We start from the raw sequence: 183,771 nt of genomic DNA on the forward strand, positions 1-183,771 counted from the left end.
GCCACCCACCGGCGGCACCTCGCGCAGCTGGAGCACGGCGCCCAGCGCGGGCCGCTCGCGGAACGTGACATCGGTGTGCCAGACGTTCTCGAAGGTGGGCACCGCGGTGCGGTCGAAGCGGACCACGTCCGGGGAGTCACCGGAGGCGAGCAGCGGATTGGTCTCCAGCTCGCCCCAGTTGCGGGCGAAGACACGCTGCGCGTCGGAGGACAGGTGCTGCCCCCGGAAGAACAGCACCTTCCACTCCAGCAGGGCTCGGTTGATCTCCTCGCGCACCGCGGAGGATTGCGGCTCCGACAGGTCCAGGCCCCGGATCTCCGCGCCGATGGTGCGCCCCTGCGGAACCACCTCGAAGAGCTCGTAGGGACGGTCCGCCCACCCCTCCGGGACGCGGCGCAGCTCACGGGGACCTTCGTACAAGCCGTCGGCGGGAATGCGGTGGTCCCGCAGGGTGACGGGGGCGGAAATGGAAGTGGAAGTGGCGCATGTTGCGGATGTGATGGTCATGGGTCTCCTCAGAGGAGCGGGCCGACGGCAAATACGCGGGGCCGCGCGAAGAAGGCGAAGAGGTACGACGCTGAAGAGGCAGCGGGGCCCGGCGTTGTACGGGGGCGGTGCTCAGCGACAGGAACGGACCGGCGGGGAACCCACCCGGCCGCGGCGGCACAGGAAGCTGTGACCGCGGGGGGCGCACTCACCGCGGGGACCGCTGTGGCGGAGCTCCCCTGCGCGGTGGTTCTCGTACGTCGTTCCCATGTCAGGCACCGTACATCAGTCGAGCCGCGGCTTCGCCCGGCGCGGGGCGGCGGCGTCACCGCCGCAGGCGACCACGAAGCCGTACGGTGAGGACCGTAATTCTACGATTTGGCACGATTCCAGAACCCGGGTGACGTGATGTGCTGGAGCGCGACGGCCGACCTCGTGGCGGGCGTGGGCATCGCCGGGGTCGGGGTGGCCTGCGTGGCGCGGCTGCGTCGGGTACGCGACCTGCCGCTCGCCGCGCTGCCGCTGCTCCTCGGCGCCCACCAGCTGGTCGAGGCCGTCGTCTGGCGCTCCGGCGGCGGCGCGGGTCCCGCGACCGCGGCCTGGGCCGTTATCGCCCTGCCGCTGCTGGCGTGGTGGGTGCCGCTGGGTGTCCTGCTGGCCGCGCCCGCGCGCCACCAGCGCCGTCTACTGGCCCCGGCAGCGGTCGGGCTGGTCACCGCCGCGGTCCTCACGTGCTCCCTCACCACCCGGCCGGTCTCGGCGGAAGTGCGCGGCCACACGATGGGCTACGCCCTCGACCTGCCGAGCGCTCCCCTGCTCGTCGCGGGCTACCTCCTCGCCACCGTGGGTTCCCTGTTGCTCGCCGCCGATCCGCTGCTGCGGCTGCTCGGCGTACTGACCGCGGCCGGGGCGGTGGTGTGTGCGCTGCTGTGGCGGCTGGAGTTCGTCTCCACCTGGTGCGCGGTGGCCGCGGTGGCCTCCGTCGTCCTGTCGGCATGGGTGCGGCGCCGCCCGGAAGGCCTCGAAGCCCGTCCCGCGTGAGCAACCTCCCCACAGACAGGGCAACTCCCCGGCAGCAGGGGGCCACTGCCGGGGAGAGGGGGTCGGACACACCCCCTAGCTGAACGGGTCGAGCGAGATGAGCGCCTGCTGCGGATTGCCGTCGTGCACCAGTGACTCGTGCGCGCCGACGTCGTCGAAGGCGAAGCCGTACGCCTTGCCGTCGACCATCTGCTGGTGAATCTTCCGGGAGTAGTGGTTGGTCACTACGTCCTTGTAGAAGTTGGCGTTGTTCGCGTCGGGCTGGTTGGGGTTGGTCAGGAGCGTGGAGCGGTTGAATCCCGCGCACAGGGTGCGCGAAATGGGGCCGCGCACCAGGTCGTTGGGCGCGTCCAGCCGCTTGTAGCAGCCGAAGATACTGTCGGCGTCGGGCCTCTGGAACGAGGTGACGACCGCTCCGGAGCTGTTGGTGAAATTCATGACGTTCCCCGAGACCCTGCCGAAGTACTTGGTGTTCGGCTGGTTCGCGAAGGGCGTCACGGTCAGGGTCGAGGAGCTGTACCTGCTCCACACCCGGATGATGTAGTCGCCCATGACCGAGGTCGGCAGAGTACCGCCCTCAATGCCGTGATCTGGGGCGAGCGCGCGCAGGACAGTGCCGTCGGGGCGCGTGTGAATCAGATTGCCCCAGCCGCCCGGCTGGCCCCTGAGGGCGCTGAAGAACGCGTTGTAGCCACCCGGCTTGAGGCGGCCGGTGGTCTTCACGGCTCCACCGACCGGCCTGACACCGACCGAGTACGGCGCGGAGAACATGTCGACCTGTGTGCTGTTCAGCCACAGCCCGGAGTCATTGAGGGTGTACTCCGACCAGTTGAACAGGATGTTCCTGTTCGGGTCGGACGGGTTCTGCACCGCCGGCTGCACGAGGCCACCGGTGGTCACCTTGAACACCAGTTTCTGACCGTACGAGAAGTAGACCCGGCCGGAGAACTTCGGCATCTGAATCGTCCTGGTCTGGCCGTTGGCCGGTCCGGCGATCGACGCGTCGGGCGCCGGCGTGGGCGGGTTGCCGCCGACGGGCCAGGGGTGGAACGTTCCGTTCGCGTCGGCCCAGCCCTGCCGACCCGTGGAGAGCTGCGTCCCCAGGTTGTAGATGTAGATCGGCTCACTGCGGCCGGAGTTGTTGGTGATCTGGAGCGGGATGGTCGCGGGGACCGCTTGGGCGGGGGCCGCGGCGGCGACAGCCGTGAACCCTGCGGCAAAGAGCACAACCGCAACGAACGGCCTCAGTGTTTTCCATCTGGCAAGCACGTTCTTCCTCCTCGAGGCAATTCCCGTTGGAGCAGAGTGCGAAGTACCGGCGTCGCACGCGGGACGGTCGCGTTCGATGTTCGCGTGGGGCGGGGGCGGTACTCCAGAGTTCCTTGAGAGCGCTCTCAGCGTTGCGCGGTGAGCATGGCATATCAATCGTCTAGACCAACTTGGCCGAGTGTGCCCTCGGTGTGGTGGGGCGCGGCCGGTCGTACCGTGGAGGGACGGGACAGTCTCCGTACCGATGGCGGGAGCCAGTGATGGCCGGCGAGATCTCCTTCTTCGAACTGGGCGTCGGCGACGCCGAACAGGCCCGCACGTTCTACGAGGGCCTGTTCGGCTGGACCTTCGATCCGGGCCCGTCCGACGGCGAGGGGTTCGCGATCCGGACCCCCACTGTTCCCGGCGGCCTGCACGGCGGGGACGCGGGTGCGAACCCGTATCTGTTCTTCAAGGTCGACGACATGAAGACCGCGATCGAACGGGTCCACGAGCTCGGCGGGACGGTCGACGACATCGACCTGGGCGGCGACGAGGCCTCGGTCGCCCGGTTCGGCCGCTTCCAGCTCTGCCACGACGACCAGGGCACCCCCTTCGGTCTGCACCAGCCCCCGGCGGAGGCCTCCTAGGACTCCTGCGCGGCGGGGCCGGGGCCGGGGTTCACGGCGTGGCCTTTGGCGAACGTGTAGTGGAACGTGCCGCCGTCGTCCGCGGTCCGGTGCAGGTCGGCGATGCCCCGGTCCCAGCTCGCCACGTCGGTGCACCCTGCGGCCAGTGCGTCGTCCCGGACGGATTCGATCATCGCTATGAAGGTGCTGCGGGTGAAGCCATCCACCAGGGCCGGCCGGGTCGAGTCGGCGTAGACGGTACGGGCTCGGACAGCGACGTCGTCGTACCCGGCCGCGGTCAGCAGCGGTTGCAGCTGCCGCCCAACCAGCGCGTCGCCACCGGCTGCCGCCTGGAGCCGGATCTGGTGACCGATCACCACCCGCGCGTCGGCGCTGTCGGGGTGGAGGAACGCCGATCCGTGATCTCCCTCGATCACGGTGATGGTGCCCCCGGTCTCAGCACGCGCCGCAAGGAGGCCAACGCGCGCCGGGGGTCGGACAGGTGCTCCAGTACGAAGCAGATGCACAGGTGGCCGAAGGACCCTTCGGCGTAGGGCAGTTGGAACAAGTCGGCCTGCCGCCAGGTAACTTGTCCGCTTCGCGGATGATCGCGGAAGCGTGCGCGGGCCTGGGAGAGGGACACCTGGGAGGCGTCGATCGCGGTGATGTGGGCCCCCGGACTGTACTCGACAAGGTGCAGGGTCTGGGCCCCCACCCCGCAGCCCACCTCCAGCACCCGGCTTCCCGCGGGGTACGCGGTGCCGACGTGCAGCAGCGCCGCCAGCGTGTCCGCCTGGTCGCCCAACCGCCGGGCCTCGTGGGCGTACCAGCGCCTGACCGAGGACGGCCACATCGCCGGACACGTCAGGGCCGGGACGATCGTCGTCGCCGCGCCCGTGACGGCGCCGACACCACGCCCGTCACGCGCACCGAACTCGCCACAAGCACCCACCGGATCGCCGCCGGCCACGCCGTTCACCCGCGAGCCGGGGTCGGACGTCTTCGACGCGGTGCGGGCGGCGCCGGCCAGGATCGACCTGAGCCCCGGCGTCCCCGACCTGGCCTCGTTTCCGCGCGCCGCATGGCTGCGCGCGAAACGCTCCGTCCTCGGCAGCGCCGCGGCGACCGAGTTGGGATACGGAGATCCCCGCGGGGCGCCCGCCCTGCGGCTGGCCGTCGCGAACTGGCTGGCCCGCAACCGCGGCGTCACTGTGCATCCGGATCAGGTACTCGTCGTCGCCGGCACCGCGCAGACGCTGGGCCTGCTCGCCCAGGTGCTGCGGCAGGACGAGATTCCGAGGTGGCGGTGGAGGACCCCGGATCGCTGGGCGCCCGCCAGCATCTGCGGCACTGGCAGATGCGGACCCCTCCCGTCGCGGTCGACTCCCGGGGAATCAGCGTCGATGAGCTGTATGCCTGCGGCGCCCCGGCCGTCCTGGTAACGCCCGCCCACCAGTTCCCCACCGGCGTGGTGCTCGACGGCGAGAGGCGCCGGGAGCTGATGCGGTGGGCCGACGGGGGCGGGCTGATCATCGAGGACGACTACAACGCCGAGCACCGCTACGACCGGCCGCCGGTCGCCGCGCCGCGCTCGATGCTCGCCGAGCGTGTCTGCTACGCGGGGAGCATCTCCAAGCTCCTCGCCCCCGCCCTCAGGGTGGGCTGGGTCGTCGCGCCCCCGAGGTATCACGAGGCTCTCGTCGACGCCAAGAGGCTCACCGACCTCGGCAACGCCGTGCTGCCACAACTGGCCCTGGCGCGGCTGATGGAATCGGGCGAGATGGAACGCAGGCTGCGCCACTTGCGCAGACGCCATCGCATGCGCCGCGACGCGATGATGAAGGCGATCGAGGAGCACCTGCCCCGTGCGCCAGTGCGGGGGCGCCGCGGCGGGTCTGCATCTGACGATCACCTTTGACGCCGCGTTCGCCGACACCGACCTCGCGACAGCCGTGCTCGGGCACGGCGTCAAGGTGCAACCGCTGTCCTGGCACTGCCGACGTCCGTACGCACCCGGCCTCGTCCTCGGTTACGTCGCGAGCACGCCGACCGACATCGCTGAAGGCATCGCCGTCATCGGCGCCGCGCTGCGGGACCTTTGAGGGCGGTACGCCGCTTCCACGACTGAACGTTCTTCGGATTGTCCGCACAGCGTTAAGGCATTCGTGGCGGCCGAGCAGGTCCGGAGCCGGTCGGATACGCCCGGAACGGCGACTTTGACGGTGATCCGTTACCACTCGCCCGTTTCCGCGTTGAAGGACTGTGAGGCCGCAAGTCCTGCGGCCGACCTTTCATCGTATAAGGAGAACTAATGTCGCGTATCGCGAAGGCAGCCGTAGTCATCGCCGGCACTGGTGCCATCATGGCCGGTGGAGTCGGCATGGCCACCGCTGACGCCGGAGCACAGGGCGTCGCCGCACACTCTCCCGGTGTCCTTTCGGGCAACCTCGTCCAGGTGCCCATCCACATCCCGATCAACATCTGTGGCAACACCGTGAACGTGATCGGCCTGCTCAACCCTGCGTTCGGCAACACCTGCGTGAACAGCTCGAGCCACGACAAGCACTACGACAAGCACCACGACGGCTACGGCGGCTGATCCTCGCCCCGGCACTGAACTGCGGCCTCCCCCACATCCCCGGGGGAGGCCGCAGTTCTGTGCGGTGCGAAAAATTCGGCACAGAAGATCCGGTACGGAAAATCAGGTGCGGCAGCACTGCCGCCGCTAGACGTAGCGGTAGTACCTGCGGTGGTCGAGGAGTTGCGCGGGGGTCACGTTCCACGGCGGCATCGGGTCCTGGAGGCTGAAGACCCGCCCCTGTTGCTCGTCGAATTCCGGCAGCTTCTTGCGCGGCAGATAACCGGCGCGCGGGTGCGCCTTCTGCCAGCGGGTCCAGAGCAGATCCATGAAGGAGTGGTGGAACCAGAAGACCGGGTCGTTGGGCGATGTGGCGCCCAACATCTGGCCTCCGACCCAGCGGTGGACCCGGTTGTGGTTGAGCCATTTGTCGGTCCCGCCGGGTCCCCAGCCCTCGATCTTGTTGCGGAACCCCCTGGCGACGGTGCTGTCCCACGGGGCCACGTCGTAGACGGGGTCGCTCAGCGCCTTGGCCACGTCCCTCTTGGTGGGCAGCTTCACCGGGTCGCCGGGCCGGCCGAAGTCCCGGGTGAGGAATTTTCCGTCGGTGACCCGTGAATTGATTTTCCACTTCCCGCCGGCGTAGGCGAACGGGCCCGTCATCACCTGCCGATCGCCGCCCCTGCCGTTGCCGCCGAGGAGGTCCTTCGCCCACAGCGACGCGCCGGGGGTGTTGTCCGTCGTCCAGTCCCAGTAGGGAACCGACACCGACGAGTCGACGGCCCGCAGGGCCCGCTCGAACTCCAGGAGGAACCTGCGGTGCCACGGGAAGAAGGAGGGAGTCATGTGCCCGACCCGCGGCCCGTCCTCGCCGTCCGAGACGTAGTACTGCCCGTGCATCGCGACGAAGTCGTCGTACTTGCCCGAGCGCTTCACTTCCAGGAACGCGTTGACCAGGCGTCTCTTCTCCGTACTGGTCAGGTTGCGCTGATTCTTGCGGGTATACACCGGTGCTGGCCCTCCTGGCTCAGATTCTGTGCGGAGGAGACTTCGACAGCTGGGCGGACCCCAGCTCGTCGACTGCGGCGCGGGCCAGGTCCAGCAGCGTCGGGAACGACTCGTAGTGGTTCACCAGGCTCAGATAGCTGCCGTCGGCGCGCCTCATGACGTGCAACGGCCGGCCGTCGATGAGGACCTCGACGGCCGGGTCGGCCACGGCGGTCATGGCCTCACCGGGCGGTCCGGAGCCCCCGGCCCTGCCGGAGCTCCTTGTGGCCACCGCGTTTTCCCCGGCGAAAGCCCTCTTGTCGGTCCACTGGATGTGCCTGCCGCGGTACATCTCGGCGGAGCGCTCCGACCGCCCCTCCGGGCCACTGTTCGCCGGTACGCCCGCCCGGGGGCGCCTGGTGAGGATCGGCGCGAGCACCCCGGCGGTACCCGCGATGACGCCCACGGCGAAGGCCGCGCGCAACACGATGCGGCGAGCCACCCGGCCCCCTCGCGCGAGCGTGGCGCTGCTTCTGGTGGTCCGGCCCATGACGTACGTCCCTCCCGTTGGTCCGCTCTCCCGACACATTCGTGCCTCGGCATTGACAACGAGACGACGAGGAAACGGTTCTCGTCCGGGGTGGCGGGCAGGTGTCTCCACAATGTCGCCGAGTTCCGCAAAACGACGTAGCCCGACACCTGGCTGGCATCGGGCTGCACCGGCGGGAAGGCTGATTCCCATGCGACACCGGGGTCAACGATCATGACGGGACTTCGTCACGCTCTCATCACCGGGTATTCGAATTCCATCTTTCACCCGGGTGGCCCTGATTGAGCCGCGCCGCGTCGCCAATGGCCTACTGACGAGCGCTCAGGCAGCCCCTTAGTAGGACTTTCCGCCTACTGTCGGAATCGTCGGTACGAACAACAGACAAGGAGGGTCCCATGCCCCTACGGCGCCTTTTCACCGGCACCTGCATCGGGACAGTCGTCGCCGGTCTCCTCGTCGCCGGTGGCAGCAGTGCTTCCGGAGACGAGACGCCAGGTCCCGCGCCCGTGGGGACGGACGCTCCAACTCCAGCCGTGCCAAGCCCCGCAGCCCCGAGTCCCGCCCCTCCGACTCCGCCGCCGGCAGCTCCACCGGCGGAATCCTCCGTCGCCGTCGGCGCCTATCTGCATTACGGGCCCGCCGGCGTGCAGCGGATGACCGAGCTGTCGCGCTGGTTGGGCGGTACGGAACTGAAGGTGGGGCATACCTACCTGCCGGGCGACCTCTGGGTGAACATCGAGGGCCGCCCGGAATTCCTCCGTTCCTGGGCCGAGTGGCGACGTGGCGCGGACGACCGGATGTTCGTGCTCAATGTGCCCATGCTGGAGCGGAACGAGGAGCATGTCTCCGACGCCGAAGTCCGCCGCATGCTGCGGTCCGGTGCGCAGGGGGCGTTCGACCAGCACTTCCGGAAGCTGGCCACCAACCTGGTGGATCTCGGCGTGCCGGACACGGTGATCGTGCTCGGCTGGGAAATGAACGGCACCACATACACGCATCGCTGCGGCCCCGATCCGGAATCCTGGAAAACGTACTGGCAGCGCATCATCACCACGATGCGTTCCGTTCCCGGCCAGAAATTCCGCTTCGACTTCGCGCCGAACCGAGGGCGGGACGCGGTCCCGTGGACCGAGTGCTATCCCGGTGACGATGTCGTCGACATCGTCGGAATGGACTCGTACGACCAGCCGCCCGGCGAGACGTTCGACGACCAGGTGAATGCCGAGTACGGCTTGCAGAAGCAGGTCGATTTCGCGGCCGCCCACAACAAGGCGATCTCGTATCCGGAGTGGGGTCTCTTCAGGAACGGCGACAATCCCGAGTACATGCGCCGCATGCTCGACTGGATCGCCAAGCACAAGCCGCTCTACCAGACCATCACGGACTACTGTCCGCACGGTGTCTGGCAGTGCGACGAGAACCCGGAATCGTCCAAGGTGTTCCGCTCGAAGCTGTTCGCCCTGCCGGCGCCCGTCGTGCCCGCACCGGTTCCGACTCCGGCGGTTCCCACGCCGACGGTCCCGACGCCGAAACCGACCAAGCCCACACCGGTCAAGCCGACTCCCGTACCCAACTCCGACGAGTGGTGCGTGCCCATGGACCTGGGTGACTGGGTCAACCAGTGGGTGGCGGACACCAAGGTCTGCACGAAGTACCGCTGGCCGAAGGGCTGGCAGTTCTAGAGCCGTGGCGGGCGGTCGGTCCGGGGTGTGTCAGCGCCTCGTACCTTCCGCCCGCAGGCTGTTCAGCCGTTCACGCCACTCACGCACGACGGGCAAACGGCTGTTCACGGTCGCGGCGGCCCAGTCCCGGGCCGTCACCTGTGACTCACGCAGACGCAGCAGTGGCTCCAGCTCGGGCCGGGACAACAGCAGCCGTTGATTGGTGACCGTCTCCGGGCGCCAGTGGCTCTTGTACGACTCCGAGCCGCGCAGCAGACTCAGAACGCTGCGGCCCGTGCTGGTGGCCAGGTGAGCGTCGTGGCGCAGCAACATCGTCGCCACGTCCACCTTCTTGTCCCTGAGCCCCGGATGGGCGCCGTACAGGTAGCCGCCGGTCAGATGCCCCGACTGAAGTGTCATCTTCGCGGCGACCACCTCGCCGTCCAGCCGGAATTCCGTGACCGCGGCCTCACCGTCGCGCACCATGCGCCGGGTGGCACGGACCAGGTGCTGCGCGAAGCGCGGCTTGAGGTGCTCGACGTTGACGCCGCGCCCCTGCCACTGGAGTTCGTGCAGGCGCAGCAGATGCCCGACGGCGTCCGGCAATTCGTGCTCCGCGACCACGCGGTCCTCGATCTTCAGCGCGTCGATCTTGCGCAGCTTGGCCCGCACGCGCTGGGCCCGGCTCGACGACATGCGCTTGACGAGCTCTTCGATGGGCTCGGCGGGAAGCTCCATGCAGGTCGAGTCCGCGAGCCGGCACCGGGCACCGGACCACATGTCGTACAGCTCCTCGACCGCCGCCCCGGGGCGTACTTCCCGCAGGTCGATCACCGCGTGCCGGGCGACGCGGTCCAGTCCGCGTTCCAGTGCGACGAGGGCGTTCTTCGCGTCCTCGTCGTCGACGAGGATGTCGAAGAAGTCGGAGATCCCGCCTCCCACGGGCACGAGCAGTGGCATCGGCCGATGCACGAGCATCAGGGGCGCGGCGCCGATCAGACGTCCGTCGCGGCGGGCCAGCACGACCCGGAGCCGCCCGTTCGACCCGTACGAGAGCCACCACGAGTGGAGCCACGCGTGACTCTGGAAGGGGGTGGATGCGGCGCAGCCGCGGTGGAGTCCCTCCCACTCCTCGCGCAGCTCGGCGAACCGGCGCGGGTCGCGGCACAGCGTGACGGCGAGACCCCGCTGCTCCCCTGCCATCACACCCGCTCCCGCTCCGCGTTGGCGGACCCGACGGCGTGGGCGGGGGCCGGTACCGACGTCGACGAGGTCCACTGGTGTCGCCGGGGGCGCACGAGAAGCACAAGACCGCCGATGAGACCGCCCGCGCAGGCACCCACGGCCATGCTGATCGGAACGGACGGCGAGACCTGCTGGGTCGGTGTGACGGCCTGGGAGAAGTGCAGGAGCTTGACGCCGGTGTTCTTCGACACCCCGTTACTGCTCACGAAGACGGCGTCGGCGACGGCGTTGGCGATGTCCGCCGCCTGGCTCGGCCTGGTGGAGGTGCCGGTGATCGCGATCATCGGCGAGTCGGGGGAGGTCTCCGTCTGGACGTGCGTGCGCAGGGTCTGCGCCGAGATTCCGGCGGCCACGCGCGCGTACGCGAGGGTGGAGTCGCTGGTGGCGATCCGGCCGTAGGCCTGGGCGTAGCCGAGGGCCGCGCCCGGGTCGGCGTCCTTGACGGGGGCGGCGACAACATAGCTGGTGGCGGTGTACTCGGGCGCCTTGAGCAGGCCGTACGAGCCCGCGCACAGGGTGCTGAGGAGCGCGCAGGCCGGGAGGGGCCACCAGACGGGCAGGGGGGTGATCTTCGCGACGAGCCGACTGATGTGTCCGGGGTCGGCGGGCCGCTGCTCGGGCTTCTCGGTCATGAGCGTCATCTCCTGGGGGAAGGGGTGGTGGCGAGGGCGTGCGTGTAGACGTCCATGAGGCGTTCGCCGCAGCGCGCGATGTCGTAGTGGCTGACGGCGGGGGGCGCGGGCAGACGGGGTGTGCCGTCCTCCATCCGGCGGCGCAGAGCGTCCGTCAGTTCGCCGAGACCGCTGCCGATGCGCCGGGCGCCGGGGGCGCGGTCGGTGGGCAGGTCGTCGATGGCTGGGCACGTGGTGTGCAATACGGGGAGCCCCGCGGCCAACGCCTCGACGACCGCGAGCCCGAAGGCCTCCTCACGGGACGTCGAGACGAAGGTGTCCATGGCGCACAGCAGCGCGGGGATGCCGGGCGGGCCGCTGCCGGCGGGGGCGTTCACGGCGTCGCACTCGCCGAGGAACCGGATGCGGTCCGCGGCTCCCAGCCGGACGGCGAGCGCCCGCAGCGGGCCTGCCTCGGGCCCGTCGCCCGCCAGCAGGAGCCGGGCGCCCGGCAGCGCCGCGACGGCGCGGACCAGCACGTCGAAGCGTTTGCCGGGGACGAGCCGCCCCACGCCGCCGACCACGAAGGCGTCCTCGGGGAGCCCCAGGCGTGCGCGGGTCGTGACTCGGTCCGCGTGGTCGAAGCGGAACCGTCCGGCGTCGATGCCATTGGGGACGACGTGGATGCGGGCGGCCGGGACGCCCCAGTCGCGCAGCCGCCCGGCGACGGTGGTGGAGACGGCGACGGTCGCCGCCCCGAGCCGTTCGGTCCGCAGGTAAAGCACGCGGGTCCCCCGGGTCAGCGGGCGTCCTTCGATCTCCGCCTGCCCCAGTGAGTGTTCGGTGGCGACGGTGGCCCGGACCCCGGCCAGCCGTGCGGCGATCCGCCCGTAGACGCAGGCGCGGTACAGGTGGGTGTGGACCAGGTCGTACTTGCCCTGGCGGATGAGCCGGGTCAGCCTGGGCAGCGCCTTGAGGTCCCTGTTGCCGCGCATGTCCAGATGGGTGACGCGCACCCCGTCCGTGCGCAGCCCGTCGGCGACGGCGCCCGGGTTGGTCAGGGTCACGACGTCGCAGGGCATCGGCAGATGACGCAGCAGCAGGCGCAGTTGCTGCTCCGCTCCGCCGATGCCGAGCCCGGTGATGATGTGCAGCGCCTTCACCGGCTGTCGCCGACCGGGGCGGCAGCGACCGGCATGTCGACGGGGGCGAAGGCCGTCCGGCGCTCGAAGGCGGGGCGAAGGCGCTTCGCCCAGAGCCGGGCGCCCCGGTCGGCGTTGCTGATGTGCGTACGGGACAGTGTGTACGGCCCGGCCAGTGGGCCGGGCGCGATGGCGCAGCCGTAGCCGTATCCCGCGTCGCGTACCGCGTCGACCGCGCGCCGGTCGACGGTGCCGTACGGATAGCAGAACCCCTCGGGGGCCGTGCCGGTGATGTCGTGGAGCAACTCCCGGCTCCGGCGCGTCTCCTGCCGCAGTACGTCGTCGGAGACCTCGGTCAGGTCCTGGTGGACGAGCCCGTGCGAGCCGACCTGCATTCCGGCGTCGGCGACGGCCCGGATGCCGTCCTCCGTCAGCAGCGGCCTGCGCGGGCCGAGCGGGTCCCATGCGTTGGAGCCGTCGAGCCTCCCTGGCAGCACGAAAACGGTCGCCGTGCACTCGTGCCGGCGCAGGGTCGGCAGCGCCTCGTGGAGGAAGTCGGTGTACCCGTCGTCGAAGGTCAGCCCCACCAGGCCCTTGGAGCGGCCGGCCGCGTGGGCGCGCAGGAGCGTGCCGATGTCGACGCCGGTGAGCCTGCGGTCGCGCAGCCAGCGCAGCTGCTCGTCGAGCCGGTCGGGGGCGACGGTGATGCCGTACGGGTCGTCCGTCGGGTCGGCCACCGAGTGGTACATGAGGATCCACGGTTGGGCGGGGTGCGGGGAGCGCCGTCGGAGGGCGGGCAGTCGGGTGGTGCGAGTCGCCGTGTCAGCGGCCATGGGTGAACCTCTGTCGGGTGAGGGCCAGCAGATGAACGATCTCCGGTGCTCTGACTGCGAGTCCGGTGAGGACGAAAGCGGTGAGGACGAGAACGCAGCCGACGGCCACGCTCAGCAGGGGGTCTGCCACCAGCGGTCCGGCGGCCCAGCCCACCGTGCCCGCCACCGCGGCGGCGGTCGTCAACCGGCCGAGCGAGAGCGCGACGGCCCGCACGTCGATGGAGATGACCCGTGAGCCCAGGCCGCCGAGGAGGAGCACCGCTGTGGTGCTGATGCCGACGGCGTTGGCCGCGGCGATGCCGTAGACGCCCCAGTGGCCGACGGTGGCGGCGACGGCCGCGGTGGTGACCACGAGTCCGGCGGCCATGGCGGCGGCCGGGTACCAGGGGGGCCGGGCCGTGGAGAAGAACGGCCTGCCCAGCGCTCCGACGAGACAGTGGCCGAGGAGCCCGGTCGCGTAGACCCGCATGACGGTGGCGGTGGTCTCGGTGTCCCACGCGTCGAACGCGCCCCGCTGGAAGAGGACTTCGATGATCTGGGGGGCGTACCCGAACACCATGGCGGTGCCGAACAGGACGACCATTCCGGCCAGTGCCAGGTCGCGTTCGACCCGGTGGCGGGCCCGGTCCCGGTCTCCGTCCGCCATGGCCTGGGCGATCACCGGGAAGGTCACGGTGCAGATCATCAGCGACAGCACCATTGGCATCTGCGCGACTTTCTGCGCGTAGTTCAGATGCGAGATGGCTCCGGCGGGCAGGTCGGACGCGAAGAAGCGCTCGACCAGGACCTGGGACTGCCTGGTGACCGCGAAGAGGATGACGGGCGCGAGGACGGCGAGGCCCAGTTGCGCGGTGCCCGCCGTCCGGCGCCGGCCGGGCAACCGGAGCCGGCGAGACCTGGGCTTCAGACGCACCGAGGTCACCAGCCTCGCGAAGGTGGGCAGTTGGACGAGGATCATGAGCAGGCTGCCGACCGCCACCCCGGCGGCGGCGGCCCTTACCCCCCACAGCGAGTGCAGGGTGAGCATGGTGGTGATGATGCCGAGGTTGTACGCGACATAGACGCCGGCGGGCGGCAGGAAACTGCGGTGCGCGCGCAGCGCCGCGCTGAGGTAGCCGGTGATGCCGAAGGTGAGGACGGTCACCGCGGTCAGGCGGGTGCAGTCGACGGCCAGTTGGGGATCGCTGAAGCCGGGTGCGAGGATCCGTACGACCCAGGGCGCGCCCAGCACCAGCAGCCCGGCGACGCAGGCCAGCAGGACGAAGAGCCGGGGGAAGGTCGCGGTGACCAGGGCCCGGACCGGGTCCGGGCCGAGGGCGCGGTCGTGCGGCAGGGCGGTGGCACGCCGGGTGAGGGCGAGGCTGAAGGCCGGGACCAGCAGCAGCGCCATGGCGTCCTCGATGAGCAGTGTGGACGCCATCTCCGGCACGGTCCAGGCGATCAGGAAGGCGTCGCTCTCGACGCTCGCGCCGAAGAGGTGGGCGATGGCCTGGTCGCGTACGAGCCCGAGCAGCGCCCCGACCGCGGTGAGTCCGGCGGTGACCGCGGCGGCGCGGGCCAGGAACCGGCCGAGCCTCGCCGGTTCGCCACCGGCAGTCGTGGTCGGCGGCCCTGTGGTGGGGCGCAGGGTCGCGGCAGGGTCAACGGTGGTGGGGTACAGGGGCCCGGCCTCGTCCGCAGCGGTGGGGTGCAGAGTTTCGGCCGGGTCCACGCTGGTGCCGGTACTGGTGTTGTTCACGCGGCGATCGCCTCGTCCTGCCGCGCGAACGCCCACCACGCGGCCAGGCCGAGCACGACCCCGGCGAGCACCGTCGATGGGCCGCCGATGTCGGCGTACAGGAAGTCGACGGTCTGCCAGGTGATCAGCCCGACTGCGGCCAGGCCGCAGTCGGCGGCCGCCTGGCGCCTCTTGCGGGCGAGGGCCAGCCTGCGTACCGTGCCCACCAGGACCGCCGCCCAGCTGCCGACGAACGCGGTGACGCCGATCAGTCCCTGTTCGCTGAGTACCAGCAGGTACATGTTGTGCGGCGACAGGAGGGGCTGCTTCTGGAAGGCCTGGCCGGCGCCCGCGGTGTCGCTGCCCGAGGAGAGTCCGATGGAGGCGTGGCCGTCCCGGTGGGCGGGGAAGCCCTTGAGGCCGACGCCGGTGGCGGGTTGCTCGCGCCACATGCTCGCCGCCGCTGCCCACATCGTGTACCGGTCGTTGACGGACTGGTCCGGGGCCTCGGTCACGTCGGTGATGCTGGTGAGCCGTTGCGAGATCATCTCGGAGCCGACGCCGAAGCCGCCGACCAGCACGACGGCCGCCGCGGTCACCACGGTCAGGGCGCGCACGGCCTGCCGCCATCCGGTCAGCAGGACCATGGCGACGGCCGCGACCACGGTGGCGATCCACGCGCCCCTGCTGAAGGACAGCGCGAGCGGTACGACGAGCGCCGCGGCCGCCGCGAGCGCGCACGGCCGCAGCCATCGGGGCGCGCCTTGGGGGGTGCACAGCGCGAGGGCGACGGCGGCGAGCAGCCCGTACGCGACGACGGTGGCCATGCCCATGACGTCGGTGGGCCCGAAGGTGCCCACCGCCCGGATGTCCTCACCCATGTACGACGCACCGGTGCCGGTGGCGTACTGGTAGACCCCCGTGGCGCCCTGGACGAGGGCCAGGGCCACCAGGCAGCCCGTGACGATTCTGAAGGCACTGGCGTCGCGGATCAGGAGCACCACGGCGACCGGGACCAGCACGAAGACCTGGAGGTAGCGGACGAAGCCCGGGAGGCTCGCCACCGGGTCGGCCGCGGTGATCGTCGCCACGGCGAAGCCCACCGCGGGGATGCCCAGGACCACGACGGCGGCGGGTGTCAGCGGCCGAAGCCGGCAGCGCAGTGCGCGCCCCACGCAGAACGCCACCAGGACGCCGGACGCGATGTCGGCGGGGCTGACGCTGCTTGACGATCCGGCGAGCTCGGCCTGGATGGGCGCGGCCAGCAGGAGCACGGTCACGATCAGCGGCAGCAGGGGGCCCCAGCGGGCCGCCTGTCGCCTGAAGCCGGGGTGCGACGCGGCCCGCGGGGCGGGCGCGTCGGTCCACGTGGCTGTCATCCTCAGCTGCCTCCGAGCCTGAACAGGGAAGCGGCGGTGCGCGCCAGGATGCACACGTCCTGCCAGAGCGACCAGGTCTCGATGTAGTGGTTGTCGAAGCGCGCGCGGTCCTCGATCGAGGTGTCGCCGCGCAGCCCGTTCACCTGGGCCAGCCCGGTGATGCCGACGGGCATCCGGTGGCGGGCCTGGTAGCCGGGGTGAAGGGCGCGGAACTTCGCCACGAAGTAGGGGCGTTCGGGCCGGGGACCGACCAGGCTCATGTCGCCGCGCAGCACGTTCCACAGCTGCGGCAGCTCGTCGAGGGAGGTTCGGCGCAGCAGCCTGCCGATACCGCTCATCCGCTGGTCGAGGGCGACACTCCAGCGCACGTCGGACTCGTGCTCGGTGGCCGGACGGACCGTGCGGAACTTCAGCAGGACGAAGGGCCGGCCGTGCAGGCCGATGCGTTCCTGCCGGAAGATGACTCCGGGTCCGTCGAGGACGCGTACGGCGAGTGCGCAGACACCCATGACGGGCGCTGCGGCGAGAACGGCGACGGCGGCCAGCGAGGCGTCCATCACCCGCTTGCCCGCGCGCGCCACCGGCCGATGCGGTCCGCTGCGCAGCGGGCGTGCGGCGAATCCCCACAGGTGGTCGGGGTCGGCGGTCCGGGGGGATGCGACGGTGCCTGCCACGGCGCCGTCCACCAGCCACAGGCGGCAGCCGTGTTCGGCGAGCAGACCGACGAGGGCGGCCGTCTCGGGGGACGATTCGGGCGGGTGGGTGAAGACGGCATGGCGCACCGCGTTCTGCCTGACCGCGCGGGTGACGTCCTGCGGGGTGGTGAGGACGGGCAGGGGTGCGGTGTCCGCCGGTGCGCTCTCTGCGGGCTGGATGTGCGTGGGGTCGACCCGGCCGACCGGCCGCAGTCCGTACTCGGCGCGCTCGTACAGGGCGGATGCGATGTGCCGGGCGAGGGGCTCCCGGCCCACGACGAGGGCCGACTGCGGGTGCCTGACGGCCGACCAGCGCCACATCTGGTAGATCACGGCCCGCCCGGCGCAGCCGAGCAGTGTCTGCGCTGCGACCAGGACGGCCAGGGTCTGCCAGCCGATGTCGTAGCGGGAGTCGTACGCCGTGAGGGCTTCCGCGGTGGCGAACCACTGGATGAGGAAGAGGCCGAGCAGCGCGGGAAGTTCGGCGAGCGCGGACGGGGACAGCCGCGGCCGGTAGAGGCCGCGGTAGGTGTGCAGCGACAACTGCACACCTACGAGCAGGATGAACGCTGCCGCCGGCCAGGGCAGTTCCGGCACCAGCAGCAGGGCCGAGGCCAGGGCGAACCCGTCGGCGGTGAGCAGCCCCGCCACGGAACCGTGCTGGTGGATACTCCGCCGGGCGAGTGGGGCGGTACGACGGCCGGCGGATCTCCGCGGCGGATGGATCAAGAGCGCCGTGCCCTGCGCGGCGGTTGCCTGAGCGGCGGGCTGGGGCGCGTGCGCACTCTCCATGGTCATCGCTGAGCGCACTTCCTCGTCATGGGTCGGGGCAAGCTGAGGAGTTCCTGGTAAACGCCGGAGACTGCTGCGGCGGTGTTGCGCACGTCGAAGGCCGACCGGGTGTGGGTCTGGGCCTGTCGGCCCAGGTCTTCCCGCAGCTTCGGGTCGGTCAGCAGCGTGCCGAGTGCCGCCGCGAGCGCCGACGGGTCTTCGGGCGGTACGAGGCAGTGGTTTTCGTGGCCGGGGGGCAGGCTCTCCCTCGCCCCGCTGACGTCGGACATCACAACGGGCCTGCCGCAGGCCATGGCTTCGAGTGGAGCCAGGGCCATGCCTTCCCAGCGGGAGGGGAGTACGACGACGTCCGCCGCGTGGAACCACGGCCGGGTGTCCCCGCTCGCGCCGGCGAACAGCACGCCCGGCGGGGCGAGGCCCCTCAGCCGCTCCCGGTCCGGCCCGTCGCCGACCAGGACCAGACGGGCGGCGGGGACGGCTGCGGCCACCTGCCGCCAGGCCCGCAGCAGGACATCCTGCCCCTTCTGGCGGCACAGCCGGCCGACGCAGAGCACCAGCGGGGCGCCCGGCGACACCTCGGACAGCAGGGGCAGGGAGGCTCGGGCCGGTGCGCGACTCGTGCCGTCGTCCGGGTGGAAGTGCCCGAGGTCGATGCCGTTGCGGATCACCGACCAGTGGGCGGCGATGCCCGCCTTCTCCCCCGCCCGGCGCTCCGCCTCACTGACGCACAGGGTCCGGTCGCTCCAACGAGCCCCGTACCGCTCCCACTTCCGCGCCATGGCCGCGGCGCGCCCCCCGACGGCGTCGAAGGACCAGGCGTGCGGCTGGAAGACCGTGGGCACACGGCCGCGCACCGCGAGCCGGCCGGCGAGCCCTGCCTTGGCGCTGTGGGCGTGCACGACATGCGCTCCGCTCTCGCGAATCAGTCGGGCGGCGGTCAGGACCTCACGGGCCAGCCGTGGTCCGGGCCCCCGGTCGGCGGGCCAGGTGTGCACACGCGCTCCGGCTTCGGTGACCTGTGATGCCAACTCGCCGTCGGGCGGGCAGGCCACGAAGGTCCGTAGACCTTCAGCGACCTGCGCCCGGACGAGGTCGGTGACCACGCGTGCGACTCCGCCCTCCACCGGCTGAACCAGGTGGAAAACCGTCAGTTGGCTCTTCCCGGTCCAACTTCTCTGCAGCACATGCGGCTCTCTTCGTACGTGGAAGTTCGAACTGACCCGGCCGAGTAACGCCGAAAGGGAAATCAGCGGCATTCTGCCTGCACCGTGAGTGCGCCGGAAAACGGCTGCGCCTTTCGGCACAGAACCGGGGTGTGCGGGTCGACTTCGGGAAGTCCGATCGGCACTACGGCCGATTCCCGCAGGTCCGAGGATGCTGCGCCGTGAAACGAAGTGACCGTAGGCACAAGCCGGAACGGCACTCTCGGGACACCTCGCGCAGGGAAGCCCGCCGACTTCGACATGTCTGGCTCTCCATGTTTGATCAAGCAATAAAACAGGAGTGAACCTTCTCAGAAAGAAGGCCAGAAAACACGTCGGACTCGCCCGTACGGTGATCTGAATTCCGATACCAATCGAATGCATTATCGAATACAGATATCTTATTTCCGCGGCCGATTCGAGTGCGGCTCGCCGGATTGTCAGGGGACTCGTCGACGTCATGGCCGACGTCCCGGGCAGACACGCGGACGGCCCGCCGGACTGTTGTCCGGCGGGCCGCCTCGCTCACTGCCGCGGTCGGGTCAGGCGCACTTGCCGGCGGGGCGGGTGCGCGTCACCACCTCGCTGGAGCCGGTGGTCGCGTCGATCCACACCACCTGGCTGCGTGCCGCCGCGGCGGCCGAGAGCTGTTCGCCCCGGTTGCAGGAGACCCGGCCCTTGCGCGTGCCCTCGTCCTTGGGTGAGCCGGTCGCCGAGAACTGCCAGAGCTTGGCCAGCGATTCATTGCCGTACTCAGGGTCGAACGTCCGCGCCCCGATGGTCACCGCCTCCTCCGAGACCGTCAGGTCAATGACGTTGAGCGCGTACGGGCCGCTCTCCGGGCTGAGGTCCACCACGCCCGATCCGTCGAAGTTCGCGCGGCGCAGGGCTGTCTTGCCATTGCCGTCCTCCTCGTCGAGCAGCCAGAAGACGTTCTTGCCGTTGACGGCCGTCGGGCCCAGGCTCACGCCTTCGGCGGCGAACTGGACCACCGTGTCCTCGCCGGTCGCGACGTCGATGACGCGGGTGCTGTACTCGTAGACGGGGGCGCGCACCCGCCGCGCGTCCTGGTAGATGAACTTGCCGTTGCTCAGCGACGGGAAGGACGACCGGTGGTAGGTGCCCCCGCCGAGCTGGACCACGTTCGCCGGGTCCTTCAGGCTGAGATAGGCGACGCCCCGTCTCCCGCCGTGGTTGTAGTAGTCGAAGGCCACGGTGTCACCGTCGACCGCCATGGAGTTGCCCGCGCTCCGACTGGTGGACCACAGCTTCTTGACCGGCCCGCCCGCGAGCGGCCTGGCCAGTATCTCCACGCCGCTCGCCCCGTACGCCTGCCACACCACGGTCTTGCCGTCGGTGGCCGGATTCACGTGGTAGCGGCCGTCGTTGGGGCTCATCAGCTTCAGTTGGCCCTTGCCGTCGGTGCGTCCTGCCCACACCGAGTACGGCTCGGATCCCGCCTCGTTGGACTTGGCCGCCGCCCACCAGCCGCCGCCGGCGCCCAGCCGCGAGTCACGGGTGTTGACCCGTTCGAACAGCAGGTCGGAGTCCACGCCCAGCGCCAGCTCCCAACCGGGCACGATGCCATGTGCGTTGAAGGACCGCCGGAGGGCCTTCAGGTCCCTCGCCGCGACCTTGAGGTCCTTGGCCGCGGCGATCATCGCGGCCCGGCCCTCGGTGAAGCCGTCGAGCGGGGTCAGGTACTCGGTGAGCGCCTTGTAGACGATCCTGTCGCCGAGCGCGGCGCCGATGTCCTGACGGGCGTCCCACAACGCACCGCCGAATATGGTCGAGTTGAGGTGCACACCGCCGTTGTCGGTGCCGAAGCCCACGCCGAGGAAGGACTTGGCGGTGGTCCGCCCGTCGTTGAGGTCACGCAGCGCGCACTCGCGCGGGGTCTTCGTCCGGCACAGCGTCTCCCCCAGCAGCCCCGAATCGGGGCCGTCCGTCGGGATCCCGTACACATCTGTCTCAATGGCGTTGCCGAAGTAATCGGCGATGGCCTCGTTCATCGCACCGGACTGGCCGGCGTAGACGAGGTCGGCGGAGTTGTCGATGACGCCGTGGGTCATCTCGTGGCCGACGACGTCGAGGGCCGCGGAGAGCGGTCGGTACTCGGCGTCACCCGAGCCGTACACCATCTTCTGGCCGTCCCAGAAGGCGTTGACGTACGGCTGCCCGTAGTTGACCACGCCCACCAGGGAGTTGACGGTCATGCCATGGCCGTCCAGGCTGTCGCGGCCGTGCTTCTGCTTGAAGTAGTCGTAGACCTGCCCGGAGGCCCAGTGCGCGTCCACGGCGCCCGACTCGGTCGCCTCGGCGCCGAAGGCCGGGGTGGGCGAGCCGAACTCCAGGATGCCCGGCGGCCAGTTGCCGACGATGTCGCTGGCCCACTTGCCACGTGCGTCCCAGACGGCCAGGACGTTGTCGCTGCCGTTCTGGATCCGGGTGTGGTCGCGCAGCACATAGGCGTTGCGCGCCTCGTCGCGGGCCACCTGGAGCTCGATGCTCTTCCCGTCGAGCTTGACGCCGTAGCCCGGCATCCCGGGGTCCGGCGCCACGGCGCGGCCCGCCACGGTTCCCGCAGTTGGCGCGGGTTGCGCGCCGAACGTCTTGATCCCGCTGTACTGGAGGACCGGGTAACCGGCGTGTGCGTCGATGTACACCTCGCGCAACACCGACTCGCCGTGCCCCGGGTCCGTGCCCCGCACGGTGACATGCCGGGTGAGCACCCCGGCACCGGTGGGCAGCACGACCAGTCCGCGGGCCGTGCCCACGAGCGGCGACCGGCCCTCCTCGCCCTTCTCGGGCGCGGCGAACTTCTCCGCTCCGAGCTCCGTCAGTACGGCATCGACCGCCCGCTCGACCGCCAGGGCGTCGCCGACCTCGGCCGTCGTGGTCGTCTTCAGCCCGGTGAAGTACTTGCCCGAGGTTCCGGTGACGGTGCGGCTGCCGCCCTTCTTCTCCATGCGTACGACGTACTGGCCGCCCAGGACCGGCACGCCCCGGTGATCCTGCTGGAGGCGCACGGTCTCCTGCCCACCCGCCGAGGTGGTGGTCCGCAGCGGTCGCAGGTCACGGTCCGGGGCTGCGATCCGGTAGCGGCTCTGCTTGCCCGCGAGATAGGTGCGCGCGGCGCCCGCCGCGTCCCCCGTGGCCGGGGCCTGCTCCCGAACGCCAGTCACCAGTGCGGGTGTTGCCGTGTTCTGGCCCGGGATCACTTCGCCCGGACTCGGCGGTGGTGCTTCCGCCGTCACCGCCTCGGCGGGCTGCCCCGAAACGACGAGTGCGGCGGCGCCGATCAGCGCCACCGCACCTGTTATTCCGCTCCGTTGTGCTCTGGATGCCCCCGGTCTTGCCGTGCGCGTTCTGAACTGCCGCACCGTCTCCCCATCCCCTCACAGTCCTTGCCGACGGCGGAACGCCGTCGGCAAGGGCCATGGAAGCCATGATGTGACGACTCATCAATGGGGCGGTGGTTTCGACCGTTGACTTTCGGCCCCTGCGGGCCGGGGGTGGCCTCTTGAGGCCGGTGTGCCGGTCATGGGGCCGGTTACCCGTGGGGCTCGTCGGCGCCCGTCGTCAGTGGGCGGAGCCTCCGTACTCGGCATGCTGGGCATGCTGCGCGTACTGGTCGTCGTCCGCGGACGAGGACGCCGGGAACGACACCCGGCGTCTGCACTCGACGGCCTCGGCCATGATCTCGTCGAACTCCTGGTCGGTCATCACGAATCAGTCCCTTGCGCGACGGGCTCACTGGGTCACGATGGCCCCGGTGGCAGCGCCGGTGCCGAAACGGTCCGGCAGGTGCTGATTGAGCCCTTCACGGGTGATTCGTCGCGGAACGGAACCTGGATTGGTCGCCGGCGCCCTCTAGGGACGGGAGAGCTCCGCAAGGACGCTCTCGGCACTGAGCACCGCACCGTCGGCGCTCCGCTGCGCCGCGACGACGGCGGGCGGCAGCGGACGCGTCCCCAGCACGCCGGCGGTCAGGGAGGCCGCGAGGCGGTGCCAGGCGCCCGCGTCACGCAGCATCGCGTGTCCGCCCCGCGGCATGGCGATGCCGCAGGCGTGCGCGCCCGCGCGCCGGGCCCTGCGGAGGAAGTCCCAGGACTCGCGGGCGTCGGTGACGCGGTCCTGGTTGTCGTGCAGGACAATCACATGCTTGTCGCGGAGCTGGGCCACGGGCGACCCCGGCGGGCACCACGGGGCAAGCGCCACGACCCCGTTGACCTGGGGGTGCTCTGCCGCCCGCAGTGCCGCGCGGGCGCCCATGGAGTGGCCCACCAGGACGACCGGATTGAGCGGCGCGAGCCGTGTCAACTCGTCGAGCGCCTCACGCACGTCTCGCACCGGGTCCTCGCGCGAGCCGTTCCAGCCGCGGTGGCGGTAACTCACCGACGCGAGCAGCGCCTGGTCGTCCCGTGTCGCCCGCCGGATCGCGCCGCGAAACGCCCGCATGCGGGCGGCCGGCAGGTTGAGCAGCGGTGGTGGCGTCAGGGCGTCCGCGCGGCCTCCGTGGAGCAGCAGCACGGCCCCCCGGGGCGAGGGAGGGGCCGAGTGGAGCCGCAGGGCGCTGTGGCCGTCCTCGCGTGTCCCGACGCGAGGCTCTCCGGGCAGGGTCATCGGGGTTCCCGCTGTCCGTGCTCGGCAGTGCGGCGGGGCGGGCGTGGGAAGAATCCGCTCGTGCGTGCCGCGTACGCGGTGAAACCGTGGCGGTCGGCCATATGGTCCTCCAGCAGTCGCTTGCCGCTGCCGCGGGTCAGCAGGAACGTCATCACCAGCGGTGAGACCAGGGACAGGGCCGCGGCCTGCCAGCTGCCGCAGGCCATGAGGAACAGGCCCCACCAGACCAGGAAGTCGCCGAAATAGTTCGGGTGGCGCGTCCAGCTCCAGAGTCCTCGGTCCATGATGCCCCCACGGTGGGCCGGGTCGGCCTTGAAGCGGGCGAGCTGATGGTCGCCGACCGCCTCGAAGGTGAGGCCCGTCGCCCACAGCACGATGCCGGCGACGGCGAGGGGGCCGACAGGTGCGGGAACGTACTGCGCGGCCTGGACGGGGAGCGAGATCAGCCACACCAGCGCACCCTGGAGGAGGTACACCGTACGCAGTGCGTACAGGGTCCGGTTGCCGGACGCCTTGGCCAGCATGCGTTCGTAGCGGGGGTCCTCGCCGTGGCCGCGTCCGCGCCAGGCGATGTGGGCGGCGAGCCGCAGGCCCCACAGGGCCGTCGCCACGGTGACCAGCAGGCGCCCGACATCGTCCCCGTGGCCTGCGGACATGACATAGGTAACGACGGCTACCGCGGTGAAGGCCAGGCCCCACGCGACGTCCACGAGCCGGTGCATGCCTTTGCGGGTGGCGACAGCGAACACGACGAGCATGACGGCGAGCGCGGCGCCCGCGGCCGGGGCCAGGTTGGCGGCGAACGCCGCCCACGGGAAGCCGCTCATCGCGCCGCGCCCTGTCCGTACCAGGACTCCGGGGTGGCGGGCAGGTCCGCGACCCCGTCCCGGGTGGGACGTACCGCCAGGATCTGGTCGACGCCCATCCGGCGTTCGGTGAAGGCCAGTGCGCTGCCTGCGAGGTACAGACGCCAGACCCGCGCGGTGGGCTCGCCGACCAGGGTCACGAAGTCGTCCCAGCGGGCTTCGAGCGTCCGGTGCCAGGCGGTGATGGTGCGGGCGTAGTGCTCGCGCAGCGACTCCACCGAGCGGACCTCCAGTCCGGCCGTTTCCAGGAGGTCGACCGTGCGGCCGACGGGCCGCATGTGCATGTCGGGCGCGATGTACGTCTCGATGAAGGCCCCGCCTCCCGGCGCGTTGGCCCCGCGGGACATCTGCTGGACCAACAGGCGGCCACGCGGGCGCAGCAGCCCGTGCAGGCGCGCGGCGAACGCCGGGTACTCCGCGTCACCGACGTGTTCGCCCATCTCGATGGCGCTCACCGCGTCGTAGCCGCCGCCCTCGATGTCGCGGTAGTGCCGCAGCTCCACCTCCACCAGCCCGCCAAGTCCCTGCTCGTGGATCCGCGCTGCCATGAAGTCGCGCTGCTCGGCGGACAGGGTCACCGCGGTGACCCGCGCCTTGTACTCGCGCGCCGCGTGCAGGCTCAGCGCGCCCCACCCGCAGCCCACATCGAGGAACTGGGAGCCGGCCCTGAGGCCGAGCTTGCGGCAGATCAGATCGAGCTTGTCGCGCTGGGCGTCGGCGAGGCCGTACGCGGGTTCCTCGGGCCGGGTCCAGTAGCCGCAGGAGTACGCCATCGTCTCGTCGAGCAGCATCGCGTAGAACTCGTTGGACATGTCGTAGTGGTGGCTGATGGCGGCCCGGTCGCGTGACGAGCTGTGCAGGGTGCCTTGGAGCCGGGCCCGCGCCGCTCCCGGTGCTGGCGGGCGCGGGCCGACGGCCTTGAGCCGGAACGCGGTGGCGGCGAATTCGGCCAGGTCGGCCGGGCGCGGGCGTGGAGCGCCGGGCCCGCGGTCGCGCAGCTGCCCCCACACCGCGCTCAGACCGGCCGCCAGGTCCCCCTCCACGTCGATGTCACCGGCGATATAGGCGTCGGCGAGGCCGAGTTCGCCCGGCTGCCACACCAGTCGGCGCAGGGCCATCGGTGAGCGCAGGAAAACGAGCGGCGCTCCGGCCGGGCCCGCCTCGCTGCCGTCCCAGGCCCGCAGCCGCATCGGCAGGGGGATGCGGAAGTACCGCTCGAAAGCGGCGGACAGGCGGGTGGCGACGGGCGTCATCGGACGGCTCCTCGGGTTGTCGTGCTCGCGGTCAGCAGCAGCTGCCGTACGTCCAGGTACTGCGCGCGGAACCCTGCCTCGGAGTACGCCAGATACAGCTCCCACATGCGGCGGAAGGTGTTGTCGAAGCCCAGCGCGTCGACGCTCGGCGCCTGCTGGGAGAACCGCTCGCGCCACAGCCGCAGTGTCTCGGCGTAGTGCTCGCCGTAGCCGTGGTCCGATCCGATGGTCAGGCCCGCCGCGGCCGACTCCCGTTCGACGGCCGTCATCGAGGGGATGAGGCCGCCGGGGAAGATGTACTTGCTGATCCAGGTGTGGCTGCGGCCGGTGGCCAGCATCCGCTCGTGCGGCATCGTGATCGTCTGGAGGGCTATCCGGCCGCCGGGGGCCAGGCGCTCCCGGAGGGTGGAGAAATAGACCGGCCAGTAGTCGGCGCCCACGGCCTCGATCATCTCGACGCTCACCACCGCGTCGTACGTACCGCTGACATGCCGGTAGTCGCACAGTTCGACGGTGGCCCGGTCGGCGACACCGGCGTCCCGCAGGCGGCTCATGGCGAGGTGGCGCTGCTCGGCGGACAGGGTCACCGTCACCACAGTGGCGCCGCGCCGCGCGGCCCGCAGCGCCAGCTCGCCCCATCCCGTGCCGATCTCCAGCACGCGCGTTCCCGGCCCCACCCCGGCCAGGTCGAGCAGCCGGTCGATCTTGTGGTGCTGGGCGGCCGGGAAGTCCACCCCGGTCGCCGGGAGCGTGGGGAACACCGCGGCGGAGTATGACATCGTCGGATCGAGGAACAGCGCGAACAGGTCGTTCGAAAGGTCGTAGTGGCGGCGGATGTTGTCCCGCGCGCCGGTGACGGTGTTGCGTTGTTCGGCCGGCCGGCGGCGCACCCACAGGGCGCGCAACCGTCGCAGCGGTGCCGGGACCAGGTCGTCGACGTGGGTGGCCAGTACGGTCAGTACGCCGACGAGGTCGTCCGCGTCCCATTCCCCCGCCATGTACGACTCGCCGAATCCGACGAGCCCACCGGCGCCGATGCGCCGGAAGAACGCCTCGGGGTCCCGCACGCGCAGCAGCGGGCCGCTGCCCGCCGCCGGCGCTTTCCCCCACTGCACGCGCAGCGGCAGCCGGGCGAAGGCGCGCCGCAGAATGAGAGCGGCTGTGGCGGTCCGCGCTCGGGAGCCGCGCGGCAGCCGGGCGACGTCCGGCCACCTGTCCTTGTCGGTCTCCGTGTGCGGTGGCGTGAACAGATCCCGGTCGGTGGCGCGCTCTGCTGAGACTGTCACTTCATGCCTTCTTGTGTGCGGTGCGGGGGGCGGGGTCGCACGGGGAGCCCGCGGAGGAACAGACGGATGCCGTGGTGGCGAATGCCGGCGGCGACCGACGCCGTGGACCAGGGGCGTCGCAGCGCCGCGCCCAGCAGGCGGCGGACCGTGGCCGGCCGGTGGGTTCCGCGGACGGTCGCGGTGAACGGGCTCTCTTCCGCGCGCCGGAGCTGGACGGTGAGGTCCAGGCTCCGGCCCGGCTCGGGCAGCCGCATGCGGTAGCTGCCGTCGACGGGGAAGAAGGGGGACACGTAGAAGTCCTTCAGGACCTCGGCCCTGCCGTCCGCGTCGGTCCGCAGCAGGTAGCAGTGGCGCTCGCCGTAGGTGTTGTGGACCTCGGCGACGACCCGGACGAGGGCGCCGGCGCGGTCGTGGCACCAGTACACGGTGATCGGGTTGAAGACATAGCCGAGCACCCGGGCGTGCGCCAGCATCAGCACGCGTCCCCCGTCCAGCCGCACGCCGTTGGCGGCCAGGTAGGCGTCGAGTCCGGCGCGGATGGACGGGGCCGCGCCACCGAAGTGATCGGCCGGGTCGAAGCGTGCCAGCGGACGCAGGGCGCGGGGCAGCACGGGTATGTGGTCGAGGTCGACCAGCCACAGATAGGTGCGGGACCGGAAGCTGTGGCGCAGGGGGGCGGTGCGGGCGTGGGAGATGACGCAGTCGTAGAGGGCGGGCACCGACTGCCGGACCCTCGTGCCCTTCACGGCCGTCACCACCGGACACCGAGCGCGGCGGCGGCCTCGACGCCCGACCGGCAGCCGTCCTCGTGGAACCCCCAGCCGTGGTACGCCCCGGCGAACGCGGTCACGGCGGTGTTCAGTTCCGGCAGGCGCTGCTGCGCGGTGACGGATTCCGGTGTGTAGACGGGGTGTTCGTACACCATGCGGGCCAGCACCTTGCCCGGGTCCACGCGCCCGTCCGCGTTGAGGGTGACGACGTGGTCGTTGCCCGCTCCCAGGCGTTGCAGGCGGTTCATGTCGTAGCTGACGTGCACGGCGTCGGCCGGTGCCTCGCAGGAGGGCATGAAGTAGTTCCACGACGCGCGCGCCCGCGGGGAGCGGGGCAGCAGCGTGGTGTCGGTGTGCAGGATCGTCGGGTTGCGGGAGTAGGTGAACGCGCCGAGCAGGCCTCGCTCGTCGTCCGTGGGATCGGCCAGAATGCGCAGCGCCTGATCAGGGTGGACCGCCATGACGACCGCCGCGTGGTCCTGGGCGTCCCCGTCGTCGGTCACCACGCTGACACCTTCGTCGAACCGGTGCACCGCGCGTACGGGGGTGCCGGTGCGCACGGTGCTGATCTCTTTGGCGATCCGCTCGACGTACTCCACCGAGCCGCCGGTCACCGTCCGCCACTGGGGCGATCCGCTGATGGAAAGAAGCCCGTGGTGGTCCAGGAAGCGGAACAGGTAACGGGCGGGATAGCGCATGGCGGTGTCGGCCGCGCAGGACCAGACCGACGAGACAAGCGGGATCGCGAAGTGTGCGACGAAGTAACGGGAGTAGCCGCCGGCCGCCAGGAACTGTCCGAGGGTGTACGTCGCGTCCCCCTCGGAGGTTACGGAGTTGAGGACGCGGCGGGCGGCACGGTGGAACGCGGGGACTTCCGCGAGCATCCGCAGGTAGGCGGCACGCCCCGTGTTGCGCCCGGCGAACAGGCCCCCGGGGCCGCGTGCGCCCGCGTACTCCAGGCCGCAGCCGTCACACCGCACGGACATGCTCATGTCGGAGTCCTGGGTGGCGACGCCGAGCTCGGCGAACAACCGGAGCAGCAGGGGATAGGTCCGTTCGTTGTGCACGATGAAACCGCTGTCGACCCGTAGCGGCCGACCGTCGGCGGTGGACACCTCGTGCGTGTGCGCGTGCCCCCCGAGTCTGGTGTCCGCCTCGTACAGGGTGACGTCGCAGGCCCGCTGCAACACGTAGGCAGCGGTAAGACCGGCCACACCCCCGCCCACCACTGCTACGCTCCGCCGCTCCATGGGTCTCCCGCCCTTTGAGTCCTGCCGGTCACCGCACCCTGGCGCGCGAGCCGATCTATGACTATTCGAAGCGTGGAGTCGATCGGATTGGTCGGGCCGCCGGGCATTGTGCGGGCGAGGGAGCGGCTGTCGGCCGGGGCGGGGTCTCCGGGGGCGGCGGGCCGCTGCCCCGCGCGGCGCCGGGGTCGCTCACTGCTCCCTACGGGGGGCCGGAACGACGCGGCTTCGAATGCGGTACCGCGTGACCTCGGACGCGGGAGCCCTCCGGAAGCTCACGCTCACCGGCCCGGCGAAGCTGTAGCACTGCTCGGCGGCATGCCTGCGCACCGTGACCGACAGCTTCCGGCCCAGCTGCGCCGTGTGCGCGTCGAGTTGCCGGTAACTGTCCTCGGGCAGCTCAATGGTGAACGCGTTGGGCACGAGGGTGCGCCCCAGCCCCATGATCATGGCGTTTACGTCGCACTCCCGGCGCAGTATCACCATGACCTCGACCGGCTCCCGCTCCGACCGGGCCAGCGAGGCCCACAGGGCAGTGGCCCGACGCTCCATCATCCGTTCGAAGTTGCCCAGGATTCCCATCGCCTTCGGGTGCCCGCGCGGGGACGAGCCATGTTCACCCATGGGGATGACGTGACGAGCGCAGAGTTGACGGCCACACCCTGCCCTGGAGGCAGGGCCAGGAGTTTCTATAGGCTGAGCGTGTGGCCAGCACAGACGATCCCGAGCCCCAGGGCGCAGCCCCGGTCCGCCCGACGGCGGATCTTCAGCGATTCGCGGTGGAACTGCGCCGGATGAACGGGGAGATCAACCGGCTGGTCCACGGTTTCGCGCTCGGTCAGGGCCTGCACCCCACCGACATCCAGGCACTCGCGGCGATCCTCGATGCCGACGAGCCGCTGACGCCGGGCCGGCTCCGGGAGCACCTGGGGCTGACCTCGGGCGCCGTGACCGCTTGCCTCGACCGTCTTGAGCGGGCCGGGCACATCCGCCGGTCACGGGAGAGCACGGACCGGCGCGTGATCCATCTGCACTACGTGGAGGGCGCACGGTCCGCTGCGCGCGCCTACTTCCTGCCGCTGGCCGAGGCGACCGAGGGGGCCCGCAGCCGGTTCAGCGCGGACGAACAGTCGGTTATTCTGCGCTTCCTCGCGGCCATGAACGACGAGATGGCCGGACTGCGCGTGCTCCGCCGCTGAATTCTCCGGGTGCCCGTGCATCCCTACCGGCGGCTTCCGCGGTAGGGGTGTTGGGGAGCCGATCGGCCTCGCCCCTGGCCCCCTGGTCCGCCCTCTTCTCCCTGTTCGCGTCCGATAAGGGTAATCTCTCTCACTCATTGAGATTACTATTCATTGAGTTACTTCTCACGCTTCTGGGAGTCCGATGTTCTCCGCCCCCCGATCGGCACGCTGGCTGATCCCGGTCGTTCTGCTCATTGCCTGGCTCGGTATCGGCGGGGTGCTCGGCCCCTACGCCGGGAAACTTGGCGACGTCGCGACCAACGATCAGGCGGCCTTCCTGCCGCGCAACGCGGAGTCGACCAAGGTCATCGACGCCCAGCAGGACTTCCGTCAGAAGGAGACGCTCCCGGCGATCGTGGTCTGGACAGCCGACGGCGGCAGTGGGGACAGCGGTCAGAACGACAGCCGGGGGTGTCAGCTCGGGGCTGAGCAACAGGCCGCCGCGACCCGTGCGCTGGCTTCACTGACCGGCACTCCGGGCGTGGTGAGCGAGGTCTCCCCCGCGCTGCCCTCCAAGGACCGACGGGCCCTCCAGGGCGTCGTACAACTACGGCCGGACCTGGGCGAGAGCCTGCCCACCACCCTCCAGGAGATCAAGAAGGCCGCGGAAACCGTGCCCGGCACCGCCGTGGTGACGGCGGGTCCCGCGGCCAGCCGGGCCGACCTGTCGGAGGCGTTCGCCGGCATCGACGGCCTGCTGCTCGGTGTCGCCCTCGCGGCCGTCCTGCTCATCCTGCTGCTGGTCTACCGCAGCGTCCTGCTCCCCCTGGTCATCATCCTGGGCGCGGTCTTCGCCCTCGGGCTGGCCTGCGCGGTCGTGTACGCGCTCGCGGACCACGGCATCGTCCGCGTCGACGGCCAGGTCCAGGGAATCCTGTCCATCCTCGTCATCGGCGCCGCCACGGACTACGCGCTGCTGCTGACCGCCCGCTTCCGCGAGGAACTGGCGCTCCACAGCGACCGGACGACGGCGATGCGCGCCGCCCTGCGGCAGTCCTTCGGGCCCATCACCGCGAGCGGCGCCACGGTCGCCCTCGGCCTGCTCGCGCTACTGCTGAGCGACCTGACCAACAACCGGGCGCTGGGGCCGGTCGGCGCCATCGGTATCGTCTGCGCCGTACTCAGCGCCCTGACCTTCCTGCCTGCGGCCCTGGTCCTGCTCGGCCGTGCGGCGTACTGGCCCGCCCGCCCCGGCCCAAGTCCGCCGCCCAGAAGGCATCCGGTCACACCATCTGGACCTGGGTCGCGCACCTGGTCGACCGCCTGTACGGTTTCGTCTTCCTCGTCGCCCTGGGCGTGGACTACAACATCTTCCTGATGTCCAGAGTCCGTGAGGAGTCATTGCTCCACGGCCCCCGCCAGGGAGTGCTGCGCGGGCTCACCGCGACGGGCGGGGTCATCACCTCCGCGGGCGTGGTGCTCGCCGCGACGTTCGCCGCGCTCGGGGTGATCCCCCTGGCGTTCCTGCTCCAGATCGCGTTCATCGTCGCCTTCGGCGTACTGCTGGACACCCTCGTCGTACGGTCCTTGCTGGTTCCGGCGCTGGCGCGTGACATCGGGCGCCTCGCCTGGTGGCCCGGATCGCTCAGCAAGGACAGTCGAGTCGGCTCGCCCGGTGAGGGGCAGAGCACACAGAGCTGATCGGCGCCGCTCGGACCGGTGCGCAGTTCGGGCGGCGCCGATGCCTGGGCTCTGACACACCATCAACCTGGCGTACGCATAGCGGTTTTGACGCCTGGGCGCCGTCGGGAGACGTGTGGCGCGCGCCCCGGCGTTCCGGAACCAGAAAGCCGTGTTCTTCCTCTTGACCCTCGCGCCGCGGGCAGACCAGCATCACTTTGCTGGAGAGCGCTCTCCCTCACTCTCTCCCCCGAACGAGGAGAACACCTCATGCCCGCACTCGGCATACCCGTGGCGCCACCATCTCCCAGACCCCCTCTCATCGCACGACAGAGCACCGCCGGTGCGATCGTCGTCGCGCTCGTGGCCACCCTTCTGCTGTTCAGCCCCGCCAAGGCCGCGCAGGCCGCGCCCGCCCTGCTCTCCCAGGGCAAACCGGTGACGGCCTCGAGCCAGGAGAACGGAGGCACTCCGGCCACCGCGGCCGTCGACGGAGACAACGGCTCGCGCTGGTCGAGCGCCGCGTCCGACCCGCAATGGATCAAGGTCGACCTGGGATCCTCCGCGGCCGTGACCCAGATCGTGCTCCGCTGGGAGACAGCGCACGCGAAGTCGTACCGCATCGAGTTCTCCGCCGACGGCACCAACTGGTCGAGCGCGTACTCGACCACCACCAGCGCGGGTGGCACGGAGACGCTGAACGTCTCCGGCACCGCTCGTCACGTCCGCGTGTACGGCCTCACCCGCGCCACCGGCTACGGCTACTCGCTCTGGGAGTTCCAGGTGTACGGAACCGCGGGCGACAGCGGCGGTCCGACCATCCCCGGAGGCGGGGATCTCGGCCCCAACGTGCATGTCTTCGACCCGTCCACCCCCAATATCCAGGGGAAGCTGGACGAGGTATTCAAGAAGCAGGAGTCCGCGCAGTTCGGCACCGACCGGCACGCGTTCCTGTTCAAGCCCGGCACCTACGGCAACATCAACGCCAACCTCGGCTTCTACACCTCCATCGCGGGCCTGGGGCTCTCCCCCGACGACACGACGTTCAACGGTGATGTGACCGTGGACGCCGGCTGGTTCAACGGCAACGCCACCCAGAACTTCTGGCGTTCGGCGGAGAACCTGGCACTGAATCCGGTCAACGGCACGAACCGGTGGGCGGTCTCCCAGGCGGCGTCCTTCCGCCGCATGCACGTCAAGGGCGGACTGAACCTGGCGCCCACCGGCTACGGCTGGGCCAGCGGCGGCTACATCGCGGACAGCAAGATCGACGGCACGGTCGGCCCGTACTCGCAGCAGCAGTGGTACACCCGCGACAGCTCCGTGGGCGGCTGGACCAACGGCGTGTGGAACATGACCTTCTCCGGGGTGGAGGGCGCGCCTGCCCAGGGCTTCCCCAACCCGCCGTACACGACGCTGGCGACTACCCCGGTCTCCCGCGAGAAGCCGTTCCTGCATCTCGAAGGCAATGAGTACAAGGTGTTCGTCCCCGCCAAGCGCACCAACGCGCGCGGCACCACCTGGGCGAACGGCACACCTCAGGGCAGCTCAATTCCGCTGAGCAGGTTCTACGTCGTCAAGCCCGGCGCGACCGCCGCCACCATCAACGCCGCCCTCGCGCAGGGCCTGCACCTGCTCTTCACTCCGGGCGTCTACCACATCGACCAGAGCATCAACGTCAACCGCGCCGACACGGTCGTGCTGGGCCTCGGGCTCGCCACGATCATCCCGGACAACGGCGTCACCGCGATGCGGGTCGCCGACGTCGACGGCGTGAAGCTGGCCGGGTTCCTCATCGACGCGGGTGCGGTCAACTCCCAGACCCTGCTGGAAGTCGGCCCGCAGGGCGCTTCCGCCGACCACTCCGCCAACCCGACGACCGTTCAGGACGTCTACATCCGGATCGGCGGCGCGGGCCCCGGCAAGGCCACCACCAGCATGGTCGTCAACAGCGACGACACGATCGTCGACCACACCTGGGTGTGGCGTGCCGACCATGGCGACGGCGTGGGCTGGGAGACCAACCGAGCCGACTTCGGCGTCCGGGTCAACGGCGACGACGTGCTGGCCACCGGACTGTTCGTCGAGCACTTCAACAAGTACGACGTCGAGTGGTACGGCGAGCGGGGAAAGACCATCTTCTTCCAGAACGAGAAGGCGTACGACGCGCCGAACCAGGCGGCGATCCAGAACGGCAACACCAAGGGGTACGCCGCCTACAAGGTCGCGGACTCGGTGAACACCCATGAAGGCTGGGGCATGGGCAGCTACTGCTACTACAACGTGGATCCGACAATCCGTCAGGACCACGGCTTCCAGGCTCCGGTAAAACCTGGAGTGAAGTTCCACAGCCTGCTGACCGTGTCACTCAGCGGCATGGGGCAGTACAACCACGTCATCAACAACACCGGCGCACCCACCTCGGGAACCACGACCGTCCCGTCCACCCTGGTCTCCTTCCCCTGACCCCTGACCCCTGACTCCTGCCCCCGTCCCCGTCCCCGTCCCCGTCCCCCGACCGCCACCCTCTGAGCCCATCCCGGGTTCCTCCGAGCCCATTCGGGGCCCGGCATCCTCCGCGTCAGCGGGGATGCCGGGCCCCGCGCGCGTGCCGGGGTGCCTCCAATTGCGCCAAACCGGCGTAACCACAAAGAAGTTGGCACCCAACACGTTGACAGGCACACGACTCCGCGCCACTCTCGGAGAGCGCTCTCCCAACCCGGCTTCGGGAAGCCGGCACCCCCTCCCCCTCCCGCCAGGAGCCATAGTGTTCAGATCCCGGGCAGCCTTGTCCGGCCGTCCCAGAGTCGGAGTACTGCTCGTCACTCTCGCCGCCGTGCTGGCGACCTCACTCACGCTCGCGACAGCACCGGACGCCGGAGCCGCCGACACCTTGCTGTCCCAGAACAAGCCCGCGACCGCCTCCTCGTCCGAAGGCGACGGTCTCGCCCCTTCCGCGGCCTTCGACGGGAACCTGACCGGCACCCGCTGGGCCAGCGAATGGCGCGACCCGCAGTCGATCCAGGTCGACCTCGCCGCGCCGACCGTGCTGCGCAGGCTCCAACTGGTGTGGGACCCGGCCTACGCCAAGTCCTACCAGGTACAGGTTTCGGAAGACGGCGCCAACTGGCGTGCGGTGCACTCCACTTCCGACGGTAACGGTGACGTGGACAGCATCGAGATCGCCGCGACCACCGCCCGGCATGTGCGGCTGAACCTGACGGCCCGTGGCACGGGCTGGGGCTATTCGCTCTTCGAGTTCGGCGTCTACAGCTGACGACAGCACCGGCCTACCAGGCCGGTGCTCAACACACACAGCTCACACGGCAGTCCGCCGGGCGCGCAGCCGCGCGCCCGGTCGCCTCCCCACCCACCGCACATCCCCCCATCCCCCACCACCTCTGACAGGAGGTCTCCCATGAGACGGAGTTCAAAAACTCTGTCCGCGCTGCTCGTCTGTACGGCACTGGCGGCGACCACATTCGGTATCGGCTCGATCACCTCGGCCGCCGACCCCGGCTCGGATTCCAAGAGCGTGTCGAGCGCGTCCACGCACACCGGGCACACGAACAAGGTGTCCCTGCTGCCTTCCGGCGACGACGCGGACGGCGACGGCTACATTCCGGCGAACCCGCCGGTGACCGCTCTGCCCCCGGCCGCCCAGGCCCCGCCGTCCCGGTACTTCCACGAGTTCCAGGCCAACTGCTCGGTCACACACACCGCGCCGGACGACCCGATCATCTACCCCGGCCAACCGGGCAGGTCCCACGACCACACGTTCATGGGCAACACGACGACGAACGCCAACAGCACCACGGCGTCCCTGTACGGCGGCAACACCACATGCAAGGCGCCGGGCGACTCCTCGGCGTACTGGATGCCGTCCCTGTTCAAGGGCGACAAGAAGGTACTGCCGATCGGACCGCAGACCATCTACTACAAGGCGGGTGTCACCGACTACACCACGGTGCGCCCCTTCCCCAAGGGCCTGCGGTACGTCGTCGGCAGTCCCACCCAGAGCCCCCAGGAATTTCGCGACCACCCCGGGTGGGTCGAGGGCTGGGAGTGCGGTGAGAGCTTCGGCAATGTCGGGTTCCCGCAGAACTGCCCGGCGGGCTCGCAGCTCAATCTCCGTATGCAGGCACCGAGTTGTTGGAACGGCCAGCATCTCGACACACCGGACCACCAGAGCCACATGGCGTATCCGGACGTGAAGCCGGGCACCAACGACAATGTCTGCCCGGCCAGTCACCCCGTGGCACTGCCCATGGTCGAGTTCAAGATGGCTTTCCCTGCGGACGGCGACATGTCGCAGGTCCGGCTGGCCAGCGGCGGGGGCCATACCTTCCACTACGACTTCTTCAACGCGTGGGACGAGCGCACGCTCAAGGCGCTGGTCGACCACTGCGTGGTGGGCGGACTGCAGTGTGACGCGCGTGGCTACGACCAGACGCACCCCGGTGCGGGCGCCGCGCTGAACGCGGACTACCGGCTGCCCTGACCGGCCGGTAACGCCCGTTCCGTCGCCCGGTCCGCCCCACCCAGGGGCGGGCCGGGCCTCGGCCTGAGCCGGTGCCTCCGCGGGCTACGCCGAGTCGCGGAGAACCAGTTCCGCATCGAAGATCGCCGAAGTGGGCGCGGTCAGCGTCCCCTCGATCTGCTCCTGGAGGAGCCGCGCCATGGTGGCCGCCATCTCCTCCATCGGCTGGCGGATCGTGGTCAACGGCGGTCGGCAGCCGACCGCCGCGCTGGAGTCGTCGAAGCCGATCACCGCCACGTCTTCGGGTACCCGCTTGCCCGCCTCGCGCAGCGCCTGGCAGACCCCTTGCGCCATCAGGTCGTTGGCCGCGAACACCCCGTCGATGTCGGGGTGTTCGGCAAGCAGGCGGACCATGGCCGTCGCTCCGCTCTCGACGGTGAAGTCCCCCTCCGCTATGGGGATGTACGGGTGCCCATGCCGCGCCGTGGCATCGCGGAAGCCGACGAGGCGGTCCTGGGCCGCCGGCACGTTCAACGGTCCGGTGATCGTGGCGACGCGGCGGCAGCCGCGCGCCAGCAGATGCTCCGCAGCCATGCGCGCGCCGTCCTGGTGCGCGAAGTCGACGTAACTGACCTGGGCCGGCAACGCGGGGCGTGCGAACAGCACGCAGGGCAGGCCTTCGGCGGCGAGAAGTGCGGGCAGCGGGTCCTCTGCGTGCGTGGAGAAGATCAGCGCACCGTCGGCGCTGCCCTGGCGGAGATAGGCCCGCACCTGGTGCCTGGCGGCGTCGGACTCGGCGAACATCAGCACCGGATGCATGGACCTCGGGCGCAGGAAGCCGACGACACCGCCGACCACCCGCCCGAAGAAGGGGTCGGTGAGGACCCGGGAGGCGAAGGCGTTCTGTTCGCTCTCGGTGTCGTCGCCCGCTCCGGAGACCACCAGCGCGATGGTCTCGGCGCGCCGGGTCACCAGCGAACGCGCGGCCCGGTTGGGCGTGTAGCCGGTCCGCTCGATCGCTTCCCGGACCGCTTCCTGGATCTCCAGGTCCACGTTGCGGATGCCGTTGACGACCCGCGAGACGGTCGCGCGGGAGACGCCGGCCGCACGCGCGACATCCTCTAGGGTCGGCGCCTGTCTGGTCATGTCCGTACCCTACCGGCGGCGACAGGAACTGCGGGAAGCGCCTCGGGGAGCGCTCTCCACAGATGCCGCTCGGCAGGAGCGCACAGGGCTGTATCGGACCCGATGAAGGGCTGGTTGAGGTCGTCGACGCGAGTCTATGGACGAGTGGGGCGGACTTCCCCCACGCACACCGTGGCGGCCAGGGGCAGCTCGCCGGCCGACGGTCCGGCGAGCACACTGTACGAACCCGGTTCCACGCACCAGCCTCGGTCGCTCTCCGACCAGTGACGCAGCAACCGCGCCGGGACTCGTACCGTCGCCGTGACCCGCTCGCCGGGCTCCGCATCGACCGACGCGTACCCGGCGAGCCATCGCTGCGGGCGCTCCACCGTGGACCCCGGTCTCGCCAAGTACACCTGGACCACCTCCCGGCCGCGCCGACCACCGGTGTTGCGCACGCGAACGGCCACGGTGAAGGCGCCGCTTCCCAACACCGTGGCTGGGGTGGTCAGTTCCTCGTACTCCCAGGTCGTATACCCGAGGCCGCGCCCGAACCAGTACGCGGGCTCGCGGCCCTCACGCAGCCAGGCCCGGTAGCCGATATGAAGTCCCTCGGTGTAGGCCAGTACGCCGCTCTCCGGCCTGGTCACGGTCACGGGCACGTCATCGAGGGCGGCGCCCCAGGTGGTCGGCAGCCGTCCGCCCGGTTCGGCCCGTCCGAACAGCACGTCGGCGAGCCCGGTGCCGCCCTCCTGGCCGGGGAACCAGGCCAGCAATATCGCTCCGGGCTGCTCACGCCACGGCATCTCCACCGGAGCGCCGACGTTGACGACGACGACGGTGCGCGGGTTGGCGGCCGTGACGACCCGTACCAACTCGTCCTGGCTGAAGGGGAGCCGGAGATCGGTGCGGTCTCGCCCTTCGGACTCGCCGTCCTCCGTGGTGCCGACGAACACGACGGCCGCGTCCGCGCTGCGTGCCGCTTCGGCCGCCGCGGCGAGCGCGGGCAGCGGGATCCGGGGCGGGCGGCCCCGCGGTCACCAGGGTGGCGCGGCCCGTGTCGTCCGCGAGTTCCCGGCGTGCCACGACCGCCACCGCCTGTCCGGCCGTGAGCCGAATGCGCCCGTAGTGGCACGGCGGGTTCACATGAACGACGGCCGGGTCGTCCGTGTCGCGCCGGAACACCCCCTCGACCAGGGTATGTTCGCCCACCGTGAGGCTCATACGCCCGAAACCGCCGACGCCGAAGACCCATTCGCCCCCGTGTGCGGGCAGTAGTCGGGCGCTGATCTCGACCGTGCGCGCTCCCGGCACCAGGGGTGGCTCCAACTGGCGTCCGGACAGGCGGTGTCCGGCATACAGCTCGCGCCCCTCGGCGTCGAGTACGCGCAGCAGAACCCCAGGGAGTCCATTGCGGGGATCCCGGCACTCCGCGACCGTCAGTGGCGGCGGATCCGCGACGGCCGGACCGGGTACGTGGACGATGCGCGACCGGCCCGCGAGCGCCGCGCGGATACCGTCGAGCGGCGTGATCACACGCTGCGGGAAGACCCCGGCGCTGCCGCCGCCCTGGGTCCTAGGCTCCCCGGCATGTACGCCGATCAGCGCGACCGTACGCAGGGCGGCGGGGTCCAGCGGCAGCAAGCCGCGGTTGTGCAGCAGAACCGAACTCGCGGCGACCGCGCGCCGCAGCAGCGGCTGCGCGTCGGGAGCGGGCCGCGGTGGGGCCGGGGTGGCCGGTGCGCCGAGAGCCCCGAGCCGGTCGGCGAGCCGGAGCAGGCGGCGCACCTTGTCGTCCACGGTGTCGGCGGGGACCATGCCGTCCTGGACGGCCCGCACCAGGGCATCTCCCCAGGGGCCCGCAGGTCCCGGCATGGCGAGGTCCTGCCCCGACAGGGCGGACGCCACGGTGGACCGCACCGCGCCCCAGTCCGAGATGACGACCCCGTCGAAACCCCACTCGCCCTTCAGTGGCTCCGCCAGCAGCGGATGCTCCGTCATCGTGGCGCCGCTGACGCCGTTGTACCCGGTCATGACGAGCCGAACGCCGGCCTTGACGGCGGCCTCGAAGGGGGCGAGGTAGACCTCGCGGAGCACGCGCTCGTCGACGGAGACGTCCACGGTGAGGCGTTCGGTCTCGGAGTCGTTGGCGACGTAGTGCTTCGCGGTGGCCGCGACGCCATGGGCCTGGATGCCCCGGATCAGGGCGGCGCCGGTGCGGCCGGTGAGCTCGGGATCCTCGGAGAAGCACTCGAAGTGGCGTCCGCCCAGCGGCGATCGGTGCAGGTTGAGGTTGGGCGCGAGCACGATGTCCACGCCTTTGCGCAGGGCCTCGGCCGCGAGCAGGCCCCCGAGCCGCTCCACGAGAGCCTCGTCCCACATCGCACCGAGCGCCGATGCGGCGGGCAGCAGCACTGAGGTGTCCAGCTCGTCCCACGCCTCCCCCCGCACCCCCGCAGGCCCGTCGGAAGCCGTCAACTCCCTGAGCCCTACGGCTGGTTCAGCATGTGTGCGCCAGGTGGTCGCACCTGTGAGCATGCGCACCTTCTGCCGTAGGTCCAGCTTGTCCAGCAGTCGAGTCAGCTCTTCCTCGGTCATCCCCCACACCTCTCCCCAACGCTCTGGGAGAGCGCTCTCCCAGAGCATGACCAGGGGGCGGGAAACTGTCAATGCGGCAACACCGGGCCGGTCCGGGTGTGGTTGGCGTGGATGCCGGATGGGCTGCGCCGACGCCCGCGAGTGCCTCGTCGGCGTACCCCCGTGTCTGCGCCACGGCCGAAGTTGGCAACGATGTCGGAGAGTTCAGGTTCGGCCGGGGCAGCCATGTCGGCCTCGGACTCGTTGCCGGGGGTCTGGTCGGCGGGCGTCCCGGACGGTACTTCCGCCGGTCGGCGTCGCCAGCGGTATGGCGTCGGTGGATTCGACACGGGCGGGGTCATGACTGTCCTGCCCGCGACGCCTGTTCCTGGCGGGCCTGGTACGCGCGGGGCGTGTCCCGGATGCGGGCAGGACGGGAAGCACGCCGGGCCGGGCGCGCGCGAAATCTTCGACCGGGCGTGCGCTGCGCCAGGCCGGGACCCCGCCACCGGTGTACAGACCGTGCGGCCGAGGCTCTCGGGAATAGTCGAGGCCAGGTCCGCCTTGACGCCGTCGGGGAGGCCTGGGATGTCCAGCACCAGGGGCCTGCTCAGGGCGGAGGGCACCGGCTCCGGATCGACGAGCAGCAATTTCACGCGCTCCCCGAGACGCGCGCGTGCGGGGCCCTCTCCGAAGCCCAGGAACAGGTGTTCCGGGTCAGGTCGACCGGCCCCGCCTCCGACCTGCGGAGGCCGGTGGCTAGGTGCGGGCGGTCCACGGGCGGGCGTGCAGGGTCCGTGCGATCCGCGGGCCCAGCCAGCGCTTGAGCCTGCGCAGCGCTTCCAGACGCTCGGTCGCCCGGTCGATCCGGTAGTACAGCCGCGGCGGGATGTACGGGAGCAGCGGGGAGTGCCGCTGGCCTAGCAGCGCGAACACCTTCGGCGGCGCGAGGTGGAGGTAGCGCGGAAGGTTCTCGTACCACCGGGCGCTGTAGCGGGCCGCGCTCTGGACGGACAGCAGCGCCGATCTGCGCTCCCGTTCGTAGCGGGCGAGGGCGGGCCCCAGTTCCGGCTGTCCGCGCAGTGCGCCGGCCAGGGCGATGGCGTCCTCCAGGGCGAGTGTGGTGCCCGCGCCGATGGAGTAGTGCGTGGTGTGTGCGGCGTCGCCGAGCAGGACGAGGTTGCCGCGGTGCCACGTCCGGTTGGTGAGGGTGCGGAAGTTCAGCCACTGTGCGCTGCCGTCATCGTGTGCCCGGCCGATCAGGCGGTGTCCGTCCAGCGGTTCGGCGAAGAGCCGCTCCAGCAGGGCCAGACTGTCGGCCTCGCTCGCCCGGTCGAGCCCGAGGCCTGTGCGGGTCGCCGGGGAGCACTCGACGATGAAGGTGCTGTGGTCCGCGCTGAACCCGTAGGCATAGCACCAGATCCAGCCGTGCGCGGTCTCCACGAAGGCGAACGTGAAGGAGTCGAAGAGCTTGGTGGTGCCGAGCCAGATGTAGGTGTTGTGCCCGACCGCGACATCGGTGCCGAAGTGGTCGGCGTGCCGCTCGCGCAGCTCGCTGTTGACGCCGTCACCGGCGACGACCAGGTCGGCGTCGGGCAGCTCGGCCCCGGCGACCACCGGATGGTCGAACTCGACGCGCACCCCGAGGGATTCGGCCCGCTCGGTGAGGACCGTGAGCAGGGTGCGACGGCTGATGCCGAAGCCCTGGTCGCCCTGGTGCGTGGTGGTGCGCTCGCGGATGTGCGCGGTGCCCCCGCTCCAGCGGACCGAGTTCCCGCTGATGGCCGCCGCGGACTCGGGGTCGTTGCCTGCGAGCTTGTCGAGCATGCCGCCCCAGTACGTCACTCCCCAGCCGTACGTCGAACCGGCCGGGTTGCGCTCGTAGACGGTGATGTCGTGGGACGGGTCCTGCCGCTTCATGAGGATCGAGAAGTACAGGCCGGCGGGCCCGCCGCCGACACAGGCGACCTTCACACACACACTCCCTCTCCATAACGAAAAGTAGTCAATTCGCGACACAAAGTAGCAGATGCGGTGTGTGTTCTCAGTGCGCGGCCCAGCCGCCGTCGAGGGGGAGCGAGATGCCGGTGAGGAACGATGCCTGCGGGCCACACAGATAGGCGACCGCCTCCGCGACCTCGTCCGGCTCGACGAGGCGCTTGACGGCGGAGTCCTTGATGGGGCGCACCAGTTGCAGCCCGGCGTTGTTGACCAGGATGTCCGTGCCCGCCGCCGCCGACTCCGCCGTCCAGGTCGGTCAGGTCCGGGGCGAGCGGCTCGACGGTGCCTCTGAGCCCCCGGGCCCGCTGCACATCGGCCACGAGAGAGACCAGGGTGTCGAACCCGCAGGTCGCGGTCCACGGCGGTGACCTTGGTGCCGACCGCCGCGAGCCGCAGCACACAGGCCGGCCGATGCCGCCCGCGGCGCCGGTGACAAGCGCTCTGCCGCCGCCCAGGTCGAGTGCGGCGGCGTGTGGAGGGGGTGCGGTGGGCGCGGTCATGGTCACGACCCTAACGACCTCGGAGGCGGAGTCGCAGGACGCCGGGAGCCCGCGCACTATTGCCCCCGAGGTCGTAAGCAGCGGCCGTCGTGCGACCGATGTGGCCGCCGCCCATACTTCAGAGCTGGGTGGTGGGCTCGAACCATGCGGGTGCGTCGGTGAGTGACTGCTTGATCCTCAGCAGGGCGAAGTCATTGAGCTCCGGGAGCGCGTCCACCGGGAACCAGCCCACTTCCAGCGACTCGTCGTCGTTGACCCGCGCCTCACCACCGACGGCGCGGCACCGGAAGGTGATGTCCATGTACTGGCACAGGTCGCCGTTCGCATACTGCACCGGCTTGAGGGCCTGGACGAGGACGACCCGTTCCGGCTCGCACACCACGGCCGTCTCCTCGAACACCTCGCGCACGGCTGTCGCCGCCGGCTCCTCCCCGGGCTCCGGGATCCCTCCGACGATCGACCACTTGCCGTCGTCGGAGCGCCGACCGAGGAGCACGCGCCCCGCGTCGTCGAAGACGATCGCACTGACACCCGGCAGGAAAAGGAGCTGGTGGCCCGCGGTGGCCCGGATTTCGCGGATGAAGTCGGGTGTTCCCATGACTCGACCCTAACGGCCCGGTGAGATCACTTCGGCGCACTGCCGGGGGTACGGCGGCGGGCCCGCACACCGCGGGCCGCGACCCATCCGAGGCCGGCGGCAGCGAGCAGTGCGAGCGCTCCCTCGGGGATCGTTCCGAGCCGGGTCGCGGGCGTCAGCGAGGAGCGCAGTGGCACCTCCTCGACCAGTGCGGCCGGGGTGAACATCCCGCTCTTGCGCACGATCTGGCCGTCCGGCCGGATGACGGCGCTGACCCCGCTGGTGACGGGGACAACGACGGAGCGGCTGTGCTCGACGGCCCGCACCCGCGACATCGCCAGCTGCTGGTACGTCATCTCGCTGCGCCCGAAGGTCGCGTTGTTACTGGGTACGGTGATCAGCTGGGCCCCGCCGGTGACGGTGTCGCGCACCGCCCAGTCGAAGGCCGCCTCGTAACAGGTGGCCAGTCCCACCTTGGTGCCCGCCAGGTCGAAGACACCGACCTTGTTGCCCGGCCCGAAGTCCCGGCGCACCCGGTCGACGTCCGAGCTGAAGATCCGCACGAAGGACCGCATCGGGATGTACTCGCCGAACGGCTGGACGTGCCGCTTGTCGTAGGTGGCGACGGGGCCGCGCTGCGGGTCCCACTCGATCAGGGTGTTGCGGAGCTTGCCCTTGTCAGGTGTGAGCACCGCTCCGATCACGGTGGGGGCGTCGATCGCCTTCACGGCCTCGTCGATGACCCGGCGGGCGTCGTCGTTGCGGTACGGGTCAAGGTCGGAGGAGTTCTCCGGCCAGAGCACGAAGTCGGGCTGTGGCTCCTTGCCCGCCTTGACGTCGTCTGCGAGTTCTTCGGTGCGCCGTGCGTGGTTGTCGAGGACGGCGCGGCGCTGGGCGTTGAAGTCGAGCCCGAGCCTCGGCACGTTGCCCTGGATCGCGGCGACGGTCGCGGTGCCGTCCTCGGCCGTGTTGTCCAGGAGCGGCAGCGAGGCGAGCGCCGCGGCGACCGGTACGACGACGGCCAGGGCCGCGACGACGGCGCCCCGGCGCGGCACCTCGCCGCTCTCACGGTACGTACGGAACTGGCGGACCGCTTCGTACAGGCCGAAGCCGCACAGCGCGACCGCGAAGCCGAGCACCGGGGTGCCGCCGAGTGCGGCGAGCGGCAGGAAGACGCCGTCCGCCTGACCGAAGGCGATCTTCCCCCAGGGGAATCCGCCGAACGGCACGCGCGCGCGGACCGCCTCGCCAAGGACCCACATGGCCGCGCCCCACAGGGGCCACAGCGGCAGCCTGGTCACCAGGGCGATCCCGACGCAGCACAGGGCGACGAAGAGGGACTCGAAGACGACGAGGGCCAGCCACGGCACCGGGCCGACCTCCTCGCCGGTCCAGCTGAGCAGCGGCAACAGGAAGCCGAGACCCGCCAGGAAACCGAGGCCGAACGCGGCGCGCGGCCGTCGCCCGTACAGACATCCGCCGAGGAGGGCGAAGCCGGGCAGTACCAGCCACCACAGGGGGCGGGGCGGGAAGCTCGCGTACAGGAGGAGGCCGGAGACCACGGCGGCCATCGGCGCCACGACCCGCCGCAGTGCTCTTTTCCCGCGCGAGGTGGCATCGGACTGCGAATTCAGCCGTTCCGGCTCGCCTACGGCGGTGGTGGTGCTCACCCAGCGGAGTCTACGGTGACCGGCCCGGCGCCCCACAGGCCGGTCCAACGGCCGATGCAACGTTTCTGCGCATTCTGTACACAAACCCCCGTCCCTGCCGTTACCGTATGCGCCAGTCCCTGCCGCCGGGCCTCGTCGGCCGTCGCGGGCGGGGCCCGTCACATGTCGGGGGGTGTGCTGCTCTGCTCGCTCGCCGCGGCACGGGCGCGCCGCGGGACGGCCGCGCCCGCGGGGCTGGTCCTCGCCACGGCGCTGGTGGCCGCGGGCTCCTGGGCCGTCGCCGCGGACGCGCTGCCCGGCGGGCTGACCGCATCCCTGGAGGGCCAGCTGAGTGTGAACCGGGTGCTGCTGTGGCAGGACGCGATCGGCCTCGCCAAGGAGCACCCGGGGCGTGGCGCGGGCCCCGACCGGTTCGGCGAGCTGAGCCCGACCGCGCAACAGACACGGGACGCCGACGGCAAGCCCCACTCGGCGCTGCTGCAACAGGCCTCTGAACAGGGCATCCCCGGGGTCGTCCTGCTCGGGGGCGTCTACGGCTGGGTGCTGTAGCGCTCGCCCCGCGCCACCTCGATAGCCCTGACGGCCGCGGCGGCGCAGACCGCGCCGGCCGCCCTGGCCTGCATCGGCAACGCGCTGAGCTTCACGCCGGTGACGGCGGGAGCGGGGCTGCTCGCCGGGCTGGCCACCACGCGGCGGCTGGGGCAGGACGAAGCGGATGCCGCGGTCCCGGAGCCCACGTACGACGCCCCGGTGGTCGGCCCCGCCCAGTGTCCCGGTTTCGAGATTCGGCATCGCCGATTTCAAGATCGGCGCCCCGCTGACCAGGCGGTTGATGCGGCACACGCCTCACGTGGTGCGGCCGAAACTCGAATCCACCTCACTGGACTTCCCACGCGGGGCTGTACGTGGGACAGGCACGCCGGCCGGGTCAGGCCCCGGCGGGCCTGCCGGGGATGGCGCGGCTCAGCAGGTCGTGGATAACGCGCACCGCCGCCTCCGCGTCGTCCACCGTCACGGTGAAGGTCTTGCCGTCGCCGAGTTTGAGGACAATGCCCTCGCCCCTGCGGACGATCACGGCCGTCCCCTTCTCGGGGCGCCAGCGGTATCCCCAGCCGCCCCACTGTTGCGGTGTGAGCCTCGGCGCGAACTCGGCGCCCACCACATGGTCGAGCGGGATGCGGCAGCGGGGCAGACCCATGTGACCGCAGCGCACTTCGAGCGCGTGACGGTCGACCTTGACCGCCACGTGCACGAAGGCGAGCGTGCCGTAGAGCATCAGCAGGCCCGCCGCCATGCAGCCGACGACCGACATCACGAGGGGGGCGAGGCCGGAGGTCCACGCGGAGTCGACCGCGAGTTCGATGCCGAGCGCCAGACATCCCGCGCCGGCGGCCGCGAGCAGCCACTGTCCGCGGTTGGTCGCGCGGCCTGTCCAGGTCTGGGGAGTGGGCTCCGAGCTGCGCCCCTCGCCGTGGGGGTGGTCCCTCATGCGTAGCAGACTACTCACGTTCCGCGTTCGGGGCAGCGCCGCGTCGGGTGCCTCTGGGGCGGGCGCCGGTCAGCGGGCGGTGCTGACGGCGTCCAGCAGCCGGCCTTCCGCGTACCCGAGTGCCTGCCGGGGCAGCGGGCTGTCACGGCCGCTGAGCAGCACGGTGAGCCCGTGGTCCGGTGTGGCCGCGGGGGCGGGCTGAGCGCCGATACGACGCAGCGCCTGGGCGGCCACGGCCTCGGCGGATCCGTGGAGCACCACGGGCGGCCGGTCCTGCTGCTGGACGGCGGCCCGGATGCGCTCGGTGACCAGTTCGTAATGGGTGCAGCCCAGGACGACGGCCGTTACATCGTTCGGGGTGAGAGCGGCGGCGGCGGCAATGGCCGCGTCGATGCCTTCCTCGTCGCCGTGCTGCACCGCGTCGGCGAGCCCGGGGCAGGGCACTTCGGTGACGGTGACGCCGCCGGCGAAGTCGCTGATGAGTCCGCGCTGGTACGGACTGCCAGTGGTGGCGGGCGTGGCCCAGATGGCGATGGGTCCGCCGCTCGCCGCGGCCGGTTTGATGGCCGGAACCGTGCCGATGACGGGGATGCCGGGCTCCAGTTCCGCGCGGAGCGCGGGCAGCGCGTGCACGGACGCCGTATTGCAGGCGACGATCAGCGCGTCGGGGTGGTGCGCCGCCGCTGCCTTCGCGACGGCGAGCGCGTGCGCGGTGACGTCCTCAGGGGTGCGCGGTCCCCACGGCATCGAGTCCGGGTCGGAGGACAGCACGAGTGCGGCGTCCGGCCGAAGTCGGCGTACCGCGGCGGCCGTAGGCAGCAGGCCGATTCCCGAGTCCATCAGCGCGATCTTCACCCGGTCACCATAGTCGACCGCCCTTGCGTGCCCGTCGGGGTGGGGCAGACTTCGGTGGATGAGTGCCCTTGCCTGGATTGCCGTGGGATCACTGGTCGTGTGGGTATGGCTGGTGCTGGGTCAGGGCTTCTTCTGGCGTACGGACATAAGGCTGCCCCCTCGCGAGGCCCCGGCCCACTGGCCGGATGTCGCCGTCGTCGTCCCGGCGCGCGACGAGGCCGAGGTGCTGCCTTCGAGCCTGCCGTCGCTGCTGGCGCAGGACTACCCGGGGAGGGCCGAGGTCTTCCTGATCGACGACGGGAGCACGGACGGTACGGGCGAGCTGGCCCGGACGCTGGCGGTGCGGCACGGCGGGCTGCCGTTGACGGTGGCCTCTCCCGGCGAACCGGAACCCGGCTGGACCGGCAAGCTCTGGGCGCTGCGGCACGGCATCGCGCTGGCGCGCGTCCGGGAGCCGGAGTTCCTGCTGCTGACGGACGCGGACATCGCGCACGCTCCGGACAGCCTGCGCGAGCTGGTCGCCGCCGCCTGCTCGAACGATCTCGACCTGGTGTCCCAGATGGCGCGGCTGCGGGTCGTCAGTGGGTGGGAGCGACTGGTCGTGCCGGCCTTCGTGTACTTCTTCGCGCAGCTCTATCCGTTCCGCTGGGTGAACCGGGCCGGCGCGAGGACGTCGGCCGCCGCGGGCGGTTGTGTGCTGTTGCGGACGGGGATCGCGGTGCACGCGCGGGTGCCGGACTCGATCCGCCACGCGGTGATCGACGATGTGTCGCTGGCCAGGGCAGTGCGGCGGGTCGGCGGCCGGATCTGGCTGGGGCTCGCGGAGCGGGTCGACAGTGTGCGCCCGTACCCGCGGCTCGGTGATCTGTGGCGGATGGTGTCGCGCAGCGCGTACGCCCAGCTGCGGCACAGTCCGCTGCTGCTCGCGGGGACGGTGGCGGGGCTCGCGCTGGTTTATCTCGCGCCGCCGGTCGCGCTGTGCGCCGGTCTCTTGTCGGGCGACGCGGCTGCCGCGTGGGCGGGCGGAGCGGCGTGGGCGGTGATGACCGGGACGTATCTGCCGATGCTCCGCCACTACCGGCAGCCGCTGTGGCTCGCGCTGTCGCTGCCGTTCACCGCGGTGCTCTATCTGCTGATGACGGTCGATTCGGCCGTGCAGCACTACCGGGGGCGCGGCGCGGCCTGGAAAGGGCGCACGTACGCCCGTCCCGAGACCGCGCCGGACCACTGAGCCGGTGAATGGCTCGCGCGGCCGAACCGCAAAGCGGCCGCCGCGCCGGACAAGCACGTGACCGGCCGCATCACCGACCGTGGGATCACTGGCTGGTTGGCCAGTGATCACCGGGCGGTCATTTCCTGCCGGGGGTCCAGTTCATGCCCCAGCCATAGGCGTAGTCGATGGTGCGCTGCGGGCTGACTCCGCGTTCCGGTACGAGATAGCGGGCCTCTCGGCGCACGGTCAAGTCGCCGCCCTCATTGGTGATGAGGGCCAGTGCGGCGACGGTCGAAGGCACGGTGCACTCGTCGAGCGAGAAGTCGATGGGGGCGCCGTGCTGTGGTGTGAGCGTGACCGTGGCGTGCAGATCCGCGAATGAGCGGGCGCCTTCATAAACGGCGACGAAGATCAGGACGCGGCGGATCTGGTCCTTGTGGTCCAGACTGACCGTCAGATTCTCGCCGGTGCTCACGGCGCCCGTGCGGTCGTCTCCGTCGAGATGAATGAACGGCGGCTGGTTGAGCGCGCCGAAGGCATTGCCGAGCGCCTGGACGACCCCCTTGCGGCCGTCGGTCAGTTCGTACAGGGCGCACAGGTCGAGGTCGAGGTCGCCATGCATGGCGACGGCCCGGCCGAGCTTGGCGCCCCACCCCTTGAACTGCTTGCGCACCTCCCAGTTGAGGTTCACGCGCATCGTGCCCGTGGTGCCGCCCTGCTTGGACAGGGAGACGGTCGGGGCCTCCTTGGTGAGCGTGATCTTCGTCAGCCGGACCGGGGCGGCGGGGGGCGCGGCCGACGGGGCAGGGGGCGGCGGCGGTGCCTGCACCGGCGCGGGAGCCCGCACAACGGCGGGGGGCGGAGCCGGGGCCGGCTGCTGGGGCTCGTCGACACTGATGCCGAAGTCCCTGGCGAGCCCCTCCAGGCCACTGCTGTAGCCCTGCCCGACCGCACGGAACTTCCAGGCTCCCTGGCGCCGGTAGAGCTCGCCGAGGACGAAGGCCGTCTCGACGCTCGCGTCCTGGCTCTCGAAGCGCGCGATCTCGGCGCCGTTCGCCGCGTCGAGCACCCGGACGTAGAGGCCCGGCACCTGCCCGAAGTTGCCGCCGTCGGCTGAAGCGGCCACCACCACGGTCTCGACGGCGGGCTCCACGCGCGCGAGGTCGACGGTCAGTACGTCCGTCACGGTGTCCCCGCCGGGGGTCTTCCCGTCGTACCTGACCGCACCCGATCCGTGCGTGGGCTGGTTGTAAAAGACGAAGTCCGCGTCCGAGCGAACCTTTCCCGCCACCAGCAGGAGGGCCGAGGCGTCGACGTCTGGCACGCCGGGCGCCGAACGCCAGCCCAATTCGACGCGCACGGCCGCCGCCGGCACCGGAACATTGGTTCCCTTAAGCATGGACATGCTCGCCCCCATCACGGGTCCGGGTGTCTGAAAAATACCGCGCGGCCAAACCTATTCCCCAGCGGCCGTCGGGGTTCACGACGACCTGCTGAAGATCACGCGCCGACCGCGGGTAACCCGTGGCCAGGAGCGGTCTTTACACGATCCCAACACTTCACGGCGACCGATTTTCCCAAGTTCGCTCGGATTAGGGGATCCGTCATCACTCCCCACACGCAAAACAACCCTCTTATCGGGCTCCCCAACCAGAACATCTTCGGCTTAACTTATGTGCCATGACCTCCCCCCGCTCCACCTACGGCGGCGGCTACTACTCCGCCCCGTCCTTCCCGGACACTCCGATCTACGACTCCCTCGTCGCAGAGCGGGGTACACCCCAGATCGCGCCCATCCGGGTCCCTTCCGCGTACGACACCGGAAACAGCTATCTGCCGGCCCTTCCGGCGGCGCTGCCCGCGCTCGGTCCCGCCCAGTCCCAGTACCAGCAGCCCGCGTACGGCTACCCGCAGGCCGCTCAGCAACCCGTGCCGCTGCAGCACGCCGCCCCCGCGCAGTACATCCCCGCGCCCTACATCCCGCAGCAGGCGGCGAGCCCCCGCGGCTACCCCGGCGCCCAGCAGCCCCAGCAGCGCCCGGGGTCGGCCACCGGGTACGAGGCGATGCGCCCCGCCGCGCCGCGCCCCGCGCCCGCTCCCTCGCCGTACGACGATCCGTACAACCGTCAGTACCAGGGCGGGGGCTACTGACCGGCTCGGTGCGGTGTCCGACCCGGCTGGCAGGATGGCCCCATGCCGAACCCAGTTCTCCACGCGGTCCACGTCTACCCGGTCAAGTCACTGGCAGGATGCACGCCGGGCGAGGCGGAGGTCGAGCCGTGGGGACTCAGCGGAGACCGCAGGTGGATGCTGGTCGACCCGGTCGGCAAGGTGGTCACCCAGCGTCCGCATCCGCGGCTGGCGCTGGCGCGCGCCGAGCCACTGCCGGACGGCGGGATCCGGCTGTCCGCACCCGGCCTGGAGACGCTGACGGTCGCGATACCGGAGCCCGCTTGCACCACCGGGGTGGAGATCTGGAAGGACAAGGTCGAAGCGGTCGAGGCGGGCGCGGGGGCACACGCCTGGCTGAGCGAGCACCTGGGCACCGAGGTGCGGTTGGTCCACCTCGACGAACCGGCGCACCGCCGCCCCGTCGACCCGAAGTTCGCGCTGCCCGGCGAAACGGTGAGCTTCGCCGACGGCTACCCGCTGCTGGTGGCCACGTCGGCCTCCCTCGGCGCGCTCAACTCGCTCATCGCCCAGGGTGACCATCCCGACGAGGGCCCCCTGCCCATGAACCGTTTCCGGCCGAACGTCGTCGTGGACGGAACCGCCCCCTGGGCGGAGGACGGCTGGAAGCGGATCGCGATCGGCGGGGTCACCTTCCGGGTCGCGAAACCTTGCGGCCGTTGTGTCGTCACCACCACCGACCAGGGGACGGCGGAGCGCGGCAAGGAGCCGTTGCGTACGCTTGCCCGTCACCGGCGCGCCGGTGGCCAGCTGATCTTCGGGCAGAACCTGGTGCCGGAGCGCACCGGGACGCTCCGTGTCGGTGATCCGGTGGCGATCCTCGAATAGGACCCCGCCCCCGTGGGAACTCGTACGGTCGTGGAAAGGGGGTGAGGGACGGTGCACACAGCAGCGGGAGTCTGGCGTTGGCGGCACAATCCGCTGCGCCGTACGACCGATCTCGTCGAGGCATGGGCGATGCTCGCCGCCGCCCTGCTGATCGCCCTCGCCGCACCCGCCGCGGGCTGGATGTGCGGCGCGCTGGCCAACGCGGCGCTTCAGGAATCGGTGCGCGTGCAGCACCAGCAGCGCCACCTCACGACAGCCGTCGTCGTGCGCACGGCGCCGGGACCGGGACCGGTCGTGGACCCCGAGGTGCCTTCGGAGCACGCGGCGCGCGTGCGGGTCGTCGCCGACTGGACGGCGGCCGACGGCAGTCGGCACACGGGCGCGGTGACCACCACCCAGCGGGGGGTGCGGCCGGGCGACCGGTTCCGGATGTGGACGGACGAGCGGGGCCTGGTCGTCGACCGCCCGATGGACACCAGCACGGCAGGCACCCACGCCGCCGTCGCGGGCGTCGGCGCGGGAGCGGCGAGTGTGGCGATCATCGAAGGGGGCAGGCGCCTGGTCGTACGGCGTCTCATGCAGCGGCGGTACGCCCGTCTCGACCGGGACTGGGCCAGGGCCGGACCCGACTGGGGCCGGACGGACGCGGGTAACTGAGCGGAGCCACCGGGCACGACTGACCGGTCAACTCCCCGCCCCCGCGCGCGCTACGGTGGAGCGGCCAGATCGTCGGCACAAGGTGGGGGCACAGCAACGTCATGGCACAGGGCACGGTCCAGGTGACGCACACCGGCACATCGCGGTGGCGGCGCCGCACAGGCGAATACGCCTCTCTCGCCGCAGCCCTGGAGGCCGCGGGAGACGGTGACATCCTCACCGTCGCTCCCGGCACGTACCGGGAGAACCTCGTCGTCCAGCGCGCCGTGACACTGCGCGGCCCCGAGGGCACCGTCGGCTCGGTCCGTATCGCCCCTGTCGACGGCGTGGCGCTGACCGTCCGCGCCTCGGCCGTGGTCCAGGACCTGCACATCGAAGGGCAGGACTCGGCGGCGCCCGCCCTGCTCGTCGAGGACGGCACCCCCGAGCTCAGCGACCTGCGAATCGTGACCCGCTCCGCGGTCGGCATCGAGGTACGCGGCGCCGCGCGGCCCACCGTGCGCCGCTGCACCATCGACAACCCGGCGGGCATCGGCATCGGCGTCCTGGAGGGCGCGGGCGGGGTCTTCGAGGAGTGCGAGGTGGTCGCGGCCGGCCAGTCGGGCGTCTCGGTCCGCGGCGGCGCGCACCCCCGCCTGGAGCGCTGCCGGATCCACCACACCTCGGGCGCCGGACTGACCGTCACCGGCGAGGGCAGCGGCCTGGAGGCCATCGGCTGCGAGGTGTACGAGGTCAACGGCACCGGTGTGCAGATCACCGCGCGCGGCGCCGCCCATCTCACCGACTGCACCGTGCACCGCACTTCGGCCGACGGCATCACCCTGGACACCGACGCCGTGCTGACGCTCTGCGACTGCGACATCCACGACATCCCCGAGAACGCGATCGATCTGCGCTCGCGCTCGGTCCTCACCCTGACTCGCTCCACCGTGCGCCGCTTCGGCCGCAACGGCCTGTCGGTCTGGGACCCGGGCACCCGGGTGGACGCGAACCAGTGCGAGATCCACGACAGTACGGGCGACTATCCGGCCGTATGGATCAGCGACGGCGCGACCGCCGTCCTCGACTCCTGCCGGGTGCACGACGTTCCCGACGCGCTCTTCGTCCTCGACCGCGGCTCGCGCGCCGATGTCGTCGACAGCGACCTGTCCCAGGTGCGCAATACGGCCGTCTCGGTGAGCGACGGCGCGACCGCACAGCTCGACGACTGCCGGATCCGCGAGGTGTCCACGGGCGCCTGGTTCCGTGACCACGGCAGCGGCGGCACCCTCTCCGGCTGCACCATCGACGGCGCGCAGACCGGCGTCATCGTCACCAAGGGCGCCGACCCACGCATCGAGCGGTGCACCGTCACCGCGCCCGCGGAGGCGGGGTTCTACGTCTCCGCGGAAGGCCGCGGCACGTTCGACGGCTGCCGGGTCACGGGCAGCAGCGGCTACGGCTTCCACGTGATCGACGGCTGCCGTTCGATCCTGACACGCTGCCGCACCGAGCGCTGCGCGCGCGGTGGTTACGAGTTCGCCGAGGACGGCCAGCTGGTGGAGGACTGCACCAGCGACGAGAGCGGCGTACGGGCGCCGGCCCAGGAGGCCTCTGTCGTACTGACCGCGGCCCAGACCCCCGGGGTGCTCAGCGCGATCCCGGTCCAGCGTCCCGTGGAGGGCGTGACCGGTCCCGACCCGGCCGCGGAGCCTGCCCGGTCGTCCAAGGCGGTCCTCGGTGAACTCGACACCCTGGTGGGCCTGGAGAGCGTCAAGCGCGAGGTGCGCGCGCTCACCGACATGATCGAGGTGGGCCGCCGCCGCCAGGAGGCGGGCCTCAAGGCCGCCTCGGTCCGCCGCCATCTGGTCTTCACCGGCTCCCCCGGCACCGGAAAGACGACGGTGGCGCGGCTGTACGGCGAGATCCTGGCCTCGCTCGGGGTGCTGGAGCGCGGCCATCTCGTCGAGGTGTCCCGGGTCGACCTGGTCGGCGAGCACATCGGCTCGACGGCCATCCGTACCCAGGAGGCCTTCGACCGGGCGCGCGGCGGGGTGCTGTTCATCGACGAGGCGTACGCGCTGTCCCCCGAGGACTCGGGGCGCGACTTCGGCCGCGAGGCCATCGACACCCTGGTGAAGCTGATGGAGGACCACCGGGAGGCGGTGGTGGTGATCGTCGCCGGTTACACGGCGGAGATGGCCCGCTTCCTGACCACCAACCCCGGTGTGGCGTCCCGTTTCTCACGGACCATCACCTTCTCCGACTACGTACCCGACGAGCTGCTGCGGATCGTGGAGCAGCAGGCGGAGGACCACGAGTACCGGATCGCCGACGGCACCGCCGAAGCGCTGCTGAAGTACTTCACGGCGCTGCCCAAGGGGCCCGCCTTCGGCAACGGCCGTACCGCGCGCCAGACCTTCGAGTCGATGGTGGAGCGGCACGCGGGCCGGGTCGCCCAGCTCGCAGAGATGGACAAGGACGACTTGACTCTCCTTTACCCGGACGACCTGCCCGAACTGCCCTGAGGTCGGACGGCTTCGGGCCGTTGGCGGGGCAGTACGGACGGCGGCAGCCGGTCGAGCAAAGCGGTCCGCTCCTGGTCGAAGGCCGGGTCGGCCTGGTACTCGGAGTGCCCCAGGACGGGGGCGGGCAGCGGCTGTTCACGGGTGCGGCCGTAGGCGAGCGGGTCCTTGAGCGCGGCCCGGTCCACTGCGGGCTGCGTGGCGCCCGTGACGCGCACCGGGCCGCCGATCGGGTCGGTCGGACGCCACAGATTGCGCCAGCAGTGCACATCCTGGCGCAGCCCGTCCAGGCAGGCGGGGCCGAAGTACTGCGGGAACCAGCGCCCGTACAGCCGCTCCATCGGTGACCCGTAGGTGAGCAGCGCGACGCGGCGCCGGGTGCGCGGGGGCAACTGCCAGACGGCGGCGGCCGCCAGCACGCTGCCCTGCGAGTGTCCCGAGATGACGAGGCGCCCGCCGGTGCGGTCGGTCCAGGTGGCCATGCGCCAGGTCAGGTCGGGGACGGCGCGCTCGGCGTAGCAGGGGGGCGCGAAGGGGTGGGCCGCGCGCGGCCAGAACGTGCCGACATCCCAGAGGATGCCTATGGTGCGGCGGGCCGCGGGGTCGCGGTAGGCGCGGCGGCCCCAGGTGACGAACAGTATGAAGCCGAAGCCGATCATCCATGAGCCGAGTGCCTGTGCGGTCTGGGCCATCGAGGCGATGTAGGCGGGGGCCTCCGCCGCGGCCCTGCCGGGCACCTGCCCGGTCGCCCGGGCGCCCACCAGTGCGGCGGCGCCGAGCAACAGGGTCGCGGCGGAGGTGACGCCGAGGATCGACGGGGCGGAGTCGGTGAGGGCGGCCCTGGCACGGGTGCGCGCGATCCGCCGGGTGCGTACCCAGTCGGGGTCCTCGCCCGGGTAGTCCGCCTCGACCTGCGCGGCCAGCGCCCGCCCGGCGCGCCAGGTGCGTACGGCGAGGACGGCGCCGAGCGCGAGCAGGACGAGCAGCAGGGGCGGGATGGCCGACGCCTGCCAGGTGAGCAGTACCGGCGGCCCCTCGATACTGCCTCCCTGCTCGCCCGGGGTGCCAGGCCCGTCGAGCCAGTCGCCGACGCGCTGGGCCACGCCCCCGGTCATGACGCCGCCAAGCGAGCAGGCGAGCATCGCGACGGCCGGTCCGCCGAACCCGCGCATCGCCGTACGCGCGTCGGGTGCCCGCCGGTACATGACGGGCGCGACCGCGGCGAGGCCGACGACCAGCGCGCCCTGGGCGAGTGCGATCACCCCGAACGTGAAGTCGCCGGGAAGCCTGCCCCCTGACTCCCAGCCGGGGCGGGACCAGGCGGCGTACAACATCGACAGGACCAGCTGGGCGAGCGCCGATCCGGGCAGCAGGGTGACGACGGCCCGGTCGAGCTTCAGGTCGAGGCGCGTCTCGCTGCGGCCCCGGCGGCACACCACCCAGACCACCACGACGGCGCCCGCCGCCAGGGATGCCTCGATGACCCAGCCGAAGGTTTCCAGGAGCGAGCCGGAGGCATGCCGGTCGTAGCGGGCCCCCGTGCCGGCGAGCGCCGCGGCGACGGTGAGGAAACCGGCGGCGGTGTGGGCGGCGCGGAGCCGGGAGACGAGCCTGCGGCCGTACCAGAAGCCGGGCAGGCCGAGGGCGGGCCGTTCGGTCGGCTCGTCCGGGTCGGGCTCCGCGCCGGGCGGCAGCGGGCGCTGCGACTCGTACGCGCTCCAGGTGCGGTTGGACAGGTACCAGAGCAGGCCGGTCAGCGCGGCGGGCACGAGGGCGGCGAGGGCGAGCCTGCGTCCGGGCTGCGCCCACCAGCCGTCCTGGGTGGCCGAGACGAAGCCGAGCCAGGACTTGTCGCGGGAGCAGTCGGCCGAGCCCGCGCACTGCCAGGCGGTCAGGTCGAGGGCGACCTCGCAGGCGGCGGCGACGAGCAGCACGGTGAGGCTGAGGGCGACGAGCCGCACGAGCACCCCGTAAATGCGCACGGTCTTTCTCAGGCCTCGGGTGTTGGGCCGCATCCAGTGGGCGAGGTTGGCGACCATGAAGGGCAGCAGGAGCAGCCACAGGGCGCGGGCGCCGTTGCCGGAGGTGAGGTTGCACCAGACATACGCCTCGGGGACCGGCCGGTCGCGGGGCTCCTCGGCGCCCTCGGAGCCCGCGTAGCCCTCGGGGTCGTCCGGGTCCGCGGGAGGGACATCCGCCTCGACGTCGTCGGCGCGGCGGTACATGGCGGCGGTCTCGTCGCCGGTGACCCGGACCGTTCGTGGATCACCGAGCATCTCCTGGGGGGTGGTACCGCCGACTCCGTGCACCAGCAGTTCGAGCGCGGGCCCGCCGTCGCCGGGGGACGGTGTGACTCGGGGCACTCTGGGTCTCGCTCTCGTGTTGGCGTGTTGGCGTGTTGGCGTGTTGGCGTGTTGGCGATGGCAAGATCGTGGTCCGCGCGGGCGGTGCCGGCGCGGTCTCCCAGGATCCCGGGCGGGGTGCGGCTGTCCAACGGTTCTCACCGAATCTCCCCGAGGTCCGGCGGACCTGAGCGCGTGCGAGGATGAGCAATCGCCCACGGACCGTCCGTACTCCGATTCGCACGGCACGGCGATTCGACCCATATCGACCTGCCGTATCGACCGCCCGTTCCCGACCGTACGAAAGGACCGGCACACCCGTGACCGAGAATCAGAACCTGCTCGCCGAGCAGCGTCGCGCCCTGATCCTCGACGAGGTCAGGCGGCGTGGCGGTGTCCGGGTCAACGAGCTCACCAGGAAGCTCAATGTCTCGGACATGACGGTCCGGCGCGACCTGGACGCGCTCGCCCGCCAAGGCGTGGTGGAGAAGGTGCACGGCGGTGCGGTGCCGGTGGTCGAGGCCAGCACCCACGAGCCCGGCTTCGAGGCCAAGTCGAATCTGGAGCTGAGCGCCAAGGAGGACATCGCGCGGGCGGCGGCGGCGATGGCCGTGCCCGGCAGCGCGATCGCGCTGTCCGGCGGAACGACGACGTACGCGCTGGCCCAGCATCTCCTGGAGGTGCCCGACCTGACGGTGGTGACCAATTCGGTGCGGGTCGCCGATGTGTTCCACACCGCTCAGCGCGCGGGCGGCGGGAACGGGCAGCGGCCGGGGACGGCCACGGTGGTGCTCACCGGCGGCGTACGGACTCCGTCGGACTCGCTGGTGGGCCCGGTCGCCGACCGGGCGATCCGCTCGCTCCACTTCGATGTGCTCTTCCTCGGCGTGCACGGCATCTCGGTCGAGGCGGGGCTCTCCACTCCGAACCTGGCGGAGGCGGAGACCAACCGACGGCTGGTGCACGCGGCGCGGCGGGTCGTCGTGGTCGCGGACCACACGAAGTGGGGCACGGTGGGGCTGAGTTCGTTCGCGGCGCTCGACGAGGTCGACACACTCGTGACGGACGGCGGAATGCCCGCGCACGACCGGGCGGAGATCGATGAGCTGCTGCCGGGACTGGTGGTGGCGGGCGAGTCCCGCATCTCCCGTAACGACGACGAGTCCCGGGAATCCCACAACGATCAGAATCCCGAAGACATCTGACGAGCCGCCAGTTATGGTGTGCGGGCCCGGTTCACCACCGAACCCGTTGGGGGTGCAGGTCCATGGCACGCCGACTCCGCCCTGTGGAGCTCGATTTCGTCGACTCCGCGCCCGTGCGCCTCATCTTCACTGCCCAGGTGTCCGCCCCGCCCGAGGCCGTCTACCGGGCGCTCGCCGAGGATGTCGAGGCCTGGCCCAGCTGGTTCGGCGCGATGACCTACGCCCGGCCCACGGACGGCGGCGCGGGCCGCGAGGTCGGACTCAAGGGCGGCACACGCTTCCGGGAGACGGTCCTCGCGGCGGAGCCCGGCGAACGGTACGCGTACCGCATCGACGAGACCAACGCCCCGGCGCTGCGGGCCCTGTTGGAGGAGTGGCGCCTCACCCCGTCCGGCGCGGGCACCCGCGTCCGGTGGACCTTCGCGGTGGCCGGCCCGGCGCCGCTGCGGGTGTTCCTTCGGCTGGCCCGGCCGGGCCTGGGCCGCGCCTTCCACGACGCGATGCGCAGCCTGGACCGGCGGCTCGCCAGGCCCGCCGGGCAGCCGTCGGACACCCCTTAAGGCCTCCCGGGTGCACCCCGCGGCAGCTCCGGCCAGATGCCGGTGGCCAGCAGCGAGTTGATGACCTCGGTGTACGGCGCGATGTCCAGGCCCTGCTCCGCCAGCCAGGTGTCCGAGTAGTACTTGTCGAGGTAGCGGTCACCGGGATCACAGATCAGCGTGACCACGCTGCCCGTGCGTCCCTCGGCGACCATCTCCGCGACGATTTTCAGCGCGCTCCACAGGCCGGTGCCGGTGGAGCCGCCCGCCTTGCGGCCGATGGCCAGCTCCAGCGCGCGCACGGCCGCGACGCTCGCCGCGTCCGGGACCTTCATCATCCGGTCGATGGCGCCGGGCACGAAGCTCGGCTCCATGCGGGGCCTGCCGATGCCTTCGATGCGCGAGCTGCAGTCGCTGGTGGCGAGCATGTCGTGACGGGTCCAGCCGTCGAAGAAACAGGAGTTCTCCGGGTCGGGGACACAGATGCGGGTGTCGTGCTGCATGTAGTGGACGTAGCGCGCGATGGTCGCCGATGTGCCGCCGGTCCCGGCGGTCGCGACGATCCAGGCCGGTTCCGGGTAGCGCTCCAACTTCAGCTGCTGGTAGATCGATTCGGCGATGTTGTTGTTGCCTCGCCAGTCGGTGGCCCGCTCCGCGTAGGTGAACTGGTCCATGTAGTGACCACCGGACTCGGCGGCGAGGGCGGCCGACTGCTCGTACATCTTCCGCGAGTCGTCCACGAAGTGGCACTGACCGCCGTGGGATTCGATCAGGCGGCACTTCTCGGGGCTGGTCGTGCGGGGCATCACCGCGATGAACGGCACCCCGATCAGCTTCGCGAAGTACGCCTCGGAGACCGCGGTCGAGCCGCTGGACGCCTCGATGACCGGCTTCCCCGGCCTGATCCAGCCGTTGCACAGGCCGTAGAGGAAGAGCGATCGGGCCAGCCGGTGCTTGAGGCTGCCGGTCGGGTGGGTGGACTCGTCCTTGAGGTACAGGTCGATCCCCCACTCCTCGGGCAGCGGGAAACGCAGCAGGTGGGTGTCCGCGGAGCGATTGGCGTCGGCGTGGACCTTACGGACCGCTTCTTTGAGCCAGGCCCGGTACGCCGGATCACTCCGGTCCACATCGATGGTCGCCGTGGCGACGCCGCTGCGGGCCTGGTCAGTGGTGCTGCTCATGCGGGGCACTCCTCGTCGTGGCGTCCCTGCGGCAGGTGCTTCCACCAGCGGGACTCCTGTCTCCCGCCTGCCACTTTAAGCCTCTCACCTGCACAAACGTTCACTTTGGGCTTCCATAGCAATCACTTGTGGGACGTGCGGGACGGGAGTGGGGCACGGGCCCGTCCTCTTGCATTCGACCACCCAGGGCCCCTGGTGCGCACGCCCAGGCTTGGGCAGACTGCCCAACAGGACACATGCGTGCGTGAAGGGGGCGAAGTGGAATGGCGGAGCCCGAATTCAGTGCTACGGGCGTACGGATAGAGCGTTGGCCCCGCTCACTCACCAAGGCCGGCCAGGTGCTGGTCAAGGACGGCAGGCTGGTCCTGCTCACGAGTAATGGGCGGGAGATCGACAGTGCGCCGCTGGGCTCCGTACAGGCGAGCAAGGCCTGGTTCGCCGGGGACGACAGCACGGTGGCGACGGTCAACGGCACCCGCTACCGGCTCACCATGGGCCATCGCGGACGCAAGCCCGACGGGGCGGAACTGGCCCACCGGTTTCTGGAGGCGATCCGCAGCGCACGGACCCCCCCGGAACATCCAGGGGGCGCGTGATTGACGAGACGCGAGTTGCGGACGGGCAGCCCCTGGGGGACTCTGGTTGGACGTTACTCAGGGTGCACCGGCGGTAACGCTCGGATTACACCGCCGGACCAATCAGCAGGCAGCCACTGCTGGATCCGTTCTTCGTCTTCTTCCGGACCTCATTCGGGGAGTCGCAGCCGTGATCAGTCAGTCAAGCAAGCACTGCACGGTGGAACTTCAAGCTCTGCCGTCGCGGATCGGCCAGGTCCGCAGAATCATCTCGGCGCAATTGCGCTACTGGCATCTGGATTCTCTGATCGACCCGGCAGCGCTCGGCGTCACCGAGCTGCTGACCAACGTGCACCGGCACGCGGAGCCGGACAAGATGTGCGTCGTGGAGATCGAGCAGTTGCTCGAACACCTCACGGTGTCGGTCCACGACCACGATCCGCGCATTCCCACGGTCGGCGCCGCCGAAGAGTTCGACACCTGCGGTCGCGGCCTCGCCCTGATAGAGGCGGTCAGCGAGAGCTGGGGCGTACGTCCGCAGGGCGACGCGGGCAAGATCGTGTGGTTCACGCTGCCCACGGCGCCACTCGCCGCGACGCTGCCCACGAACCCGGTGTACGGCGCGACCGCGCCGCACGGGCGCACCGTCGCGGGGTCGGCCGTGGTGGGCTGACCGGGCACAGGTGCCGGGTTCCGTCACGGCGTCAGTCCGTCACGGCGTCAGTCCGTGGCGATGGCGAGCAGGACGCCCAAGGGCGCCGCCCTGCTCGCCGGCCGCAGGGCCGCCGGCGCGCCGGCTGCGAGCCCGACCAGCGCGACCGCGGTGAGCTGCACCGGGGGCACCGCGAACGCGGTGTCGCCCGCGCCCTCGGAGGCCTTGACGAGCACCCAGCCGCGAGGAGACCGCCGAGGACCACCCCGCCCACCGTGCCGAAGGCCGCGACCAGCACCGATCCCCAGCGGACCACGGCACGCAGCTGCGCCCTGGTCTGGCCGACCGCGCGCAGTAGGCCCAAGTTTGCTGGTCCGTTCTCCGCACCGTACGGAGCTCGCCGGGGGTGCCCAGCGAGCTCCCTACCGTGCCGAGCCGCACCGCGAACGCACCCCCGGGGCGCGGGTGGCCGACCGACTCTGATCCAGCGTCAGCGAGCTTACGACCTCGGGGGCAATAGTGCGCGGGCTCCCGACGCCCCGCGACTCCGCCTCCGGCGTTGTCATCGGTCGACGCCGCTCGCTGATCCACGCTCCATGGCCCCCGAGGTCGTTATGTACTCACTGCCTTGCGAACCGGTCGAGCACCCCGAGCTCCAGGTCCCGCATGGACGGGCTGCCCTTGTGGCCCGAGTCGTCGACCACCACGAGCTCCGCGGCGGGCCAGGCGCGTGCGAGTTCCCAGGCACTGCCGTGCGGGCTGCTCAGGTCGTGGCGGCCGTGCAGCAGGACGCCGGGGATCTTGGCCAACCGGTCCGCGTCGCGCAGGATTTCGCCCTCGTCCAGCCAGGCGCCGTGGGAGAAGTAGTGGGAGGCGATACGGACCAGGGAGACACGGTCCGCCGACGGGCGGTCGCCGTACGGGTTGGCGCTGCCGTGCGGTTCGAGGGAGAGCACCGCGTCCTCCCACGCGCACCAGTCGGCGGTGGCCTTCGCCCGCACTCCCGGGTCGGGGTCCGACACCAGTCGCGCGTACGCCGCGAGGAGGTCACCGTCCAGGTCGGTCTCGGGGACGCCCGCCCTGAACCGGTCCCACGCCTCGGGGAAGAACCGCGCGACACCCCGGTAGAGCCAGTCGATCTCCGAGCGCCTGCTCATCGTGACACCACAGATGACGATCTCCGACACCTGCTGCGGATGCCGCTCGGCGTACGTGAGGATCAGCGTGGAGCCCCACGAGCCGCCGAAGAGCAACCAGCGGTCGATCCCCAGATGCTCCCTCAACTGCTCCATGTCACGGATCAGATGGTGGGTCGTGTTGTGACTCATGTCGGTGGCGGGGTCACTGGCGTGCGGCGTGCTGCGGCCGCAGCCCCGCTGGTCGAAGAGCACGATCCGGTAGCGCTCGGGGTCGAAGTACTGGCGCAGGCGGGGCTTGCAGCCCGAACCGGGGCCGCCGTGGACGAAGGCCGCGGGCTTGCCCTCCGGATTGCCGCTGACCTCCCAGTGGATCAGGTTGCCGTCACCGACATCGAGCATGCCCTCGTCGTACGGCTCGATGGGCGGATAGAGCTCGGCCATGTCATGGTCCCCTTCGGTTTCGGGCGCGCCCGGTGCGGCAGGGAAACGTACGTGGCCTATCCGGCACCCGCAAGCGCGGCCAGCGGGTCGTCTAGCACCGGCTGCCAGGCCAACTCGGCCGCCCCGACCAGGCTGTTGTGGTCGAGGGTGCACGGCAGGATGGGTACGCCGCCGCTGCGCCCCCACAGGCTGCGGTCGGCCACGACGGCGCGCAGCCGCTCCGGGTCGGCGTCGAGCAGCTCGCGGTGCAGGCCTCCGAGGATGATGCGGTCCGGGTTGAGGATGTTGACGAGGCCTGCCAGGCCCTGACCGAGACGGTCGACGATCTCCTCGGCCGCCGCCCGTACCGTGGGGTCGCCGTACTCGTCGCGCAGCAGATCGCGGGACTGCTGGAGCAGCGAGACCTCGGGGCCCGGGGCGCGGCCCGCGGCGGTGAGGAAGGCGAGCGGGTCGGCCTCGACGTCGAGGCAGCCTCGACTGCCGCAGTAGCAGGGGCGGCCCTCGGGGTTGACCGTGAGGTGGCCGACCTCCAGGGCGAGGCCCGAACTGCCGGTATGCAGGCGGCCGTCGAGCACCAGGGCCCCGCCCACGCCGCGGTGTCCGGTGGCGACGCAGAGCAGGTGCTCGGCGCCGCGGCCCGCGCCGTGGCGATGCTCGGCCAGGGCGGCGAGGTTGACGTCGTTGCCGGTGAAGGCGGGGCCTTCGATGCCCGCCGCGCGTACCTGCTCGGCGAAGATGTCGCAGACCGGCGCGCCGGCGGGCCACGCGAGGTGCAGCGGGTTGAGTGCGGTGCCCTCCGGTTCGGCCACGGCGGACGGCACGGCGAGGCCCGCGCCGACGCAGCGCAGCCCGGTGTCGCGCAGCAGCCCGGCGCCGGCGTCGACCACCGATCCGAGGACCTGCGCGGGGTCGGCCGAGACCGCCTCGCAGCCGGGTGCGGTGGCCACGATCCGGCCGCCGAGGGCGACGAGCGCCGCCCGGAAACCGTCGGCGTGGACCTGGGCCGCGAGGACGACGGGGCCCGAGTCGTTGACGGTCAGCCGGTGCGAGGGGCGGCCCTGCGAACCGGCCGCGGCCCCCGGCCTGGAGTCGACCTGGATCAGCCCGAGCGCTTCCAGCTCGGCGGCGACCGCGCCCGCGGTGGCCCGGGTGACGCCGAGCTCGGCGGTGAGGACGGCACGGGTGGGCGCCCGGCCCGTGTGCACCAGTTCCAGGGCAGGCCCGAGCGCGCTCCGGCCTCTCTCCAGCCGTGTCCTGATGGTGCTCGCCTTGCCGTTCATGGGGGCGAGTCTCCCATGTTCTCGAAGATCGTCCGGGTCCGGCTCCCCTTACCCCGGGGCGCTGTCGGCCCTTTGCCCCCACTCTCACCACACGTCTTGTCCGGATCGGGGTCCGGCCCCTATGCTCACTTAGTGCCGCTACTAAACAAACTACGGTCGGCCGCCCCGGGGAACGAGGGCGCGCACACCGCCGCAGCCTCCCTGTCCCGCCTCCGTACCGCGCTGACCGTGTTCTTCGCCCTCGACGGCTTTCTCTTCGCCGGCTGGGTGGTCCGCATCCCCGCCATCAAGGAGCAGACCGGCTCCTCCGCGAGCGATCTCGGCCTCGCCCTCCTCGGGGTGTCCGGAGGCGCGGTGATCACGATGATGCTCACTGGGAGGCTCTGCCGTCGCTTCGGTAGCCATGCGGTGACCGTGGTCTGCGGTGTGCTCCTGTCGCTGAGCATCGCGCTGCCGGCCCAGACGCACTCGACGCTCGCGCTCGGGCTCGTACTGCTGTTGTTCGGCGCCGCGTACGGCGGCGCGAATGTCGCCATGAACAGCGCGGCGGTCGATCTGGTCGCGGCCATGCGACGCCCGGTGATGTCGAGTTTCCACGCCGCGTTCAGCTTCGGCGGCATGGCCGGCGCCGGTCTCGGCGGCCTGGTGGCGGGCAGCCTCTCCCCCACCACCCATCTGCTGGCGCTGACCGGCATCGGGCTCCTGGTCACGGCCGTCACCGGCCCCACGCTTCTGCGCCACCCGGCACCCGCCCCCGAGCGCACGGAAGCGACAGCGACAGCGACAGCGACAGCGACAGCGACAGCGACAACAGGCTCCCGGCCGATGAACGTCAGGACCCGCAAGGTCGTCGCGCTCTTCGGCGTCATCGCGCTGTGCACGGCGTACGGCGAAGGGGCGCTGGCCGAGTGGGGGACGCTCCACCTCCAGCAGGACCTCCAGGCCCGCACGGGCGTCGCGGCGGCCGGGTACTCGCTGTTCGCGCTGGCCATGGCGGCTGGCAGGCTCAGCGGAAGCACGCTGCTGGAGCGGCTCGGCCAGACCCGCACGCTCGTCGGCGGCGGCCTGCTGGCGGCCGGCGGCATGCTGCTCGGCGCGCTCGCCCCCACCACCTGGCTCACCCTGCTCGGCTTCGCCGTGACCGGACTCGGCCTGGCGAACATCTTTCCCGTGGCGGTCGGCAGGGCCGGGGCGCTGGCCGGGCCCAGCGGTGTCGCGGCGGCGTCCACGCTCGGGTACGGCGGCATGCTGCTGGGCCCGCCCGCCATCGGCTTCCTCGCCGACTGGTTCTCCCTGCCCGTCGCGCTGACCACGGTGGCGCTGCTCGCCGCCGCTGCCGCCCTGCTGGGGTACTCCGCACGCAACGCGTCGTCCGCCCGACCCGGACGAGGACGAGGATGAGTAGGCGTACTCAGGCGAAGGAGGCGCGCCCGGAGCACCATGAGGGCATCCGCTCAGCCGCCCGCAGGAGGAGAAGACCATGAGCTCCCGGCAACGCCTGCACGACCTCGTGCAACTGACATTCCGCAACCGCGCCTCGCTCGTCTACCTGAGCGTGGTCGCCGCGACCGCGGTGTTCGTCGCGATCGACACGCTCTTCGTCACCCATGAGGACGCCTCGCTCGCCGGTGTGTGGCTGCTGCTCCTCGCCGCGCCGACGATCTTCGCTTTCTTCATCGGTGGCTCGATGTTCGGGGAGGCCGTGACCGGGTCCGCCGGGTTCCTGTACGTCGCCCTGGTGCTCTCCGTCCTGATCCAGTCACTCGCGCTCGGCCTGTTCGTCCGCCTGCTGCGCGGCGCCGCGAGCCCCGCTCGTCCCCAGGGCGCCTGACTCGCCGCTTTCGCTGGCACAATTTTCGGCATGGACATCGCCGAACACATCAACTGCCTCGGCCGGGAAGTCCTGTTGCTGGCCGCCGCCTCGGAGCGTGCGGGCCCCGGCGCCGAGGTGCCCACCTGCCCCGACTGGCAGGTGCGGGATCTGCTGCGACACACCGGCATGTTGCACCGCTGGGCGGCGATGTACGTCCTGGAGGGACACGCGTCCTATTCGGGCGACGTATGGACCGTGCGGCTGTCCCAGGAGGCACTGCGGGCCGTGCACGGAAAGCCGGCCAATGCGGGTAGGGAGGCTGCCGAAAAGGCCGCGCCCGACTACGAGTTGATCGGCCCCGCCGAGCGGCTCCACCTGACGCCCTGGAACCGGCTGCCGCTCGGCGCCGTGACCTCGACGGGCGACGCCGCACTCGCCGCACTGTGGGCGCGAGAAGTCGGGCATCACCTGGTCCTGAGCATCCACTTGCCCGTCGGCCCGACACCCTGTGAAGCTTCACGTCATGACGACAAGGACGCGGGCCCAGCATGACGCGATAACCGTCGAGATCGGTTACGCACTGCTGAGTGCGGCCGTCCTGGCAGGTGTTTCCTTCGCCGCGGTCACCGCGCCCGTGTATCTCCTGGTCTCCTCACCGGCCGTGAACAAGGTCATGCTGGTGGCAGGCTGTTCACTGGCCGGCGCCGTCTACGTCCTGCGGGTCGTGCATGTGCTGTGGCGCTACAAGGGCGCACCCGGCACTCAGCCCAGCCAGCCCGGCCGCACCAGCCCCGACTCGTAGGCGAGCACGACCAGTTGGGCCCGGTCGCGGGCGCCGAGCTTCACCATGGTGCGGCTGACGTGGGTCTTGGCGGTGAGCGGACTGACGACGAGCCTACGGGCGATCTCGTCGTTGGTGAGCCCGATGCCGACCAGGGCCATCACTTCACGCTCCCGCTCGGTGAGCTGGTTCAGTACCTCGGCGTGCGCCGGCTCCTTGGAGCGGGCCGCGAACTCCGCGATCAGCCTTCGCGTCACGCCGGGCGAGAGCAGCGCGTCCCCCTCCACCACCGCCCTTACCGCGCGCAGCAGTTCCTCCGGCTCAGTGTCCTTCACGAGGAAGCCCGAGGCCCCGGAGCGGATCGCCTCGAAGACGTACTCGTCGAGCTCGAAGGTGGTCAGCATGATGACCTTCACGCCGTCGAGCGAGGGAGTGTCAGTGATGCCACGGGTGGCGGCGAGGCCGTCGAGCAGCGGCATGCGGATGTCCATCAGTACGACGTCGGGGCGCAGTTCGCGCACCAGGCGAACCGCCTCCTCACCGTCCGCCGCCTCACCGGCCACCTCGATGTCGGACTGCGCGGTCAGCAGGGCGCGGAAGCCCGCCCGCACCAACGCCTGGTCGTCGGCGAGCAGTACGCGGATCACGAGTTCTCCTTCGGCGCGGCAAGGGGCAGGGTGGCCTCCACCCGGAAGCCACCGTCCGGGCGCGGCCCGGCCTCGATGGTGCCACCGAGGGACGCCGCGCGCTCGCGCATTCCCACCAGACCGTTGCCGCTGCCACCCGCGTCGCCGCCGGTGGTGGCCGGCCCTTCGTCGTCGATCCGCAGGTCCAGGCGGCCCAAGGTGTAGCCGAGCCTGACCCGGGCGCTGCGCGATCCGGAGTGCCTGACCACATTGGTCAGGGCCTCCTGGATGATGCGGAAGGCTGCCAGGTCGGCGCCGGGCGGCAGGGCGGCACGTAAGCCGTCGGTCTCGATCTCGACGGTGAGCCCCGCACCCGAGGCCTGCTCGACGAGTTCGCCGAGGCGGTCGAGTCCGGGCGCCGGGGCGCGCGGTGCGTCGCCGGGCGTCCGCAGCGTGTCGAGCACCTGCCGCACCTCGCCCAGCGCCTCCTTGCTCGCGGCCTTGATGGTGGTCAGAGCGGAACGCGCCTGCTCCGGGGCGGAGTCCAGCAGGGCCAGGCCGACTCCGGCCTGAACATTGATGACCGAGATGCTGTGGGCGAGTACGTCGTGCAGCTCACGGGCGATCCGAAGCCGCTCCTCGTCGGCTCGGCGCTTCTCGGCCTCCGCGCGCTCGACGCGCTCGCGGGCCCACTGCTCCTGGCGTACCCGCACGAGCTCCGCGGCGGCCGCGATGGCCACCACCCAGGCGGCGACCACCAGTTCCTGGGACCAGGGCGCCTCCTGCCCCCCGTCGGGCGGCAGCCACCGGTAGAGACCGTGCGCGAGCGCCAGATGCCCCAGCCAGAGCATCCCGAGCGACCACCAGGCCGCTTTCCGGTGCCCGGTGACCAGGGCACTGAAGCAGCCCACGGCGGCGGTGACGAAGACCGGCCCGTACGGATATCCGGCGCCCAGATAGATCATCACGGTCACCGATGCGCCGAACACGGCGAACACCGGGAAGCGCCGGCGCGCCAGGAGCGCGGCAGGACCCGCGGCCAGCAGCAGCCGGGCGAAGAGGTCCAGCGGCTCACGCTCGCCGAGCTGGCCGTGCGCCGCGAACGCCGAACCCACCTGCACGAACACGGCCAGGACGAGAGTCGAGGCCCAGGGCAGACCGTTACCCAGCGGCCGGAGCGGCCAGGCACGCCACGCCGGCGATCCGCCCCGCTCTCGGGGGGAACCGCCGGGGCCAAGTTCCTGCTGCGCTTTCATACCGGCCACGCTAGACCTGCGGCAGCGGCCGGGCGTCGGCCGGGCGAGGTGATCACGTGTACTCCCTGCGTAGTAGCCGGCCACGGCATTTGGGCAGGTTCATACCGTTCGGCCCGTGCACCCGTCGCGCGGGCGCCGGGTCAGGACGCGGCGCCAGGACGCCGCGCCAGGATGCCGTGTCACCGCTGGGGGGCCGTCCGACTGCCGGGTCCCGCTTTCCGCCCGCCGATCAGGCCCACGGTGCGGGCGAGGCCCGCTGTGGAGTGCGCGAAGAACGCGTCGCGGTCCTCCACGATCCGGTTGAACTGGCCGAAGACCTCGAAGGAGATCAGGCCGAAGAGCTGGGCCCAGACGGCGATCAGGGCGGCGACGACCGGCGGGGGCAGGTCCGGCGCCACATCGGCGGCCAGCCGCTCCGCCTCGGGACGCAGTTCGGCCGTGAGGCGCGGGACGGCGAGACCGTTCATGCGGTGGGCGTCGCGCAGGACGGAGATGAGTGCCTGGCCGACGCGGGAGGCGGGGCCGACGGTCGTCGGGGGGGCGGTGTAGCCGGGGACCGGCGAGCCGAAGATCAGGGCGTATTCGTGGGGATGGGCGAGTGCCCAGGTGCGCACGGCCAGGCAGACGGCGCCCCAGCGCTCCGGATGCGCGGCGCGGGCGGACTGCCGGGCGAGGGCCGCCTCGGCGGCGGCGCCCACGGCGTCGTACGCGTCGACGATCAGGGCGGTCAGGAGGTCGTCGCGGCTCGGGAAGTAGCGGTAGAGCGCCGATGAGACCATGCCGAGTTCGCGGGCGACGGCGCGCAGCGAGAGCTTTGCCGCGCCTTCGGCGGCAAGCTGTCTGCGGGCCTCTTCCTTGATGGCCGCGGTGACTTCGATACGGGCTCGTTCCCTGGCTCCGCGCATGGTGCTCATTGGAGCAGTCTGACATGCCAGAGAGCACCGACCAATAACGAGAGCACTGCTCTTGCTTTGGACCACGGAACTCGTGCACACTGCTCTCAAGCGAGAGCAGTGCTCACAAAACTAGGGGTACACGATGTCCACGCACGTGCAGAAGCCCGGCTGGTTCACAGTGAACGTCCTCAACGGCACCATCGCCTGGCTCACCCGGCGCGGACTCAGTGTCTGGGGCTCCCGAGTGCTGGCGGTCCGCGGCCGTAAGAGCGGTGAGTGGCGCCGCACCCCGGTCAATCTGCTGACCGCGGAGGGCGACAAGTACCTCGTGGCGCCCCGCGGACACGTCCAGTGGACACACAACATGCGGGCCGCCGGCGGCGGTGAACTGCACCTCGGCAAGAAGACCGAGGTGTTCACCGCCACCGAGGTGACCGACGACGAGAAGCCCGAGCTCCTCCGCGCCTACCTCAAGCGCTGGAAGGCGGAAATCGGGGTCTTCTTCGGCGGCGTGGGACCGGACTCCTCCACCGAGGAGCTGCGCCGCATCGCCCCCGACCACCCCGTCTTCCGCATCACCGTCACAGGCTGACAGTCACTCCTTGTCGAGCGACGACTTGTCGGACGAGGACTGGCCTGACAACGACTTCTCGGACGATGGCTTGTCGGACAACGACCTGCGGTCCATCGCGCTCAGCGCACGCTGCGCCATCGGGTGCGAACGCACCATCTCCGCCATCGTGGTCGATCCGCGGGCGATCCCCGCGAACGCCTTCCACGCGGGGCGGAATCCGGTGAGCGCCGCGTGCAGCATGCCCGGCCGCTTCTCGAAGAGCGTGCGCATCCGCCGCCCGACGCCCATCTCCACGCCGAGCCCCGCCTTGATCGCGAAGGCGTAGTTCAGCGCCTGGCGGCGGGCGTCCACGGCATCCTGCGTCTCCGCGATCCGCACGGCCCACTCACCCGCGAGCCGCCCGGAACGCAACGCGAAGGAGATCCCCTCGCGCGTCCACGGCTCCAGCAGTCCGGCGGCGTCCCCGCACACCAGCACCCGGCCGCGCGACAGCGGCGAGTCGTCGCTGCGGCACCGCGTCAGATGTCCGGAGGACAGCGCGGGCTCGAACCCGGCGAGGCCGAGCCGGGCGATGAAGTCCTCCAGATACCGCTTGGTCTCGGCGCCCTCGCCGCGCTCCGAGATCACCCCGACCGTCAGGGTCTCCCCCTTCGGGAACACCCAGCCGTAACTCCCGGGCATCGGGCCCCAGTCGATGAGCACCCGACCCGCCCAGTCCTCGGCGACCGTCGCCGGCACCGGGATCTCCGCCTCCAGGCCGAGGTCCACATGGTCGAGCTTCACCCCGACATGCGCCCCTATCCGGCTGGCGCTGCCGTCGGCGCCGACCACCGCACGGGCCAGCACCGTCTCGCCGTCCGACAGGACGACGGCCACCGTGCGCCGGTCCGGCACGGCCGCGCCGTGCTGCTCGACGCGCGCCACCGTCGCGCCGGTGCGCAGGACGGCACCGACCTTCTGCGCCTCCGCCACCAGGCCGGCGTCGAACTCCGGCCGGTTGATGAGGCCGAAGAGCATCTGCTTCGAGCGGCGTGTCCGTGTCAGCTTCCCGTCCAGTGAGAACGTCACGGCGTGCACGCGGTCCCTGAAGGGCAGTTCGAAGCCCGGCGGCAGCGCGTCGCGCGACGGCCCGATGATGCCGCCCCCGCATGTCTTGTAGCGCGGGAGCGACGCCTTCTCCAACAGGAGTACGCGCCGTCCCGCGACCCCGGCCGCATAGGCTGCCGAGGCCCCCGCGGGCCCGGCGCCGACCACTACGACGTCCCACACCGGTTGTTCGTTTTCACGTCCGGCGTCTGCGTTCTCGCTGCTCACGATGTGCTTCTGCTCCTGATCCGCCCGGTGGCCCGTACTGCTGACCGCATCCTACGGCTCGGGGCCGACCTGTCTCCCTGTGGGAGGATCGCCCCTGTCCGTGCCATACGAACACGTACACGTATCTCAACGTCGCACCCACGAGGAGCGTGCCCATGACCGTCCATCCGATCGCCGAGACCATCGCCTCACTGATGCCCCGCGCCAAAACGGAGCTGACCGAGCTGGTGGCCTTCCAGTCGGTGGCGGACCAGGCCCAGTTCCCGAAGAGCGAGTGCGAGGCCGCCGCGAACTGGGTCGCCGACGCGCTGCGCTCCGAGGGCTTCGGGGACGTCGCGCTCCTGGACACCCCCGACGGCACCCAGTCGGTCTACGGTTTCCTGCCCGGCCCTGCGGACGCCCCGACCGTTCTGCTGTACGCGCACTACGACGTGCAGCCACCGCTCGACGAGGACGCCTGGGTGTCCCCGCCCTTCGAGCTGACCGACCGCGACGGCCGCTGGTACGGGCGCGGCGCGGCGGACTGCAAGGGCGGCTTCATCATGCACCTGCTCGCGCTGCGCGCCCTCAAGGCCAACGGTGGCATCCCGGTCTCCGTGAAGGTGATCGCGGAGGGTTCGGAGGAGCAGGGCACCGGGGGCCTGGAGCGGTACGCCGAGGCGCATCCCGATCTGCTGACCGCGGACACCATCGTTATCGGCGACACCGGCAACTTCCGGGTGGGCCTGCCGACGGTGACCGCGACCCTGCGCGGCATGACCATGCTGCGCGTGCGCATCGACACCCTCGAAGGAAACCTGCACTCGGGCCAGTTCGGTGGCGCCGCCCCGGACGCGCTCGCCGCGCTCATCCAACTGCTGGCCTCGCTGCGCGACGAGGACGGCACGACGACCGTGGACGGGCTGACCTCGGACGCATCCTGGGACGGTCTGGAGTACCCCGAGGCGGAGTTCCGCAAGGACGCCAGGGTGCTCGACGGCGTCCGGCTGATCAGCGAGGGCAGCGTCGCCGACCGCATCTGGGCCCGCCCCGCGGTGACCGTCATCGGCATCGACTGCCCGCCGGTGGTTGGCGCCACTCCGTCGCTGCAGGCCAGTGCGCGCGCACAGATCAGCCTGCGGGTGCCGCCGGGCCAGGACGCGGCCGACGCCACCAAGCTGCTGACCGCGCACCTCGAATCGCATACGCCGTGGGGCGCGCGGGTCTCGGTGGAGCAGGTGGGCCAGGGCCAACCGTTCAAGGCCGACATCACCAGCCCGGCGTACACCTCGATGGCGGACGCGATGCGCGTGGCGTACCCGGGCGAGGAGATGCAGGCGTCCGGTATGGGCGGCTCGATCCCGCTGTGCAACACCCTTTCCGCGCTCTACCCCGAGGCGGAGATCCTGCTCATCGGGCTGAGTGAGCCGGAGGCGCAGATCCACGCGGTGAACGAGAGCGTCTCGCCCGAGGAACTGGAGCGGCTGTCGGTCACCGAGGCGCTGTTCCTGCTCAACTACGCACAGTCCAAGAAGGCCTGAGCGGCCCGGCACCCGGCCGGACTCGGCTGACGGCGAAGTCGCCGACAGCGAGGATCCGTGCGGCGGACGATCCCCCTTGTCTACGTTCGCCGCATGGATCTCGTCGAAGTGGTTCCGCAGCGTCTGCACATGTTTCGCTTCCCGATCGGCCAGGCCTATCTGTGGCGCGACGGCGCCGAACTGACCCTGATCGACGCGGGCGACAGGAACGCGGCAGCGCCGATCGAGGCGGCGATACGCAGCCTGGGACTCGCCCCGTCCGGTCTTCGCCGGATCGTCCTGACCCACTGCCATCGTGACCACGTCGGCGCCGCGCAGGAACTGGCCGACCGGTACGGCGCCGAGATCGTGGCGCACCGGCTCGACGCACCTGTCGTCCGCGGCGAGCAGCCGGTGCCCGAACCCGTACTGCTCGACTGGGAGCGCCCGTTGTACGCGCTCGGGCTGACCGTACCGCCGGCTCCGCCCACCCGGGTGGACCGGGAGGCCGAGGACGGTGACGTGCTGGAGTTCGGCGGCGGCGCGCGGGTGGTGCACTCCCCCGGGCATACGGACGGCAGCATCGGCGTCCATCTGCCGCGGCACGGCGTGCTGTTCACGGGCGACTGCGTCGCGGCCGTGGGACAGGTCATGCTGGGCGTGTTCAACACCGACCGGGAGCGGGCCCTGGCCTCGTACCACCGGCTGGCGGCACTCGCCCCCACCACCGTGTGCTTCGGCCACGGCGACCCGCTGACGGACGACGCGGCAGCGGTCCTGCGGGCCTCAGCCGACCGGGACTCCGGCCTCCAGGTTGAGCACGACTGACCTCTGACGGGCCCGCAGCGCCCAGCGCAGCCGCTCGAAATGGTTCGGGGGCAGCAGCCCGGCCGCCTCCTTCTCGGTGACGAAGCGCCAGTCGCGCAGCTCGGCGCCCGGCAGCAGCAGCCCCTCGGCCTGCGTGCTGTCCAACCGCCCGCCGTCGAAGATCAGCCGCAGTCCGCCGTACGCGGGGGGCCGCGGCGGCTCCCAGTCGATCACCAACAGCTTCGGTACATGGGCGAGTTCTATCCCTATTTCCTCCGCGACCTCGCGCACGCCCGCGCGCGCGGGTGCCTCGCCCGGCTCCACGACACCACCGGGAAATTCCCAGCCGGGCTTGTACGTGGGGTCGACGAGCAGCACCCGGTCCGCCTCGTCGAAGAGCAGGACCCCCGAGGCGAGGGTCTCGGCGGTCGGCACGGGGGTCTGGACGATCTCGCAGCTCCCGACGGCCCCGGTCCGTATCGCGTCGGCTATGCGCAGCGCCGTCTGGGCGGGGGTGAGCCCGTCGGCGTCGACGACGTACGCGTCGGCGCCGAGCCAGGGCAGGGCCGCCCGGTAGGGCTCGATGTGCGCGGACGCCCACCGCCGTACGCGCTCATGGACCTCCGGGTCGTCCGGCGTCTCCTCACGGGCGGCGATGCGCTGGCGCAGGATCGTTTCGCCTGTCGACAGCAGCACATGACACACCGGGATGCGGCGGGAGGCGAGCCCGCCGAAGATCTCGTCACGGTACTCCTGGCGCAGCAGCGTCATCGGCACCACCAGGACGCCGCCCACCTCGGCCAGCAGGGCGGCAGCGGTGTCGACCACCAGGCGGCGCCAGATCGGCAGATCCTGGCAGTCGTCGACCTCGGCGAGCCTTTTGTGCGGCAGCAGCTGCCGCAGTCCCGCGCCGACCAGCTCCGGGTCGTAGAAGGTGCTGTTCGGGATCAGATCGATCAGTTCGCGTGCGGCGCTGGTTTTGCCCGCACTGAACGCACCGTTGATCCAGACGATCACTCGTACTCCAAGATGGGAAGGCCGCTGAACTGCGGCGGAGCGGATTCCGCGGGATCATCTGGGAGACGGATGGGAAAAGTCGGCGTCCATAGCCCGGCTCCCACCACCTCCTTCTCCCAGACCCTCTGGAGATACCCAACGATGCGCTCCTCCATCGCAAGGGTCACCTCGCTGTAGGTGCCCTCCACGCCCGGCAGCTCATGGCCCATCCGCTCCTCGACTGCGACGCGCGGGATGTCGCCCGGCTCGTCCAGTTTCGCCTTGTGCCAGTGCCGCAGGCGGTAGATGTCCTCTCCGGCCATCTCCTCGACCGCCGGCAGCGCAGGCCGTACCCACCGCTCGTACCTCGGCCGGGGTGCACGCTCCTCGGCGCCGTCGCGGATCGGGAACCAGTAGGTGTTGTCGAAGTCGGTGGAGAGCAGCGGCTTGCCCTGCAACGACAGGAAGGCCCAAGGCTCGGCGTGCGACGCAAGGAGGGCCTGGTGCATCTCGTGCAGGAACGGCGGGAGGACGAGCGTCCTGGCACTGTCGTACTTCGGTGCGGCCAGCACCGCCTGGCCGGCGGCCCGGTAGGTCTGGTACTGCACCCGGAGAGCGTGCAGGGACTCGTACCGCTGCAGGGCCTCCTCGCGCAGCTCGTCGTCCGGCTCGGAGGCCGGCCAGTACGGCGAGGCGTAACCGCGCTGCAGACCGAACATCTCGCCGGGCGACCGCATCCCCGTGAAGGCGATCGTCCAGACGTAGGTCCATCCGGCGAAGCCCCAAACGTGGAACGCGTTGTGGGCCAGCTGGTGCACAGACCGGGTCGACAGCCGCCGCTTGACTCGGCGCACTTGCTTCTTCTTGTACAGGCCCCGCCGGTTCTGCTCCACGATGGGCGATTCCTCGCGGTATTTGTACTTCACCACGGCATCGTCCATGAGCATCTTGAATGTGCCCAGGACCGCCTTCGCGTAGTTGTGCGAGTATTCGCCCTGCACGAACTTGCGGAATGCGTCGTACTGGATGGGCGTGATCTCGTCCACGTTGCTCTGCGCCCAATATGGGCGAATCACTGCAGTCAGCCGGGATCCGTACGACGACATGGAATTGCTGCGCAGGCTGACCCCTTTGAACCAGGTATCGCAGTAGTCCGCCATGCTGATCGGGTCGGCGGTTCTCCGGTTTCGACGGTTCCGCACGTCGGATTCCCGGTCGAGGCCGAAGGTGAACGCTTCGCCCTCGTCCGCGAACGGAGCACCGTCCAGGTTTTTGGACGCGGACCCGTGCAGCTTCGCGGCCGTCGGCTTGCCATCGTCGTCCAGCTTGTACTGGCCGGTCCACCACTTAACGCGGATACTGTTCCCGCGAATTTCCGTGTAGGGCACCTGTCATCTCCCAGCTCGATGATCGGTGCGCGTGTACCGGCGGACACCCCATCCGCCAGTCCCCTCCGCCACCCGCCCTACCGTGGATGCCCGGCCGGGCGTCCACGACGATTCCGGATGGCAGGACGCACACCGACTCTCCTGCTAAGGGCTGTCCCGTAATCCCTGGTGGATCAGCGCACGGCGTCAGATGCGGTGCATAGGCGGAGGGACGTTCGCATACTGGACGTATTCGGGCGTTCCGACAACGCGGCGAGGTGCCGTAGCTGTCGTCGTGCGCCTGCCAGGGATTGCGGGACAGCCCTTAGTTGGGCTGCAGTTCCAAGGAAATTGGAATTCAGCACAATCCGGTAACAGCTAAATGGTTGTACGGCGATTGAATCGAATCCATTTCACTCCGACACGTCACCTGACCTCCGTAGCGCCTCCACTAGCTGCTCACTGAACGCGTCAAGGTCCCCGATCGCGACGTTCGGCAGCGTTTGCCTCGCGGCCTTGAACGCGGCTTCGCGAACAGCATCCGCACTCAGCCCCGCCCCGGCCGACGCCGACTCGTCGCCAGCAGCGGAGCCAACGAGGACCGGTTCGGCACCTTCAGCCACCGCAACACAGCTCCCCGTGGCCCACCCGAGCGCCCGGTCGACTTTCGCGTAGGTCACCTCGCGAACATCCATCCCCTCCTCGACGCGTCGCCACGTGTCCTTGGAGATGCCTGCCGCCTCGGCAGCCGCGAGGCGCGAGGGGTAGAGCTCCAGTCGGTGCGCCTTGACGCGTGGCGCAAGTCGGGCGAGATCGCGGGTTCCCATACTGACATCTTCGCAGGACCAGCCAGGGCCAGCTAGGTCCACCTGCGAGATAGGCCGAACTTTGAACGAAAAAACCCCAGGTCAGGCCAACTAAGGCTACCCGACCGCATCGCTCGGCCCACTTGAGGGCTATCTAGAACTAGAAGCGCGAGGCTAACTAAAGCTAGATTGTCAGTATACACCAACCGTTGACCTACGAGGTTGACGGGGACGCGACCCACACGGAACGCATGCAAGCAATGTTGACGCGTGCACAGCTGGCACCACAGGCGGGAATAGGCCGCCTGTGCCACCTCGAGAACGGCACCCGTAGATACATGAGCCCCCCGCCATACATTGCCCTCCGCGCAGCCCTCGACACCGCCGACGACCGCCTCGCGCCGCATCCGGACGAGGCCGACCAGCCTGAAAGGACATGCCGATGGCCACCAAGGCCTACGAGCTCTACGGGGTGCCCGCTGCCCCCGAGGACCCCGAGCAGGAGTACATGACGGCCCAGGAGACCGCCTACGTCTTGAAGTGCTCCGTCTCGTGGCTGCGCCGTTTTCTCCGCGAGCACGATGCGCTCTGCGGACGGAACGGCCGCCGCGGCCGGATCATCACCAACCGCGAGCAGCGCGCCGCGATCCACGCCACCCGCTCCGCCGGCGACCCGCGTACAGGGCGGCCAGTACCGCGCCAGCGCCGTCCTCGCCGCACGACCGTGAAGACGCCTGTCGCCACCGGCGTGTAGCGTTCGGCCCTTACATGATCATCGGCGCGCTGGGCGTCTCAGTGCTTGTGTCGTAGTCGACGGTTGAGGCTGCCCAGCCGCTAGCGGCTGGGCTTCCCCCTCGCCCTCGGAACGGGCTGAGCGACCGCCGCATTTGAACAACTGTCTCTTTAGCTCGGCCCGACTGCAGTCCGGTCATGGCGTCGAGCGCCTGGCCCCAGGTGTTGCACGCGGCCTCGAGCTGGCCCTGTTGCACCTGCACCGCGCCCAAGTAGCCGAGGGTCACCGCGTGGGTCCGGGCAAATTGGCCGCGACGGGTTCGGTCGCTGTGACGGAACTGCTTCTCAGCACCTGGAAGGTCGCCGAGGTCGCGAAGCGCGGCGGCGGTCTCGTGGGCGAGGCTGGCCTCGCCGAAGAAGAACACCCGGTGCGGCTCAACCTCCGAGGCGTTGGCACGGCCGAGGCCACCTTCAGCCCGCAGCAGCGCGGCGATAGCAGCCTTCTTCTCTCCTGCGGCGGCCAGGCCGCGGGCATGCACCACGCCAAGCAGGGACCGTTCCCGCCAACACGCCTGGGTGTAGAGGCGGCTGGCCAGGGAGGCTTCAGCAAGTCGGACGGCTTGCTGCGGCTTGCCGAGGTCGACTGCTTGATGGGCCATCGCCCGGAGCACGTGGCCGGCCAGGGGTGCGTCTCCGGCCTCCTCAGCGAGCTGGGTGGCTATCGTGAGCCAGCGCTGGGCGAGTGGATGCTCGCCTCCGTCGAAGGCGGTCCAGCCGGACAGGTAGGCGAGCTCGGCAGCCGCCGAGGTCATGCCGCGTCGGATCTCCTCGGTGGGGAACCGGCCGCTCAACAGTTCCGCGACTTCCGATCGAAGGTAAGCGACGAGGGCAGTGCGCCCGGCACGTCCCCCACGCTTCTGGTCGCGCCTGGAGAAGATGGCGGCCATCTCGCGAACGTCTTCGACGTCCTGATCCGTCACCGTGTAGTTCGACAGGGGCCTGCGTGTCCGGGCCCGGCCTGCCATTCGGCCGCGTGGGTGATGGCGCACCCGGTTGCCGGGACCCTGTCCGCCGGGCCGGGCGTGGCTCTGATACGGATCTGCGGGCAGAGTCGATTTCAGGGATCCCCGTCAGCCGTGGGCAATCTGGGGCTGAGGATCGCCTCGGGGAGCCGGGCCGTCTGGATCGTTGGTGGTCGAAAGGGACTGGTGAGCCACATGGCGTCCCCCTGGGGCGGCGGAACCGTTCCGCGTGTCCAGCCCCCATCGGAAGCAGCCGTGCGGGGCGCTGGCAGTCCTGGCCCGGTACGCCCGAAGCTGGGACTGAGCGGCTTCGGTTCCCCACGGTGACGCCACATAACGCCGCAGATCCTGCGCCGTCGAGCGATTCAAGTCACAGTACTCGGCGACGTCAAAGACGGATGTCCGGGACTCAGCCATGGCTTCGGCCTCTATTCCGCTTCGGTCACCACCAGTGCCGGAACAGGTAGTTGCCGCGCGGCAGCTCGCCGCGGCGGATGAGGTCGCCGAGCACCAGCCTCAGCGACGGCGAGAAGGCGCGATCGGCGAAGAACCGGTCCTCGAACACGGCGTCCTCAAGGTCTCGCGTCGCCGACGGGTTGGCCTCGACGGTGGCCGGGGCGCTCTCGTCGGCGACGCGGATGCTCAGCCAGTAGTCCAGCTCTGTCACACCGGTCTTGAAGGCGCTCTCTCCGGTGCGGGAGTCGCAGCCCAGGTAGATCTCGGCGTCGTCGAGGTCGCTGAGTGCCTGCAGGTAGTCCTCGTTGGAGGTGAGCTCGTAGAGCTTCACGCTGTCATTGCCAATGTGCTCGTCGTCCCGCTGGCATCCGCGCAGCGAGCTGTACGGCTTGCCGTAGATGCGCTCCACGATGGCTTCGATCGGGATGCATCCGTTCTCGGCGGTCGCATGATCAGCGTGTGGCTCCAGCATGTAGACGCTGCGGGGCGTGTATTCGGGTGCATCGGGCATGACGGAGCCTCCTATGAGCTTGTAACACGATCATGATCGGGCCTTCTTGAGGCGTCTCCAGGCTGCAGGCGAGGGAGGCGAAAGCGTCGTGGAGTTCGGTCCGACGTTCCCATCGGACGGCGAGGCGCCTGAAGTGGTGGAGCAGGGCGAAGGTCTGCTCGACGACGTAGCGGAGTTTGCCGATGCCCTTGATGTTGGGTGATCCCTTGCGGGAGATGACGGGCAGGATCCGCCGGCGACGCAGCTCGTCGCGGTGGGCGTTGGAGTCGTAGCCCTTGTCGCCGAGCAGGGCTTTCGGTCGTCGGCGTGGCCGGCCGGGGCGCCCGGCGACGGGTGGGATGCCGTCGACCAGGGCGAGGGTCTGAGTGACGTCGTTGACGTTGGCCGCGGTCGTGATGACCTTCAGTGGGGTGCCACGTCCGTCGCAGATCAGATGGTGCTTGCTGCCCGTCTTCCGCCGGTCGACCGGCGACGGACCGGTATCGGGTCCCCTTTTTTCGCACGGATGTGGGAGCCATCCACGCACGCACGCGACCAGTCGAGCTCGCCGGCCGCGTTCAGCTTCGCAAGCAGGACCCGGTGCAGCCGGTCGAAGGATCCTGCCTTCTGCCACCGGTCCAGGCGGCGCCAGCAGGTCTGCCCTGAGCCGAACCCCAGCTCCAGTGGCAGCAGTTGCCAGGCTATGTCGTTGTAGAGGACGAACAGGATGCCCTGCAGGCAGAGACGGTCCGACACCGGCCGAGGCCCCGGTGACCGCTCCGGCCACGGCGGCAGCAAAGGCTCGATCAACGCCCACAACTCATCGTCCACGATCCACGGCCGAGTACCCACCATCACGAACGGCCGAATCGTCACACCGGTAACGCCCAACCAGCATCGCATCGCGGGTTCCAACCGGACTCCGTTCTGAATCCCCCCGGTACCGCCCACCGGCTTTCGTCACAAGCCTCGCCGGCCCTCCGTTCATCGGGTTTGCCCACCGACGTGCCTGACCTTCCGACGGAGTTCCCCACCGGATTCCCGACCGACATGCCCACCGGCCTGCCGACGGACCTGCCCACCGACTGGCCCGGAGATACCCCATGACGGCGGCCTTCCCAGCAGTCACCCCGCCGCCGGGACCGCCCTCGGGGTTCCCGCCGAAGCCTCCGTCGCGGATGCGCCGCCCGCGCGGCGTCGCGGCGGCGATCGTGCTCGCCCTCATGCTCTCCGTGAGCTACGGCATCGCCCAGACCCTCTATTGGCAACAGCCCGAGATCGCCTCGGCGTTGCCCTGGATGCGGGTATGGCTGCTGCCCGAGACGGAACCGTTCAAGGTAACCCGGGTGCTGCTCATCGTCGGGTGGGCGGTCGCCACGCTCCTGGCTCTGGTGCTTGTGCTGAGCCAGGAGCGTGGCTCTGGCCTCCCCGCTCCTCACTGCCCCGCCTCCCGGCCCTCCCCCTGCAGTCCCCACCGACCCCGCCGGCGGCAACGAGCGATCCCGCGCCCGCACCCTGCGTGTCTGTCAGTTCGGCATCCTGGGTGCCTTCGTGCTGCCCCACTCCTGGATGGCGCTCGACGCGCTCGTTGCGTACCCGCTCACGCTGCTTGACTGTCTGCCGACGACCGCCGCGCTGCTGGTCCTTCACCGGGTGCAGTTCTATCGCCGGATGCCCGTGCGGCTGTTGCTCATCGGGTTCGGTTGGGGTGTGCTTGTCGGCGACGGGTTCGGCTCGGTCATGGTCACCTGGTTTCACCTCCTTGACTGGCAGTATCCGCGCGACATGATTCTCCGGCTCTACACCCTGCTCGCCCTCAACACCGGGCTCTTCTCCGAACTCGGCAAGGCGGTCGGAGTCGCGGTCCTGCTCCTCCTGTTCCGGCGCCACATCGACAACGTGGTGTCCGGCGTCGTCATCGGCGCGGCAGTCGGCCTCGGCGCCAACCTGCCCGAAACCTTTCCCTACATGGCCTTGATCGACCCTGGTCAGGAAAGAGGGCGACGCGCTCTACATCCTCGACGCGCCCCTCGATGTACAGATGGAAACCATGTACGTGGAGGCACGCGGCAAGGCGGCAGCGGGCGGGTGCCCGAGGACGGACAAGGCCACCGAGGACCGGAACGAGGACTTGTTTCGCACCTTGACCTTGCCCAAGCTGAAGCATGCCAGCAACTACGCACCGGAATATGCCGAACTGCGCCGTGTCTGTCTCGCCCGCGTCGCTGCCGAGCGGTATCGAGGGCTGAGCCAATCCAAGGACACGGCCTACGTCGCGCTTGTCGACAAGGGCGACGTCACCGACTGGCAGACCGAAACCGATTGGAAGCCCACCGAGACATTCAACCGGTACGTCGACTCCTACTCCAAGGGCGAGTTCAAAGTCACAGAGGAGGAGCAGCACGGCGATGGCCGTGTCTACGTCCGCACGTATTCCTACTGCGGCGTCGATCTCTCCAAGATCGCCTTGAGCAAGGTCTCGAACGACCGCTTCACGGCCGAGCACGCCACCCTCGCCACGGACATCGACCGCTCGCTGAAAGCGCCGTCCGCCGCGGGCGACGACACCGTGTGGCTTGGCGCGCCACGCCACGCCAGGCCGCCGGGCTCGGACCGCCTGAAGATCCCCCTGTCCACAGGCGAGGTGACGCTGCGCCTGCTTCCGGTGTCGCTGGCGTTGCTCGGCGTCCTGCTGTGGTGGCATAGGCGGAGGCTCAACGCCCCTGGTGTCCCAAGCTCCCTGCGACTCGCGGCCACCGGCACCCACAGTCTCCCAGACGCCCGGAGCGTCCCAGGCGCCCGCAATGGCCCACGTCCGTTGCGTCGGCGCAGCAGTTGCCAAACGATCACGCGAGAACCCGCACAACACCTCCTGATGAGGTTGTCAGACCACAGCTGTGGCCGGGACCTTCTCAAGGCGCAGGGAGCCGGAGTCCGTGAGATAGCGCGGCGGACAAGCCGGGCTCCTTCGGACCGCTGCTTGACCACGTCGGTGGCTCCGCCTTCGCCGCCTGCCTACCACCCACATCGACGGAGCCGTGGTCAACATCGGCCGCCTCGACACGGCCGAATCCCCCATCGACCTCAACGCCCTGTCCTACCGGCATCTGCGCCCCGCCGGGGTGTCCTTCGGCTTCACCCGGGCCGCCGAACTCGGTTCCGTCATCACGGCCGCCGGCGAGCAGCTTCTGCCCGCCGTCGCCGACGAACGCGTACGGCCCCTGATCGACACCACCCTGGCCTTCGAGACCGCCGAAAAGGTCGCTGAACGACTCCGCTCCCATCAGGCCCACGGAAAGATCGTCCTCGCCGTTCCCTGAGGGGGCGGGGCCACGTAAGCCACTCCCCGAGAGGGTCGCACTGCTACAGAACCCGCACGCAGCACCGCACTTGACTACGGTGTCGCGTGCGGGTTCTGCGTTGTTCGAGGTCAGAATTGTGCGAACCCGCGCGCTTCCGCGTTCGACGCCCTCTGCGTGCAGCGGCAGAATCTGCGGACGCTGCCACTGACCGAAAGATGGCCGCTGGGCAGGTCCTGGGAGGCGGTGCGGCTCTCCAGCGGGGAAGCGGGAATGGTGACCAGGGTGCCGGCGGACAGGAATATGCCGGGCGGAAGCTGGGGGTTGACCGCGCACCCCGAACAAGTCCTGTTGGCGTGGCGCGCTAGTCTGGCCCGGACATCGACCTGATACAGACCATGCGACAAAATGAGGAGCTTGCGATGACCGGGGGCGCTCTCCCCACCGAACAGATACCTCTGTTCAATCCTTTCGCGGAAGGGTTCACCGACAACCCGTATCCGCAGTACGCCCTGTTGCGGCAGACCGCGCCCGTCTACGCCCATCCCATGGGCTTTTGGGTGATCACCCGGTACCAGGACGTCTCCGCGCTCCTGCGCTCCGGCGCGTCGGTCGAGCTGCGCAACGTCACCTCGGGCGCGATGGTGAACCTGCGTCAGAAGGACGAGTCGCGCAGGACCCCACTCATCGACGGCTTCTCCATGATCGACCGTGACGCGCCGGACCACACCCGGCTGCGCAGGCTGGTGCAGAAGGCGTTCACACCGAAGTCGATCCAGGCGCTCGCGCCGCGCATCCGTGACCTCGTCGACGGACTGCTGGACCGCATGGCCGACTCGGGCCGCGCGGACCTGGTGCCTCACCTCGCCTCTCCGCTGCCGTTCACCGTGATCGCGGAGATGCTGGGCGCGCCGCCGACCGATCATGCGCGGATTCGCGAGCTGAGCGCCACCATGGTCCGCTCTCTCGAACCGGTCGCCGACCCGAGCGTGATGCTCGCGATCGAAGCGGCCGACGAGGAACTCGCCAAGATCACCGCCGAGATGATCGCGTGGAAGCGCCGCAACCCCGCCGACGACCTGATGACCGCCCTGATCAACGTCCAGGAGGACGGCGACGCGCTCAGCGACGACGAGCTGGTCGCCCAGATTCTGCTGCTCTACATCGCGGGCCACGAGACGACCGTGAACCTGCTCGCCAACGGCACGTTGGCGCTGTTGCGGCACCCGGAGCAGCTGGCCGCGCTGCGCGCGGACGCTTCACTGATGCCGAACGCGGTCGACGAGCTGCTGCGCTACGACAGCCCCCTCCAGTCGAGCCGGCGGATCACCGTTGAGCCGACCGTGCTCAGTGGGGTCGAGATCCCGGCCGGTTCGTTCGTGATCGCGGGTCTGGCCTCGGCGAACCGGGACGAGCTGCACTGGGGCTCGGACGCGGACACCCTGCGTCTGGACCGTGAGGGCGCCCGGGGACATGTCGCGTTCGGCTCCGGGTCACACCACTGCCTGGGTGCGTCGTTGGCACGCCTGGAGGCGAGCATCACGTTCGAACGGATGCTGCAGCGGTTCCCGAACCTGGCTCTCGATGGCGATGTGACGTACAACGGCCGTATCAACGTCCGCGGTCCGGCCTCGCTTCCAGTGTCGCTCGGCTGAGTCTGCGGCTCTGCGGGCCCGTCGGATCGATCCGACGGGCCCGCACGCTTGAGGTCCCCTCACACCAGGGCGGCCGTGGCTGACGTGACGGACCGCAGGCCCTCACACAGCTTCTCCATCGACGCGTTGTTGTTGCCGAACTGGTTGATCGCGAACGCCCCGCGGTAGTCCGGCCCGTAACCGTGCTTGAGGAAGTTGACGAAGGATCCGCTGGCGCTGAGGTCCACGAAGTAGTGGTTCTCCGGCACGCGGAAGGATGTGGACATCAGCTCGTCGAAGCGCACCCGGCCCCGGACCACGTCCCACGCGTATGTTTCCAGGTGCTCTGGCGCATCGTCGTCCATCTGCCGCGCGTACGCCGAGGAGTAGACAGGCAGGCGCGGCCTGCTCACCGTGACGGCTCTGCCCAGGCTCCGGCACTCGGCTTGGATGTCATCGAGAACGCCCGAGTGGAAGGCGTACCGGACGGGCAGCCTGACGGCGACCACGCCCTCGTCGTCCAGCGCGGCCCGCACGTCGGCCAGCCGCTCGCTCTCGCCGCTGACGACGAAGTTGCCTAGGGACGCGCCCGTGAAGTTGACGCCCGCCAGTGACAGCCCGCCGAACAGGTCCCGTCGCCGCTGGTAGAGATCAGGCGCGGCAAGGACGCTGAGCATGCCGCCGGTGCGACAGCGCAGCTTCAGCAGATGCGCCTGCTTCATCACGAGGTCCAAGCCGTCCTCGAACGACATCACCCCTGCGACAGTGGCGGCGATGTACTCGCCCAGACTGTGCCCAAGCACCGCGTCGGGGTGGAAGCCTTCGGCGCGCAGCGCCTCGGTCAGGCTCCAGCCGAGGCTGTAGAGCGCCGCATGGGTGTGCAGGATGTCGTCGAAGTCCTGGCCCCGGCGCGTGCTGTCGTGGATGGCCGCCACCAGCGAGGTGCCGTTGGCCGCCTCGTACAGCGCGCTGCACCGGTCCATGGCGTCCCGGAACGCCGGGTGGGTTTCGTACAGTTGCTTTCCCATCCGGTGATACTGCGTGCCCTGACCTCCGTACATGAAGACGACCTCGGGCCGTTGCCGGGTCCTTCGCGGTGCGGGAGGGGCCTTCTCGGCCGGCAGAGGCTCCTGGCGGATCTTGTCGGTGAGTTTGGTGAGTACCTGGCCGGGGCCGATCTCGTGGAAGTCGGTGTGCCCCCGGCTCATCAGCCAGGAGATCGACTCGTACCACTTGACCGGGCTCGATATCTGACGGATGAGCAGGTCTGCGTAACCGGTCGTCGGATACATGCGCGCCGTGCAGTTGGCGACGACGGGTATGTGCAGTTCCTTGAGCTCGACGCCGGACAGGTACCGGGCGAACTCCTCCTGTACGTCCGTCATGCAGCGCGAGTGGAACGCCGCGCTCACGTTGAGGGGGATGAAGGAGGCCCCGGCCTCCGTGTAGACGGCGCGGACCTCGGGTGCGTGGACTTCGTCATAGGCGCCGGAGAGGATGCACTGCTGACGCGAGTTGATATTGGCGATGTCGATGTTCTCGTACGGCAGGCCGGCCAGGATCTCGGCGACGCGCTCCTGGTCCAGGTTGACGACCGCGGCCATCGCGCCCTTGGGGGCTTGGCTCATCAGCTCTCCGCGCTTGCGCACCAGGTCGAGCCCGGTGGCGAAGTCGAAGGCGCCGGCTGCGAACAGGGCGCAGTACTCCCCCAGGCTGTGTCCGGCGACGACGCCCGGCAGCTCCTCGCCGGCGGCGATGCGGTCGAGATACTGCAAGGCGCTCACCGCGTAGAGCGCGGGCTGGGTGTACTGCGTCCTGCCCAGTACCCGATCGGGATCGTCGAGGCAGAGCTCCCGCAGTGAGTAGCCGAGGATGTCGTCCGCCTGCGCGACAAGGCCGGGGAAACGCGCGAACAGCCCTTCACCCATGCCTTTGCGCTGCGAGCCCTGCCCGGGGAATACGTACACCGATTTCATGTGATCACTCAGCCGTCTTCGCAGGAATTACAGGTCCACCGTGTGCGGCGTAGGCGCCGAGCCGTTGCCCGAGCAGGGCCGCCGTCTCCCCCAGCAGCCGCTCCGCGATGACGTCGGCCTTCCGGCTGCGCCAAGGTTCCAGGCTGGTGCCCTTGACCCAGGTGTTGAAGGCGCCCATCGCTGGGCCGCAGTGGATCTGGTAGTCGACCCGCTGCTCGGCGCTGCCGCTCATCGCCAGCCGGGTGGAGTGGACGAAGTACCAGCGGAAGATGAGCGCCATCTTCTGCTTCGGGCTCTGTTCGGCGGCCACGAGCCGGTCCGGGAAGCGCCGGCTCAGGTGGGCGCGGGTCTCCTCCCACACCTCGTCGAGGGAGCGCTTGAAGTACTTCTCCTCCAGCGTGGCCCGGGTCCGCGCGTCGAGATCTTCGATCGCGTCGTGCCGCAGATACAGCTCGTACAGCTTCTGGGCGCGGGCGGGGAAGAAGGAGCCCCTCTTCACCGCCTGGACCCTGGCACCGACCTCGAACATGTCCCCCGCCGGGGCGTAGTCCGTGTCGTGCACGCCGAGGTCCTGAAGGATGTCCTTGACGGCGTCGCTGGTGCCCGCCTCCACCGTGCACTGGTTGATCGAGCCGGTCATGATGAACTCGGCGCCCAGGACAAAGGCGGCGAGCGCCGCCTCCGGTGCGCCGATCCCGCCCGCCGCGCCGACGCGTACCGCGGCCGCGTGCGGATGGTTCTCCTCGCGCGTCACCCGGTCGCGCAGCGCGCGCATCGCGGGCATCAGTATGTAGGCGTTGCCGCCGTCGGTGTGGCCCGCGGAGTCGGCCTCCACGCACAGGTCCTGGGCGAGCGGGAGCCTGCGCCCCAGCTCGGCCTGGTCGGATGTGACAAGGCCGCGGTCCAGCAACTCGCGGATCAGCGGCGCCGGGGCCGGGCGCAGGAACCGTTCGGCGACCTCGGTGCGCGACACCTTCGCGACGATGTGGTGGTCCTGCCGGATCCGGCCGCTCGCGTCCGTGCTGAGACCCGTCAGCCGGTAACGCACCAGGGCCGGCGTCGGCGCGAGGTAGGCCGATGCCTCCACGGAGCGCACGCCGTGGCGCAGGAACAGCTCCACGGTGCGCATCTCCAGCTCCGGCTCCTGCGGATTGCTGAGCAGATTCATGCCGTAGGCGCGGCCGGGGCGCAGCTCGCCCTTGATACGGGTGATGGCGTCGTCGATGACGTCCAGTGCCAGTCCGCCGGTGCCGAAGAAACCGAGCATTCCGGCGTTGCCCAGCGCGGTGACGAGTTCGACGGAGGCGATGCCCTTGTACATCGCGCCGGCGGCGTAGTTGTAGTCGATTCCGTGCGCCTCGCGGAAGCGGGGGTTGCCCAGTGCCTGCGGGGATATGGCGAACCCTGCGGCGCGGGCGTGATGCTGTGGTTCCACGGTGGCCTCGGTCGGTGGGGTCTGCGGGCTCGGCTGCTCGCGGCGGACGGGGGCAGGGTCCGCGGGCGCGTCTTCCCAGGGGAAGACGCCCTGATCCGCGTAGCGCTGGATCGCCCGTACGTTGTCGGGGTCCGCGAAGACCTCGCGGTTGGTGGCCAGCGCGACGTTCTTGGAATGCTCGGGGATCGGGGACAGTTCGCGCAGATACGCCTTGTAGCGCGCGATCCCCTTTTTGGACAGCCGCTCCAGCCGTCGCAGATGGCGCCGCAGCAGCGCTTCGCTGTCCGCATCCAATGCGTCGATCAGTCCCCACTCGTGAGCCTGCCAGGCGTCGATGGTCTGCGTCGTAGCGGCCAGGTAATGGGCGCGCTGGAAGCCGGTCCGGCGGATCAGATACGGCAGGACGACCGCGGGGATCAGCCCGAACAGCAGCTCGGAGAGGCTGAAGGTCGCGCTCTCGTTGGCGATCACCACATCGCTCGCCGCCACGAGGCCCACGCCGCCGGCGTTCGACTTGCCCCGGACATGGGCGATGGTGAAGACGTCCCCGTACGCCATCCGCCGGAACAGTTCGAACATGTGCTCCGGATCGAACGCCGTGTCCTGGCCCTGGCGCGCCGCGTCGCTGATCGCGTGGAAGTCCGCACCGAAGCAGAACACCTCGGGCAGCCCCTCCAGGACCACGACCGTGGTGGTCGGTGAATCCGAGGCCCGGCTGAAGACGTCGTTGAGTTCGTGCACGAGGTCGGCGTTGATGGCGTTGCCCGCCTCGGGGCGGTGGATCCGCACGAACAGCACGGTCCCCTGTTCCCGCAGCCTCAGCGTGGAGTAGGTCAGCCGATCCATGCGTACTCCCGGTGGAAGTCCTTGATCGCCCTCAGAACGAGGCGTGGAGCCTGCCCCGTGCCGTGCCCGGTCCGTGCCACGTAGTCCTGGTTCACGACCGTGTCGCGGGTGCCGACACGGACGAACTCGCTCTCCCGGAGCAGTGTGTCGTATTCGTCGAGGGAGAGCTGGTAGCGGGCGTCCAGATGGTCCGCGATGCCCATGGCCTTCAGCCGGGCGGCGCCGTCGGGTGTCACGACGCCGCTGTAGAACTCGGAGCAGCAGCCGGATCCGTACGAGAAGAGGCCCAGGCGCTTGGGGGCGTCGAAGCTGCCGCTGCAGACAGTGCCGGCCAGGGAGAGGAAGACGGTCGCGCCCATGATGTTGCCCACGCGCTGGCAGTAGGTCAGGCCGGGCACGACGCGCCGCTCGAAGTCCTCCGCGATCTCGGCGCCCCTGGCCTTGGCGACCTTGCGCATCATCGTGCGGTGGGCGCCCTTGACCATGCCGCCGAACGGGGTGTGAAAGGCGAGGTACTGGAAGGAGTCGCGGTAGTCGGCGCCCGCCACCTTCGCCTCGTATGCGCGGTAGGACTTCTCGCAGCAGTCCAGATACGACATCAACGAGAGGTCCACGTCGCCCGCTTCGCTGTCCGGCGCCGGGCGGCAGGTGTCCATGACCTCGTAGCCGTAGTATCCGCTGGCGCCGACGTCGAGCTGGAAGACGTGCGGGACGTCGCTGATCAGCATGGCCACGGCTCCGGCGCCGCCGCTGGGCTCCGCGTAGGCCCAGTCCTGGGCGGCGGCGTCGTCGCCGTCCTGCAGGATGTAGCGGGAGATGTCCGTGGCGATCACCAGGGCCTTGGCGCCCGGTGAGGCCCCGGAGAGAATGAAGTTGCAGGCCATCTGCAGTCCTGCCGTGCCGGCGTAGCACGCCTGCTTCAGCTCGAACATCCGGCAGTTGCGGTTCAGTCCCAGCTGGTCGTGGAGATAGGTGCTGGCCGACTTCGAGAAGTCGAAGCCCGACTCGGTGCAGGTGATCAGCAGTTCGATGCTGTCCTTCTCGGCGGCGCTCATCCGGTCGAGGACCGGCCTGGCGGCGTTGGCCCCGAACGTCACCGGGTCCTCGAAGGGCAGCGCGACGGCTTTCTCCTTCATCAGCAGGTTGTTCAGCCGAGGGAGGTCGAGCTCCCGGTGCTTCGCCAACTGCATGACGTCGAGCACCGCCGAGCCGCCATATACGTTCATCGCTTCGATACCGACGCGGGGCATGACGTGTGCTCTTCTGCTCTCTATGAGTCGCATGTGCTCATGCACAGTGCGGTGTTGATGCCACCGAAGCCCATGCTCAGGCTCAGGCTGTGGCGCACCTCGGCCTCGACTGCCTCATCGCGCACCCAGTGCAGGGACGCGTCGATGGGGTCGGTGAGGTTACGGGTCGGGTGCAGTCGGCCGTGCTGCATCTGGAGGAGCACGGCGACGGCTTCGACGGCTCCGGCCGCCGTGAGTCCGTGGCCGGTGATCGACTTCGTCGCGTTGAGGGCGGCGTGGGTGAGCCCGCAGGCCCGCAGCGCCGCCACCTCGGTCTCGTCGCCGACCAGGGAGGCGGTTCCGTGAGGATTGACGTAGTCGATGGCCTCGGGAGCCAGCCCTGCGCGGCCCAGGGCCTGCCGGATCGCCCTGGTCTCGCCGTCGAGCGAGGGGTTGGGGTTGCGATTGCCGTCCAGCTGCACCGACCAGCCGCTGAGGCGGGCGTACGGGGTGTCCTGCCGACCGGGGCGGGCACCCCTGCGCTCGATGACCAGCGCTCCGCACGCCTCGCCGTACACGAAGCCGTCCCGGCGCCGGTCGAAGGGCCGGCAGGCGAGTTCCGGCGCGTCGGCGCAATCCTCCGACGCCATGGCGCCCATGGAGTGCAACCCCAGCAGTTCCCAGTACGAGAGGTCCGCCAGCGCGCCCAGGGCGACGCAGACGTCGACGCGGCCCGAGGAGACCGCCTCCGCCGCCTCGATGATCGCGAGCTGGCCGCTGGCGGACGCGCCGCCCAGCGTATGGGCGAATCCGCGGATGCCGAATGCGGCCGTGCACAGGCCGCACAGATCCGTGTCCAGGAAGGACAGGCCGTAACTGGGCCGCAGGAAACGCGGCTTGGCCCGGTGCCGGTCGTGGGCCAGCACCAGTTCTCGCTGCTGGAGATTGCTGCCTCCGACGACGAGACCGATGCGCTCGGCGTCGAAGTCGTCGAGCCGGGCCTCGGTCCACGCCTCTTCCAGCGTGGCCAGGGCGACCTGCCCGGTAAAGGAAACGGTACGCAGTTCCCGGGCGCCCAGCCGGGAAGTGGATTCCAGTGCGGGAATCTGGGCGCCCACGAACCGGGTGTCGAGCTGCCGTCCGGGGCGGTCCATGACGGCGAATCGATGCGCGCCGGAGAACAGCCCCTGCGCAAAGGCGGCCTTGCCCTGGCCGACGGCGGTGGTGACGCCCAGCCCGGTGACCGTGATATCGGCGAAGTCCCTCACGTCACCCGGCCTTGGCCCCTGCTTTGTCGCTCAGGTGCTGGGCGAGTTCGCCCAGATTGTGCGGGCCGTAGGTCTCGACCAGCGGTATCTCCAGGTCCATGCCCTCGAGCACCATCATGACTATCTCCGCGCGGTCCATCGAATTCGCACCGAGGTCATCCAGGGAGTCGGAATGCTGGAAGGGGCGGCCTTCAAGTTCCGGGAGAACCTCGCGAATCGCTTCGGCTATCAATGAGAAGACTTCTTCTTTGGTCAAGGGCGCACCATCACTTTGTGAACATCGACAAATGGGTATTGTGGAACGATTCATCCGAGAGCGTTGTCCGCGGCCGCTTCGCACAGCTGGGAGATGCTCGCCCCGGGATTCGTCACGATCTTCAGCAGCAGCCTCTCATAGGTCGCCGCCATTTCCTCGGCCGTCTTCCTGTCAAACAGATCAGTGCTGTACTCCAGATATCCGTGCAGCCCTGCCGGCGTTTCCCGGACGACCATGTTGAGGTCGAACTTGGCCACCCCGTTGTCGGTTCGCAACGGCACGAACGTCAGCTGCCCGGTGTCCTCCTTCCGCGGCCCGGGGCCGGTCGCGGGCACCAGGTTGAACATGACCTGGAACAGCGGCGAGTGGGCCGGGTCGGCCTTCGGCGCGAGCGCCTCGACCAGGTCGGCGAAGGGGACGTCCTTGTGCTCGTGGGCCGCTGCGGTGACCCGCTTGGCCTGCGTCAGCAGCTCACTGAAGTCCTGACTGTCGGTCACGTCCAGCCGCATCACCAGCACGTTGATGAAGTAACCGACCAGACGCTCCAGCTCCGGGCGCGGCCGGTTGGTCACCGGGGAGCCGATCGCCAGTTCGCGGTCCGTCGTGCGAGTGCCGAGCAGCGCCGCGAACGCCGACAGCAGCGTCATGTAGAGCGTGCTGCCCTGCTCCTGGCTGAAGCGCTGGAGCTGCCCAAGGACTTCCACGGGGACTTCCACCTCGACCGACGAGCCCCGGTACGACTTCACCGCAGGCCGCTGATAGTCGGTGCGCAGCGACACGCACGCCGGCAGGGCGGCGAGCTGCGAGCGCCAGTACGCCTTCTGCCGGTCGCGAGCCACCTCGTCCACCGCACGCCGCTGCCAGTGTGCGAAGTCCGCGTACTGAACGGGAAGTTCGGGCAGGGACGGCTCCTGTGACCGGCTCAGCGCCTGGTACGCGCTGTTCAGCTCGGCCACGAAGATGCCGGTCGACCAGCCGTCGAAGATGCCCCACGGCCGGGTCACGACAGCGACGTGCTCGAACTGCGACAGGGTCAGGATGTGCACGCGCAGCATGTGCCGGTCGTCCGGCCGAAACGGCCGTGCCTGCTCGGCCCGCAGCAGCTCGGCGACCGCGCGGTCGCCGGAGACGTCCTCGAAGGTCGCCGCGAAGCCATCGGCGGCGTTCACACGTTGCACAAGGGAGTCACCGCGGCGCACATAGCTCGTGCGCAGCACCGCGTGGCGGGCCACCAGCGCTTCGAACGCCCGCGCGTAGGCCTGCCGGTCGAGCCCGCCGACGATCCGGTAGGCCATCTGCACGTTGTCGTACGCCGAGCCCAGGTGCTCGCGCGGGTTGAGGAACCACAGTTCGCTCTGCTGGAAGGAGAGCGGGAAGTTCTCGGTGCCGTCGCACACGGGCAGCAGGGGAACAGTCTGGGCCGAGGTGTCCGACGGGTCCGTGTCCAGAGCCTCGGCCATCTCGCCGATGGTGGCGCCGGCCAGGATCGTCTGGAGCGGCAGTTCCCTGCCGGTCTCCTGTTTCACCCGCAGGGTGAGGCGGGTGGCGAGCAGAGAATGACCGCCGAGGTCGAAGAAGCTGTCCTGGAGACCGACGCGCTCCAGCCCCAGGACGTCCTGGACCAGCCGGCACAGAACGAGTTCCACGTCGCCGCGCGGCGCGACGTAGACCTCCTTGTGCACGTCGGCCTCGTCGGGCGCGGGAAGCGCCTGCTTGTCGACCTTTCCGTTGGGGGTCAGGGGCAGCTCTTCCAGCGCCACGAAGACGCTCGGCACCATGTACTCGGGCACCTTGCTCGACAGATGTTCCTTGAGCGCGCGCGTCATCGCCTGGCCGGTGCGCGCGATCTGCGGCACGTTCGCCAGATACGACTGGCGGTAGGCGTCACGGGCCAGCGCGCGCGGCGGCCCGTCCTTGGCGAAAATCAGGTCGAGGCCGTCCAGCCGCTGCTGGGACCAGGTCACCGCGACACGGTGGCCGAGCTCTTCGGCGTACTGGAGTACGGCTTCGAGCTCCCGCACCTGCGCGGCGGCCGCCTCGGACAGGCGGGAGGCACCGGTGAGCGGCTCCACCTGCTGGTGCGCAGGCCAGCGGGTCAGGCCCTGACTGACCCTGACGTCGTCGGCGATCCTCGGGTTGCTCAGCCCCGCCACACCGAACCGGTGGCGCCCACCGTCCGTGAGGAGGGCACGGAGCTGTTCCGGGGTGGTGGCCTGCAGCCAGGGCAGGTCCTCGGGCGGCGCGACGGCCCCCTTGGTGACGACGACGTCGTAGCGGTAGCTGAGCATCTCGTTGTCGCCCGGTCCGCGCTTGACAGCGAGGTCGACCGAGCCGATCTGCGGGAAACGCTCGGTGAGCCCGGCGAAGTAGCTGGGGCTGACCAGCAGTTCGGGCTCCTGCTGGCGGCGGCGCTGCACCTGACGGGCCAGGGCTCCGGCGGAGGTGCGCACGGACAGCCTGCTGCGTTCGATGGCGCTCGCGTGGGCGGAGAACAGATCGAGGTTCCTGACGTCGCCGATCAGGATCCGGCCGCCGTCCGCCACGAGGGGCAGCAGTCGCTCGATCACCTCCTCCAGGTACAGGCGGTTCGGGAAGTACTGCACGACGGAGTTAACGACGACGGTGTCGAACTTCTCCGTCCCGGGCGGCAGGGTCACGGACCGGGCGTCACCCTGGCTGAGGGTGACGTGCGACCAGCCGCGGCGGTCGACTCCGCCCCGGACCCCGGACAGGGCGGCGGCGGAGATGTCGAAGGCGTGCACCGCTTCGCAGGCGCCCGCGTAGCGGAAGAGCAGGAGCCCGGTTCCGCAGCCGACCTCCAGCAGCCGCCGGGGCCGCAGCGCCTCGATCTGCCGGACCGTGCCGTCGATCCATGCGCTCATCTCGGCCTCGGGGATCTTCTCCCCGGTGTAACTGCTGTTCCAGCCGATCAGGTTGAGCTCGTCGGAGACGTCCCCGTCGGCTTCTCCGGCCGATGAATCACTGGAGTACTGCTCCTCGAAGAGGTCCTGCCACTGTTCGAGGCGTTCGGTGTTCTGCTCCTGCGCCGTGGCGTCCAGCCAGGCCGCCGTGGGCCGTACGTAGGCCACGAGTTTCTTGGTCTCGCCGGTGGCCTGGGTAACGACCGCGGTGCTCCGCACCGAGGGGTGGGACACCAGCGCGTTCTCGATCTCACCGAGTTCGACGCGGAAGCCACGCACCTTCACCTGGTTGTCGACGCGGCCGATGAACTCCAGCGCGCCGTCGGGCAGTCGCCGGGCCAGGTCACCGGTGCGGTACAGCCGGGCGCCGGGAACCGCGGCGAAGGGGTCGGGAACGAACCGCTGCTCGGTCAGCTCCCGATGGCCGATGTAGCCGCGTGCCACACCGGGGCCGCCCACGCACAGCTCGCCGACGACGCCGCACGGCACCAGCCGCAGGTCCGCGTCGAGCACATGGGCTGTGGACTGGGCGATCGGCCTGCCGATCGGGATGACGGCGTCCTCGGCGATGTCTCTGGGGATCACATGGCAGGTGGAGGCGATGCTGTTCTCGGTGGGCCCGTAGGCGTTGACGACGGTCAGACCGGGGTGCGCCCGGTGCAGTGCCCGCACGTGCTTGGCGGAGAACGCCTCACCGCCGACGCCCAGGTACTCCAGCGGCAGCCGCCGCCCCTGCGCGGCCTCGGCGAACGCGGGGAGGAAGGCGGCCGACAGCGCCATCATGGTGACGCCGGAGCGCTCGATACGATCGACGAGCGAGCCGATGTCCTTGGAGTCGCCGTCGTGCAGGACCAGCCGCCCGCCGGACAGCAGCGGGCCGAGGACCTCCTGGGAGCCGACGTCGAAGGAGATCGACGAGTGGTGGAGCATCACCGTGCGGTGGCTCGTCGGGAAGTAGTCGGGGTTGCGCACCAGGCGGACGATGCCGCGCTGCTCCACGAGGACGCCCTTGGGAAGCCCGGTCGAACCCGAGGTGAAGATGACGTACGCGAGATGCTCGGGGGTGAGCCCCAGCTCGGCCCGGGACAGGTCGTGCTCCGGCTGGTCGGCGAGCACCTGGGTGCGGTCCTCGGCGCGCTCGCCGGTGTCGAGGTGAACGGCCTGGGGGCGCTCCCCCTCGCCGGCGCCGTCGAGCAGCGACTGCGGAAGCTGCGAGTGGCTGAGGACGATGCTCACACCGGAGCCTTCGACCAGGGCGCGTATGCGCTCCTGGGGGTAGGCCGGGTCGATCGGGACGTATGCCCCGCCCGCCTTGAGGATGCCCAGCAGGCCGACAACCGTCTCCGGCGAGCGCCGCGTGCACAGTCCGACGAGTACGTCGGGGCCCACTCCGCGGCCGCGCAGATAGTGCGCCACACGGTTGGCCCGGGCGTTGACCTGTGCGTACGTCAGCCGCTGGTCTCCGTACTCGACGGCGACACTCTCCGGCCGCCGCGCGACCTGTTCCTCGAACAGCTCGAACAGACAGTGGTCGTCCGGGTAGGGCTTGGCGGTGTCGTTCCATTCGGTCAGCAGGCGGTGGCGTTCGGCGGGCGGCACGATGTCGATGTCGAGCGCCTGGGTGCGGGCGCCGTCGTCGACGGCCAGGGCGGCGACGATGCCGGCCACCGCGGCCTCCACATGGCCGAGCACCGCGTCCGGTGAGAGTGCCGCGTCCACCTGTGCGTTCAGGGACAGTTCGGTGCCCGTGTCGTCGACGGAGACACCGACCGGGTAGTTGGTGCGGTCGAGCGATCCCAGCCAGCGGATGCCGAGGTCCTCCAGCGTGGCGGGGCCCTCCTCGCCCTGCCGGGGCTCGAAATAGCGGTAGTTGATCATTGAGCTGAACAGGGTGGCGTCACTGTCCAGCCCGCTGGAGCGCTGGGCCAGAGTCAGCGGGCTCTGCTCGTAGCCGATCAGAGCCTTCAGGCCGGCGTCGACCTCGGACACCAGCTCCTTGACGCTACGGCCGCGCAGCCGTACCCGCAGGGGCAGAGTGTTGATGAAGTTGCCGAGCATCCGTTCGACGCCGGGGACGCCCTGGAGGCGCCCGGACAGGACCGTGCCGAACACCACGTCGTCGCGCCCGCTGCTCGCCGCGGCCACCAGGGCCCAGGCTGCGTGGAAGAGGCCGGCCGGGCTGATACGCAGACGTTGGGCCTGCTCGCGCAGCTCGCGTGTCAGCTCGGTCGGGAGCGAGCGGCGCAGGTCGCGGACCCGGGTGCCGTCGCCGTGCACATCCACCAGCTGGAACGGGGTGGTCGGCTCGGTGACGTCACCCAACTCGCCGCGGAAGTACGCCTCCGCGTCGTCCGACGCCAGCTGGTGCAGGGTGTGGCCGACGAAGTCGCGGTAGGCCGGGGGCGGCCTCAGCCGCTCCGCGCGGCCGCTCATGTGGGCCGTCAGCTCCTCCAGGATCAGACGCAGCGACGTCGCGTCCTCGATGAGGTGGTGCACGCTCAACAGCAGGAAGCGCCGCTCGGAGTGCGGATCGGCGGCGACCGCGAGCCGCAGCAGCGGGGCCCGGCCGAGGTTCATGCCTCCCGGCCGGGACAGCAGGGCGCGGGCCTGCTGCTCGGCGTCCTGGCCGGGGTCGAGGGTCAGCGACTCGACCTCCAGGCGGACCTCGCGGAGCACGACCTGTACGGGTTCGGTCAGGCCCTCGGTGGCCACGGCGGTGCGCATGACGTCGTGGCGGTCCATCAACGTCTGCAGCGCGGCCGCGAAGGCGTCACACACCTCCTGGGACGGGGCGGTGAGCAGGATCGGGATGACGTACGGGTCGTTGGCGGGGTCCATCAAGTGATGGAAGAGGATGCCTTCCTGCGACGGGACGAGCCGATAGATGTCCTGCACATTGGGTGCGCCGCCGGGCACTTCGGACACGATCGCGTCGATCTCGGCCTGGCTCAACCCGGCCAGCGGGAGCATCTCCGGGGTGATCCGCTCACACGCCGGCGGGATCGGATTGCCCGGGACCTCGTAGGCGGGGCCGGTTGCCTCGCCACGGTCGATCTCGGCCGCCAGCTCGGCCAGCGTGGGGCTGTTGAAAACGCTGCGGACGGCGACTTCGAGCCCGCGCTCCTTCAGGCGGGCGATCAGGACGGTGATCAGCAGCGAGTGCCCGCCCAGCGCGAAGAAGTTGTCGTCGGCGCTGATGCGTGTCTCGTCGAAGCCCATCAGCTCCGCCCAGGCGGCTGCGAGGATCCGCTCGGTCCCGGGGGCCGGGACGATGTGTGCGCGCTGGGCGTAGGCGTCGATGCCGGGAGCGGGCAGTGCCTTGCGGTCGAGCTTGCCGTTGCCGGTGATGGGCAGCCGGTCCAGGGCCACGAAGGCGCTGGGGACCATGTAGTCGGGCAGCGTCCGGCGCAGGTGCCGGGCGAGCTCGGCGCGGTGGTCCGCCTCGGGCTCCTCGCCGGCGGCCCGGACCCCGGGGTCCAGGAGCACGTAGGCCACCAGTTGCTTGTCGCCGGGCTGGTCCTCGCGGGCGAGCACAACACATGAGCGGACGGCGGGGTGTTGGGTGAGTGCGGCCTCGATCTCACCCAGCTCGATACGGAACCCCCGCACCTTCACCTGATCATCATTACGCCCCAAGTACTCCAACCCACCATCAGGCAACCACCGCGCCAGATCCCCCGTCCGATACATCCGCGCACCCGACACACCACAAAACGGATCAACCAAAAAACGCTCAGCAGTCAACTCCGGACGATTCAAATACCCCCGAGCCACACCCGCACCACCCACATACAACTCACCCACCGCACCCACCGGCGCAGGCCGCCCACGCCCATCCAACACATACGTCCGCAAATCAGGAATCCGCTCACCGATCGGACTCACCCCCCGATCAACATCCCCCTCCCCCAACAACCGATACGTCACATGCACCGTCGTCTCAGTGATCCCATACATATTCACCAACGCCACACCCGCATTGACCGAACGCCCCAACCACGGCCGCAACGACGCCACATCCAACGCCTCACCACCAAACACCACCACACGCAACGCATGCGGCCGCGCACCCTCCCCCTGCGCCACCATCAACTGCCGAAACGCACTCGGCGTCTGATTCAACACCGTCACACCCGAACCACACACCAACCGATAAAAAGCACCCGCATCACGCGCCACCGCCTGCGGAACCACCACCAGACGCCCACCATGCAACAACGCACCCCAGATCTCCCACACCGAGAAATCAAAAGCGAACGAATGGAACAACGCCCACACATCCCCCTCACCGAAACGGAACCACGCATCCGTCGACGAGAACAACCGCGTCACATTACGGTGCTCAACCATCACCCCCTTAGGCGTCCCCGTCGAACCCGACGTATAAATCACATACGCCAACCCCGACGACACCCCACCCACCGGCACATCAACCGAAGACAACCCCGCCCACAACCCCGCATCCGCCCGCACATCCACCACCGGAACAGACCCAACACCCAACCCCACAGGCAACGGACCATCCGTCAACACCACCCCCGGCGCACTGTCCCCCAACACATGCACCAAACGATCCACCGGCGACGCCGGATCCAACGGCACATACGCACCACCCGCCTTCAACACCGCCAGCACACACACCACAATGTGCTCACTACGCGGCAGACACAAAGCCACCAACACACCCGGCCCCACCCCCAACCCACGCAAATAACCCGCCAAACGATTCGCCCGACCGTTCAACTCCCCATACGAAACAACCCGACCCTCACACTCCAACGCCACCGCACCCGGCGCCCCCGCCACAACACCCTCAAACCACTCATGCAAACAACGCTCGTCGGGCGCGGTGGGCACGACGGTGTTCCATTCCTGGAGCACCTGGCGCCGCTCGGCCTCGTCGAGGGTGCTGATCCGGGAGATCCTCTCCTGCGGCGCAGCGACGACCGCGTCGAGCAGGGCGGTGTAGTGGCGTACGAACCGCTGGACGGTCTCCCGGTCGAACAGACTGGTGTTGTACTCGACGGCGCCGATCAGCCCGTCCGGTGTCTCGCGCAGGTCCAGCGTCACATCGAACTTCGTGATGTTGAAGTCGAATTCGATCAGGGACACGTCGAGATCGCCGAGCCGTACCTCGCTGTCGGCCTGCGCCTCCTGGAGGACGAACGCCACCTGGAACACCGGTGAGTGGCTGAGGCTGCGCTCCAGCTGGAGCGCGTCCACGACGGCCTCGAACGGCACATCCTGGTGACTGAACGCCTGGAGCGCGACGTCCTTCGTCCGCCCCAGCAGTTCGGCGAAGGTCGGGTCGCCCGACAGATCGGCGCGCATGACGAGCGTGTTGGCGAAGAAGCCGATCAGGCCCTCGGCCTCGATGCGGTTGCGGTTGGCGACGGGAGTGCCGATGGCGATGTGCGGCTGTTCGCTGTAGCGGTTCAAGAGCAGCGCGTAGGCGGAGAGCAGCGTCATGTACAGCGTGACGTCGTGCTGCTCGCTCAGCGCCTTGAGCCGGCGCAACAGGTCGTGCGGGAGGTGGAAGCGTTCGTGGGCGCCCTGGTAGGTCTTGATCGCGGGACGTGGCCGGTCCGCCGGCAGGGAGAGGTGTGGGTCGATGCCGTCGAGCTGCTGCTTCCAGTAGTTCACCTGGCGCGCCTGGACCTCGTCGACGAGCCACTGACGCTGCCAGTGCGCGTAGTCGGCGTACTGGATGGGCAGCGGGTCGAGCGGCGCCGGCCCGCCCTCGCAGAACGCCTCGTACAGGGCGACCATCTCGCGGAAGAAAACGCCCAGCGACCAGCCGTCGGACACGCTGTGGTGCATGGTCACGAGCAGGATGTGCTCCTGTGCGGACTGACGCAGCAGCCTCACACGGATCAGCGATTCGCGCGCGAGGTCGAACGGCGCGACGGCCTCGTGCTCGCAGATCGCGGGCAGCTCGCCGGGGTCGGTGAGCTCCTCCTGCGACACGGCGAAGTCCTCGCCGTCACCGATGTGCTGGTACGGGACTCCGTCACGCTCGACGAACCGCGTGCGCAGGACCTCGTGCCGCTGGACGATGGTTTCCAGGGCGCGCAACAGCGCCGCGCGGTCGAGGGGGCCGCGCAGCCGCATCGCCATCGGGATGTTGTAGTACGCGCTGGTCCCGTCCAGTTTGGCCAGGAACCACAGTCGCTGCTGGGCGAAGGAGAGCCGAACCGGATCGTCCTCGGTGCGCGGTCGCGGCCGGATCGACTCCAGGGCGGACAGGTCGACGCCCTGCTTCTTGAGCATCGCTATCAGGGCGCGCTGCTGCTTGGCGGGCAGGGACTTGATCTTCCTGATCAGGTCCAGCGAGTTGTCATTGTCAGTCGTGCTCATGATCGGCCCCGTGGTCATTAGATCTGGCCCTCCAACGCGTCCAGCTCTTCGTCGCTCATGTTCTCGATGAGGCCGATGCTCTCCAGGATTGCAGCCACGTCGAGCGGCCCGTCCGTCGGGGCCATGGGCGCACATCGTTCCAACTCGGCCGCCATCTCGGTGAGCGTCGGCCCGTCGAAGACGCTCTGGACGGACAGCTCCGCGCCGGTGCTCTGCGCCAGCCGGTTGACCAACCTGGTCACCAGCAGAGAATTGCCGCCCAGCGAGAAGAAGTTGCTGTGGGTGCCGAGGTCGTCGACGTCCATGCGCAGAAGTTCCGCCCAGACGGCCGCGACGGCGCGCTCGGACTCGCTCCGGGGTGCGACCAGATGTGCCGCGTGCCGCGGGTGGCTCTCCGGCGCGGGGAGGGCGCGGTGGTCCAGTTTGCCGTTCTGCGTCAGCGGCAGCTCTTCCAGCAGGACGTGGACGGCGGGAATCATGTACTCGGGCAGGGCGGCGCGCAGGGCGCTGCCCACGTCATCGAGCAGGGCCGCCGGGCCGGACCAGCAGGCGCCGGCCGTGGACGGCGCGTCCGATTGCGCGGCGGCGTCGTCGTCGGCCCGGCGGGCGTAGACGTTGTAGAGCGTCGTGTTGCGCAGCAGTCCGTTGTCCTGCTCGCAGACGACGTCGTAGCCGAGGGCCCTGAGCAGCGTGGTGATCTTTTCCAGCTGGCCGTCGACATCGTGGAGTTCCACCACGAGCTGGCGGATCTTGGGCCAGTCCCGCCAGTGGATGCCCTTGAGCACCTCGTACTCGGCGTTCTCCACATCGATCTTCAGCAGGTCGATCCGGTCGATCGATTCCTCGCTGATGATCTCCGAGAGCGTCCTGAGCCGGCAGGTGAACTGTTCGCTGTCGAGCCTGGCGTCGACGAGTTCGTCGACGAGCGCGTCGCCGGCCACCGCGCCGGCTGTGCCGTCCTCGGTCAGCTCTTCCTGATTGCGCAGGTAGGAGCGGACCATCTCGTGCGCCTGCTCGGCGGTGGTCACGCTGGAGGAGATGACGGTGTTGTGGCGGTAGAACGTGAAGGTCTCCTCCTTGGCCTCGGCGGCCAGGCCACAGTCGTACACCTTGGCGTTGAGGCCGTGGAGTTCGACATTGCGGCGCAGCGAGTCGAACACGGGCGGAATCGGCTCGAAGGCGTGGATCGTCGCGTCGGGGCAGCGGCTGCCCGCGAAAAGCGTGAACATGCCGATGTTGGCGCCCACGTCGAAGACGCGGTCGCCGTCGCGGATGGTGATCCCGTGGCGCAGGTATTCGAGGTTGGTGAAGATCTCTTCGTAGACGAAGTCGGTCTCACTCTTGTTCTGCTGGAAGACCGTCATGCCGTTGGGCAGTTCGTACGTCCGCGCGTGCGCGTCCGGCTCGGTGCGGCCGATGCGCAGCAGCTCGCGGACGACGGGCGCCCGCTCGGCCGACGGCACCAGATAGGCGACCAGCCGGCGGTCGTGCTCACCGTACTCGCGCACCACGACACGGGCGTCGTCGATGGCGGGGTGTTGGGTGAGTGCGGCCTCGATCTCACCCAGCTCGATACGGAACCCCCGCACCTTCACCTGATCATCATTACGCCCCAAGTACTCCAACCCACCATCAGGCAACCACCGCGCCAGATCCCCCGTCCGATACATCCGCGCACCCGACACACCACAAAACGGATCAACCAAAAAACGCTCAGCAGTCAACTCCGGACGATTCAAATACCCCCGAGCCACACCCGCACCACCCACATACAACTCACCCACCGCACCCACCGGCGCAGGCCGCCCACGCCCATCCAACACATACGTCCGCAAATCAGGAATCCGCTCACCGATCGGACTCACCCCCCGATCAACATCCCCCTCCCCCAACAACCGATACGTCACATGCACCGTCGTCTCAGTGATCCCATACATATTCACCAACGCCACACCCGCATTGACCGAACGCCCCAACCACGGCCGCAACGACGCCACATCCAACGCCTCACCACCAAACACCACCACACGCAACGCATGCGGCCGCGCACCCTCCCCCTGCGCCACCATCAACTGCCGAAACGCACTCGGCGTCTGATTCAACACCGTCACACCCGAACCACACACCAACCGATAAAAAGCACCCGCATCACGCGCCACCGCCTGCGGAACCACCACCAGACGCCCACCATGCAACAACGCACCCCAGATCTCCCACACCGAGAAATCAAAAGCGAACGAATGGAACAACGCCCACACATCCCCCTCACCGAAACGGAACCACGCATCCGTCGACGAGAACAACCGCGTCACATTACGGTGCTCAACCATCACCCCCTTAGGCGTCCCCGTCGAACCCGACGTATAAATCACATACGCCAACCCCGACGACACCCCACCCACCGGCACATCAACCGAAGACAACCCCGCCCACAACCCCGCATCCGCCCGCACATCCACCACCGGAACAGACCCAACACCCAACCCCACAGGCAACGGACCATCCGTCAACACCACCCCCGGCGCACTGTCCCCCAACACATGCACCAAACGATCCACCGGCGACGCCGGATCCAACGGCACATACGCACCACCCGCCTTCAACACCGCCAGCACACACACCACAATGTGCTCACTACGCGGCAGACACAAAGCCACCAACACACCCGGCCCCACCCCCAACCCACGCAAATAACCCGCCAAACGATTCGCCCGACCGTTCAACTCCCCATACGAAACAACCCGACCCTCACACTCCAACGCCACCGCACCCGGCGCCCCCGCCACAACACCCTCAAACCACTCATGCAAACAGCGCTCGTCGGTGGTCCCCTGCTGCGTCTGCTCGTTCCAGCCGACGAGCAGCTTCCGGCGCTGTGCGTCGCTCAGGACGGGCAGTTCCAGCGCCGGGCCCTGAGCCGGCCCCTCGGCGGCGAGCACGCCGATCAGGTTCGTCATGGCGGTCTCGAGGTAGCCGATGACCAGTTCCGCGTCCTGCGCCTGGTCGATCTGGGCGTCGATCGAGAAGGAGTCGCCCAGATCGTCGACCGACAGGGCGACCGGGTAGTTGCTGCGCTCGATCACACCCGCAAGTGACTTGACGCCGGCACGCTCCAGCTCGGATTCGTCGGTGCGGTCTCCGGCCTCCAGGTGCCGGTAGTTCAGGATCGCGTTGAACAGCGGAGTGTCGCGCGGCACGTCGCTGTGGCCGTGCGCGACGGCCAGCGGGGTCTGCTCGTAGCGCATCAGCTCGCGCAACAACTGGTCGGTGGTGCGGACCAGATCCCGCACGCTCGTTCCGTCCAGGTTCACGCGCACCGGAAGCGTGTTGATGAAGTTGCCGAGCATGCGCTCGATGCCGCGGGGTCCTTGCAGCCGTCCGGACATCACCGTGCCGAAGACCACGTCGTCTCGTCCGCTGCACGCCGCCACGACCAGCGCCCAGCCCGCGTGGAAGAGGGTCGCCGGGCTGACCCGCAGCTGCTTGGCGCACTCCCTGATCCGCTGTCCGAGCCCCTCGTCCAGCGGCCTGCGCAGATCGAGGACCCCGTGGCCGTCGCCGTGGACGTCGTGCAGGCCGAACAGCACCGTGGGTTCGGTGACCTCGCCGAGCTGGGCACGGAAGAAGCCGGCCGGGTCGAGGTGCTGGTCCTGGTGGCGGACATGGGCGATGAAGTTCCGGTACGGCACCGGTTCCGCGAGGTCTCCCTCCCTGCCCGTCATGTGCGCGACGAGCTCCTGGAACAGAAAGCCGAGCGAGGTGGCGTCGTCGATGAGATGGTGCAGATTGAGCACCACGAACCACTCGTCGGCGCCCGCACGGCGAGCCGCGCGCAGCCGGATCAGCGGTGCGCGGTCCAGCCGCACCGTCTGAGGGCCCGCCAGCAGCTCGCGGATCTCGCCTTGGACATCCGTGCCCGGGCGCACCTCGAACTCCTCGAGTTCCAGGTCGGCGTGGCGCACCACGACCTGGAGGGGCTGCGGCAGGCCCTGGGTCAGGATCGCCGTGCGCAGGGCGTCATGGCGTGCGACGACCGCACGCATGGCGCGCATGAACCCGTCCAGGTGGGCGCGGCTCTCGAAGGAGAACACGCCGGAGAGCACATAGGGGTCCCGGCCGCTCTCCTTGAGGTGGTGGAACAGCATGCCTTCCTGGAGCGCCGCCAGCGGGTAGACGTCCTGGAGGTTCGCCGCGCCGCCGGGGATCGCGGCGACGATCGTCGCCAGCTCGTCCTCGGTCAGCGATACGAAGGGCAGCATGTCGGGCGTGACCCGGGTGCAGTTCGCGGGGATGTTGTTCGGCGGGACGGTGAACGGCTCCGCCGTCGGCTCGCCGGCCGTCGTCGCGCCGTCCTGAGCGGTCGCGGCCAGGTCGATCGTCGCCGCAAGTTCGGCGAGCGTCGAGGCGGCGAACACGTGCTGGAGGTCGCAGTCGAGGCCCTCGTCGGCCAGCCGTGCGGTCAGCTTCGGGATCAGCAGCGAGTGGCCGCCCAACGCGAAGAAGTTGTCGTTCACTCCGATGCGCTGCTCGTCGAAGCCGAGCAGGCCCGCGCAGATGGCGAGCAGGGTGCGCTCGGTGGGGGACGACGGGGCGACGTGCTCGCCGGCGATGGCGTACGCGCCGGCATCGGGGGCCTGCAGCGCCTTGCGGTCGAGCTTGCCGTTCACGCTCAGCGGCAGTTCGTCCAGCCGGACCAGGGCTCCGGGGATCATGTACTCGGGCAGGGCCTGTGCGAGGTGCTGGATGAGTTCCTCGTGGAAGTCGCCGGTGTGCTCCCGGTCGAGGACCACGTATCCGACGAGCTGCGGATTGCCGGGGCTGTCCTCACGGGCCAGTACGGCGCAGGCCCGGACGGCCGGGTGCTGGGCCAGGCGCACCTCGATCTCGTTGACTTCGATGCGGAATCCGCGCAGCTTGACCTGGTTGTCGGTGCGGCCGAGGTATTCAAGGGCGCCGCCCGGCAACCGGCGGACGAGGTCGCCCGTACGGTACATGCGCGCGTCGGGGTCCTGGGCATACGGGTTGGGGACGAACCGCTCACGGGTCAAGGCGGGGTTGTTCAGATAGCCGCGAGCCAGGCCGGTACCGGCGATGTGCAGTTCTCCGGCGCAGCCGACGGCCTGCAACTGGCCGAGGTCTCCCAGCACATGGAGCTGGACGTTCTGAATCGGCCTGCCGATCGGCACGGTAGGAGCCGACCCGTCGGACGGGCACTCCCAGTGGCTGACGTCGATGGCGGCCTCAGTCGGTCCGTAGAGGTTGTGCAGCCGTGCGCGGTGTACGGCGTAGTGCCGTGCGGGCAGCTCGGGGGGCAGTGCCTCGCCGCTGCAGAAGACCTGGCGGACCGAGGTGCACCGGGCCCAGCCGTCCTGTTCGAGGACCACGCGCAGCATGGGCGGGACGAAGTGCAGGGTGGTGACCCCGGCCGACCGGATGAGCGAGACGAGGTAGCCGGGGTCCTTGTGCCCGTCGGGCTCGGCAAGGACCAGGCGTGCGCCCGAGACGAGCGGCCAGACGAACTCCCACACGGAGACGTCGAAGCTGAACGACGTCTTCTGGAGGACGACGTCGTCGGCGTCGAGGGCGTACTCGTTCTGCATCCACTCGATGCGGTTGACGACTGCCCGGTGTTCGACCATCACCCCCTTGGGGCGGCCCGTGGAGCCGGAGGTGTAGATGACGTACGCGAGGTGTTCCGGACCGGCGCCGGCCGGTGCCGGGGCGTCGCCGGCGGGCTCGCCGGACAGCCGCCCCTCGGCGTCGAGCCGCAGGACATGGCGGATCCCGGAGAGCGCGGACACGTCGGTGGCGGACTGGGTCAGCACGATGTCGGCGCTCGAGTCCTCGATCATGTACTGGAGGCGCTCGGCCGGGTAGCCCGGTTCGAGGGGCAGATAGGCGCCGCCCGCCTTCATTACCGCCCACAGGGCGATCACCATTTCGAAGGAGCGCTCCATGCAGATCCCGACGACGGTGTCCGGGGTGACGCCGCAGGCGCGCAGTTCACCGGCGACGGCGTCGATGCGTGCGCCGAGTTCCGCGTACGACAGCGACCGGTCGCCGCGCACGAGGGCGGTGCGGTGGCCGTGGCGGGTGACCGCGTCGTCGAGCAGGTCTGGCAGGGTGCGGCCGTCGGAGTAGGCGCGGCGGGTGTCGTTCCACTCCCCGAGCAGCTGACGGCGTTCCCCGTCCGACAGGTGCGACGCCTCGGAGACCAGTTGCTGCGGCGCGGAGAGGAGCGCCTTGAGCAGGAGCTGGTAGTGGCCGAGGAACCGCTCGACGCCCTCGGCGTCGAAACGCTGGGCGTCGTACTTGAGATGCAGCGTGTAGTCGTCGGCGGCGTTCTCGAAGACCTCCAGGTGGAGCTTGAACTCTCCTTCCTGGGCTATCTCGTCGACGAACCGCAGGGACCGGGCGAGACCGAGATCCAGCACCTCGTCGGCCACGTGCATCATGCGCTTGTTCTGGAAGACGTAGGAAACCTGGAAAACCGGGGAGGCTCCGGGCCCGGTCCGCAGGCTCAGGTCCTGCACGATGCGCGGGAACGGGTAGGCCGCGTGGTCGAGGCCGTCCGCCATGACCAGCGTCAGCTCGCGCAGAAAGTCGGTGAACGGCTCGTCGCGGCGCACCCCGTGCCGGACGGGCACCATGTTGACGAAGTAGCCGACGGAGTCGTCGTAGGAAGGGCCGGGCCTGCCCATGGACGGTACGCCGACGATGAGGTCGCGCTCGCCGCTGTAGCGGTGCAGCAGCAGTTCGTACACGGCGAGGAAGAGCACCGCGGGCTTGACGCCGCGAGCCGCGCACAGGTCGCGTACCTCGGCGGCGAGGGCCATGGGCAGCGCGAGCCTGGCCGTCTTTCCCACGGCCGCGGCGCCCGGCGCCGGGCTGCGCTCGATGTCGAGGTTCAGCACGGGAAGGGGGCCCAGCAGGGCGTCCTGCCAGAAGGCGCGGTGACGTGCGCCCTCGGGGCCGGCGAGGAAGTCAGCCTCCCAGCGGACGAACGCGTCGTAGTTGTCCTGCTGTCCGGGGGCACGCTGCGGGGTACGGCCCTGGAGCAGGGCTTCGTACGCCTGGAGCAGGTCGCGCAGCAGGACGGGTGTGGACGCGCCGTCGAACACCAGGTGATGGAAGACAAGCAGAACGAGGGTGTCCGGTGCCTCCTCCGAGCCAGCCGAGTACACGAAGGCCCGTGCCGGCGAGTCCCGCGCGAGGTCGAACGGCGCCTTGGCCTGCTCGCGTACGAGGGCGAGCAGGACCTCCTCCGGGAGACCGGGGGGCACCGGCTGGTGGCGGAAGTGGGCGTCGCCCGCGGTCCGCCGCACCAGGTAGGGGGTGCCCTCTTCCTCCACGATCACGCTGGACAGAGGGGTGTGACGGCCCACCGCCAGTTCGAACGCCTCCTGGAACACCGCGACGTCGAACGGTGCGGCGCTGCGGAAGCAGACCGGCACGTTGTACACGTCCGAGTCGGGGCTGAGCTTGTGGAGAAGCCACAGTCCCTTCTGCCCTTCGGACAGGGGGTACCTGCCGAGGGCGTCCGTCTCCGGCGCGTCCTGCAGCCGTTCGTAGAACGCGAGCACGTCCTCGGCGGAGTGGAGACCCGCCTTGAATCCCGCAAGAATCTGATCCTCGTTCACGCGCCCGGTGCTTCCTTCATGAGTGCTTTGAGATCTTCGAGTGCGACGACGCCCTGCCGGAACCCCTCCAGGGCCTTGGCCCTGGCCTCCCGTACGTCGTCGTTGGTCGTGTGCGGAGAAGAGATGACAGGGCCGGGTGCGCGCTTGGCCGTGAGAGCGGCCGCGATGCGCTCCAGTGTGGCGAGCTCCACGATCTCCCGTGTGGTGAGCCTGAGGCCGAGGTCGGCCTCGACGGCCCGCTGGAGCCGGACCCACAGGATCGAGTCGACCCCGACGCCGTGCAGGTCCTTGTCCACGGGGAGTTCACCGATGTCCAGCCCCAGCGCTTCCGTGAGGTAGTCCGCGAGGTAACGGGTGATGTCGGCTCCGGCGTTGTGGGTACCTCCGGGGACGAAAGGTGCGTCGGACGGGGAGCCGGGCCTGGGGCGGGGCTGGTGGTCCGCCTTCGGCTGCGGCCTGCCGATGTGCCCGACCCAGTAGCGCTTGCGCCGGAACGCGGTCGTCGGCAGCGGTACCAGTCGGCGACGCCGCCCCTCGTGCAGGCCGTTCCATGCGATCCGGCCGCCCCGCACCCAGAGCGCGGCGAGCCGGTCCAGGTCGCCGTCGGCGAAGAGCCCGGCGACGAACGCCTCGCCGTGGCTGCCCGACAGCAGGTCCCGGAGCGGGCCTGCGCTGTCCTCGGCGTTGCCGAGGTGCAGGCCGGCGTGCGGCGGCTCGGACTCCAGGAAGTCCGAGAGCAGCTTGGCCAGTTCGGCACGGGAGTCCACGACGAAGGCCAGCCGCTCGGGCTGCGCTTCCCGTCCCACCTGCAGAGTGTGGGCGAGATCCGCCAGGGCGACCGAGTCGTCGCGCTCGACGAACTCGTGCAGGAGCCGGGCCGCGGTGCGCAGCCGCTCGTGGTCCTGTGCGGAGAGCACGATCAACTGCGGCTGCGTCTCTGCGGGATCGGCCTCGGCGTGCCGCGCCGCACCGGGGCCGGCAGCCGGATCGGGAGCCTCTTCCACGACGAGACTGACGTGGCTGCCGCCTGCTCCGACCGAGTTGATGAGTGCGCGGCGGGGGACGCCGTCACCGGCGTGGCGCGGCTGCCACGCCGCCAGGCTGTCGCACAGCCGCAGGGGGCCGTCCTCCAGCCTCAGATCGGGGTTGGGGGCGCCGGCGGACGCCAGCGGAGCCAGTTCCCGGTGGCGCAGCTGCATGACGACCTTGGTGAGCTGGGCGATGCCGGAAGCCGCCTCGGGGTGTCCGAGGTTGGACTTCACCGACCCGAGCGCGACGGGTTCTGTGACCGCGCCGAATACCTCGCGCAGGGCGCTGAGTTCAACGGCGTCGCCGAGGGCCGAGCCGTTGGCCGCCGCTTCCACGTAACCGATGGTGGCGGGATCGCTTCCGGCCCGCTCCAGTGCCCGCCGCATCACGTTCACCTGCGTCTTGTGGCTCGGCGTCATGAACCGGCTGCCCCGGCCGCCGTGCAGCGAGGCGCTGCCCTTGATGACGGCGTGGACCGTGTCTCCGTCCCGGCGTGCGGCGGCCAGCGGTTTGAGCAGCACCGCGCCCACCGCCTCGGCGGGCAGATAGCCGTCCCCGTCGCGGAAGCTGCGGCTGCCCGGGTGGCTGCCCAGCAGTTGTGCCCGGGACAGCGCGAGGTACTTGTCCGGGTGGATGGTCAGGTTCACGCCTCCGGCGATCGCCAGCTCGCTCTCGCCGCGCAGCAGGTCGGCACAGGCGAGATGGATCGCGGTCGCCGAGGACGCGCACATGCTGTCCACGGCCAGGCTCGGGCCTTCGAGCCCGAAGAAGTGCGAGACCCGGTTGGCTATGAGGTTGTACGACGCGGCAGAGGTCAGCGCGGAGCGTACGACGTCCTCGGCGTCGGCCCGGTACATCTGGTACATCGAGCCGACGTACACGCCCACGCGACGGTCGTAGCGCTGCTCGATGGTCTCCTGGGTGACGCCGCTCTGCTCCAGGAGCTGCCAGACCGTTTCCAGGAAGAGCCGCTGCTGCGGATCCATGGTCTCGGCCTCGCGCGGCGAGATGCCGAAGAACAGCGGGTCGAACTGATCGACCCCGTCGATGAATCCTCCCCACTTGCAGTAGCTCTTGCCGAGTGCGTCACGGTCCGGGTCGAACAACTCGCCGTGGTCCCAGCGGTCGGCCGGGACCTCGGTGACGCAGTCGTCGCCGGTGCGGAGGCGGGCCCACAGGGCGTCGGGGTCCGGGGCGCCCGGATAGCGACCGCTGATCCCGATGATCGCGACGTCCTCACTGGCGGCGGCTGTGCGGTCGCCGACTCCGATGTCGGGGTGGGCGCCGGTGGCGCTGTCGTCCTGAACGCGGGTGGGCCGGGAGCGCAGTTCGGCCCGTACCGGCGGAGCGGCGCTGCCTGCGGGCGAGCCCGCCGACCGGGCCTGCGGCTGCTTCCGCTCAGCGCCTGTGTCGCCGAACAGCGCGCGCAACTCGTCCTCGTGATGCGCCACGAAGTACTCGGACAGCTCCCGGATCGTCTGCACTTCGAAGAGCAGTGTCTTCGGCAGCGTGCCGAAGGTCTTCTCCAGCTGCGCGATCAGGTTCATCGCCACGACGGAGTCCATGCCGTAGCGCTCCAGCGGGGTTTCGGCGTCCAGCCGGTCGGGCCCCAGCTTGAGAGCCGTCGCCAGCTCGTGGCGAAGGTGGCGCAGAGCCTTGTTCTGCAGGGCCAGGTCGCTCTGGGGACTCTGGGCGCTCTGGGCGCTCTTGGACCCCTCCGAGACCTGCGGGCTCTCCGGTGTCCGCCCCTGTGCTTCGGCGACCCGTGTTTCGTCGCGCCGCCCGGTGAGCCGGGGCAGCAGTGCCTCGTACCGCCCTGCGACGACGAGGAGCCGGCCGTCCTCGAGGACGGCGCCCCCCGCAGCCAGGCCGGTCCGCAGAGCGCGGAGTCCGCTCTCGGTGTCCAGGGGCAGCAGGTCCATCCGCCGCAGTTGCTCCTTGGTCGCGTCGTCCGCCCGCATCCCACCGTCCTCCCAGAGCGGCCAGTTGACGGACAGGGTCCAGCCGGCTCTCAGCCCGGCGGCAGCGAGGCGGTTGCGATGGGCCGCGTAGGCGTCCATGAAGGCGTTCGCCGCCGCGTAGTCGGCCTGGCCCGGATTGCCCAGCGCGCCGCTCGTCGACGAGAAACACAGGAAGAGCTCCAGCGGCTGGTCCCGGGTCAGCTCGTCGAGATGGACGAGGCCCGCGACCTTGGGTGCAAGTACGCGCGCCAGCTCCTGCGGCGTCTTCCTGATGACGAAGTTGTCGTGCAGGACGCCGGCGCTGTGCACGACGCCGGTCAGCGGCCCGTGCGTGCGCGCGATGTGCTGCACCAACCGGTCGACCGCGCCGCGGTCGGCGACGTCCATGCGCTGGTGGTCCACCAGGAGCCCGGCCGCCCGCAGGGCTTCGACGGCCTGCCGCTGCTCCTCGGTGAGCGCGGAGCGCCCGGCGAGGACCACGGTGGCGCTCTCGACCGAGGCTGCGATCTCCGCGGCCGTGATCAGGCCCAGGGCGCCGGTGCCTCCGGTGATCAGATAGACGCCGCCCGTGCGCCAGGACGGCGTGGCCGCCGGTCGGGGCGCACCGGCCACCTCCTCGAGCCGCCTGATCTGACGTCGGCCCGCACGGTAGCGCACCTCGGGCGCCGGCTCCCCGCGCAGCCGGCCGGCGACGACGGCCGGTGCGGCGCCGTCCAGGCAGTCGATGAGCTGGGTGCGCAGCTTCGGGTTCTCCAGCGACACGGTCTTCAGCAGACCGCTCAGCCCGCCGAACACGGACAGGTGCCCCTGGTCGCTCGCGCCGGTGTCCCCGACGAGCACGACCTGGAGCAGCGCGGGACCGCGTACGCCGTGTTCCAGCAGGCCGCGGGCCCGCGCGAACACGCGCTGCGTCGCCGCCAGATACTGCTGGTCCAGTGCTTCCTCACCCGCCAGGTCCACGACCTCGTGATGCGCCGACGCGGGCAGCGCCGCCGTCAGCGCGTCCGGCTCTCCGGCCGCGAACCGGCCGACGAAGACGACATGACGCTCGGAGATGTCGTCGTCGGCCACGGCGCCCCGCGCTTCGTCGCTCGGCTCCCACACCGGGCGCAACAGCAGCAGGTCGTCGGGGCCGGGCTCGGGCTGCGGCGGCGGCAGGTCGTCGGGGCCGGGCTCGGGCTGCGGCGGCGGCAGCTCACGCAGAGCCAGTCCTCGCAGCTCGACGCAGATCCGGCCGTGCTCGTCGTACACGTCGATGTCGTACGTCCACGCGGCCGAGCGGAGCCAGACATGAGCGCGCTCGGGAGTGGCGGCGTACACCTGCACGCTGTCCAGGGCGAACGGCACCATCGCCGTCGTCGAGCCTGTGGCCCGGTCGCCGGACCGGACCAGGCCGATGCCCGCCTGCAGGGCCCCGTCCAGCACGCTCGGGTGCAGACACAGCTGCTCGGCCGCCTCGTGCGCACCGTCCGGTGCACGCAGTTCCGCGAGGACCTGCGGGCTGCCGTCGGCGTCGTCGAGGAGCACAAGACGCTCGATGCTCCGGTACGCCGGCCCGTAGTGCAGGCCCCTGTCGGCGAACTCGGCGTATACCCGGCCGCCTTCGAGGTGTCCGCGAGAGCGCTCGCGCAGGGTGTCCAGGGACACCTGGTGCGGTACGGGCGCCTCCTGGAGCAGGGTCGCCCCGCCCCGTCCCGCCAGTGTTTCGCCGCCGCCGTCGCCGGTGACATACAGCTCGTACTCGATTTCGTCGGCGCTCAGCACCCGCAGCCGCAGACTCAGCAGCAGTTCGTCGCTCTCCAGGGCGACGGGCCGCAGCCACACCACGTCGTGCAGCCGGACCCGGCCGGGCTCGGTGACCTCGAAGGCGCGTGCGACAGCCTCGCGAGCCATCTCCAGCTGGGCGACGGCGGGGAGTACGTGCCGGTCCGCGACCCGGTGGTCGCGCAGGAACGGCTCCGCACCGTCGAAGCGGGTACGGAAGGCCAGCGTGAAGGCCGTCGAGTCGTTGCGGTGCAGCAGGGGGTGCAGGAAGGCCCCGGACGGCACAGGCGCCTTTGCCCGGTCGAGAACCGGGTCCATGCCGGTGAGGTCGAGCCAGTGGCGCTCGCGGGCGAAGGGGTAGCCGGGCAGGCTGACGCGCCGCGGGGGCCGTGCGCCGGCCCGCGGGTGCGGCCGCTCCCATGCGACAGCCGCTCCCCGGACCCACCGGTCCACCAGCTGGCCGAGCCCGCCCTGGTCAGCGCCCTCGCCCCCGTCGCCGGCTGCCAGGTCGGCCGCTCGCGTCTCCTGGCCCGGGCGGACGCTGCCGCGCGCCCAGTCACCGGGCCGCGCAGGGTCGGCGAGGAACGCGTCGAGCCGGTGCCTGACGGATTCCAGCGAGGTCGCCGTGAACGCCAGCCGCTCGTCCAGGGCCACGCGTCCGGTCTGGAGCGTCCACGCCACGGAGGCGAGGTCGTCGTCGGTCAGCTCGTCGAGGCGCGCCCGCAGCCGGCGGGCCTGCTCGACCAACTGCTCCTCGGTCGCCGCCGAGAGCGGGACGACGGAGGTGCGGAGAGCGGGTTCGGACGTGGACGGGGACGCGGTCTCGGATGGGAAGGCGGCGGTGTCCGCGCCCCTCTCCGGCTCGTACTCGGCGATGATCACATGGGCGTTGGAGCCGCCCGCGCCGAAGCTCGAGACTCCGGCGATACGCGGACCGTGCCACGGCTCCAGGTGCTGTTGCACCCTGAACGGCGTCCCGTCGAAGTCGATGTGCGGGTTGAGCGTGCGCGAATGCAGGCTCGGCGCCAGCTCACCGTGACGCATCTGGAGCAGCACCTTGGTGACGCCTGCGATACCGGCCGCGCTCTCGCAGTGGCCGATATTGGACTTGACCGAGCCGATCGCGCAGCTCCGCGGGGGCAGCTCTCCCCCGCCCGCCGAGCGGAACGCCTTGACCAGGCCCGCCAGTTCGATCGGGTCGCCCAGCGAGGTGCCGGTGCCGTGTGCTTCCAGGTAGGTCATCGAGCGCGGGTCGACCCCGGCCCGACCGAGCGCCCGGGCGATCACATCGCCCTGGGCGACAGGGCTGGGCACCGAGAAGCCATGCGTCCTGCCCCCGTGGTTGAGCGCCGTGCCCTTGATGACTCCGTGAATGTGGTCGCCGTCGGCCAGGGCGCGCTCCAGCGGCTTGAGCAGTACGGCGCCCACACCCTCACCCGGCACGTAGCCGTCACCGCCCTCGCCGAAGCTGCGGCAGCGGCCGTCACTGGCCGCGAACTTGCCCTGGCCCAGCATCAGGTACTTGTTCGGGTGGACACTGACGTTGACTCCGCCGGCGATCGCCGATTCGCACTGGCCGCTCCTGATCGCCTCGCACGCGAGGTGGATCGCGGTCAGCGAGGACGAGCACATGGTGTCGACAGCCATGCTCGGCCCGTGGAAGTCGTAGAAGTACGAGATCCGGTTCGCGATGGAGGAGGGGCTGCCCGAGAGCGCCACCTGGTGGCCCCGCGCCTGCGCCTGGGCGCCGTGGAGCTGGTACTCCTCGTACATCACGCCGACGAAGACACCCACCTTGCCCGCGGGGGCGATGGTCCTCTCGGCACCGTCCCGCTCGGCGGACTGCCGGGCGAGGAGTTCACCGGTGTATCCGGCGTCTTCCAGAGTGTGGTGGACGCACTCCAGGAACAGGCGCTCCTGAGGGTCGAGGTACTCGGCCTCGCGCGGCGAGATGTGGAAGAAGAGAGGGTCGAAGCGGTCGACGCCGTCGAGGAATCCGCCCCACTTGGACGTGGCGCTGCCGAAGTCGCGGTGGTCCCAGCGGTCCGCCGGGACCTCGGTGATGCAGTCGCGGCCGGAGCGGAGGTTCTGCCAGAAGACGTCCAGGTTCTCGGCCTGCGGGTACCGTCCACTCACGCCGACGATCGCGATGTCCGTGCCAGGTACGGGCAGGGGCGCAGACACGGCGGCACCCGGGCCGGCCAGGACGGCCGGCAGCGGCGCGAGCGGTGCGGGATCGCCGGGCCCGCTCTGCTCGCGCCTCGGCTGCGCGTCGGCGCCGAGCGCCGTGCGCAGCCGCTCCGCGTACTCCTCGGCGAAGTGCTCGCTCAGCGCGCGGATGGTCCGTACCTCGAAGAACAGCGTCTTGGGCAGGACCCCGAAGGTGTCCTCCAGATGGCGCGTGAGCTCCATCGCCATCATGGAGTCCATGCCGTAGTGCTCCAGCGGAGTGTCGACGTCCAGCTGCTCGACCTCCACCTGGAGTGCCGTGGCGAGCTGTCGGCGCATGTACGGCAGCGCGCGCTCGGCGAGCGACGATTCGCTCGGCGTCCACGGCTCGGCGGGGGCCGCGGCCGGACGTGCGGTCGCAGGCTCACCGGGGAGTACCCGCGCGCTCAGCCCGGTCAGCTCCACGCACACCTGTCCGTGCTCGTCGAGGAGCGTCACATCGAGCTTGGCCGAGGTGTCCTCGGGGCTGCTGCCGTCCTGGTACCGGATCCAGGCGTAGGCCGTCGCCGGAGTGGCGGCGAGTACGTCCAGTTCCTGAAGCGCGAAGGGAAGCGCCGGCCGGGCCGACTGCTCGCCGCTGCCGTCGTCCGACAGCCCGAGGCCGATGGTGGCCTGCAGGGCTCCGTCGAGGATGCTCGGGTGCAGACCGTAGCGTTCGGCGGCTCCGTCCTCGTTCGCCGCGTCCGGCAGGCGCAGTTCGGCGAGCACCTGGGGCCGTCCGGCGGCGTCGGCGCCCACGGTCAGTCCGGCCAGCGACCGCTGCGCCGGGCCGTAGCCCATTCCCACCCGGTCGTACACGTCATAGATCTCCGCCGAGGAGAAGGCGGACCCGGCACAGACACCACGCAGTGCGTCGAGCGGGAGGGCCCGGCGCTCGGCCGGCGTGCCGGGCAGGCTCGCCCTGCCCTGGCTGCACAGGGTGTGCGCGTCGTCGGCGTCGACGCTGTGGATGGTGTATGCGTATCCGGAGACGGCCCCGCCCGGGCCCTCGGCCAAGGGCCTGAGGCCGAGCCGCAGCTTCAGCCGGTCCTCCCCGCAGATCGCGGGCCGCAGCCATACGACGTCGAGGAGCCGTACCCGGCTCGCGGGCTGTGCGCCCGCTGCCCGCGCGACCGCCGACCGCGCCATCTCCAGGTGCGCGGCGCCGGGCAGGACACGGCTGCCCCTGACCCGGTGATCGCGCAGAAAGGGTTCACTGCCGTCGAAGACGGTGTCGTACGCCGTCGGGGACATGTCGTCCGCGCTGTCGTCACCGGCGACGCCCGGCACGGCGCGGTGCAGCATCGGGTGGGCCGGCGCGGCCGTGGCCGCGCCGGAGGCGCGGCGTCCGGCCCAGTAGCTCTCCTCGGCGAACGGATAGGTCGGCAGGGCGATCCGTGCCGGCCGGGGTCCCCGCTCGTACAGCCCCCGCCAGTCGACGGGGTGGCCCGCCACCCACCGGGCGAGGGCGTGGTCGTACTCCCCTGCGGCGAACCAGCGGTCCGCCTCGGCGAGGCGTCCGGCGTCAGGCCGGGCCGCCGTGGTCGCGGAGGCGCGCCGCGGCACGGCGCCCCGGTGCCAGTTGTCGTGGGTGTCCGGGCTCTCGACGAAGGACGTGAGCCTGCGCTCCAGTTCCGCCACGGAGGTGACACAGGAGGCCAGCCGCTCCTCCATCACGTCGCGCCCCATGTGGAGCGTGAAGGCGAGGTCCGTCAGGCGCGCCGCGCCGACGGGCAGGCTCCGCAGGTGGTCGCGCAGCCGCCTGGCCTGCTCGACCAGCTGCGGCCCGGTGCGGGCCGACAGGGTGATCAGGGCGGGGCGGCCCGCGGAGATCTCGTCCGTTGACGGGGAGCCCGCAGCGCTCTCGCCGTGCGCCGCCGGGGACTCGTACTCCTCAAGTACGAGATGGGCGTTGACGCCGCCGAACCCGAAGGAACTGACGCCGGCCCGGCGCGGAATGCCGCGCCCCTGCGCATCGCGCAACCGCTCCCAGGGACGGCGCTCGCGCACGATCTCGAAGGGGCTGTCCGAGAAGTCCAGATAGGGGTTGAGTTCCTCGCAGTGCAGGCTCTCCGCCAAAGTGGCGTGGCGCATCTGGAGCAGCACCTTGATGACCCCGGCGACACCGGCGGCCAGTTCGAGGTGCCCGATGTTGCTCTTGACCGAGCCCAGCCCGCAGCGGGCCGGTTCGGCGCGGACCCCCGGACCCTGGGTCTCCTCATGGAGCACGCTGAAGGCGCTCTTGAGTCCGTTGAGCTCGACGGGGTCGCCCAGCTCGGTCCCGGTGCCGTGCGCCTCGATGTACGTCACGGTGCGGGGGTCGATGCCCGCCTCGCGGTACGCGGCCTTGAGGAGCTCGGCCTGGGCGTGCGGGTTGGGGGCGGTGAGGGAGTGGGCGCGGCCGCCGTGGTTGACGGCTGTGCCGCGGATGACGCCGAGGATCCGGTCCCCGTCGCGTTCCGCCCGGTCCAGCGGCTTGAGGACCAGAATGCCGACGCCCTCGCCCCGCACATAACCGTTGGCCCGCGCCGAGAACGTCTTGCAGCGGCCGTCTTCGCAGAGCATGCCCGCACGGCTGTAGCCGATGTGCAGATCGGGGCTGACGATGGTGTTCACGCCACCGACGAGAGCGAGTCCGCTCCGGCCGCTGCGCAGCAGCTCGACGCCGCGGTCGATGGCGACCAGCGAGCTCGAGCACGCGGTCTCGACCGGCTCGCTGGGGCCGTGCAGATCGAGCAGATAGCTGACGCGGTTCGGGCCGACGGAGCCGGAGGCTCCGGTTGCCGCGTAACCGTCCTCACCCTGCTGTTCCTTGAGGATCAGGCTGCCGTAGCCGCTGGGCGCGGTGCCGATGATCACGGCGGTGTCGCTGCCGGCCAGGCTCGACGGCGCGTAGCCGGCGTCCTCCAACGCCTGCCAGGCGTGGGTGAGCAGAAGCCGCTGCTGCGGGTCCATGGCGAGGGCCTCGCGCGGCGAGATGCCGAAGAACAGCGGGTCGAACCGGTCGGCGCCGTCGAGGAAACCGCCCCAGCGCACATGCTTCCTGTTGCGCGGCGTGGCCGGGTCCGCGTGCATGGCCCGCCAGTCCCAGCGGTCCTCGGGTATCTCGCTGATGCAGTCCTTGCCGTCACGCAGGTTTTCCCAGAACGTGTCGAGATCGGGGGCCTGCGGGAAGCTGCCGCTGATACCGATGATGGCGATCGGCGCCGCGGGTCCTGCGGCCTCGGGTGCGTCCGTTGCTTCTGCGGTCTCTGCTGTGTCTGCTGCCGACACGGTCTCCACGGGCACGGGCACAGATACGGGCGCGGGCGACGGCTCGGGGCAGGCCGGCGCGATCCGGTCGGCATACGTCTCGACCAGGTGAACGGCGACACTGTCCACCGTCCGGTACTCGAAGAACACGGTGGGCGCCAGACTCACGCCGAAACGGTCGCCCAGCCGGCCCGCCAGCTCGGTCAGGCTGATCGAGTCGAAGCCGTACTCACCGAACTCACCGTCCACATCGATCTCTTCGACCGGCACCTTCAACTGCGCCGACACCTCCGCGACAAGGGTGCGCCGGGCTGTCTCCAGCAGGTCCGGTATGTCAGTGGCGCTCTCGGCGGCGCCGGCGGGGGCCTGAGCGACCGGCTCGGGGCCGCTCCGGGCCAGGTGGGCGGCCAGGCGCGCCGGGGTGGTGTGCTCGAAGAACACGGTGGGAGCCACGCTCACTCCATGGCCGTCGCCCAGTCGACCGGCCAGCTCGGTCAGGCTGATCGAGTCGAAGCCGTACTCACCGAACTCACCGTCCACATCGATCTCTTCGACCGGCACCTTCAACTGCGCCGACACCTCTGCGACAAGGGTGCGCTGCCAGATCTCCTCTGTCTCGCGCACCGGCGCACGGAGCGTGGCGACGGCCGGGACCGGCGTCGGAGCAGGTGCGGTGGCAGGCGTCGGGTCGCCGATGTACGGCGACAACCGGCTGAGCAGCAACTCGCGGTCGCCGGAGAGTACGAGCGTGTGCCGGCGTCCGCTCGCGACTGCGGCCGACATGGCCTGCAGCGCGTCCTCGGTGGCCAGCGGGTGCACTCCGATGCGGCGCAGCCGCGCGAGCGCCGCGTCGTCGAGGCGCATACCGCCGTCCGCCCACAGCGGCCAGCCGACCGAGAGGGCGTGCCCGGACCTGCCGCCCTGCGCGGCGAGTTCACCGCGGTGCTCGATGTAGGCGTCCAGGAAGGCGTTGGCCGCCGCATAGTCGCCCTGCCCGGCATTTCCGAGCACCGCCGCGGTGGACGAGAAGACGATCAGATGGTCGAGGGGCAGGTCCTTGGTCGCCTCGTCCAGGTTGACCAGCCCCGACGTCTTGGGGGCGAGTACGGCGCGCAGCTGCGCTTCCGTCTTCGTGGCGAGGTAGCCGTCGTGGAGTGTCCCGGCACAGTGGACGATTCCGTGGACGGCGCCGTGGCGTGCCACGACATCGTCGATCAGTTCGTCGACGGCCCGCCGGTCGGTGACGTCGGCCCGCCGGTACTCGACCGTGACGCCCGGCTTTTCGAGGGCGTCGAGCACACGCAGCCGACGGGTGTCGGGCGCGGAGCGGCCGACGAGGACGACCGTTCCCGTGTGCAGAGTACGGGTCAGCTCCCCGGCGAGGATCAGCCCGAGCCCGCCCAGTCCACCGGTGATGAGGTGTACGCCGCCTTCGCGCCATGGGGTGGCCTGAGCGGCGGCCGCCGGGTGCGGGGGCACTTCGGCCAGTCGCCGGACGTACGCCTGTCCGCCGCGGTGGCGGATGTCCTGCTCAGCACTCCCACGGGCGTCCGCGTCGATGGATTCGGCGAGTGCGGCGACGGACCGGGGGTCGCCGTGATCGACGCGGTCGAGGTATTGGACGCATTGCGTGCGCAGCCACGGGTGTTCGAGGGCAGCCGTGCGCAGCAGCCCGGACACTCCCGTCATGACCCGGAGGGCCGATGCCCCATGGCCCAGGACCACGACCTGCAGAAAGCTTTCGCCCAGCTCTGCGCGTCGACCGGCCCGGGTGCGTATGTCGGTCAGCAACGTCTGCGTCAGCCGGAGGTACTCGGCGTCCAGCGGTCGGTCGGCGTCGAACTCGAACGTCCGCAGTTCGGTGGTACCGGACACCAGGGCGCGCGCCGACCCGTCGGCGACTGCGGGCCCGACCAGCCATACGGTGCGGCCGCCCGGTTCGGCGGTGGGGCCGGACGGCCCGGTTCGCGGCTCCCAGCGCGGCTCCAGCGACAGCACGGCCCTGCCGATGGTGTCCGCCGCACGCGGCTCACCGGCTTCGGCGGAGCCACGGGCGTTCCCGGCGCCGGGCCGGTCGGCCTTCGTGACGCCATCTGCGGAGTCCAGCCAGTACGTGTCCTTGGCGAACGGGTAGGTGGGCAGGGAGATCCTGCCCGGCCGCCTTCCCGCCCTGCCCGTGAACAGCAACTCGAACGCAAGGGCTCCGCCCTGTGCGTACTCCTCGGCGAGCTGCTCCAGTCGGCGCGGATCGGTCTGTTCCCGCGCTGCCGGTTCGTGGGGCCCGGCCGGGCCCCGCACCGGGCGCTGCGGCTTGTTGTCGCCGGTCCTGACCGATGCCGCGCTGCCGCTCCGGAGCCAGGTACGCAGTGTCAGGGCGGTCTCCGCGGGGGTGTTCGCCACGAGCGCGAGCCGGTGGCGGAAGTGCTTGCGGCCGCCGAGGAGGGTGAAGCTCATGTCCCGCAGGCTCTCCTGCGGGTGCTCGTCGATGTGCGTGACGAGCTGCCGCGCCTGCTCCCGCAGTTGTGCGGCAGTACGGGCGGAGAGCGCGATCAGGCGCGCGTCCGGCTTCTGCGGGCGCTCGGCGGCTGCGGGGGCTTCCGACACCACGAGGTGGGCGTTGGTCCCGCTGTATCCGAAGGAGCTGACCGCGGCCAGGCGCGGCTTGTCCCGGCGCTGCCAACTCTGAGCCAGGGTGTTGACGTAGAACGGTGTGCCGTCGAGGTCGATGTGCCCGTTGAGCCGCTCGTGCTGGATCGTCGGCGGCAGTGTCTCGTGCTTCAGGGCGAGGATCGCCTTGATGGAACTGGCCACTCCGGCCGCGCACGCGGTATGACCGATGTTGCTCTTCACCGAGCCCAGTGCGCAGTGGCCGTGCCGGTCAGTGGAGGACGTGAAGCTCTGCACGAGGCCGTCGATCTCGACCGGATCGCCCAGGGCGGTGCCGGTGCCGTGCGCCTCGACGAGCTCGATGTCGGCCGGATCGATACCGAACTTGTCGTACACCCGCTTCTGGAGCTGGGTCTGTGCCTCGGCACTGGGTGCGGTGATGCCGTTGGACTTGCCGTCCTGGTTGACGCCCCACCCCTTGATGACGGCCTGGACACGGTCCCCGTCGGCCTGTGCGTCGGCGAGTCGCTTGAGGAGCAGTACACCCACGCCCTCGGCCGGCACGAAACCGTTGGCCCGCTCGTCGAATGCGTAACAACGCCCGTCGGGCGAGAGTGCGCGCAGCTGACTCATCGCCACATGCACGCCGGGTCCGGGTATCACCCAGACTCCGCCCGCCAGAGCCGTGTCGCTGTCGCCCAGGCAGAGGCTGTCGCAGGCATTGGCGATGGCCACGAGCGAGGAGGAGCACGAGGTGTCGATGGAGAGGCAGGGGCCCTTGAGGTTCAGGGTGTAGGAGATTCGGCTGGCGAGGATGGCGCTGTTGGTGCCGAGGTTCTGGTGCGCGCTCAGCTCCGTCTCGTCGAGCCTCCCGCCGTAGCCGTTCACGGAGCAGCCGATGAAAACACCGCACTGCGTTCCGGACAGGGCCTCGGGGTTGTAGCCCGCTTCCTCGACGCAGCGCCAGCTCTCCTGGAGGAGGACGCGCTGCTGCGGGTCCATGTACTCCGCCTCGCCGGGCGAGATGTTGAAGAACAGCGGGTCGAAGTGGTGGGCGTTCTCCATAACGCCCATCCACTTGCTGTACGACTTTCCGGGCGTGCCGGGCCGCTCGTCGTAGTACCTTTCCACCGGCCAGCGCGAGGGCGGCACCTCGGAGACGCAGTCGCGTCCCGTGACGATGTTCTGCCAGAACTCGTCCAGGTTCTCGGCCTTGGGAAACGCGCCGGACATACCGATGACGGCGATGTCGACGAGCTCGACACCCCGCTTGCCCGTCCGGTCCGAAGCCACCGGCTCCGGCTCCGGCTTCGCTTCAGGCTCCGGGGGCGGGCTCGAGCTCGGGCTCGGCGGCACCTCGGGGGCGGTCTCCGCCTCGGGGGCAGCCTCCGCCCCGGGACCGTTCTCCGCCTCGGCCCCGGGCAGCCCCGCGCGCTCCACTTCCGCCAGGTACCGCGCCAGCTCGCTGACCGTCGGATAGCCGTAGACCGTGGTCGCGGACAGCGACAGCTGCAGCTGGGTGTTGATGGACCGGGTCCACGTGACGCCCGTGATCGAGTCCAGGCCCAGCTCCACGAAGGGGGTGTCATCGTCGAGTTCGGACTCGGCCAGCTCCAGCTCCCTGGCGAGGCTCGCGCGGAGCCATGCGCCGAGCGCTGCCTCCTGGGCCTCGCCGCGGGCCCGCGATCCCCCCTCGGAGGCGGCTTCCGGAGCCGGTTGTGCCCGGACGTCCGTGACGGCGGCGGGCGCGACGGCTTGCCCGAGCAGGCCGGCGAGATGGCCTGCCAGCTCGTCGACCGTGGGGTGGCTGTAGACCTGAGTGGCCGACAGGGACAGCTGGAAATGCGTATTCAGCCTGCGGGTCCAGGTGACTCCCGTGATCGAGTCGAGACCCAGCTCCACGAACGGCGCGTCGTCGTCGATGTCCGACACCGCCAGTTCCAGCTCCGCCGCCAGGCTCTCCCGCAGATGCGCGGCAATGCTCGGGTGGGCGGAGACAGAACCGCTCGGGGCAGCCGAGGGCCCAGGGACCGTCGCACTCATCAGATCTCCCATGGCGCCCTCAACAAGGGCAGACAGCTCGCCGAACGTGGGGTGACTGCAGACATCGGCCATCGTGAGGGACAGCCCAAGGGTTCGGTTGACCTCGCGCAACCACACGACGCAGCTGATCGAGTCCAGCCCCAGCTCCGCGACGTGCACGCCGGCGGAGTTCGGAGCCACTTCGGTTCCCAGGACGCCGGCCAACGTTTCGCTCAAGAACCGATGCAGGTCACTGTGCGAAGGAATCTTAATACGTGGTTCGGACATCATCGATCAACACCCTCTGAGCAGGCCCCGCGCCCGGCGCCGACGATCCGATCGACATGCCGCCGCAAGGAGACGTTGAAGGCGTCCGGCGTCTCCAGCATCACGAAGTGCCCGACGCCCTCGACCAGATCCACCTCTACGCCGCATCGGTGCGCGGCGGCGAGGTTCGTCGGCATCCAGGAGGTCGAGTTGACCAGAACCAGCGGCACGTCGAAACGCTTCGGCACATCCTGCAGATAGGTCAACATCTCGCGGAACGCGGCCGAGACGACCGACGCGCCCACCTGCTCCCGTGTGCGCTCGACCAGTTCGATCAGGTCCTGACGCGCCGTGTCGAGGAACAGCTCCTGCGCCTTCACGGGCCGGTCGACGAACGTCTGCACAAACCGGTCGAGCTGCGCGGCGCCCAGCCGCTTGGCATCGAAGTTGTGCAGCGTGTCCACGCCGATCATGCCCCGGACCGTGGCGCCCAGCAGGGGCGCGGCAGCCAGCATCACGGGCCCGCCCAGCGAATGGCCGATCAGGACGGCGTCGGTGACGCCCGCGCGCTCGACAACGGCGGCCACATCCTGGGCAAATGCCTCGACGGACCACTTCGGCCGGTCCTTTCCCGACCGGCCGTGCCCGGCGAGGTCCAGGGTGATCACGGTGTGGTCCTTCTCGAAGTACGGGACCTGCCGATCCCAGTAAGACGCGTCACATCCCAGCCCGTGGATGAACACCAGCGCCGTGGGGCCACTGCCCCGGACCTCGTAGTGGATGGAGTTGCCGTCGACCGACCGCGCCTCGGAGCGCCCGGCGAAGGCCGATCCGGGCGCGCGCGTGGACACGGAGGCCGGCACGGCCGCGCGTGCGGAGGCCGACGCGGTCGGCGTGGCGGTCGCGGTCACCGGCTTGCGCGCGATGATCCCCACGTGCTCCATGTCGGGGGCGGGAGCTCCGTAGGACTCCCGGTCCACTCCCACAGTGCCGAAGAACCCCGCCCGCTCCACGACGAAGCCGACAGCCTCACATTCCCTGCGGAAGACATCCGGGTCGACGGCGTTGATCAGACGCGGCCCGCCGACGACGTGCGCCGGGTCGAAGTGCGCGGCGACATCCTCGATGTAGCCGGGCCAGGGGTCACCGGCGCGCTTGCGCTCCTCGTACTCCCATGCCTTGGAGGCCCAGTACCCGAAGTAGGGCGAGTCCGTGCTGAGGAACACCTTCCCGCCCGGCGTCAGCCAGCGGAACATCTTGCGCAGCATCAGCCGGACGTCCTCGGGCTTGAGGAAGTGCATCACCCGGCTGGCGTGCACGGCCGTGAAACGTTCGTCCTCGAAGTCGACGTCGGGCAGGGTGCCCCGGCGCAGAATCAGCCGCGCCCTGCTTTCGTCGTTGACGCGCTGTTCGAGGATGTCCAGGTGCTTCTTCTCCATGTCGAGGGCGACGACCCGCGCTCCCCGCTCCAGCGCGGCGATGCTGGCGACGCCGTAGGCACAGCCCATGTCCAGCACCTCGCCACCGCGCTCGCCCGCGAAGTCGGCGAAGTCCGAGGAGTACGGGATCAGGTACTCGACCATCACCCCGGTGCGGTTCAGGGTCGCGACCATGCCACCGAAGTCGATGTCGGCCGCCGCCTTGAGGTCCTCCAGAACGTCGTGCTCCCGTGTCACCAGGACCGGCGCCCGGGACGGCAGCGACCCCTGAGATGCCGGAGCCGCCAGCGGAGTCAGGGACACCGTCCGCCGTTCGTCACCGCCGGGCGAGCGGGCGTCGAGCCGGTGCGGGACGTCCGCCAAATCGGCGAGTACGACGGGCTTGTGCGGCTGCGGCTGCGGCTCCGCGGCGGGACTCGGCGCCACGGCCGCCACAGCAGCCGTGGCTGTGGCTGTGGTCCGGGTGGGCCCGTCGGCACCCGCCCAGTAGCGGTTCCGGGCGAACGGGTACCCGGGCAGCCGCAGCCGCGTGGGACGGCGTCCGGCGGACCGGTCGTCCGGACTCGGGAGGGCGTTGCCCTCGACGTAACGCTGGGCCAGTTCGACGAGCGCCTCGCGCCGTCGCGCCGGGTCGAGCCCGGCATCCCTCGCGCCTTCGAGGCAAGCCGCGATGCGCTCGGCGTCCGTCCCACGGGCGGTGAAGTCGCGCGGTACGGCGCCCTCGAAGTACGACGGGTCCGGTCGGCCGGGCGACGAGCCGCGCCTGCCGGTCCAGAGCGCGACGGCCTCGTCGAGGGAGCCCACGACGACCGCGCGGCGGTGGCGGAAGTGATGGCGCCCCGTGAGCAGCGTGGCGCTGAGCTGCGGCAGATCGGCGTCGCTCAGAGAGCCGCTCGCGATCCGGGCGAGCAGTCCGTCCACGAGCCGGTCCAGGGCCGCCTCGGTCTTGGCCGAGACCGGCAGCAGGTGGTACGGCTGCGCCGGGGCGGGAGCCGAACGTGCGCCGACGTACTCGCGCACGACCACATGGGCGTTGGTGCCGCTCATGCCGAAAGCGCTGACCGCGCCGGTCCGGGGCCTGCCCAGCGGCGGCGTCGGCCACTCCTTGGTCGACTTGTTGACGTAAAAGGGGCTGCGGTCCCAGTCGATGTACTCGTTGTCACGGTCGCAGTGCAGGCTGGCCGGGATCGTGCCGTGACGCAGCGCCTCGGACAGGCAGATGAGGCCGACCAGGCCGGAGGCGGCGAAAGTGTGGCCGATGTTGGTCTTCGTCGAGGTGAGGGCGCAGAACCCGCGCTTGTCGGTGTGCGGGCGGAACGACTCGCGCAGGGCGTTGACCTCGACCGGGTCCCCCAGCTTCGTCCCGGTTCCATGGGTGACGATGTAGCCCAGGTCCTCCGGGTCGATGCCGCCCCGCGCGAAGACGGTCTCCAGCAGCTCGCGCTGGGCCTCTCCGGCGGGCGCGGTGATGCTGTTGGTCCTGCCGTCGTAGTTGATGCCGCCGGCCACGATCACGCTGTGGACGGGGTCGCCGTTCGCCTCCGCCCGGTCGAGCGGCCGCAGCACCAGTGCGGTCACCGCCTCGCCGGGCACCATCCCGTCGGCGCTCTGGTCGAAGGTGGCGCAGCGGCCTTGCGCCGACAGCATGCCCGCCTGATCCATCGCCGCCAGCGACTGCGGGGTGAGGACGAAGTTGGCGGCGGCGACGACGGCGATGTCGCACTCGCCCTGGCGCAGGCTCGTACACGCCTGGTGCAGTGCCACCAGGCCCGACGAGCAGGACGTGTTGATGGCGAGTACGGGACCCTTGAGATCGAGGAAGTACGACAGCCGCGCGGCCAGCACGCCGTCGTGGTTGGAGGTCATGTTGCCCTCGTCCTTGACCAACAGGCGGTAGTCCCCCTGCTCGACGCCGACGAACACGCCGACGCGGCGGCCCTTCAGTTCCTCGGCGCCCAGGGCGGCGTCCTCCAGTGCCTTCCAGCACTCCTGGAGAAGGTGCCGCTGGCGCGGGTCGATCGCGCGGGCCTCCTTGGGCGCGATCTCGAAGAAGGCCGGGTCGAACTCGTCCGCCCAGTCGATGCCGCCCATCCAGCGGTAGCGGTCCGTCGCCTCCTCGCCCTCGCCCTCGGGCGAAGCGGGTCCGAAGCGCACCGGCGGCACCTCGGTGACCAGGTCCTTGCCCTCGGTGAGAGCGTTCCAGAAGTCGTCGACGGAGCGGCAGCCGGGAAAGATGCCGCTCATCCCGATGACGGCGATCGGAGCATCGCCTGCGACCGGCTCCGGCCCCGGTACCGGCTTCGGCTCCTGTCGTTCTTCGGCCGCCGTCGGGACGGCGTCCGGGACGCTCGCGGAGGGTCCTGCCCCGGGCGCTACAGGGGAGGCCGGGTCGTGGGCGGGAAGCGCCACCACCGCGGGCTGTTCGGCCAGGTAGCCGCTCAGAAGCCTCATGCTCGGGTGGTCGTACAGGACCGTGGGAAGCAGCCGTACGCCGAAGTGCTCCGAGAGCCGGTGGGCGAGCTGCGTGAGGCGGATCGAGTCCAGCCCGAGGTCGGCGAAGTTGCTCCCGTCGTCGAGCTTCTCCACGGGCGCCTTCAGGACGTGCGCCACGATGTCGCGGACCGCGGCCGCCAGTTCTGCTCGGCGCCGGTCCCGCGTGTCCACGGTCTCCCGCGGAACGGCCGGCTGCTGTCGCACGGGCCCCACCGTCCGCGCGACGGCCCGGTCGACAAGCGACCGTGCCTGCGCGGAGGTGGCGTGCAGTACGAGCGGCGCCGCCGGAGCCGCCGAGAGCAGCCGCTCGAAGAGGGCGAGTCCGGCGTCGGTTGCCAGCGGCAGCTGACCGCTGGTGTGCAGATACGCCGTGACGAAGTCCGGGTCCGTGTGGTGACCGGGGTGCCGCTGTGCGGCGGCGCCCATCCCGCCTTCCTCCCACAGGGGCCATTCGATGCTGAGGGTCCGGTACGGGGACCGCTGCTCGCCCAGGGCGCGTGCGTACGCCGCCTGGAAGCGGTTGGCCACCGCGTAGTCGCAGCTGCCGAAGTCGCCCAGGGTCGCGGAACTCGACGAGAAGTGACAGACGAACTGCACCGCGCGGCCGCCCGGCGCGCGACCGAGCGCCCGCTCCAGGGCGAGCGTCCCGCGCACCTTCGCCGCGAGGACCTTCTCGAACGACTCCCGTGTCTTGTCGGTCAGCGGCACCGCCTGCGCCGTACCGGCGGCGTGGACGACGCCGTCGATCGCGCGCACTGCGGGCGGCAGGGCGCCGAGCAGCTCAACGAGAGCGTCCTCGTCGGTGACGTCGGCGCGGCGGCACACGACCTCGCCGCCGAGCCGGCGCAGGCTCGCGGCCCATTCCTCGTCGGACGACCCCAGGGGCGAGCGGCCGAGCAGCACGAGATTGGCGCGGTAGGCCCGGGCCAGGTGCTCCGCGAGGCGTCGGCCGAGACCGCCGAAGGCGCCGGTGACCAGGTAGGTGCCGCCCTCGCGCAGGGCGGCCGGCCCGCGCGACGCGGCGAACGGTGCGGGGATGTCGACGCCCACGACCCGGCAGACGTGGCGTCGGCCTGCCCGGTACAGGGCGCTGGCCTTGCGTTCCTGGCGCTGCTCGACGAGCAGCAGCTCGGCCCAGCGCTCGGTGGCGGCGGCGCCGTCATGCAGGACGACGCGCAGCGCGGTGCCGGGCAGGATCCCGGACAGCGAACGCTCGTACCCGATGAGTGCGTCCAGGGCGGCCTGCTCCACGGCGCCGCGGAAGTGACCGGCCACGAGGACGTCGGTAACGTTCAGGTCAGCTGCGGCCAGGGCGCGTACCAGGGCGCCGACGTCGGTCAGTTCGCGCAGCGCCGACGTGGCGTCCTCGTGCTCGGTCGGCCACAGATAGTGGATGGCGGCGATCGGCCCGTGCGCCTCGGCGATCGCGCCGAGCGCCCGCTGCCAGTCCGGCTCGACACGGCGGTCCAGGCCGTAGACGGAGGGCGAAACCGCCGGGGCGCTCGCCCGCTCGTCGGCGATCTGCTCGACGAAGACCATCCTGGCGCCCGGTACACGCTCGCGCGTCGCGCGCCGGTAGGACTCCTGTGCTGTCCGGTCCGACAGGAAGACCACGACGACCTGCCCGGCGGACGTGTCGTCCCCCGCGTGCGGGTCGTCCCGAACCGCCTCGGGCTCCCGGGCCTCCCAGCGCTCCTCGAAGAAGCGTGGCGCGCAGGATTCCTCGGAATCGGGCGCGACGTGGGCGGCCGGCGCGTCGGTCGGCGCTGTGTCGGTCTCTTCGGACAGCCAGAAGTACTCCTCGCTGAAGGGGTACGCCGGCAGGCTGACGCGGTGTGGTCGCGGGCCTTCGGCGTACAGGAGGTTCCATTCGACCGATTCACCCGACTCCCACAGCCGCGCCACCTTGTCGAGCCTGCGCTCGGCCAGCCACTGCCCGACCAGGCTCCGCCGGTCCTCGTCGTCGAGCAGGGACGACGGCGCGGCGGGGCGGGCGGGCGGGTCGGTACGGTCCGCGAAGTCCCGCAACTCGGCCATCAGTTCGGACACAGTGTGGACGACGAAGGCCGTCCGCTCGGGCAGTGCGGTACGGCCGACCTGGAGGGTGAAGGCGATGTCGGCGAGACGGCGTGCGCTCGGCCTGGCGGTGACCTCCTCCTCGGCCAGCCGGTGCGCGAGATCGCGGGCGTAGCGCCGCAGGTTCTCGGGGGTCCTGGCCGACAGCGTCACGAGCTGGGGCCCGGCGAAGACCACGTCCTGGCCGCCGCGGGACGGCGCCTCTTCCAGGATCGCGTGCACGTTGGTGCCGCCGATGCCGAAGGAGCTCACGGCGGCGCGCAGCGGTTCGGCCGAGGGCGCCAGCTTCGTGAGCCGGTCCACGACGTAGAAGGGCGAGCGTGCGAAGTCGATCTGAGGGTTGGGCGCTTCAATGTTGATGGTCGGCGGCACTGTGCGGTGGCCGACCACGAGGGCGGACTTGACGAGGCCGACGAGGCCCGCGGCGGCGTCGAGATGACCGAGGTTCGACTTCACCGAGCCGATGCCGCAGAAGCCGGTCGCGTCGGTGTGCCGCCGGTACGCCTCCGACACCGCCATGACCTCGATCGGGTCGCCGATCACTGTGCCGGTGCCGTGGGCCTCCAGGTACTTGATCGACTCGGGGTGCACGCCGGAGCGTTCGAGGACCGAGGCGACCAGTTCCGACTGCCCAGCGACGCTCGGGGCGTAGTAACCCGCCTTCCGCGCACCGTCGTTGTTCATTCCCACTCCGCGCACCAGCGCGTAGACGTGGTCGCCGTCGCGGACGGCGGACAGGGCGTCCTTGAGGAGGACGACCACGGCGCCCTCGCCGCCGATCATGCCGGTGGCCTCCGCGGCGAAGGGCTTGCAGTGTCCGTCGGAGGACAGTGTCATGCCCTCCTCGTACAGATGGCCGACGGCGTTCTCGCCGTACATGCCGCACCCGCCGGCCAGCGCGTGAGTGGTTTGCCCGGACCGGATGCTCTGGCACGCCAGTGCGAGCCCGGCCAATGAGGAGGAGCAGTTGCTGTGGACGTACAGGCTGGGGCCGCGCAGTCCGAGCTTGTGCGAAACGGTCGTCGGGATGGTGCCGGGCTGTGCCTGCAGGAAGCCGACCAGGGCCTCCGAGTCGCGCCGGGTGTCGCGGCCCGTGACGGGTGCCTGGTAGAGAGCGTTGGTGGTGGACATGTACACCGCCGCGTCGGCGATGTCCCCGGGCAGGTAGGCGGCGTCCTCGATCGCCTTCCACGAGTGCTGGAGCAGCTGGCGCAGCTGGGGGTCCATCAGTTCGGCGTCGCGCGCCGAGATCTGGAAGAAGGCGGGGTCGAAGAAACCCTTGCCCCGCATGCTCGCACGCACCGGCACATGGGCCGGGTCGTGGATCAATCGCTCGTCGACACCGAGACGGCGCAGTTCGTCCGCCGGGCAGAGTTCCACGCTCTCCTCGCCCGCGAGGAGGTTCTGCCAGAACTGATGGTGGTCGTCGGCTCCGGGAAGCCCGACGGATACGCCGATGACGGCGACGCTGTCGGCGAGGTAGCCGGGCAGTTCGCCGTGGGCCGGGGCGGGGACGGTCGTGCCGGTGGCCATCGGCCGCGAGTCCGGGCCCGGGGACCGCTCCGAGACCGGGACCATGGTCGGGCCCCCGGCCCGGTCCGGCTCCGGAGACCGGTCTCCCTCCGGCTCCGTGCTCAGCAGGGTGCGCAGATGGGCTCCCGTGCCCTGTGCGTGCACGCAGCGGAAGACGTCGGCCGCCGTGAACGGCACGCCGAACCGCTTGGCGACGCGGCCGGCGAGGACCACCGCCGACACGGAGCTGCCGCCGGCCTCCAGGAAGGCGTCCGTGGGCCGGAGGTTGTCGATGCCCAGTACCTCACGCCACAGTGCGACCACGTCGCTCTCCTCCGGCGCCGCCGCGGCGACGGCGCGGGTCGGTTCCTCGGGCAGCGAGACCGGCCGCCGAGCCAGCGTCAGCCGGTCCACCTTGCCGTTGGGGGTCTGCGGAAGCCGGTCGATCGGCAGGACGAAAGCCGGAACCATGTAGTCCGGCAGGCTGCGGCCCAGATACCCGAGCAGTTCCCGGTCTGCCGGCCGGGCGGCGCCCGGGGCCCGGGTCCAGTACGCGACCAGCTGGGCGCCTCCGGTCATCGCTCCCGTCCTGGCGACGACGGCGCACTCGCGCACAGCCGGGTGCCTGGCCAGGACGTGCTCGATCTCGCCGGGTTCGACGCGGAAGCCACGGATCTTCACCTGGGAGTCCATCCGGCCCAGGCACTCGATCGTGCCGTCGTCGCGCCAGCGGGCCAGGTCGCCGGTCCGGTACAGGGTGTCACCGGGCGCGAACGGGTTGGCGGGGAAGCGCTCGGCGGTGAGTTCCGGCTTGTTGAGGTAGCCGAGGGCGAGGCCGTCGCCCGCTATGCACAGCTCACCCGGCACGCCGACGGGGGCGATCCGGTCCTGTCCGTCCACGATGTGGATGCGGGTGTTGTCGATGGGGCGGCCGATGGTGACGCACTTGTCCGCCTCGATCCGCGCCACGGTGGACCACACCGTCGTCTCGGTGGGCCCGAACAGGTTCCAGACCTCGCAGCCGAGCGCGACGAGCCGTTCCTTGAGCGTCTCGGACAGCGCTTCGCCGCCGCACAGCACCCGGACGCCTTCGTCGTTGGTCCATCCCGAGTGCAGGAGCATCGTCCAGGTCGCAGGCGTCGCCTGCATCACGGTCGGCCGGACGCGGGCGATCAGCGCCGAGAGCCGCTCGGCGTCGCGGGCGGTGGCCGCGTCGCTCAGGTGGCACTGCGCGCCGGTGATCAACGGCAGGTACAGCTCGAGAGCGGCGATGTCGAAGCTGTGCGTCGTCACCGCCAGGATCCGGTCGTCCGCCCGCATGCCCGGCCGTTCGGCCATCGCGCACAGGAAGTTGGTCAGCGCCCGGTGCGGCACCACCACCCCCTTGGGATCACCGGTGCTGCCCGAGGTGTAGATGACGTACGCCGGGTCGGCGCCGGTGGCGCGGGGGCCGGTGCGCTCGTCCGCGCGGGCCGCCCCGCTGTCGTGCGTGTCCTCGGGGCCGGTCTCATCGACCAGAAGCACCCGGCGGGTGGCCGGGCCGCCCGAGTCCAGGCCCCGCAGCTGCTCGCGCAGCGCCGACTCGCTGAGGACCACCTGGGGCGCCGCGTCATCGAGGATGTACGCGATCCGGTCACGGGGGTACGTGGGGTCGAGCGGGATGTACGCGCCGCCCGCCCGCATCGTCGCCAACAGCGCGACGACCAGTTCGGGCGAGCGCTCCAGGTACACGGCGACCAGGCTGCCGGGGCCGACGCCGAGGCCGCGCAGCCGGGCCGCGAGCAGCCGTGATCGCTCGTCGAGTTGTGCGTACGTGACCGAGTCGGGGCCGCTGACCAGCGCGATCGCGTCCGGTGTGCGGGCTGCCCGCTCGGCGAACAGCTCATGTGCGCGGCGCTCCGGCCGGGTCACCGCGGTGTCGTTCCACTCCACCGTGAGGGTGTGCAGTTCCTCCGTCGACACCAGCGAGCAGTCGTCGACGGGCCGGTGGGGCGCGGCGGCCGGGACGGTCTCCAGGAGATGGACGTACTGGCGCAGTATCCGGTCGGCCGTCTCCCCGTCGAACAGGACCGGGTCGTACTTCAAGGTGACGGCGAAACCGTCGTCGGCGCCGTCCGGCTCGACGATCTCCAGGACGAGTTCGTACTCGCCCTCCTGGTGGATGCCCTCGACGTAGGTGAAGGAGTCGGTGTCCACCGTGACGTCCTCGTGCCAGTCCTGGTACATGAAGGCGTGGCTGAAGACCGGCGCGGAGCCGACCGTGGAGCCGAGGCCGAGCTCGCGGACGAGCGACCCGAACGGGTAGGTGTGGGCGATGCCGGTGAAGAGCGTCTTCTGGACGTCCTTGCATAGGTCGGCGAAAAGCTGCTGGCCGGCCAGCCGGCTCCTGATCGGCACCATGGTGACGAAGTAGCCGACGGTGCCGCGGAATCGCTCATCGGGACGGGTGCTCACCGGCATGCCGACGGTGATGTCGTCCTGCCGGGTGTACTGGCGCAGCAGCACGTTGTACGCCGTGAGGAATGCCGCCGAGGGGTAAACACCCTGGTCGCGGGCGAACTCGGCGATCCGGTCACTGAGTCGCGCCGACAGGATCCTGGTCGCGGAGGCGCCGTGCGTGCCCCGGCCGGGCGTGGAGCGGGGCCGGTCGGCCGGGAACGCGGGGGCGGGCATCACTCCGGCCAGTTGCTCCTGCCAGTACGCGAGGCGAGCCGCGCCCTCGTCGCCGCGCATGAGGGCCGCTTCCTCGGCGACGAACTCGGCGTATCCGGCGCCCCGTCGCGGGCTCTCGGACACCGGGCCCCGGCCCCCGGCCCGGTAGTCGGCGAGCAGATCCTTGACCAGGACGACGGCGGACGCGCCGTCGAGGACGAGGTGATGTGCGGTCAGAAGCACCCACGACTCACCGCCCCCGGTGTGGAACACGCTGAGCCTGCACAGCGGCCCCAGATCCAGGTCGAACGGCTCCTTGGCGTGCTCGCGCAGCAGCGCGGACATCTCGTCCCGGTCGAGCGCGGGCAGTGTCCGCTCGGTGAAGGCGGGCCGTGGGTCGGCCGGCCGCGCCAGCAGCAGCCGGCCGTCCTCCTCCTGGACGACGCCGCCCAGCAACGGGTGGCGAGCGGCCATGCGCCGGAAGGAGCGGCGCAGCGCGTCGGTGTCGAGCCCGGTCGCGCGAAAGCAGAGCGGCACGTTGTACGCGCTCGTGTGGGGCGCGGCCTTCTGCAGGGCCCACAGGCCCTGTTGGCCCTCGGACAGAGGGTGGGGCTCGAATGTCTCGTCGGGCTCGGGAACGTGCCCGGCGGCGTGCGCGCGAGGAGTGTCACCGAGGTGGGCGGCCAACTGGTCGATGGTCGTGTACTCGAAGAGCGACGCCGACTGGAACGCCGGGTCGAGTTCACGCTGGATGCGCCGGGCGATGTGGACGAGGGCCATCGACGACACTCCAAGGGCCGGGAAGTCCTCGTCGGTCCGTACGTCCTGGGGCCGGGCGTCCAGTTGCTCGGCGCACGCGCGCAGAAGCCAGTCGCGGGCGCCGGGCGCCGCCGGCTCGGGGGGCGCCTGCTCCGGCACCTGCTCCCGGAGGGGCTGCCGTGGGGCACTATGTGCCTGCGCGGGGAGCGGCTTTTCGTCCTCGTACCAGTACTGCCTCTTCGCGAAGGGGTAGGTCGGGAGACTGAGGCGACGGGGCGGACGGTCGCCGTACAGCTCGCGCCAGGGGACGCTCGCACCGGTCAGCCACAGCCGCGCCAGTGCACGGTGGTCGCCTGCCGCCACGCCTGCCGCGATGCCGGACTCCGCTCCTGCGCTCGCGCGCCGCGGCGGCACCGCGTCGCCGAGGTCGACGTACTCCTCGGCGAATGCGCCGCCTGTGCCGTGCAGGTCCGTCAGCATGCCGGCGAGCTCCGCCGGCGTCCGTGCCACGAGCGCGAGCCGCACGGGCAGCTCGTCGCGGCCCGTCTGGAGGGTGTACGCGAGGTCGCGCAGCGCTACCGGGCGCCCGGCGCGGGTGGCGTCCTCCAGGAAACCGGCAAGTCGCCGGGTCGCGGTGTGCAGCTGCTCGGGGGTGCGCGCCGACAGCGGCACCAAGCAGCTTTCGTCGGTCGGCTGTTCGAACGGCCGGCCCGCGACGTCCTCTTCCATGTATTCCTCGATGATCAGATGTGCGTTCGATCCGCCCGCGCCGAAGCACGAGATCCCCGCGCGCCTCGGCAGGGGGTGTCCGGCGTCGTCCGTCGGCGCCCAGGGGGCGATCTCCCGCTGGACGAAGAACGGCGACTGCCTGAAGACGATGCCGGTGTTGAGTTCCTCGGCGTTGATCGAGGGTGCGAGCCGGCGGTGGCGCAGTTGCATGAGGACCTTGGTCAGCCCGGCGATGCCGGAGGCGCTCTCACAGTGACCCAGGTTGGACTTGAGCGACCCGACCGCGCAGTACTGACCGCGGCGCTCGGTGCCGAAAGCCCGGCTCAGCGCCGAGAGCTCGATCGAATCGCCGAGGAGCGTCGCCGTGCCGTGCGCCTCGACATAGCTGATCGAGCCGGGTGTGACGCCGGCCCTCTCCAGCGCCCGTACGACCACATCGCGCTGCGCCGTCATGCTCGGCATGCTGTAGCGGCTGGTGCGGCCGCCGGAATTGACCGCACTACCCTTGATCACGCCATAAATGTGGTCTCCGTCCGCCACCGCGTCCCTCAGCGGCCGCAGCACCACGGCCCCGACGCCCTCCGCCGCGAGGAACCCGTCGGCGTGGTCGGAGAACGGACGGCACCGGTCGCCGGACGAGAGCAGTCCGTGCTCCTCCAGGACGCCGAAGTGGTCCTGGTTCAGCAGCAGATTGACGCCGCCGGCGACGGCGCAGTCGCTGTCGCCGCTGATGAGACTCTGCACGGCCAGGTGCACGGCCGTCAGCGAGGAGGAGCACGCCGTGTCGATGGCGATGCTCGGCCCCTGGAAGTCGAAGAGGTACGAGGCGCGGTTGGCGATCGACGAGTGGGCGGTGCGCCCGTTGTACGTCGCGTTCATGACGCCCACGAACACACCCACGCGGCCGCGCGCCGCCAGGGCTCCGGGGGTGTGGCCCGCGTCCTGCACGGCACTGTGCACCGTCTCGATGAAGAGCCGCTCCTGCGGGTCCATGGCCGCGGCTTCACGCTCGGAGATCCCGAAGTGGTCCGCGTCGAAGGAGGAGACGTCCGACAGGAAACCGCCCCAGGGGCGCTCCTCACCCTCCCAGCGGCACCACCAGCGGTCGGCCGGGTAGGGAGCGGTGGCGCTCTCACCGCGGGCCACGTTCTCCCACAGCTGCTCGGGGTTGTCCGCGCCCGGGTACCGCCCGCCCAGTCCGACGACGGCGATGTCCTGGACACGGCTCGTGGCGTCTCTCGGGGTGTACGTCGGAGTGTGACTCGTGGCGGGCGTTGCGGCGTCGCCCGTGGTGTGCGCCGGTTCCGGGGCCCGCCGGGGCGCCTCCGCCGGAGCCGGACGTGCGCCGGCGTGCTCCTCGGCCGCCGCGGGCGGGGCCTCGTCGGCGTTCCCCCGTACCGGCCCTTCCGCCGACCCTTCGGCCAGCACTTCGGCCAGTCGGCCGGGGTGGGCCGCCGTGAGGTGCTCGACCGCGTCCCGGATCGTGGGGCAGTCGAAGAACAGCGTGCTGCTCAGGTCCTCGAAGTCGTGGCCCAGCATGTTGTGGAGCTGGATCACGAGGATCGAGTCGAGCCCCAGATCGAACAGGTTGGCGTCCTCGGCGAGCTCCCCGGGCGCCAGCTTCAGAGTTCCGGCGACCAGTCGGGTGAGGTACACCGTGGCGCGCTCGGCGAGCGGCGTGCCACCGCCGCCGGTGTCGGCGTTCCGTCGCGGCGCCTGTACCCGGTCGAACAGCTTCCGCAGCTCCGGTCGGCGCTCCGCCAGGAAGTGTCCGACCAGCTTGTCGAGGGTGTTCAGCTCGAAGAAGAGCGTGCTGCTGACATCCTCGAAGTCCCTGGCGACAGAGGCGTTCATGCCGGAGACCAGGATGGAGTCCAGCCCGTAGTCGTGCAGGTCCTTGTGCGGGTCGATGTCCTCGTCCGTGAGGTGCAGCGCCTCGCGCACCAGCCGCTCGAAGTAGGCGGTGGTGTGCGCGCGCAGCTCGGCGCCGGAGTCCACACGGATCTCGGCCGCGGCAGCAGGACGCCGCGGGGCGGCGAGCCCTCCGGACCTGTGCTGCGTGCGGAACAGACCGTCGCTCTCGGCCACGATGAGCTGCTGGCCGAGAGCATGGGCCTCGGTGTCCGGCTGGGCGCCCGTGCGGAACCCCTCGTCCTCCAGAACCTCCAACCAGCGGTCGGCCGCCAGTACGGGGCTCCCCGGGATGCGCAGCTCGGCGTCCCGGTACAGCCACCAGCCGTCCAGCAGTCCGAACGTCAGATGGGCCAGGACGGTGTTGCGGCTCATCTCGTTGACGAACAGCAGGCCGCCCCCGCGCATGGCCGCCTTGACGTTGCGCAGGGTGCGGGAGATGTCGGCGGTGGCGTGCAGCACATTGGTGGCCACGACGATGTCGAAGGCGCCCAGGTCCACGCCCTGCTGCTCGGGCGGGTGCTCCGCGTTGAAGATCTTGGTCGTGAGGTACGGGTACCGGGGGCGCAGCCGCTCCTCGGCGCGGAACAGGAACGCCTTGGACAGGTCGGTGTAGCAGTACTCGGCGATGCGGTCACCGAACGGTTCGAGTGCCTCCAGCACCTTGGCGCTCGTCGCACCGGTGCCGGCGCCCACCTCCAGGATGCGCAGCCGTCGCTGCGGATCGGCGTGGCCCCAGCCGCGCACGGCGTCGGCCACCAGCAGGCTCAACCGGTCGTTGAAGTAGTCGGCGACGGGGTCGCCACGGTAGATGCCCTCGACCCGTGACATGGAGGAGCCGGGGAACAGGATCTCGGTGGCCTGCCGGGCTCCGGTGAGGACCTCCGCCAGGGTCAGCAGGCACGACTCGACCAGGTCGGCCTGCGCCCGCTGGGACGCGTTCGGCTGCCAGCCGTCGCGCTCGGCGTGCCACTGCCTCCACAGGTCGTCGCGCTCCAGACCGAGCCCGGCCGGTCCCACGCCGGGCCGGCCGTCCGCGTACTCCAGGAGCCCGGCGTCCACGAGCACCCGGACGCTCTCCTCGGTCCATCGGGTGTACTTGGCGAGTACCTGCTGGTCCGGGCCGTCCGGCCCGCCGCTCGGGTGTTCCGGGCCCGCCGAGCTCCCTGGGCGTCCGAGGCCCAGGTCCCGGAGCGTCACGAGGAGCAGCTGCGTGGCCAGTTCGCACATGCGCGGGTGCGGCAGGAAGCGGTGCAGCCGCTCCACCTCGTCACGCGGCGCGCGAGGGGACGCCACGATGTCGTTCCGTACGGAGGGCAGGACGGCCGGATGGCTGTCCTGCCGCTCGTCGAGCGCGAGGCCCCGCAGCGCCTCGTCGCCGAAGGTCCGCATCAGCACGATCCGGCCGTGTGCACCGGCGAGGAAGGATTCCAGGGCGTGCAACGCCTCGTCCGGATCGAGCGAGTCGACCCCGGCGGCTGCCATCCGATCGCGGTAGAAGGGGTCGCTGACCACTCCGGCCACCCCCCAGTAGCCCCAGTGAACGGCCTTGGCCACGGGCAGTCCTCGCTGCTGAAGCACGTGCGCCAGTGCGTCCTTAAAGGTGCAACCGGCCGCGTAGTTCGACTGGCCCGCCGCCCGTACGAAGCTCTCGACCGAGGAGAAGAACAGGACGAAGTCCATGTGCTCGGCGGCGAACACCTCGGCGATGTTGACGCCGACGTCGACCTTCGAGGTGAGTGCGGCGCGGAACCCCTTCTCGTCCATGTGCGCCAGCGTCTTGTCGGCCAGAACGATCGCGGAGTGCACCACACCGTCGATGCGCGGGTGGTGTTCCTTGATCCGCCGGTAGGCGGTCAGCAGGCTCCGGCGATCGCTCGCGTCCGCCGGGACGTACCGAGGGGCGTCGGCGCCGACGGCGCGGGCCCGTTCGGCGAGGTCGGTGAGCTTGCGCTCGATCCTCTCGTTCAGCGGCTGCCGGCCGACCCACACGATCGTCGCCCCGTACTGCTCCACCATGAAGCGGCTCCACAGTTCACCGATGCCACCCGCACCCCCGACGACAACGTAGACGCCGTGTCGGCGGTACGGGCCGGGGGCCGGCTCCAGGTTCGCCACCGGCAGCAGTTCCTGCGAGAACCAGCGGCCGCCGCGCAGAGCCACCGTGGTGCCGGGCCGCACACCGCTCAGGCGCCGCTCCTCGCCGAGCAGTGCGCCGACCGCCCCGCCGGCGGGCTCATGGGGCAGATCGACCGGGCTGATCGTCCAGCGGGTGTGCTCCTTGGCCAGACTGCCCAGCAGCCCGTGCACGCTCGCGTGCGTCGCGGCGACGCGGTCCCGCTCGCGGACGAGCTGGGTGCCGAAGGTGTACGCCGTCCAGGCGAGTTCGCGGGTGCCGTGCCCCAGCGAGAGCAGCGCCTTGACGATCCGGAAGACCTCGATCACGCCGCGCTCCTGGCCGCGGATCATGTCACCGGGCTCGTCGGGGCCTTCGGCGGGGGCGACCCAGACGACCTGCGCGATGCGGCCGGTGGCCGAGGTGGTGCGTATCAGCTCGGCGACCTCCTGGACCGTCGCGCCCTGCGGGAGTGCGATCGACCGGTGCCCGGGGTGGAGCGTCTCCAACTCCGCGTGCAGCCGGCGCCCGGAGTCGAAGACGAGCACCTCGCCGGTCGCGGGGGCAGGCCGAAGCCGCTCCTCGTCCGGATGCCTCGGCTCCCATACGGGCAGCAGGGTGCGCAGCTTCGAAGCGCGTGGCAGACGGTGTCCGGGTCCGGACGACGCTTCGAGCTCCCGGTACGCCAGTCCGCGCAGCGTGGCGCAGACGCCGCCCTGTTCGTCGACGAGGTCGACGTCGAGCACCCGGCCCGAGCCGCCGGCCCGCTGCCCCGCTGCCGCACGCACCCATGCGTACATCGTCTCGCCGAAGGGAGCGTGGACATCCAGTCGGTCGAGCGCGAACGGGACCGGAGTCCCTTCGCCCCCGGCGGGGGACGTCCGCGACGCGCTACCGGCGGTGTCCGCCGCGTCGTACGAGGGGTCCAGGCCGAGGGACGCGTGAATCGCCGCGTCCAGGAAGCTCGGGTGGAGCGCGTAGTCCGCCATCGATCCGCGCAGTTCCGCGGGCAGCCGCAACTCGGCGAGCACCTCGCGGCGTCCGTCGGACTCACCCCGGTGCAGGATGTGGACGAGACGGTAGCTCGGCCCGTACTCGACGCCCGCGCGAGCGATATGTGCGTAGCACTGCGCGCCGGACAGCGGCGGCAGCCGCAGCCCGGCGCGCAGCCGGTCCAGCTCGACACGCGGCGGGACGGTGACGTCCTCGATCACCGCCCGTCCCTGGACGTGCGGCCGGTCACCGTCGCTCACGAGCTCGAAGCGCAGCGACCCCGTTGCCGTGCCGCTGTCCGCCGCCTCCGTGTGCCCTCGCTCCGGAGCGAGGGTGAACTCCACATCCCGGCCGCCGTCCGCGACGGCCACCGGGCGCACCCAGGTGACGTTCTTGAGAACGGTGCGCCGGCCCGGGCGGACCGCGTCGGGCAGGGCGCGCCGGACCGCGGTGTACGCCATCTCCAGGCTCGCGACCGCGGGCAGCAGCTTTTCGCCGGCGACGACATGGTCGCGCAGCACCTGCTCCTCACCGGTGAAGTGCGAGCGGTAGCGCTGGCCGTCCAGCCGCGACACATTCTCGTGCAGCAGAGGATGGAGGCGCGGACTCGACGGCGCGTCCGGCCGGGGCTTCGCGGGGGCTGCGCCCGCTGCTCCTGCTGCGCGGGGCGCACGTGCGGGCCACGGGTGGGCCACGGGCCCGAAGGCGTATCCGGGCAGGCTCAGGCGTCGGCCCGGCCGCTGCCGGGGCAGGAGGCTCCAGTCGATGTCGGCGCCCCCGGCCCATGCCTCGGCGACCTTCTTGAGCTTGCCTCCGGCCAGCCGGCGCGCGAGCTTCGCGTCCCGTCGCTTCGCCGTCTCCGCGCCACTCCCCAGTCGGCCGGTGAAGCGCGCGCGCGGGTCCTCGCCCGTGGCGTCCTTGACGAACAGATCGAGCTGGGCCACCAGTTGACGAAGGTCGCGTACGACGAACGCCACCCGGCAGGCCATCGGTACCCGGCCCACCTGAAGCGTGTGGGCGAGGTCGTCGAGGCGCAGCGAGCCGGCCCGGGGGCCGGTCAGGTGACGCAGCAACTCTGCGGCGCCGCGCTCCAGGTCGGCCGGGGTCCGGGCCGACAGCGGCACCAACTGCGATGCGGCGCCGTCGCTGTCGGGGCCGCTGTCACGGACGTACTCCTCGAAGACGGCGTGCGCGTTGGACCCCCCGAGCCCGATGGAACTCTGTGCGGCGCGGCGGGGGGCCTCTCCGGCAGGCCAGTCGCACAGCCGGTCGACGACCCTGAACGGCGAGGTGTCGAGGCGCAGTTGCGGGTTCGGACGGGTGTAGTGGAGCGTCGGCGGGAGCTGCCCGTGGTAGAGGCTGAGCAATACCTTGACGCTGCCCGCGAGCCCGGCCGCCGTGTCGAGGTGGCCCAGGTTCGACTTCACCGAGCCGATGCCGCAGAAGCCGGTCTCGTCCGTGTGGTCGCGGTACGCCTCGGTCAGCGCCGCCAGCTCCACGGGGTCACCCAGCTTCGTGCCGGTGCCGTGCGCCTCGACGTAACCGATGGAGCGGGGGTCGATGCCGGTTCGTTCCAGAACAGTCCGAATCAGACGGCTCTGCCCATTGACGCTGGGGCTGTAGAAACCGGTGGCGTCGCCTCCGTCATTGTTGGTCGCGATGTCGCGCAGCAGACCGTAGATGTGGTCACCGTCGGCGACGGCGTCGGCCGCGCGCCGGATCAGCAGGGCCACGACCCCTTCGCCGCCGACCATGCCGTCGGCGTCGGCGTCGAACGCCTTGACCCGGCCGTCACCGGAGAGGTTGAGACCCGGCTGGTGGATGTAGCCGAGGCTGTCGGCACTGCTCGCCGAGGCGGCGGCGACCAGGGCGAAGTCCGTCTCACCGGCCCGCACCGCGCGGGCCGCCAGCGAAAGCGCGGTCAACGAGGAGGAACAGTTCGAGTGCACGGACATACTCGGCCCGCCGAAGCCGAGCTGGTACGAGATCATCGAGGCGACGGTGCCGCTCTGGCTCATGACCCATGACAGGTACTGCCGGGGGTCCTCCAGCACGGCGGCGGGCTTCTCCGCGGTGTCGTCCGGCGTGCCGTAGAAGTGGTTGCCGGTGGAGACGTAGACGCCGGTGTCCGGGATGTCCCGGTGGTTGCGGCCCGCGTCCTCGACCGCCTTCCAGGCGTGTAGCAGCAGTTGGCGGAACTGCGGGTCCATCAGCTCCACATGGTTCGGCGAGAGCCGGAAGAACTCGCCGTCGAAGTTCTCCTTGTCGTCGAGGGAGGAGCGCAGGGGCACATAGGCCGGATCGCGCAGCACGCGCTCGGGCACATTCGCCTCGCGCAGCTCCTCCTCGGACCAGCGGCGCACGGCCTCGTCGCCGCGCTTGAGGTTCTCCCAGAACTCCCAGTGATCGCGGGCGTCGGGGAAACGGCAGGAGATGCCGACGATCGCCACCGCGTCGTCGGGCACCGTCGCGGGCCGGAGCCCGGCCGCGGCCGCGGTGTCGGTGCCGGTGTCGGTGTCGGGCACGGGAGCGGCGGACGCAGCGGCGACGGACCCGGGCACGGCGGACACAGCAGCGGCGGGACCGGCCTGGGATCGCACGTACGCGGCGATGCCGCGCACGGTGGCGTACTTGAACAGATCGGCGGCCACGAACGGCGCGCCCAGCCGCCGGCTGATCCGGTCGGCGAGCACCACGGCAGACAGTGAGTTGCCGCCGACCTCGAAGAAGGAGGCGGTCGGGGCGATGTCCCGTACCTTCAAGACCTCCTGCCAGCAGGCGAGGACCTCCTCCTCGGCGTCGGCCCCGGGCTCTGCGGCCGCCGACGGGGCCGCCGTCGTGACGGTGGCCGCCGGGACCTCGCGCCGCATCAGGTCGTTTCGGTCCACCTTGCCGCTTCCGGTCAGCGGGACCGCGTCGATCGCGGTGAAGAAGTCGGGAACCATGTACACCGGGAGCAGAGCGCGCAGATGGTCCTTGAACACCCTGGCGGGGTCGCCGCCCGCGGCCCGCGCACGGCGCGGCACGTAGTACGCGACGAGCTGCTTGGCACCGTCCTCGCCCCGGGCCACGACGACACACTCGGCCACGTCCTGATGCCTGCTCAAGTGATACTCGACATCGCCCAGTTCAATGCGATACCCACGGATCTTCACCTGGAAGTCCATCCGGCCGAGGTAGTCGATCTCACCCTCCGCGGTCCAACGGGCCAGGTCCCCGGTGCGGTAGAGCTTGCCGCCGGGCTCGAGTCCGTGGTCGATGAACTTCTCCGCGGTGAGGCCGGGGCTGTTCACATAACCCCGGGCGAGTCCGGCCCCCGCGACGCACAGCTCCCCGCTCCCGCCCGGCGGCACCGGACGCAGCCGCTCGTCGAGGATGTGGATCCGGGTGTTCGCGATCGGCCTGCCGATGGTGGTGGGCTCGTCCGGCCGGACACGTCCACCCGCGGAGTAGACGGTCGTCTCCGTCGGCCCGTACAGGTTCCACGCCTCGCTGCCGGTGTCGTGGAAGAACTCCTTGACCGTCCTGGGGAGTGCCTCGCCGCCGCAGAAGATCCGCAGCCCTTCGCGGTTGCGCCAGCCCGAGTGGAAGAGCATGCTCCAGGTCGCCGGAGTCGCCTGCATGACGGAGGGGCGCACCCGTCCGATGCGTTCTTTGAGACGCTCGACGTCCTTGATCGTCGGGCTGTCGCAGACATAGCAGCGCGCCCCGCTGACCAGCGGGAGGAAGAGCTCGACCTGTGCCATGTCGAAGCTGATGGTCGTGACGGCGAACAGGGTGTCCGCCGCGCTCATGCCGGGCTCTCGCCGCATCGAGTGCAGCAGATTGCTGAAGCCGCGGTGCGGGATCATCACGCCCTTGGGACGCCCGGTGCTCCCGGAGGTGTAGATGACGTACGCGAGGTCGTCCCCGGTCACCGGGACGGTAACCGGAAGGCCGACGAGGGCGGCCGCCGCGAGCTCCGGCCGCTGTTCGTCGAGCACGAAGAGCGAGGCCGGCGCCGGTTCGTCGGCGTCGCGCGGGCGGCCGTCGAGCAGATCCTGCGCGCGGTCCCGGTGTCGTGCCTGGGTCACGATGAGCGTCGTACTGCTGTCCGCCACGATGTCGGTCAGCCGGGCGACGGGCAGCTCCGGGTCGAGGGGCACATAGGCGGCGCCCGCCTTGAGGATCCCGAGCAACGCGACGACCGTCTCGGCCGACCGGTCCAGCAGGACGGCGACCAGGTCGTTCGACCCCACACCTCGCGCTATGAGGCAGGCCGCGAGGGCGTCGCTGCGACTGCTGAGCGCCTCGTACGTCAGCACCTCGTCCTGGCTCGCCACCGCGACCGCGCCGGGGGTCCGGCGCGCCGCCACCTCGAACAGGTCGTGCACGCACAGCTCGGCGCCGGTGTCCGCGAAGCGTCCGGCCAGCTCGGCGAGGGGCGTGTCCGGCTCGTCGCACACCGCCGTCAGGAGGCGCTCGAATCGCTCCGCGAGCTCCGCGACGAAAGCGCGGCTGTACAGCTCGGGCTGGTATTTCCAGTACAGGGTGAAGGCATCGCCGCTGCCCCAGACCTCCAGCAAGAGCTCGTACTCCCCCTCTTGGTGCAGCTCCTCGACGAGTTGGTACGGCAGGCCGGGTCCGGCGATGCCGTCGAGCACGTCCTGGTAGACGAACGCCGTCTGGAAGACCGGGGACCGTCCGGGCGGCGTGTCGGTCGGCAGCTCCCCGATCAGGGCGGGGAACGGGCAGCTGTGCAGCATGTCGTCGGCGACGTCCCCCTGCACGGTCGAGACGAGCTGCCCGAACGAGGTCCCGGCCGGGAGCGCGACACGGACCGGCACCATGTTGATCATCAGACCCATGGCTCCGGCGAGCGCCTCGCCGCCCCGCTCGTTCACCGGCATCCCCACGACCAGGTCGCGCTGGTCGGAGCAGGAGGCCAGGGTCGCCGTGTAGGCGCTGAGCATGGCCGTCGAGACGAAGACACGCCGGGCGGCGGACAGTTCCCTGATCCGCTCAACGAGTCCGGCGGGCATCTCGCAGGCGTATGTGTCCCCGGCGAAGCGGTCCGTCAGCGACGTATGGGGCCGGTCGGTCGGCAGGTCCAGGACGGGCAGCGGCCCGGAAAGCCGGTCCCGCCAGTACGGCAACAGGTCGTCGACGCGCGCGGCCAGCGTCCGGCGCTCCTCACTCACGAAGTCGTGGAAGCCGGCGCCCGTCTCGCCACGGGGGGCGTGCTCGATTCCGGCGGCCAGGGCCTCGTACGCCTCGAACAGCGCGCTCATCAGCAGCTTCGCCGAGCTGCCGTCGAAGATGACGTGGTGGACGGTGATGAGGACGATCGACTCCCCCGCCGGGCGGTCGAAGACCCGGACCCGGAACAGGCCCTGCCCGCTGTCCACGGAGGTGCCGTCCATGGTGAACGCCCGCTTGCTCTCGCGCCGGACCACCGCCAGCGCCTCGTCCTCGTCGGCGACCCCGGTCAGGTCCACCCGGGCGAAGTCGGGGTCACGGCCGGGATCGACCGACTGGTAGGGCGTGTCCCCCTCCCGGTGGATGACCGTGCCGAGCACCGGATGGCGCGCCACCAGCGCGCGGCACGCCTCCCGGAACACCGGTACGTCCAGGCTGACAACACGGAAGCACAAGGGCACGTTGTACGCGGCCATGTCCGGGTACGCCCGCTGCAGAGCCCACAGGCCTCGCTGCCCCTCGGAGAGGCGGTAGGTGCGCGGTCCGGCGCCGGACCGCTCCCGTTGCGGGTCCGGCTGCTGCCGCATCTCCCGCAGCAGGTCCCCGATCTCACTGCGGCTGACCCTGCCCGCCCGGTAGTCCGCGATGAGGTCGTTGAGCTCGTGCTTCACTTCTCGTGTCTTTCTGTGTCGAGCAGCGCTATGGCGTCGTCCAGGTGCAGGGTGCCGGTCCGAAGGCGCTCAAGCACCGCCAGGACCTCCGGATGCGGGCCCTCGGCCCGCTGGGGCCGGGGTTGTTCCTCGGTTCTCGTGGCCACCAGGCGGGCCAGTTCGGCGGGGCGCCGGACGGCCAGACAGGCGGCCAGCTCGGCGATGGTGCCGTACTCGAACAGGATGCTGGGGACAAACCCGGGATCGACCGTCGCGACCAGGTCCCTGGTGAGGCCGACGGCCCCCAGCGACGTCAGGCCCAGGTCGATCAGCCCGGCGTGCAGACCGATCTCCCCGGCGGGCCGCCCCAGACGTTCGGCGACCAGCTGACGCAGGAAGCCGCGCGCCTTCTCCTCGGGCGAGAGCGCGGGGTGCGCTGTGTCCGGCCGTGCCTGCGCGGTCTCGCCGTCCGGTACGAGTGCCCAGCGGACGGAGCCGCCGCTCGCAGGGGCGCCGTTCACCGGTGCTCCGTTCGCAGGCGCGCTGATCGCGGGCGGGGTCATCTCGCCCGCGCCGTTCATGACATGCCGCTCCCGCGCGGGCGCCGCGCCGCCGTGGGGCGACGCCGCGACCCAGTGGCGCTGCCTGGCGAAGGGGTAGGTGGGCAGATGCAGGCGCCTCGGCGCCGCCTCCCCGTGCAGGACGCGCCAGTCCAGGGCGTAGCCACCGAGCCACAGCTCGGCGATCTTGCCCCACTTGCCCTGCGCCAACCACCGGCCGACCAGCTCCGCACGCAGGTCGTCCTCGTCCAGCAGCCTTGATTCCAGCGGCTGTTCGGTGACCCGCCCCCGCCACACGTTGTCGGCATCGGAAGCGGTGCCGCGAGCCAGGGCGTCGAGGGCAAGCTTCACGTCGTCGAGGCCGTACCCGAGGATCACCGCGCGCTCCGCCAGAGCCACCCGTCCGGTCTGGAGAGTGTGAGCCAGCTCCGAGGGGTCCGCCCCCACCCCTTCCTTCGTCTCCAGGAAGCGCAGCAGCTTCGCGGCGTAGGCACGCAGGTGTTCGCTGTTCGTCGCGGACAGCGGTATCAGCACGGGAGGCGGTGCGCCGTCACGCATACCATTGCCCGTCACGCCGGGCGCCGACGGCGCTTCTTCGAGGACGACATGGGCGTTGACCCCGGTGGCGCCGAAGGCGCTCACCCCTGCCCGGCGCGGTGCGGCCCCGTCCACCGTCCATTCCTCCAGTTCCGTCTGCAGGCGGAACGGCGAGTCGTCGAGGTCCAGATACGGGTTGGTCCGCTCCCCCGCCACCAGCGGAGTCAGCGTTTTGTGGTGGAGCTGGAGAACCGCCTTGGTCAGCCCGCTGATCCCCGCGGCCGCCTCGGCGTGCCCGATGGCGGACTTGACCGAACCCAGCGCACAGAAGCCCTTGGCGTCCGTACGCCTCTCGAAGGCCCGCCGCAGTCCCTGGACCTCGATCAGATCACCGATCTCGGTGCCTGTGGCATGGGCTTCGAGATAGCCGAGCGAACGGGGATCGACCCCGGCCCGGTCCAGGCAGTCCTCGATGAGGTCGGCCTGGGCCGCGACCGACGGCACCCGGATGCCGGGGGTCCGGCCGGAGTGGTTGACCGCGCTGCCCTTGATGACCGCGTAGACGGCGTCGCCGTCGGCCAGCGCCCGGCTCAGGGGCTTGAGCAGTACGGCGCCGACGCCCTCGGCGGAGACGTAGCCGTCTCCCCCGGCGCCGAACGATCGGGCGGGGGCGTCACTCGCGAGCAGTTCCAGCGCGCCGTACGTGCGGTACTTGCCCGGGTGCAGCGAGAGGTTCACACCGCCCGCGAGCGCGGCCAGGCACTCGCCGCGCCGCAGACTCTCCACCGCCAGGTGCACGGCGCTCAGCGAGGAGGCGCACACGGTGTCGACGGCCATGGAGGGGCCGCGGAAGTCACAAAAGTGCGAGACGCGGTTGGGAATGGCCGCGGCGTTCAGGGACAGCGGTCCGCCCCCGTCGCCGCCGCTCGCCGCATCGTGCTGCACCAGCACGTAGTCCTTGTGCATGACTCCGGCGAAGACGCCGACCGCCCGGCGCGGGCCGGCCTCACCGGTCCCGGTGAGGCCGGCCGGCGTGTACCCGGCGTCCTCGACGGCCTCCCAGCACACCTCCAGGAACAGCCGCTCCTGGGGGTCGAGGAGGGCCGCTTCGGCGGCGGGGATCCCGAAGAACTCGGCGTCGAAGCAATCGACGTCGTCGATGAACCCGCCCCAGGCGGACATCTTCCGTCCGGACGGCGTGCGCTCACCCCGGAAGGTGTCGCGCGGCCACCGGCTCTCGGGCACTTCGGTGACACAGTCCCGCCCGGACTTGAGGTTCTCCCAGAACTCGGCGACGCTGCCCGCCTTCGGGTACTTGCCACCGATCCCGACGATCGCGATGTCGTCATGGGCCGGTTCGCGCACCGGGGCGGCAGGCCGTTCCACGACGCGCGCGGCCGGCCCGGCCGGTTTCGCCGGTGCGGCCACCGACACGGCCGGCTCCACCGGACGGTGGTGTCGCGCGAGATGGGCGGCAAGCTCGGCCACCGAGGGGTGCTCGAAGAGCAGCGTCGGCGACAGCTTCGCCCCGAGCCTGTCGCCGATCTCCCCCGCGAGCCCCAGCAGCGTGGCGGAGTCCAGCCCGAGTCCGTAGTAACTCGCGCCCGCGCCGACCTGGTCCGCCGGAACACCGAGCCGGGCGGCGACGACCGACGTCACGACCGCGGCCATCTCGACGTACCCGGGGCCCACAGGCCCGGACTCGGGCAGGGGCCCGACGGCCGCGGGCTTCGCGGCCGGTGCGTCGGCACGGCGCTCGGGGTCGATGTGCCCGGCGTCGCGCACCAGCTTCGTGGTGAGGTCGGCCAGCTCGCCGATCTTGCGTCCCGCCGGGTCGAAGAACTCCATGGTGAAGGTGAGCAGTTCTCCCCGCAGTTCGACCGAGTCACGTCGTACGCGCGTGTAACAGGCACGGCCCAGGGGCGCGCCTGCCCGGAACGACCCGTAGAAGAGCGGCAGGAACAGGCCCCGTTCACCGTCGGCCGGGGTACCGCCCGTCATCGCCCCGCTCAGGGCTGCGGCGCTCGCGGCCACCGCGCTGCCGTCGATCAGGGCGGGGTGGAACAGCCGCTCCTCCCGGTCGCCGCTCGCCGCGTGCTCGTCGACCGCCACACGCAGCCAGATGTCGTCCGACACGGTGCACGCGGCGCCGACCGCCTTCATCAGCCCCGAGTGGACGAGCTCCTGGGCACGGAAACTGCGATAGACCTCTTCGAGGTCGCGGGTCCGCTCATCGGAGGCGCGCAGCGCGTCGAGCACCTCTGCGGGGACCCTCGCGTCGTAGGCGACGGCGTCGCCCGCCCGGTGCATCTCGGCCGTGATGTAGGGGCCCTGGTCCTCGTCGGAGCCCTGCGCGGAGCGGTCCGGCGCGGCGTCGGTCACCGTGATCCGCCAGCTGTCCGGGGTCTCGGCGCGCGCCTCGATGCGGATCTCCACGACGCCGTCGTCGTCCACAGCCAGCGGCCGGTAGATCGACAGGCCCCGGAGGATGAGTTCGTCGTAGGACGCCCCCGCGGCCGGCTCCGCGAAGCAGCCGTACAGCAGGTCGATCCACGCCAGGCCGGGCAGCAGTCGTCGCCCGTAGACCCGGTGGCCATCCAGGACGGCGTCGCGCCCGGAGATGCGCCGCGTCCACACCAGCGGCTGTGCGGTGCGGGCCCGTTCACCGGTGCGGACATCGCGCCGGCTGAGCTCGGGGGGCTCCACCGGTCCGCGCCTCGGCCGGCCCGGGCGAGGCGCGCGGTGTCCCAGGACGACGTGCCCGTTCGTGCCGCCGTCGGCAAAACTGCTCAGCGCCGCGTACGGCAGGTCCGTCGCGTCGGCGTGCCTGGGGAAGTCGAGGCGGGCGGGGTCGATCGTGTAGTGCTCCATGGGCTCTGTGCCCGACAGGAACGGCACCATCCGCTGGTGGTGCAGCATGAGCACCACCTTGATGAAGGCGGCGATGCCCTCGGCGCACAGTGGATGCCCGATGTTGGGCTTCATCGATCCGAGGCGCAGGGGCGCGCCGCGGTCCTCGCAGTAGACCGCCTCGATGGCCTTGAGTTCGAGCAGGTCGGTCATCTCGGAGCCGGAGCCGTTGACATCCAGGTACCCGATTTGGCTGGGCGCGCAGTCCGCCTGACGCAGCGCTTCACGCATGACCTGTTTCTGGGCGGCCAGGTTGGGGGTGGCGGGTCCGGCCGTCCGGCCGTCGTTGTTGACCGCGACGCCCTCGATCACGGCGTACACGGTGTCGCCGTCGCGCTCGGCGCGAGCCAGTGACTTGAGTACGACCACGCCCGCGCCCTCGCCCAGGACGACACCGCCCGCCCGGCCGTCGAAGATGTGGAACTCCCCGTCCTCCCGCAACAGTCCGCGGCGGCGGAACAGGTCGTGGGGAGATGTGTCGGCCAGCAGGCTGACCCCTCCGACCAGCGCAAGGTCGACCGAACCCGCGGCGAGTGCGTCGGTGGCGACCTTCATCGCCACCAGCGATGAGGAACAGGCCGTGTCCATGACCATGGCCGGGCCGTGCCAGTTGAAGAACTGGGAGACGTTGGAGGCCAGATAGTTCTGCCCGACGGCCATGATCGGATTGCGGGCCTCACTCACGAGGTCGTCGTCGGCCCGGTTCCGGCTGCGCGCGCCGACATACACACCTGTGCGGGTGCCGTCCAGCTCCCCGAGCCGGTAGCCGGCGTGGTGAGTCGCCTTGAGGCTCTCCTCCAGCAGCACCAGGGCCTGGGGATCCATGGCGCGAACGTCCTCGTCGTGCAGCATGAAGTACCCGGCGTCGAAGCCGGACACGTCGTCGATCAGCCCGGCGTGGAAGCCGGTCGGCCGCCCCCAGCGGCTTTCGGGTACCTCACGGATGGCGGAGCGGCCCTGCGCGAGCAGATCCCAGTAGGCGCCGACGTCGGGGGCGCCGGGCAGTCGGCAGGCCATGCCGATGACCGCGACGGCCGAGTCGCGCCCAGTGTCGCTGTCGACGGTCGGCTCGGCCTGTGCTGTAGGTACCGCGTGGCGTACGGGGTGGCTGTCGGACCGGCTCTCCCCGACGTGCGCCGTCCGGTCCTCGCCGAACTGTGCGGCTATCTCGCTCTCGTACGTATTCAGCAGCCATGCCGCGAGTTCGCTGAGGGTCGGGTATTCGAGCAGGGCCGACGGGTCGAGCTCGATCCCCAGGCGCTGCCGTATCTGCTGGAGGACCTGTGCGAGCAGGATGGAGTCGGCGCCGTAGTCCGCGTAGGAGATACTCTCGTCCAACTGGCCGGTCTTCAGACCCAGTTGTCCTTCGAACGTGCTGCTGAGGAAGTCGGCCAGCCGCGCCCGTAGGGACACGCCGCCGGCGGACTCGGGCGGGGCGGCGGCGGGCGCAGAGGTCACCGGAATCGCGGTGGCGGGCGTCGCGATCCGCGGGGCGGGCCCTGCCGGACGGGCGCTCAGCAGCGCACCTGGGTCGAAGTTCCGGGAATCCACCCGAACCGGCATGACGACGGGACCGCGACGCCCGGTGAGAACCTCGTCGAGGAACGCCAGACCCTCCGCGTTCGTGATGCTCAGCAGCCCGCTGTCGGTGTACGCCTGATTCTTGACCTCTCCGAAGCCGGCCTCCTGCCAGCTCGGCCACTGGACACTGGTGATCGGAAGGTAACGGGCGTGCGCCTGCGCGAAGTAGTCCATGAAGGCGTTGCCCATCGCGTAGTCGCTCTGGCCGACGCCAAGGGTGGGGACGACTGCGGAGACCGACGAGAAGAGGACGGCGAAGCGCAGTGCCCGCGCGTCCAGAGCGGCCAGCAGATTCCGTGTGCCGTCGACTTTCGGTGAGAGAACCCGGGCGATGTCGGGGACGGACTTGCGGACGAACGCGGGGTTGCGTGTGTCGACCAGACCGGCGGCGTGGATCACACCCACGACGCGGCCCAGCGTCGCCTCGATCGTGGCGATGCCCGACGCCACCTGGTCGGCGCGGTCCAGCGGCAGCGCGAGGACACGTACCTCGACGCCCTTCGCCTCCAACGCCAGGACGGCGTCGATCTTCTCGCGCACCGATGGCGGGCAGGTGTCGGGATCGCCCCACAGCCGACGGGGCGGGAAGGACTCGCGGCCCGTCAGGACGAGTCGTCGTACGCCGTATTCCTCGACCAGATGCTGCGCGCACAGCAGGCCCAGGCCCCGGGTGCCGCCCGTCACGAGCAGGACCTCGTCGTCGGCGAAGGCCGGCGGGGCGGTCCGCGCCGGGCCCGGTGCGGCCTCGGCCAGCACTGGCGTGCGGCGGACTCCGGCGCGGTAGCAGACCTCCGCCTCGCCGCCGTCGTCGCTGAGCTCCCGGTGGATGAAGGCCGCGAGTTCGGCCACGTCGCGCACGGCGGGGTCCAGGTCCACGTGGCACGAGGTGAGGCCCCGGTACTCGCTCTGGAGCAGCCGGTGGAGCGCGGCGCGCGCGGCGCCGGTCAGGTTCACCCGCTCACCGGCGGAGGCGTCCGGTGTCTCCAGGCCCTGGGTCACATACAGCAGGCGGATGTCCCGCGACGCCTTCGCGGCGAGCGCGCTCTGCAGAAGCTCCAGGGTTCGGCCTGACACCCCGAGGCCGCCCATCACGTCGCTCCCGTCGCTCCCGGCGGCGCCTGCGCCGGTGAGGTCGATCCAGGCCGAGCACTTCCCGATGTGCTGCGCGAGCACGGTCTCGGCGCCGGGGGCCGCTTCCAGGAGCGTCGCGTCGTCGAACAACTCCGACAGAGCCTCGGCGAGCCGCCGGGTGGCCCGGTCGTGCAGGACCGCGACGGTGGTGTGCCGCGTCCGTGCCGCACCGGGCGGCGTTTCCCGCCACTGCTTGGTCAGGTACAGGGCAGCGCGGGAGCCGGTCCCGGCTGCGGTCTCGGCCCCTGGCCGGGGGGCGGGTGCGGTCCGCGTCTTGGTCTCGGGTATCCAGTGCCGTTCACGTGCGAACGGGTAGGTCGGCGCACTGATCATGCGGGGAGCGGGCGTCGTACGGACGTGCAGCCCGCTCCAGTCCGGCGCCGCACCGCGCACCCACAGGTCGAGAAGTCCGGTCAGCTTGCCGCGCTCCACCAGCTTGCCGACGGTCGCCGCGAGCTCCTCGGCGGGAATGAGCGACAGAGCTTCCTTGCCGCGCTTGGCGTTGCCCCGGTGCAGACCATCGACGAAGTCGTCGCCCGCCAGATGACGCTCCAGCTTCTCGGCGAGCTCCGCGAAGGAGTCGGCGATCACGCCCAGCCGCTCGTCCATGGCCTCGCGCCCGGTCTGCAGGGTGTACGCCAGATCCGCCGGGTGGGTCTTCCCCGGGGCGGCGTCCGCCTCGCGTGCGAAGCGCAGCAGTTCACCCGCGTAGGCCAGTAGCCGCTCGTCGTTCTTCGCCGAGAGCGGGAAGAGCAGCGGCGTCCGTGCCGCCCCGGCGGGTGCGGGGCGCCGGTCCTCATGCTCGGCCACCACCAGGTGGGCGTTCGAGCCGCCCGCGCCGAACGACGAGATGCCGGCAATCCGGGGCTGGGTGCGCCCGTCGACGACGGGCCGTTCCCAGTCGCGCAGTTCCTGGTTGACGACGAACGGCGTACCGGCGAAGTCGATGCTGGGGTTGAGCGTCGCGGAATGCAGCGACGGGGCGATCTGACCGTGCTTGAACTGGAGCAGGACCTTGGTGAGCCCCGCGATCCCGGCCGCGCTCTCACAGTGCCCAATGTTGGACTTCGCCGAACCGAGATGGCAGTACTGGCTGTCGCCCCCGCCTCCCTCGCCGGCTCCGGCCCTGAATGCCTGGCTCAGCCCGGTGATCTCGATGGGGTCGCCGAGCTTGGTTCCCGTGCCGTGCGCCTCGACGTAGCTGATGGCCCTGGGGTCGACCCCGGCCTCGCTCAGCGCTCCGCGGACCGCGGCCTGCTGGGCCCGCGGATTGGGCACCGTATAGCCGTTGGTGCGCCCGCCGTGCGACATTCCGCTGCCCTTGATGACACCGTAGATGTGGTCGCCGTCACGCTCCGCGTCGTGCAGCGGCTTCAGCAGGACGACTCCGACGCCCTCGCCGGGGATGTAGCCGTCCCCGCCGATGCCGAAACTCTCGCAGTGCCCCTTGCTGGAGATGAACTGCCCTGTGCTGAGGGCCAGGTACTTGTTCGGATGGACGGTCACATTCACACCGCCCGCGAACGCGAGTCGGGTGCGGCCCTGGCGAAGGTCCCGGCAGGCCAGCTCCACCGCGGTGAGCGAGCTGGAGCACATGGTGTCCACGGTCATGCTGGGCCCGTGCAGGTTCATCACGAACGAGACGCGGTTCGCGACGCTCGCGTAGCTGCTGCCGATCGCGCTCGGGTTGCCACCGTTGGCGTCACCGCCGGGGAACAACAGCTGGTACTGCCCCCACATCACTCCGGCGTACACCCCGACGAGGCCGTCGCCGGACGCGTCGTCCGTGCGCCGCAGCCGCTCCCGGGTGTAGCCCGCGTCCTCCATCGCCGTCCAGGCGTGCTCCAGGAACAGCCGCTCCTGCGGGTCGAGATAGTCCGCCTCGTGCGGCGATATGTTGAAGAACAACGGGTCGAAACGGTCGACCTCGGCGATAAAGCCGCCCCACTTGCTGTAGTGGCGGCCGGGCCGGGTGCGGTCCTCGGAGTAGTACGCCCGCCAGTCCCAGCGGTCCTCGGGAACCTCGACGACGCAGTCACGTCCGTCGCTCAGGTTCTGCCAGTACTCCCGCAGGTCGCGCGACTCGGGGTAGCGACCGGACAGACCGATGATCGCGATGTCCAGGGCGGACGACGCCGGCGTCGTGGCGGGGCGGGCGGGGCCGCCACCGGTCCCGGCGCCCGGCACAGCGGGTGTTGCCGCGACGGGTGGCGCGGCCACCGAAGCGGTCGCGTCGGCTGCCGGGGCGGCTGTCCGGGACTGCGCGAACAGCGCCTCCAGGGCGCCCCGGTGACCGGCGACGAAGTACGTACCCAGCTCGGCGAGCGTGTGGTACTCAAACAGAAGTGTCTTGGAGAGCGAGCCGAACGTCGTCTCCAGGCCGGCGGTCAGCTCTGTCGCCAGGATCGAGTCCATGCCGTAGGAACCGAGCGGCTCCTCGTCGTCGATCCCGGACACCGGTAGGTGGGTGAGTCGGGAGAACTCCTCCTTGAGGAAGCGCACTGTCCGCGCTACGAACGCACGGCCGTCGCTCGCCGAGGGCACGACGGAGTGGGGCGCGGCCTCGTCCGCTCCGCCCTGGTTCTCGCCCGGGTGCAGGAGCGCCCGCAGCCGCGTCTCCTCCCCCGCCCCGACGATCACGTGAGGCTCCCCGCTGTCGAGTGCGCGGTGGAAAGCGACGACACCGGCCTCGGTCGTCATGGGGAGAAGGCCGCTGCGCACCCGCAGCGCCCGGCGGGTGGCCGGGTCGGCCCCCATGCCTCCGTTCTGCCACAGCGGCCAGCCGATGGCGACCGTGCGGCCGCTGCGCGCGCCCGCGTCGACGAGTGCGCCGCGGTGGTGCGCGAACTCGTCGAGGAACGCGTTGGCCACCGCGTAGTCGCCCTGGCCCACGTTGCCGGTCGCGCCCATGATGGACGAGAACAGCACGAAGAAGTCCAGTTCCGTGTCCTTGGTCGCCTCGTCCAGATTGCGGCACCCGTCGAGCTTCGGCGCCAGCACCCGGCGGAACTCCGCCACCGGTTTCTTCGCCAGGAAGTTGTCGTGGACGACGCCTGCGGCGTGGATGACGCCGTTCAGCGCGCCGTGGTGTCGCTGCAGCTCGGCGACGAGTCTCCCGGTGGCGTGCTCGTCGGAGGCGTCCAGGACGTGGTACTCGGCCTTCGCACCGGCGGCGCGCAGCGCGGCGAGCGCCGCCTTCTTCGCCGGGTCCAGCGAGGACCGGCCGGTCAGGCAGACCACGGCGTGCTTCGCCCGGCGGGCGATCTCCTGCGCGAAGATCAGGCCGAGGCCGCCGGCGCCGCCGGTGATGAGGTACACACCGTTGTCCCGCCACCGCACCGAACGCCCCTCGGGCGCCCCCACCGGCTCACCGGCGTGCAACTCTGCCCCGGCTTCCGCATCGGCATCGGCATCGGCGAACGGCTCCCAGCCGAGGACCCTGCGCACACCGCCGGCGTGGCTGATCCGCCGGTCCTGCGGCCAGCGGCCGTCCTCATCCAGCTTCTTCGCCACATAGGAAACCGACGAGCCGGCGGGTACCGCGACGATCTGTCCGACGAGGACAGGGTTCTCCAGTTGGGCGGTCCTCAGCAGACCGGACAGCGCTTGGTACATCGCCGACTCGCCGCCCGAGGGGGTCAGCACCTGAAGGAGCACGGAGCCGGTCGGCCTGCCGAGCAGAAGGCCCTTGACCGCGCGGAGCAACTCGACCGCGTGCTCGGCGACAGCCGCCGACACGGACGCGGCGGACCCGCCCTCCTCGGGCGGCTCCAGGAAGGTCATGTGCGGCGCCAGGGCGCGCAGTTCGGCCAGTCGGTCGTCGAAGCCGCAGGCGAGGACCAGCCGCGCTGTGTGGACGGGGTCCCCGCCCGGAGCCACCGCTCGGTCCTGGACGGGCTGTCCGCGCCACACGGGCCGGAAGAGCGTCACCACTCCTGTGGCGGCCACCTCGGCCGGCTCCGTGGTCTTCCGCACGGAGTAGCCCCGCAGTATCGCGAAGATCTCTCCCTGTTCGTCGCACAGGTCGAGGTCCCATCGCCGAACCTGGCCGGAGGAGCCGCCCGGCACCTCGCGTATCCATGCGTACGCACGTACCGGCGTGGGTGCGACGACTTCCAGGCGGTCGAGAGCGAAGGGCAGAGGCGCACTCCAGGCGCCGCCGGCCGCGTGGGCCTCCGGCGCGAACGCCGCCTGGAGCGCGCCGTCGAGCACGCTGGGGTGCAGTACGTAGTCGCCCCGGGTGCCCGCCACACTGTCCGGCAGGGCGAGAGAGGCCAGCAACTCGCGATCACCCAGGCGTATCTCCCGCAGGGCTCGGTGGGACTCGCCGTACTCCAGCCCGGCGGCGCGCAGTGCTTCGTAATACTCCTGGACGTCGAGCACCACGCCGTTCATCCGGGACTTCAGCGCCTCGATTTCAAGGAGCGGCAGCGCGACAGCGGGGCGGCGCGAGCCCACGCCGCGCGAGTGCACCACGTGCGACGTCTCCGAGAGCGGACCGGTGCGTATCTCGTACGACACACGCCCGTCCGCGCTCTCAGCGCGGTCCGCGCCGCCCGTCAGGGCCGTGTGCACCGTACGGTCCGCGTCCCCGACGACGAGAGGCCGCGACCACACGACGTTCTCCAGGCACAGCACCGTGCCCCCGTCGCCCGGCGTCGGCAGCGTACGGTCCATGGCCTCACGTGCCATCTCCAGATAGGCCACGGCGGGCAGTACCCGTTCGCCGCCCACCCGGTGGTCGCGCAGGAAGAAGTCGCGCGCTGTGAAGGTGGAGCCGAAGGTGACGCCGTCGGTACCGTGCGCGGCGGACTCTCGCTGGAGCAGCGGATGGCGACGGTCACCCTTCGGCGCGTCCACCGCGGCCTCGGCGTCGAGCCAGTAGTGACTCCTGGCGAAGGCATGGGTGGGCAGCGGAACGCGCCGCGGCGGTGCGGCGCCCTCGTAGAGCCGCCCCCAGTCCACTGTCGCTCCCTGCACCCAGGCGGCCAACAGTTCCGCGGAGTCGCCGGCGGGTCCGACCGCCGGAACCGGCCCACTGTTCCCCTTCGCGCGACCGCGCAGAACGGCGGGCGACGAACCGCCGGACGGCGCGTCAGCCGCTGCGACGTCGGATACGACGGCCTCCAGCAGGGATTCGAGCGATGCGACGCTGGTGGGCAGCAGACCGAGACGCTCGCTGAGTGCCTCCCGGCCGACCTGGGTCGTGTACGCCAGATCCACCAGATCGGCATCGGCCGGCCGCTCCAGCCGCAAGTGGTTGAGGAGCCTCTCCGCCTGCCGTACAAGCTGCGGTTCGCTCTCAGCCGACAGCACGACCATCGGCCGGGGCGCTTGGGCCGCACCCGGCTCACCCTCCTCGGCGGCCGTCGCCCGGGGGGCGGCGACGGGGGGCTCGGCGACGATCACATGAGCGTTGCTGCCACCCGAGCCGAAGCTGCTGACCCCGGCGAGACGAGTGGGCCGACCGCCCAGGTCCCAGTCACTGAGCCGCTCCGCGATGGTGAACGGCGTGCCGTCCAGGGTGATCTGCGGGTTGCGCCGTGTGTAGTGAGCCAAGGCAGGCAGCTTTCCGTGCCGCATGGACAGCACGGTCTTCATCAGTCCCGCGATGCCCGCGGCTGCTTCCAGGTGCCCCAGGTTCGTCTTCACCGATCCGATCGCGCAGGGAGCGTCACTGCCGGCGAAGGCCCGGGCGAGCCCCTGGACCTCGATCGGGTCGCCGAGCGACGTGCCGGTGCCGTGCGCTTCGATGTAGCTGATGTCGGACGCGGCCACGCCCGCGTCCGCCAGCGCCGCCTCGACCAGGCTCGCCTGCATGGCTGCGCTGGGGACGGTCAGGCCGCCCGCCTGACCGCCATGATTGGTGGCGCTGCCCTTGATGACGGCGTGCACGTGGTCGCCTTCTGCGAGCGCCGCGGCAAGCGGCTTCAGCAGCAGGACGACACCGCCTTCGGAGCGCACATAGCCGTTGGCCGACTCGTCGAAGGTCTTGCACAGCCCGTCGGGCGACAGCATGCCCGCCTGGCGATACGCAAGGGTGCCGGCCGGGTGGCAGAGCACGTTGACGCCACCCACCAGGGCGGTCTCGCACTCTCCGGCGCGCAGCGCGCGTACCGCCGTGTGCACGGCCACCAGCGAGCTGGAACACGCGGTGTCGAGTTGGACGCTCGGGCCGCGCAGATCATAGAAGTACGACACTCGATTGGCGATGATCGCCATGGAGGTCGCCAGTCCGCTGTTGGCCCGCACAGGGAGGCGGGCCGTGTCCATGACCCGCTGGTAGTCCGAGCCGCTGGCACCGACGAACACGCCCATGGGCGCTCCCGCGACCGCGCTCGCCGGGTACCCGGCGTCCTCCAGGCATGCCCAGGCCAGCTCCAGCATCCAGCGCTGCTGCGGGTCCATGCGCTGCGCCTCGTACGGAGTGATGCGGAACAGGCCGGCCTCGAAGCACCCGGCATCGGCGACGAATCCACCGCGGTCGATGCCGGGGTGGGTTTCCGGGCCGAAACCGTCGGGCCACCGCCAGCGGCCTTCGGGCAGTGTGCCGACCGCGCAGCCGCCCTCTTCCAGGAGCCGCCACAGGGCGGTGCGGTCCTCGATGCCATCGGGCAGCCGGCAGGCCATGCCGATGATCGCGATGTCACGCGGATCGTTCCGTCCCTCGGCCACGGCACCCGCAGGCGCGCCAGGGTCGGTCGCGGTTCCGGGTGCGGCGATCGGGTCGGTTCCGGTCGGTGGGGTGTGCGGCGAGGGGATCGGCTCCGCGGCTCTGACGCCGTCCAGGTAGGAAATGATTCGCGCACCGGTATTGCGCTCGAAGAAGAAGAGCGATTCCAGTTGGATTCCGTATCTGGTCTGGACCTTGTCCTGGAGATCCAGAAGGCTCGCGGAGTCGAATCCGAGCTCGAACAGCGGGCTCTCCAAAGGCCGGTCAATGCCCTCGCGTTCGCCCCCACCGCCGAGAATCTCATCGATGAAACACAGCATGTCGCTGGTCAATTGATCCACTGCGGGAATAGTGACGGGCACATCCGCGGCGTCCGCCGCGAGGCGCCGCACTCGCTCCTGCCGACGCGGGAGATCGTACGCGACGAGAACGCCGTGTCCGTCATTGACGACATCGCCGGGCCGATATCCCGGAACGAGGTGGCGGATTTCGGCGCCGTGCAACTGATGCATGCGCAATACGGTGTCGAGGCACCGCCCTTGCGCGTTCGTTTCACGAATGTACTGCTGGAGCTCGAATTCCGGGTGCCGCTCGAAGTCCCGGCACCGGGTCACTCCCACGGCTGTTGCGGCGACCCCGTTCCCATGACACCACGTCAGCAGATGTTCCAGCAGCATGTCGCCGAACCCGAAGCTCTGCTTGCCGGGCTCGATGTTCAAGGACAGCACATGGGCGATCGCGCCGTCGGGCCGGTGCAGCCGATCCGCCGTGTCGAAGCGTACGGAGAGAAGGTCGTCCGCACTCCGGATCCGCTGGGAGTAGACAACGCCCCCGATACCGTCCTCGGATTCAACGACGAACTGACCGACGGGATGGGCGAAAATACGCTGTCTGATGACCTGTTCGGATACTCGGAGGTCCTCGGACCAGCAGAGCTTTTCCAGCTCCAGAAGCCGAGGAATATCAGAGAGACGGGCGTTACGAATGGCGCCATTGCGCTGCTGAAGCATGAGTGTGCGACCCGCCCCCCGCGCCCGCCACTGCACAGTGGCCGAACGACGTCTTTCTCGTCCCTAAAAACTTCCCCGTGCCACCGCGCGAGACGTCACTCGAACCTCCGGTACCGGTCGGCTGACTCTACCCCGATCCCCAATTCGGTCGGGGTAGCGAAAGTGAGCGCCGGCGGGGCCGGGCTGGAGTTGAGGGAAAGTCTGCAGGAGACGCAGAGACGTTCAAACGTATTCCGGATACGAACAAGTGAATCATAACAGACGGCCGGGATCGGGACGTTGGGCGGTATGCACCCTCCGGCGACAGGCCGTCCCGAAGCAGGTCCTAGGGTAGTGGCCGTTGCTCCAGCACCCATGTGCACGACGAAGGGAAGAACTGTGGCTGGACTGCCCATGACCAACGCCTGGATCCGCCAGTTTCATCCGGCGCCGGAGGCAGACACCCGCCTCGTCTGCTTCCCGCACGCAGGCGGGTCTGCCACGTTCTATTTCCCGGTCTCCCAGGCTCTGTTCCCCCAGGTGGACGTGTTGGCGGTGCAGTACCCGGGCCGGCAGGACCGCATGAACGAGCCCTGTGTGGACGACATCCACACCATGGCGGACCGGATCACCGAGGAGCTCCTGCCCTGGGCCGATCGCCCGATGACCCTGTTCGGCCACAGCATGGGCGCCACCATCGCCTTCGAGGTCGCGCGGCGACTTGAAGCGCGAGGGATTGTCCCGCTGGGGCTGTTCGCGTCCGGACGCCGAGCCCCCTCGCGCCACCGCGACGAGCAGCTCCATCTGCGCGACGACGCAGGACTCATCAGCGAGCTGCAACGGCTGAGCGGCACCGATGCGCAGGTGCTCGCCGACGAGGCGATCCTGCGCATGATCCTTCCAGCGGTGCGCAACGACTACCGCGCCGTCGAGACGTACCGGTGTCAGCCGGGTCCGCCCTTGAACTGCCCGGTCAACGTGCTGACGGCCGACGACGACCCCCTGGTGGACCTCGCTGACGCCAGAGCCTGGGCGCAGCACACCGTGGCCCCGTTTCGCATCCGGGTCTTCACCGGTGGGCACTTCTTCGTGAGCGCCCACACCGAGAGCGTCGTGCGGGAGATCACCAGGCACATCGACGCAATGACCGTTCAGCGCTGAGCACGCATCGGTGACGAGGGCAAGGAGCTGGGACCGCTGAAAATCGAGGAATACGCGTCCTACGACGCGGTAGGTCTGCGTGAGCTGATTCAGGGGCGCGAGGTGAGCGCGGCCGAGGTGGAGGAGGTCGCGCGCCGTGCGCTGGAGCAGGCCGACGCCGATCTCAACGCGTTGACCCGGCCGCTGTTCGACGCGTCCCTCGCCCATGAGCCCGAGGGGCCGCTGGGCGGCGTCCCCTTCGTCATCAAAGACAGCGGTCCCTTCGCGCAGGGTGTGCCGTTCACCATCGGCAGCCGCAGCATCAATGGCGCCTACGCGGCGGTCGACCACGACTTGATGGTCCGTTTCCGTGCCGCGGGCCTGGCGGCGCTCGGGCAGAGCACCGCGCCGGAGTTCGGGCTGAGCTTCGCGACCGAGTCGGTGCGCTACGGCCCGACGCGCAACCCCTGGGACCTCGAACGCGGGGTCGGTGGTTCGAGCGGTGGCTCCGCGGCGCTCGTCGCCGCGGGTGCGGTGCCGATCGCCCACGCCAACGACGCGGGCGGATCCATCCGCGTTCCGGCGTCCTCCTGCGGCCTTGTCGGCCTCAAGCCGAGCCTCGGCCGCACCCCCTGCGGCCCGCTGGCCGGCGAGGTCGCCTTCGGGCAGCTCGTCGAGTTCGCGGTCACCCGGACCGTACGGGACACCGCGTTGCTGCTCGACGCGGTGTGCGCACCGACCGTGGGCGACAAGTACCAGGCGCCGCAGCCCGCCCGCTCCTACGCCGAGTTGATCCACACCGACCCCGGGCGGCTGCGCGTGGCGCTGACCACCTCGGCCTGGACGGGCGCGACCGTGGACGCGCAGGTGGCCGAGGCCACGGTGACCGTGGGCCAGGTGCTGGAATGGATCGGCCACACGGTCACTGAGAGCCGGGTGGACGTCGACGGCGAGGCGGTCGTCGAAGCCGCCATGCTCACCGCCGTCACCACCGGTGGCGCGGTCCTCAGGGGCGCGCCCCGCCGGCCCGACGCCTCGTTGCTGGAAGCGGTGTCGCGACGCGTGCTCGCGGAGACGGAGGCGTTCACCGCGCTCGACGTGATGAACGCGATGGAGGCCCAGAACCGGGTGACCCGGCCCGTAGGCCGGCTCTTCCAGGAGTACGACCTGCTGGTGACGCCGACGCTGGCCCAGTTGCCCGCCCGCCACGGCACTCTGAACTACCACGATCCGCGCCACTCGGTGCGCTCCTGGCTGGGCCGCATTTTCGAGTACGGCCCGTTCACCGCCACCTTCAACGTGTCGGGGAACCCGGCCATCAGTCTGCCCCTGGGCCGGAGCCACGAAGGTCTGCCCATCGGAGTGCAGCTCGTCGCCGCCCACGGCCGGGAGGACCTGCTGCTCCAGGTGGCGGCGCAACTGGAACAGGCAGCGCCGTGGAAGGACCGCCAACCACCGGCCTACGTCGGCTGAACACCCGCCGCGCGGCGCCCGCCCTGCCTCGCCGGGCCCGCCGCACGCCACCGCAATCCGCGCACGCACCACCCACGGCGAAGCCACGGCCCATAACACCGAGTCACGACTCGGGGCAGGGAACACGGACGACGACCGCCGTGGCCAGGTGGCCGGGGCCTTCCGTGGCCAGGCGGCGCCACCGCCCGTCGAAGCGGTCGACGCGCACTCCCGATACGAGTGGTCCGGGGACCTTCAGGGTCGCGGTGAACGTCCCCAGATCCGGATCGGGCACGATCACGCACTCGCTGAAGTCCAGCCACCGGCCAGTCAGCGGGAACCACGCCTTGAAGACGCTCTCCTTGGCGCTGAACAGCAGCCGGTCCCAGGCAATCGCAGGGTCGGCAGTGGTGAGCCGGTCGAGGACGCCCCGCTCCTCGGGCAACGCCACGACATCCAACAGGCCGTGCGGCACAGGCACGTTCGGTTCGGCATCCACGCCCACCGAGGCGACCGCGGTGCGCCAGGCCACCGCCGCACCGCGGTATCCCTCGCAGTGCGTCATGCTCCCGACGACTCCATTGGGCCATCGCGGTGCGCGATGCGCCCACGGCGGGCCCTCCCGGGCGGGCACGATCGGCCCCGGCGCCACACCGAGCCGGGCCAGCGCGCCGCGCGCGCAACGCCGAACCGTGGCGAACTCCCGTCGCCGCGCGGCGACGGCTCCAGCCACAACCTCGGCCTCCTGAGGGAACAGCCCGACATCCGGTGGATCGGCGAACAGCTCACGGACCTCGACGTCCTCGGGAAGCAGCCCGGTGAGCAGGCCGCCCTGCCCGACGACGGCGGCGGCGGTCATCGCCGCCCCACGGGTGCGGGGAGTATGCGGCACAACCCGGCAGGCGCGGCCGGTCGGCCGCGCCACTCACGCGGATAGCCGAGCGAGACCTCACGATGGGGCACACCGTCGCACTCAATGGTGCGCGGTATGTGCAGATGCCCGTAGACGACGGCGGCGGCGCGGTAGCGCACATGCCACTCAGCCGTGGCCTCGGTGCCGCACCACAGCGCGAACTCCGGGTAGTGCAGGACGCGGGTGGGTTCGCGCACCAGGGGAAAATGATTGACGAGCACGGTGGGCAGCGCGGAGTCGATCCGGTCCAACCGTGAGCGCGTGTACGCGAGCCGCGCCCTGCACCATGCCTCACGGCTGGGATACGGATCGGAGTGCAGCAGGTACTCGTCGGTCGCCACCACACCGGCCTCGTGGGCGGCGCGGAGCGCTTCTTTCTTGGTGTGCGTTCCGGCGGGCCGGAACGTGTAGTCGTAGAGCACGAACAGGGGCGCGACGACGACCGGCCCTTCCGGGCCCTCCCACACTGGATACGGGTCCTCGGGTGTCACCACCCCGAGCTCCCGCAGTCTGTCGACCAAGGCCAGGTAGCGTTCCTCACCACGCAGCTGGACCGGGTCCTTCGGCGGGGTCCAGAGTTCGTGGTTGCCCGGGACCCAGATGACTTTCGTGAAGCGAGCACGCAGCAGTTGCATCGCCCACACGATGTCGCTGAATGTCTCTCCGACGTCCCCTGCGATGATCAGCCAGTCGTCATCGGACTGGGGACGCAGACCCTCGACGATTTCGCGGTTCTCGGGATGGCGGACGTGGAGGTCACTGACAGCGAGCAGGCTCATCGCGACACCCCCGCCAGTCCATGGTGGCCGTTCTCCATGCCCTCGCACACATCGCTTCCTTGTTCCCGTACGGATTCCCGACGTGCCCCGACGGCCGGACGCGCGTCCGGCACACTCTATGCGGCCATGCCCGGCAGCCCACTGAACGCCTACTGGGGTGCGGAGCGGGTGCTCGCGCCGGCCCTCTGGCCTTCACACTCGCGTAGTTGGTATAGAATTGGATGCTGCCTTCCCCAGCGCCACGGTCCACGCGCCACAGGGGACCATGGGAGGTGCACGTCCGCCGCCCGCGTGTCAGGAGAGCACCCGCTTTGTCAGAGCCCACCCCCCACGCCGCGCACCGCGACCTGCAGGCCGACTGCGGGAACTGCTTCGGACTGTGCTGCGTGGCACTGCCCTTCGCGCGCTCGGCGGACTTCGCCGCGAACAAGGCCGCGGGTACCCCGTGCGGCAACCTCCAAAAAGACTTTGGCTGCGGCATTCATGAGCGTCTGCGGGACAGCGGCTACACAGGCTGCACAGTCTTCGACTGCTTCGGGGCGGGCCAGAAGGTCTCCCAGGTCACCTTCGAAGGCCGCAGCTGGCGTGAGGAGCCGGATTCGGCCCGCACCATGTACGAGGTCTTTCCCGTCATGCGGCAACTGCACGAGTTGCTGCGGTACGCCGCCGAGGGCCTGGATCTCGCGGCGGCGAGGCCGGTCCACCGTGACCTGCGCCGAGCCTACGACCGGCTCGACGCCCTGACGCGCGACTCGGCCGAGGCCATCCTCGCGGCGGACGTGCCCGCACTGCGCGGAGAAGTGAACACACTGCTGCTGCGTGTCAGCGAACTGGCCCGCGCCGAAGTGCCGGGCAAAAAGAAGAACCACCGCGGCGCCGACCTCATGGGCGCCCGCCTGCGCGGGGCCAAGCTGCGGGGGGCCAGCATGCGCGGTGCCTATCTGATCGCCGCCGATCTTTCGGGCTCCGACCTGCGCGCCGCCGACTTGATCGGCGCCGACCTGCGCGATGCCAACCTGGCCGGTGCCGATCTGACCGGCGCGCTGTTCCTCACCCAGCCACAGCTCAACGCCGCCCGCGGCGACCAGGCGACCAGGATCCCCGCGGCCCTCCAGCGTCCGGACCACTGGGCCGCCTAGCGGTGGTTTGCTGAACCGGGCGATAGAGATCAAGCGGGTGGCTGCGGGCGAGGGCAGTGAGCCGCGCTTTTGGCTCGATGGGTGCGGCACGGTGATCAGGTGAACTTGGCCGAGGGCGTCCAAGCGGGGTGCGGCGCCGACTGATTCGGCGGCCCCCATGGTGTGGGCGGGGTGGTCGTCGTCGATACGACCACAGGAGTCGTCTGAGGTCATCGCACCTCTCTGTTCAGCCTGCGGAGGGGCCCTGGTGCCAATTGGCACCAGGGCCCCGAAGGAACCGCTACGCCATCTGCCGACGACCGCACGCACCAGACCCCGCCCGGACCGGCACTCGGGCAGGCAAAGGGAATGCGACGACACGCCCCGGCCCGGCCCGAATGTTCGAGGGCCGGACCGGCGGCGTCGATGGTGGTCAGCCGGCGACGGTGGCGAGATTGCCGGGCTGGTAGGAGCCGCGCTGGTTGTTGAGGATCACGCCGATCCGGTGGGTGGCGTTGATCATGGCGATCAGGGAGACCAGCGCGAGGGCCTGATCATCGTCGTAGTGCCTGCTGACCTGGGCCGGCCCACATCCCGTCCGAGACGCCCTCATGGCTGTCGATGATGCGGGTGCCCCCCTCGGTCAGGGCCAGCGCGGCGCGCTCGGCCTCGGTGAACACGGTGGAGTGACGCCAGGCGGCGACCAGGTTCAGCCGGGCCGCGCTCTCGCCGGCGGCTGCGGCGTCCTTGCCGTGGATGTCGAGGCAGAAGCCGCAGCCGTTGATCTGGTCGGCGCGCAGCTGCACCAGTTCCTGGGTGGGCCTGGGCAGCGGCGACCCCTGGCTCACGGCGAAGATCCGCTTACCGATCTTGGCGCCGGTCTCGTTCGCGAACAGGTTCCTACGGGGTTCCATCACAACGTCCTCGCTCGTGAAATCGTGCGCCGCGCAGATCGTCCGCGCAGCGTCCTGATGCCCATAGGCCGCCGGCCGCCCCTGCCCTGTGACAACACGACGATGTGACGCAGGCCATCGTGGTTGTGTGTCACAAGCGAGCCAGGAGCGGCGACTTGTGCGTGTAACAGAGCACAGGCGCGACAGGCAGGAGCCGATGATGGACGAGTACACCCAACAGGCGACCGGCATGAGCGGGCACAGCCCTCTCGCCCAGGGCGCGAACTCCGCGACCGAGGCGTTCGTCGCCCATCGCAACCTGCTGTTCACCGTTGCCTACGAGATGCTCGGACCCGATGCGAGGGAGACACCGGCGTGCACTGGGCCCGCCTCTCACCGTCGGTGGAGGCCGTCCGCCTCCACGGCGCGTTCCGGTCTCACCGGCACGGCGGACGGTACGGGATGCCCGCCAGGTACTGCTGCCACGCGGGTCGCGTGATCACCGGTCGGACCCCGGCGCAGGCATCCGCGATGACACGGGGGGAGTCGAGCGGCAGCACCCGCACCATGCCGTCGTACACGCCGGAGTAGAGCGTGCCGCCGTCAGGGGAGAAACGGAGCGTGGAGACGGCGGTGCGGTATCCGGTCAGGGTGGATCCGCGCCGGGGGTGGGCAAGGTCGCCGACGTCCCACGAGCGGACCGTACGGTCGTCACCACCGGTCGTCACGGTGCGCCCGTCGGGGCTGAACGCGATCGAGCCCACGACGTCGCTATGACCGGTGAGCGCGGAGACCTGGCGGGGCCGCCGGTCGCGCACGGTCCACAGCCGTACGGGCGTGTCCCCGCCCCCGGCGGTAACCAGGACGTCCTCCCGAGGGCTGAAAGCCATGGCGAAGACGCCGAGACTTTGTGCCCGCCAGCGGGCCAGCCGCATGAGACCGCGGCGCGCTCCGACGTCCCAGAGCTGCACCGTCTCGTCGTCACCGGCCGTGGCCAGGGTGCGCCCGTCCCGGCTGAAGGCGACACAGCGCACGGTGCGCGTGTGCCCCTTCAGCACACCCAGCCGCTCGGGGCGTCGCGGGTCGTCGGTGTTCCACAGCCGCGCGGTGCGGTCGTCGCCGGCGCTCGCCAGGGTCCGGCCGTCGGGGCTGAACGCGAGCGAGCGGACGGCGTCGGTGTGACCGCCGGTGGTCGAAAGCAGGACCGGGCGCCCAGGGTCGGCGATGTTCCACAGGCGGATCTTCCGGTCGGTGCCCGCGACGGCCAAGAGGTGACCGCGGGGGCTCATCTCCACGGCGTGGACGGTGGTCTCGCGTTCCGGGAGGGTCGCGAACAGCCGGGCCCTCATCGGCCGGCCGATGTCCCAGAGCCGTACGGCGCCGTCACCGCCCCCCGTGGCCATCGTCCGGCCGTCCGGCGCGACCGCCAGAGAGAGCAGTTGCCCCCGGTGGCCCGACCACGAGGGCATGAGGGTACTGAGCAGACCGTCCCGGGTGGTGCGGGTGGGCGAAAGCCGGTGGGCGACGAGGGCGAGCTGGACGGCCAGGGCAGGGTTCTCCCGAGAGAGTCCGGGCGCCCTGGCCGCCGCGTTCTGCGCGACGGCGTGGTTGCGCTGCTGGGTCACCTCCTGGTTGGCGCGCATGGCGTACGCGGTCATCGCCATGGTGAGAGTGAGCAGCACGGCGAGTGCGGTGACCAGCATCCGCATCCGGCGGGCGCGGCGCTGCACGGTCTCGGTCTCGTCCCGCTCCGCGACGGTGCCGGCCTCCAGGAAGGCCTGCTCCCGCCGGGTGAGCCCGATGCTGCCCGAATTCGCCAGCTGCCGGCCCAGAGTGAGTCGCGCGCCCCGGTACAGGGCGCCGGGATCCCGGTCCAGGGACTCCCACACCGCCGCGGCCTCGGTGAGCTGCCGGTGCTCGCGCAGCTGCTGCCTGCTGCCGGTCAGCCAGCCGCGCAGCCTGGGCCAGCCGGGAATCAGCGCCTCGTGGGTGATCTCCAACCGCTGCCCGTCGAGGGTGATCAGGCGTGCCTCCGCGGCGCGCTCCAGTACAACCCGGGTGTCGTCGTCCAGATCCAGTTCGGAGCGGTCGACACGGCGCTTGGTGTCCTCCGTGCCCTCCCCCGGGGCCGTGAGGCGCAGGAAGACCTGGCGAGCGACGACCCGCTGACGTGCGTCGAGCATTCCGTGGAACGTCTCCGCGGTCTGCGCGAGGGAGCCTTCCACGCCGCCGGATGCGCGGAAGCCGTCGAGCGTGAGCAGGTTGCCGCGGCGGCGTCGCCAAGTCTCCAGGAGCACGTGCGACAGCAGTGGCAACACCGCCCCGTGGCCCTGGGCGTGCGCGACGAGATGGGTGAGCAGCCGTCCCTCCACGCGGCATCCGGCCCGGGCGGCGGGCTCGACGACGGCACGGTGCAGTTCGTCGGCGCTCATCGGCCCGACGGTCACCTGTGCGTCGCGCATCGCCTCCACCAGCTCGACCTGTTCGGCGCAGTGGGAGTAGAAGTCGGCGCGTACGCCCAGGACCACCCGGCAGCGGCTGTTCGCGGTCCGGGCGCAGTGGACCAGCGCGGCGATGAACCGCGTCCGCTCCTCGTGACCGCGGCAGACGGTGAACAGCTCTTCGAACTGGTCCACGATGAGTACGGTCTCGGCCTCCGGCCCTTGTTCCGCGGCGATCCAGCGCAGCGTGCGGTGCAAGTTACGCGGCTCCGCGGTGAACTCCTGGTGGAGCCGGCCCGGTGTCGTCCGCGCGGGTGCCGCCAGCAGGATCGCGGCCTCCTCCACCGGGTGCGGTCCGGGCGTGAAGAGGAACACTGTCCGGTTGTCGGCGAGCAGCCGGGGCAGCAGACCCGCGCGCAGAACGGAGGACTTCCCGGCGCCCGAGGCCCCGAAGACGGCGACGAACCGCTGCTTCGCCACGCGCGTCACCAGGTCGTCCACGAGGCGCTCCCGGCCGAAGAACCAGGGAGAGTCGTCGGCCTGGAAGGCCGCCAGTCCGGCGTACGGCGCACGGCGGGGGCTCTCGGCGTCATCGTGCTCCGGATCCGGAGCGTCTTGCCTGGCGGCCTCCACCGCGAGTTCCGTGGCGACGCCGTGCCAGCGCGGCTCCCACCGGTCGGGGTCACCGCCGCAGGCGCGGACGTAGGCCAGAGTCACGTCCAGGGACGGCAGCCGGTGCCCGGCAGCGGCGCCCGACAGCGTGGCGACGGAGAAGTGGGCGATGCCCGAAAGGGCGCGGTAGGACGGGCTGCCGGCCTCCTGGCGCAGCTGGCGCAGGTCCGCGGCGAACCTCACCAGCGCGGCGTTCCCCGCCGGGATGGGCTGCTCCCTGCGCGGCATGGAACCGACCCCCTCACCGCTCGACGTCCTCACGACCGTGTCCGTCATCGGACGGCCGCTACACATGGTGCCGACCCGGTGATAATCCCGTGCGCCCGATGGCGCGGGGGGCCCTGCGGGGACAGGACGGCTCAAACACGCTGCGGCCCGGGTTTCGGCGTACACCGTTCCAAGTCTCTTGAAATGCTTGAGGAAAAGGTCTCTTTCTGCAGCTCCGGTGAATCCGTGAAAGAGGCTTGAAGGGTTCCCTGCGGTGTGGTTCCGTCAATTCCAAGAGGTCGGCCGAACGGTCGTCCGTGGGTCCCGAGTTGGAGGATTTCATGTCTGTGACGTCACTGTCCGAGCGGCTCGCCGGAAATGGGCTTCAGCAGCATCTGCACGCGGAGGCGACGGCCGTCGAAGAGGCCTGTGTTCCGCGCTACGAGTCGTGTGCCTGGGACTCCCAGTGCTGCCACGGTCTGATCTGCGAGTGGTTCCACTGCTACCTGCAGGGCTGACAACCAGCAGGTGAGTGGACCCGTCGGGGTGGTCGCGGCCTGTCGTGCGCGCCGGCCGCCCCGGCGGAGCGGGTCGATCCGGGGGGATAGTTACGGCCCTCCACGAACAGCGCGGCAGCCTGGGGGCATGGAAATGCTGAGACTCTGGAAAGCGGCACACACGGCTCAGGGATTCGTGGTGTCCGCCCGGCGGGACGGCGGCGCATACGAACTCGAATGGCCGCGTGTGAAAAGGAAATTCGATGGCCGGTCACGCGGTGCGCCCTACGCTGTGGTCCGGTTGAGGGTGGCCGAAAGAATGCTCATGGGTTTCCTCGACCCGGTTGAGGACGCGTTGTTCGTCACTGCCGGTCTGAACTCCCTCGGATACCCGGCCTCGTTCCACCTTGGCCGAGAAACAGCCCCGGTCGTGGCGCCCGGAGGGTTTTACGCCTGGGTGCAGTGCGGCGGGTCCGTGGTGACCACCTCACTGCCCGTCCGGGAGGAGTACACCGAGGTGCTGCGCACCGGAGGAAGGGGACTGCCGTGCTGAACGTCGTCACCGCGGACGGGCACGGCGTGGTCCGCTGCGTCCCACCGCGGCAGACCCCACCTGCGGCGGCCGGTGTGACCGCGGTCATGGGCCCTGGGGGCTTCACACTGGGGCGAGAGGGACTCGGGCAGGGGGACGTGTACTACCGAGTCGGCCTCGGACGGCTGGAGTGGAGCGAGGATCCGGCCGATCTCGCCGACGGATCCGCCGGACCCGACGGGTGCCTGCCGGCCCCGGCTTCGGGTAGGCACCTGCCCGAACCGGGCACACTGCTCGCACTGATCCACGGGCTGGCCCCGCCGCCGGACGCCACCCCGCTGCCGGGGGTGCGCCGGCTGGCGCTGGGCACAACGGTGCACGTGGGCCCGGAGGGTGTCGTCGTCTCCCGCCGCCGCCCGACCCTGCCCGACGGGCCGGCCGATCTCCTCGGGTCGGTCGCCGACGCGCTGAGCGCCGCACCTGACGACTACGCCATCGTCTACGGCGGAGGTCTGTCCTCGGCCTTCCTCGCGGTCGCCGCCCTGGCCGCCGGCCACCGGCCGCGACTGCTCCACGCGGTTCTGGGGCTGCCCGGCCACCGCCCGGCCCCGGCCGTCGTACCCGGACTGGCCCTCTCGCGGATACCGGTCGACGTGTTCGACCTGCTCGACCACCACCGGTCCCCTCTCGGCGGACCGATGCCCACCCTGCCCGACGTGGAATTCCCCCGCAGGCTGGCCGCCGCCCTGACCTCGGTGGCGGGGCGGACGCTGGCGTCGGCCGCGCTTCTGGAGGATCTCGCCGGCACCAGACTGCCGGATGTCGGCAGGGGCCCCCGCGACTGGCGGCTTCTGACCTGCGAACCCTTCCATCTCTCCGGCGTCCTGCCTTCGCTCCGGGAAGCAGCCGACCTGCTGGAGCAGGGCGTAGTGCGCAGCGACCGGCCCGGTCCGAGCGCCCCCGACGACGCCCAGGCACCTGACGGGCCTCCTCCGCCGCCTCCGCTGGGCAGGCGCGACCTCCCCGTGCTGACCCCGCGGGGCCGGGTCGCCCTGCAGACGGTCCAGCAGGCGTCCCTGTCCGTCTGGAAGGACCATCTGGATCTCCTGGGACCCCTGCTGGGCCGCGCCGACGCCGGCTTGGCCGAGCGCGTCCCCCGGGACGGTACGATCCTGCCCGCCCTCGATCCGGCCGTGCTGGGAGCGGTGCAGGCCCTGCCGCCCAAACAGCTCGGCCGTATCTCCCGGGGGCTGTTCCGGGACAACCGGCCGATGGCCGCGGCGGTCGCCCGCCACCGGGTGCGCGGACTGCGGCGCGCCTCCTCCTCGTTCGACCTCAGGCTCGCGGCGGCCGCCTATCTGCACAGCGCGAGCGCCAAGATCGTCATCGAACTGGAGCGGGAGAGCGCCCTCGCGGACATGGGACTGATCGACGTCGGCGCGGTGACCGGCCTCCTGAAGGAGGGCCCGGGCCGTGCGGACCACGCCCTGCCGCTGCTGCGACTGCTGTGGATCGACCGATGGCTGAAGGGCTGACCAGCATGACCACCATGACCACCGCCACGAGCCCCTCCCGCCGGATCGTCCTCGGCGCCGGAGTACGGCTCACCCGGCTGCCGTTCGGGGGCGCCGTTCTGATGAACGAGAAGACCCTGGCACTCGTCGAATGCGCCGAGCGCGACGCGGCGCTGATCGGGTGCCTGCTGTCCGGGGAATGCCCCGGCCTCGCCCCTGACCCCGGCCCCGACTCCGACGACGCGGACCTGCGTCGGGTGGCCCGTGACCTTCTGCGATCCCAGTGGCTCGTCGTCACAGACGAAGCGAAGTGAGGTTCCATGTCCTCCCGACTCCCCCAGGCGGCGCTGGCCGCGCTCGCCGGACCGCTGCTCATCGGCGGTGCCGCGAAAATCCTCACCCCCGCGTCCCGGCTGGCATGGCCCTACCGCACCGGCCCCCTGCGCGCCCCTCTCGGACCCCGCCTCGCCGGCGGCGCCGAACTGGCGGCGGCCACCGCGCTCGTCCTGCTGCCCGGCCGCGCGGCGCCCGCCGCCGCCGTTGTCACCTACGGCACGCTGACCGCCGTGGCGCAGTCCCTGGACGGACAGCGCTGCGCGTGCTTCGGCGCCGCCCGGCTGGCGACCGTGGGGCGGGCGCACATCGGCGCCAATGCCCTGGCCGGCGCGGTGGCGGCAGCTCTGCTCACTGCCGACCTGCCCGCCCGGCCGCGGCTGCGCGCGGCGACCGCGGCACTGGCCGCCGCCACAACGACGGTCGCCATTCTCCTGGCCGACCGGCGGCGGGCGCGAGCGGAGGAGACCGAGGAGCGCTGCGGGGAAGCGGTGGCCGGAGTGCAGCTGTACGTGTCGGACGACTGCCCCGCGTGCCGGGCGCTCAAGCAGCTGATCGGTGCGATGGAGCCGGTGCGCCAGGACCGCGTGAGCATGACCGTGGTCAGCAGCGGCAGCGAACTCCCACCCGAGATGGCGGACATGTCCGTACCGTGCGCGATGCCGGTCGACGCGGCGGGTGGCCCCGTCTGCGCACCTGTCTCCGGGATCGGGGCGGTCAAGGCCCTGATCGACACCGCCGTCATCGCCGGGGCGGGCGCACCGCATGCCGCCTGAAGCCTTCGAGGCCGCCGGGCCCGGCACACCCGAACGCGAAACCGTGCACTTCCGGCCCGACCTGTCCGCCTGGGCCGTGCTCGGCGCCGCCGCACTGCCCTCCGTGGCCGACCACAACCCACGGACCGTCCACTGGCGGGACCTGCCCGTCGACCCCGCCCTGGTCGGCGTCGCACCGGCCCGCGCCCGACACGCGGACGTGGTGCTCGGCGGCCCGCCCGCGTCCCGCCCGTGGCGGCTGCCGCTGCGGACCGTCCTGGCCGCAGGAGTCGCCTGGCACCCCGAACTGCCCCTCGTCGCGGGCCTCGTCCAGCAGGGCGACCGCCTGCACCCGTGGAGCGCCGACTACACGACACGTCATCTGACCGTCCACCAGCGGGTACGGGCCGCACTCTCCCTGACCGCACGCCGGCCGGGCCGGCCGGCCCTCTCCTGGTGCCGGGAAGGACTGCTGACCCTTCTGACGCCTCCCGCCCCCTCGGCGAGCGGCCCGGGGCCGCAGACCGAGGGCGACCGCGACCAGGGATGGCGGCCGGTGGTGTTCGAGGCCACCGGGCCGGGACATGTCGCGTTCGTCCCCGGCCTGGACGAACTCCTGCGCCTGGCCGGTGCCTCGGTGTCCGTACTCGACCCGGCCACCGGGACCTTGCGTACACTCACCCCGCCGTGGCTCGTAGGCGGCCTCGAACCCTCCCCGGGCGGGCGCGGACTACTGGTCGAGCACGCCACCGCGGCCGACGACGGTTCGGCGGAGCAGCCATCGGGATCCGGTGACGGGCTCGACTGGTCCCGCGCGGTGCTGCGGCCGGACAGCGGCTCATGGGCGCCGGTACCAGCCGTCACACGCTGGGCCGCCGGAGCCGGGGAAGCCATCGCGTCGAGCAGAACCGTCACTGGCGGCACGGCAATCGAGCTGCGCACCGCGCACGACGCCGAGGGGCGGCCCCCGACGGCCGGACCGACGATCACCCACGAGGACGACGACCCGCCCGTGTGGTGGCACTGCCTGACGCTGGGCACGGCGACGGCCGTCGTGAGCCGGCACCGCACGTCACTGCGCCTGCGCAGCGGTGAGGACTACCTCCGGGTGCCGCTGCCCGCCGCACTCGGCAGGCTCGGCACGCCGATGCCTGGACACGACGGCGAGGGCGTTGTCATCACCTGCGTACAGGGCGGCCGGGCAGGGTTCCTTCGGCTGGCCCACGGCGAGCGGGAGGCCGGCATCGCCGTCGAACCACCGCCCGGAGGCGACGACGGCCCCCTCGAATCCAGCTGGACGACGACCGAGGACGGCGTGCCCCACCTCCTCACACGCAGGGCGGGACGCTTCGACCGTTACGCACTGCGCGGCGAGCGCCTCCGGCCGGTGAGCGGAAGCACCCTGCCCCGGCTGCGTCCGGCACCGTTCCGTGCCCCCGCGCGAACGGTGTCTCCTACGCTCGTCCTGTCCCCGCCGCCGGGCGGGTGCAGCGCCCGGCTGACGCGCGTCGACGGCCCGGGCGGGGAAAGCGGAGGGACGGCGCGGCTGCTGTGGATCCAGGTACGCCGGAGCACGGGTGATCCTGCGGCCGCTGATCCACCCGCCGACCTCTCCGGGCTGCGGGCGCCGGGCTGGCTGCTGGATCTCCCTCTTGCCTGGCCGCCCGACGTCAGGCCTGGCGACGTCCGGCGTCAGATCGTCCACGCGGTCGGCCAGGCCGTGGCGAACATACGGGAGCAGACCTCGCGGGAGGACCCCGTCGTGGTCGGCGGCCACAGCTTCGCCGCCACCGTCGCCCTGCAGGCGCTGGCCCACTGCCCGGGACTGGCGGGCGCGATAGCGCACAGCGGCTGCTACAACCGCACGCTGACCCCGCAGGGCTTCCAGTACGAGCGACGGAGCTACTGGCAGGTCCCCGGCCTCTACCGCGCTTTGAGCGCCCTCGACTTCGCCGATCGACTGACGCGGCCGGTGCTGCTCGTGCACGGCCTCGACGACACCAACGTGGCGACCCCGCCGGACCAGGCGGTGGCCCTGTACCGGGCCGTCGTCGCCAACGGCGGGCGGGCCCGGCTCGTTCTCCTGCCGCACGAGGGACACGTCTTCCGGCACCGCGAAAGTCTGGAGACCGTGACACGGGAGCACGAGGCGTGGTTGGCCGCCTGCGTCCCACTCTCCGCCCGGCAGGCGGACCGCTCGGAAAGGACCTGATCGATGGCAGAAGACGGCCCGGATCGCCGTGAGGCCACACCGGACGGCACAGGTGCCGGGGCGCCGGCAGGGGCCGGAACACCGGAGGGCGGCAGCGGCAGGCCCGCCGACACCGCGCGGATCAGCACCACCGATCTGATGCGGGCCAGCGCGTACATGGTGCGGATGGCATGGCAGGCGGACCGCCGGCGGCTGACGGGCATCCTCGCCGTGCAGCTGCTGACGGCGGCGGGGCTGGCCGCGCTCGTGCTGGTGCTGCGGAGCACGCTGGGAGCGGCGTCCTTCTCCGCGGGCTCGGACGGGCCGTCCGGGGACGGGCTGATTCTCGCCTTCTGCGCACTGATGGCGCTCGCGTCCGGGGGCGGCGTGCTGCGTACCGTCGCGAGCGGCTGGCAACGGGTGCTGACGGTGAAGGTGGACCGGCACATCATGTCCGCGGTGTTGAGAAGCGCGGCTCGATCGGACCTCGCCCGTTTCGAGGAGCCGGCGTTCCACGACCGCCTGAAGCAGGCCGTCTTCGCGTCCCGGTCCCAGCCGGTGATGGTGGTGACGGCCCTGATCGGCGCGCTGCAGGCGCTGCTGAGCATGGCCGCGGTGGGGACCGCGTTCGCCGTCATGACGTGGTGGCTGCTCCCGTTCGTCCTCCTGGCCCTACTGCCCGTGCTCAAGGCGGCCCGGGACGAACGCGACGCCGATCACCGGCTGCACGGGCGGCTGGCCGAGGGCCGCCGGGCACGTGAGTACCTCGAACACCTCCTGGTCGGGCAGGACGCGGCCAAGGAGATCCGCGCCCTGGACCTCGGGGACACCCTGCGCGCACGCTGGAACAACCGGTACGCCGAGGAGATCACCGGTACCACCGGGATGCAGCGCCGGCACACCCGCCGGAAGGTGCTCGCGCGCCTCATCGGCGATGTCGTCCTCATCGCCGTCATCGGCGCCATGTGGTGGACGGTGCGCAGCGGCGGCGTGGCCCTCCCCACGGCGTTGGCCGCCCTGGCGGCGTTGCTGATGCTCGCCACCCGCGTGCAGATGCTCGGCTACCTCTTCAACAACATCGGTGCCTCCGCGGTGTACGTGAAGGACATCCGCACCTTCACACAGGACGGAGCCCGCGCCTCCACACGGGACATGACTTCCACGCAGGACGCGGACACCCGCCGAGGGCACGCCGCAGTGGCGCACGAGAACCCGCTCGCGCTCACCTCCGCGGCGGGGCCTGGGGCACCGGCGGGGCTGGGGATGCCGGCCTTCTCCTCCCTGAGCACCGAGAAGCTCTCCTTCACCTACCCGGGCTCCGCCGGAGCAGCGCTGCGCGACGTATCGGTCGAGCTGGCCGCCGGTGAACTGGTCGCCGTCGTGGGCGCCAACGGCTCCGGCAAGACGACTTTGGCGAAGATCCTCGCCGGTCTCTACGACCCCGACGGCGGATCCCTGCTGTGGAACGGACTTCGCGCGTCGCGCCCCGAGGAGCGGCGGGCCGCGACCGCGATGGTCTTCCAGGACTTCGTGCGCTTCAAGCTTCCCGCACGCGACAACATCGCTTTCGGCCGCCCCGGAGTACCCGCCGATCCGGACGCCGTCGAGCGCGCGGCGGCCGAAGCGGGGGCGGTCGGCATCGTCCAGGGACTGCCGTTGGGTTACGACACCGTCCTGAGCAAGGAGTTCAGCGACGGGGCCGATCTCTCGTTGGGGCAGTGGCAGCGGCTGGCACTGGCCCGCGCCTTCTACCGGGACTCTCCCCTTGTCATCCTGGACGAGCCGACGGCCTCACTCGACCCGCAGGCGGAAGCCGACCTCTTCGGCCGCATCCGCAGCCTGTTCGCGGGCCGGGCGGTCCTGCTGATCTCCCATCGGTTCTCCAACGTCCGGGACGCAGACCGGATCTACGTCATGGAGTCCGGCCGGGTCATCGAGCACGGCAGCCACGATGAACTGACAGCGGCGGGTGGCACCTACGCCCGGCTGTTCCGGCTCCAGGCCGAGGCCTACCAGCACGGCCGCCGCGGGCGGGGGTCCGCGACTTCGCCGGCGATGAAGGTGGTTCGTTAGCAGCGGAGCGGCGGACCCGCTGTCCCGTCGACGACCACCGCGTTCAGCGGCGGACTCCGCCTGGTCTCTCCACGTGTGCGCTGCCCGAGTTCCGTACCGTCCCCGTCATGGCCGTACGGAACACGATCGGCACCCGCCGTACGCGCCGGATTCCAGCGGCATCGATCCGGTGAAAGGACGCTGCGGTGCGTAAGCGCCGGCAGGGCAACCGTCAGCCGGACGAGGGTCTGTGTCCAGCGGCTCCGCCGGCTCGTCGATGACGTCGAGGCTCCGCGCGCGCATCTCGGTCTCGACACGGTGGCCTGCTCGCGCTTTGCGCCAGGGCGAATCTGACCGCGACCGGTTCACCCCGCCGGTGTTCGTGCCGGCCTGGGAGGTGGACCTGAGAGCCCTCCTCGGACCAGGGCCGAGTTCGCGGATCTCTTCCCGCACGCGGAGCTCGTCATCCAGCCCGGTGCCGGACACCACCCGTGGCTCGACGACGCCGACCGGTTCACGGCGGCCACCGCGGCGTTCCTGGGACAGGAGACCGCCCCGCCGTTGTGGCTTCGGTCAGCCGTGGAAGATCGCCCGACGAGACCAAGTGGCACAGCGGAGACCTCCGTCGCCCGCAGTCAGGGCCCGGGCCGCCCGCTGCCAACGGTCACAGTCGGTGCTCACGCCGCCCGGGTGCCGGCGCTTCCGTAGGAGCCGCTGCCCCGCGACGTCTCGGATCCTGAAGGTGCGCGGAGCCCCACGGGGCAGGCGCAGCGCGGCGGAACGGCCGCCGTGCTGTCCTGAGCGCCGGAGTCCGTCAGCGCCCCTCCTTGGGCACCACCCGTCGGCTCACGAGGCGAGGACGCCCAGGAGCCGTTCGCCGCGCCGTGTCAACAGGAGCCGCACCTGCTGGCCCTGACGCTTGCGCCGGACGAGCCCGGCAGCCTCCAGCAGCTTGCAGTGATGCGTCGTGGCTCCGGGCGCACAGCAGAGCAGGGAGCTCACCTCTCCCATGGTCAGGCCCCGGTGCGCAAGACGCATGACCCGTGCGCGCACGACGCCGAGAACCGCCTCCAGAGGGTCGCGGGCGCGGCGGTTCGCGGTGGCCGCTCCCGACGCCAACTCCCGCAGCCCCGGCACCGGGTAGCCGATCCAGCTCGGGCCCCGCCGACCGAGGCCGAGTACGCAAGCCGTCGTGCCGGACACCAGCGGGACGAGCAGGAGTCTGCGGTCGGGCAGTTCCAACGACTCCCGGTCCTTGCGGCGGCCCGGCAGGGACAGTCCTTCCCTGGTGCGGTGGACGCGCGGCCCCAGACCCGCGAGTGCGGAGTCCAGCGTCCCGGTGACCGTGGCGATGCCGATGCGTTCCGCCTCAAGTTCGAGAAGGTGCCGCGACCGTCGCCACACCGGTGCGAACGCCGCCCAGATGCCTGCTGTCGCCTCGACGTAGCCGTGGACGAACGGCTCCGGCCGGTCGAGTACGCGCTGCCATGCGTGCGGAACACCGGCCGGAAAGCGCTCGGCCACCTCCCCGGCGAGCTGCTCCGCCCCGACCGCGGCCAAACGGTCGAGCTGCGCGGGCACGGCGTCCGTATCGAGAGGGAGGGGCGACAGGCAGTCCGGCAGCCAGAGCCCGTGGCTCTCATACGCGGGGCCCAGCGCCTGCACCGTGGTGCTCGGACACGCGGCCCGAGCCGCCGACCGCCACCCGGGCGGTACGCCCTGGACCGCCGCGCCGAGGGCGTCGGCCAGCAGCGAGAGCACCGTGGGCAGCGGCTGCCGGCCCACGGAAACCTTCAGATCCTCTGTCGTCCCCAGTCGCAATACCGATTCGCTCACTGCACGATCCCCCGTCTCCGGTCATGCCGTGACCCCCTCGCCACCCGTGCGTGCGGGCCCTCGGTGTCAAGCCGTACCAGGGGTGCGTTGTTCACGATCCGGCGTGGAACGCCGAACAACGCAACGCGAACAACGCCCCTCCCCGGGACCGTCGACGGCCGGTGGTCCGGGAGCCGGCGGATCGACGGTCCGCTCGGCAGCCCCGGTCCCTACCGGGTCCGCGCAGCCACCCGGCACGGCCGCAGGGGCGAGCGGGGAGAGTGGTTCCGGCATGCCGGTTCGAAGGTGCCCCAGGGCAGAGGTCACCGGCGCGCCGCCGTACGGGTGCGTCTGCGCGGAGGGGTGCGCCTCCTCACCCGAAGCACCGAACAGGCCGTCCTCGCTGCGGTAGCGGACCTCGACGTGGCCTGCGCCGACGGGGTAGCCGTGCCGCATCTGCCGGGGGTAGCCCAGGACCAGATCCGTGTAACCGTCCTTGTTGATGTCGGCCGACGCCCCGGCCGTCATCGCGGTCACACCGGGCGGTCTCGCCGTCGCCGTGCTCACCTGGGGATCGGTACCGGGCTGCGCCCGCTCGCCGGCTGGGCGGCGCGCCGGGTGGAGCGGGTTTTCCTGGGCATACGCGCCCGCCCCTGCGAAGCCGTGCGGACTCTTGCCCGGCGCCTGCGGGAAGCGTCTGACTCGGCGGCGGTGCCGCTGGCCCTGTGCCGTTCGGCCACCGAGGATCTGCGCTTTTCCGGCGCGATGGTGGAGGTGGAGACGCGTGCGGGGAAGCGGAAACTCGCGGTCACCGGCCGGCTTCCCGGCCCCTCGGCACACCGGCTCCCTCTGCGCCACCACGGTGCCGACATCGGTGAGGTGCTGGTCGTACCGCATCCGGGCGAACCGGCCCTGCGGCCACCGGACGCCGACCTCCCACAGCTCCTTGCCGATCAGGCCGCTCCCACGGTGGAGGCACTGCGGTTCCTGGAGGACGTGGGGGCCGCCCGGCGCAGACTGGTCATGGCCCGGGAAGAGGAACGCAGGCGCCCGCACCACGACATGCACGACGGCCTGGGCCCGCTCCTCGCGCGCGGCTCCAAGCACCGCACTGCCGTTCGGGTAATCGGCGGTTTCCCGCAGGCCGCTGGATCCGCCCCGCCCTCGTCACCGCATGTCCCACACCGGCCGATCCTGCGTTGAGACCGTGGGGCCGACCCCATACAGAACGTCGCAGCAACTTACGCGGAAGGTCCCGTGGCGCCAATCGCTTGACACCACGGGACCTCCCGTTGCACAGGGTTTGGACTCACCCGTCAGCTGTACATGCGGGTGCAATGGTGGCGTCGGTTCCCTCTGCCGCCTGCTAGGCCCAGGGGATCCAGCCGGGTGACATCCATGTGGCTGCTGCGGCCCCGCCCAGGAGGCACACCGCCTTGTCAGCCCATCGAGGGCGCCCAGCTTCGCGGTCGCGTCGGCTGCTTCAGCCGCGATCAGCAGGCCGCTGAGCAGGACGAGAGGGCCGTCGTTCCAGGTGATGTCCGGGCGGCCGATGGCCAGCCAGCCGGCTGCGATGCCGAGTGCGCACAAGCCGGTGTAGAGCGCGTACGAGTCGGGCCGGAGGCGAGGTTTGTTCTTTGCTCGGTGAATGAAGATCACCCTGAGCTGCGCCAGTAGCGCGAGGAGAGCGAACATCGTGCAGGACTCCTAGCGGTGGTTTGTTAAACCGGGCAGTAGAGATCAAGTGGGCGGCCTGCGCCGACAGCGTTGATCAGGGCTTGGAGTTCGGGTGGTGGCGGCTCGTTGGTCCATGCTCGCCAGCAGCGTTGGAGGGTGGTCCAGGGGTCGAGTCAGGCCCGGACGGCGCGAATTGCCCGGGGCCAGCTGGCCGGATGGGGCTGATGGGGTTCGCTCGGGCCCCCTCTCACCCGGCTTCGCCACGGTGGCGGCCGACTCCTCCGCATGGTCGGCTGCGGGTTCATCGTGCGGGGGCCGGGTGAACCAGGTGTCCCAGCAGAACGAGAACGCGCAGGTGACCAGAGTCTGGTGGCGGCGAATCGCGGTGTCGGAGCGGACTTGGAAGTCGGCCCACCCGAGTTCGTCCTTGACCTGCTTGTAGCTCTGCTCGATCCAGTGCCGCAGCCCGTAGATCCGCACGACCTCGGCCAGGTCGGCCGGGGGTTCGGGGCTGTCGGCGGTGCGGGGGCCTTCGGGGCGGGGCAGGTCGGTGGCCAGGTACCAGGTCGACTGCGAGGGCAGGGTGGCCGGGTCGGTGGTGGCCACGACCAGGCGCACGTTCCCGTCGGGTCCGAAGAATCCGAGCGAAGCCTCGGCGGCCCACCAGGTCTCGGTGCGCCCGCCGCGGAACGTCCGCTCGACCGCGGTCCAGTCCCCGGGATTCTCGGAGTCGGTCCAGGCCAGGGCGCGGGCGGCGTGGACGGGGGTGTAGGCGTCCTTGCCGTAGGCCCAGCTGCCATGACTCGGCTTTACGGCCACCACGAATGGCAAGCCGGCCTCGCCGAGGTCCCGCAGAAAGCTGCTCTGGTCGCCGTAGCCGCAGTCTGCGGCCACCGCCCTGAACACAACCCCGATCTCCTCGGCGGCGCAGGCCAGTTCGGCGGCGATCCGCAGCTTCGTGCGGAACCCGGGGTCCTTCTTGCCGGCCGGGAAGTGGTGCGCCGGGTGTAGGGCACGGCGTGCAGTGGGTAGTAGAGGTCCTCATCCGCCCAGCAGGTGATCACCGTCACGATGCCGTTGTCGGTCTTGCCCAGCCGACCCAGCCATTGGCGGCCGATGTGCGCGGTCGCCTGCCCGTCCTTGCGGTCACCGGAGTCGTCGATCACCAGCACCCCGCCGGGGTGCGGCGCGGTCGCCGGGTCGGTCAGCAGTAGTGCCACCCGGCGGGCGTTGACCTGCTCGTGGTCCCACGTCGACTCGGACAGGAAGAACTGCAGTCGCTGCACCGCCGCATGCTGGGCACCGACGACAGGTACGGTGCCGGCCAGCGCGGTCAGCGTCTTGTTGCGGTCCCGCGGCAGCAGCAGTCCGGTCAGGTACTCGCGGAACCCGCGGCGCTGTGCCAGTGTGGAGAACAGGTCATCGAAACGTGCGGCGTAGGCTTCCACCGGGCCAGGTGCGGGCGGACACGGCATACGACGGGTCATCACAAGCCCCCAGGCAGCGAGGCGACGTTCCTCTGCTACCGGCCTACTGCACCTATGACCCGCCGTCAACAAACCACCGCTAGAGCGGGGTCGGAGGGGAGCGGCAGGGCCATGGGGACGACTGTCCCCTCCTTGTGTCCAACCTGACCGGAGTTCCCGATGGGCTTCGCGATCTGACCACCAACACAAGTCGGTCTCTGCTGGTGAACCGTTGGGTGCCCGGTTGGCTGCGGTGGCGCTGCGAACCTGCCCGTCTTCACCGGGACGGGCGACCGCTTGGCCGATGTCTCGAACGTGGCTAACCAGCGCATCAGCACGCCAAGGGGGCGGGAGATACAACTCCCGCCCCCTTGGCGTGCGCGCAGGCCCCGATGGCGTCCGTCATCCGGGCCACGTATCGCGGTTCGGACGACGGACTGCCGTGAGGCTACTTACCCCGGACGCGCCGCGTCAGCAGCGCGAGAACCAACCCGACGGCTGCTCCGGACGTACCCCAGGCGACGCTGGGGGTGCCGTCGTTGACGACGTATCCGATCGCACATGCCGCCAGGAAAACGGCGAGTGCGAGAAGCCCGCCAAACTGTCGGGTACGCATCCTTTGCTCCCTGCCTACTTAAACCGGAACTTGCACTTGCTGTTGGTGCACTTCGCGCCCCACTTCGGCTTGTACCACCCGGAAACGGGACCGTATTTGATGCCGTAGCTCATGGTCATCTTGAAGCGCTCCTGGTAACCGCAGATCGGGGTGATCTTAAGCATGCAGACCTGCCCCATCCCGTCGGCCCTCCAGTTCGTGAAGAAGGTTCCGTCCGAGCTCTCGTACGCCGAGCCGATTCCCAGCTTCCAGCCGATCGTCGACGCCACGCCGCTCTCGTCGCCAGAGGCAGTGCCCCGAGAGCTCGAGATCTTCCCTGAACTCTTGACGCAGACCTTCACCTGCATGTGAATGGTCCCGATCTGGATCCTAACGCCCCCCTCGAAGACCTTGTAGCTCTTCTTGAAGGTCTTGCAGCCCGCGGTCATGGTTCCCGACAGGTCGGACTTGTTGACCGGGTCGGCACAGGCGTAGTCGTAGCCCGAACAGCTTCCACCGGTAACGGGATCCGTGCTCAGGAAACGGCCGGTTTCGGACGAGTAGAGCCGGATGCCCATGAGCGTCATGCCGCTGACCGGGTCGGACGACCTCTGCATTCCGCCGCAACACCGGTGACACCGGCGCGGGAGCCCTGACTCCCGGACGAACGAGAACGTGTTGCGCACCGCACCGGCACTGGTGCGGTGCG

General features: G+C 70.6%; 100 protein-coding genes and 9 pseudogenes (1 of these 109 only partly in view). 42 read left to right on the forward strand and 67 right to left on the reverse strand.

Annotation, left to right across the window (positions count from 1 at the left end):
• Positions 1 to 507: the 5' portion of a TauD/TfdA dioxygenase family protein gene (locus tag QMK30_RS00815; protein ID WP_283515128.1), read on the reverse strand. The gene continues 450 nt to the left of window position 1, outside the view; the window shows 507 of its 957 coding nt (coding positions 1-507); it begins with the start codon at positions 505 to 507; the stop codon falls past the left edge of the window.
• A 387-nt stretch (positions 508 to 894) separates the two neighbouring features.
• Here QMK30_RS00815 and QMK30_RS00820 point away from each other — a divergent pair, with 387 nt between their 5' ends.
• Positions 895 to 1,527: a DUF6629 family protein gene (locus QMK30_RS00820; protein WP_283515223.1), complete on the forward strand. Its 633-nt coding sequence runs from the start codon at positions 895 to 897 to the stop codon at positions 1,525 to 1,527.
• Positions 1,528 to 1,602: 75 nt separating this feature from the next.
• Here QMK30_RS00820 and QMK30_RS00825 read toward each other — a convergent pair whose 3' ends face one another.
• A complete protein-coding gene (locus QMK30_RS00825) occupies positions 1,603 to 2,754 on the reverse strand; it encodes a glycoside hydrolase family 64 protein (protein ID WP_283515129.1) in 1,152 nt (383 codons plus the stop codon).
• 302 nt (positions 2,755 to 3,056) lie between these two features.
• Here QMK30_RS00825 and QMK30_RS00830 point away from each other — a divergent pair, with 302 nt between their 5' ends.
• Positions 3,057 to 3,425 carry a VOC family protein gene (locus tag QMK30_RS00830; protein WP_283515130.1) on the forward strand — a complete coding sequence of 123 codons (369 nt, stop codon included), beginning with the start codon at positions 3,057 to 3,059 and terminating at the stop codon, positions 3,423 to 3,425.
• Here the strand turns inward: QMK30_RS00830 and QMK30_RS00835 are convergent.
• Together QMK30_RS00835 and QMK30_RS00840 are read right to left on the reverse strand one after the other, a co-directional pair.
• Positions 3,422 to 3,841, reverse strand: a complete 420-nt coding sequence (locus QMK30_RS00835) for a hypothetical protein (RefSeq protein ID WP_283515131.1) — start codon at positions 3,839 to 3,841, stop codon at positions 3,422 to 3,424. The genes QMK30_RS00830 and QMK30_RS00835 overlap by 4 nt on opposite strands.
• The gene (locus tag QMK30_RS00840; protein WP_283515132.1) at positions 3,838 to 4,257 is read right to left on the reverse strand and encodes a class I SAM-dependent methyltransferase; all 420 of its coding nucleotides are present in this window, start codon (positions 4,255 to 4,257) and stop codon (positions 3,838 to 3,840) included. Before QMK30_RS00840 ends, QMK30_RS00835 begins: the two co-directional genes overlap by 4 nt.
• On the opposite strand from QMK30_RS00840, the pseudogene QMK30_RS00845 reads away from it, so the two are divergent.
• A pseudogene (locus QMK30_RS00845) lies at positions 4,190 to 5,506 on the forward strand (aminotransferase-like domain-containing protein). The gene QMK30_RS00840 and the pseudogene QMK30_RS00845 sit on opposite strands and share 68 nt — an antisense overlap.
• Positions 5,507 to 5,715: 209 nt before the next feature.
• Positions 5,716 to 6,003 carry a chaplin gene (locus tag QMK30_RS00850; protein WP_283515133.1) on the forward strand — a complete coding sequence of 96 codons (288 nt, stop codon included), beginning with the start codon at positions 5,716 to 5,718 and terminating at the stop codon, positions 6,001 to 6,003.
• A 126-nt stretch (positions 6,004 to 6,129) separates the two neighbouring features.
• On the opposite strand, the gene QMK30_RS00855 is transcribed toward QMK30_RS00850, so the two are convergent.
• Positions 6,130 to 6,990 carry a tyrosinase family protein gene (locus tag QMK30_RS00855; protein WP_283515134.1) on the reverse strand — a complete coding sequence of 287 codons (861 nt, stop codon included), beginning with the start codon at positions 6,988 to 6,990 and terminating at the stop codon, positions 6,130 to 6,132.
• Between the two features lie 19 nt (positions 6,991 to 7,009).
• Positions 7,010 to 7,471, reverse strand: a complete 462-nt coding sequence (locus tag QMK30_RS00860; protein ID WP_502963029.1) for a tyrosinase family oxidase copper chaperone — start codon at positions 7,469 to 7,471, stop codon at positions 7,010 to 7,012.
• Positions 7,472 to 7,914: 443 nt separating this feature from the next.
• On the opposite strand from QMK30_RS00860, the gene QMK30_RS00865 reads away from it, so the two are divergent.
• Positions 7,915 to 9,201, forward strand: a complete 1,287-nt coding sequence (locus tag QMK30_RS00865) for a glycoside hydrolase family 26 protein (protein WP_283515136.1) — start codon at positions 7,915 to 7,917, stop codon at positions 9,199 to 9,201.
• 30 nt (positions 9,202 to 9,231) lie between these two features.
• Here the strand turns inward: QMK30_RS00865 and QMK30_RS00870 are convergent, their stop codons facing one another.
• The 17 genes from QMK30_RS00870 to QMK30_RS00950 form a co-directional block, all read right to left on the reverse strand.
• Positions 9,232 to 10,383: a GNAT family N-acetyltransferase gene (locus QMK30_RS00870; RefSeq protein ID WP_283515137.1), complete on the reverse strand. Its 1,152-nt coding sequence runs from the start codon at positions 10,381 to 10,383 to the stop codon at positions 9,232 to 9,234.
• Positions 10,383 to 11,057 (reverse strand): YveK family protein, encoded by a 675-nt coding sequence (locus tag QMK30_RS00875; RefSeq protein WP_283515138.1) that lies wholly within the window; start codon positions 11,055 to 11,057, stop codon positions 10,383 to 10,385. The genes QMK30_RS00870 and QMK30_RS00875 overlap by 1 nt, the downstream gene beginning before the upstream one ends.
• Positions 11,058 to 11,062: 5 nt before the next feature.
• Positions 11,063 to 12,199, reverse strand: a complete 1,137-nt coding sequence (locus QMK30_RS00880) for a glycosyltransferase (RefSeq protein WP_283515139.1) — start codon at positions 12,197 to 12,199, stop codon at positions 11,063 to 11,065.
• Entirely contained in the window at positions 12,196 to 13,011 is an 816-nt protein-coding gene (locus QMK30_RS00885; RefSeq protein WP_502963030.1) for a polysaccharide deacetylase family protein, read from the reverse strand. Before QMK30_RS00885 ends, QMK30_RS00880 begins: the two co-directional genes overlap by 4 nt.
• On the reverse strand, positions 13,001 to 14,749 hold the full coding sequence (gene murJ / locus QMK30_RS00890) for a murein biosynthesis integral membrane protein MurJ (protein WP_502963031.1): 1,749 nt from the start codon (positions 14,747 to 14,749) through the stop codon (positions 13,001 to 13,003). Before murJ ends, QMK30_RS00885 begins: the two co-directional genes overlap by 11 nt.
• The gene (locus QMK30_RS00895) at positions 14,746 to 16,107 is read right to left on the reverse strand and encodes an O-antigen ligase family protein (RefSeq protein WP_283515140.1); all 1,362 of its coding nucleotides are present in this window, start codon (positions 16,105 to 16,107) and stop codon (positions 14,746 to 14,748) included. The genes murJ and QMK30_RS00895 overlap by 4 nt, the downstream gene beginning before the upstream one ends.
• Before the next feature lie 2 nt (positions 16,108 to 16,109).
• Positions 16,110 to 17,600: a sugar transferase gene (locus QMK30_RS00900; protein ID WP_283515141.1), complete on the reverse strand. Its 1,491-nt coding sequence runs from the start codon at positions 17,598 to 17,600 to the stop codon at positions 16,110 to 16,112.
• Positions 17,597 to 18,778 carry a glycosyltransferase gene (locus QMK30_RS00905; protein WP_283515142.1) on the reverse strand — a complete coding sequence of 394 codons (1,182 nt, stop codon included), beginning with the start codon at positions 18,776 to 18,778 and terminating at the stop codon, positions 17,597 to 17,599. The genes QMK30_RS00900 and QMK30_RS00905 overlap by 4 nt, the downstream gene beginning before the upstream one ends.
• A gap of 560 nt (positions 18,779 to 19,338) precedes the next feature.
• Positions 19,339 to 22,107: a M4 family metallopeptidase gene (locus QMK30_RS00910; RefSeq protein ID WP_283515143.1), complete on the reverse strand. Its 2,769-nt coding sequence runs from the start codon at positions 22,105 to 22,107 to the stop codon at positions 19,339 to 19,341.
• Between the two features lie 271 nt (positions 22,108 to 22,378).
• The gene (locus QMK30_RS00915; protein ID WP_283515144.1) at positions 22,379 to 22,522 is read right to left on the reverse strand and encodes a hypothetical protein; all 144 of its coding nucleotides are present in this window, start codon (positions 22,520 to 22,522) and stop codon (positions 22,379 to 22,381) included.
• A gap of 147 nt (positions 22,523 to 22,669) precedes the next feature.
• Complete coding sequence (locus QMK30_RS00920) at positions 22,670 to 23,422, reverse strand: alpha/beta hydrolase (RefSeq protein ID WP_283515145.1); 753 nt, start codon at positions 23,420 to 23,422, stop codon at positions 22,670 to 22,672.
• The gene (locus tag QMK30_RS00925; protein ID WP_283515146.1) at positions 23,419 to 24,249 is read right to left on the reverse strand and encodes a DUF1295 domain-containing protein; all 831 of its coding nucleotides are present in this window, start codon (positions 24,247 to 24,249) and stop codon (positions 23,419 to 23,421) included. The genes QMK30_RS00920 and QMK30_RS00925 overlap by 4 nt, the downstream gene beginning before the upstream one ends.
• Positions 24,246 to 25,541, reverse strand: a complete 1,296-nt coding sequence (locus QMK30_RS00930; protein WP_283515147.1) for a class I SAM-dependent methyltransferase — start codon at positions 25,539 to 25,541, stop codon at positions 24,246 to 24,248. Before QMK30_RS00930 ends, QMK30_RS00925 begins: the two co-directional genes overlap by 4 nt.
• Positions 25,538 to 26,827 (reverse strand): class I SAM-dependent methyltransferase, encoded by a 1,290-nt coding sequence (locus tag QMK30_RS00935; protein WP_502963032.1) that lies wholly within the window; start codon positions 26,825 to 26,827, stop codon positions 25,538 to 25,540. The genes QMK30_RS00930 and QMK30_RS00935 overlap by 4 nt, the downstream gene beginning before the upstream one ends.
• The gene (locus QMK30_RS00940; RefSeq protein ID WP_283515227.1) at positions 26,824 to 27,546 is read right to left on the reverse strand and encodes a DUF1365 domain-containing protein; all 723 of its coding nucleotides are present in this window, start codon (positions 27,544 to 27,546) and stop codon (positions 26,824 to 26,826) included. The genes QMK30_RS00935 and QMK30_RS00940 overlap by 4 nt, the downstream gene beginning before the upstream one ends.
• Before the next feature lie 32 nt (positions 27,547 to 27,578).
• Positions 27,579 to 28,847, reverse strand: a complete 1,269-nt coding sequence (locus QMK30_RS00945; RefSeq protein ID WP_283515148.1) for an NAD(P)/FAD-dependent oxidoreductase — start codon at positions 28,845 to 28,847, stop codon at positions 27,579 to 27,581.
• Between the two features lie 189 nt (positions 28,848 to 29,036).
• Entirely contained in the window at positions 29,037 to 29,468 is a 432-nt protein-coding gene (locus tag QMK30_RS00950; protein WP_283515149.1) for a DUF3662 domain-containing protein, read from the reverse strand.
• Positions 29,469 to 29,548: 80 nt separating this feature from the next.
• On the opposite strand from QMK30_RS00950, the gene QMK30_RS00955 reads away from it, so the two are divergent.
• The 5 genes and pseudogenes from QMK30_RS00955 (at position 29,549) to QMK30_RS00975 (ending at position 36,206) form a co-directional block, all read left to right on the forward strand.
• Positions 29,549 to 30,043 carry a MarR family winged helix-turn-helix transcriptional regulator gene (locus tag QMK30_RS00955; RefSeq protein WP_283515150.1) on the forward strand — a complete coding sequence of 165 codons (495 nt, stop codon included), beginning with the start codon at positions 29,549 to 29,551 and terminating at the stop codon, positions 30,041 to 30,043.
• 184 nt (positions 30,044 to 30,227) lie between these two features.
• Positions 30,228 to 31,726 (forward strand): annotated as a pseudogene (locus tag QMK30_RS00960) (MMPL family transporter).
• Between the two features lie 249 nt (positions 31,727 to 31,975).
• Positions 31,976 to 34,171, forward strand: coding sequence for a pectate lyase-like domain-containing protein (locus tag QMK30_RS00965; RefSeq protein WP_283515151.1), 2,196 nt, complete (start codon positions 31,976 to 31,978; stop codon positions 34,169 to 34,171).
• Positions 34,172 to 34,541: 370 nt separating this feature from the next.
• On the forward strand, positions 34,542 to 34,982 hold the full coding sequence (locus QMK30_RS00970; RefSeq protein ID WP_283515152.1) for a discoidin domain-containing protein: 441 nt from the start codon (positions 34,542 to 34,544) through the stop codon (positions 34,980 to 34,982).
• Between the two features lie 141 nt (positions 34,983 to 35,123).
• On the forward strand, positions 35,124 to 36,206 hold the full coding sequence (locus QMK30_RS00975) for a DUF1996 domain-containing protein (protein WP_283515153.1): 1,083 nt from the start codon (positions 35,124 to 35,126) through the stop codon (positions 36,204 to 36,206).
• A gap of 84 nt (positions 36,207 to 36,290) precedes the next feature.
• Here QMK30_RS00975 and QMK30_RS00980 read toward each other — a convergent pair whose 3' ends face one another.
• The 6 genes and pseudogenes from QMK30_RS00980 to lnt all read right to left on the reverse strand — a co-directional run bounded on the left by QMK30_RS00980 (position 36,291) and on the right by lnt (position 44,635).
• Positions 36,291 to 37,331, reverse strand: coding sequence for a LacI family DNA-binding transcriptional regulator (locus QMK30_RS00980; protein WP_283515154.1), 1,041 nt, complete (start codon positions 37,329 to 37,331; stop codon positions 36,291 to 36,293).
• Between the two features lie 134 nt (positions 37,332 to 37,465).
• Positions 37,466 to 39,908, reverse strand: a pseudogene (locus QMK30_RS00985) (glycoside hydrolase family 3 C-terminal domain-containing protein).
• 738 nt (positions 39,909 to 40,646) lie between these two features.
• Entirely contained in the window at positions 40,647 to 41,861 is a 1,215-nt protein-coding gene (locus QMK30_RS00990; RefSeq protein ID WP_283515155.1) for an FAD-dependent monooxygenase, read from the reverse strand.
• A gap of 70 nt (positions 41,862 to 41,931) precedes the next feature.
• A pseudogene (locus tag QMK30_RS00995) lies at positions 41,932 to 42,388 on the reverse strand (SDR family oxidoreductase).
• Positions 42,389 to 42,506: 118 nt separating this feature from the next.
• Complete coding sequence (locus QMK30_RS01000; RefSeq protein ID WP_283515156.1) at positions 42,507 to 42,986, reverse strand: NUDIX hydrolase; 480 nt, start codon at positions 42,984 to 42,986, stop codon at positions 42,507 to 42,509.
• Between the two features lie 26 nt (positions 42,987 to 43,012).
• The gene (gene lnt / locus QMK30_RS01005) at positions 43,013 to 44,635 is read right to left on the reverse strand and encodes an apolipoprotein N-acyltransferase (RefSeq protein ID WP_502963033.1); all 1,623 of its coding nucleotides are present in this window, start codon (positions 44,633 to 44,635) and stop codon (positions 43,013 to 43,015) included.
• 162 nt (positions 44,636 to 44,797) lie between these two features.
• On the opposite strand from lnt, the gene QMK30_RS38660 reads away from it, so the two are divergent.
• Positions 44,798 to 45,184 (forward strand): O-antigen ligase family protein, encoded by a 387-nt coding sequence (locus QMK30_RS38660; RefSeq protein ID WP_502963034.1) that lies wholly within the window; start codon positions 44,798 to 44,800, stop codon positions 45,182 to 45,184.
• Here the strand turns inward: QMK30_RS38660 and QMK30_RS38665 are convergent.
• The 3 genes from QMK30_RS38665 to QMK30_RS01020 form a co-directional block, all read right to left on the reverse strand.
• Positions 45,166 to 45,321: a hypothetical protein gene (locus QMK30_RS38665; protein ID WP_502963035.1), complete on the reverse strand. Its 156-nt coding sequence runs from the start codon at positions 45,319 to 45,321 to the stop codon at positions 45,166 to 45,168. The two genes, QMK30_RS38660 and QMK30_RS38665, sit on opposite strands and share 19 nt — an antisense overlap.
• A gap of 242 nt (positions 45,322 to 45,563) precedes the next feature.
• Entirely contained in the window at positions 45,564 to 46,124 is a 561-nt protein-coding gene (locus QMK30_RS01015; protein ID WP_283515157.1) for a hypothetical protein, read from the reverse strand.
• Between the two features lie 69 nt (positions 46,125 to 46,193).
• Complete coding sequence (locus tag QMK30_RS01020; protein ID WP_283515158.1) at positions 46,194 to 46,979, reverse strand: glutamate racemase; 786 nt, start codon at positions 46,977 to 46,979, stop codon at positions 46,194 to 46,196.
• Positions 46,980 to 47,037: 58 nt separating this feature from the next.
• Here QMK30_RS01020 and QMK30_RS01025 point away from each other — a divergent pair, with 58 nt between their 5' ends.
• Positions 47,038 to 48,210, forward strand: a complete 1,173-nt coding sequence (locus tag QMK30_RS01025) for a glycosyltransferase (protein ID WP_283515159.1) — start codon at positions 47,038 to 47,040, stop codon at positions 48,208 to 48,210.
• 118 nt (positions 48,211 to 48,328) lie between these two features.
• Here QMK30_RS01025 and QMK30_RS01030 read toward each other — a convergent pair whose 3' ends face one another.
• Entirely contained in the window at positions 48,329 to 49,609 is a 1,281-nt protein-coding gene (locus tag QMK30_RS01030; protein ID WP_502963036.1) for a TerD family protein, read from the reverse strand.
• A 263-nt stretch (positions 49,610 to 49,872) separates the two neighbouring features.
• Here QMK30_RS01030 and QMK30_RS01035 point away from each other — a divergent pair, with 263 nt between their 5' ends.
• The 4 genes from QMK30_RS01035 (at position 49,873) to QMK30_RS01050 (ending at position 54,374) form a co-directional block, all read left to right on the forward strand.
• Positions 49,873 to 50,343 carry a DUF6643 family protein gene (locus QMK30_RS01035; protein ID WP_283515161.1) on the forward strand — a complete coding sequence of 157 codons (471 nt, stop codon included), beginning with the start codon at positions 49,873 to 49,875 and terminating at the stop codon, positions 50,341 to 50,343.
• Between the two features lie 42 nt (positions 50,344 to 50,385).
• Positions 50,386 to 51,210, forward strand: a complete 825-nt coding sequence (locus QMK30_RS01040) for an MOSC domain-containing protein (protein ID WP_283515162.1) — start codon at positions 50,386 to 50,388, stop codon at positions 51,208 to 51,210.
• A gap of 51 nt (positions 51,211 to 51,261) precedes the next feature.
• The gene (locus QMK30_RS01045; protein ID WP_283515163.1) at positions 51,262 to 51,867 is read left to right on the forward strand and encodes an Rv1733c family protein; all 606 of its coding nucleotides are present in this window, start codon (positions 51,262 to 51,264) and stop codon (positions 51,865 to 51,867) included.
• Between the two features lie 101 nt (positions 51,868 to 51,968).
• Positions 51,969 to 54,374: a right-handed parallel beta-helix repeat-containing protein gene (locus QMK30_RS01050; RefSeq protein ID WP_283515164.1), complete on the forward strand. Its 2,406-nt coding sequence runs from the start codon at positions 51,969 to 51,971 to the stop codon at positions 54,372 to 54,374.
• Here the strand turns inward: QMK30_RS01050 and QMK30_RS01055 are convergent.
• On the reverse strand, positions 54,344 to 56,734 hold the full coding sequence (locus QMK30_RS01055; protein ID WP_283515165.1) for a hypothetical protein: 2,391 nt from the start codon (positions 56,732 to 56,734) through the stop codon (positions 54,344 to 54,346). The two genes, QMK30_RS01050 and QMK30_RS01055, sit on opposite strands and share 31 nt — an antisense overlap.
• A gap of 299 nt (positions 56,735 to 57,033) precedes the next feature.
• Between QMK30_RS01055 and QMK30_RS01060 the strand changes: the two genes are divergently transcribed.
• Entirely contained in the window at positions 57,034 to 57,918 is an 885-nt protein-coding gene (locus QMK30_RS01060; RefSeq protein ID WP_283515166.1) for a DeoR/GlpR family DNA-binding transcription regulator, read from the forward strand.
• 62 nt (positions 57,919 to 57,980) lie between these two features.
• The gene (locus QMK30_RS01065) at positions 57,981 to 58,478 is read left to right on the forward strand and encodes an SRPBCC family protein (protein WP_283515167.1); all 498 of its coding nucleotides are present in this window, start codon (positions 57,981 to 57,983) and stop codon (positions 58,476 to 58,478) included.
• Here QMK30_RS01065 and QMK30_RS01070 read toward each other — a convergent pair.
• Positions 58,475 to 59,638 (reverse strand): PLP-dependent cysteine synthase family protein, encoded by a 1,164-nt coding sequence (locus QMK30_RS01070; RefSeq protein ID WP_283515168.1) that lies wholly within the window; start codon positions 59,636 to 59,638, stop codon positions 58,475 to 58,477. The two genes, QMK30_RS01065 and QMK30_RS01070, sit on opposite strands and share 4 nt — an antisense overlap.
• Positions 59,639 to 59,901: 263 nt before the next feature.
• Here QMK30_RS01070 and QMK30_RS01075 point away from each other — a divergent pair, with 263 nt between their 5' ends.
• Positions 59,902 to 60,234, forward strand: coding sequence for a hypothetical protein (locus tag QMK30_RS01075; protein WP_283515169.1), 333 nt, complete (start codon positions 59,902 to 59,904; stop codon positions 60,232 to 60,234).
• A 169-nt stretch (positions 60,235 to 60,403) separates the two neighbouring features.
• Positions 60,404 to 60,886 carry an ATP-binding protein gene (locus QMK30_RS01080; protein WP_283515170.1) on the forward strand — a complete coding sequence of 161 codons (483 nt, stop codon included), beginning with the start codon at positions 60,404 to 60,406 and terminating at the stop codon, positions 60,884 to 60,886.
• A 47-nt stretch (positions 60,887 to 60,933) separates the two neighbouring features.
• Here the strand turns inward: QMK30_RS01080 and QMK30_RS01085 are convergent.
• From QMK30_RS01085 to QMK30_RS01095, 3 genes and pseudogenes are all read right to left on the reverse strand, one after another.
• Positions 60,934 to 61,229, reverse strand: a pseudogene (locus QMK30_RS01085) (FtsX-like permease family protein); the annotation flags it as partial.
• A 256-nt stretch (positions 61,230 to 61,485) separates the two neighbouring features.
• The gene (gene pip, locus QMK30_RS01090; RefSeq protein WP_283515171.1) at positions 61,486 to 62,445 is read right to left on the reverse strand and encodes a prolyl aminopeptidase; all 960 of its coding nucleotides are present in this window, start codon (positions 62,443 to 62,445) and stop codon (positions 61,486 to 61,488) included.
• A gap of 56 nt (positions 62,446 to 62,501) precedes the next feature.
• Positions 62,502 to 63,725: an ROK family protein gene (locus QMK30_RS01095; RefSeq protein WP_283515172.1), complete on the reverse strand. Its 1,224-nt coding sequence runs from the start codon at positions 63,723 to 63,725 to the stop codon at positions 62,502 to 62,504.
• Positions 63,726 to 63,857: 132 nt separating this feature from the next.
• On the opposite strand from QMK30_RS01095, the gene QMK30_RS01100 reads away from it, so the two are divergent.
• From QMK30_RS01100 to QMK30_RS01115, 4 genes are all read left to right on the forward strand, one after another.
• Positions 63,858 to 65,126: an MFS transporter gene (locus tag QMK30_RS01100; protein WP_283515173.1), complete on the forward strand. Its 1,269-nt coding sequence runs from the start codon at positions 63,858 to 63,860 to the stop codon at positions 65,124 to 65,126.
• Between the two features lie 79 nt (positions 65,127 to 65,205).
• Positions 65,206 to 65,556, forward strand: coding sequence for an SCO4225 family membrane protein (locus tag QMK30_RS01105; RefSeq protein ID WP_283515174.1), 351 nt, complete (start codon positions 65,206 to 65,208; stop codon positions 65,554 to 65,556).
• 30 nt (positions 65,557 to 65,586) lie between these two features.
• Positions 65,587 to 66,090, forward strand: coding sequence for a maleylpyruvate isomerase N-terminal domain-containing protein (locus tag QMK30_RS01110; RefSeq protein WP_502963037.1), 504 nt, complete (start codon positions 65,587 to 65,589; stop codon positions 66,088 to 66,090).
• On the forward strand, positions 66,062 to 66,340 hold the full coding sequence (locus QMK30_RS01115) for a DUF6332 family protein (protein WP_283515175.1): 279 nt from the start codon (positions 66,062 to 66,064) through the stop codon (positions 66,338 to 66,340). Before QMK30_RS01110 ends, QMK30_RS01115 begins: the two co-directional genes overlap by 29 nt.
• Here the strand turns inward: QMK30_RS01115 and QMK30_RS01120 are convergent.
• From QMK30_RS01120 to QMK30_RS01130, 3 genes are all read right to left on the reverse strand, one after another.
• Positions 66,301 to 66,966: a response regulator gene (locus QMK30_RS01120; RefSeq protein ID WP_283515176.1), complete on the reverse strand. Its 666-nt coding sequence runs from the start codon at positions 66,964 to 66,966 to the stop codon at positions 66,301 to 66,303. The genes QMK30_RS01115 and QMK30_RS01120 overlap by 40 nt on opposite strands.
• Positions 66,963 to 68,201: a sensor histidine kinase gene (locus QMK30_RS01125; protein WP_283515177.1), complete on the reverse strand. Its 1,239-nt coding sequence runs from the start codon at positions 68,199 to 68,201 to the stop codon at positions 66,963 to 66,965. The genes QMK30_RS01120 and QMK30_RS01125 overlap by 4 nt, the downstream gene beginning before the upstream one ends.
• Before the next feature lie 179 nt (positions 68,202 to 68,380).
• Positions 68,381 to 69,115 (reverse strand): TetR/AcrR family transcriptional regulator, encoded by a 735-nt coding sequence (locus QMK30_RS01130; RefSeq protein WP_283515178.1) that lies wholly within the window; start codon positions 69,113 to 69,115, stop codon positions 68,381 to 68,383.
• A 124-nt stretch (positions 69,116 to 69,239) separates the two neighbouring features.
• Between QMK30_RS01130 and QMK30_RS01135 the strand changes: the two genes are divergently transcribed.
• Positions 69,240 to 69,689: a nitroreductase family deazaflavin-dependent oxidoreductase gene (locus QMK30_RS01135; RefSeq protein WP_283515179.1), complete on the forward strand. Its 450-nt coding sequence runs from the start codon at positions 69,240 to 69,242 to the stop codon at positions 69,687 to 69,689.
• A 3-nt stretch (positions 69,690 to 69,692) separates the two neighbouring features.
• Here the strand turns inward: QMK30_RS01135 and QMK30_RS01140 are convergent, their stop codons facing one another.
• Positions 69,693 to 70,985, reverse strand: a complete 1,293-nt coding sequence (locus tag QMK30_RS01140) for a geranylgeranyl reductase family protein (protein WP_283515180.1) — start codon at positions 70,983 to 70,985, stop codon at positions 69,693 to 69,695.
• Positions 70,986 to 71,140: 155 nt separating this feature from the next.
• Here QMK30_RS01140 and QMK30_RS01145 point away from each other — a divergent pair, with 155 nt between their 5' ends.
• The gene (locus tag QMK30_RS01145) at positions 71,141 to 72,505 is read left to right on the forward strand and encodes a dipeptidase (RefSeq protein ID WP_283515181.1); all 1,365 of its coding nucleotides are present in this window, start codon (positions 71,141 to 71,143) and stop codon (positions 72,503 to 72,505) included.
• Positions 72,506 to 72,598: 93 nt separating this feature from the next.
• Entirely contained in the window at positions 72,599 to 73,312 is a 714-nt protein-coding gene (locus QMK30_RS01150; protein ID WP_283515182.1) for an MBL fold metallo-hydrolase, read from the forward strand.
• Here QMK30_RS01150 and QMK30_RS01155 read toward each other — a convergent pair.
• From QMK30_RS01155 to QMK30_RS01165, 3 genes are all read right to left on the reverse strand, one after another.
• Positions 73,271 to 74,308, reverse strand: a complete 1,038-nt coding sequence (locus QMK30_RS01155; protein ID WP_283515183.1) for an NUDIX hydrolase — start codon at positions 74,306 to 74,308, stop codon at positions 73,271 to 73,273. The two genes, QMK30_RS01150 and QMK30_RS01155, sit on opposite strands and share 42 nt — an antisense overlap.
• The gene (locus QMK30_RS01160; RefSeq protein WP_283515184.1) at positions 74,305 to 75,675 is read right to left on the reverse strand and encodes an integrase; all 1,371 of its coding nucleotides are present in this window, start codon (positions 75,673 to 75,675) and stop codon (positions 74,305 to 74,307) included. The genes QMK30_RS01155 and QMK30_RS01160 overlap by 4 nt, the downstream gene beginning before the upstream one ends.
• Before the next feature lie 392 nt (positions 75,676 to 76,067).
• Positions 76,068 to 76,481, reverse strand: coding sequence for a hypothetical protein (locus QMK30_RS01165; RefSeq protein ID WP_283515185.1), 414 nt, complete (start codon positions 76,479 to 76,481; stop codon positions 76,068 to 76,070).
• A 421-nt stretch (positions 76,482 to 76,902) separates the two neighbouring features.
• Between QMK30_RS01165 and QMK30_RS01170 the strand changes: the two genes are divergently transcribed.
• Entirely contained in the window at positions 76,903 to 77,214 is a 312-nt protein-coding gene (locus QMK30_RS01170) for a DNA-binding protein (protein WP_283515186.1), read from the forward strand.
• A gap of 10 nt (positions 77,215 to 77,224) precedes the next feature.
• Here the strand turns inward: QMK30_RS01170 and QMK30_RS01175 are convergent, their stop codons facing one another.
• From QMK30_RS01175 to QMK30_RS01185, 3 genes and pseudogenes are all read right to left on the reverse strand, one after another.
• A complete protein-coding gene (locus QMK30_RS01175; RefSeq protein ID WP_502963038.1) occupies positions 77,225 to 78,217 on the reverse strand; it encodes an NsdA family TPR-like regulatory protein in 993 nt (330 codons plus the stop codon).
• A 439-nt stretch (positions 78,218 to 78,656) separates the two neighbouring features.
• Positions 78,657 to 79,181, reverse strand: a complete 525-nt coding sequence (locus QMK30_RS01180; RefSeq protein ID WP_283515188.1) for a hypothetical protein — start codon at positions 79,179 to 79,181, stop codon at positions 78,657 to 78,659.
• A gap of 58 nt (positions 79,182 to 79,239) precedes the next feature.
• Positions 79,240 to 80,015 (reverse strand): annotated as a pseudogene (locus QMK30_RS01185) (IS5 family transposase); the annotation flags it as partial.
• An 816-nt stretch (positions 80,016 to 80,831) separates the two neighbouring features.
• Between QMK30_RS01185 and QMK30_RS38670 the strand changes: the two are divergent.
• The 3 genes from QMK30_RS38670 (at position 80,832) to QMK30_RS01195 (ending at position 84,114) form a co-directional block, all read left to right on the forward strand.
• Positions 80,832 to 81,866 carry a PrsW family glutamic-type intramembrane protease gene (locus QMK30_RS38670; RefSeq protein ID WP_502963041.1) on the forward strand — a complete coding sequence of 345 codons (1,035 nt, stop codon included), beginning with the start codon at positions 80,832 to 80,834 and terminating at the stop codon, positions 81,864 to 81,866.
• A 332-nt stretch (positions 81,867 to 82,198) separates the two neighbouring features.
• Complete coding sequence (locus QMK30_RS01190; RefSeq protein ID WP_283515189.1) at positions 82,199 to 82,480, forward strand: zinc-binding dehydrogenase; 282 nt, start codon at positions 82,199 to 82,201, stop codon at positions 82,478 to 82,480.
• A gap of 401 nt (positions 82,481 to 82,881) precedes the next feature.
• Positions 82,882 to 84,114, forward strand: coding sequence for a cytochrome P450 (locus QMK30_RS01195; protein WP_283515190.1), 1,233 nt, complete (start codon positions 82,882 to 82,884; stop codon positions 84,112 to 84,114).
• Positions 84,115 to 84,173: 59 nt separating this feature from the next.
• Here the strand turns inward: QMK30_RS01195 and fabD are convergent, their stop codons facing one another.
• Genes fabD through QMK30_RS01245 form a run of 10 tightly spaced genes read right to left on the reverse strand, consistent with a single transcriptional unit; the run spans position 84,174 to position 160,041 of the window.
• Positions 84,174 to 86,060 (reverse strand): ACP S-malonyltransferase, encoded by a 1,887-nt coding sequence (gene fabD / locus QMK30_RS01200; RefSeq protein ID WP_283515191.1) that lies wholly within the window; start codon positions 86,058 to 86,060, stop codon positions 84,174 to 84,176.
• A 13-nt stretch (positions 86,061 to 86,073) separates the two neighbouring features.
• Positions 86,074 to 88,350, reverse strand: coding sequence for an enoyl-CoA hydratase/isomerase (locus QMK30_RS01205; RefSeq protein ID WP_283515192.1), 2,277 nt, complete (start codon positions 88,348 to 88,350; stop codon positions 86,074 to 86,076).
• Positions 88,338 to 89,600: a hydroxymethylglutaryl-CoA synthase family protein gene (locus tag QMK30_RS01210; RefSeq protein ID WP_283515193.1), complete on the reverse strand. Its 1,263-nt coding sequence runs from the start codon at positions 89,598 to 89,600 to the stop codon at positions 88,338 to 88,340. Before QMK30_RS01210 ends, QMK30_RS01205 begins: the two co-directional genes overlap by 13 nt.
• A 20-nt stretch (positions 89,601 to 89,620) precedes the next feature.
• Complete coding sequence (locus tag QMK30_RS01215; RefSeq protein ID WP_283515194.1) at positions 89,621 to 90,847, reverse strand: beta-ketoacyl synthase N-terminal-like domain-containing protein; 1,227 nt, start codon at positions 90,845 to 90,847, stop codon at positions 89,621 to 89,623.
• Position 90,848: 1 nt separating this feature from the next.
• On the reverse strand, positions 90,849 to 91,103 hold the full coding sequence (locus QMK30_RS01220; protein ID WP_283515195.1) for an acyl carrier protein: 255 nt from the start codon (positions 91,101 to 91,103) through the stop codon (positions 90,849 to 90,851).
• Between the two features lie 50 nt (positions 91,104 to 91,153).
• Positions 91,154 to 100,381 carry a non-ribosomal peptide synthetase gene (locus tag QMK30_RS01225; RefSeq protein WP_283515196.1) on the reverse strand — a complete coding sequence of 3,076 codons (9,228 nt, stop codon included), beginning with the start codon at positions 100,379 to 100,381 and terminating at the stop codon, positions 91,154 to 91,156.
• Between the two features lie 17 nt (positions 100,382 to 100,398).
• Complete coding sequence (locus QMK30_RS01230) at positions 100,399 to 108,021, reverse strand: non-ribosomal peptide synthetase (RefSeq protein WP_283515197.1); 7,623 nt, start codon at positions 108,019 to 108,021, stop codon at positions 100,399 to 100,401.
• Positions 108,018 to 123,101, reverse strand: a complete 15,084-nt coding sequence (locus QMK30_RS01235) for an SDR family NAD(P)-dependent oxidoreductase (protein WP_283515198.1) — start codon at positions 123,099 to 123,101, stop codon at positions 108,018 to 108,020. The genes QMK30_RS01230 and QMK30_RS01235 overlap by 4 nt, the downstream gene beginning before the upstream one ends.
• Before the next feature lie 50 nt (positions 123,102 to 123,151).
• Positions 123,152 to 145,660 carry a non-ribosomal peptide synthetase gene (locus tag QMK30_RS01240; protein WP_283515199.1) on the reverse strand — a complete coding sequence of 7,503 codons (22,509 nt, stop codon included), beginning with the start codon at positions 145,658 to 145,660 and terminating at the stop codon, positions 123,152 to 123,154.
• Complete coding sequence (locus QMK30_RS01245; RefSeq protein WP_283515200.1) at positions 145,657 to 160,041, reverse strand: SDR family NAD(P)-dependent oxidoreductase; 14,385 nt, start codon at positions 160,039 to 160,041, stop codon at positions 145,657 to 145,659. The genes QMK30_RS01240 and QMK30_RS01245 overlap by 4 nt, the downstream gene beginning before the upstream one ends.
• Positions 160,042 to 160,434: 393 nt before the next feature.
• Between QMK30_RS01245 and QMK30_RS01250 the strand changes: the two genes are divergently transcribed.
• Positions 160,435 to 161,181: a thioesterase II family protein gene (locus QMK30_RS01250; RefSeq protein ID WP_283515229.1), complete on the forward strand. Its 747-nt coding sequence runs from the start codon at positions 160,435 to 160,437 to the stop codon at positions 161,179 to 161,181.
• 201 nt (positions 161,182 to 161,382) lie between these two features.
• Positions 161,383 to 162,633, forward strand: a pseudogene (locus QMK30_RS01255) (amidase); the annotation flags it as partial.
• 103 nt (positions 162,634 to 162,736) lie between these two features.
• On the opposite strand, the gene QMK30_RS01260 reads toward QMK30_RS01255, so the two are convergent.
• Both QMK30_RS01260 and QMK30_RS01265 read right to left on the reverse strand, forming a co-directional pair.
• Complete coding sequence (locus QMK30_RS01260; protein ID WP_502963042.1) at positions 162,737 to 163,438, reverse strand: 4'-phosphopantetheinyl transferase family protein; 702 nt, start codon at positions 163,436 to 163,438, stop codon at positions 162,737 to 162,739.
• A gap of 29 nt (positions 163,439 to 163,467) precedes the next feature.
• A complete protein-coding gene (locus QMK30_RS01265) occupies positions 163,468 to 164,304 on the reverse strand; it encodes a metallophosphoesterase family protein (protein ID WP_283515203.1) in 837 nt (278 codons plus the stop codon).
• A gap of 311 nt (positions 164,305 to 164,615) precedes the next feature.
• Here QMK30_RS01265 and QMK30_RS01270 point away from each other — a divergent pair, with 311 nt between their 5' ends.
• Positions 164,616 to 165,443, forward strand: a complete 828-nt coding sequence (locus tag QMK30_RS01270) for a pentapeptide repeat-containing protein (protein ID WP_283515204.1) — start codon at positions 164,616 to 164,618, stop codon at positions 165,441 to 165,443.
• A gap of 412 nt (positions 165,444 to 165,855) precedes the next feature.
• Here QMK30_RS01270 and QMK30_RS01275 read toward each other — a convergent pair.
• Positions 165,856 to 166,336, reverse strand: a pseudogene (locus tag QMK30_RS01275) (carboxymuconolactone decarboxylase family protein).
• Between the two features lie 416 nt (positions 166,337 to 166,752).
• The gene (locus QMK30_RS01285; RefSeq protein WP_283515205.1) at positions 166,753 to 169,656 is read right to left on the reverse strand and encodes an nSTAND1 domain-containing NTPase; all 2,904 of its coding nucleotides are present in this window, start codon (positions 169,654 to 169,656) and stop codon (positions 166,753 to 166,755) included.
• 320 nt (positions 169,657 to 169,976) lie between these two features.
• Here QMK30_RS01285 and QMK30_RS01290 point away from each other — a divergent pair, with 320 nt between their 5' ends.
• From QMK30_RS01290 to QMK30_RS01320, 7 genes are all read left to right on the forward strand, one after another.
• Entirely contained in the window at positions 169,977 to 170,153 is a 177-nt protein-coding gene (locus QMK30_RS01290; protein WP_283515206.1) for a hypothetical protein, read from the forward strand.
• Positions 170,154 to 170,451: 298 nt separating this feature from the next.
• Positions 170,452 to 170,685 (forward strand): transglutaminase-like domain-containing protein, encoded by a 234-nt coding sequence (locus QMK30_RS38410; protein WP_349362026.1) that lies wholly within the window; start codon positions 170,452 to 170,454, stop codon positions 170,683 to 170,685.
• A complete protein-coding gene (locus QMK30_RS01300) occupies positions 170,679 to 172,199 on the forward strand; it encodes a hypothetical protein (RefSeq protein ID WP_283515207.1) in 1,521 nt (506 codons plus the stop codon). The genes QMK30_RS38410 and QMK30_RS01300 overlap by 7 nt, the downstream gene beginning before the upstream one ends.
• Before the next feature lie 14 nt (positions 172,200 to 172,213).
• Entirely contained in the window at positions 172,214 to 172,492 is a 279-nt protein-coding gene (gene adfB / locus QMK30_RS01305; protein ID WP_283515208.1) for an actinodefensin-associated protein B, read from the forward strand.
• Positions 172,493 to 172,498: 6 nt separating this feature from the next.
• The gene (locus QMK30_RS01310) at positions 172,499 to 173,287 is read left to right on the forward strand and encodes a hypothetical protein (protein WP_283515209.1); all 789 of its coding nucleotides are present in this window, start codon (positions 172,499 to 172,501) and stop codon (positions 173,285 to 173,287) included.
• On the forward strand, positions 173,277 to 175,478 hold the full coding sequence (locus QMK30_RS01315; RefSeq protein ID WP_283515210.1) for a S9 family peptidase: 2,202 nt from the start codon (positions 173,277 to 173,279) through the stop codon (positions 175,476 to 175,478). The genes QMK30_RS01310 and QMK30_RS01315 overlap by 11 nt, the downstream gene beginning before the upstream one ends.
• Positions 175,479 to 175,481: 3 nt before the next feature.
• On the forward strand, positions 175,482 to 177,530 hold the full coding sequence (locus QMK30_RS01320) for an ABC transporter ATP-binding protein (RefSeq protein WP_283515211.1): 2,049 nt from the start codon (positions 175,482 to 175,484) through the stop codon (positions 177,528 to 177,530).
• Positions 177,531 to 178,355: 825 nt separating this feature from the next.
• On the opposite strand, the gene QMK30_RS01330 is transcribed toward QMK30_RS01320, so the two are convergent.
• Positions 178,356 to 179,294 carry an ArsR/SmtB family transcription factor gene (locus tag QMK30_RS01330; RefSeq protein WP_283515212.1) on the reverse strand — a complete coding sequence of 313 codons (939 nt, stop codon included), beginning with the start codon at positions 179,292 to 179,294 and terminating at the stop codon, positions 178,356 to 178,358.
• A 117-nt stretch (positions 179,295 to 179,411) separates the two neighbouring features.
• Positions 179,412 to 179,891 (reverse strand): FG-GAP repeat protein, encoded by a 480-nt coding sequence (locus tag QMK30_RS01335; protein ID WP_283515213.1) that lies wholly within the window; start codon positions 179,889 to 179,891, stop codon positions 179,412 to 179,414.
• Between the two features lie 96 nt (positions 179,892 to 179,987).
• Between QMK30_RS01335 and QMK30_RS01340 the strand changes: the two genes are divergently transcribed.
• On the forward strand, positions 179,988 to 180,527 hold the full coding sequence (locus QMK30_RS01340; RefSeq protein ID WP_283515214.1) for a hypothetical protein: 540 nt from the start codon (positions 179,988 to 179,990) through the stop codon (positions 180,525 to 180,527).
• Positions 180,528 to 181,064: 537 nt separating this feature from the next.
• Here the strand turns inward: QMK30_RS01340 and QMK30_RS38675 are convergent.
• The 3 genes and pseudogenes from QMK30_RS38675 to QMK30_RS01360 form a co-directional block, all read right to left on the reverse strand.
• Positions 181,065 to 182,488: pseudogene (locus tag QMK30_RS38675) on the reverse strand (IS701 family transposase).
• Between the two features lie 427 nt (positions 182,489 to 182,915).
• Positions 182,916 to 183,083, reverse strand: a complete 168-nt coding sequence (locus QMK30_RS01355; RefSeq protein ID WP_283515215.1) for a hypothetical protein — start codon at positions 183,081 to 183,083, stop codon at positions 182,916 to 182,918.
• Between the two features lie 14 nt (positions 183,084 to 183,097).
• On the reverse strand, positions 183,098 to 183,771 hold a 674-nt coding region (locus tag QMK30_RS01360), incomplete at its 5' end, for an RHS repeat-associated core domain-containing protein (RefSeq protein ID WP_283515216.1).

The sequence above is a fragment of the Streptomyces sp. H27-C3 genome (assembly GCF_030063415.1).
Classification (GTDB): Bacteria; Actinomycetota; Actinomycetes; order Streptomycetales; family Streptomycetaceae; genus Streptomyces.

Coding starts and splice junctions, on each gene's coding strand:
- QMK30_RS00820 (WP_283515223.1), top strand. CDS start 895: ATGTGCTGGAGCGCGACGGCCGACCTCGTGGCGGGCGTGGGCATCGCC.
- QMK30_RS00830 (WP_283515130.1), top strand. CDS start 3,057: ATGGCCGGCGAGATCTCCTTCTTCGAACTGGGCGTCGGCGACGCCGAA.
- QMK30_RS00840 (WP_283515132.1), bottom strand. CDS start 4,257: ATGTGGCCGTCCTCGGTCAGGCGCTGGTACGCCCACGAGGCCCGGCGG.
- QMK30_RS00850 (WP_283515133.1), top strand. CDS start 5,716: ATGTCGCGTATCGCGAAGGCAGCCGTAGTCATCGCCGGCACTGGTGCC.
- QMK30_RS00865 (WP_283515136.1), top strand. CDS start 7,915: ATGCCCCTACGGCGCCTTTTCACCGGCACCTGCATCGGGACAGTCGTC.
- QMK30_RS00870 (WP_283515137.1), bottom strand. CDS start 10,383: ATGGCAGGGGAGCAGCGGGGTCTCGCCGTCACGCTGTGCCGCGACCCG.
- QMK30_RS00875 (WP_283515138.1), bottom strand. CDS start 11,057: ATGACCGAGAAGCCCGAGCAGCGGCCCGCCGACCCCGGACACATCAGT.
- QMK30_RS00885 (WP_502963030.1), bottom strand. CDS start 13,011: ATGGCCGCTGACACGGCGACTCGCACCACCCGACTGCCCGCCCTCCGA.
- QMK30_RS00895 (WP_283515140.1), bottom strand. CDS start 16,107: ATGACAGCCACGTGGACCGACGCGCCCGCCCCGCGGGCCGCGTCGCAC.
- QMK30_RS00900 (WP_283515141.1), bottom strand. CDS start 17,600: ATGACCATGGAGAGTGCGCACGCGCCCCAGCCCGCCGCTCAGGCAACC.
- QMK30_RS00915 (WP_283515144.1), bottom strand. CDS start 22,522: ATGACCGACCAGGAGTTCGACGAGATCATGGCCGAGGCCGTCGAGTGC.
- QMK30_RS00920 (WP_283515145.1), bottom strand. CDS start 23,422: ATGACCCTGCCCGGAGAGCCTCGCGTCGGGACACGCGAGGACGGCCAC.
- QMK30_RS00925 (WP_283515146.1), bottom strand. CDS start 24,249: ATGAGCGGCTTCCCGTGGGCGGCGTTCGCCGCCAACCTGGCCCCGGCC.
- QMK30_RS00930 (WP_283515147.1), bottom strand. CDS start 25,541: ATGACGCCCGTCGCCACCCGCCTGTCCGCCGCTTTCGAGCGGTACTTC.
- QMK30_RS00945 (WP_283515148.1), bottom strand. CDS start 28,847: ATGGAGCGGCGGAGCGTAGCAGTGGTGGGCGGGGGTGTGGCCGGTCTT.
- QMK30_RS00950 (WP_283515149.1), bottom strand. CDS start 29,468: ATGGGTGAACATGGCTCGTCCCCGCGCGGGCACCCGAAGGCGATGGGA.
- QMK30_RS00965 (WP_283515151.1), top strand. CDS start 31,976: ATGCCCGCACTCGGCATACCCGTGGCGCCACCATCTCCCAGACCCCCT.
- QMK30_RS00975 (WP_283515153.1), top strand. CDS start 35,124: ATGAGACGGAGTTCAAAAACTCTGTCCGCGCTGCTCGTCTGTACGGCA.
- QMK30_RS00980 (WP_283515154.1), bottom strand. CDS start 37,331: ATGACCAGACAGGCGCCGACCCTAGAGGATGTCGCGCGTGCGGCCGGC.
- QMK30_RS01000 (WP_283515156.1), bottom strand. CDS start 42,986: ATGGGAACACCCGACTTCATCCGCGAAATCCGGGCCACCGCGGGCCAC.
- QMK30_RS38660 (WP_502963034.1), top strand. CDS start 44,798: ATGTCGGGGGGTGTGCTGCTCTGCTCGCTCGCCGCGGCACGGGCGCGC.
- QMK30_RS01015 (WP_283515157.1), bottom strand. CDS start 46,124: ATGAGGGACCACCCCCACGGCGAGGGGCGCAGCTCGGAGCCCACTCCC.
- QMK30_RS01025 (WP_283515159.1), top strand. CDS start 47,038: ATGAGTGCCCTTGCCTGGATTGCCGTGGGATCACTGGTCGTGTGGGTA.
- QMK30_RS01030 (WP_502963036.1), bottom strand. CDS start 49,609: ATGGGGGCGAGCATGTCCATGCTTAAGGGAACCAATGTTCCGGTGCCG.
- QMK30_RS01035 (WP_283515161.1), top strand. CDS start 49,873: ATGACCTCCCCCCGCTCCACCTACGGCGGCGGCTACTACTCCGCCCCG.
- QMK30_RS01040 (WP_283515162.1), top strand. CDS start 50,386: ATGCCGAACCCAGTTCTCCACGCGGTCCACGTCTACCCGGTCAAGTCA.
- QMK30_RS01050 (WP_283515164.1), top strand. CDS start 51,969: ATGGCACAGGGCACGGTCCAGGTGACGCACACCGGCACATCGCGGTGG.
- QMK30_RS01065 (WP_283515167.1), top strand. CDS start 57,981: ATGGCACGCCGACTCCGCCCTGTGGAGCTCGATTTCGTCGACTCCGCG.
- QMK30_RS01070 (WP_283515168.1), bottom strand. CDS start 59,638: ATGAGCAGCACCACTGACCAGGCCCGCAGCGGCGTCGCCACGGCGACC.
- QMK30_RS01075 (WP_283515169.1), top strand. CDS start 59,902: ATGGCGGAGCCCGAATTCAGTGCTACGGGCGTACGGATAGAGCGTTGG.
- pip (WP_283515171.1), bottom strand. CDS start 62,445: ATGGCCGAGCTCTATCCGCCCATCGAGCCGTACGACGAGGGCATGCTC.
- QMK30_RS01095 (WP_283515172.1), bottom strand. CDS start 63,725: ATGAACGGCAAGGCGAGCACCATCAGGACACGGCTGGAGAGAGGCCGG.
- QMK30_RS01105 (WP_283515174.1), top strand. CDS start 65,206: ATGAGCTCCCGGCAACGCCTGCACGACCTCGTGCAACTGACATTCCGC.
- QMK30_RS01110 (WP_502963037.1), top strand. CDS start 65,587: ATGGACATCGCCGAACACATCAACTGCCTCGGCCGGGAAGTCCTGTTG.
- QMK30_RS01115 (WP_283515175.1), top strand. CDS start 66,062: ATGACGACAAGGACGCGGGCCCAGCATGACGCGATAACCGTCGAGATC.
- QMK30_RS01125 (WP_283515177.1), bottom strand. CDS start 68,201: ATGAAAGCGCAGCAGGAACTTGGCCCCGGCGGTTCCCCCCGAGAGCGG.
- QMK30_RS01130 (WP_283515178.1), bottom strand. CDS start 69,115: ATGAGCACCATGCGCGGAGCCAGGGAACGAGCCCGTATCGAAGTCACC.
- QMK30_RS01135 (WP_283515179.1), top strand. CDS start 69,240: ATGTCCACGCACGTGCAGAAGCCCGGCTGGTTCACAGTGAACGTCCTC.
- QMK30_RS01145 (WP_283515181.1), top strand. CDS start 71,141: ATGACCGTCCATCCGATCGCCGAGACCATCGCCTCACTGATGCCCCGC.
- QMK30_RS01150 (WP_283515182.1), top strand. CDS start 72,599: ATGGATCTCGTCGAAGTGGTTCCGCAGCGTCTGCACATGTTTCGCTTC.
- QMK30_RS01165 (WP_283515185.1), bottom strand. CDS start 76,481: ATGGGAACCCGCGATCTCGCCCGACTTGCGCCACGCGTCAAGGCGCAC.
- QMK30_RS01170 (WP_283515186.1), top strand. CDS start 76,903: ATGGCCACCAAGGCCTACGAGCTCTACGGGGTGCCCGCTGCCCCCGAG.
- QMK30_RS01175 (WP_502963038.1), bottom strand. CDS start 78,217: ATGGCAGGCCGGGCCCGGACACGCAGGCCCCTGTCGAACTACACGGTG.
- QMK30_RS01180 (WP_283515188.1), bottom strand. CDS start 79,181: ATGCCCGATGCACCCGAATACACGCCCCGCAGCGTCTACATGCTGGAG.
- QMK30_RS38670 (WP_502963041.1), top strand. CDS start 80,832: ATGCCCGTGCGGCTGTTGCTCATCGGGTTCGGTTGGGGTGTGCTTGTC.
- QMK30_RS01195 (WP_283515190.1), top strand. CDS start 82,882: ATGACCGGGGGCGCTCTCCCCACCGAACAGATACCTCTGTTCAATCCT.
- QMK30_RS01205 (WP_283515192.1), bottom strand. CDS start 88,350: ATGGATCGGCTGACCTACTCCACGCTGAGGCTGCGGGAACAGGGGACC.
- QMK30_RS01210 (WP_283515193.1), bottom strand. CDS start 89,600: ATGCCCCGCGTCGGTATCGAAGCGATGAACGTATATGGCGGCTCGGCG.
- QMK30_RS01225 (WP_283515196.1), bottom strand. CDS start 100,381: ATGAGCACGACTGACAATGACAACTCGCTGGACCTGATCAGGAAGATC.
- QMK30_RS01245 (WP_283515200.1), bottom strand. CDS start 160,041: ATGCTTCAGCAGCGCAATGGCGCCATTCGTAACGCCCGTCTCTCTGAT.
- QMK30_RS01250 (WP_283515229.1), top strand. CDS start 160,435: ATGACCAACGCCTGGATCCGCCAGTTTCATCCGGCGCCGGAGGCAGAC.
- QMK30_RS01265 (WP_283515203.1), bottom strand. CDS start 164,304: ATGAGCCTGCTCGCTGTCAGTGACCTCCACGTCCGCCATCCCGAGAAC.
- QMK30_RS01285 (WP_283515205.1), bottom strand. CDS start 169,656: ATGCCGCGCAGGGAGCAGCCCATCCCGGCGGGGAACGCCGCGCTGGTG.
- QMK30_RS01290 (WP_283515206.1), top strand. CDS start 169,977: ATGTCTGTGACGTCACTGTCCGAGCGGCTCGCCGGAAATGGGCTTCAG.
- QMK30_RS38410 (WP_349362026.1), top strand. CDS start 170,452: ATGCTCATGGGTTTCCTCGACCCGGTTGAGGACGCGTTGTTCGTCACT.
- adfB (WP_283515208.1), top strand. CDS start 172,214: ATGACCACCGCCACGAGCCCCTCCCGCCGGATCGTCCTCGGCGCCGGA.
- QMK30_RS01310 (WP_283515209.1), top strand. CDS start 172,499: ATGTCCTCCCGACTCCCCCAGGCGGCGCTGGCCGCGCTCGCCGGACCG.
- QMK30_RS01315 (WP_283515210.1), top strand. CDS start 173,277: ATGCCGCCTGAAGCCTTCGAGGCCGCCGGGCCCGGCACACCCGAACGC.
- QMK30_RS01320 (WP_283515211.1), top strand. CDS start 175,482: ATGGCAGAAGACGGCCCGGATCGCCGTGAGGCCACACCGGACGGCACA.
- QMK30_RS01355 (WP_283515215.1), bottom strand. CDS start 183,083: ATGCGTACCCGACAGTTTGGCGGGCTTCTCGCACTCGCCGTTTTCCTG.